Origin of the sequence: Streptomyces sp. NPDC018019, assembly GCF_044327805.1 — a bacterium.
Lineage (GTDB): Bacteria > Actinomycetota > Actinomycetes > Streptomycetales > Streptomycetaceae > Streptomyces.
Window position 1 is genome coordinate 55,856 of the sequence record NZ_JBIRGD010000001.1, and the last position, 226,039, is coordinate 281,894.

The 226,039-nt window shown below is 71.5% G+C and carries 218 protein-coding genes and 4 tRNA genes (2 of these 222 cut by a window edge); 154 read left to right on the forward strand and 68 right to left on the reverse strand.

All coding sequences use genetic code 11. The features are described from left to right. Positions 1–321, forward strand: partial view of a phosphotransferase enzyme family protein gene (locus ACH4FX_RS00275; protein ID WP_398473966.1) — the final stretch only. Its footprint begins 600 nt before the window's first position; the window shows 321 of its 921 coding nt (coding positions 601–921); the start codon falls outside the window, past its left edge; its stop codon occupies positions 319–321. A gap of 6 nt (positions 322–327) precedes the next feature. Here ACH4FX_RS00275 and ACH4FX_RS00280 read toward each other — a convergent pair whose 3' ends face one another. Then, positions 328–1,713, reverse strand: a complete 1,386-nt coding sequence (locus ACH4FX_RS00280; RefSeq protein WP_398473967.1) for a sporulation protein — start codon at positions 1,711–1,713, stop codon at positions 328–330. Positions 1,714–2,016: 303 nt separating this feature from the next. Here ACH4FX_RS00280 and ACH4FX_RS00285 point away from each other — a divergent pair, with 303 nt between their 5' ends. Then, entirely contained in the window at positions 2,017–2,355 is a 339-nt protein-coding gene (locus ACH4FX_RS00285; RefSeq protein ID WP_398473968.1) for a hypothetical protein, read from the forward strand. A gap of 335 nt (positions 2,356–2,690) precedes the next feature. On the opposite strand, the gene ACH4FX_RS00290 is transcribed toward ACH4FX_RS00285, so the two are convergent. The 5 genes from ACH4FX_RS00290 to ACH4FX_RS00310 form a co-directional block, all read right to left on the reverse strand. Further along, on the reverse strand, positions 2,691–2,903 hold the full coding sequence (locus ACH4FX_RS00290) for a hypothetical protein (protein WP_398473969.1): 213 nt from the start codon (positions 2,901–2,903) through the stop codon (positions 2,691–2,693). A 470-nt stretch (positions 2,904–3,373) separates the two neighbouring features. Then, the gene (locus ACH4FX_RS00295) at positions 3,374–4,000 is read right to left on the reverse strand and encodes a DUF4291 domain-containing protein (protein ID WP_398473970.1); all 627 of its coding nucleotides are present in this window, start codon (positions 3,998–4,000) and stop codon (positions 3,374–3,376) included. A gap of 52 nt (positions 4,001–4,052) precedes the next feature. Next, positions 4,053–5,027, reverse strand: coding sequence for an isopenicillin N synthase family dioxygenase (locus tag ACH4FX_RS00300; protein ID WP_398473971.1), 975 nt, complete (start codon positions 5,025–5,027; stop codon positions 4,053–4,055). Next, positions 5,020–5,448 (reverse strand): nucleoside deaminase, encoded by a 429-nt coding sequence (locus ACH4FX_RS00305; protein WP_398474561.1) that lies wholly within the window; start codon positions 5,446–5,448, stop codon positions 5,020–5,022. The genes ACH4FX_RS00300 and ACH4FX_RS00305 overlap by 8 nt, the downstream gene beginning before the upstream one ends. 125 nt (positions 5,449–5,573) lie before the next feature. Next, positions 5,574–5,999: a PLD nuclease N-terminal domain-containing protein gene (locus tag ACH4FX_RS00310; RefSeq protein ID WP_398473972.1), complete on the reverse strand. Its 426-nt coding sequence runs from the start codon at positions 5,997–5,999 to the stop codon at positions 5,574–5,576. Between the two features lie 87 nt (positions 6,000–6,086). Between ACH4FX_RS00310 and ACH4FX_RS00315 the strand changes: the two genes are divergently transcribed. Together ACH4FX_RS00315 and mqnP are read left to right on the forward strand one after the other, a co-directional pair. After that, positions 6,087–7,544 (forward strand): menaquinone biosynthesis decarboxylase, encoded by a 1,458-nt coding sequence (locus ACH4FX_RS00315; RefSeq protein WP_398473973.1) that lies wholly within the window; start codon positions 6,087–6,089, stop codon positions 7,542–7,544. Positions 7,545–7,546: 2 nt separating this feature from the next. Further along, complete coding sequence (gene mqnP, locus ACH4FX_RS00320; protein ID WP_398473974.1) at positions 7,547–8,470, forward strand: menaquinone biosynthesis prenyltransferase MqnP; 924 nt, start codon at positions 7,547–7,549, stop codon at positions 8,468–8,470. A gap of 61 nt (positions 8,471–8,531) precedes the next feature. On the opposite strand, the gene ACH4FX_RS00325 is transcribed toward mqnP, so the two are convergent. Then, positions 8,532–9,137, reverse strand: coding sequence for a rhomboid family intramembrane serine protease (locus tag ACH4FX_RS00325; protein ID WP_398473975.1), 606 nt, complete (start codon positions 9,135–9,137; stop codon positions 8,532–8,534). 167 nt (positions 9,138–9,304) lie between these two features. On the opposite strand from ACH4FX_RS00325, the gene ACH4FX_RS00330 reads away from it, so the two are divergent. After that, complete coding sequence (locus ACH4FX_RS00330; protein ID WP_398474563.1) at positions 9,305–9,976, forward strand: UbiX family flavin prenyltransferase; 672 nt, start codon at positions 9,305–9,307, stop codon at positions 9,974–9,976. Here ACH4FX_RS00330 and ACH4FX_RS00335 read toward each other — a convergent pair. After that, positions 9,973–10,110 carry a hypothetical protein gene (locus tag ACH4FX_RS00335; RefSeq protein WP_398474636.1) on the reverse strand — a complete coding sequence of 46 codons (138 nt, stop codon included), beginning with the start codon at positions 10,108–10,110 and terminating at the stop codon, positions 9,973–9,975. The genes ACH4FX_RS00330 and ACH4FX_RS00335 overlap by 4 nt on opposite strands. Positions 10,111–10,240: 130 nt before the next feature. On the opposite strand from ACH4FX_RS00335, the gene ACH4FX_RS00340 reads away from it, so the two are divergent. The 5 genes from ACH4FX_RS00340 (at position 10,241) to ACH4FX_RS00360 (ending at position 14,823) form a co-directional block, all read left to right on the forward strand. Continuing rightward, positions 10,241–10,696: an Lrp/AsnC family transcriptional regulator gene (locus ACH4FX_RS00340; RefSeq protein WP_003986103.1), complete on the forward strand. Its 456-nt coding sequence runs from the start codon at positions 10,241–10,243 to the stop codon at positions 10,694–10,696. 183 nt (positions 10,697–10,879) lie between these two features. Next, positions 10,880–12,046 carry an aminofutalosine synthase MqnE gene (gene mqnE / locus ACH4FX_RS00345; RefSeq protein ID WP_398474565.1) on the forward strand — a complete coding sequence of 389 codons (1,167 nt, stop codon included), beginning with the start codon at positions 10,880–10,882 and terminating at the stop codon, positions 12,044–12,046. 74 nt (positions 12,047–12,120) lie between these two features. Then, a complete protein-coding gene (locus ACH4FX_RS00350; RefSeq protein ID WP_398473976.1) occupies positions 12,121–12,645 on the forward strand; it encodes a GNAT family N-acetyltransferase in 525 nt (174 codons plus the stop codon). A 125-nt stretch (positions 12,646–12,770) separates the two neighbouring features. Next, positions 12,771–13,061, forward strand: a complete 291-nt coding sequence (locus tag ACH4FX_RS00355) for a DUF4229 domain-containing protein (RefSeq protein ID WP_398473977.1) — start codon at positions 12,771–12,773, stop codon at positions 13,059–13,061. A gap of 400 nt (positions 13,062–13,461) precedes the next feature. Then, entirely contained in the window at positions 13,462–14,823 is a 1,362-nt protein-coding gene (locus ACH4FX_RS00360) for a dicarboxylate/amino acid:cation symporter (RefSeq protein WP_398473978.1), read from the forward strand. Between the two features lie 141 nt (positions 14,824–14,964). Here the strand turns inward: ACH4FX_RS00360 and ACH4FX_RS00365 are convergent, their stop codons facing one another. After that, positions 14,965–15,852: an alpha/beta fold hydrolase gene (locus tag ACH4FX_RS00365; RefSeq protein WP_398473979.1), complete on the reverse strand. Its 888-nt coding sequence runs from the start codon at positions 15,850–15,852 to the stop codon at positions 14,965–14,967. Between the two features lie 138 nt (positions 15,853–15,990). Here ACH4FX_RS00365 and ACH4FX_RS00370 point away from each other — a divergent pair, with 138 nt between their 5' ends. Then, a complete protein-coding gene (locus tag ACH4FX_RS00370) occupies positions 15,991–16,647 on the forward strand; it encodes a TetR/AcrR family transcriptional regulator (protein ID WP_398473980.1) in 657 nt (218 codons plus the stop codon). A gap of 48 nt (positions 16,648–16,695) precedes the next feature. Here ACH4FX_RS00370 and ACH4FX_RS00375 read toward each other — a convergent pair whose 3' ends face one another. Beyond that, a complete protein-coding gene (locus ACH4FX_RS00375) occupies positions 16,696–17,604 on the reverse strand; it encodes a MaoC family dehydratase (RefSeq protein WP_398473981.1) in 909 nt (302 codons plus the stop codon). Positions 17,605–17,890: 286 nt separating this feature from the next. Here ACH4FX_RS00375 and ACH4FX_RS00380 point away from each other — a divergent pair, with 286 nt between their 5' ends. Continuing rightward, complete coding sequence (locus ACH4FX_RS00380) at positions 17,891–19,843, forward strand: AMP-dependent synthetase/ligase (protein ID WP_398473982.1); 1,953 nt, start codon at positions 17,891–17,893, stop codon at positions 19,841–19,843. Positions 19,844–20,035: 192 nt separating this feature from the next. On the opposite strand, the gene ACH4FX_RS00385 is transcribed toward ACH4FX_RS00380, so the two are convergent. From ACH4FX_RS00385 to ACH4FX_RS00395, 3 genes are all read right to left on the reverse strand, one after another. Then, entirely contained in the window at positions 20,036–21,265 is a 1,230-nt protein-coding gene (locus tag ACH4FX_RS00385) for a lipase family protein (RefSeq protein WP_398473983.1), read from the reverse strand. Between the two features lie 83 nt (positions 21,266–21,348). Continuing rightward, positions 21,349–22,449 (reverse strand): AraC family transcriptional regulator, encoded by a 1,101-nt coding sequence (locus ACH4FX_RS00390; protein WP_398473984.1) that lies wholly within the window; start codon positions 22,447–22,449, stop codon positions 21,349–21,351. A 211-nt stretch (positions 22,450–22,660) separates the two neighbouring features. Next, positions 22,661–22,864 carry a cold-shock protein gene (locus ACH4FX_RS00395; RefSeq protein ID WP_003984261.1) on the reverse strand — a complete coding sequence of 68 codons (204 nt, stop codon included), beginning with the start codon at positions 22,862–22,864 and terminating at the stop codon, positions 22,661–22,663. Positions 22,865–23,124: 260 nt separating this feature from the next. Between ACH4FX_RS00395 and ACH4FX_RS00400 the strand changes: the two genes are divergently transcribed. Further along, positions 23,125–24,024, forward strand: a complete 900-nt coding sequence (locus ACH4FX_RS00400) for a menaquinone biosynthetic enzyme MqnA/MqnD family protein (protein WP_398473985.1) — start codon at positions 23,125–23,127, stop codon at positions 24,022–24,024. Positions 24,025–24,347: 323 nt separating this feature from the next. Here ACH4FX_RS00400 and ACH4FX_RS00405 read toward each other — a convergent pair whose 3' ends face one another. Further along, a complete protein-coding gene (locus tag ACH4FX_RS00405) occupies positions 24,348–25,550 on the reverse strand; it encodes an alpha/beta hydrolase (RefSeq protein WP_398473986.1) in 1,203 nt (400 codons plus the stop codon). Positions 25,551–25,709: 159 nt separating this feature from the next. Between ACH4FX_RS00405 and ACH4FX_RS00410 the strand changes: the two genes are divergently transcribed. The 5 genes from ACH4FX_RS00410 to ACH4FX_RS00430 all read left to right on the forward strand — a co-directional run bounded on the left by ACH4FX_RS00410 (position 25,710) and on the right by ACH4FX_RS00430 (position 31,099). Continuing rightward, positions 25,710–27,527, forward strand: a complete 1,818-nt coding sequence (locus ACH4FX_RS00410; protein WP_398473987.1) for a serine/threonine-protein kinase — start codon at positions 25,710–25,712, stop codon at positions 27,525–27,527. 143 nt (positions 27,528–27,670) lie between these two features. Beyond that, positions 27,671–28,870, forward strand: a complete 1,200-nt coding sequence (gene mqnC, locus ACH4FX_RS00415; RefSeq protein WP_398473988.1) for a cyclic dehypoxanthinyl futalosine synthase — start codon at positions 27,671–27,673, stop codon at positions 28,868–28,870. 34 nt (positions 28,871–28,904) lie between these two features. Then, complete coding sequence (locus ACH4FX_RS00420; RefSeq protein ID WP_398473989.1) at positions 28,905–29,450, forward strand: hypothetical protein; 546 nt, start codon at positions 28,905–28,907, stop codon at positions 29,448–29,450. Positions 29,451–29,548: 98 nt separating this feature from the next. Continuing rightward, positions 29,549–30,169: a Uma2 family endonuclease gene (locus ACH4FX_RS00425; protein ID WP_398473990.1), complete on the forward strand. Its 621-nt coding sequence runs from the start codon at positions 29,549–29,551 to the stop codon at positions 30,167–30,169. 231 nt (positions 30,170–30,400) lie between these two features. Beyond that, on the forward strand, positions 30,401–31,099 hold the full coding sequence (locus ACH4FX_RS00430) for a demethylmenaquinone methyltransferase (protein ID WP_398473991.1): 699 nt from the start codon (positions 30,401–30,403) through the stop codon (positions 31,097–31,099). 33 nt (positions 31,100–31,132) lie between these two features. On the opposite strand, the gene ACH4FX_RS00435 is transcribed toward ACH4FX_RS00430, so the two are convergent. After that, entirely contained in the window at positions 31,133–31,684 is a 552-nt protein-coding gene (locus tag ACH4FX_RS00435) for a GNAT family N-acetyltransferase (RefSeq protein ID WP_398473992.1), read from the reverse strand. Positions 31,685–31,785: 101 nt separating this feature from the next. On the opposite strand from ACH4FX_RS00435, the gene ACH4FX_RS00440 reads away from it, so the two are divergent. Then, positions 31,786–33,105 carry a geranylgeranyl reductase family protein gene (locus ACH4FX_RS00440; RefSeq protein ID WP_398473993.1) on the forward strand — a complete coding sequence of 440 codons (1,320 nt, stop codon included), beginning with the start codon at positions 31,786–31,788 and terminating at the stop codon, positions 33,103–33,105. 248 nt (positions 33,106–33,353) lie between these two features. Next, positions 33,354–34,484: a DUF418 domain-containing protein gene (locus ACH4FX_RS00445; RefSeq protein ID WP_398474566.1), complete on the forward strand. Its 1,131-nt coding sequence runs from the start codon at positions 33,354–33,356 to the stop codon at positions 34,482–34,484. Positions 34,485–35,385: 901 nt separating this feature from the next. On the opposite strand, the gene ACH4FX_RS00450 is transcribed toward ACH4FX_RS00445, so the two are convergent. Further along, positions 35,386–36,102, reverse strand: a complete 717-nt coding sequence (locus ACH4FX_RS00450) for an ATP nucleotide 3'-pyrophosphokinase (RefSeq protein ID WP_398473994.1) — start codon at positions 36,100–36,102, stop codon at positions 35,386–35,388. 106 nt (positions 36,103–36,208) lie between these two features. Here ACH4FX_RS00450 and ACH4FX_RS00455 point away from each other — a divergent pair, with 106 nt between their 5' ends. Then, positions 36,209–36,589: a hypothetical protein gene (locus tag ACH4FX_RS00455; protein WP_398473995.1), complete on the forward strand. Its 381-nt coding sequence runs from the start codon at positions 36,209–36,211 to the stop codon at positions 36,587–36,589. A gap of 274 nt (positions 36,590–36,863) precedes the next feature. On the opposite strand, the gene ACH4FX_RS00460 is transcribed toward ACH4FX_RS00455, so the two are convergent. Continuing rightward, positions 36,864–37,682, reverse strand: a complete 819-nt coding sequence (locus ACH4FX_RS00460; RefSeq protein WP_398473996.1) for a C40 family peptidase — start codon at positions 37,680–37,682, stop codon at positions 36,864–36,866. Positions 37,683–38,440: 758 nt separating this feature from the next. Here ACH4FX_RS00460 and ACH4FX_RS00465 point away from each other — a divergent pair. From ACH4FX_RS00465 to nuoN, 14 genes are all read left to right on the forward strand, one after another. Next, positions 38,441–38,800 carry an NADH-quinone oxidoreductase subunit A gene (locus ACH4FX_RS00465; RefSeq protein ID WP_030022241.1) on the forward strand — a complete coding sequence of 120 codons (360 nt, stop codon included), beginning with the start codon at positions 38,441–38,443 and terminating at the stop codon, positions 38,798–38,800. A gap of 9 nt (positions 38,801–38,809) precedes the next feature. Beyond that, entirely contained in the window at positions 38,810–39,364 is a 555-nt protein-coding gene (locus ACH4FX_RS00470) for a NuoB/complex I 20 kDa subunit family protein (protein ID WP_398473997.1), read from the forward strand. A gap of 107 nt (positions 39,365–39,471) precedes the next feature. Then, a complete protein-coding gene (locus ACH4FX_RS00475) occupies positions 39,472–40,170 on the forward strand; it encodes an NADH-quinone oxidoreductase subunit C (protein WP_398474568.1) in 699 nt (232 codons plus the stop codon). Beyond that, positions 40,170–41,492 carry an NADH-quinone oxidoreductase subunit D gene (locus tag ACH4FX_RS00480; RefSeq protein ID WP_398473998.1) on the forward strand — a complete coding sequence of 441 codons (1,323 nt, stop codon included), beginning with the start codon at positions 40,170–40,172 and terminating at the stop codon, positions 41,490–41,492. The genes ACH4FX_RS00475 and ACH4FX_RS00480 overlap by 1 nt, the downstream gene beginning before the upstream one ends. Beyond that, positions 41,489–42,364 carry an NADH-quinone oxidoreductase subunit NuoE gene (gene nuoE / locus ACH4FX_RS00485; RefSeq protein WP_398473999.1) on the forward strand — a complete coding sequence of 292 codons (876 nt, stop codon included), beginning with the start codon at positions 41,489–41,491 and terminating at the stop codon, positions 42,362–42,364. Before ACH4FX_RS00480 ends, nuoE begins: the two co-directional genes overlap by 4 nt. Continuing rightward, entirely contained in the window at positions 42,364–43,719 is a 1,356-nt protein-coding gene (gene nuoF, locus ACH4FX_RS00490) for an NADH-quinone oxidoreductase subunit NuoF (RefSeq protein WP_398474000.1), read from the forward strand. Before nuoE ends, nuoF begins: the two co-directional genes overlap by 1 nt. Next, the gene (locus ACH4FX_RS00495; RefSeq protein ID WP_398474001.1) at positions 43,716–46,310 is read left to right on the forward strand and encodes an NADH-quinone oxidoreductase subunit G; all 2,595 of its coding nucleotides are present in this window, start codon (positions 43,716–43,718) and stop codon (positions 46,308–46,310) included. Before nuoF ends, ACH4FX_RS00495 begins: the two co-directional genes overlap by 4 nt. Next, positions 46,310–47,686 carry an NADH-quinone oxidoreductase subunit NuoH gene (nuoH, locus tag ACH4FX_RS00500; protein WP_398474570.1) on the forward strand — a complete coding sequence of 459 codons (1,377 nt, stop codon included), beginning with the start codon at positions 46,310–46,312 and terminating at the stop codon, positions 47,684–47,686. The genes ACH4FX_RS00495 and nuoH overlap by 1 nt, the downstream gene beginning before the upstream one ends. Beyond that, entirely contained in the window at positions 47,679–48,326 is a 648-nt protein-coding gene (gene nuoI / locus ACH4FX_RS00505; protein ID WP_398474002.1) for an NADH-quinone oxidoreductase subunit NuoI, read from the forward strand. The genes nuoH and nuoI overlap by 8 nt, the downstream gene beginning before the upstream one ends. Beyond that, positions 48,323–49,135: an NADH-quinone oxidoreductase subunit J gene (locus tag ACH4FX_RS00510; protein WP_398474003.1), complete on the forward strand. Its 813-nt coding sequence runs from the start codon at positions 48,323–48,325 to the stop codon at positions 49,133–49,135. Before nuoI ends, ACH4FX_RS00510 begins: the two co-directional genes overlap by 4 nt. Beyond that, entirely contained in the window at positions 49,132–49,431 is a 300-nt protein-coding gene (nuoK, locus tag ACH4FX_RS00515; RefSeq protein ID WP_006604821.1) for an NADH-quinone oxidoreductase subunit NuoK, read from the forward strand. Before ACH4FX_RS00510 ends, nuoK (ACH4FX_RS00515) begins: the two co-directional genes overlap by 4 nt. Before the next feature lie 12 nt (positions 49,432–49,443). After that, entirely contained in the window at positions 49,444–51,390 is a 1,947-nt protein-coding gene (gene nuoL / locus ACH4FX_RS00520) for an NADH-quinone oxidoreductase subunit L (protein ID WP_398474004.1), read from the forward strand. Positions 51,391–51,393: 3 nt separating this feature from the next. After that, a complete protein-coding gene (locus ACH4FX_RS00525; RefSeq protein WP_398474005.1) occupies positions 51,394–53,034 on the forward strand; it encodes an NADH-quinone oxidoreductase subunit M in 1,641 nt (546 codons plus the stop codon). Positions 53,035–53,066: 32 nt separating this feature from the next. Further along, positions 53,067–54,683 (forward strand): NADH-quinone oxidoreductase subunit NuoN, encoded by a 1,617-nt coding sequence (gene nuoN, locus ACH4FX_RS00530; RefSeq protein ID WP_398474572.1) that lies wholly within the window; start codon positions 53,067–53,069, stop codon positions 54,681–54,683. 168 nt (positions 54,684–54,851) lie between these two features. Here the strand turns inward: nuoN and ACH4FX_RS00535 are convergent, their stop codons facing one another. From ACH4FX_RS00535 to fahA, 4 genes are all read right to left on the reverse strand, one after another. After that, a complete protein-coding gene (locus ACH4FX_RS00535; protein ID WP_398474006.1) occupies positions 54,852–55,193 on the reverse strand; it encodes a hypothetical protein in 342 nt (113 codons plus the stop codon). A 170-nt stretch (positions 55,194–55,363) separates the two neighbouring features. Next, positions 55,364–55,861: a hypothetical protein gene (locus ACH4FX_RS00540; protein WP_398474007.1), complete on the reverse strand. Its 498-nt coding sequence runs from the start codon at positions 55,859–55,861 to the stop codon at positions 55,364–55,366. Between the two features lie 245 nt (positions 55,862–56,106). Then, positions 56,107–56,778, reverse strand: coding sequence for a GPP34 family phosphoprotein (locus tag ACH4FX_RS00545; protein ID WP_398474008.1), 672 nt, complete (start codon positions 56,776–56,778; stop codon positions 56,107–56,109). Further along, complete coding sequence (gene fahA / locus ACH4FX_RS00550) at positions 56,775–57,974, reverse strand: fumarylacetoacetase (RefSeq protein WP_398474009.1); 1,200 nt, start codon at positions 57,972–57,974, stop codon at positions 56,775–56,777. Before fahA ends, ACH4FX_RS00545 begins: the two co-directional genes overlap by 4 nt. A 339-nt stretch (positions 57,975–58,313) precedes the next feature. Between fahA and ACH4FX_RS00555 the strand changes: the two genes are divergently transcribed. The 6 genes from ACH4FX_RS00555 (at position 58,314) to ACH4FX_RS00580 (ending at position 65,884) form a co-directional block, all read left to right on the forward strand. Beyond that, complete coding sequence (locus tag ACH4FX_RS00555) at positions 58,314–59,609, forward strand: ATP-grasp domain-containing protein (protein WP_398474010.1); 1,296 nt, start codon at positions 58,314–58,316, stop codon at positions 59,607–59,609. Then, entirely contained in the window at positions 59,606–60,805 is a 1,200-nt protein-coding gene (locus ACH4FX_RS00560) for an FAD-dependent oxidoreductase (protein ID WP_398474011.1), read from the forward strand. Before ACH4FX_RS00555 ends, ACH4FX_RS00560 begins: the two co-directional genes overlap by 4 nt. 364 nt (positions 60,806–61,169) lie before the next feature. Continuing rightward, a complete protein-coding gene (locus tag ACH4FX_RS00565) occupies positions 61,170–62,183 on the forward strand; it encodes a polyprenyl synthetase family protein (RefSeq protein ID WP_398474012.1) in 1,014 nt (337 codons plus the stop codon). Positions 62,184–62,516: 333 nt separating this feature from the next. Continuing rightward, on the forward strand, positions 62,517–63,851 hold the full coding sequence (locus ACH4FX_RS00570; protein ID WP_398474013.1) for an outer membrane lipoprotein carrier protein LolA: 1,335 nt from the start codon (positions 62,517–62,519) through the stop codon (positions 63,849–63,851). A gap of 100 nt (positions 63,852–63,951) precedes the next feature. After that, the gene (locus ACH4FX_RS00575; RefSeq protein ID WP_398474014.1) at positions 63,952–64,917 is read left to right on the forward strand and encodes an ABC transporter ATP-binding protein; all 966 of its coding nucleotides are present in this window, start codon (positions 63,952–63,954) and stop codon (positions 64,915–64,917) included. Continuing rightward, positions 64,904–65,884, forward strand: coding sequence for an ABC transporter permease (locus ACH4FX_RS00580; protein WP_398474015.1), 981 nt, complete (start codon positions 64,904–64,906; stop codon positions 65,882–65,884). The genes ACH4FX_RS00575 and ACH4FX_RS00580 overlap by 14 nt, the downstream gene beginning before the upstream one ends. Before the next feature lie 55 nt (positions 65,885–65,939). On the opposite strand, the gene ACH4FX_RS00585 is transcribed toward ACH4FX_RS00580, so the two are convergent. From ACH4FX_RS00585 to ACH4FX_RS00615, 7 genes are all read right to left on the reverse strand, one after another. Further along, positions 65,940–67,340, reverse strand: coding sequence for a M28 family metallopeptidase (locus ACH4FX_RS00585; protein WP_398474016.1), 1,401 nt, complete (start codon positions 67,338–67,340; stop codon positions 65,940–65,942). 171 nt (positions 67,341–67,511) lie between these two features. Next, positions 67,512–68,558 carry an EamA family transporter RarD gene (rarD, locus tag ACH4FX_RS00590; RefSeq protein ID WP_398474017.1) on the reverse strand — a complete coding sequence of 349 codons (1,047 nt, stop codon included), beginning with the start codon at positions 68,556–68,558 and terminating at the stop codon, positions 67,512–67,514. 243 nt (positions 68,559–68,801) lie between these two features. Continuing rightward, positions 68,802–69,896, reverse strand: coding sequence for a 2-oxoacid:ferredoxin oxidoreductase subunit beta (locus tag ACH4FX_RS00595; protein WP_398474018.1), 1,095 nt, complete (start codon positions 69,894–69,896; stop codon positions 68,802–68,804). Then, complete coding sequence (locus ACH4FX_RS00600; RefSeq protein ID WP_398474019.1) at positions 69,889–71,892, reverse strand: 2-oxoacid:acceptor oxidoreductase subunit alpha; 2,004 nt, start codon at positions 71,890–71,892, stop codon at positions 69,889–69,891. The genes ACH4FX_RS00595 and ACH4FX_RS00600 overlap by 8 nt, the downstream gene beginning before the upstream one ends. A 275-nt stretch (positions 71,893–72,167) precedes the next feature. Further along, on the reverse strand, positions 72,168–72,827 hold the full coding sequence (locus ACH4FX_RS00605) for a LuxR C-terminal-related transcriptional regulator (RefSeq protein WP_398474574.1): 660 nt from the start codon (positions 72,825–72,827) through the stop codon (positions 72,168–72,170). Positions 72,828–73,163: 336 nt separating this feature from the next. Beyond that, a complete protein-coding gene (locus ACH4FX_RS00610) occupies positions 73,164–74,477 on the reverse strand; it encodes a sensor histidine kinase (protein ID WP_398474020.1) in 1,314 nt (437 codons plus the stop codon). Between the two features lie 348 nt (positions 74,478–74,825). Next, positions 74,826–76,148 (reverse strand): sensor histidine kinase, encoded by a 1,323-nt coding sequence (locus ACH4FX_RS00615; protein ID WP_398474021.1) that lies wholly within the window; start codon positions 76,146–76,148, stop codon positions 74,826–74,828. Positions 76,149–76,290: 142 nt separating this feature from the next. On the opposite strand from ACH4FX_RS00615, the gene ACH4FX_RS00620 reads away from it, so the two are divergent. The 15 genes from ACH4FX_RS00620 (at position 76,291) to ACH4FX_RS00690 (ending at position 92,335) form a co-directional block, all read left to right on the forward strand. Further along, entirely contained in the window at positions 76,291–76,947 is a 657-nt protein-coding gene (locus ACH4FX_RS00620; RefSeq protein WP_398474022.1) for an RDD family protein, read from the forward strand. Between the two features lie 90 nt (positions 76,948–77,037). Continuing rightward, positions 77,038–78,441: an EsaB/YukD family protein gene (locus ACH4FX_RS00625; protein WP_398474023.1), complete on the forward strand. Its 1,404-nt coding sequence runs from the start codon at positions 77,038–77,040 to the stop codon at positions 78,439–78,441. Positions 78,442–79,197: 756 nt separating this feature from the next. Then, positions 79,198–80,097 carry a hypothetical protein gene (locus ACH4FX_RS00630; protein ID WP_398474024.1) on the forward strand — a complete coding sequence of 300 codons (900 nt, stop codon included), beginning with the start codon at positions 79,198–79,200 and terminating at the stop codon, positions 80,095–80,097. A 170-nt stretch (positions 80,098–80,267) separates the two neighbouring features. Beyond that, positions 80,268–80,669: an NADH-quinone oxidoreductase subunit A gene (locus ACH4FX_RS00635; RefSeq protein WP_003983386.1), complete on the forward strand. Its 402-nt coding sequence runs from the start codon at positions 80,268–80,270 to the stop codon at positions 80,667–80,669. Next, positions 80,660–81,370, forward strand: a complete 711-nt coding sequence (locus ACH4FX_RS00640) for an NADH-quinone oxidoreductase subunit B (protein WP_398474025.1) — start codon at positions 80,660–80,662, stop codon at positions 81,368–81,370. The genes ACH4FX_RS00635 and ACH4FX_RS00640 overlap by 10 nt, the downstream gene beginning before the upstream one ends. Beyond that, complete coding sequence (locus tag ACH4FX_RS00645; protein ID WP_398474026.1) at positions 81,367–82,764, forward strand: NADH-quinone oxidoreductase subunit C; 1,398 nt, start codon at positions 81,367–81,369, stop codon at positions 82,762–82,764. The genes ACH4FX_RS00640 and ACH4FX_RS00645 overlap by 4 nt, the downstream gene beginning before the upstream one ends. Continuing rightward, entirely contained in the window at positions 82,761–83,726 is a 966-nt protein-coding gene (locus tag ACH4FX_RS00650; protein ID WP_398474027.1) for an NADH-quinone oxidoreductase subunit H, read from the forward strand. The genes ACH4FX_RS00645 and ACH4FX_RS00650 overlap by 4 nt, the downstream gene beginning before the upstream one ends. Continuing rightward, on the forward strand, positions 83,726–84,331 hold the full coding sequence (locus tag ACH4FX_RS00655) for a NuoI/complex I 23 kDa subunit family protein (protein WP_398474028.1): 606 nt from the start codon (positions 83,726–83,728) through the stop codon (positions 84,329–84,331). The genes ACH4FX_RS00650 and ACH4FX_RS00655 overlap by 1 nt, the downstream gene beginning before the upstream one ends. Continuing rightward, positions 84,328–85,038 (forward strand): NADH-quinone oxidoreductase subunit J, encoded by a 711-nt coding sequence (locus ACH4FX_RS00660; protein WP_398474029.1) that lies wholly within the window; start codon positions 84,328–84,330, stop codon positions 85,036–85,038. Before ACH4FX_RS00655 ends, ACH4FX_RS00660 begins: the two co-directional genes overlap by 4 nt. Beyond that, positions 85,038–85,439 (forward strand): NADH-quinone oxidoreductase subunit NuoK, encoded by a 402-nt coding sequence (gene nuoK, locus ACH4FX_RS00665; protein WP_398474030.1) that lies wholly within the window; start codon positions 85,038–85,040, stop codon positions 85,437–85,439. Before ACH4FX_RS00660 ends, nuoK (ACH4FX_RS00665) begins: the two co-directional genes overlap by 1 nt. Beyond that, positions 85,436–87,469 (forward strand): NADH-quinone oxidoreductase subunit L, encoded by a 2,034-nt coding sequence (locus ACH4FX_RS00670; RefSeq protein WP_398474031.1) that lies wholly within the window; start codon positions 85,436–85,438, stop codon positions 87,467–87,469. The genes nuoK (ACH4FX_RS00665) and ACH4FX_RS00670 overlap by 4 nt, the downstream gene beginning before the upstream one ends. Before the next feature lie 23 nt (positions 87,470–87,492). Next, positions 87,493–89,067 (forward strand): NuoM family protein, encoded by a 1,575-nt coding sequence (locus ACH4FX_RS00675; protein ID WP_398474576.1) that lies wholly within the window; start codon positions 87,493–87,495, stop codon positions 89,065–89,067. Continuing rightward, positions 89,067–90,614 (forward strand): NADH-quinone oxidoreductase subunit N, encoded by a 1,548-nt coding sequence (locus tag ACH4FX_RS00680; protein ID WP_398474032.1) that lies wholly within the window; start codon positions 89,067–89,069, stop codon positions 90,612–90,614. The genes ACH4FX_RS00675 and ACH4FX_RS00680 overlap by 1 nt, the downstream gene beginning before the upstream one ends. A 331-nt stretch (positions 90,615–90,945) precedes the next feature. Further along, positions 90,946–91,809, forward strand: a complete 864-nt coding sequence (htpX, locus tag ACH4FX_RS00685) for a zinc metalloprotease HtpX (protein WP_398474033.1) — start codon at positions 90,946–90,948, stop codon at positions 91,807–91,809. A 130-nt stretch (positions 91,810–91,939) separates the two neighbouring features. Continuing rightward, positions 91,940–92,335 carry a YccF domain-containing protein gene (locus tag ACH4FX_RS00690; protein WP_398474034.1) on the forward strand — a complete coding sequence of 132 codons (396 nt, stop codon included), beginning with the start codon at positions 91,940–91,942 and terminating at the stop codon, positions 92,333–92,335. A 35-nt stretch (positions 92,336–92,370) separates the two neighbouring features. Here ACH4FX_RS00690 and ACH4FX_RS00695 read toward each other — a convergent pair whose 3' ends face one another. Both ACH4FX_RS00695 and ACH4FX_RS00700 read right to left on the reverse strand, forming a co-directional pair. Next, on the reverse strand, positions 92,371–93,099 hold the full coding sequence (locus tag ACH4FX_RS00695; RefSeq protein ID WP_398474035.1) for a hypothetical protein: 729 nt from the start codon (positions 93,097–93,099) through the stop codon (positions 92,371–92,373). Positions 93,100–93,267: 168 nt separating this feature from the next. Next, a complete protein-coding gene (locus ACH4FX_RS00700; protein WP_398474036.1) occupies positions 93,268–93,756 on the reverse strand; it encodes a YajQ family cyclic di-GMP-binding protein in 489 nt (162 codons plus the stop codon). Between the two features lie 194 nt (positions 93,757–93,950). On the opposite strand from ACH4FX_RS00700, the gene ACH4FX_RS00705 reads away from it, so the two are divergent. After that, positions 93,951–94,032 (forward strand) — tRNA-Tyr (locus ACH4FX_RS00705). Positions 94,033–94,231: 199 nt separating this feature from the next. Here ACH4FX_RS00705 and ACH4FX_RS00710 read toward each other — a convergent pair. Further along, positions 94,232–94,891 carry an NAD(P)H-binding protein gene (locus ACH4FX_RS00710; RefSeq protein ID WP_398474037.1) on the reverse strand — a complete coding sequence of 220 codons (660 nt, stop codon included), beginning with the start codon at positions 94,889–94,891 and terminating at the stop codon, positions 94,232–94,234. A gap of 87 nt (positions 94,892–94,978) precedes the next feature. Further along, positions 94,979–96,265 carry an amidohydrolase family protein gene (locus ACH4FX_RS00715; protein WP_398474038.1) on the reverse strand — a complete coding sequence of 429 codons (1,287 nt, stop codon included), beginning with the start codon at positions 96,263–96,265 and terminating at the stop codon, positions 94,979–94,981. Between the two features lie 181 nt (positions 96,266–96,446). Here ACH4FX_RS00715 and ACH4FX_RS00720 point away from each other — a divergent pair. The 6 genes from ACH4FX_RS00720 to ACH4FX_RS00745 all read left to right on the forward strand — a co-directional run bounded on the left by ACH4FX_RS00720 (position 96,447) and on the right by ACH4FX_RS00745 (position 99,067). Continuing rightward, a tRNA-Thr gene (locus tag ACH4FX_RS00720) sits at positions 96,447–96,519 on the forward strand. A gap of 47 nt (positions 96,520–96,566) precedes the next feature. Then, positions 96,567–96,639 (forward strand) — tRNA-Met (locus ACH4FX_RS00725). An 88-nt stretch (positions 96,640–96,727) separates the two neighbouring features. Continuing rightward, the gene (gene rpmG, locus ACH4FX_RS00730; RefSeq protein ID WP_004571794.1) at positions 96,728–96,892 is read left to right on the forward strand and encodes a 50S ribosomal protein L33; all 165 of its coding nucleotides are present in this window, start codon (positions 96,728–96,730) and stop codon (positions 96,890–96,892) included. A gap of 154 nt (positions 96,893–97,046) precedes the next feature. Then, entirely contained in the window at positions 97,047–97,502 is a 456-nt protein-coding gene (locus tag ACH4FX_RS00735) for a MaoC family dehydratase N-terminal domain-containing protein (RefSeq protein WP_398474039.1), read from the forward strand. 4 nt (positions 97,503–97,506) lie between these two features. After that, positions 97,507–97,941 carry a MaoC family dehydratase gene (locus ACH4FX_RS00740; RefSeq protein ID WP_398474040.1) on the forward strand — a complete coding sequence of 145 codons (435 nt, stop codon included), beginning with the start codon at positions 97,507–97,509 and terminating at the stop codon, positions 97,939–97,941. A gap of 70 nt (positions 97,942–98,011) precedes the next feature. Then, the gene (locus tag ACH4FX_RS00745) at positions 98,012–99,067 is read left to right on the forward strand and encodes a UDP-N-acetylmuramate dehydrogenase (protein ID WP_398474041.1); all 1,056 of its coding nucleotides are present in this window, start codon (positions 98,012–98,014) and stop codon (positions 99,065–99,067) included. A gap of 48 nt (positions 99,068–99,115) precedes the next feature. Here ACH4FX_RS00745 and ACH4FX_RS00750 read toward each other — a convergent pair whose 3' ends face one another. Further along, entirely contained in the window at positions 99,116–100,138 is a 1,023-nt protein-coding gene (locus tag ACH4FX_RS00750) for an adenosine deaminase (RefSeq protein ID WP_398474042.1), read from the reverse strand. Positions 100,139–100,257: 119 nt separating this feature from the next. After that, on the reverse strand, positions 100,258–101,490 hold the full coding sequence (locus ACH4FX_RS00755; protein ID WP_398474043.1) for a pyridoxal phosphate-dependent aminotransferase: 1,233 nt from the start codon (positions 101,488–101,490) through the stop codon (positions 100,258–100,260). 184 nt (positions 101,491–101,674) lie between these two features. Here ACH4FX_RS00755 and ACH4FX_RS00760 point away from each other — a divergent pair. The 16 genes from ACH4FX_RS00760 (at position 101,675) to panD (ending at position 121,311) form a co-directional block, all read left to right on the forward strand. After that, a tRNA-Trp gene (locus ACH4FX_RS00760) sits at positions 101,675–101,747 on the forward strand. 109 nt (positions 101,748–101,856) lie between these two features. Further along, positions 101,857–102,147, forward strand: coding sequence for a preprotein translocase subunit SecE (secE, locus tag ACH4FX_RS00765; RefSeq protein WP_398474044.1), 291 nt, complete (start codon positions 101,857–101,859; stop codon positions 102,145–102,147). 71 nt (positions 102,148–102,218) lie between these two features. After that, positions 102,219–103,124: a transcription termination/antitermination protein NusG gene (gene nusG / locus ACH4FX_RS00770; RefSeq protein WP_398474045.1), complete on the forward strand. Its 906-nt coding sequence runs from the start codon at positions 102,219–102,221 to the stop codon at positions 103,122–103,124. 169 nt (positions 103,125–103,293) lie between these two features. Then, positions 103,294–103,728 (forward strand): 50S ribosomal protein L11, encoded by a 435-nt coding sequence (gene rplK / locus ACH4FX_RS00775; protein WP_004571802.1) that lies wholly within the window; start codon positions 103,294–103,296, stop codon positions 103,726–103,728. Between the two features lie 109 nt (positions 103,729–103,837). After that, on the forward strand, positions 103,838–104,560 hold the full coding sequence (gene rplA, locus ACH4FX_RS00780) for a 50S ribosomal protein L1 (RefSeq protein WP_398474046.1): 723 nt from the start codon (positions 103,838–103,840) through the stop codon (positions 104,558–104,560). A gap of 238 nt (positions 104,561–104,798) precedes the next feature. Next, positions 104,799–105,656, forward strand: coding sequence for a hypothetical protein (locus tag ACH4FX_RS00785; RefSeq protein ID WP_398474047.1), 858 nt, complete (start codon positions 104,799–104,801; stop codon positions 105,654–105,656). A 317-nt stretch (positions 105,657–105,973) separates the two neighbouring features. Continuing rightward, positions 105,974–106,525, forward strand: a complete 552-nt coding sequence (gene rplJ / locus ACH4FX_RS00790; RefSeq protein WP_398474048.1) for a 50S ribosomal protein L10 — start codon at positions 105,974–105,976, stop codon at positions 106,523–106,525. Positions 106,526–106,614: 89 nt separating this feature from the next. Continuing rightward, on the forward strand, positions 106,615–107,004 hold the full coding sequence (gene rplL, locus ACH4FX_RS00795; protein ID WP_398474049.1) for a 50S ribosomal protein L7/L12: 390 nt from the start codon (positions 106,615–106,617) through the stop codon (positions 107,002–107,004). 607 nt (positions 107,005–107,611) lie between these two features. Beyond that, a complete protein-coding gene (gene rpoB, locus ACH4FX_RS00800) occupies positions 107,612–111,094 on the forward strand; it encodes a DNA-directed RNA polymerase subunit beta (RefSeq protein ID WP_398474050.1) in 3,483 nt (1,160 codons plus the stop codon). A 124-nt stretch (positions 111,095–111,218) separates the two neighbouring features. Beyond that, positions 111,219–115,118 carry a DNA-directed RNA polymerase subunit beta' gene (locus ACH4FX_RS00805; protein ID WP_398474578.1) on the forward strand — a complete coding sequence of 1,300 codons (3,900 nt, stop codon included), beginning with the start codon at positions 111,219–111,221 and terminating at the stop codon, positions 115,116–115,118. A 314-nt stretch (positions 115,119–115,432) separates the two neighbouring features. Continuing rightward, entirely contained in the window at positions 115,433–115,912 is a 480-nt protein-coding gene (locus ACH4FX_RS00810; RefSeq protein WP_398474580.1) for a DUF1707 and DUF4190 domain-containing protein, read from the forward strand. Positions 115,913–116,329: 417 nt separating this feature from the next. Next, positions 116,330–116,701, forward strand: coding sequence for a 30S ribosomal protein S12 (gene rpsL, locus ACH4FX_RS00815; RefSeq protein WP_003948652.1), 372 nt, complete (start codon positions 116,330–116,332; stop codon positions 116,699–116,701). Positions 116,702–116,703: 2 nt separating this feature from the next. Beyond that, complete coding sequence (rpsG, locus tag ACH4FX_RS00820) at positions 116,704–117,174, forward strand: 30S ribosomal protein S7 (protein ID WP_004571813.1); 471 nt, start codon at positions 116,704–116,706, stop codon at positions 117,172–117,174. Between the two features lie 39 nt (positions 117,175–117,213). Further along, positions 117,214–119,334 (forward strand): elongation factor G, encoded by a 2,121-nt coding sequence (gene fusA / locus ACH4FX_RS00825; protein WP_398474051.1) that lies wholly within the window; start codon positions 117,214–117,216, stop codon positions 119,332–119,334. 160 nt (positions 119,335–119,494) lie between these two features. After that, entirely contained in the window at positions 119,495–120,688 is a 1,194-nt protein-coding gene (gene tuf / locus ACH4FX_RS00830) for an elongation factor Tu (protein WP_030589621.1), read from the forward strand. A 191-nt stretch (positions 120,689–120,879) separates the two neighbouring features. Beyond that, on the forward strand, positions 120,880–121,311 hold the full coding sequence (gene panD / locus ACH4FX_RS00835; RefSeq protein WP_398474052.1) for an aspartate 1-decarboxylase: 432 nt from the start codon (positions 120,880–120,882) through the stop codon (positions 121,309–121,311). A gap of 13 nt (positions 121,312–121,324) precedes the next feature. Here panD and ACH4FX_RS00840 read toward each other — a convergent pair whose 3' ends face one another. Continuing rightward, positions 121,325–123,175 carry a nucleotidyltransferase domain-containing protein gene (locus tag ACH4FX_RS00840; RefSeq protein WP_398474053.1) on the reverse strand — a complete coding sequence of 617 codons (1,851 nt, stop codon included), beginning with the start codon at positions 123,173–123,175 and terminating at the stop codon, positions 121,325–121,327. A gap of 795 nt (positions 123,176–123,970) precedes the next feature. Between ACH4FX_RS00840 and ACH4FX_RS00845 the strand changes: the two genes are divergently transcribed. The 33 genes from ACH4FX_RS00845 (at position 123,971) to truA (ending at position 143,176) form a co-directional block, all read left to right on the forward strand. After that, positions 123,971–124,249, forward strand: coding sequence for a hypothetical protein (locus ACH4FX_RS00845; protein ID WP_398474054.1), 279 nt, complete (start codon positions 123,971–123,973; stop codon positions 124,247–124,249). A gap of 147 nt (positions 124,250–124,396) precedes the next feature. Next, positions 124,397–125,308, forward strand: a complete 912-nt coding sequence (locus tag ACH4FX_RS00850; protein ID WP_398474055.1) for a helix-turn-helix transcriptional regulator — start codon at positions 124,397–124,399, stop codon at positions 125,306–125,308. A 453-nt stretch (positions 125,309–125,761) separates the two neighbouring features. Next, positions 125,762–126,070 (forward strand): 30S ribosomal protein S10, encoded by a 309-nt coding sequence (rpsJ, locus tag ACH4FX_RS00855; protein WP_004571821.1) that lies wholly within the window; start codon positions 125,762–125,764, stop codon positions 126,068–126,070. A gap of 17 nt (positions 126,071–126,087) precedes the next feature. After that, positions 126,088–126,732 (forward strand): 50S ribosomal protein L3, encoded by a 645-nt coding sequence (gene rplC, locus ACH4FX_RS00860; RefSeq protein ID WP_398474056.1) that lies wholly within the window; start codon positions 126,088–126,090, stop codon positions 126,730–126,732. An 8-nt stretch (positions 126,733–126,740) separates the two neighbouring features. Then, a complete protein-coding gene (gene rplD, locus ACH4FX_RS00865) occupies positions 126,741–127,391 on the forward strand; it encodes a 50S ribosomal protein L4 (RefSeq protein ID WP_398474057.1) in 651 nt (216 codons plus the stop codon). Then, complete coding sequence (rplW, locus tag ACH4FX_RS00870; RefSeq protein WP_398474058.1) at positions 127,391–127,714, forward strand: 50S ribosomal protein L23; 324 nt, start codon at positions 127,391–127,393, stop codon at positions 127,712–127,714. The genes rplD and rplW overlap by 1 nt, the downstream gene beginning before the upstream one ends. A 39-nt stretch (positions 127,715–127,753) precedes the next feature. Further along, positions 127,754–128,590: a 50S ribosomal protein L2 gene (rplB, locus tag ACH4FX_RS00875; protein ID WP_030677025.1), complete on the forward strand. Its 837-nt coding sequence runs from the start codon at positions 127,754–127,756 to the stop codon at positions 128,588–128,590. 12 nt (positions 128,591–128,602) lie between these two features. Continuing rightward, positions 128,603–128,884, forward strand: coding sequence for a 30S ribosomal protein S19 (rpsS, locus tag ACH4FX_RS00880; RefSeq protein ID WP_020869258.1), 282 nt, complete (start codon positions 128,603–128,605; stop codon positions 128,882–128,884). Positions 128,885–128,927: 43 nt separating this feature from the next. Continuing rightward, a complete protein-coding gene (gene rplV, locus ACH4FX_RS00885) occupies positions 128,928–129,275 on the forward strand; it encodes a 50S ribosomal protein L22 (protein WP_398474582.1) in 348 nt (115 codons plus the stop codon). Then, positions 129,275–130,099: a 30S ribosomal protein S3 gene (rpsC, locus tag ACH4FX_RS00890; RefSeq protein WP_030589649.1), complete on the forward strand. Its 825-nt coding sequence runs from the start codon at positions 129,275–129,277 to the stop codon at positions 130,097–130,099. The genes rplV and rpsC overlap by 1 nt, the downstream gene beginning before the upstream one ends. Before the next feature lie 5 nt (positions 130,100–130,104). After that, positions 130,105–130,524 (forward strand): 50S ribosomal protein L16, encoded by a 420-nt coding sequence (gene rplP, locus ACH4FX_RS00895; protein ID WP_004571829.1) that lies wholly within the window; start codon positions 130,105–130,107, stop codon positions 130,522–130,524. Next, a complete protein-coding gene (gene rpmC / locus ACH4FX_RS00900; RefSeq protein WP_004571830.1) occupies positions 130,524–130,748 on the forward strand; it encodes a 50S ribosomal protein L29 in 225 nt (74 codons plus the stop codon). The genes rplP and rpmC overlap by 1 nt, the downstream gene beginning before the upstream one ends. Further along, positions 130,748–131,029, forward strand: a complete 282-nt coding sequence (gene rpsQ / locus ACH4FX_RS00905) for a 30S ribosomal protein S17 (protein WP_030589651.1) — start codon at positions 130,748–130,750, stop codon at positions 131,027–131,029. The genes rpmC and rpsQ overlap by 1 nt, the downstream gene beginning before the upstream one ends. Positions 131,030–131,160: 131 nt before the next feature. Beyond that, positions 131,161–131,529, forward strand: a complete 369-nt coding sequence (rplN, locus tag ACH4FX_RS00910) for a 50S ribosomal protein L14 (protein ID WP_003974257.1) — start codon at positions 131,161–131,163, stop codon at positions 131,527–131,529. Between the two features lie 3 nt (positions 131,530–131,532). Then, the gene (gene rplX, locus ACH4FX_RS00915; protein WP_004571832.1) at positions 131,533–131,856 is read left to right on the forward strand and encodes a 50S ribosomal protein L24; all 324 of its coding nucleotides are present in this window, start codon (positions 131,533–131,535) and stop codon (positions 131,854–131,856) included. Then, positions 131,856–132,416, forward strand: coding sequence for a 50S ribosomal protein L5 (gene rplE / locus ACH4FX_RS00920; protein ID WP_030016984.1), 561 nt, complete (start codon positions 131,856–131,858; stop codon positions 132,414–132,416). The genes rplX and rplE overlap by 1 nt, the downstream gene beginning before the upstream one ends. 2 nt (positions 132,417–132,418) lie before the next feature. Next, positions 132,419–132,604 (forward strand): type Z 30S ribosomal protein S14, encoded by a 186-nt coding sequence (locus tag ACH4FX_RS00925; protein ID WP_004571834.1) that lies wholly within the window; start codon positions 132,419–132,421, stop codon positions 132,602–132,604. A 265-nt stretch (positions 132,605–132,869) separates the two neighbouring features. After that, a complete protein-coding gene (gene rpsH, locus ACH4FX_RS00930; protein WP_304463373.1) occupies positions 132,870–133,268 on the forward strand; it encodes a 30S ribosomal protein S8 in 399 nt (132 codons plus the stop codon). Between the two features lie 22 nt (positions 133,269–133,290). Next, on the forward strand, positions 133,291–133,830 hold the full coding sequence (gene rplF / locus ACH4FX_RS00935; protein WP_398347791.1) for a 50S ribosomal protein L6: 540 nt from the start codon (positions 133,291–133,293) through the stop codon (positions 133,828–133,830). 3 nt (positions 133,831–133,833) lie between these two features. Next, positions 133,834–134,217: a 50S ribosomal protein L18 gene (gene rplR / locus ACH4FX_RS00940; protein ID WP_030375637.1), complete on the forward strand. Its 384-nt coding sequence runs from the start codon at positions 133,834–133,836 to the stop codon at positions 134,215–134,217. Between the two features lie 77 nt (positions 134,218–134,294). Beyond that, the gene (gene rpsE / locus ACH4FX_RS00945) at positions 134,295–134,900 is read left to right on the forward strand and encodes a 30S ribosomal protein S5 (protein WP_004571838.1); all 606 of its coding nucleotides are present in this window, start codon (positions 134,295–134,297) and stop codon (positions 134,898–134,900) included. Further along, positions 134,900–135,082 carry a 50S ribosomal protein L30 gene (gene rpmD / locus ACH4FX_RS00950; RefSeq protein ID WP_004571839.1) on the forward strand — a complete coding sequence of 61 codons (183 nt, stop codon included), beginning with the start codon at positions 134,900–134,902 and terminating at the stop codon, positions 135,080–135,082. Before rpsE ends, rpmD begins: the two co-directional genes overlap by 1 nt. Position 135,083: 1 nt before the next feature. Then, positions 135,084–135,539, forward strand: coding sequence for a 50S ribosomal protein L15 (gene rplO / locus ACH4FX_RS00955; RefSeq protein ID WP_004571840.1), 456 nt, complete (start codon positions 135,084–135,086; stop codon positions 135,537–135,539). Between the two features lie 235 nt (positions 135,540–135,774). Continuing rightward, a complete protein-coding gene (secY, locus tag ACH4FX_RS00960; protein ID WP_398474059.1) occupies positions 135,775–137,088 on the forward strand; it encodes a preprotein translocase subunit SecY in 1,314 nt (437 codons plus the stop codon). Further along, complete coding sequence (locus ACH4FX_RS00965; RefSeq protein WP_398474060.1) at positions 137,088–137,741, forward strand: adenylate kinase; 654 nt, start codon at positions 137,088–137,090, stop codon at positions 137,739–137,741. The genes secY and ACH4FX_RS00965 overlap by 1 nt, the downstream gene beginning before the upstream one ends. Positions 137,742–137,867: 126 nt before the next feature. Next, on the forward strand, positions 137,868–138,704 hold the full coding sequence (gene map, locus ACH4FX_RS00970) for a type I methionyl aminopeptidase (RefSeq protein WP_398474061.1): 837 nt from the start codon (positions 137,868–137,870) through the stop codon (positions 138,702–138,704). A 196-nt stretch (positions 138,705–138,900) separates the two neighbouring features. After that, entirely contained in the window at positions 138,901–139,122 is a 222-nt protein-coding gene (gene infA, locus ACH4FX_RS00975; protein WP_003956442.1) for a translation initiation factor IF-1, read from the forward strand. Positions 139,123–139,181: 59 nt separating this feature from the next. Further along, positions 139,182–139,295: a 50S ribosomal protein L36 gene (gene rpmJ, locus ACH4FX_RS00980; RefSeq protein ID WP_003956441.1), complete on the forward strand. Its 114-nt coding sequence runs from the start codon at positions 139,182–139,184 to the stop codon at positions 139,293–139,295. Positions 139,296–139,502: 207 nt separating this feature from the next. Further along, a complete protein-coding gene (gene rpsM, locus ACH4FX_RS00985; protein ID WP_004571844.1) occupies positions 139,503–139,883 on the forward strand; it encodes a 30S ribosomal protein S13 in 381 nt (126 codons plus the stop codon). Positions 139,884–139,943: 60 nt separating this feature from the next. Beyond that, positions 139,944–140,348 carry a 30S ribosomal protein S11 gene (gene rpsK / locus ACH4FX_RS00990; RefSeq protein WP_004571845.1) on the forward strand — a complete coding sequence of 135 codons (405 nt, stop codon included), beginning with the start codon at positions 139,944–139,946 and terminating at the stop codon, positions 140,346–140,348. Positions 140,349–140,545: 197 nt separating this feature from the next. Continuing rightward, on the forward strand, positions 140,546–141,568 hold the full coding sequence (locus tag ACH4FX_RS00995) for a DNA-directed RNA polymerase subunit alpha (protein ID WP_003956430.1): 1,023 nt from the start codon (positions 140,546–140,548) through the stop codon (positions 141,566–141,568). Between the two features lie 188 nt (positions 141,569–141,756). Continuing rightward, positions 141,757–142,251 (forward strand): 50S ribosomal protein L17, encoded by a 495-nt coding sequence (gene rplQ / locus ACH4FX_RS01000; RefSeq protein ID WP_398474062.1) that lies wholly within the window; start codon positions 141,757–141,759, stop codon positions 142,249–142,251. A gap of 73 nt (positions 142,252–142,324) precedes the next feature. Then, positions 142,325–143,176 (forward strand): tRNA pseudouridine(38-40) synthase TruA, encoded by an 852-nt coding sequence (gene truA, locus ACH4FX_RS01005; RefSeq protein ID WP_398474063.1) that lies wholly within the window; start codon positions 142,325–142,327, stop codon positions 143,174–143,176. A 19-nt stretch (positions 143,177–143,195) separates the two neighbouring features. Here the strand turns inward: truA and ACH4FX_RS01010 are convergent, their stop codons facing one another. Continuing rightward, a complete protein-coding gene (locus ACH4FX_RS01010; RefSeq protein WP_398474064.1) occupies positions 143,196–144,023 on the reverse strand; it encodes a hypothetical protein in 828 nt (275 codons plus the stop codon). Between the two features lie 56 nt (positions 144,024–144,079). On the opposite strand from ACH4FX_RS01010, the gene ACH4FX_RS01015 reads away from it, so the two are divergent. From ACH4FX_RS01015 to glmM, 5 genes are all read left to right on the forward strand, one after another. Beyond that, complete coding sequence (locus ACH4FX_RS01015) at positions 144,080–145,708, forward strand: ABC-F family ATP-binding cassette domain-containing protein (protein WP_398474065.1); 1,629 nt, start codon at positions 144,080–144,082, stop codon at positions 145,706–145,708. Between the two features lie 95 nt (positions 145,709–145,803). Beyond that, positions 145,804–147,048: a glycosyltransferase 87 family protein gene (locus ACH4FX_RS01020; protein ID WP_398474066.1), complete on the forward strand. Its 1,245-nt coding sequence runs from the start codon at positions 145,804–145,806 to the stop codon at positions 147,046–147,048. Between the two features lie 204 nt (positions 147,049–147,252). Beyond that, on the forward strand, positions 147,253–147,696 hold the full coding sequence (gene rplM / locus ACH4FX_RS01025; protein ID WP_398474067.1) for a 50S ribosomal protein L13: 444 nt from the start codon (positions 147,253–147,255) through the stop codon (positions 147,694–147,696). 41 nt (positions 147,697–147,737) lie between these two features. Beyond that, on the forward strand, positions 147,738–148,244 hold the full coding sequence (gene rpsI / locus ACH4FX_RS01030) for a 30S ribosomal protein S9 (RefSeq protein WP_030589680.1): 507 nt from the start codon (positions 147,738–147,740) through the stop codon (positions 148,242–148,244). Positions 148,245–148,386: 142 nt separating this feature from the next. Continuing rightward, entirely contained in the window at positions 148,387–149,745 is a 1,359-nt protein-coding gene (glmM, locus tag ACH4FX_RS01035) for a phosphoglucosamine mutase (protein WP_398474068.1), read from the forward strand. 3 nt (positions 149,746–149,748) lie between these two features. Here glmM and ACH4FX_RS01040 read toward each other — a convergent pair whose 3' ends face one another. Further along, positions 149,749–150,684, reverse strand: coding sequence for a DUF389 domain-containing protein (locus tag ACH4FX_RS01040; RefSeq protein ID WP_398474069.1), 936 nt, complete (start codon positions 150,682–150,684; stop codon positions 149,749–149,751). 40 nt (positions 150,685–150,724) lie between these two features. Continuing rightward, positions 150,725–151,723, reverse strand: coding sequence for a type I pantothenate kinase (gene coaA / locus ACH4FX_RS01045; RefSeq protein WP_398474070.1), 999 nt, complete (start codon positions 151,721–151,723; stop codon positions 150,725–150,727). Positions 151,724–151,928: 205 nt separating this feature from the next. On the opposite strand from coaA, the gene glmS reads away from it, so the two are divergent. From glmS to ACH4FX_RS01080, 7 genes are all read left to right on the forward strand, one after another. After that, positions 151,929–153,776, forward strand: a complete 1,848-nt coding sequence (glmS, locus tag ACH4FX_RS01050) for a glutamine--fructose-6-phosphate transaminase (isomerizing) (protein ID WP_398474071.1) — start codon at positions 151,929–151,931, stop codon at positions 153,774–153,776. Next, entirely contained in the window at positions 153,773–154,141 is a 369-nt protein-coding gene (locus tag ACH4FX_RS01055) for a holo-ACP synthase (protein ID WP_398474072.1), read from the forward strand. The genes glmS and ACH4FX_RS01055 overlap by 4 nt, the downstream gene beginning before the upstream one ends. Before the next feature lie 112 nt (positions 154,142–154,253). Next, positions 154,254–155,681, forward strand: a complete 1,428-nt coding sequence (locus ACH4FX_RS01060; RefSeq protein ID WP_398474073.1) for an NAD(P)H-hydrate dehydratase — start codon at positions 154,254–154,256, stop codon at positions 155,679–155,681. Positions 155,682–155,767: 86 nt separating this feature from the next. Then, positions 155,768–156,928 carry an alanine racemase gene (gene alr / locus ACH4FX_RS01065; protein WP_398474074.1) on the forward strand — a complete coding sequence of 387 codons (1,161 nt, stop codon included), beginning with the start codon at positions 155,768–155,770 and terminating at the stop codon, positions 156,926–156,928. Beyond that, positions 156,925–158,205: an alpha/beta fold hydrolase gene (locus ACH4FX_RS01070; protein ID WP_398474075.1), complete on the forward strand. Its 1,281-nt coding sequence runs from the start codon at positions 156,925–156,927 to the stop codon at positions 158,203–158,205. The genes alr and ACH4FX_RS01070 overlap by 4 nt, the downstream gene beginning before the upstream one ends. A gap of 107 nt (positions 158,206–158,312) precedes the next feature. Next, positions 158,313–158,858, forward strand: a complete 546-nt coding sequence (gene tsaE, locus ACH4FX_RS01075; protein WP_398474076.1) for a tRNA (adenosine(37)-N6)-threonylcarbamoyltransferase complex ATPase subunit type 1 TsaE — start codon at positions 158,313–158,315, stop codon at positions 158,856–158,858. 145 nt (positions 158,859–159,003) lie between these two features. Then, positions 159,004–159,216: a hypothetical protein gene (locus ACH4FX_RS01080; RefSeq protein WP_398474077.1), complete on the forward strand. Its 213-nt coding sequence runs from the start codon at positions 159,004–159,006 to the stop codon at positions 159,214–159,216. Between the two features lie 205 nt (positions 159,217–159,421). Here ACH4FX_RS01080 and ACH4FX_RS01085 read toward each other — a convergent pair whose 3' ends face one another. Continuing rightward, a complete protein-coding gene (locus ACH4FX_RS01085; protein ID WP_398474078.1) occupies positions 159,422–159,988 on the reverse strand; it encodes a hypothetical protein in 567 nt (188 codons plus the stop codon). An 86-nt stretch (positions 159,989–160,074) separates the two neighbouring features. On the opposite strand from ACH4FX_RS01085, the gene tsaB reads away from it, so the two are divergent. The 5 genes from tsaB (at position 160,075) to ACH4FX_RS01110 (ending at position 163,246) form a co-directional block, all read left to right on the forward strand. Then, on the forward strand, positions 160,075–160,734 hold the full coding sequence (tsaB, locus tag ACH4FX_RS01090) for a tRNA (adenosine(37)-N6)-threonylcarbamoyltransferase complex dimerization subunit type 1 TsaB (RefSeq protein ID WP_398474079.1): 660 nt from the start codon (positions 160,075–160,077) through the stop codon (positions 160,732–160,734). Positions 160,735–160,787: 53 nt separating this feature from the next. Continuing rightward, entirely contained in the window at positions 160,788–161,321 is a 534-nt protein-coding gene (gene rimI / locus ACH4FX_RS01095; protein ID WP_398474584.1) for a ribosomal protein S18-alanine N-acetyltransferase, read from the forward strand. Next, positions 161,314–162,435, forward strand: a complete 1,122-nt coding sequence (gene tsaD / locus ACH4FX_RS01100; RefSeq protein ID WP_398474080.1) for a tRNA (adenosine(37)-N6)-threonylcarbamoyltransferase complex transferase subunit TsaD — start codon at positions 161,314–161,316, stop codon at positions 162,433–162,435. The genes rimI and tsaD overlap by 8 nt, the downstream gene beginning before the upstream one ends. Before the next feature lie 12 nt (positions 162,436–162,447). Continuing rightward, the gene (locus ACH4FX_RS01105) at positions 162,448–162,765 is read left to right on the forward strand and encodes a hypothetical protein (RefSeq protein WP_398474081.1); all 318 of its coding nucleotides are present in this window, start codon (positions 162,448–162,450) and stop codon (positions 162,763–162,765) included. Positions 162,766–162,880: 115 nt separating this feature from the next. Then, the gene (locus ACH4FX_RS01110; protein WP_398474082.1) at positions 162,881–163,246 is read left to right on the forward strand and encodes a hypothetical protein; all 366 of its coding nucleotides are present in this window, start codon (positions 162,881–162,883) and stop codon (positions 163,244–163,246) included. A 7-nt stretch (positions 163,247–163,253) separates the two neighbouring features. Here the strand turns inward: ACH4FX_RS01110 and ACH4FX_RS01115 are convergent, their stop codons facing one another. From ACH4FX_RS01115 to ACH4FX_RS01135, 5 genes are all read right to left on the reverse strand, one after another. Then, on the reverse strand, positions 163,254–164,459 hold the full coding sequence (locus tag ACH4FX_RS01115) for a methyltransferase domain-containing protein (protein WP_398474083.1): 1,206 nt from the start codon (positions 164,457–164,459) through the stop codon (positions 163,254–163,256). Between the two features lie 125 nt (positions 164,460–164,584). Then, positions 164,585–166,114 carry an FtsW/RodA/SpoVE family cell cycle protein gene (locus ACH4FX_RS01120; RefSeq protein WP_398474586.1) on the reverse strand — a complete coding sequence of 510 codons (1,530 nt, stop codon included), beginning with the start codon at positions 166,112–166,114 and terminating at the stop codon, positions 164,585–164,587. A 50-nt stretch (positions 166,115–166,164) separates the two neighbouring features. Continuing rightward, positions 166,165–167,481 (reverse strand): LCP family protein, encoded by a 1,317-nt coding sequence (locus ACH4FX_RS01125; RefSeq protein ID WP_398474084.1) that lies wholly within the window; start codon positions 167,479–167,481, stop codon positions 166,165–166,167. 55 nt (positions 167,482–167,536) lie between these two features. Beyond that, positions 167,537–168,958: a sensor histidine kinase gene (locus tag ACH4FX_RS01130; RefSeq protein ID WP_398474085.1), complete on the reverse strand. Its 1,422-nt coding sequence runs from the start codon at positions 168,956–168,958 to the stop codon at positions 167,537–167,539. Between the two features lie 55 nt (positions 168,959–169,013). After that, positions 169,014–169,694: a response regulator transcription factor gene (locus ACH4FX_RS01135; protein ID WP_398474086.1), complete on the reverse strand. Its 681-nt coding sequence runs from the start codon at positions 169,692–169,694 to the stop codon at positions 169,014–169,016. Between the two features lie 474 nt (positions 169,695–170,168). On the opposite strand from ACH4FX_RS01135, the gene groES reads away from it, so the two are divergent. After that, on the forward strand, positions 170,169–170,477 hold the full coding sequence (gene groES / locus ACH4FX_RS01140; protein WP_010986397.1) for a co-chaperone GroES: 309 nt from the start codon (positions 170,169–170,171) through the stop codon (positions 170,475–170,477). A 103-nt stretch (positions 170,478–170,580) separates the two neighbouring features. Then, complete coding sequence (groL, locus tag ACH4FX_RS01145; protein WP_398474087.1) at positions 170,581–172,203, forward strand: chaperonin GroEL; 1,623 nt, start codon at positions 170,581–170,583, stop codon at positions 172,201–172,203. Positions 172,204–172,353: 150 nt separating this feature from the next. Here groL and ACH4FX_RS01150 read toward each other — a convergent pair whose 3' ends face one another. From ACH4FX_RS01150 to ACH4FX_RS01170, 5 genes are all read right to left on the reverse strand, one after another. Further along, positions 172,354–173,403, reverse strand: a complete 1,050-nt coding sequence (locus tag ACH4FX_RS01150) for a hydroxyacid dehydrogenase (RefSeq protein ID WP_398474088.1) — start codon at positions 173,401–173,403, stop codon at positions 172,354–172,356. A 29-nt stretch (positions 173,404–173,432) separates the two neighbouring features. Continuing rightward, the gene (locus ACH4FX_RS01155) at positions 173,433–174,383 is read right to left on the reverse strand and encodes a carbohydrate ABC transporter permease (RefSeq protein ID WP_398474089.1); all 951 of its coding nucleotides are present in this window, start codon (positions 174,381–174,383) and stop codon (positions 173,433–173,435) included. Continuing rightward, on the reverse strand, positions 174,383–175,363 hold the full coding sequence (locus ACH4FX_RS01160) for a carbohydrate ABC transporter permease (protein ID WP_398474090.1): 981 nt from the start codon (positions 175,361–175,363) through the stop codon (positions 174,383–174,385). Before ACH4FX_RS01160 ends, ACH4FX_RS01155 begins: the two co-directional genes overlap by 1 nt. Continuing rightward, positions 175,360–176,676, reverse strand: coding sequence for an ABC transporter substrate-binding protein (locus tag ACH4FX_RS01165; RefSeq protein ID WP_398474091.1), 1,317 nt, complete (start codon positions 176,674–176,676; stop codon positions 175,360–175,362). Before ACH4FX_RS01165 ends, ACH4FX_RS01160 begins: the two co-directional genes overlap by 4 nt. Before the next feature lie 159 nt (positions 176,677–176,835). Then, positions 176,836–178,077, reverse strand: coding sequence for a LacI family DNA-binding transcriptional regulator (locus ACH4FX_RS01170; RefSeq protein WP_398474092.1), 1,242 nt, complete (start codon positions 178,075–178,077; stop codon positions 176,836–176,838). A gap of 423 nt (positions 178,078–178,500) precedes the next feature. Between ACH4FX_RS01170 and ACH4FX_RS01175 the strand changes: the two genes are divergently transcribed. Both ACH4FX_RS01175 and ACH4FX_RS01180 read left to right on the forward strand, forming a co-directional pair. Beyond that, a complete protein-coding gene (locus tag ACH4FX_RS01175; RefSeq protein ID WP_398474093.1) occupies positions 178,501–180,513 on the forward strand; it encodes a DUF2264 domain-containing protein in 2,013 nt (670 codons plus the stop codon). A 15-nt stretch (positions 180,514–180,528) separates the two neighbouring features. Next, positions 180,529–182,130, forward strand: coding sequence for a right-handed parallel beta-helix repeat-containing protein (locus ACH4FX_RS01180; RefSeq protein ID WP_398474094.1), 1,602 nt, complete (start codon positions 180,529–180,531; stop codon positions 182,128–182,130). A 59-nt stretch (positions 182,131–182,189) separates the two neighbouring features. Here ACH4FX_RS01180 and ACH4FX_RS01185 read toward each other — a convergent pair whose 3' ends face one another. Further along, positions 182,190–182,963: an SDR family NAD(P)-dependent oxidoreductase gene (locus tag ACH4FX_RS01185; protein WP_398474095.1), complete on the reverse strand. Its 774-nt coding sequence runs from the start codon at positions 182,961–182,963 to the stop codon at positions 182,190–182,192. Between the two features lie 85 nt (positions 182,964–183,048). Beyond that, a complete protein-coding gene (locus ACH4FX_RS01190) occupies positions 183,049–183,714 on the reverse strand; it encodes an MOSC domain-containing protein (RefSeq protein ID WP_398474096.1) in 666 nt (221 codons plus the stop codon). Between the two features lie 79 nt (positions 183,715–183,793). Here ACH4FX_RS01190 and ACH4FX_RS01195 point away from each other — a divergent pair, with 79 nt between their 5' ends. Continuing rightward, on the forward strand, positions 183,794–184,705 hold the full coding sequence (locus ACH4FX_RS01195; protein WP_398474097.1) for a LysR family transcriptional regulator: 912 nt from the start codon (positions 183,794–183,796) through the stop codon (positions 184,703–184,705). A 64-nt stretch (positions 184,706–184,769) separates the two neighbouring features. Here ACH4FX_RS01195 and ACH4FX_RS01200 read toward each other — a convergent pair whose 3' ends face one another. Next, positions 184,770–185,096, reverse strand: coding sequence for a WhiB family transcriptional regulator (locus tag ACH4FX_RS01200; RefSeq protein ID WP_398474098.1), 327 nt, complete (start codon positions 185,094–185,096; stop codon positions 184,770–184,772). 379 nt (positions 185,097–185,475) lie between these two features. Here ACH4FX_RS01200 and ACH4FX_RS01205 point away from each other — a divergent pair, with 379 nt between their 5' ends. From ACH4FX_RS01205 to ACH4FX_RS01220, 4 genes are all read left to right on the forward strand, one after another. Further along, on the forward strand, positions 185,476–186,087 hold the full coding sequence (locus tag ACH4FX_RS01205; RefSeq protein WP_003948568.1) for a response regulator transcription factor: 612 nt from the start codon (positions 185,476–185,478) through the stop codon (positions 186,085–186,087). Positions 186,088–186,368: 281 nt separating this feature from the next. Next, on the forward strand, positions 186,369–186,944 hold the full coding sequence (locus ACH4FX_RS01210) for a sigma-70 family RNA polymerase sigma factor (RefSeq protein ID WP_003984493.1): 576 nt from the start codon (positions 186,369–186,371) through the stop codon (positions 186,942–186,944). Between the two features lie 243 nt (positions 186,945–187,187). Beyond that, positions 187,188–188,690: an IMP dehydrogenase gene (gene guaB / locus ACH4FX_RS01215; RefSeq protein WP_398474099.1), complete on the forward strand. Its 1,503-nt coding sequence runs from the start codon at positions 187,188–187,190 to the stop codon at positions 188,688–188,690. Between the two features lie 105 nt (positions 188,691–188,795). Beyond that, on the forward strand, positions 188,796–189,923 hold the full coding sequence (locus tag ACH4FX_RS01220; RefSeq protein ID WP_398474100.1) for a GuaB3 family IMP dehydrogenase-related protein: 1,128 nt from the start codon (positions 188,796–188,798) through the stop codon (positions 189,921–189,923). Between the two features lie 82 nt (positions 189,924–190,005). Here the strand turns inward: ACH4FX_RS01220 and ACH4FX_RS01225 are convergent, their stop codons facing one another. Both ACH4FX_RS01225 and ACH4FX_RS01230 read right to left on the reverse strand, forming a co-directional pair. Continuing rightward, a complete protein-coding gene (locus ACH4FX_RS01225) occupies positions 190,006–190,533 on the reverse strand; it encodes a hypothetical protein (RefSeq protein WP_398474101.1) in 528 nt (175 codons plus the stop codon). A gap of 168 nt (positions 190,534–190,701) precedes the next feature. Then, complete coding sequence (locus ACH4FX_RS01230) at positions 190,702–191,994, reverse strand: nucleotide sugar dehydrogenase (RefSeq protein ID WP_398474102.1); 1,293 nt, start codon at positions 191,992–191,994, stop codon at positions 190,702–190,704. Between the two features lie 200 nt (positions 191,995–192,194). On the opposite strand from ACH4FX_RS01230, the gene ACH4FX_RS01235 reads away from it, so the two are divergent. Next, positions 192,195–193,901 (forward strand): glycerol-3-phosphate dehydrogenase/oxidase, encoded by a 1,707-nt coding sequence (locus ACH4FX_RS01235; protein ID WP_398474103.1) that lies wholly within the window; start codon positions 192,195–192,197, stop codon positions 193,899–193,901. Between the two features lie 4 nt (positions 193,902–193,905). Here ACH4FX_RS01235 and ACH4FX_RS01240 read toward each other — a convergent pair whose 3' ends face one another. Beyond that, complete coding sequence (locus tag ACH4FX_RS01240; RefSeq protein ID WP_398474104.1) at positions 193,906–195,210, reverse strand: serine hydrolase domain-containing protein; 1,305 nt, start codon at positions 195,208–195,210, stop codon at positions 193,906–193,908. A 269-nt stretch (positions 195,211–195,479) separates the two neighbouring features. On the opposite strand from ACH4FX_RS01240, the gene ACH4FX_RS01245 reads away from it, so the two are divergent. From ACH4FX_RS01245 to ACH4FX_RS01270, 6 genes are all read left to right on the forward strand, one after another. Next, entirely contained in the window at positions 195,480–197,588 is a 2,109-nt protein-coding gene (locus tag ACH4FX_RS01245; RefSeq protein ID WP_398474105.1) for a serine/threonine-protein kinase, read from the forward strand. 244 nt (positions 197,589–197,832) lie between these two features. After that, positions 197,833–200,748 (forward strand): serine/threonine protein kinase, encoded by a 2,916-nt coding sequence (locus ACH4FX_RS01250; protein WP_398474106.1) that lies wholly within the window; start codon positions 197,833–197,835, stop codon positions 200,746–200,748. 152 nt (positions 200,749–200,900) lie between these two features. Continuing rightward, positions 200,901–202,088 carry an amidohydrolase family protein gene (locus ACH4FX_RS01255; protein ID WP_398474107.1) on the forward strand — a complete coding sequence of 396 codons (1,188 nt, stop codon included), beginning with the start codon at positions 200,901–200,903 and terminating at the stop codon, positions 202,086–202,088. A gap of 22 nt (positions 202,089–202,110) precedes the next feature. Continuing rightward, positions 202,111–203,247 (forward strand): acyl-CoA dehydrogenase family protein, encoded by a 1,137-nt coding sequence (locus tag ACH4FX_RS01260; RefSeq protein WP_398474108.1) that lies wholly within the window; start codon positions 202,111–202,113, stop codon positions 203,245–203,247. 8 nt (positions 203,248–203,255) lie between these two features. Then, entirely contained in the window at positions 203,256–204,290 is a 1,035-nt protein-coding gene (locus tag ACH4FX_RS01265) for an acyl-CoA dehydrogenase family protein (RefSeq protein ID WP_398474109.1), read from the forward strand. Positions 204,291–204,704: 414 nt separating this feature from the next. Then, entirely contained in the window at positions 204,705–205,175 is a 471-nt protein-coding gene (locus ACH4FX_RS01270) for an ATP-binding protein (protein ID WP_398474110.1), read from the forward strand. Positions 205,176–205,412: 237 nt separating this feature from the next. Here the strand turns inward: ACH4FX_RS01270 and ACH4FX_RS01275 are convergent, their stop codons facing one another. Beyond that, a complete protein-coding gene (locus ACH4FX_RS01275; protein ID WP_398474111.1) occupies positions 205,413–206,354 on the reverse strand; it encodes a cyclase family protein in 942 nt (313 codons plus the stop codon). A 172-nt stretch (positions 206,355–206,526) separates the two neighbouring features. On the opposite strand from ACH4FX_RS01275, the gene ACH4FX_RS01280 reads away from it, so the two are divergent. The 3 genes from ACH4FX_RS01280 to ACH4FX_RS01290 all read left to right on the forward strand — a co-directional run bounded on the left by ACH4FX_RS01280 (position 206,527) and on the right by ACH4FX_RS01290 (position 209,900). Further along, the gene (locus tag ACH4FX_RS01280) at positions 206,527–207,438 is read left to right on the forward strand and encodes an SDR family oxidoreductase (protein WP_398474112.1); all 912 of its coding nucleotides are present in this window, start codon (positions 206,527–206,529) and stop codon (positions 207,436–207,438) included. A 219-nt stretch (positions 207,439–207,657) separates the two neighbouring features. Continuing rightward, the gene (locus ACH4FX_RS01285) at positions 207,658–208,833 is read left to right on the forward strand and encodes an acyl-CoA dehydrogenase family protein (RefSeq protein ID WP_398474588.1); all 1,176 of its coding nucleotides are present in this window, start codon (positions 207,658–207,660) and stop codon (positions 208,831–208,833) included. Further along, positions 208,833–209,900 carry an alcohol dehydrogenase catalytic domain-containing protein gene (locus ACH4FX_RS01290; protein WP_398474113.1) on the forward strand — a complete coding sequence of 356 codons (1,068 nt, stop codon included), beginning with the start codon at positions 208,833–208,835 and terminating at the stop codon, positions 209,898–209,900. The genes ACH4FX_RS01285 and ACH4FX_RS01290 overlap by 1 nt, the downstream gene beginning before the upstream one ends. Positions 209,901–209,948: 48 nt before the next feature. Here ACH4FX_RS01290 and ACH4FX_RS01295 read toward each other — a convergent pair whose 3' ends face one another. From ACH4FX_RS01295 to ACH4FX_RS01310, 4 genes are all read right to left on the reverse strand, one after another. Next, complete coding sequence (locus ACH4FX_RS01295; RefSeq protein WP_398474589.1) at positions 209,949–210,635, reverse strand: flavin reductase family protein; 687 nt, start codon at positions 210,633–210,635, stop codon at positions 209,949–209,951. A gap of 78 nt (positions 210,636–210,713) precedes the next feature. Next, complete coding sequence (locus ACH4FX_RS01300; RefSeq protein ID WP_398474591.1) at positions 210,714–211,523, reverse strand: enoyl-CoA hydratase/isomerase family protein; 810 nt, start codon at positions 211,521–211,523, stop codon at positions 210,714–210,716. Positions 211,524–211,824: 301 nt separating this feature from the next. Continuing rightward, the gene (locus tag ACH4FX_RS01305) at positions 211,825–214,095 is read right to left on the reverse strand and encodes an acetate--CoA ligase family protein (RefSeq protein WP_398474114.1); all 2,271 of its coding nucleotides are present in this window, start codon (positions 214,093–214,095) and stop codon (positions 211,825–211,827) included. Between the two features lie 210 nt (positions 214,096–214,305). Next, positions 214,306–215,583 (reverse strand): flavin-containing monooxygenase, encoded by a 1,278-nt coding sequence (locus tag ACH4FX_RS01310; RefSeq protein ID WP_398474115.1) that lies wholly within the window; start codon positions 215,581–215,583, stop codon positions 214,306–214,308. Between the two features lie 223 nt (positions 215,584–215,806). Between ACH4FX_RS01310 and ACH4FX_RS01315 the strand changes: the two genes are divergently transcribed. Continuing rightward, positions 215,807–216,184: a Zn-ribbon domain-containing OB-fold protein gene (locus ACH4FX_RS01315; protein ID WP_398474593.1), complete on the forward strand. Its 378-nt coding sequence runs from the start codon at positions 215,807–215,809 to the stop codon at positions 216,182–216,184. Between the two features lie 66 nt (positions 216,185–216,250). Here the strand turns inward: ACH4FX_RS01315 and ACH4FX_RS01320 are convergent, their stop codons facing one another. After that, complete coding sequence (locus ACH4FX_RS01320) at positions 216,251–217,222, reverse strand: alpha/beta hydrolase family protein (RefSeq protein WP_398474116.1); 972 nt, start codon at positions 217,220–217,222, stop codon at positions 216,251–216,253. 231 nt (positions 217,223–217,453) lie between these two features. On the opposite strand from ACH4FX_RS01320, the gene ACH4FX_RS01325 reads away from it, so the two are divergent. After that, positions 217,454–217,954 (forward strand): GNAT family N-acetyltransferase, encoded by a 501-nt coding sequence (locus ACH4FX_RS01325; protein ID WP_398474117.1) that lies wholly within the window; start codon positions 217,454–217,456, stop codon positions 217,952–217,954. 53 nt (positions 217,955–218,007) lie between these two features. Here the strand turns inward: ACH4FX_RS01325 and ACH4FX_RS01330 are convergent, their stop codons facing one another. The 4 genes from ACH4FX_RS01330 to ACH4FX_RS01345 form a co-directional block, all read right to left on the reverse strand. Further along, positions 218,008–218,760 carry a pyridoxal 5'-phosphate synthase gene (locus tag ACH4FX_RS01330; protein WP_398474118.1) on the reverse strand — a complete coding sequence of 251 codons (753 nt, stop codon included), beginning with the start codon at positions 218,758–218,760 and terminating at the stop codon, positions 218,008–218,010. Between the two features lie 36 nt (positions 218,761–218,796). Continuing rightward, complete coding sequence (locus tag ACH4FX_RS01335) at positions 218,797–219,168, reverse strand: VOC family protein (RefSeq protein WP_398474119.1); 372 nt, start codon at positions 219,166–219,168, stop codon at positions 218,797–218,799. A gap of 100 nt (positions 219,169–219,268) precedes the next feature. After that, positions 219,269–220,516: an FAD-dependent monooxygenase gene (locus ACH4FX_RS01340; protein ID WP_398474120.1), complete on the reverse strand. Its 1,248-nt coding sequence runs from the start codon at positions 220,514–220,516 to the stop codon at positions 219,269–219,271. A gap of 60 nt (positions 220,517–220,576) precedes the next feature. Continuing rightward, complete coding sequence (locus tag ACH4FX_RS01345) at positions 220,577–220,885, reverse strand: hypothetical protein (protein ID WP_398474121.1); 309 nt, start codon at positions 220,883–220,885, stop codon at positions 220,577–220,579. Between the two features lie 84 nt (positions 220,886–220,969). Here ACH4FX_RS01345 and ACH4FX_RS01350 point away from each other — a divergent pair, with 84 nt between their 5' ends. Both ACH4FX_RS01350 and ACH4FX_RS01355 read left to right on the forward strand, forming a co-directional pair. Then, a complete protein-coding gene (locus ACH4FX_RS01350) occupies positions 220,970–221,779 on the forward strand; it encodes a Scr1 family TA system antitoxin-like transcriptional regulator (RefSeq protein WP_398474122.1) in 810 nt (269 codons plus the stop codon). Next, a complete protein-coding gene (locus tag ACH4FX_RS01355; protein ID WP_398474123.1) occupies positions 221,776–221,961 on the forward strand; it encodes a DUF397 domain-containing protein in 186 nt (61 codons plus the stop codon). The genes ACH4FX_RS01350 and ACH4FX_RS01355 overlap by 4 nt, the downstream gene beginning before the upstream one ends. Here the strand turns inward: ACH4FX_RS01355 and ACH4FX_RS01360 are convergent. Then, a complete protein-coding gene (locus tag ACH4FX_RS01360; RefSeq protein ID WP_398474124.1) occupies positions 221,951–222,625 on the reverse strand; it encodes a hypothetical protein in 675 nt (224 codons plus the stop codon). The two genes, ACH4FX_RS01355 and ACH4FX_RS01360, sit on opposite strands and share 11 nt — an antisense overlap. 250 nt (positions 222,626–222,875) lie before the next feature. On the opposite strand from ACH4FX_RS01360, the gene ACH4FX_RS01365 reads away from it, so the two are divergent. Then, complete coding sequence (locus tag ACH4FX_RS01365) at positions 222,876–223,664, forward strand: VOC family protein (RefSeq protein ID WP_398474125.1); 789 nt, start codon at positions 222,876–222,878, stop codon at positions 223,662–223,664. Positions 223,665–223,763: 99 nt separating this feature from the next. Here ACH4FX_RS01365 and ACH4FX_RS01370 read toward each other — a convergent pair whose 3' ends face one another. Next, positions 223,764–224,285, reverse strand: a complete 522-nt coding sequence (locus ACH4FX_RS01370) for a MarR family winged helix-turn-helix transcriptional regulator (protein ID WP_398474126.1) — start codon at positions 224,283–224,285, stop codon at positions 223,764–223,766. Between the two features lie 128 nt (positions 224,286–224,413). Here ACH4FX_RS01370 and ACH4FX_RS01375 point away from each other — a divergent pair, with 128 nt between their 5' ends. Continuing rightward, positions 224,414–225,520: a hypothetical protein gene (locus ACH4FX_RS01375; RefSeq protein ID WP_398474127.1), complete on the forward strand. Its 1,107-nt coding sequence runs from the start codon at positions 224,414–224,416 to the stop codon at positions 225,518–225,520. 74 nt (positions 225,521–225,594) lie between these two features. Here the strand turns inward: ACH4FX_RS01375 and ACH4FX_RS01380 are convergent, their stop codons facing one another. Continuing rightward, positions 225,595–226,039, reverse strand: partial view of an ALF repeat-containing protein gene (locus tag ACH4FX_RS01380; protein WP_398474128.1) — the 3' end only. Its footprint extends 545 nt past the window's final position; only the last 445 of its 990 coding nucleotides appear in the window; its start codon lies beyond the right edge, outside the window; its stop codon occupies positions 225,595–225,597.

Below are 226,039 nucleotides of genomic sequence, written 5' to 3' on the forward strand. Positions count from 1 at the left end.
GATCGCGGTGGCCGGGTCATCCTGATCGATCTCGAACGATTCAGCTTCGACCACCCCGAATGGGATCTGATGGTCACCGCCACCGAGCATCACAGCCTGGGGTGGCAGACGAAGGAACAGTACGGTGCCTTCGTCGGAGCCTATGGCCGGGACCTGCGCGGCTGGCCGGGTTTCCCCACCCTGCGGGCCTTGCAGGAATTCAAGATGACGACATGGCTCATGCAGAACGTCGCCGAGAGCGCCGAAACGGCGGCGGAGTATGCCCGGCGTATCTCTTCGCTGCGGAACGAGAACGAGCCACGCAACTGGAATCCGGGATGACCCGCGTCACTCGTCGTCCATCCCGCCCACCCCGTCCTTTTTCGCCTTCCGTACCCGTTCATCGAACCGCTGGATGACGGGATGCGCCGCGCGGGCGGACACCTCGCGTCGGAAGTCGCTCACGTAACGCTGGAAGCGGGCTGACTGGAGGGCGTCCCCCGCTTCGATCGCGAGTCCGGCGGTGGTCAGAGCGGCTTCGAGCTCTCCGTCGAGCAGCTGGCTCTGGGCGAGCACCATGCGGCAGAACCCGAGCGAGCGGGCGTACTTGGGGTCGGTGAGCTCGACGGCGCGTGCGGCGAACCGGACCGCCTCCGTCCCCTGCCCGAGGTCTCGGAAGCAATGGCAGAACTCGCCGTTCAGCTCGGCTTCATCCATGTAGGCGAGCCATTCCGGGTCAGTGGCATTTCCGGCCCGCTCGAAAAACCTCTCCGCCTCATTCATCGCGCGAACGGCTCCCTTATGGTCCCGGGCCGTGGACAGGGCGCGGGCCTCATGAGCGGAGAACAACGCCATCGCGCGGGGCGTGGAACCGGCCTTGCCGCCCTCCACCGACGCACGGGCCAACGTCAGGGCCCGGGGCGCCATGCCCAGGTAGTTGGCCTGATGGCTCAAGTTGGTCAGAATTCGCGCGCCCATCATGCGGTCTCCCGCCACCTGGGCAAGCCGCAGAGTCGACAGCAGGTAACGCTCGGCGAGAGCGTGATTCCCGATGTCGTACGCGCTCCAGGCCAACAACTGCGTCATCTCCGAGGCGGCTTTGAACAATGCCTCTCCCACCTTGGCGCTGTAGCAGGCCCCCAGGAGAGGAAGCACGTCTTCTCGAAAGTAGTGCCGGAAGGCTTTGTGCGCATGCCCGCCACCGAAGCGGAAGTCCAGCTGCATGAAGAACCCGGCGGCAGTACGGATGGCAGCGACGTCCCGCATGCCGACTCGGCGTGTGGCAGGAGTGCCACTGGGCATGCCCTCCGGCCGGGAGACCAGCCACGTAAGGACAGCGGAATGCACATCGGCGTCCGGGAGCTGAGTTTCGTCCGACCGGCCGCCATCGGCGCACTGGTGCGTGAGGCCGCCAAGTGCGTCGAGTACCTCGGGGAGCGAGCGGGCGTAGTCCATACCGACTGAGCTGTCGAGGGCCTGTGGGACACCGGAAAACCCCAGCTCTTGGGGCGTAACCCTCCGCCGTAACTTGTTGCTCAATGCCTCGGCGACGTACATCGCCGTCTGCCGCTGGATGCCCTTCCCGTTCAACCACCGCTGGACGGCAACATGCGTGGTGCCGAGGTGATCACCATGCCGTTGCGCGACCTCACGAACGCGTTTGGCCAGCCCTTTGTTCGAGGCTCCGGCTTCCGCCATGATGGCGGCCAAGCGGTGGTTCGGCTCCTTGCTCACGTCCCTGCCGCCCCTCCCGGTGGTCACAGTGAGCCCCCATGGTGTCACGGTGGGCTCGTGCCGGTAAGGGTTCACCGTTAACCCCCTTGAGTCATATGTCGGGCCCCTGTGTGTACGTGAACTCCGTTATGAGCGCTGCCTACTGGCCGAAGACGGTCGTTGACTGTCGAGACAAGACGCCCGGCGATGCGTGACGGCACCCCAGGGCATGGCCTACTGAAGAAGGCAGGTCCACATGCGGAACCGAATGAGCATGACTCTCGGCCCGCTACCGAGCGCTTCGTCCCGCGCGGCGGTGGCACGATGAGCATTCACCCACGGCTGCTTCCCTGGACGGGTTCAGCCGGCCAGCGCTCGTATCTCGTGACCGACGACAACGGCGGCGTTCTGTCCCGGCTCGCCGACGAGATGGAGGAAGTGCAGCTCTCTATGGGGGCCGAACTGCTCGCCCACGCGACCGAAATACTCAAAGACCGGAAGGCCGGGGCTCTCGAATTCCGCTTCTTGAGCACCCGACTGTGTGAAGCGCTGCGGGACGCACTCAGGGTGGCTGAAAGCAGGGGCGGGCTGCTGGCCGAACTCGACGACGCCGCCGCCGAGTCGGAAGAGCCGCAGTCCCCCGACGACGAGGTGACCGAATGAGCCGGACAGGACAGGAGTTGTACGAGTGTGAGCTCGCTCCGATGGCGAGCAGCACTGTAAGCCGTGAATCGGACGGGCGACTGGCTGTGCTGCTCCGGATCACCCTCTGTGGGTCCCCGATCGCCGCCGCCCAGTTGAGGCTGACCGTAACCGAGGCAGAACAACTCCACGCCGCACTGTGCCACGCCCTCGACCAGGAGCCCGCGCCCCGTGATGCTCCGGAGTGCCGTAAGCCGATTCAGTATTCCGGTGGTCGCCAACGCTTCTGATCAGTTGGCCGGCGGTCGTGGGAACGTGACGACACGGGGGCGGCCCGCTTGGCCGCCCCTGCAGCGTCAGTCGCTCTGCTTCTTGATGTAGGTGACTGCCGTCATGCTCAGCCCGAAGGTCCCTACGAAAACCGCTGCCCCGGTGCCGACCGCAGACACCGGCGACATGCCCAGGGCGGACCAGAGAAGGCCGCCCACCAAGCCTGCGACCACGGACAGCAAAAAGACGATCACGACTTCGTAGACGCGGTGATTACACACCGGTGCCTGAGTGGACAAGGACGATCCTTCCGAGTTCGGTTAGAACATCGGCGTCCGGATCTTGCAGGAGTCGGTACACATGCCAGCCGGACGACCAATGCCTAGACGCTGAGGTCGTAGCCGAAGCGCATCGCTGGCGAAGCGAACGCCTGACAGCCACGGGGCTAAACCCACGTGGCCTAAGCGCTGCATGTGCAACCCCCTGATCTTGTCCTTCACTGACGACAGGCTTGAGCAGGTCGAAAAGCTTACCGGTAGGAGTGCCCAACCCGGCTGACCAGCATCGGAGTTGGTGTCTCAAATGCGCTCACGGGGTTGATTGATCGCCCTGCATCTGCCCTCCCGGCGATCGGGAAACGCATGGAGGCGCGACAGTTGACCGGCTGATGCTCTCGGAAGGTCGTGGAGTAAGCACTTCGGGTAGCCGACTCGTTCGTCGGATATGGCTGAAACTCGTGTCGGACCCGGCAGCGGAGGCGGGGCCTGAGTTAACAGACCGGCACGCCCGACAGCCCCGGCGTCTCCGCCGGCGCCGGATAAGGCCGTTCCTCGGGGAGGAGAGCCGTCGCGGCCGCTGTGTCCCCCGCGCGCACCAAGGCGTGTATCTCATGGGCCAGCGGTGTGACGTCCCGGATGGCGACCGTCCACTCGTCGGCGTAGCGGCGGGACGCCTCGCCGGACAGGCCCAGTTGGAGGGAGCGGTGCGGGAGCGGGGCCAGGTGCAGGTCGCGTTCGGGGTCCCATTGGATGCGGGTGGGGGAGGCGCGCAGTTGTTGTTTCCAGGCGTCCCGGTCGGGGTGGATGGCGGGGTCGTAGTGGGACAGGCAGGCGTGGCGCAGGGCCCGGTCGAAGCCGGTGCGGTCGATCTCGATGGCGAGGACGCGTTCCTGGCCGGGCTTGGTGGCCCAGCCGCAGCGGTACATCATCCACAGGAACGACGGCTTGATCCATGTCATCCGGTCCCGCTTCCAGGCGGGCGGGAAGCGGCCGTCGCGGGCGGCGGGGAGGCCGAGGGCCGGGGCGTACGCCTGGTAGACGGTGACCGTGGTGGCGGTGTGGGCGGCGCGGACGCGGCGCGGGGGTTCGGGATGCCGAGAGTTTCGGTGGTGACTCATGAGCCGTCAGTGTGTGGCGGCCGGAGGCCGAAGGGCCATCGAATTTCCCGGCTCAGCTGCCGCCCGCGGTGATGGCGTCGAGCTGGGCGCGCAGGTACGTGTGGGAGTCGGCCAGGGTGCCGATGCGGGTGCCGGGGTCGCACTCGTAGAAGTAGACGAGGGACATCAGCTCTTCGGTGGGGGCGTCGGGCGGGGGCGGCAGCACGCGGTGGCGGCCGGCGCGCCAGCGGCCGTCGGTCCAGCGGGCCATCAGGTCGCCGATGTTGACGGTCAGGGAGCCGGGGACGTACGGGGCGCCCTGCCAGCCGGTGCCGCCGTGCGCGGGGTCGGTCCAGACCTGGAGGCCGCCCTTGCCGTGCTGCCGGTCCAGGACCGTGACCGTGCCGAAGTCGGTGTGCGGGCCGATGCGGTACTGGCCGGGCAGCGCCTCGCCCACCGTCTCCGTACCCGGATACCAGTTGATGTTGAAGCCCCAGGTGGGGTGGGTGGTGTGGCGGGTGAAGCGGTCCGGGGCGGAGCCGAGGACGTCGGCGAGGAGTTCGAGGAGCTGGTCGGACAGGGTGCGCAGGGCGGACAGGAGGTCTTGGACGTCGAGGCGGAGCGCCGGGACCTGGTGGGGCCAGATGTTGGGCAGGAACCACTCGGCGTCGACGGCGGGGTCGCCGGTCGGCTCCTCGGAGGCGAAGGACAGCGACTCCTTCAGGTCCGGCGGGGTGGCGGTGCCTTCGGCGGCGCCGTTGGCCTCGGCGCCGGGGGCCAGCCAGCCGCGTCCGCCGACCTCGGTGGCGTACGGCCGCTTCTCCGCGGCGGGCAGGGCGAAGAACGTACGGGCGGTGCGGCGGACGCGCTCGCGCAGGTCCGGGTCGATGCCGTGGCCGGTGATGAGGAGGAAGCCGGTGGTACGGAGGGCCGCGTCGACGGCCGCTGCGGTCGCGCGGCGCGCTTCCGGGCCGTCCGACTGCCGGCGGGCGAGGTCGATGGTGGGGATGGGGCCGTCGTCGGGCGCGGGGGCGGGGGGCTCACTCATCGCCGATGTCCTCGTGCCACAGCTCGGGGCGGGCCGCGATGAACTCGCGCATCATGGCCGCGCACTCCGCGTCGTCCAGGAGCACGACCCGTACGCCGCCCTGTGCCAGCCAGTCGTGTCCGCCGTGGAAGGTGCGGGACTCGCCGATCAGTACGCGTGAGATGCCGAACTGGCGGATCAGGCCGCTGCAGAACCAGCACGGGGCGAGGGTGGTGACCATCGTGGTGCCGCGGTAGCCGCGCCGGCGGCCGGCGGCGCGGAAGGCGGTGGTCTCCGCGTGCGCGGTGGGGTCGCCGTCCTGGACGCGCCGGTTGCGGCCGCGCCCCAGGAGGGCGCCGTCCGGCCCGTACAGCGCGGCGCCGATGGGGATGCCGCCCTCGGCCAGCCCGGCCCGTGCCTCGGCGACCGCGGTCGCCAGCATCTCGCGCTCCAGGTCCTTCACGACGGCCACTCTCCTCGCTCCGGAGCGGTCCGGCAACGCGCGTGCCGTGATCCGGTCAGCGTGTCCGTGGCGCGGGGGAGCGCGGGGCGCTGCCCGGCGGCCCGTCAGCCCTTCGGCGGCGGGTTGTTCCCCTCGCCGTCCGACGAACCGTTTTCCTTGCGCCGCAGCTCCTCCTCGCGGCGCCGCAGGTCGGCCTCCCAGTCCTTCAGGAGCGCCTCGTCCTTCTTGTTCTCGTCCTTGAGGGAGCGCAGGAATTCCGGGTTGTCGTCCGGCGCGACCCACTTTTGGCCCGGGCCGCGGCCCCCGCGCTGCCACGGGGACGGGGCGCCGCCGGCGGCGTGCTCGCGCCGTGGCCGGCCGGCCACCAGCCAGGCGACCGGGCCGATCAGCACCTCGCCGAAGAGCAGGATGATGAAGACCCAGGCGATCTTCGGCAGGCCGCGGACCTGGTTCTCCGGCGTGTTCAGGCAGTCGATGAACGCGTAGATCCACAGCGCCAGGATCAGAAGGAACGGCAGATACCTGAGCATTGCGGAAGCAGCCCCCCTGTGCTGACGGGCGGGCCTCACGGGGCCCGGTGACCCGTCCAGGGTAGTGCGTACCGGATACTGGAAAGCATGGCTTATGACGATCTTCGCTCGTTCCTGCGCGCGCTCGACCGGGAGGGCGACCTCAAGCGCATCAAGGCCGAGGTCGACCCGTACCTGGAAGTCGGCGAGATCGTCGACCGGGTGCAGAAGGCCGGCGGCCCCGCGCTGCTCTTCGAGAACGTCAAGGGCTCGTCGATGCCGCTGGCCATGAACGTGTACGGCACCGACCGGCGGCTGCTCAAGGCGCTCGGCCTGACGTCGTACGAGGAGATCAGCGACAAGATCGGCGGGCTGCTCAAGCCGGAGCTGCCGCACGGCTTCGTCGGGGTGCGCGAGGCGTTCGGCAAGCTCGCGAACATGGCGCACGTGCCACCGAAGAAGGTCAAGGGCGACAGCGCCCAGGTCCAGGAGGTGGTGCTCCGGGGCGACGAGGTGGACCTGGAGAAGCTGCCCGCGCTGTTCACCTGGCCGCAGGACGGCGGATCGTTCTTCAACCTGGGCCTGACCCACACCAAGCACCCGGAGACCGGCGTGCGGAACCTGGGCCTGTACCGCCTCCAGCGGCACGACAAGCGCACCATCGGCATGCACTGGCAGATCCACAAGGACAGCCGCAACCACTACCAGGTGGCCGCCAAGCGCGGCGAGAAGCTGCCGGTCGCCATCGCCTTCGGCTGCCCGCCGGCCGTCACCTACGCCTCCACCGCGCCGCTGCCCGGCGACATGGACGAATACATGTTCGCCGGTTTCATCCAGGGCAAGCGGATCGAGATGGTGGACTGCAAGACCGTCCCGCTCCAGGTCCCGGCCAACGCCGAGGTCGTCCTGGAGGGCTGGCTGGAGCCGGGCGAGATGCTGCCGGAGGGCCCCTTCGGCGACCACACCGGCTTCTACACGCCGCAGGAGCCGTTCCCGGCGCTCACCATCGACTGTGTGACGATGCGCCGTCGCCCGTTGCTCCAGTCGATCGTGGTGGGCCGGCCGCCGACCGAGGACGGGCCGCTGGGCCGCGCCACCGAACGGTTCTTCCTGCCGCTGCTCAAGATCATCGTGCCGGACATCGTGGACTACCACCTGCCCGAGTCGGGCGGTTTCCACAACTGCGCGATCATCTCGATCGACAAGAAGTACCCCAAGCACGCCCAGAAGGTGATGCATGCCATCTGGGGCGCGCACATGATGTCGCTGACCAAGCTGATCGTCGTGGTGGACGCCGACTGCGACGTGCACAACCTGCACGAGGTCTCCTGGCGGGCCCTCGGCAACACGGACTACGCGCGCGACCTGACCGTCGTCGAGGGGCCGGTCGATCACCTCGACCACGCCTCCTACCAGCAGTTCTGGGGCGGCAAGGCGGGCATCGACGCGACGCGCAAGCTGCCCGAGGAGGGGTACACCAGGGACGGCGGCTGGCCGGAGATGGTCGAGTCGGACACCGAGACGGCGGCGAAGGTCGACCGCCGCTGGAAGGAGTACGGGTTCTAGACATGAGCGCCGATTCAGCGACACCGGAACTCTTCGGTCCCGAACCCGCACGGCCCGGCAGGATCAAAGCCTTCCTGCGGCTCGTGATGATCGAGCACTCGGTCTTCGCGCTGCCCTTCGCCTACATCGCCTCGCTGACCGCGATGCACGGTTCGGACCGCAGCATCCACTGGGTCGAGCTGCTGCTGGTCACGGTCGCGATGGTGGGCCTGCGGACGTTCGCGATGGCCGCCAACCGCATCATCGACCGGGAGATCGACGCCCGTAACCCGCGCACCGCCGGCCGCGAGCTGGTCACCGGCGCGGTGTCGGTGCGCTCCGCCTGGACCGGCGCGCTGGTCGCGGTGGTGTTCTTCCTGGGCGCCGCGGCGCTGCTCAACCCGCTGTGCCTGGCGCTGGCGCCGATCGCCGTCATCCCGATGGTGGTCTACCCGTACGGCAAGCGCTTCACGGACTTCCCGCACGCGATCCTGGGCCTCGCCCAGGCGATGGGCCCGGTCGGCGCGTGGATAGCCGTCACGGGGTCCTGGTCCTGGGACGCGGTGATCCTCGGATTCGCCGTGGGCGTCTGGATCGGCGGCTTCGACCTGATCTTCGCCTGCCAGGACGTGCAGGCGGACCGGGCGCACGGCGTGAAGTCCGTACCGGCCCGCTTCGGCATCCCGGCGGCCCTGCACGGCGCCCGCGCCTGCCACGTCGTCACCACGGCACTGCTGGTCTGGTACGCGCTCGCCATCCACGCCGGAGCGTTCTTCTGGCTCGGTCTCGTGATCGTCGTCGGGGCGTTCCTCTACGAGCACACCATTGTGCGACCGCACGACCTGTCCCGGCTGAACCGGGCGTTCTTCCAGGTCAACGGCTTCATCGGGATAGCGCTGTTCGTCTGTGCGCTGCTGGACCTGTTCGTCCGCGGCCTGACGCTCTGAGCCCCGGGACGCTCCGGGACGCTCCGACGCGGCTGCTTCCCGGAGCGGACCGACCCGCGGATCACGGGATCAGGCGGGCCTCTCCCTGCGGCAGCGGCGCGGTCGGGCGCTGCCGGAAGACGAACGCCGCCAGCACACCGCCCACCAGCCCGAACAGATGGGCCTGCCAGCTGATGCCGCTGTTCGTCGGCAGCGCGCCCCACAGGAGCGAGCCGTACACCACGGCGACGAGCACGCCGAGGGCGATGTCCAGCGGCTTGCGGTCGATGAAGCCGCGTATCAGGAGATAGCCGAAGAGGCCGAAGACGACGCCCGAGGCGCCGGCCGTGTTGCTGCCGGCGGGGGCGGTCAGCCAGACGCCCAGGCCGCTGGTCAGCGCGATGAGCAGGACCACGCCGGCGAACCGGCCCAGCCCGCTGCGCAGCGCGGCGAGGAAGCCCAGGAGCAGCAGCGGCAGCGTGTTGGCGGCCAGGTGGTCGAAGCCGAAGTGGACGAAGGCGGCGGGCAGCACATCGGCCAGCTCGCCCGGCTCCCGCGGCTGTATGCCGAAGGTGTCCAGCGCGTTCCCGGAAGCGGCGTCGGCGATCTCCAGGCCCCACAGCAGCGCGACCCAGCCCAGCATCAGCGCGGCGGCGGGCTTCGCGCGCTCCAGCGCTCGCGTCATCATCGGCGGCACCTTCCTTTCCCCGTTCACTCCGACCAACGGTCGTGACGGGTCCGGTGGTTCCGCCGGATAGGCTCGATGCCGTGGAACCGCAGGACAACAACCCCAGTCAGCCCGGTGTCACAAGGCCCGGCGGGCACTCCGCCCGGCCGGCCGCCGGGTCCGCCGACGTGCCCCGCCGCCCTTGGGTGGTGGGGGTCTCGGGCGCGTCCGGCACGCCGTACGCGGCGTCCGTGGTGCGTGGCCTGCTCGCGGCCGGGGAGGCGGTGGACCTGGTCGTCAGCCGGGCCTCGCGGCTGACGCTGCTGGACGAGACGGGCATCTCCTTCCGGGACGCGCACTGGCGCGCGGACCTGCGGGAGTGGCTGGCGCGCGGGGCGGACGGCAAGCCGGGGACGTTCGCCGTCACGGACGCGGACCTGGATCTCGTGCGCCACTGGCCGGCCGGCGACCTGGCCGCGGGACCGTCGTCGGGTTCGTACCCCGTCAAGGGAATGCTGATCGTGCCGGCGAGCACGGCGTGTGTGGCCGGGGTGGCGCTGGGGCTGTCGAAGGACCTGCTCCAGCGGGTGGCGAGCGTGACGCTCAAGGAGCGCAGGAGGCTGGTGGTCGCGGTGCGGGAGACTCCGTTGAACGGGCAGACCCTCAGGCATCTGGTGACGCTGGACGAGGCGGGCGCGGTCGTGCTGCCCGCCTCGCCGGCGTTCTACGCGGGGGCGACGCACATCCAGGATCTGGTGGATTTCGTCGCGGGCCGGGTGCTGGACGCGGCTCAGGTGCCGCACCGGCTCTACCGGCGGTGGGTGGGGGAGCTGGGCTCGGGCTCCAAGGAGGCGGACTAGCGCTTCTTGGCGGAGCCGGTACGGCCGAAGCGGCGCTTGCCTTCAGCGGCGGCGGCAGGACGGTGGGCACGAGAACGATTGGCCAGGTCCTGCAGCTCACGCATGCGGGCGTAGGCCATCTCGATCGAGTACACGGTGACTTCTCCTGTGAAAGATCGTCTTTGATCAACTGAGATTGACGGTTTACAGGGTCGCAGCCCCTGTATGCCTTAGATTCTACATGTAAAAGCCGGGATTGCAGAGCGAATGGAAGGTCAGGGGCGTATGGATGCCGTAGATAGGCAGCTCATCCAGGCACTGCGGGAGAACGGCAGGGCCTCGTACGCGGAGCTCGGCCGGCTCGTGGGCCTGTCCGGGCCCAGCGTCACCGACCGGATCAACCGCCTGGAGGCGGCCGGCGTGATCACCGGTTACCGCGCGACCGTCGACGCGGCCTCGCTGGGTCTGGGCGTCACGGCCCTGGTCGGCATCTCCCTCTCGGACGCCGCCGACCACGAGGACGTGGCGATGCGGCTGCGCGACCTCGCGGAGATCGAGGACGCCTGGTTCATCGCGGGCGACGACTCGTACATGCTCAAGGTGCGGGTCAGCGACGTGGACGGGCTGGAGCGCACCATCCGCAGGCTGTCCGGCACCAAGGGCGTCTCCCGTACGCGCACCACCATCGTGCTCTCCACCAAGTGGGAGAACCGCGTCGGCGAGCTGCCCGAGGACGCGTAGCGCGGCCCGCGGGCCCGCCCTTCCGCGCCGGTGGGGCGACACGCCGGACACCCCTTCCGCGCCTGTACGGCGGGCTCCCGGCCGTACAGGCACGGGGGCCCGGCGGGGCCGGAAAACGGGGGAGTAGGCTCGGTGACGCCCGATTTTGGCAGAGATATGGGAGGCGGCCGGATGACTGCATCCATGGATGTGGGTCTCAAGCGCGAGCTGGAGGACAAGGTCCGGTCCGGGGAGCGGCTGACCCGTGAGGACGGGATCGCCCTCTACGAGTGCGACGACCTGGCGTGGCTGGGCGGGCTCGCCCACGAGGTGCGCACGCGCAAGAACGGCGACGTGGTGCACTTCAACGTCAACCGCCACCTGAACATGACCAACGTGTGCACCGCCTCGTGCGCGTACTGCTCCTTCCAGCGCAAGCCCGGCGAGAAGGACGCGTACACGATGCGCATCGAGGAGGCCGTCCGCCTCGCCAAGGCGATGGAGGGCGAGAACCTCACCGAGCTGCACATCGTCAACGGCCTGCACCCGACCCTGCCGTGGCGCTACTACCCGCGCTCGCTCAGCGCCCTCAAGGAGGCGCTGCCCGACACGGTCTCCCTCAAGGCGTTCACCGCCACCGAGATCCACCACTTCGAGAAGATCTCCGGGCTGCCCGCCTCGGAGATCCTCGACGAGCTGATCGACGCCGGTCTGGAGTCGCTGACCGGCGGCGGCGCCGAGATCTTCGACTGGGAGGTGCGCCAGCACATCGTCGACCACGACACCCACTGGGAGGACTGGTCGCGCATCCACCGCCTGGCGCACGAGAAGGGCCTCAAGACGCCGGCGACGATGCTGTACGGGCACATCGAAGAGCCCCGGCACCGCGTCGACCACGTCCTGCGCCTGCGCGAGCTCCAGGACGAGACGGGCGGCTTCCAGGTCTTCATCCCGCTGCGCTACCAGCACGACTTCGTGGACATGAAGGACGGCAAGGTCCGCAACCGGCTCCAGGCGCGCACCACGATGGCGACCGGCGCCGAGGCGCTGAAGACCTTCGCCGTCTCCCGGCTGCTGTTCGACAACGTCCCGCACGTCAAGGTCTTCTGGGTCATGCACGGCGTGCAGACCGCGCAGCTCGCACTCCAGCACGGTGCCGACGACATGGACGGCTCGGTGGTCGAGTACAAGATCACCCACGACGCGGACAACTACGGCACGCCGAACAAGCTCACCCGCGACGACCTGCTGGAACTGATCCGCGACGCGGGCTTCCGGCCGGTCGAGCGCAACACCCGCTACGAGATCATCCGGGAGTACCCGGGCCCGGACGCGCAGCGCCGCGAGGCCCCGCAGCCGATGCGGGTGTGAGGCCCGGGACGGGGCTGCCCTCCGGGGCGGCCGGGGGCGGCGGGATGCCGTCCGGGGCGGTTAGGGTCCGCGGCATGGACCTCCGCTTCGACCTGGACCCCGCCGTCACCCCCGGACTGGCCGACGGCATCCGCACGCTGTGGGCCGAGGTGTCCAACGCGGGCGGCGCCGTCGGTTACGTACCGCCGGTGACGCCCGAGGACGTACGCGGCGACCTGCTCGCCCACCTGGCGGCGATGTCCGAGGGGCGCGCCCGGCTGATCGTGGGCCGCGACGGGCGGGACCGGGTCCTGGCGACCGCGTTCCTCCACCTCAACCACCACCGCATCCACCGGCACTGGCTGTGGGTCTCGACGGTGATGGTGCACCCCGGCCTCCAGGGGCGGGGCGCGGGCCGCGGCCTGCTGGCGGCCGTCGAGCGGACCGCCCGGGCGATCGACGGTGTCGAGGGCATCCGGCTCACCTGCCGGGGCGGCAACGGCCTGGAGGCGTTCTACGGTGCCTGCGGCTACCAGGAGGTCGGCCGGGTGCCGTCGGCGATCAAGCTGGCCGACGACGACTACCGGGACGACATCACGATGTGGCGGGAGCTGACGTAGCCGGGGCGGGCCGGGGCCGGTGCGGCACGTTCCGCTTCCGGGGCAGGGGCCCGGAAGATCACGAATCGGGCTGTGCTTGACTGGTTGCAGACCCTTTCGGTTGTCGTCGTGAAGAAGGTCCGCCCGTGAGTAGCCAGAAGTTCGCCACGCTCCGCTACACCGCCCTGCGCCTGGGGATCTTCGTCGTGTGTTTCGCGCTGGTCTGGGCACTGGCGTACTTCCGCGTCATCCCGCTCGGCGTGGGCAGCTCCAACGCCGTGTGGCTGCTGCTGCTCGCGGTGGTGATCTCCGCGCCGCTGAGCTTCGTGCTGCTGCGCAAGCAGCGGGACGCGATGTCCGAGCAGATCGTGGCCAAGGTGGACCGGCAGAAGGCCCGTATCGCGGCCAACGCCCGCCAGGAGGACGGCCTTCTGTAGCCGGTTGCAGGACCCCGCAGGCGCGTGAGGCGCCGCACCATCGACGGATGCCCCGCCGTGGAGGAAACCCCTCCATGGCGGGGCATCACGTGTTCCACCGGACGGACCGGGCACCGCCCGTCTCCCCCACCCAAAGAATTTCTTTGGGTTCCCCAAAGTTCAAGTGTTAACGTGTTCGACATGAAGACAGCAGCAGCGCACCACCTCCCCACGGGCGTCCCGCTCGTGGCGCGCCTGCACGTCGATCTTTGCCGCTGCATGTCCGCGGCCTGTTGCCGCCGCTGACCTCGTTCCGCAGCGGCCGGAGATCCCGTACGGATCGATACGGACCTCCTGTCTCCTGGCGCTGTCCGCCGTTTCCTCACCTTTTCGACGCCTGTCTGTCCCCGGAGTGTGTCCGTTGTCCACCACGTCTTCCGAGACCCAGCGGTCGCCCGAGACCGCCGGAACCGCCCGCCGCATACCCAAGGTCCCGTTCTGGGCCCAGATCCTGCTCGGCCTCGTCCTCGGCGTCCTGCTCGGCTGGATCGCCAAGAGCGGTGACGTCTCCTGGCTGAAGACCACCCTCGACACCATCGGCCACCTCTTCGTCCAGCTGCTCAAGCTGGCCGTGGCGCCGCTGGTCTTCTTCGCCATCCTGGTCTCGATCACCAACCTGCGGCAGGTCAACAACGCCGCCCGGCTGGCCACCCGCACCCTGCTGTGGTTCATGGTCACCTCGCTGATCGCGGTCGCCATCGGCATGGCGATCGGCCTGATCAGCAACCCCGGCGCGGGCACCGGCCTGACCCCCAAGGACGGCAAGCTCCCCGAGCACGCCGGTTCCTGGATCGACTTCCTGACCGGCATCGTCCCCAAGGACGTCATCACGCCGTTCACCGAGCTGAAGGTCATGCAGATCGTCTTCATGGCGACGGTGGCCGGCATCGCGGCCCTGAAGCTGGGCGACCGTGCCGAGCCGGTGCTGCGGCTGAGCCGCTCCGCGCTGGAGCTGCTCCAGAAGGCCCTGTGGTGGGTCATCCGGCTGGCCCCGATCGGCTCCCTGGGACTGATCGGCTACGCCATCGCGGACTACGGCTGGGACCTGATCAGCAAGTACGCGACCTTCACCGTCGACATCTACGTCGGCTGCGCGATCGTGCTGTTCGGTGTCTACCCGCTGCTGCTGTCGGTCTTCGCCAAGGCCAACCCGCTGCACTTCTTCAAGGGCGCCTGGCCCGCCATCCAGCTGGCCTTCGTCTCCCGCTCCTCGGTCGGCACCATGCCGCTGACCCAGAAGGTCACCGAGCGCCTGGGCGTGCCCAAGGAGTACGCGTCCTTCGCGGTGCCGTTCGGCTCCACCACCAAGATGGACGGCTGCGCCTCGATCTACCCGGCGCTCGCCGCGATCTTCATCGCGCAGATCTTCGACGTGCACCTCGGTATCGGTGACTACGTCCTGATCGCCTTCGTCTCGGTCATCGGCTCGGCGGCCACCGCCGGTCTGACGGGCGCCACCGTCATGCTGACCCTGACCCTGTCCACGCTCGGCCTCCCCCTGGAGGGCGTCGGCCTGCTGATGGCCATCGACCCGATCCTGGACATGATGCGGACCGCGACGAACGTGGCGGGCCAGGTCGTGGTGCCGATCCTGGTCGCGGCCAAGGAGAAGATCCTGGACCGCGACGCGTACGACCGTGCCGCCGGTGTGGACCTGGAGGACGGCGTGGTGAGCGAGGCCGAGCAGAAGGTGGCGGTCCCGGCGCCGGCCGGGGTCGGCTGAGCCGGACACCGGCCGCGCGTTCCGCGGTGACCTGAACGCCGGACGGACCGGGGTCTCCCCGGTCCGTCCGGCGTTTCGCGTACGAGTACGGGTGGCAGCCCATCCCCGTACGGTCGTCAGCCCGGCTTCCCCGTAGGCGCGTCAGGCCACCTTCCCCGTATGCGCCAGAATCGCCTCCGCCAGCGGCCCTTGCACCTCCGGCGGCAGCGCATGACCCATGCCCGGTATCTCTACCAGGTCCGCGCCGCGGATGACCTGGGCGAGATGGTGCGGGTGCGGCGGCGGGAAGACCGGTTCGGCCGGGGCGCTGATGACGAGGGCGGGCACCTGGTTGGCGGCCAGGGCCTCGGTGCGCAGCATGCCGGAGTGGTCGGCGCGGGCGGGCGCGGAGGAGACGTCGTAACGGCCGGTGTGCTCGATGATCCGCCGCTCCAGCGCGCGGAAGTACCCGGCCTCGAACGGCAGCTGCCCGCCGCTCAGCACCCGCCAGTGCTCCACGCGCCGGTCCAGCTCGGCCTCCAGGCCGTGGTCCTCGACGGGGCGGGCCCACATCTCCAGCACTTCCGGGGCGATGCCGGGCAGTTCCGCGACGGGGACCCGGGTGCCGTCCGGGCGGGTGTACGGGGTGGTGCTCATCGCCGAGGTGCCCATCAGGGTGGCGCTCAGCACCCGGCCGGGGTGGTCGGCGAGGACGAGCTGCGTCAGCATCCCGCCGAGCGACAGCCCCACCAGGTGCGCCCGCTCGACGCCGAGGCCGTCGAGGACGCGGACGATGTCGTGCGCCAGGTCCGTGATGCGGTACGGCCGCTCGTCGAAGGACCAGGTGGAGCGGCCCGTGTCGCGGTGGTCGTAACGGATGACCCGGTGGTGGACGGCGAGCGCGTCCACGAACGGCTCCGGCCAGCCCAGCCCGGACGCCTGCGCACCCATGACGAGCAGCAGCGGAGGCGCGTCGGCCGGGCCGCGCTGCTCGGTCCACAGGCGCACGCCGGGGGCCGCGTCCACGAACTGCTGGTGCGCCTGCTGCATGCGAGGTCCTTCCGTCGAGTAAAACGAGACGAGTCGTATCGTCTCGTAAGCGAAGCGATCACGTCAAGAGGCGTGGGACAAGGCGGGAAAACGTAAACTTACTTGGCGGTAAAGGGGCGGGACGGAAGGGCAATTGGCGTGGGAGCTGTGAAGAGCAAGCGGATGCCGCGGGCCGTGCGGGAGCAGCAGATGCTCGACGCGGCCGTGCTGACCTTCGCGCGGTGCGGTTACCGGGCGGCCTCGATGGATGAGATCGCCGAGGTGGCGGGGGTGTCGAAGCCGCTGGTCTATCTGTATCTGAACTCCAAGGAGGAGCTGTTCAGCGCCGTCATCCGGCGGGAGGCGGCGGCGCTCGCGGAGGCCGTGCGGGCGGCGGTGGAGCCGGGGGCGTCCGCCGACCGGCAGCTGTGGAGCGGACTGAAAGGATTCTTCGCACATACGGCCGAGCATCCGGACGGCTGGACGGTGCTGCACCAGCAGGCCCGTACGCAGGGCGAGCCGTTCGCGGTCGAAGTCGCCGCGCTGCGGGCCGAGATCATCGAATTCGTCACCGCGATGATCGGCGCGGCGGCCCAGGAGGCGGGCTGCGACCGGGAACCGGCCGCCCGCGAGGTGTCCGGCCTGGCGCACGCCCTGGTGGGCGCCGCCGAATCGCTCGCCGACTGGGCCAACGCCGGCGGCCCGGGCGCGGGGGAGCGCCCGTCGGCCAAGGACACCGCGGCGACGCTGATGAACTTCGCGTGGGCGGGCCTGGGCCGGCTGATGGCCGGGGAACGGTGGTCGCCGGGGAGCTGAGGCGCACGGCCCGGCGCCGGGGCGCCCCCGGGGCCGGGCCGCCGCGCGTCACACGTCCGTCTCCACCCTCCCCTCCAGGTGGACGCGGGCCCGGCCGTCCGGGCCGCCGCGCAGTTGGAACGTGCCGCCCGTGCGCGTGGTTTCGTACGCGTACGAGACGGTCGCGGGCAGCAGTACCGGAGCGCGGAACTCCGCCGAGATGCGCAGGGTCGCCGTACCCGGCAGCACCGCCTCGGCGGCGCAGCGCGCGAAGGTCCACATGCCGTGCGCGATGGCGCGTGGGAAGCCGAGCGGGCGGGCCGTGAGGGCGTGCAGGTGGATCGGGTTGTAGTCACCGGACACGGCGGCGTGGCGGCGGCCGAGGTCCGCGGGCAGCCGCCATTGGGCCCGTACGGGCAGTTCGCGCGGGCCGGGGGAGGGAGTGCCCGAGAGCCGTGGACGCTCCTTGCCCGGCGTCCGGGTCTCGCTCCCCGGCGTCCGGTGCCGCGCCAGATAGGTGCTGCGGTCGTGCCACACCAGAGCGCCCCCGCGGCGCGCCTCGGTGGTCATGACGACCTCGGTGCCGCGCCGGTGCGCCCGCAACGCGCCCGCGAACACGGTCAGTTCGAGCGTGTCGGTCGGGTGCAGCGGCACGTACTGGGTGATCTCGATGCCGGTGTGCACCAGCCCGAGCATCGGCAGCGGGAAGTCCCGTGCGCTCATCAGCCGCGCGGCCAGCGGGAATCCGAGGATGTGCGGATAGGTGACGGGCAGCGGTTCGGCGGCCTCGTACCCGCAGACCCGCGCGTACGAGGCGGCGCGGCCCAGTCCGATCCGCACGGCGGGCAGCACGAGGCGGGTGCGCGGCAGGGCGGCGTCCGGCCGCGGGTGCTTGCCGATCCCGGTCAGAACGCCCTTGGCCAGCGCGGGCAGCAGCCGCGGCGGGCGGGACCGGCCGGGCGCCGCGTCGCCCGGCATCAGGCACCCGGCCGGTGCGGTGTGCGGTGCGGGGCGAGGAAGGTCCGCGGGGCCGGATCGAACGGAGGAAGACGGTGTCCGGGCATTGGCCAACTCCTGGTCCTCGCGTAAATTTACTTCGAAGTAAGGTTACTGTCGGGTCAGGTGATGGTCGAGAGTGCGGCCGCAGGGTGCCGCGCTGTCCACGGCCCTGGACGGGCCTGCTCCTGTGGTCCGCCGGGGTCCGCCGCCGCCGGCCGCCTCCGTGCGCCGGCCGCCGCGCTCACCGCGGGACGAGGAGCCGCTCGTGTCCAGTCGGGAACTGCAAGGCGGGCCCTCGGCGCCCGCTCCGGTCGAGCCGCGTATACAGGTGCGGGACGGGGTCGTACGGGAGGTGTCCGTACCGCCGTTGGTGCCGCCGGTGCGGACCGGTTCACTGGGAGACATCCCCTTCGGCAACGCCGCGCAAGCGCCGGACGACGTGGTACTGGCGCGCAAGAAGGCGGGGCAGGGGGCCGGGGGCGCGTGGCGGGACGTGAGCGCCGCCGAGTTCGCGGCCGAGGTGCTGGCCGTGGCCAAGGGCCTGATCGCGCACGGGCTGCGGCCCGGCGACCGGCTGGCCATCATGGCCCGGACGACCTACGAGTGGACGCTCGTGGACTTCGCCGCCTGGGCGGCCGGACTGGTGACCGTGCCGGTCTACCCGACCTCCTCCGCACACCAGGCGCACTGGATCCTGCGGGACTCGGGCGCGGCGGCCTGTGTCGTGGAGAGCGTCGAGCAGGCCCGGCTGGTCAGCGGCGTCCGCTCCGGGCTGCCCGCCCTGGACCACCTGTGGCAGCTCGACACCGGCGCCGTCGGGCAGATCGTCGCGGCGGGCCGGCGGCTGCCGGACGTGCTGGTGACCGAGCGGCGGGCGGCCACCGGCCCCGGCAGCACCGCCACCCTCGTCTACACCTCCGGCACCACCGGCCCGCCCAAGGGCTGTGTGCTCACCCACGGCAACTTCTTCGCCGAGGTGGACAACGCGGTCGAACTGCTGCACCCGGTCTTCACGTCGGTCAGCCGCGAGCCCGCCTCGACCCTGCTCTTCCTGCCCCTGTCGCACGTCTTCGGGCGGATGGTCGCGGTCGGCTGCCTGCGCGCCCGGGTACGGCTCGGCCACGCGCCCAGCATCCGCACCGAGGACCTCCTCGCCGACCTGGCCACCTTCCGGCCGACGTTCCTGCTCACCATCCCCTACGTCCTGGAGAAGGTCTACAACACCGGCCGCGCCACCGCCGAGAAGATGGGCCGGGCCGCCTCCTTCGACCGTGCGGCCCGCATCGCCCGGCGTTACGGGGAAGCCGTAGAGGCCGAGGAGCACGGCACCGGCAGCGGTCCCGGCGCGGCGCTGAAGGCCGCCCGCCGGCTGTACGACCCGCTGGTCTACCGCCGCATCCGCGCCGCGCTCGGCGGCAAGGTCCGCTACGCGATCTGCGGCGGTTCCCCGCTCGGGCACCGGCTCGCGGCCTTCTACGCCGGCGCGGGCATCGAGGTCTTCGAGGGGTACGGGCTGACCGAGACCACCGCGGCGGCCACCCTCACCCCGCCGCTCCGGCCCCGTATCGGCACGGTGGGCCGGCCGCTTCCCGGCACCGCCGTACGCATAGCGGAGGACGGCGAGGTGCTGCTGCGCGGCGGCCAGGTCTTCACCGGCTACTGGGACGCCGCGGCCGGCGGCCCGCTGCCGGCGGGGCACGGGACCGGGCACGGCTACGGGGAGCGCGACGGCGACTGGCTGGCGACCGGGGACATCGGGGCCCTCGACGCGGACGGCTATCTGACCATCACCGGCCGCAAGAAGGAGCTGATCGTCACCTCCGGCGGCAAGAACGTCGCCCCGGCCCCGCTGGAGGACCGGCTGCGGGCGCACCCGCTCGTCGGCCAGTGCATGGTGGTCGGCGACGACCGCCCGTACATCGCCGCACTGATCACGCTGGAGCCGGACGGGCTGGCGCACTGGCGGCAGATGAAGAAGAAGCAGCAGGTGCCGATGGCGGAACTGGTCAGGGACGAGGTGCTGCTGGCCGACATCCAGGACGCCGTGGACGACGCCAACAAGCTGGTCTCCCGCGCCGAATCGATACGCCGCTTCACCGTGCTGCCGGTGGACTTCACGGAGGAGGGCGGCCACCTCACGCCGTCCATGAAGCTGAAGCGGTCCGCCGTCGCCCGCGACTTCGCCAAGGAGATCGAGGAGTTGTACGAGCGGAACTGAGGCGGGCCCCCGTCCGTCAGTACTGATGCCGCGTTAACTGACCTCCGGGTAACGTGGTGGCTGCCGGGCCCGGCAGACTGGAACCCCGTGTCACCTCTGTGGGGGAAGTGGCACGGGGTTCCTCGGTGTGTGCGTCCGACGGCCGGGCGGGGGCGCGCAGTTGCCGCCCCGCGCGGCGCTACCGGGCCTGGCTCAGCCGCAGTTGCCGCTCGCCGGCTTCCCGGCGAAGCGGTCCGCGAGCCAGTTGGCGGCCGGTACGGCGCCCGCAATCGCGCCGATGACGTGTTCCCCCAGCGGAATCGTGGCCCACCGCACGTCGGCGCCCCTGGCGCACCAGTCCGCGCGCAGCTGCTTGCCGACGCCGTACGGGATCAGCTCGTCGAGCGTGCCGTGGTAGAGGAAGACCGGCGCGTCCGGCCTGCGGGTGCCGAGGTCCGACTCGCGCAGCCGCTGCTGCCAGTCGGCCTCGTACAGCGGGTTCCTGACCGTCACGTCGGAGATCTTCTTGAAGGCGCCCGCGATGCCGTCGATCGCCACGCAGTTCTTCTTCATGAAGTCCACGTAGTGGCGCCCCTTGGCGTTCAGGTACTTCGCCAGGTCCAGCTCGGGGAAGGCGGCGTCCTGGCCGACGGCGGCCATCAGGATCAGGCCCGCTCCCACGTTGCCGTTGTTGAAGTCGGCGACCTTGAGCAGGTCCGCCGGGACCCCGCCGGTCGCGGTGCCCCTGACCTTCAGCTCGGGCGCGTACGTACCGTGCAGCTCGGCCGCCCAGCTCGACGCCTGGCCGCCCTGCGAATAGCCCATGATCCCGACCGGGGAGTCCGGGGTGACGCCCGCCTGCACGGCGCCGGGCAGCCGCTGGGCGGCGCGGGCCGCGTCCAGCACGGCCTGTCCCTCGGCGCGGCCGACGGTGTACGTGTGGTCGCCCGGCGTGCCCAGGCCCTCGTAGTCGGTGACGGCCACCGCCCAGCCGCGGGCCGTGAGCTGCTGGATGAGGTTGGCCTCGACGGTCGTGCCGGTGGGGAATCCGGCGGACGGCGCGCACTTGTCGGCGATGCCGACCGTGCCGACGGCGTACGTGACCAGCGGGCGCGGGCCGGTGCGGCCGTCGTCCGGGACGATGACCGTGCCGGAGACGACGTTCGGGGCGCCCTTGGCGGTCGTCGACCGGTATTCCATGTGCCAGGCGCGGGTACGGGTCGGCTGGCCCGGCAGCGGGTGGAAGGAAGTGGGGGAGGACGTCACGATGTCGCCCGGCCGGGCGTCGGCCGCCGGGGCGGACGCCGCCCGCGGGGCCGGGGCGGGCTGCGCGGTGGCGGCGTGCGTGAGTCCGAGCGAGAGGGCGAGCGCCGTGGTGGCGGCGACGGCGGTGGTGCGCAGCGCGCGGGAAACGCGCCGGTCATGGGGGGCGAGTGGCACCATACGGCTCTCCCAACGGTCCGGAGGACGGGTCAGTTGGGGTGACCGTAGTGACTCACCGGTAAGTACGGCGCTGACCGGGACGCTCAGCTTTGCTGACCCGAGGGAGCGCCCAGCAGCGCGTCAGGGGAGTGCGGACGCAGCCGGTACGCGCCCGGCGTGGTCCCCGTCCACCGCCGGAATGCCCGGTGGAACGCGGTGTCCTCGGAGAAGCCGAGCCGGGCCGCGAGCGCGGCGATCGGCTCCCGGCCCGCCGCCAGCGAGCTGATCGCCGCGTCCCGGCGCACCGCGTCCTTCAGGCGCTGGAACGAGGTCCCCTCCGCCTGGAGCCGGCGGCGCAGCGTCGCCGGGCTCACCGCCAGCCGCGCCGCGACCTCGGCCACCTCCGGCAGCCGTGCCGGGCCGGTGCTGCGCAGGGCCAGGACGAGCGTGCGGCGCACCCGCTCGGTGACGGTCGTGCCGTACTCCCGCCGGCTCAGCAGGTCGGCGGGCGCCCGCCGCAGCAGCGCCGTCAGCGCGGCCTCGTCCTGGACGACCGGGGCCGCCAGCCAGCGTGCGTCGAAGACCGCCGCGGTGTACGGAGCATCGAAGCGCACCGCGCAGCCGAACAGCAGCTCGTACTCGCGCGCGTGCGCGGGGGCGGGGTGGGCGAAGCGCGCGGCGCGCAGCGGGATACGGCGGCCGATGAGCCAGCCGGAGAGCCGGTGCCAGATGATCATCACGGCCTCGGCGAGGAAGGTGGCCTCGGCGTACGGGCGCAGATCGCTGCGCAGGCAGAACTCGGCGGCGCGGGGGGTGCGCGGGGCGCCGTCCGGACTCCCGCCGGGCTCCGCGCCCGCGGCCGTCACCGCCATCTCGGGCCCGCCCGGGAAGAGCGCGTAGAACCGTACGGCCCGTTCCAGCGCCGTACCGAGGTCGGGACAGCCCAGGCAGGCGAGGCACATCATCGCGAAGGTCCCGCGGCGGCTGGGCAGCGGCCCGAGCCCCAGGAACTCGTCGTCCGTGGCCCGCTGCACCTCCGTGACCAGCCGGGCGAAGCCGCCCGCCGCCACCCGCGCCCGGTCGTCCCCGAGCAGCAGCGGCGAAATCCGCGCGGCCTGCAACAACGGCACGGTGTCCAGCCCCATCCGCCGCGCACCACTGAGCACGGCCCGCACATGGTGCACCGCGATGGTCAGCCCGGTCATGACCCTGCACGGTAGCCGCCGCGAGCGCGAAGGTCAGGGCCTCGGCAGGGCACAAAAAACGGCTTGCCGGCCACTTCGCACGGGCGCGCGCATTTCTTCGGCCAAGACAGGCGGTGGCGAAAAGGCAGGGGCCCCGTCCCCTTCCCGGAAAGGAAGGAGCGGGACCCCTTGGGTACTGCTAAGTCGACCGCGATCGGTCGGACCGGGCAACTCAGACCGGCGTGACGTTCTCCGCCTGCGGACCCTTCGGGCCCTGCGTGACGTCGAAGTTCACCTGCTGGTTCTCCTCAAGGGAGCGGAAGCCAGAGGCGTTGATCGCAGAGTAGTGAACGAAGACATCCGGGCCGCCGCCGTCCTGGGCGATGAAGCCGAAGCCCTTTTCAGCGTTGAACCACTTCACGGTTCCGGTAGCCATAAGCCCTCCTTGGGCCAAAGGGTTGCCCTGCTCCAGAACCTGCAAGAAGTCTGAAAACTACAAAAGCCTGCGGCGTCACATGCTCCGCAGGCTCTGTACTGCAAGGGAAACCAAACTGCAACTTGCGCTGAGCGTAGCACGGGGCGGTTGGAGGGCGGAAGAGCCAAAGATCACGTTTACCCGAGCGGGGTAGTGGCCACGCGGTGGCCGCGGGAGGCCCCGCCGAGGCGTCCGGTGCCCACCGGGGCTAGCCTCCGCATGTGGACAATTCAACCGTTGGAGACGCATCCGCAGGAGCCGCAGCCGACCACCGTCGCAGCCGGCCGCGGGTGGGCCACATCCAGTTCCTGAACTGCCTGCCCCTCTACTGGGGCCTCGCGCGTACGGGCACGCTGCTCGACCTGGAGCTCACGAAGGACACCCCGGAAAAGCTCAGCGAACAGCTGGTGCGCGGCGAACTCGACATCGCCCCGGTCACCCTCGTGGAGTTCCTGCGGGCCGCCGATGACCTGGTCGCCTTCCCCGACCTGGCGGTCGGCTGCGACGGCCCGGTCATGTCCTGCGTGATCGTGTCGCAGAAGCCCCTGGAGGAGCTGGACGGGGCTCGGGTCGCGCTCGGCTCGACCTCCCGTACGTCCGTACGACTGGCCCAACTGCTGCTGGCCGAGAAGATCGGCGTCACTCCTGACTACTACACCTGCCCGCCCGACCTCGGCCTGATGATGCAGGACGCGGAGGCCGCGGTCCTGATCGGGGACGCGGCGCTGCGCGCGAACCTGCACGACGCGCCCCGGCTCGGCCTCCAGGTGCACGATCTGGGACAGATGTGGAAGGACTGGACGGGCCTGCCGTTCGTCTTCGCCGTCTGGGCGACCCGGCGCGACTACCTGGAGCGCGAGCCGGCGGTCGTCCGCAAGGCGCACGAGGCGTTCCTCGCCTCCCGCGACCTGTCGCTGGAGGAGGTCGGCAAGGTGGCCGAGCAGGCCGCGCGCTGGGAGACCTTCGACGAGAAGGTGCTGGAACGCTACTTCACGACGCTGGACTTCCGTTTCGGCCCGGACCAGCTGCGCGGTGTGGCGGAATTCGCCCGCAGAACGGGAGAGACGACCGGCTATCCCGTGGACGTGCGGGTGGACCTCCTGGAGAACCCGCGGGCCTAGGGTCCGTTTCCGGCGGCGAATTCCGCGCGTACGCCGGGCTCGGGTGTGCGGACGGCATACCGGAGACGTGCGGAAGTCGTACGGGGGGCGTACGGAAGCCGTACGGAAAGAAGTCACCGGGAAGCCACCGGGAAGCCACCGAAAAGTCACGGAGAAGGCGCCGAGAAGGTGCCGAGAAGCATCGGGAATCGGCCGGAAGCCCGGGATTTTCCGGACCACCCCGCCGGAAGATCATCGCAAGGTCGCCCGAGTCCACCGCGAGAACACCGGAACGCCACCGGGAAGAATCGGCAGGGCATGCACACGCGCCCCGGCGGCCCCGATTACGGTGCGGGCGTCGGGCCCGGCATGACCTTGCTGATCCATTCCATGGTCCCGTCATTCATGCCCCGGATGTACCCCTTGGCATTGTGACCGCCGTTTTCGATCACTTGCAGACGGGTCTTGATCGGTCCCTTGCCATATTTCTTCATGAAGGATTCCAGCTTGGCCCGGCCGCCCTCCTTGGTGCCGATCTGGAAGGCGATGTGGACGTCCGGCGCACCGGGCCGGGCGAGCAGGGCCTTGGCCAGCTGCTCCGGGTCGTTGGCCCGCATCTCCTTCGTGTGCCCGCGCCACAGCGGCGAGTCCGGCCGGGTGTCCGGGCCGCTGGCGATCACGGCCTTGAACCGGTCGGGGTGCTGGAGCACCTGCTTGAGCCCCACGAAGGCGCCGGACGACGAGCCCATGAAGGCCCAGCCGTCCCGCGAGGCGAAGGTACGGAAATTGGCCCTGACCAGATCGGGCACGTCGTCGGACATCCAGGTGCCCATCTTCGGCTGTCCCGGTATGTCGCTGCCGTCGTAGTAGTTCTTGTCGTCCGCGTTCAGGACCGGCATGACGACGATGAACGGCTTGCTCTTGCCCGACTTCGACCACTCGCTGATGCTGCTCTGCAGCTTCAGGTCGGTTCCCATCCAGTAGTTGACCGGGTAGCCGGGGCCGCCGGGCAGCGCGATGAGGACCGGGAAGGCGCTCTTGGCGTACTTGTCCTCGTAGTACTCCTTCGGGGCCCAGACCCAGACCCGGCCCGTGAAGCCGGACTTCTTCCCGTGCAGCGTGGTCACGCCGATCCGGGTGCCGTCGTCCAGCGTGTTCGCCGTCGTGAACTCCGCCCGCGGGCCCGTGGGCATCCGCACCCGCGGATCGGCCGTACCGGCGGACCCGCCGGTGCCGCCGGAACCGCCCTGACCGCCGTCCGCCCGGCTCCGGTCGAAGGACATCGGCTCGCCGCTGTCGGAGAAGACGCCGAAGGCGTTCAGCACGGGGACGGCGGCCAGACCGAGGGCGGCGACGGCCGCGCCGAGCAGCAGCAGCCGCTTGCGCCGGCCGGCGCGGGTGCGCCGCGGCCGGTCATCACGCCCGGGGCCGTGCTCCTGGTGGACAGGGTCGAAATCCTGGGGGGCGGGGCCGAACCCCTGCGGGGCCTGGCCGTGCTCCCGCTGGGCGTGGCCGTACGGGGGCTGCTGCCCGGAATGGTGCGGCACGGAGATACTCCGGTCGGTGCGCTGCCCCGCAGGACAAGTCGGACTGTTGCTGGCGTTCTCCTCTTTGGAGGCGAAAGGCGCTGTGCCGGTTCACCGGACCCGGCATGACCTGGGTCATAGGCTGGGGCGTGATCCGGGCCGGCAGGGGGAGGCGATGCCATGGAGCCGCTGGGGGCGGACGATCCGCGGGTCATCGGTACGTACCGGCTGCTGGGCCGGCTCGGCGCGGGCGGCATGGGCCGGGTCTACCTAGGCCGCAGCGCGGGCGGCCGGACCGTCGCGGTGAAGTCCGTACACGCGTGGCTCGCCGCCGACGACCGGTTCCGGGCCCGCTTCCGGCGCGAGGTGGAGTCCGCGCGCCGGGTCGGCGGCGCCTGGACCGCGCCCGTACTGGACGCCGACCCGGACGCCCCCGTCCCCTGGGTGGCCACCGGTTACGTTGCGGGCCCCTCGCTCACCCGCGCCGTCGAGGACTTCGGCCCGCTCGACGGGCCCGCCGTACGGACGCTGGGCGCCGGGCTGGCCGGAGCGCTGGCCGCCGTCCACACCCACGGCCTGGTGCACCGCGACGTCAAACCCTCCAACGTCCTGCTCACCCTGGACGGGCCACTGCTGATCGACTTCGGCATCGCCCGCGCCCTGGACGGCAGCGCCGCCCTCACCGCCACCGGCGTCTCGGTCGGCTCGCCCGGCTACATGGCGCCCGAGCAGATCCTCGGCCAGGACGTCACCGGGGCCTGCGACGTGTTCTCGCTCGGCGCGGTGCTGGCCTTCGCGGCGACCGGCGCCGGACCGTTCACCGGGGACAGCTCGGCGGCCCTGCTCTACAAGGTCGTCCACGAGGAGCCCGACCTCGGCGCCGCCCTCACCGGCGAGCTGCGCGAGGTGACCGCGGCCTGCCTGGCCAAGCGGCCCGGGGACCGGCCCGCCCCGGCGGAGATCGCCCGGCGGCTGGGCCGGACGGCGGAGACCGGCGGCGGCCCGGCCCGCACCGGCTGGCTCCCGGCGCCGCTGGTCGAGCGCGTCAGCCGGCAGGCGGTGGAACTGCTGAACCTGGACGCGCAGGGGAACCCGGACGCACGCGGGACTTCGGACGCAGGTGGGACTTCGGACGCACGCGGGGCGGCCTCGCACGCGCCTGGGTATCCGGACGCGCGTGCCGGGGCCGCGGGGGCGGGCTCCTTCGGGCCGCCGGAAGGCCCGTACGGCGGGGCCACTCCCCCGTACGGCGCCCCCTCCGGCCTCGTCCCCTTCGACGCCCCGGCAGAAGCCCCGGCCACTCCCGCCCCGGCCGGTCCCGCTCCGTCCACCCCGCCTTCCCGCCCTCACCCCTCCTGGCCCACCGCCGACGCCCCCACGCAGTCGCCGCAGGCACCGGTGGGGTCGCCGCCCTCCGGGGAACGCCGTCTCACCCTGAAAGGCGCGCTGGGCAGCGGCGCCGACGGCCGCCGCCGGATGAGCTGCACGCTGGTCCTGTCGGTGGCCGGTGCGCTCGCCGCCGCGACGACCGCCGCCTTCGTCTTCCACCTGCTGCCCGGACAGGGCGGCGACGACCAGGACGCGGCCGCGAAGCCGCCCGGCAGCGGGCAGTCCCCCACGCCCGGCGGCACCCGGCCCGAGGCGTCGGCCGTTCCCCGGGCCTTCCTCGGCACCTGGACCGGCACGGTCATCACCCGTCACAACCTCCCCAACGGCAGCATCACCAGCACCATCACCCCCGGCACCAAGGGCGACTACGTGGTCCACACCACGTACGACTTCCTGATCGCCCGGTGCGCGGCCAAGGCCAAGCTGGTGTCCGCCACCGCCACCACGCTGACCCTCCAGGAGCGCTCGGACGGCAGGCCCGGCCCCGGCTGTACGGGCGCCAAGGCGGCCGTGACGTACACGCTCGGCAAGGACGGCACGCTCTCCTTCGCCTCGGACGACGAGGCGGGCGGCCGGCCGCGGGCCGCCATGAAGAAGGCGGGCGGCTGACCCACCGGGCGGACCCGTGACGGACCGGCCGGGCGGACCTGGCGGGCGACCGGCGGCTGACCCGCCACCGCCCGCCGCCGGTGGTGCCGGACCCCTGGCGTACGCTGGTTCGGTCGTTATGCCCGCCTCCGAAGGGACGCCCGGTGACCGAGAACGCCGACCTTCAGTCCGTACTCGACCGCGCCGCGGAGGGCGGGCGCATCACGCCCGAGGAAGCGCTCGACCTGTACCGTTCCGCGCCGCTGCACGCGCTGGGCGCCGCCGCCGACGCGGTCCGCCGCCGCCGTTACGCGGGCACCGAGCACATCGCGACGTACATCATCGAGCGCAACATCAACTACACCAACGTGTGCGTGACGGCCTGCAAGTTCTGCGCGTTCTACGCCGCGCCCAAGGACACCGCCAAGGGCTGGACCCGCGACCTCGACGACATCCTGCGCCGCTGCGCCGAGACCGTCGAGCTGGGCGGCACCCAGATCATGTTCCAGGGCGGCCACCACCCGGACTACGGCGTCGAGTACTACGAAGAGCACTTCTCCGCCATCAAGAAGGCCTTCCCCCAGCTGGTCATCCACTCCCTCGGCGCCTCCGAGGTCGAGCACATGGCCCGGATCTCCAAGACCACCGTCGAGGACGCCATCCGCCGCATCCACGCCGCGGGGCTGGACTCCTTCGCGGGGGCCGGCGCCGAGCTGCTGCCGGAGCGCCCGCGCAAGGCCATCGCGCCGCTGAAGGAGTCCGGCGAGCGCTGGCTGGAGATCATGGAGACGGCCCACGAGCTGGGCGTGGAGTCCACCTCCACGATGCTCATGGGCACCGGCGAGACCAACGCCGAGCGCATCGAGCACCTCCGCATGATCCGCGACGTGCAGGACCGTACGGGCGGCTTCCGCGCCTTCATCCCGTACACGTACCAGCCCGAGAACAACCACCTCAAGGGCCGCACCCAGGCGACGATCTTCGAGTACCTGCGGATGATCGCGATCGCCCGGATCTTCCTCGACAACGTCGCACACATCCAGGGCTCCTGGCTGACCACCGGCAAGGAGATCGGCCAGCTGTCCCTGCACTACGGCGCGGACGACCTCGGCTCGATCATGCTGGAGGAGAACGTGGTCTCCTCGGCCGGTGCCAGGCACCGCTCCAACCGCCAGGAGATCATCGATCTGATCCGCAAGGCGGGCCGTGTCCCGGCGCAGCGCGCGACCACGTACGAGCACCTGGTCGTGCACGACGACCCGGCCAACGACCCGGTCGACGAGCGGGTGGCCTCGCACATCTCCTCGACGGCCATCGAGGGCGGCACGGCGCACCCCGAACTCAAGCTCGTCGACGCCAACTGAGCCGACGCCGACCGAGCCGCCCTGTGAGCTCCGCGTGCTGACGATCCACCGCGTGCACGGTGTCCGCCGCGCCCCCGACGGCGCCCCGGAACCCGGGCACGCGGTCGTCGTCTCCGGCGACCGCATCGAGGCGACCGGCCCGTACGAGGAGCTGTACGAGCGGTACGGCGAGCGCGCCCGCGTCCGCGACTGGGACGGCACCCTGTCCCCCGGCCGCCACGAACCGGACGGCGCCGCCCTGCTGGAGGCCGCCTACCATCCCGATCCGCGCGAGGCCGACGACCTCGGCACGGCCCCGCTGACGGGTGACGCGCTCACCGCCCTCGGCATGACCGACACCCGCTGGGGCGCGAGCGCCCGCCGCGGCATCCAGCGCCTGCTCGCGACCGGCACCACCTCCCTCACCGGCCCCTTCACCCACCCCGCCGTCCGCACCGCGGTCGCCCGCTCCGGCCTGCGCGACCGCCCCGTCCCGCACCCCCTCACCCCCGGCGCCCCCGCCGACTTCGCGGTCTTCGCGCAGGACGGCCGCTGCCTGGTCACGGTGCTGGGCGGCCGGCTGGTGTACCGGGGACGCTGAGCGCCCGCCGTCAACGCCGAGAAGCCCGCCCGTCACTTCGTGTGACGGTACTGTCGTATTCAGGACCGTGATCCGCACTCGCGTCCACACTCGTGTCCATGGGAGCAGTGATGAGCACTGACCGGCGGCTGGAGAAGGCGACTCCGGAGACCTGGATGAACCCGCCTGGTGGGCGGTGGACGTTCGACCAGGTGAAACATCTGGACCTCCCCTTCGACTGGGAACTTGTGGACGGAGTGATCGTGGTTCGGGGGATGCCCAGCTGGTGGCACGACGAAGTCAGGGACGAGTTGCTCGATCGGTTCAGGTCGGCCGTGCCCGATTCGGACCATGGAATGAACGTCGAGCGCTGCGTCATGCTGGACGACTTCTGCGTGATCAAGCCTGACGTCGTGATCTACGACAAGCGTGGCCTCGACCTCTTCACCATGGAATGCACACCGGCCGCCCACGTGAGGCTCGCGGTGGAAGTGGTGTCGCCCGGTTCGACGGTCGATGACCGGGTCCGCAAACCGGCCCTCTACGCAGCGGCGGGTGCGCCGTACTTCTGGCGCGTGGAGCGAGGGGCCGACAACTGTCCCGAGGTGCACGAATACTGGCTCCACACCGGCACGGGCGAATACGTGTCGGCCCCCGAACACCCATGTCACAAGGGCAAGCTGGAAACCGACCGCCCCTTCCCGATCGGCATCGACCTGATGGGCATGGTCGGTCTCTGACCTGGGCCGTCAGAGTCCCGTCAAGGCCCTTCGCCCCCTCGTCAGGACCCCGTCAACGAAACCGGAGCCGCCCCTTCCGCCCGGCAGGATCTTTCCCGCGGGGACGGCCCATTCGGCCGCTCACGATGCTTCGCACGAGACGCAGCACCGCTGGACCGCCCGGATGTTCTGAGGGGGGCATCGGGCCGTCCCCGTCCAACGCCTTCCGGAGCCGTAGGGAACAATGGCCGGGTGACCCGAGCCTCTCTGGACAAGCAGCCGCGGGACGTCGCCGCGATGTTCGACGACGTGGCGGCGCGCTACGACCTGACCAACGACGTGCTGTCCCTCGGGCAGGCGCGGCTGTGGCGCAAGGAGGTGGAGCGGGCCGTGGCGGCGCGCCCCGCCGAGCGCGTGCTCGACCTCGCCGCCGGTACGGGCACCTCCTCGCTGCCCTTCACCCGCGCCGGCGCGTACGTCGTCCCCTGCGACTTCTCCGTCGGCATGCTCCGCGAAGGCAAGAAGCGCCACGCGTGGCTGCCGTTCGTGGCCGGCGACGGCATGCGGCTCCCCTTCGCGGACGGCGTGTTCGACGCCGTCACGATCTCCTTCGGGCTGCGCAACGTGCAGGACACGGACGCCGCGCTGGCCGAGCTGTACCGGGTCACCAAGCCCGGCGGCCGGGTCGTCATCTGCGAGTTCAGCGAGCCGACGTGGGGCCCGTTCCGTACGGTCTACACGGAGTACCTGATGCGGGCGCTGCCGCCGGTGGCGCGTGCGGTGAGCAGCAACCCGGACGCGTACGTGTACCTCGCCGAATCCATCCGCTCCTGGCCCAACCAGCCCGCGCTGGCGGCACGCCTCCAGCGGGCGGGCTGGTCGAAGGTGGCCTGGCGCAACCTGACGGGCGGCATCGTCGCCCTCCACCGGGGGACGAAACCGGCCGCGTGACAGCGGCGGGGCCCTTCCCGGGCCCCGCCCCGCTCACCACTCCAGCCGGAAGCAGAACCCTTCCTGCCCGCCCGGTGTGCGGAACGTCTCCGCGTGCCGCATGCCGAGCCGCCGCGTCACCGCGATGGACCGCTCGTTGCCGGCCGCCACCATTGCCACCACGCTCCGTACCCCCGCGGCCCGCACCGCCTCCAGCGCGGCCTGCGCCGCCCGGGTCGCGTACCCCTTGCCCCAGTACGCCCGGCCCAGCCGCCAGCCGATCTCGATCTCGCCCACCGGCCCCCAGTCGCGCGGCCAGGGCTGCGCCCCCGTGAAGCCCAGGACGGCCCCGGCCTCCTCCCCTTCCGTACCGACCATCGAGTACAGGCAGAAACCGTGCTCCGCGTGGTGTCTGCGCTGCCGTGCGGTCAGCTCCTGGTAGACGGACAGTTCGGCCGGGGCGCCGCCGTGGAACTCCATCACCTCGGGGTGGTCGAACACCCGGTGCCAGTGCCAGGCGTCCTCCTCGTCCGGCACCCGGAGCGTGAACCCCGGTGCGGACAGCGGCCGGGACGACGGCTGCGGCTGCGGCTGCGGCTCGTGCATGGACCAACCAACCCTTCAGATCCTGATCATCCGTGCCCCCATAGACTGACGGGGCCCAGTGCCGGTCGGCACCCAGATATCGACTTCCGGGAGATCCCGCCGTGACCGAGTCCGCGACTGAGTCCGTGAGCGAGTCCGTGACCACCCCCCGCTCCGAGCACCACGCGGACGTCATCGTCGTCGGGGCCGGTCCGGCCGGCTCGGCGACCGCGTACCACCTCGCCAAGTCGGGCCTGGACGTCCTCCTCCTGGAGAAGACCGCCTTCCCGCGCGAGAAGGTCTGCGGCGACGGTCTCACCCCCCGCGCCACCAAGCAGCTGATCTCCATGGGGATCGACATCTCCGAAGAGGCGGGCTGGCTGCGCAACAAGGGCCTGCGCATCATCGGCGGTGGCAACCGCCTCCAGCTCGACTGGCCGGACCTCGCCTCGTACCCGGACTACGGGCTGGTCCGCAAGCGCGACGACTTCGACGAGCAGCTCGCGCGCCAGGCGCAGAAGGCGGGCGCGCGCCTGTACGAGCGCTGCAACGTCGGCGCGCCGGTCGTCAACGAGCTGACCGGCCGCATCGAGGGCGTCCGGGCGAAGCTGGGCGAGGAGAAGACGCCGGTCACCTTCCACGCCCCGCTCGTGGTCGCCGCGGACGGCAACTCCACCCGCCTCTCGCTGGCGATGGGCCTGCACCGCCGCGAGGACCGCCCGATGGGCGTCGCGGTCCGTACGTACTTCACCTCGCCCCGGCACGACGACGACTACCTGGAATCCTGGCTGGAGCTGTGGGACCGCCGCGGCGCGCAGGACCGGCTGCTGCCGGGCTACGGCTGGATCTTCGGCATGGGCGACGGTACGAGCAACGTCGGCCTCGGCGTCCTGAACACGTCCTCCTCCTTCAAGGAGCTGGACTGGCGCGAGATCCTCAAGGCGTGGTGCGCCTCGATGCCCGCCGACTGGGGCTACACCCCGGAGAACATGACCGGCCCGATCCGCGGCGCGGCCCTCCCCATGGCCTTCAACCGCCAGCCGCACTACACGAAGGGCCTGCTGCTCGTCGGTGACGCGGGCGGCCTGGTCAACCCGTTCAACGGCGAGGGCATCGCGTACGCCATGGAGTCCGGCGCGATCGCCGCCGAGGTCATCGTCCAGGCGCACGCCCGTTCCACGTACGCCCAGCGCGAGCTGGCCCTCCAGCGCTACCCGAAGATCCTCAAGGACACCTACGGCGGCTACTACTCCCTCGGCCGCGCCTTCGTGAAGCTCATCGGCAACCCCAAGGTCATGAAGATCGCCACCCAGCGCGGCCTGACCCACCCCCTGCTGATGCGCTTCACCCTCAAGATGCTCGCCAACCTCACCGACCCCACGGGCGGCGACGCGATGGACCGCATCATCAACGGCCTCAGCAAGGTGGCGCCGAAGGCGTAGGGCTTCGTTCGCCGGACGGCCCCGGCCGGAGTGCCGTCGCTGCATCGAAGGATGTAGTGGCTTTTCGTCGCCGCGGACGAAGAAGCGGGAGCCGTGTGCCCTGACGATGGTGTGGAGGTTTGGCACCGGCGGCGGGAGACGGCGTGACGGAGACGGTCGGGGGTACGGCGGGGGCCCGGGCGCAGCGCGCCACAGGGGTTACGGGAGCCGAGGCGGCTTCCGGAAGCGGTGGTGGCCGGGCGGCGCGGCTGCCGTTGCTGGACGTGCTGCGCGGCGTCGCGATCCTCGGGACGTTGATGACCAACGTCTGGATCTTCGCGGCGCCCGGCGCGGAGGCGGGCGTCCTGAAGGGCAGCGCCGCCGTGCCGTCGTTCGGGACGTCGTGGTCCGGGACCGCGGAGGGGATCTTCCGGTTCCTCGCGGACGGCAAGTTCCTGTCGATGCTGACGATCCTGTTCGGCGTCGGCCTGGCCATCCAGTTCCGGTCCGCCGCGCAGCGCGGCCGGACCTGGCCGGGCCGCTACAAGTGGCGCGCCCTGTTCCTCTTCGCCGAGGGCACCGTCCACTTCGTCCTCGTCTTCGCCTGGGACGTCCTGATGGGCTACGCGGTCGTCGCCCTCCTGGTCGCCTGGCAGCTGACGCGGACCGCGCGTACGCAGCGGGTGCTGATGGCGCTCGCGGCGGCCGTGCACGTGGCGGTGCTGGCGCTGCTGACCGCCGACGCGCTCGGCAGCACCTCCGGGTGGGGTGACGGAGGCGGGGCCGGCGCCGCGACCGTCCGGCTGTACGCCGAGGGCGGCTATCCGGAACAGGTCGCGTTCCGCCTCCAGAACGCGATCGGGCTGCGCATCGAGCCCGTCATCTCGTTCGCCCTGCTGGTCTTCCTCTTCCACCTCGGTGTACGGCTCTTCCGCGCGGGCGCCTTCGCCCCGGACGCGAACGGGCGGCGCGTCCGGCGGCGGATGTGCGCCTGGGGCCTGGGCATCGGCCTGCCGCTCAATGCCCTGACGGCGGCGGCCGGTTCGGACTTCTACCTGCTGGGCCGGTACGGTGCGGCCCCCGTGGTCGCCATCGGGTACCTGGGCCTCATCGGCCTGATCGTCGACCGCGTCCGCCGGCCGGGCCCGCTGACCGCCGGTCTCACCGCGGTCGGCCGTACGGCACTGTCCTGCTATGTCTTCCAGAACGTGCTGTGCATGCTGGCCTGTTACGGCATCGGCCTCGGCCTGGCCGCGCGCTGGGCGGGCCACGGGCCGTGGTGGGTGATGGCCCTGTGGGCGGTGGTGTGCCTGGTGCTGTTCACCGTCTCCCGGCTGTGGCTGCGGTACTTCGAGCACGGCCCGCTGGAGACCGTACAGAAGCGGCTGCTCCGGTCCTGAGGTGGTGCGGCGCCTGGACGTTGCGGAGCGCGGCGGGACGCCCGCCCCCGGGCCACGTCGCGCACGGAGAGCGTCAGCCGCGCGTCGATGATCCGGAGGGAGGAGAGCAGGTCGGTGGCGGGGGAGGGGACGAGGGCGGGGGTGGGGACGGCAGGGGCTGAGGGGACGGCTGGGACTCGGTCTGCTCCGGTTGGGGAGTATCCACAGGCTGTGGGCGCCGTCGGCCAGGGCCTGGATGCGTACGGCGAGGCCGATGGCGACGGCGGAGAGCGTGGGGTGGAGGGCGAGGTGGTTGCCGACGACGGTGAAGTGGGTGGTGTGGCGGTGCCGTACGTGGGTCACTCCGGAGGGCGACACGGCAGCGGTCGGGCAGAGCCGCGCGTTGGACTCGCGTGGAGTCGTGGGGAAGGTCTCTTCTTCCTCTTGATCAGGCCCTCGGCAAGGGGATGGCAGTCCCGTCGCGGGCCGTTCTTTTTTTGGTTGTGGCGCGAACGTGCAGCCTCTCGGCCCCCATAAGCGAGCCCATCACCTGATCAGGTGACAAAGGTGAACCCGGGGGGGAAGAGGGGAAGGTTGGAGAGTTCTCCCCCGGTTCTTTAAGGGGCTCGGGGCGCGCCGGGACGCCGCTCGCCGCGTCGTGGCCCACCGGAACGCGGGAAACCGCGAGCCGGTGAAGTACGCCGGTGAAAGCGGCCGCCCTTCGGAGCCGTACGCACAGCGTCGACTGAATGGCGGAGTGTGCGGAGCGGAGACGGAAAGCAGGGAATTCGGCGGCGGAAACAGCGGGTTACGTGCGCGCCGGACATCGCACCGGCCACCGGCCGTACCCCCTTCCGCACGCGGTCCGGGACGCGGGACGACGCCCGGACCGCACGCGGAGGGGGTGCGGGGCCGGATACGCCTACATCGGGGGACGTTGCACGGCGCGGCGGCGCGGGGCGTTGAGGTACTGGGCGCCCGCCGGGCAGGGGACCGAGGCGTAGATCCGGTTCATCTCGCCCTGGAGCTGCGCCCGGCGCGGGCCGGCCGTCTGCGGGCGGTGCGCCTCCTCGTACAGCTTCCCGCTCCGCTTCTGGGCGGCCCGGCTCTTCGGCGTGTGGAACTGGAGCTCGTACGGGTGCCCCGAATTGTTCGCCCGCCAGGCGGTGTTGATGCCCTTGTAACCACGCGGCCGCGCCCACGTGTTGGACCAGCGGAGGTTGGGGTTCTTCCATTTGGCCAGCAGCTTGGTGGTGTCCTTGACGCCCTTGACGTAGGACGAGTCCGGCCACTGGAGGATGTAGCGGACCGAGTTGTAGACGTTGTCCAGCGCCTCGTCCACCGACTCGGTCGGATTGTGCTGCATCTGGTAGGCCACCGAGCGCTTGACGGATTCCGGGGACCGCAGGCGTTCGTCGAAGCCGACGATGGTGGCGTTGGTGGTGCGGGCGATGCTGAGGACCTGGGGGCTGATGGTCTGTTCGGCCTTCTTGGCACGGGCGAGGAAGACGTTGACCTTACGGAGATCGGCGGCGTCGATGTAGAGCCCCTGCCAGCGCCAGCCGTGGTCCTGCTTGAGCTGCGGCTTCTTGGCGGGCGGGCGCTTGGCCGGGGGCTTCTTGGCGGGCGGGCGCTGCACCGGGGGCCTCGTCGCGGGCGGGCGCTGTGCCACGGGCGGGCGCTGCGCCGGAGGCCGTGTCGCGGGCGGGCGCTGTGCCACGGGCGGGCGCTTCGCCGGGGGCCGCTTGGCCGACGGCTTCTTCGCGGCGGGCTTCCTGGGAGCCGTCTGGCACGGGGGACAGCCCGTCGGCCGCTGGGCGGAAGGCCGCTTCTTGGCGGCCTGCTTCTTGGGCTGCCGCTTTTTCGGGGCCTGCTTGTTCGCGGCGGGCTTCCTGGCAGCAGGCTTCCTCGCGGCGGGCTTCTTCCTGGCGGGCTTTTTCGCGGCGGGCTTGGTGGCAGGCGGCGTGGCACAGGAACTTGAGGCCTGCTGCTCGGCCTTGGGTGGCTGTGGACAGGAAAGCTCGGCGGCGTGTACCGGTCCCAGGCTGAGAGTGGAGGCAAGTGCGGTGGCCGCCGCCGACCAGGTGACGGCCCGAAGAGTATGGACACGGTGGATGCGCATGTAAGAAATAGCTTCCTCTCGTCAGCCGCCGTCCGACGCCACGGAAAAAGGGTGCTGGCATTACGGGCGGAAGGGATAAGTACGGCGAGAGGTACAACTGGTACAGAGCCGTTACGGTAGTTGTGCCGAACGGGCGTTGCTTTATCGAATGGGCTATGCGCGCAGCCCGATGAGCGGTCACAAAATAGAACCAGGCACCCATTTGCTGACGCAATGCACGAGGGCCGCCGTTCCCGAGCGGTGGGAACGGCGGCCCTCGGCCGTGCGTGGGGGGCGTCCTACAGGACGCGGACCGCGCCGGTCGGCTGGCTGTAGCTCAGCGGCTTCTCCACGATGCCGGTGCTGGAGTTCTGGGCACCGATGAAGTTGCCGTTACCGACGTAGACGGCGACGTGGTACGCGCTGCCCGCGCTGCCCCAGTAGAGGATGTCCCCGACCTGGAGGCTGCCCAGACCGACCTGGGGCCCGGCGGTGGACTGCGGCTGCGAGGTGCGCGGCAGGTCGATGCCGATCGTCCGGTACGCGGCCTGGACCAGGCTGGAGCAGTCGTACGCGGACGGGCCGGAGGCGCCGAGCACGTAGGACTTGCCGATCTGCGCGCGCAGGAAGCCGATCAGGGACGCGGTGCTGCCCGTCGAGGCGCCGGAGACGGGGGAGTCGGCGGACGGGGCGGAGAGGCTGCGCAGCGAGGTGCGCTCGGAGGAGCGGGAGGCGCGCTCCTGCTCGGCCTTCTCCTTGGCCTTGCGGGCCTCTTCGGCCTTCTTCTCGGCCTCGGCCTTGCGCTCGGCCTCGGCCTTCGCCTTCGCGGCGGCCTCGGTGGCCTCGGTGATGGCGGTGTCCTGTGCGGCCTGACGCTCGTAGTCGAGCGCCATCTGCTGTGCCGTGTCCGCGCTCTTGGCGAGGCTGGTGGCCAGTGCCGAGGTGATGGTCGGCATTTCCTGGGTTTCGGAGACGGGCTTCTCCGCGGCGCCGGCCGGCATGCTCGCGCCGGTCACCGCCAGGGTGATGATGCCACCGGTGACTCCCGCGCGCAGCGCCCGCGAGGACGCGGAACGGCGGGGCTTCCGGTGGCTGGGTATGGCTGCGTTCGGGGACATGGCACCACGGCTATCAGGAGCCACAGGTTGCTGCCAACAAAGGTGGTGTGCACCACACTTGACGCGTACACGGTGAATAAAAGGGACTAATCGCCGGTCGCGGGCCGGGCGGCGACCTGCCCGGATTTCGTGATCATGTTCCTGCGCATGGCATTTACGGGCCGATGGGCGCCCCAGGGGCGCTTATCACCTACTGATCCGCCACGCCAAGGCTTCCCGAAGGTCAAGCGTTCAAGACGGCAAGCCGCGTGGGATAGGTCACTCGTGAGTGTCCGTTATGCACCCGTGATGTCCCTGGGGCGGGTGTGCTCGTGAACGCGGGCACGTACCGATGATCACGGGATGGTCACGACGGTCTCGGCGTGGTCACGGTGCAACCGGTGCGGCCGCCCGCTCCTGTGGCCCGCGGTGCGCTAGCAGTTGACGGCGCCCAGCGCCAATTTGCTTGCACGCTCTACCTTTTGATAGAGGCACCCCCGCTCTGACCAGGTGTGACGTCGCCGGATGTCACCTCCAGTGATCATCCGCGCGCTTCCCGTACGAAGATCGACGCTGATCCGACAGGATGACCGGCCGTCAGGTGGTGGAGATCACAAAGGCGTTGTCGCACCCCGTGTCGCAGATCACAGACCCGCGGGCATAAGATGCAGGCGGCTCGGGCTTGTGAACTGCCTCACATAGGCGCGATCTTCGTGGGGCGGCGCGCGGGACCGGGCGGACCGCCATCCAGTCATCGTCGACTGAAGGGAGCGAGGACGGTGAACGCTTACGCGCCCATCCTCGTGCTGGGAGCCCTCGGGGCAGGCTTTGCGATCTTCTCTGTCGTGATGGCCACGCTCGTCGGACCCAAGCGCTACAACCGGGCGAAGCTAGAGGCGTACGAATGCGGAATCGAGCCGACGCCGCAGCCGGCCGGCGGCGGTCGATTTCCGATCAAGTACTACCTGACGGCGATGCTCTTCATCATTTTCGACATCGAGATCGTCTTCCTCTACCCCTGGGCCGTCACCTTCGACGCGCTCGGGCTTTTCGGGCTCGTGGAGATGCTCCTCTTCGCGCTCACCGTCTTCGTCGCCTACGCCTACGTATGGCGTCGGGGCGGCCTGGAATGGGACTAGGGGCCATCAATGGGACTTGAAGAAAAGCTGCCGAGCGGCTTTCTGCTTTCCACCGTCGAACAGGCCGCGGGCTGGGTGCGCAAGTCATCGGTCTTCCCCGCCACCTTCGGCCTCGCCTGCTGCGCCATCGAGATGATGACCACCGGCGCCGGCCGCTACGACCTCGCCCGCTTCGGCATGGAGGTCTTCCGCGGCTCGCCGCGCCAGGCGGACCTGATGATCGTGGCCGGCCGGGTGAGCCAGAAGATGGCGCCCGTGCTGCGGCAGGTCTACGACCAGATGCCGAACCCGAAATGGGTCATCTCCATGGGCGTGTGCGCCTCGTCGGGCGGGATGTTCAACAACTACGCGATCGTCCAGGGCGTCGACCACATCGTCCCGGTGGACATCTACCTGCCCGGCTGCCCGCCGCGTCCCGAAATGCTGATGGACGCCATCCTCAAGCTGCACCGGAAGATCCAGGACTCCAAGCTCGGGGTCAACCAGCGGCAGGCGGCCCGCGAGGCGGAGGAAGCGGCGCTCAAGGCGCTCCCGACGATCGAGATGAAGGGGCTGCTGCGGTGAGCGACGGCACCAAGGGGACCAACGGGAACGGTGACGCCAACGGCACTGGCGGTGTCAACGGAACCGGTGGGGCCAAGGGGCCCGACGGGGTCAACCCCGACCAGGACCTGAACGCGCAGAACCTGCCCGGCCAGCGCGGCGACCACGGCGAGGTCATCGACACCCGGCGCGGCATGTTCGGCGCCACCGGCGGCGGCGACACCTCCGGGTACGGCGGGCTCGTACGGTCCGTACGGATGCCGGGCGCCACCCCGCGGCCGTACGGCGGCTGGTTCGACGAGGTCGCGGACGAGCTCGAAGGGGCGCTGGACGAGCAGGGGCTGGTCCCCGGGAACGCCATCGAGAAGACGGTCGTGGACCGCGGCGAGCTGACCTTCCACATCGAGCGCCGGTACCTGCCGACGGTGGCGAAGACCCTCCGCGACGACCCGGCGCTCCGCTTCGAGCTGTGCACCGGCGTCAGCGGGGTGCACTTCCCCGGCGACAAGGGCCGCGAGCTGCACGCCGTCTACCACCTGCGCTCGATCACCCACAACCGGCTGATCCGCCTGGAGGTGACCGCGCCGGACGCCGACCCGCACGTGCCGTCCCTCGTCGGCGTCTACCCGACCAACGACTGGCACGAGCGCGAGACGTACGACTTCTTCGGGCTGGTCTTCGACGGTCACCCGGCGCTCACCCGGATCATGATGCCGGACGACTGGCAGGGCTTCCCGCAGCGCAAGGACTACCCGCTCGGCGGCATCCCCGTCGAGTACAAGGGCGCCCAGATCCCGGCTCCCGACCAGCGGAGGTCGTACACCTGATGTCCACCAGCCATGCGACCCCTCGGGAGACCACCGAGGGCACCGTCTACACGGTCACCGGCGGCGACTGGGACGAGATCGCGGCCGCCGCGGCCCGTACGGACGACGAGCGGATCGTCGTCAACATGGGCCCCCAGCACCCCTCCACCCACGGTGTGCTGCGGCTGATCCTGGAGATCGACGGCGAGACCGTCACCGAGGCCCGCTGCGGCATCGGCTACCTGCACACGGGCATCGAGAAGAACCTCGAATACCGCACCTGGACGCAGGGCACCACGTTCGTCACCCGGATGGACTACCTGACGCCGTTCTTCAACGAGACGGCGTACTGCCTGGCCGTGGAGAAGCTGCTGGGCATCACCGACGACGTGCCGGACCGGGCGAGCGTCATCCGGGTACTGCTCATGGAGCTGAACCGGCTCTCCTCCCACCTGGTGGCCATCGCCACCGGCGGCATGGAGCTGGGCGCCACCACGATCATGATCTACGGGTTCCGGGACCGGGAACTGATCCTGGATATCTACGAGCTGATCACCGGGCTGCGGATGAACCACGCGTACATCCGGCCCGGCGGACTCGCCCAGGACCTGCCGCCGGGCGCGGTCGACCAGGTGCGCGAATTCGTGAAGAAGATGCGCAAGAACCTGGCCGAGTACGACAAGCTCGCCACCGGCAACCCGGTCTTCAAGGGCCGCATGCAGGACATCGGCTACCTGGACCTGGCCGGCTGCCTGGCCACCGGCGCCACCGGCCCGGTGCTGCGCTCCGCCGGGCTCCCGCACGACCTGCGCAAGACCCAGCCGTACTGCGGATACGAGCACTACGACTTCGACGTGCCGACCGCCGACACCTGCGACGCCTACGGACGCTTCCTGATCCGCCTGGAGGAGATGCGCCAGTCGCTGCGCATCGTCGAGCAGTGCCTGGACCGGCTCGCGCCGGGGCCGGTGATGGTCGGCGACAAGAAGATCGCCTGGCCCGCCCAGCTGGCGATGGGCCCGGACGGACTGGGCAACTCCCTCGACCACATCAAGAAGATCATGGGGACCTCGATGGAGGCCCTGATCCACCACTTCAAGCTGGTGACGGAGGGCTTCCGGGTGCCGCCCGGCCAGGCGTACGCGGCCGTGGAGTCCCCCAAGGGCGAGCTGGGCGTGCACGCCGTCAGCGACGGCGGGACCCGCCCCTACCGGGTGCACTTCCGCGACCCGTCCTTCACCAACCTCCAGGCCATGGCGGCGATGTGCGAGGGCGGCCAGGTCGCCGACGTCATCGTCGCCGTCGCGTCCATCGACCCCGTGATGGGAGGCGTCGACCGGTGACAGACGTCAGCTTGGGGATGCCGCAGCTCCCCGCCCCCGACTACCCGGCCGAGGCGAGGGCCCGGCTCGAAGCGGACGCCAAGGAGGTGATCGCCCGCTACCCCGGCCCGCGCTCCGCGCTGCTGCCGCTGCTCCACCTCGTCCAGGCGGAGGAGGGGCACGTCACCCGGACCGGCATCCGCTTCTGCGCCGAGCTGCTGGACCTGACGACGGCGGAGGTCACCGCGGTCGCCACCTTCTACTCCATGTACCGGCGCGGGCCCGGCGGGGACTACCAGGTGGGGGTGTGCACCAACACCCTGTGCGCGGTGATGGGCGGCGACGCGATCTTCGAGACGCTCCAGGAGCACCTGGGCGTCGCCAACGGCGGGACGACCGAGGACGGCAAGGTCACGCTGGAGCACATCGAGTGCAACGCGGCCTGCGACTTCGCGCCGGTCGTGATGGTCAACTGGGAGTTCTTCGACAACCAGACGCCGGAGAGCGCCAAACGGCTGGTGGACGACCTGCGGGCGGGCCGGACCGTCGAGCCGACCCGCGGCGCGCCGCTGTGCACGTACAAGGAGACGGCCCGCATCCTCGCCGGGTTCCCGGACCGGCGGCCGGGCGCGGTGGAGGCCACCGGCGGGGCCGGGCCCGCCTCGCTGGTCGGGCTGCGGCTGGCCAAGGGCGAGGCCGTGCCGGGCGCGGGCTCCGCCGACCATGTCGTACCGCAGCGGGGCGCGGTGCCCGCCGAGGGCGAGGGCGAGTCCGCGGGACGGGCACCGGGCGAGGCACCGGCCACCCATCCCAGCTCGCACGACGCGCCCCGCGAGACCTCGGCCTCCGACCCCCGGCATCCAGCCGGACCGACCGCCGAGGAGGGGGAGTGATGACCGTGGCCGCCGAGGTCAGCAAGGCCAACCCGGAGAAGCTGCTGGCGCCCGTGCTGTCCGCCTTCTGGGACCAGCCCGGGTCCTGGACGCTGGACACCTACCTGCGCCACGAGGGTTACGAGGGCATGCGCAAGGCCCTCGCCATGCCGCCGGACGACGTGATCGCCTACGTCAAGGACGCCGGACTGCGCGGGCGCGGCGGAGCCGGCTTCCCCACCGGGATGAAGTGGCAGTTCATCCCGCAGGGCGACGGCAAGCCGCACTACCTCGTCGTCAACGCCGACGAGTCCGAGCCGGGCACCTGCAAGGACATCCCGCTGCTCTTCGCCAATCCGCACTCCCTGATCGAGGGCATCGTCATCGCGTGTCACGCGATCCGCTCGAACCACGCCTTCATCTACCTGCGCGGTGAAGTCGTGCCCGTGCTGCGGCGGTTGCACGAGGCCGTCCGGGAGGCGTACGACGCGGGCTATCTCGGCCGCGACATCCTCGGCTCGGGCCTGGACCTGGATGTCGTCGTGCACGCGGGCGCGGGCGCGTACATCTGCGGCGAGGAGACCGCGCTGCTGGACTCCCTGGAGGGCCGTCGCGGACAGCCCCGGCTGCGTCCTCCCTTCCCGGCGGTGGCGGGCCTGTACGCCTGCCCCACTGTCGTCAACAACGTCGAGTCCATCGCGTCGGTTCCCGCCATCATGAACAAGGGCAAGGAGTGGTTCCGGTCGATGGGCAGCGAAAAGTCCCCGGGCTTCACGCTGTACTCGCTCAGCGGCCACGTCGCCAACCCCGGCCAGTACGAGGGCCCGCTGGGCATCACGCTGCGCCAGCTGCTCGACATGAGCGGCGGCATGCGGCCCGGCCACCGGCTGAAGTTCTGGACGCCCGGCGGCTCCTCCACGCCGATGTTCACCGAAGAACACCTGGACGTGCCGCTCGACTACGAGAACGTCGGGGCGGCGGGCTCGATGCTCGGCACCAAGGCGCTCCAGTGCTTCGACGAGACCACCTGCGTCGTACGGGCCGTGACCCGGTGGACCGAGTTCTACGCGCACGAGTCCTGCGGCAAGTGCACGCCCTGCCGCGAAGGCACCTACTGGCTCGTCCAGCTGCTGCGCGACATCGAGGCCGGCCGGGGCCGCATGAGCGACCTCGACAAGCTGGGCGACATCGCCGACAACATCAACGGCAAGTCCTTCTGCGCGCTCGGCGACGGCGCCGCGTCCCCGATCTTCTCCTCGCTGAAGTACTTCCGCGCGGAGTACGAGCAGCACGTCACCGGCAAGGGCTGCCCCTTCGACCCCGCCAGGTCGACCGCCTGGGCCGACACCAACGCTCACCTGGGGGTGAACGCATGACCGTCACGACCACGGGGTCCGACAGCGGCTCCGCCGCGGCCTCGGGGGGCGGTGCGGCGGCCGTACCGCCCGAAGACCTCGTCACGCTGACGATCGACGGCATCGAGATCTCCGTCCCCAAGGGGACGCTGGTCATCCGGGCCGCCGAACTCCTCGGCATCGAGATCCCGCGCTTCTGCGACCACCCGCTGCTCGACCCGGCCGGCGCCTGCCGCCAGTGCATCGTGGAGGTGGAGGGGCAGCGCAAGCCGATGGCCTCCTGCACCATCACCTGCACCGACGGCATGGTGGTCAAGTCGCAGCTGACCTCGCCCGTCGCGGAGAAGGCGCAGCGCGGCGTGATGGAACTGCTGCTGATCAACCACCCGCTGGACTGCCCGGTCTGCGACAAGGGCGGCGAGTGCCCGCTGCAGAACCAGGCCATGTCCGCCGGGCAGGCCGACACCCGCTTCGAGGGCAGGAAGCGCACGTTCGCCAAGCCGGTGCCGATCTCGAAGCAGGTGCTGCTGGACCGCGAACGGTGCGTACTGTGCGCGCGCTGCACCCGCTTCTCCAACCAGATCGCGGGCGACCCGATGATCGAGCTGATCGAGCGGGGCGCGCTCCAGCAGGTGGGCACGGGCGAGGGCGACCCGTTCGAGTCGTACTTCTCCGGCAACACCATCCAGATCTGCCCGGTCGGCGCGCTCACCTCGGCCGCGTACCGGTTCCGGTCGCGGCCCTTCGACCTGGTCTCCTCGCCCGGCGTCTGCGAGCACTGCGCGGGCGGCTGCGCGACCCGTACGGACCACCGGCGCGGCAAGGTCATGCGGCGGCTGGCCGCCGAGGACCCCGAGGTCAACGAGGAGTGGATCTGCGACAAGGGGCGCTTCGCGTTCCGGTACGCGCAGCAGCGCGACCGGCTGGTGCACCCGATGGTGCGGGACGCGGAGACCGGCGAACTGGTCACGGCGAGCTGGCCGGAGGCCCTGGAAGCGGCGGCGCGCGGGCTGGGCGCCGCCAAGGGGCGTACCGGCGTGCTGACCGGCGGCCGGCTGACCGTCGAGGACGCGTACGCCTACGCCAAGTTCGCGCGGGTCGCGCTGGACACCAACGACATCGACTTCCGGGCCCGCGCGCACAGCACGGAGGAGGCCGACTTCCTGGCCGCGCGGATCGCCGGGCGGGGGCGCGACCTGGAGGGCGGCCCCTCGGTCACGTACACCGAGCTGGAGAAGGCACCGGCCGTCCTGCTCGCCGGGATCGAGGCGGAGGAGGAGGCGCCCGGCCTCTTCCTGCGGCTGCGCAAGGCGCACCGCAAGCGCGGGCAGCGCACCTTCGGGCTCGCTTCCTACGCCACGCGCGGGCTGATCAAGGCAGGCGGAACGCTGCTGCCCGCCGCGCCCGGCACGGAGACGGAGTGGCTGGACGCGCTGGCGGGCGGGGTCGCCCCGGGCGGAGCCGGGGGGAGCGCCGGCCTGGAGGGCGCGGGCCGGACCGCCGCCGAGGCGCTGCGCGGCGCGGGCTCGGTGATCGTCGTCGGTGAGCGGCTGGCGGCGGTGCCGGGCGCGCTGACGGCGGCGGTCCGGGCCGCCACCGCGACCGGCGCCCGGCTCGTGTGGGTCCCGCGGCGGGCGGGCGAGCGCGGCGCTCTGGAGGCGGGCGCGCTGCCGGGACTGCTGCCGGGCGGGCGCCCGGCGACCGACCCGCGCGCCCGTGAGGAGGTCGCCGCCGCGTGGGGCGTCTCCGACCTGCCGCAGCGCTACGGCCGGGACACCGGCCAGATCGTGGCGGCGGCCGCCGGCGGGGAGCTGAGCGCGCTGCTGGTGGCGGGCGTCGACCCGGCGGACCTGCCGGACCCGGCGCGGGCCCTGGAGGCGCTGGACTCGGTGGGCTTCCTGGTGAGCCTGGAACAGCGGCCGTCGGCCGTCACGGAGCGGGCGGACGTCGTCCTCCCGGTCGCGGCGGTCGCGGAGAAGTCCGGCACCTTCCTCAACTGGGAGGGCCGGGCCCGGCCGTTCGAGGCCGCGCTCAAACCCGACCAGATGACGCGCCGGCACCTGCTGCCGGACGCCCGGGTGCTGCACATGCTCGCCGACGCGATGGACGTCCACCTGGCGCTGCCCGACGTACGGGCCGCGCGCAGGGAGCTGACCGCGCTGGGCCCGTGGAGCGGCCCGTACGCGGCGGACCCGGTGGAGCCGGGGCGCGCGCTGCCCCGGCCGGAGCCCGGCGAGGCCGTGCTGGCGGGCCACAAACTGCTGCTCGACCAGGGGCGGATGCAGGAGGGCGACGAGGCGCTGGCCGGTACGCGGCACGCGGCCGTGGCCCGGATGTCGGCGGCCACCGCCGAGGAGACCGGGGTCGCGGACGGCGGCCTGCTGGCGGTCACCGGACCCCGCGGGACCGTGCGGCTGCCCCTGGAGGTCACACCGATGCCCGACCGGGTGGTGTGGCTGCCGCTGAACTCGGCGGGCGGCGGGGTCACCGCCGACACGGGCGCGCGGCCCGGTGAGCCGGTGAAGATCGCGGCGGTGACCGGGGCCGCCGATCCGGACGTCCCCGGCGCTTCCGGTACGGCGTCCGGCCCGGTCAAGGAGGTGGACGCGTGATGCGGCAGCTGGCCCTGACCGGCAGCACGCTGGCCCAGGAAGACCTGTCGATGTTCGGCCGGGACCCGTGGTGGCTGATCGCGCTCAAGGCGGTCTTCTGCTTCGCGTTCCTCATGCTGACCGTGCTGTTCTCCATCGTCTGGGAACGCAAGGTCGTCGCGTGGATGCAGCTGCGCATCGGCCCGAACCGGCACGGCCCCTGGGGCATGCTCCAGTCCCTCGCGGACGGCATCAAGCTGATGCTCAAGGAGGACCTGGTCGTCAAGCGGGCCGACAAGGCGGTGTACGTGCTCGCGCCGGTCGTGGCGGCCGTACCGGCCTTCATGGCCGTCGCGGTGATTCCGTTCGGCCCGGCCGGCAACGAGATCTCGGTCTTCGGCCACCGTACGACGATGCAGCTGACCGACCTGCCGATCGGCGTGCTGTACATCCTCGCCACCGCCTCCGTCGGCATCTACGGCATCGTGCTGGCGGGCTGGTCCTCCGGCTCGACGTACCCGCTGCTCGGCGGGCTGCGCTCGTGCGCGCAGATGGTGTCCTACGAGATCGCGATGGGCCTGTCCTTCGCGGCGGTCTTCCTCTACTCGGGGTCGATGTCGACCTCGGCGATCGTGGAGTCCCAGCAGGACAAGTGGTACGTCCTGCTGCTGCCGGTCTCCTTCATCATCTACATCGTCGCCATGGTGGGCGAGACCAACCGCGCGCCGTTCGACATGCCGGAGTCCGAGGGCGACCTGGTCGGCGGCTTCAACACCGAGTACTCGTCGATCAAGTTCGCGATGTTCATGCTCGCCGAGTACATCAACATGGTGACCGTCTCGGCGGTCGCGGTGACGCTCTTCCTGGGCGGCTGGCGGGCCCCGTACCCGGTCAGCACCTTCTGGGAAGGCGCCAACCACGGCTGGTGGCCGCTGCTGTGGTTCGTCATCAAGGTGCAGCTGCTGCTGTTCTTCTTCATCTGGCTGCGCGGCACACTGCCGCGCGTGCGCTACGACCAGTTCATGAAGCTGGGCTGGAAGGTCCTCATCCCGGTCTCGATGGTGTGGCTGATGCTGGTCGCGACCGTACGGGCCCTGAAGAACGAGGGCTACGACTTCCAGCGGATCGTGATGTACGTGGGCGGCGCGGCCGTCGCCGTCCTGCTGGTCTCGCTCGTCGCGGACTTCTTCCGGCGGGGCGAGAAGGAGGAACCGGAGCAGGAGCCGGCCTTCGACCCGATGGCGGGCGGCTTCCCCGTGCCGCCGCTGCCCGGACAGACCCTGCCACCCGTGCCACGACGGCGACCGCGTGGGGACCGGGAGCTGATTGTCAGTGGCGGGGTGGACACTGTCAGTGACCGAACCGAGACGGACGGAAAGGGGGGCGACGGTGCCTGACTTCCAGAACCCGGTGGCCGGCTTCGGCGTGACCTTCAAGGCCATGTTCAAGAAGCGGCTGACCGAGCAGTATCCGGAGGAGAAGAAACCGACGGCGCCGCGCTTCCACGGCCGCCACCAGCTCAACCGGCATCCGGACGGGCTGGAGAAGTGCGTCGGCTGCGAGCTGTGCGCCTGGGCCTGCCCGGCCGACGCGATCTACGTCGAGGGCGCCGACAACACCGACGAGGAGCGCTACAGCCCCGGCGAGCGCTACGGCCGCGTCTACCAGATCAACTACCTGCGCTGCATCCTGTGCGGCCTGTGCGTCGAGGCGTGCCCCACCCGCGCGCTGGCCATGACCAACGAGTACGAACTCGCCGACCGGACCCGCGAATCGCTCATCTACACCAAGGAGGAGCTGCTCGCGGGGCTGGAGGACACGATGGTCGACACCCCGCACGCGATCTACCCGGGGATGACCGAGAAGGACTACTACCGGGGCCTGGTGACCGAGGCCGCGCCGGGCACGGTGCGGCAGGTCGCCGTGTCCAAGGGGGAGACGGCCGCGGGCGAAGGCGGCGCGGACACCGCGGCACCCCAGGAGGCCGCGTCCACCTTCGGGCCGGACGAGCCCGCCGCCCGGGAGGTGACGCAGTGACGACGACCTCTCTGGCCGCCGCGGCGTCCACCGGCGAAGCGGTGCAGTTCTGGATCCTCGGCACGGTGGCGGTGCTCGGCGCGCTGAGCACGATCCTGATGAAGCGGGCCGTGCACAGCGCCCTCTCGCTCGCCGGCACCATGATCATCCTGGCCGTGTTCTACCTCGCCAACGGCGCGTACTTCCTGGGCATCGTGCAGATCGTCGTCTACACCGGCGCGATCATGATGCTGTTCCTCTTCGTCGTCATGCTGGTCGGCGTCACCGCGGCCGACTCCCTCAAGGAGACGCTCAAGGGCCAGCGCTGGCTGGCCGCCGCCTGCGGCCTGGGCTTCGGCATCCTGCTCATCGCCGGCATCGGCAACGCGTCGCTGCGGCACTTCAACGGCCTCGGCGAGGCCAACGCCGGTGGCAACGTGCAGGGCCTGGCGGCGCTGATCTTCACCAAGTACGTCTTTGCCTTCGAGGTCACCGGCGCGCTGCTGATCACCGCGGCGGTCGGTGCGATGGTCCTGACGCACCGGGAGCGTACGGAGCGCGCCAGGACCCAGCGCGAGCAGTCCGAGCAGCGCATCAGGGAAGGCAAGCACATCCCGCCGCTCCCCGCGCCGGGTGTCTACGCCCGCCACAACGCGGTGGACATCCCCGGTCTGCTCCCCGACGGCACCCCGTCCGAGCTGACCGTCAACCCGACGCTGCGCGGACGCGGCCAGATCCGGGACGTCTCCGGTGAGTCGCTGGCCGAGCTGAAGGCGCTGGAGCAGCGCTCCGAAGAGTGGCTGGGCCGCAGCGAGGAGGCGAAGCGATGAACCCGGTCAACTACCTCTACCTCGCCGCCCTGTTGTTCACCATCGGCGCGGCCGGGGTGCTGATCAGGCGGAACGCCATCGTGGTGTTCATGTGCATCGAACTGATGCTGAACGCCTGCAACCTCGCCTTCGTGACCTTCTCGCGGATGCACGGAAATCTGGACGGCCAGATCATCGCGTTCTTCACGATGGTCGTCGCCGCGGCCGAGGTCGTGGTGGGTCTGGCGATCATCGTGTCCATCTTCCGCACCCGCCACACGGCCTCGGTCGACGACGCCAGCCTGATGAAGCTGTAAGGGGTCGTAAACGTGGAGAACCTGATCGCCCTGCTCGTCGCGGCCCCCCTGGCCGGCGCGGCCCTGCTGCTGTGCGGCGGCCGGAGACTGGACCGGGCGGGCCACTGGATCGGCACGCTGCTCGCGCTGGCGTCCTTCGCCCTGGCCGTACCGCTGTTCACGGAGCTGCTGGGCCGCGACGCCGAGCACCGCACACTGCACCAGCACCTGTTCAGCTGGATTCCGGTGGGCGGCTTCCGGGCCGACGTGGCCTTCCAGCTGGACCAGCTGTCCATGACGTTCGTCCTGCTGATCACCGGTGTCGGATCGCTGATCCACATCTACTCGATCGGCTACATGGAGCACGACGAGCGGCGCCGCCGCTTCTTCGGCTACCTGAACCTGTTCCTCGCGGCCATGCTGCTGCTCGTCCTCGCCGACAACTACCTGCTGCTGTACGTCGGCTGGGAGGGCGTGGGCCTGGCCTCGTACCTCCTCATCGGCTTCTGGCAGCACAAGCCCAGCGCGGCGACGGCGGCCAAGAAGGCGTTCCTGGTCAACCGCGTCGGTGACATGGGCCTGTCCATCGCGATCATGCTGATGTTCACCACGTTCGGGACGTTCGCGTTCGGGCCGGTGCTGGGCGCGGCGGGCGAGACGTCCGAGGGCAAGCTCACCGCCATCGGGCTGATGCTGCTGCTCGCCGCCTGCGGCAAGTCGGCACAGGTCCCGCTGCAATCGTGGCTCGGCGACGCGATGGAGGGCCCGACGCCGGTCTCGGCCCTGATCCACGCGGCGACGATGGTGACCGCCGGCGTCTACCTGATCACCCGCTCCGGGGCGATCTTCAACGGCGCGCCGGACGCACAGACCGCCGTCGTGGTGGTCGGCGCGGTGACGCTGCTGTTCGGTGCGATCGTCGGTTGCGCGAAGGACGACATCAAGAAGGCCCTTGCGGGCTCCACGATGTCGCAGATCGGCTACATGATCCTGGCCGCCGGTCTGGGCCCGGTCGGCTACGCCTTCGCGATCATGCACCTGGTCACCCACGGCTTCTTCAAGGCCGGCCTCTTCCTCGGCGCCGGTTCGGTGATGCACGGGATGAACGACGAGGTGGACATGCGCCGCTACGGCGGCCTGCGCAGGTACATGCCCGTCACGTTCATCACCTTCGGCCTCGGCTATCTGGCCATCATCGGCTTCCCCGGACTGTCCGGCTTCTTCTCCAAGGACAAGATCATCGAGGCGGCCTTCGCCAAGGGCGGCACCGAGGGCTGGATCCTGGGCGGCGCGGCCCTGCTGGGCGCCGCGATCACCGCGTTCTACATGACGCGGGTGATGCTGATGACGTTCTTCGGCGAGGAGCGCTGGCGCAAGGCACCGACCCCGTCGCCCGCCGAGCCGTCGGTGGAGCCCGCGGCCGAGACCCGGGGCGAGTACACCCCGCCGCACCCGCACGAGTCGCCGAAGTCCATGACGATCCCGATGATCCTGCTGGCCGTCGGATCGGTGTTCGCGGGCGGGCTGTTCAGCGTCAACGAGGCGTTCGTGACCTGGCTGGAGCCGGTCACCTCCTTCGACCACGGGCACCCGCCGATCGGTGCCGGGGCGATCACCGCGGCCACGATCGTGGTGATGCTCCTCGGCGTCGCCCTCGCCTACCTCCAGTACGGCCGCAAGCCGGTGCCGGCCGTCGCGCCGCGCGGTTCGCTGCTGACCCGGGCGGCCCGCCGCGACCTGCTCCAGGACGACTTCAACCACGCTGTCCTGGTGCGCGGCGGTGGCGAGCTGACCCGCGCCCTGGTGCAGCTGGACCACTCCGTCGTGGACGGCGCGGTCCGGGGCACGGCCGCCTCGATGGGCGGCCTCTCCGGCCGGCTGCGCCAGGCGCAGAACGGCTTCGCCCGCTCGTACGCGGTACAGATGTTGGGCGGTGCGGCCGTGCTGATCGCCGCGACCCTGCTGATGAGGGGTGTCTGAGCCATGTCCTTTCCCCTTCTGACGGCCACCGCGGCGGTCCCCGCGCTCGGCGCGATCGCCACCGCCGCGGTGCCCGCCGCCCGGCGCACCGTCGCCAAGTGGCTGGCGCTGCTGTTCTCGCTGGCCACCCTGGTGCTCGCCGCGGTGGTCGCGGTCCGCTTCGCCCCGGGCGCCGAGGGCCCGTTCCAGCTCACCGAGTCACACGCCTGGATCAAGGACTTCGGTGTCCGCTACGAGCTGGGCGTGGACGGCATCGCGGTGGCGCTGATCGCGCTGACCGCGCTGCTGGTCCCGTTCGTGATCCTGGCGGGCTGGCACGACGCGGATGCCCTGGAGACGGTGTCCGACAGCGGCTCCGCCGCGGGCACCTCCCACCAGCGCTGGCGCCCCACCCAGGGCTTCTTCGCGCTGGTGCTCGCCGTCGAGGCGATGGTGGTCATCTCGTTCGAGGCCACCGACGTGTTCCTCTTCTACATCTTCTTCGAAGCCATGCTCATCCCGATGTACTTCCTCATCGGCGGCTTCGGGGACCGTGCGGGGACCGGCGGTGAGGAGCACAGCGCGACGCTGCGCTCGCAGGCCGCCGTGAAGTTCCTGCTCTACAACCTCGCCGGCGGCCTGATCATGCTCGCCGCGGTGATCGGGCTGTACGCGGCCACCGCCGACCAGCTCGGCAGCGGCACGTTCTCCCTCACCGAGATCGTCCAGGCGCGCGCGGACGGCAAGCTGGCCCTGGGCACCGGCACCGAACGGCTGCTGTTCCTCGGCTTCTTCTTCGCCTTCGCGGTGAAGGCGCCGCTGTGGCCGCTGCACACCTGGCTGCCGGGCGCGATGGGCGAGTCCACCGCGCCGGTCGCCGTACTGATCACAGCGGTGGTCGACAAGGTCGGCACCTTCGCGATGCTCCGCTTCTGCCTCCAGCTCTTCCCGGAGGCCAGCAGCTGGGCCACCCCGGTCGTCCTCGTCCTCGCGCTGATCAGCATCCTGTACGGGGCGCTGGTCGCGGTCGGCCAGCGCGACATCAAGCGCCTGATCGCGTACGCCTCCATCTCGCACTTCGGCTTCATCATCATGGGCATCTTCGCGATGACGAGCCAGGGCCAGGGCGGCGCGACGCTGTACATGGTCAACCACGGCATCTCGACGGCGGCGCTGATGCTGGTCGCCGGGTTCCTGATCTCGCGGCGCGGCTCCCGGCTGATCTCCGACTACGGCGGGGTGCAGAAGGTCGCGCCGGTGCTGGCCGGGACGTTCCTGGTCGGCGGCCTGGCGACGCTGTCGCTGCCGGGCCTGGCCCCCTTCGTCAGCGAATTCCTCGTCCTGGTCGGCACGTTCAGCCGCTACCCGGTCGTGGGCATCGTGGCCACCGTCGGCATCGTGCTCGCCGCGCTGTACGTCCTGGTCCTCTACCAGCGGACGATGACCGGCCCGGTGAAGGCCGAGGTGCGGACGATGCCCGACCTCAAGGCGCGGGAGCTGGCCGTGGTCGCCCCGCTGATCGCGCTGCTGCTGTTCCTCGGCGTCTACCCGAAGCCGCTGACGGACCTCGTCAACCCGGCGGTGGACCACACCCTGTCCGTCGTCGACCAGCACGATCCCCGCCCCGACGTACCCGTGACGGCAGATGCGGAGGCCGCGAAGTGAGTTCCGTGGCGAGCGTCCACAGCCTGTGGACCATGGCGGCCGAGGCACCGGCCAGGATTCCGGCGCCGAAGATCGAGTACGCCCAGCTGGCACCGGCCCTGATCGTGCTGGGCGCCGCGGTCGTCGGTGTCGTACTGGAAGCGTTTTTGCCGCGGCGCAGCCGCTACCACGCCCAGCTGCTGCTGTCCGTGCTCGCGCTGGCCGCCGGGTTCGCGGCCGTCGTGGGGCTGGCGGCGGGCGGCTTCGGCAGCACCAAGGCGAAGATCGCGGCGATGGGCGCCATCGCCGTGGACGGCCCGGCGCTCTTCCTCCAGGGCACGATCCTGCTGGTCGCGCTGGTCGCCACGTTCACCTTCGCCGAGCGCCGGCTCGACCCGGCCGCGCACGGCCGGAAGGTGGACTCCTTCGCGGCGCAGGCCGCCGCGGTGCCCGGCGGCGACGCCGAACAGGCCGCGGTCAAGGCCGGGTTCACCACGACCGAGGTGTTCCCGCTGGCGCTGTTCGCGGTCGGCGGGATGCTGGTCTTCCCCGCCGCCAACGACCTGCTGACCCTCTTCGTCGCGCTGGAGGTCTTCTCCCTCCCGCTGTACATCCTGTGCGCGCTGGCCCGCCGCCAGCGGCTGCTCTCCCAGGAATCCGCGGTGAAGTACTTCCTGCTCGGCGCGTTCTCCTCGGCGTTCCTGCTGTTCGGCATCGCGCTGCTGTACGGGTACGCCGGCACGGTCACGTACGCCGGTATCGCCGAGGTCGTCAGCGACGGCGCCAAGCAGATCACCCCGGCGCTGGCCGACACGATGGGCAACGACGCCCTGCTGCTGATCGGCGCGGCGCTGGTGCTGATGGGGCTGCTCTTCAAGGTCGGCGCGGTGCCGTTCCACATGTGGACGCCCGACGTCTACCAGGGCGCGCCGACGCCGGTGACCGGGTTCATGGCGGCGGCCACCAAGGTCGCCGCGTTCGGCGCGCTGCTGCGGCTGCTGTACGTGGTCCTGCCGGGGCTGCGCTGGGACTGGCGGCCGGTCATGTGGGGCGTCGCGATCGTCACGATGCTGGGCGGCGCGATCGTCGCGATCACCCAGACCGACATCAAGCGCCTGCTGGCGTACAGCTCCATCGCGCACGCCGGGTTCATCCTCGCCGGTGTGATCGCCACCAGCAAGGACGGCATCTCCTCCGTCCTGTTCTACCTGGCGGCGTACTCCTTCGTGACGCTCGGCGCGTTCGCGGTGGTCACCCTGGTCCGGGACGCGGGCGGCGAGGCCACGCACCTGTCGAAGTGGGCCGGGCTCGGCCGGCGCTCGCCGCTGACCGCGGCGGTCTTCGCGGTCTTCCTCCTCGCCTTCGCGGGCATCCCGCTGACCTCGGGCTTCGCCGGGAAGTTCGCGGTGTTCAAGGCGGCGGCGGAGAGCGGCGCGGGCTGGCTGGTGGTGGTCGGTGTCCTCTCGTCCGCGATCGCCGCGTTCTTCTACATCCGCGTCATCGTGCTGATGTTCTTCAACGAGCCGAAGCCGGACGGCCCGACGGTGGCGGTGCCCAGCCCGCTGACGATGACGGCGATCGGCGTCGGCGTCGCCGTCACCCTGGTGCTGGGGCTGGCGCCGCAGTACTTCCTCGACCTGGCGGGTCAGGCGGGGGTGTTCGTGCGCTGAGCGGGCGGCCGTCCGCGGACGGCCCACGGCCGCTGCCCGGTGCCCTTGCGGGTGCCGGGCAGCGGCCGTGGTGCCGCTCAGCGAAGGAGACCCGGCGCGGCCGAAAGCGACGTGCGAGGAGGGCCGGCCGGAGTACGAAAGGCGCGGATCGGCGCGGGGCGGTCCGGCTCAGCGGGAGAACATCACCGAGCGGACCAGGACTCTCTTCGGAGCGGCCTTGCCGGGCGGTACGACGAAGTACACGTCGCTGCTGCAGTCGTCGTCGGCGAAGAGGGTCACGGTGGCGTTCGTCAGGTTGCGCGCCGCGTAGGCGAAGTCGGCACCGTCCGGCAGCTTGAGCGTGATGCACTCCTTGCCCGGCGGGTCGAGCAGGGCCGCGCGCTGGTCGAGCTTGTCGCCGGTGTTGAAGCCGTAGGAGAAGACCCCGTCGGCGGCGTAGGCGGAGGTGGGGGTGGTCAGGGCGAGTACGGCCGCTCCGAAGGCGGCGGCGACGGAGGTGCGCAGGCGCATCTCGTGACTCCTCGTGGTCGTCGGTGTCGAGCAACTACTCGGAGTGAATATGGCTCAGCGTATGACGTCTTTATCCGACGCCGCTCCGGAAACACCCCTGGTGGCGTAGCGGCCCTCGGCCGTTCGCGCCGGTCCCGGCCCTCGGTACGGCCGACCGGGCTGACCCGCCGTCAGGAACCCGGCGGGCCGGCGGGCAGACTGGGTGTGCCGGGCAGCTTCAGCTTGCCCTCGGCCTTGGTGAACCGGTCGGCCGGCCCGCCCTTCCAGCGCACCGTCAGCGTCCTGCCGTCGGCGCCCGGCTCGACGGTGCCCAGGGTGCGGGTGGTGTGGCCGCCCATGCACTTCAGGGCGATGACCGTGCTGCCCAGCCGCTCGATCTTGCCCTGGCAGACCGCCCCGGTGTCCGCGCCGAGGCCCATGGAGGCGGTGCCCCGGTAGATCACCAGGGTGAGGTGCGAGTCGCCGGTCCTGGCCGTCCAGGCGCCGTCGAGGCTGCCGGTGCCGTCCGTGGGCCCGCCGTCGGCGGTCTGCGACGGGGTGGCGGCCGGTGTCCTGCCCGGCCGGTCCGCCGCGTCGCCCTTGCCGCTGCCGCCACTGCTGCCGCCGCAGCCGCTGAGCAGCAGTGCGGCTATGACGGCCGTCCCGGTGATCCGCGCTGCCTTGCGCACGTACGACTCCTCCGTTGGGGGACAGGGAGACGCGAGGCTAGCAACGCGGCACACGGCCCGGATCTGTGACGGGCGGGACGGAAGGGATTGCGGCAACGTCGCTACGAAGTTGCCGCGGGGCCGTGACCTTCGGGGCGCCGAACGGGGAGTCGCGGGGCGCGCGGTCCACAGCCACGGGGCTCTTCGGGCGCGCACGGTCGGCCGCACGCCGGCCCGGACGATTCACCCACCGCCCGCACCGGACCTCACCCGCCTCCGGCGCTCGCCGCCTCGTCCTGGAAGACGGCGGAGGCCACCGCGCGGGCGATCCAGTGCTCGCGGGCCAGCAGCTTCAGATCGCGGCGTACGGAGCGGCGGTCGCGCCCCAGCTCCAGTTTCCGGTCCAGGCGGACGGCCGAGACCAGGGCGCCCAGCATCCGGTCCTCGGGGTCCCCGAAGCCGGTGGCCAGCGCGCCCTTGAAATGTGCGCGGGCCGGCCCGGCGAGATCCACCGGGCCGGCCGCCAGCCGCTCGTAACGGAACAGGCCGAGCGCGCGCCGGGTTTCCCGGCGGATCGCACCACGCTGCTCCAGCCGCTGCCGGCACGCCTCGTCGATGCCGCGCGCCGCGCTCTGCAGCCAGCGCCGGGCCTTGATGTCACGGCCCTTCCCGGGGGCGGGCAGCGCGGCCAGCGCGCTGTCCAGCACCGGATCACCGAGTGGCAGCGGGCTGCACAGGGTGATCCGGCCGCCGTGCGCCTCCGCCACCCGCCCGGCCCGCTCCAGTTCGGCGAGGGCCCCGCCGGCCAGGCCGTACCGCAGGTGGGAAGGGACGTTCAGCGGCTTGCCGTGCTCCGGGTCCAGGGCGAGGAGCAGTAACCGCTCGGGCAGCGTGGGACCCCGGTCCGCGGACGAGTGCTCCCCCGTGCCAGCGGTCATGAGGTCCGTGCGGGCTGGACACGTCCGGTGACTTCGCCCAGGCCGATGCGGGAGCCGTCGGGGCCGGGCGCCCAGGCGGTCAGGGTGACCTCGTCGCCGTCCTCCAGGAACGGGCCCTTGCCCTGGGTGAGTTCGAGGAGGCAGCCGAGCTGGTCCGGCTCCGGGCCGGAGACCGTGCCGGAGGCGTAGAGGTCGCCGGTGCGCAGCGAGGCGCCGTTGACCGTCATGTGGGTGAGCTGCTGGGCGGCCGTCCAGTACATGGCGGAGAACGGCGGGCGGGCGACCGTCTCGCCGTTGATGTCCACCTGGATGCGCAGGTCGATGCCGCCCGGCTCGGCGGCGGAATCGTCCAAGTAGGGGAGGAGGGGCAGGTCCCGGGCGGGCGGCGCCGTACGGGCGTGGTCCAGCGCGTCCAGCGGGGTGATCCAGGCGGACACCGAGGTCGCGAAGGACTTGCCGAGGAAGGGGCCGAGCGGCACGTACTCCCACGCCTGGATGTCGCGCGCCGACCAGTCGTTGACCAGGCAGACACCGAAGACGTGGTCGCGGAAGCCGTCCAGGCCGACCGGCTCGCCGAGCGCGGACGGGGTGCCGACGACGAAGCCGACCTCCGCTTCGATGTCCAGCCGCCGGGACGGGCCGAAGACGGGCGCCGCGTCGGCCGGCGCCTTGCGCTGGCCGCTGGGCCGGACCACCGGGGTGCCGGAGACGACGACCGTGCCGGACCGTCCGTGGTAACCGATCGGCAGATGCTTCCAGTTGGGGGTGAGCGCGTCGGCGTTCGGGCGGAAGATCCGGCCGACGTTGGTGGCGTGGTGCTCGCTCGCGTAGAAGTCGACGTAGTCGGCGACCTCGAACGGCAGATGCAGCGTCACCGCGGACAGCGGGAGCAGCAGCGACTCGGTGGCGCTGCGGTGCGCGGGGTCGGTGACCGCCGTGCGCACGGCGGCCCGCACGGCCTGCCAGATCTCACGGCCGGCGGCGAGCAGCGGGTTCAGGGTCGGTGCGGCGAGCAGGTCGGCGTGCGGCGACCCGGAGGTGGCGGCGAGCGCGTTCAGGTCCAGTACGTGGTCGCCGTGGCGCACGCCGATGCGGCGCCGCTCCGGCTCGTCCGCCGTGCTGAAGACGCCGTAGGGGAGGGTGTGCGGCCCGAAGGGGTGGTCCTCGGGCAGGTCGAGCGGGTGCTGCTCGGGCATGTACGGCTCCTCGCGTGGTCGTCTCGCGTGTCGTCACCTGTGGCCGCGGGCCGGCGGGCCCGTCGATCAGATTACGGCCCGACGGCCCGCAACGGGATGGCCGGCCGGACAACGGGGGCCGCGACGGCGCCGCCGCACATGAGGGGCGCCGGGGCCGGCGGAAGGAAAGCGAAACGGAACGGTACGGAGGGTGACGGCGAAGGCGGCTAAAGAGTTCGCAATGTCCTGAAAATCGGTGCCGGAATGGTCAGTTCGGGCCCTAGTTTCTTTGCGGGGCGCGGCCGGGGCGGGGCGCGTGCGTTGGGGGGTCAGGTGGCTCGTACCAGCACATCCCCGGCGGTGGACCGCACCGTTCCGGGGCTCATCGTGAAGATCGGCAATTACCCGCTGCACCATGGCGGGGTGGGGGCGATCCGCAGTCTGGGGCGCCTCGGCGTGCCCATGTACGCGATCACCGAGGACCGGTTCACGCCCGCCGCCGCCTCCCGCTACCTGCACGGACGCTGCGTCTGGCCGACCACCGGGCGGGAGGACCCGCAGCGGCTCGCCGAGGTGCTGCTGAGGATCGGCAAGCGCATCGGCCGGCCCGCGGTCCTGATACCGACCGACGAAGAGGCCGCCGTCCTGATAGGGGAATTCGCGGACGTCCTCGGCGACCGGTTCCTGTTCCCCCGCCCGGCGGCGGGCCTGCCGCGCCGCCTGGCCAGCAAACAGGGGCTGCACGAACTCTGCGTCGAGCACGGGGTGCCGTCCCCGGCGGCCGTCTTCCCGGAATCGCCGGCGGACATCGAGCGCTTCGCCGCGCAGGCGCGCTTCCCGGTCGTCGCGAAGAACCGCGAGGCGTTCCAGCGGCGCCGGCACCCCGCGGTGTCCGGTACGACCCGGATCCCGGGCCCGGACCAGCTGCTGGGCCTGGCCCGCGACTGGGGGCCGCGGCCGGGGGTGATCCTCCAGGAGTACCTGCCGCGGGAGGAGGCCGAGGACTGGATCGTGCACGCGTACTTCGACGCGGAGAGCACCGCGCTGTCCCTGTTCACCGGCGTCAAGGTGCGCTCCTGGCCGCCGCACGCGGGCATGACGGCCTGCGCCTACGTCGTCGACAACCCTGAACTGGCCGAGATGACGGCCCAGTTCATCAAGCGGATCGGTTTCAGCGGCATCGCCGACCTGGACTGGCGTTACGACCGCCGGGACGGCGCCTACAAGCTGCTGGACTTCAACCCGCGGATGGGCGCCCAGTTCCGCCTCTTCGAGAACGAGGCGGGCATCGACGTCGTACGGGCGCAGCACCTGGACCTGACCGGCCGGAAGGTGCCGGAGGCGGAGCAGCGCGCGGGGCAGCGGTTCATCGTGGAGAACATCGACCTGCCGGCGATGCTCGCGTACCGCCGCAGCGGCTACTCGACGCCGCACGCGCCGGACCGCGCCACCGGTACCGAGCTGGCGTGGCTGGCCGCCGACGACCTCGCACCGTTCTTCACGATGCTGGCCCGGTTCGTGGGGCCGGGGGCCCGGCACCTGCTGGAGCTGCGGCGGGCGAGCAGACGCGCGCGGGCGGCGGCGGGGAGCGGCGCGTACCGGGGCGGCAACAGCGCCACCGGACCAGCAACACCCTGGGGAGGGGAAAGCACGTGAACACTCCGGTAGCAGTCATCGGAGCCGGTCCGTACGGCTTGTCGACGGCGGCGCACCTGCGCGCGCGGGGGGTGCCCGTACGGGTCTTCGGCCGCCCGATGGTGAGCTGGCGGGAGCACATGCCCGCCGGGATGCTGCTCAAGTCGACGCCGGTGGCGTCCAGCATCGACACCCCGCAGGCCGGGCACACGCTGCGGGACTTCTGCGACGCGGTCGGCGAGCGGCGTTACGAGTCCGACTGGGACATCATCCCCGTCGAGACCTTCGTGCGGTACGGCGACTGGTTCCAGGAGCGGCTGGTGCCCGACCTGGAGCAGGTACGGGTCGTCTCGGTCGACCGGCGGGCCGGCGGATTCGAGCTGAAACTGGACAGCGGCGAACAGTTCCGCGCGCGGGCGGTCGTCGTGGCCACCGGATTGACCGGTTTCGCCCGGCTGCCGCGTGAGCTGGCCGCCGCGGTGCCGGACGGGCCGTCCGCCACCGGGCCCGTCTCGCACAGCTCCCAGCACCGCGACCTGTCGGTCTTCGCGGGCCGGGACGTGGCCGTGATCGGCGCCGGGCAGTCGGCGCTGGAGAGTGCGGTGCTGCTCGCCGAGTCCGGTGCCCGGTCCGTCCGGGTCGTGGCCCGGGGGCGGACCGCGGTGGGCTTCGGCGCGCCACCGGACCGGCAGCCGCGGCTGCGCCCCGAAACACCCTTCGGCAACGCCTGGTCACTGTATGCGTTCACGTACTACGCGGGCGGTTTCCGCCATCTGCCCGCGCCCGCCCGCCGGTACCTGGTGCGCCGGGTGCTCGGACCGCTGGGCGCCTGGTGGCTGCGGGAGCGTTTCGTGGGGCGCGTCCAGGTGACGGCCGGGCGGCAGGTCGTACGGGCGCGCGTCGAGGACGGCCGCCCGGTGCTGACCCTGCGCGGCCCCGACGGGCGGACCGGCGAACTGGCCGCCGACCACGTGCTGGCCGCCACCGGCTACCGGGTGGACCTGGCGGCCATGGGCTTCCTCGGCCAGGGCCTGCGCACCGGCATCGCCGTGAGCGGTGGCGGCCCCCGCCTGGACGCGGGCTTCGGCTCGTCGGTCCCGGGCCTGTACTTCACCGGGCTTCCGGCGGCGGCGTCCTTCGGGCCCGTGATGCGCTTCGTGTGCGGCACGGAGTTCGCGTCCCGGCGGCTGGCGGGGGCGGTGGCCGGAACGCGCTGACCCGGGTGCCGGGGCCGGAGACACGGCCGGTGCAGCCCAAGGACCGGCCGGTGCGGCCCAGGGTCCGGCCGGTACGGCGCGAGGTCGGGCCGTTACGCACCGAGGGGGAGCACCCCGCCGCCGGGCGGCCGGGTGTTCCGGCTCCCTTTCTGCTGCGACAAATCCCCATCATCGGTGGATCACGGGCATACCGGACGGCTGCCTGCTGCGTCCGTACGGGGCCCGAAGGGCCCGCACACCGTTCGAGCGCTTCGGAGGGGCGGGCGCTCACGGTGATCCAACGGCGACCGGATACGCTGGCCAATGGTGGAGACAGCGACAGATCGACATTCCGTTTGATCGTCAGCAGACAGGAGTACCCCTCGTGACCGTCGTCGGGCCCTTTGGGCTGAGCGTGCGGGACCAGGCTCTTGAGGCCGATGTCCAGGCCGGGTTGGCGGCTGTCGAGGAAGGCCTGCTGGAGGCCACCAAATCCGACGTGCCGTTCATCACCGAAGCCGCCCAGCATCTCGTCCGCGCAGGTGGCAAGCGGTTCCGGCCGCTGCTGGCGATGCTGGCCGCGCAGTTCGGCGACCCGCACACGCCGGGCGTCGTCCCGTCCGCCGTCGTCGTCGAGCTGACGCACCTGGCGACGCTCTACCACGACGACGTGATGGACGAGGCGGACGTACGCCGCGGGGTGGCCAGCGCCAACGCCCGCTGGGGCAACTCCGTGGCCGTACTGACCGGCGACTTCCTCTTCGCGCGCGCCTCGCACATACTGGCCGACCTCGGCCCGGAGGCCGTACGCATTCAGGCCGAGGCGTTCGAACGCCTGGTGACCGGCCAGATCCTGGAGACGGCCGGACCGCGCGACGGCCGGGACCCGATCGACCACTACCTGGACGTCATCGCGGGCAAGACCGGCTCGCTGATCGCCGTCGCGGGCCGCTTCGGGGCGATGATGTCCGGCGCCGACGAGACCACGGTCAACATCCTGACCCAGTACGGCGAACGGCTCGGCACCGCCTTCCAGCTCGCCGACGACGTCCTGGACATCGCCAGCGACTCCCACGAGTCCGGCAAGACCCCCGGCACGGACCTGCGCGAGGGCATCCCGACGCTGCCGGTCCTGCACCTGCGGGCGCTGGCCGACGGCGAGCACGGCACCGACAAGGACCGCGAGCTGCGCGACCTGCTGGCCGGGGACCTGACCGACGACGCCCGGCACGCCGAGGCGCTGGCCGGGCTGCGCGCCCACCCGGCGCTGGAGCAGGCCCGCCGCGACACCGTGCGCTACGCGGAGGAGGCGCGGACCACGCTGGCGCCGCTGCCGGAGTGCATGGCGAAGACGGCCCTGGAGGGGCTGTGCGACTCGGTGGTGCACCGGGCGGGGTGAACGTGTGCTCTACGGGGCGCCGTGACACCCGCGAAACCCCGGGCACGCGTGCGGTCATGGGTGCCCGTGGCACCTCTGGGGCCCCGGCGCCCCTCAGGGTCCGCTCCGCCTTCAGCCGTACCGGCTCCGCCCTGTGGCCATGTGAGGTCATCCCACGGGAGTACGAGGAGTTGGACCCGGGGGCTGACGCCGACGTCTGGCCGATTTGGTGGGATGAACAGCACCACGCCACGGCGGTACGGGTCACAATGAGCCCGGGAGTGGGACGAGTGCGTACACATGCGTGCGAGTGCGTCGCGCAGCAAGCCGCCGCTTACGACGGAGGTAGGGCACATGCCACGGAACCAACCGACACAGGTCACCGACGAGTGGGACGGGGACGGGGGGCGCTCCGCGAAGCGCCGCAGGACGATGCGGTACGCGATCCCGGTCGCGGTCGTGGGCGTCGCGGCGGCCTCGATCGGACTGGTCCCGGCCTTCGCCGGCTCCGGCTCTCCGGACCTGCCCGAGATCTCGGCGCAGGACCTCATGGCGAAGGTCGCGAAGTCCGACGTGCAGCAGCTGTCCGGCACGGTGCGCACGAGCACCGACCTGGGCCTGCCCGCCGCCCTGTCCGGCAGCGGCGCCGGTGCCTTCGGCGGCGGGTCCGCAGGCAAGGGCGGCGGTGACGAGGGCGGCGGCAACGGCTCCTCCGCGAGCCCGCAGAGCCGGCTGCTGGACCTCGCGTCCGGGTCGCACACCCTGCGCGTCGCCGCCGACGGGCCGGACCGGCAGCGGGTCTCGGTCGTCGGCAGGACCGCCGAGTACAGCCTCGTCCACAACGGCAGCGACCTGTGGGGTTATGACAGCAGCAGCAACACCGCGTACCACAGCACGGTGCCGGCCGACGCGGGGAAGGGGCGGCACGGTTCGGACAAGTCCGGCAAGTCCGGTGAGTCCGCGGACCTGAAGAACGCCACCCCGCAGGAGCTGGCCAAGAAGGCGCTGGACGCGGTCGGCGACACCACCTCGGTCTCGGTCGACGGCACGGCCAAGGTGGCCGGGCGGGACGCCTACCAGCTCTCGGTCAAGCCCAAGCAGGCCGGCTCCACGGTCGACTCGATACGGATCTCGGTGGACGCCGAGACCGGCGTGCCGCTGAAGTTCACGCTCACGCCCAAGGGCGGCGGCGCCGCGGCGGTCGACGTGGGCTTCACCTCCGTCGACTTCGCCAAGCCCGCGGCCGGCACCTTCGACTTCAAGCCGCCGAAGGGCGCCAAGGTCGTGGACGGCGACAAGGCCGAGGGCCGGCACCGCGCCGACCAGCGGCGGACCGCCGAGGACCTCAAGGGCATCCTGGGGCGGTACGGCCTGACCGGTCAGGACGGCAAGGGCGGCAAGGACGGCGCCGGCCGGGCGAAGGGCGGCTTCGAGGTCATAGGCCACGGCTGGACCTCCATAGCCCATGTGAAGGGCACCGGCTCCGGACTGTCCTCGGCAGGCAAGAACGCCTCCGGTGACGCGGCCAAGCTGCTGGACAGCCTGGGCGAGAAGGTGAACGGGAAGTTCGGCTCCGGCCGTCTGTTCAGCACCCGCCTGGTCAACGCACTGGTGACGGACGACGGCTCGGTCTACGCCGGTGCCGTGGACAAGGAGTCCCTGATCAAGGCGGCCGAGGCCGCCAAGTAGCTCTGAGCACGCGGCGGGGCGGGCCGTCCGGTCCCGCCCCGCCCTCCGGGCCCCGGGCGCGACCGGCCCGCGGTCACAGGTCCGACCAGTTGGGGAGCCGATGACGCAGCCGTCCGCCGGGGACCGGGTGATCGAGACCCGGGGTCTGACCAAGACGTACCGCGGCGGGCAGCTCGCCGTCGACCGGCTCGACCTCGCCGTACCGCGCGGCAGCGTCTTCGGCTTCCTCGGCCCCAACGGCTCGGGCAAGACCACCACCATCCGGATGCTGCTCGGCCTGATCGAGCCGTCCGCCGGCGGGGCGCGGCTGCTCGGCGAGCCGATGCCGCGGGCGGCCCGCCGGGTGCTCCCCAGGGTCGGCGCCCTCATCGAGGGACCGGCCCTGTACGGGTTCCTCAGCGGACGCGACAACCTCGTCCGGTTCGACGCCGCCGACCCGGCCGCCGATCCGCGGACGCGGGCACGGCGGGTGGACCGGGCCCTGGACCGGGTCGGGCTGGCCGCCGCCGCCCGCAAGAAGGCCCGCGCGTACTCGCTGGGCATGAAGCAGCGGCTGGGGCTGGCCGCGGCGCTCCTGCAACCCCGGGAGCTGCTCGTGCTGGACGAGCCGACCAACGGCCTGGACCCGCAGGGCATGCGCGAGATCCGTACGCTCGTCAGGGAGCTGGCGGGCGACGGCACCACCGTCTTCCTCTCCTCCCACCTCCTGGACGAGATCGAGCAGGTCTGCACGCACGCCGCGGTGATGGCGCGCGGGCGGCTGGTCACCCAGGGCACGGTCGCCGCGCTGGCCGCGGGCGCCCGCGGCCGGCTGGTGGTGGGCACGCCCGACCCCGCCGAAGCGGCGCGGGTGCTCAAGGAGTACGGGATCACCGACCTCGTGGTCACGGACGAGCGGGTGACCGGGGAACTGCCGGCACCGGCCGGCGGGCCGCCCGACCCCGCGGAGATCAACGCCGCGCTGGTGCGGTCCGGCGTGCGGGTACGGGCCTTCGGCACGCAACGGGCGTCCCTGGAGGACGTCTTCGTACAGCTCACGGGGGAGGGCTTCGATGTCGCGGGCTGAGCCGGCGGAGAACGTGCAGGGCACCGGGGAGGCCGGGGCCGGGGGAGCGCGCGGTGGGACTGTGACGGGCGGGGGAGCGGGCGTTCGGGCCGAGGGCACCGCCGGGGGCGCTGCCGTCCGTCGTGCGCCGCGTACCCTGCTGTCGCTCGGCCTGCTGCGGAACGAGATCGGGACGACCTTCCGGCGCTGGCGCACCCTCGTGCTGCTCGCCGTCCTGGCCGCCGTACCGGTCCTGATCGGCGTCGCCGTGAAGATCGAGACGAGTGGCGACGAGGGCGGAACGGGCGGTTCGGGCGGCGCCGCGTTCGTCTCCCAGATCACCAACAACGGTCTCTTCCTGGTCTTCACCTCGCTCGCCGTCACCCTGCCGGTCTTCCTGCCGCTGGCGGTCGGCGTGATCGCCGGGGACGCCGTCGCCGGCGAGGCGCACACCGGTACGCTGCGCTACCTGCTCGTCGCACCGGCCGGGCGGACCAGGCTGCTGCTGGTCAAGTACGCGACGACGCTGACGTTCTGCCTGGTGGCGACGTTGGTCGTGGCGGTGTCGGCGCTGGTGACCGGCGCGCTGCTGTTCCCCGTCGGCGAGGTGACGCTGCTGTCCGGGACGACCGTGCCGTTCGGCGAGGGACTGCTGCGCGCGCTGGCGGTGGCGGCGGTGGTGGCCCTGTCCCTGGTCGGGGTCGCGGCGATCGGCCTGTTCGTCTCCACGCTCACCAACAGCGGTATCGCCGCGATGGCCACCACGGTCGGCCTGTTGATCATGGTGCAGATCCTGGACACCATCCCGCAGCTGCACGCGATACAGCCGTACCTCTTCCCGCACCACTGGCTGTCCTTCGCCGACGTGCTGCGCGACCCCGTCTACTGGGACCGGCTCCAGCAGAACCTCGGCCTCCAGGCGCTGTACGCGGCGGTCTTCGGCTCCGCCGCCTGGGCGCGTTTCACGACGCGGGACGTCACGGTCTGATGGATGCCGCAACGCCCCGCGCCGGGTGTTCACGGTCCGCCGCTGCCGACGGCCGTCAGAAGGTCAGCTTCCAGCTGTCGATGTAGCCGGTGTCCTGCGGCCCGAGGTCCTGCACCCGCAGCTGCCAGGTGCCGTTGGCCGGCTCCGCGGACGCGTCCACGGTGTACGTGGTGATCACGTTTGCCGCCGAGTCCGAGCCGCTGGAGTTCTTCAGCCGGTACGTCCGCCCGCTCGGTCCGACGAGGTCGATGGCCAGGTCGCCGCGGTAGCTGTGCTTGATGTCCACACCGGTCTTCAGGGCGGCCGGCGCGTTGCCCGTACGCCCGGAGACCGTCACCGACGAGGTGACCGCGGCACCCGCGTCCGGGATCCGGACGTCGTCGGTGTTCTCGAAGACGGCGCCGTCCGGCGGGGTGGTCGAGCCGACGCCCAGGGTCCACACCGCGTGGGCGACGGCGTCGCTGTTGCGGTCCAGCGCGGTGTCGTTGATGTTCGACGAGGTGTCGCAGGAGCGGTGGTAGCAGCGGTCGAAGGGCTGGCCCGCCGTACCGCCCCACTTCTGCGCCTGGGCGGCCGTCTTGGTGTAGTCGGCGCCGGAGAACAGGCCGCCGACGGCGATGCCGACGTTCTTGAAGGGCGCGTGGTCGCTGCGGCCGTCGCCCTCGGTCTCGATCTCCGTGGGGACGTTCAGCGAGGCGAAGTAGGACTTGAAGACGCCCTCGATGGTGCGGTCGTCGTCGTAGACGAAATAGCCGGGGTTGGGGGAGCCCACCATGTCGAAGTTCAGGTAGCCGGTGAACTTCGCCCGCTCCGCCGCGGCCAGTCGGCCGACGTAGTACTGGGAGCCGCGCATGCCCAGCTCCTCGGCGCCCCACCAGCCGAACCGCAGGTGCTTGGCGGGTGTGGCGCCGGTGCGGGCGACGGCCAGCGCTGTTTCGAGGACCGCGGCCGAGCCGGAGCCGTTGTCGTTGATGCCGGGGCCCGCGCTGACGGAGTCCAGGTGCGCGCCGGCCATCAGGATCTGGTCCGGGTCGCCACCGGGCCAGTCGGCGATGAGGTTGTAGCCGGTGGTGCCGCCGGTGGTGAACTGCTGCACGGTGGTGGTGAAGCCGGCGGCGTCCAGCTTGCCCTTGATGTAGTCGATCGAGGCCTTGTAGCCGGGCCGGCCGTGGGCCCGGTTGCCGCCGTTCGCGGTGGCTATCGACTGGAGCTGGCTCAGATGGGCTTTGACGTTGGCCACCGGTATGTCGGGGGCGGCGGCGGTTGTGGTGGGGGCGGTGGAGCGGGCGGCGGCGGGCGCGGCGGTGGCCGCGCCGGCCGCCCCGGGTATCGCAACGATCAGGCCGAGTACGGCACCGGCGGCAGCGAGCCCGAGGCCGCCGGGACCGCTGCCCCGGCCGCTGTCAGATCTTCGAAAACGCCTGGTCGAGATGGGTCTTTCGGCAGTCCATGGCATGAGGGGTCTCCGGATTCCGAACGTGAGGTGAACGGACCGTGCATGGCGCGAAGCTGATGCTGGGCGCGCCGTGGCCCGCTGACAAGACGGAATCCGGACACCCCGGCCCGTATATCGCTCGCGGGGGCCGGGGCCCGGCGGCGCCGGGGTCAGGCCCCGGCGGCCACCGGATCAGCGCCGGCCGGCGCCCAGTTCCGGGGTGGTTTCCGGAGCGGCTTCCGGGACTTCCGCGGTGGCCTCCGACCCGGGCTGCGAGGTCTCCGGGTCCAGCGCCGCGGTCGCCTCCTGGGCCGCTTCCTGCGCCGCCTCCCGGGCCGTGGCCAACGCCGTACGGGCGGAGCGGGCGGTACGGACCGCGTCGTACGTCAGCACCACCAGCGCCAGCCACACGAGCCCGAAGCCCGCCCAGCGCTCCGGCGGCATCTCCTCGTGGAAGACCAGCAGGCCGAGGACGAACTGGAAGGTCGGCGCCAGGTACTGGAGCATGCCGAGCACGGACAGCGGCAGGCGCATCGCCGAGGCGCCGAAGGCGATCAGCGGCAGCGCGGTGGCCACACCGCAGCCCATCAGCAGCAGCATCTGCCCCACCCCGCCGGTGAGGAACCCGGCCTCGCCGCGCGCGCCGAGGTAGCCCAGGATGCCGAGCGCGGGCAGGAACTGGATCGCCGTCTCGGCACTGAAGCCCTCGATGCCGTCCAGCTTCACGCCCTTCTTGACCAGGCCGTACGTGGCGAAGGTGAGCGCCAGGCCGAGCGAGATCCAGGGCACCTTGCCGTACGCCACGGCCATCACGACCACTGCCGCGGTGCCCACGCCGACCGCGGTCCACTGCAACGGCCGCAGCCGCTCGCGCAGCACCAGGACGCCGAAGGCGATGCTGACCAGCGGGTTGATGAAGTACCCGAGGCTCGCTTCGAGGACGTGGCCGCTGTTGACGGCCCAGATGTACAGGAACCAGTTGACGGAGATGACCGCGGCGCAGACCAGCACCAGACCGAGCCGCTTGGGCTGCCGCAGCAGCCGGGGCACCCACGACCAGCGGCGCATCAGGGCCAGGATCACGACGGCCACCGGCAGCGACCACACCATGCGGTGGGCCAGGATCTCGGCGGGGGCCAGGTCGCCCAGCAGGTGCCAGTACAGCGGGAGCAGGCCCCACATCACGTACGCGGCGGTGCCGTAGACGAGTCCTGTGCGCTGGTCGGACTGGGGTGGCAAGGGGTCCTCCGGGTGAATGCTGCTCCATCTGCGCCGGCGGGGGTGCGGGTCGCGCTCCGAAGGTAACGCCCGCCGGGCCTACTGTCATGCCCGTATCGGGATACGGTCATGACAGTCCGTGGCGGCGCTGCTTTCCGGGCGCAGCGAGGGGGCGGGACAGGACGGCGCCTGGAAAAACGACGGTGCCCGTACGCGACGTCCGAAGACGTCCCGTACGGGCACCGGAAGCCCGTGGCCGACTGCTCAGCCGACCACCGTCCAGGTGTCGTTGCCGGCGAGCAGGGAGGCCAGGTCGCCCTTGCCCTTCTGCTCGATGGCGGTGTCCAGCTGGTCGCTCATGAGCGTGTCGTAGACCGGGCGGTCCACGTTGCGCAGCACGCCGATGGGAGTGTGGTGCAGGGTGTCCGGGTCGGCGAGGCGGGACAGGGCGAAGGCGGTGGTCGGGGAGGGGCTGTGCGCGTCGTGGACGAGCACCGCGTCCGCGCCCTCCGCCGTCACGTCGATGATCTTGAGGTCGCCGGTGGCCGGATCCCGTACCACGCCCTTGGAGCCGAGACCGTCCTCGGCGGGCGCGCCGAAGCGGATGGGCTGCCCGTGTTCCAGGCGGATGACGGCTTCCTCGGCCTGCTGCTTGTCCTTGAGGACCTCGAAGGCGCCGTCGTTGAAGATGTTGCAGTTCTGGTAGATCTCCACCAGCGCGGTGCCCGGGTGGGCGGCCGCCGCCCGCAGCACGCCGGTCAGGTGCTTGCGGTCGGAGTCGACGGTGCGGGCCACGAAGGACGCCTCGGCGCCCAGGGCCAGCGAGACCGGGTTGAAGGGCGCGTCGAGGGAGCCCATCGGCGTCGACTTCGTGATCTTGCCGACCTCGGAGGTGGGGCTGTACTGGCCCTTGGTCAGACCGTAGATCCGGTTGTTGAACAGCAGGATCTTGAGGTTGACGTTGCGGCGCAGGGCGTGGATGAGGTGGTTGCCGCCGATGGACAGCGCGTCGCCGTCGCCGGTGACCACCCAGACGGACAGATCGCGGCGGGAGGAGGCCAGGCCGGTGGCGATGGCCGGGGCGCGGCCGTGGATGGAGTGCATCCCGTAGGTGTTCATGTAGTACGGGAAGCGGGACGAGCAGCCGATGCCCGAGACGAAGACGATGTTCTCCTTCGCCAGGCCGAGTTCGGGCATGAAGCCCTGGACGGCGGCGAGCACCGCGTAATCACCGCAGCCGGGACACCAGCGCACTTCCTGATCGGACTTGAAGTCCTTCATCGACTGCTTGCCCTCGGCCTTGGGCACCAGGGAAAGCGCCTCGATCGTCGAGGTCCCCTCCGCGATCGTCTCAGTCATTGATGGCCTCCTTAAAGACCTCCGCAAGCTGCTCGGCCTTGAACGGCATCCCGCTGACCTGGGTGTGCGAGCGGGCGTCGACGAGGTACTTGGCCCGCAGCAGGGTGGCGAGCTGGCCGAGGTTCATCTCCGGTACGACCACCTTGTCGTAACGCGCCAGCACCGCGCCGAGATTCCGCGGGAAGGGGTTGAGGTGGCGCAGATGGGCCTGGGCGATGCGCCCGCCGTCCCGCCGTACGCGCCGCACCGCCGCGGTGATCGGCCCGTACGTCGAACCCCAGCCCAGCACCAGGGTGTCGGCACCCTGCGCGGCGGCCGCGCCCTGGCCGTCGCGGACGGCCGCGTCCACCGTCGGGTCGTCGACCTCCAGGTCCGGGACCTCGATGCCGTCGACCTTCGCCTGGCGGGTGCGCACCATGAAGTCGTGGTTGGCCGGGTCGTAGGAGATGTTGCCCGTGCCGTCCTGCTTCTCGATGCCGCCGATGCGGTGCTCCAGACCGGGCGTGCCGGGCACCGCCCACGGGCGGGCCAGCGTCTGCTCGTCGCGCTTGTACGGCCAGAACACCTCGGTGCCGTCCGCCAGCGTGTGGTTGGGCCCGGAGGCGAACTGCACGCGCAGGTCAGGCAGTTCATCGACCTCCGGGATGCGCCACGGCTCGGAGCCGTTGGCCAGGTAGCCGTCGGACAGCAGGAAGACCGGGGTGCGGTAGGTCAGCGCGATACGCGCCGCGTCCAGGGCCGCGTCGAAGCAGTCGGCGGGGGTGCGCGGCGCCACGATCGGCACCGGCGCCTCGCCGTTGCGCCCGTACATCGCCTGGAGCAGGTCGGCCTGCTCGGTCTTGGTGGGCAGGCCGGTGGACGGGCCACCGCGCTGGATGTCCACGATCAGCAGCGGCAGTTCCAGGGAGACCGCGAGCCCGATGGTCTCCGACTTCAGCGCCACACCCGGGCCGGAGGTGGTGGTCACCGCGAGCGCACCGCCGAAAGCGGCGCCCAGTGCCGCGCCGATGCCGGCGATCTCGTCCTCGGCCTGGAAGGTGCGCACACCGAAGTTCTTGTGCTTGGACAGCTCGTGCAGGATGTCCGAGGCCGGGGTGATCGGGTACGAGCCCAGGTACAGCGGCAGGTCGGCCTGCTGCCCGGCGGCGATCAGGCCGTAGGACAGGGCCAGGTTGCCGGAGATGTTGCGGTACGTGCCGGTCGGGAAGGCCTGGGTGGCCGGCGCGACCTCGTAGGAGACCGCGAAGTCCTCGGTGGTCTCACCGAAGTTCCAGCCCGCGCGGAACGCGGCGACATTCGCCTCGGCGATGTCCGGCTTCTTGGCGAACTTCTGCCGCAGGAACGCTTCGGTGCCCTCGGTCGGCCGGTGGTACATCCACGACAGCAGGCCCAGCGCGAACATGTTCTTGGAGCGCTCGGCCTCCTTGCGGGAGAGCCCGAAGTCCTTGAGCGCCTCGATCGTCAGCGTCGTCAGCGGCACCGGATGGACGTTGTAGGCCTGAAGCGACCCGTCCTCCAGCGGACTGACCTCATAGCCCACCTTCGCCATCGGGCGCTTGGTGAACTCGTCCGTGTTGACGATGATCTCCGCGCCGCGCGGCACGTCCCCCAGATTCGCCTTCAGCGCGGCGGGGTTCATCGCCACCAGCACGTTGGGCGCGTCACCGGGGGTGAGGATGTCATGGTCCGCGAAGTGCAGCTGGAAGCTGGAGACGCCGGGCAGGGTGCCGGCGGGGGCCCGGATCTCGGCGGGGAAGTTCGGCAGCGTCGACAGGTCGTTGCCGAAGGTCGCCGTCTCGGACGTGAACCGGTCACCGGTGAGCTGCATACCGTCGCCGGAGTCGCCCGCGAACCGGATGATCACCCGGTCCAGGCGACGTACCTCTTTACCGCCGTTCTTCCCGCCGTTGCCGTCGGCGCCGGTCCCGGGAGCCTGCGGCTCCCCGGTGAGCGCTCCGTCGGCCTGCTCGGCTTGGCTGCTGACCTGGCTGGTCACTGCTTCGGACCTCCCTCGGGGCGGTGGCTCGGGACTCGTCGTGCCGACCGGTCGTCCCACGACCATCGTACGTGGGTAAGGGTCGCCTTCCCTGGGCCGATCACATGATGGACGCCGGCGCGAGACGCCGTTCTGTCAGGTTTTGTCATGGAACAACCGCCCCCCGGCCCCCTTCTCCAAGACGCTCGCGCCTCGGCCATTGGTTCTACTCCTTAGGTCCCGGTCCGTCCTGCGGACGGCCCGCAACCTGCGCAACTGACGGCGTGTCGGATTTCTCAGGAGTTGAGATAGGTGAGGACGGCCAGCACCCGGCGGTGATCCCCGTCACTCTGGGACAGGCCCAGCTTGAGGAAGATGTTGCTGACGTGCTTCTCCACCGCACCGTCGCTCACCACCAGCTGCCGTGCGATCGCGGAGTTCGTCCGCCCCTCGGCCATCAGCCCCAGGACCTCCCGTTCCCGTGGCGTGAGGTTCGCCAGCACGTCCTGCTTACGGCTGCGGCCCAGGAGCTGCGCGACCACTTCGGGGTCGAGCGCGGTTCCCCCCTCGGCGACCCGGACCACCGCGTCGACGAACTCCCGCACTTCAGCTACCCGGTCCTTGAGGAGATAGCCGACGCCGTGACTGGATCCCGCCAGCAATTCCGTCGCGTACTGCTCTTCCACGTACTGCGACAGCACCAGCACCCCCAGCCCCGGGTGGTCGCGCCGCAGCCGGACCGCGGCCCGCACCCCTTCGTCCGTGTGCGTCGGCGGCATCCGGACGTCCGCCACGACCACGTCCGGCAGCTCTTCCTCGGCGGCCAGCTCACCGATGACCTTGATCAACGCCTCGGCGTCGCCCACCCCCGCCACGACCTCGTGTCCACGGTCGGTCAGCAACCGGGTCAGCCCCTCCCGAAGCAGCACCGAATCCTCGGCGATGACCACCCGCACCCTGTCCTCCACGACTCTGCAAGCCCCCACATTCCGTTTCTTCCCACCCTGCGCCCCCCAGCATCCCAGCATCCGGACCCACCCGCCCCCAACCGCCGGGATTGGCGGGGACCGGTCCGGAAGGAGCGGGGGCGGAGTCCGGGGCGGGGCGGTGGCGGGCGGGCCCGGCTCGGGCGCCGGGCCGGTTGCCCTGGCGGTTGCCGGGCCTGCTGTCGGGCCGGACGTCGGGCTGGCTACCGGGCCGGCTGTCGGGCCGGGGTGGTTGTGTGGTGGGGCTGGGGTGATGGTGCGGTGGGGTGGTGGGGGCTCGGTGGGGTGTGGGTGGGGTGGGGCGGGTCAGCCGCGCCAGGGGAGTTCGGCGGTGATGGCTGTCGGGCCGCCCACGGGGGAGTCGACGACGAGGAGGCCGTCGACCGAGTCGAGGCGTTCCGCCAGGCCCGCCAGCCCGCTGCCGGCCTCCGTGGTCGCGCCGCCCTGGCCGTTGTCCGTCACGAGGACCATGACCCGGTCGCCCGCATGCCACACGTCCACGGTGGCGCCGGTCGCCCGCGCATGCTTGGAGACGTTCTGCAGCAGCTCGGAGACGGTGAAGTAGGCGATGCCCTCGATCGCCGCGGCCGGACGGTGGTCCAGGTCCACGGAGACCTTGACCGGCACGGTGCAGCGGGCGGCGAGGGCCGACAGGGCCGGGCCCAGGCCGCGGTCGGTGAGGATCGCCGGGTGGATGCCGCGCGCGAGATCCCGCAGCTCCTGGAGGGCTGTCTTCACCTCGCCGTGCGCCTCGTCCACCATCTTGGCCGCGGCCTGCGGGTCCTCGGCGAGCTTCTCCTTGGCCAGGCCCAGGTCCATGGCCAGCGCGACGAGCCGGGCCTGCGCGCCGTCGTGCAGGTCGCGCTCGATGCGGCGCAGGTCGTCGGCGGCGGTGTCCACGACCACGCCGCGGTCCGTCTCCAGCTCGGTGACGCGGGTGGCGAGCGGGGAGGGGCCGAGCAGCCCGTGGACCAGAACGCGGTCCACGTGGGCCAGCCCGCGTATCACCCACGGCCCGGCCAGGACGAGTATCAGCCCGAGCCCACTGGCCACCGCCATTCCGGCGGGGGTGTCCAGGTAGATGCCGTCGCCGTACCCGTTGCCCCACAGCTGGATGCCGGGCTGGTCGAGGTAGGAGGGGAACGTCCACTGCCACGCCGGGTAGAGCAGCAGCGACCAGCCCATCGCCCAGAACGTCACCGAGAAGCAGAAGGCGAAGAGCGCCCAGGGGAAGTGCAGGACCGAGTACAGGAGGTGGCGCCAGGAGGCACCGCTCTTGAGGACCGCGCCGACCCAGCTCATGAAGCCCGGCTTGGCGGGGCGTATCGGCTCGGGGTGGTCCACGTCCAGCCCCAGCAGGGCACGGGCCCGGACCCGCTCCAGGGTGCCCATGCCGCGGCACCCGATCAGCGCACCCGCGAGGAGCGGTATGCCCAGGAAGGTGACCAGCAGACCGGCGCTGACCGAGGTCATCGTGATGGCGTAGCCGAACATCAGGATCGAGACGGGGAGGCTGAGGAGGAGGTAGAGGAACTCCCGCCAGGTACGCCCCGAGAACGGGGCGCGCAGCGCGGTGGGTACGCGTGAGGCCGAGGGGTGGGGTCCGTACGCGGTGTCCATCGTCTCGTCGTCCGTTCTGCCAGGTCCGGGTCGGCTTGCCGGCGGGGCTCTGCCGCGCCCGCGGTCACGTTCAACTGCTGTCGCCGCCGGCGCCGCTGGTCCCAGCTCTGCCGGCTACCTCCAGCGTCCGCGCTCGGCGCCGTCAGCACCATGAGGCAAAGCGCAGTCTTCAACCTGGGGTTTTCCCCACCCCCACCCCCCGCCCCGCCGAGAGCGGGGGCGTCCGGTGCCTGGGCGTGGTGCGCGGGTGTGGGGCGTGAGGTTGGTGCGCGGCCCGGCGCTCGGCCCTCGCGCCCGGCCGGTCCCCGCGTCCGTCGGCTGCGGACGTCTCTCAGCTGCGGACGTCCCTCAGCGGCTCGCGTCCGTCCGCCGGCGTTCCCGCCTCCGGCCTTCGGACCGCTCCTTGGCCCCGCCCTTCCCCGTGGCCCGGCTCCGGTCCTGTCCGCGGTCGCGCCACGGCAGTTCGGCCGTCACCCGCGTCGGTCCGCCGACCGGGGAGTCGAGGACGAACAGTCCGTCCACCGAGCCCAGCCGTTCCGCCAGCCCGGCCATCCCGCTGCCGCCGTCCAACCGGGCACCGCCGCGCCCGTCGTCCTGGACCTGGATCAGCAGCCGGTCCTGCGCACGCCAGATCTCGACCCGCGCCGACCGCGCGCCACTGTGCTTGGAGACGTTCTGCAGCAGCTCGGAGACGGTGAAGTAGGCGATGCCCTCGATCGCCGGCGCGGGCCGGTCCGGTACGTCCACCTCCACCTCGACCGGCACGGTGCAGCGTCCGGCGAGGGCCGACAGGGCCGGGCCCAGGCCGCGGTCGGTGAGGATCGCCGGATGGATGCCGCGCGCGAGATCCCGCAGCTCCTGGAGGGCGAGCTTCACCTCGCCGTGCGCCTCGTCGACCATCTGCGCCGCCGCGTCCGGGTCCTCCAGCAGCTTCTCCTTCGCCAGCCCGAGCCCCATCGCCAGCGCGACGAGCCGGGCCTGCGCGCCGTCGTGCAGGTCCCGTTCGATGCGGCGCAGGTCGGCGGTGGCCGTGTCGGAGACCGTTGCACGGTCCAGTTTCAGCTCGGCGATCCGCCGTTCCAGCTCGTCGGAGGGCGACAGCAGACCGCGCACCATCATCCGGTCGGCGTTCGCCAGCCCGCGCGCGATCCAGGGCAGGGCCGGCCAGGCGACGAAGAGCGAGACGAGCACGACCGGGAAGGTCAGGACCGCCCACGGCAGCCGGATGAACGCGTACAGCGCGTGCCGCCACCCCACCGGGTCCTTCAGCCGTACCCAGAGCCAGGAGAAGAAACCGTTCCCCGCCGCCCGCAGCGGACTCGGCTCGTCCACCCGCACGCCCAGCAGGCGCCGTGCGCGGGCACGCTCCAGCTTCCCGTACTGCCGGCACACCAGGAGCCCCGCCGCGAGCAGCGGCAGCCCGACGACGGTGACGGACAGCCCGATCCCCGTCACCAGCCACACCGTCACCACGACGAAGGCGGGCACGCCCAGCGGGAAGTCGGTCAGGAGGTGGAGGATCTCCCGCCAGGTCGCGGGGGCGAGCGCGGCCCGCGGCGGCGGCAGCGGGTCGTCGGCGCCGTGGCCACCGCCGTGACCGGCGGCGGGCGACGGCGCGGCCCGGCCCGGGGAACGATCGCGGTGTCGATCATGAGCGGAGCGTGCGGTCATACGTCCTAGCTTGCCGGGTGCCCCCCGCGGTGACCATGGGGAACGTCGGTGACCCGGGGTGGGGTTTTCCTCACCCCCACCGCCGTGGCCAGGGCAGGGCGCGGCTTGTGCGGAGGCGGTACGGGCAGCTTGGATCTGCGGCATGAGTGAGTACCAGCAGGGCCCGTACGGACAGCAGGGTCCGTACGGACAACAGGGGACATACGGGCAGCAGAATCCGTACGGCCGGCAGGCGCCGTACGGTCAGCAGGGCCCGTATGGGCAGCAAGGGGCGTACGGGGAGCAGGGGGCCTACGGGTACGGACAGGTGCCGGGGGCGCAGGGCTACTCCTATGGAGCGCAGCTGGGCGGGCCGCCGCCGGCCATGTTGGCCAATCAGGGCGCGCGGCTCGGCGCGCGGTTGCTGGACGTGGTCTTCCAGTTCGCCGCGGTATTCGGGGTGATGGCGCTGGTGGCCCTCATCCAGGCCGTGCTGCCGCGCGGTGCCGCGGTCGGCGTTCCGTCGGCGCTGATCGGTATCGCCGCCGTCCTCGCGGTGTTTCTGTACGAGCCGTTCATGAACTGGAAGTTCGGCGGCACCTTCGGCAAGCGGATCTGTGGGCTGCGCGTCGCCCGGCTGGACAACGGGGCGCCGCTGTCGTTCGGGCGGGCGCTCGGCCGCTGGGCCGTCGTCATCCCGATGGGCGTCGTCCCGTTCCTGGGACTGCTCAACGTGCTGTGGTGCTGCTGGGACGAACCGTTTCGGCAGTGCCTGCACGACAAGGTGGCCGGCACCGTGGTGGTCAGGCGCGGTGCGTAGGACACGGACCGGCCCTCGACGACCGGCCCTGCGCCTGTCCGTCGACATCATGGGGCCTTTCACGGGGGCTGATACGGGGGCGGCGCCGGCATGGTGAGTGCTGAGACCGGGATGCGCGGGGCGTTGCGACGGGTGGTGCTGGCGGGCGAACGGCGACGGGTGGATCTGGTGGTGCCCGCGCACGAGCCGGTGGGCACGCTGCTGCCCGAGATGCTGCGGGCGATCGGTGATCCGATGGCGCACGAGCCGTCGCGGTGCCGCCTGGTGACGGCCGGCGGAGCGGTCCTCGCGCAGGGCGAGACGCTCGCTTCCGCGCACGTGACCGACGGAGCCGTACTGAGGCTGCTCCGGGAACGGGAGACGCCGGGGACACCCGCAGCACCCAGCGGCGCGGGCGAGGTGGCGGACGGCCTCGACGTGTCGGCCCGGCGGTGGGACGAGAGGTCCGCCTGGCGATGGGGCGAGCGCAGCCGGACGTGGACGGCGGTCGCGGCCGGGACGCTGTCGGCTGCCGTGGCCGGGGTGCTCGCCGGACACACGTACGGGCCGGAGCAGGCCGGGCCGTGGCTCGGCGTGGCCGCGGTGATCGCGGCCGGTGCCGGTGCGGCGGCCGGCGCCCTGCTCGGCAAGCGGGCGCTGGGTACGGCGCTGCTCCTGGTGGGCGGCGTGCTCGGGGTGCTCGCCTCCTGGGACGTGACATCGGACGGCGCGGCGCGCCTGGCCGCCGTCGGGCTGACGGTGGCGGCGCTGCTCGCCCTCCTCGGGCTCTGTGCGGGCCTGGGGCGGGGCGGCGTCCTCGGGGCGGCGACGGCCGCGGCCACGGTGGGCGTGTGGGAAGCGGGGCTGGCGGTCGCCGGCCCGGCGCGGGCAGGCGTCCTGCTGGGCCTGGTGTCCGTACTGGCGCTGGGATACCTGCCGCGGCTCGCCCTCATGGTGGCCGGACTGACGCGCCTGGACGACCGGCACTCCGGTGGTGCGCCGGTGCGCAGCCACCGGGTCGCGGCGGCGCTGGGTGCCACGCACCGGTGGCTCCTGCCGGCCGCTGTCACGCTGGCCGGGTCGGCGGGGGCGGCCGGATTGCTGACCGTGGGGGCCGCCGGGGCCGCCGGGGCCGCCGGAGCGGTCGGGGATGGCGCGGGCGCGTCCGGGCCGGCCGACGGCTGGGCGGTCGCGGGCGCGGTGCTGCTGTGTGTCGTGCTGTTCTCGCGGGCGCGCGCCTACCCGTTGGCCCTGGAGGTCGTGGCGCTGCTGACGGCCGGGGCGGCGGTCTGCGTACGGCTCGTCCTGCTGTGGGCGGACGCCGGCAGCCCGGCGGGCGCGCTGGTCGTGCTGGGCCTGCTGGCGGCGCTGCCGGTCGCGGCACTCGCCGTACGGCTGCCGGAACACGTACGGGTGCTGCTGCGCCGCCTGACCGATGTGGTCGAGGCGGTGAGTGTGGTGGCGCTGATTCCGGTCGGGCTCGGGGCGTTCGGGGTTTTTGACCGTTTGCTGTAGCTGTGGGTGCTTGTGGCGTGCGGCTGGCCGTAGCCATGGGTGCGTGCAGTGGCCGCCTGTTGTACGGGGATGGGCGTTGTACGGGTTATGGGCGCGCGGTCGATCGAAAGGCCGATCGAAATGGTCGGCCGGGTCGGCCAAAATGATCGGCCGCGACGGTCGAGTACATCGATCAGTCTGATCAGAAGGGGCGGCGGAGGGGTCATGACGGGACAGCCGGGGCAGCCGGGAGAGCTGGGGCGATCGGTGGAGCTGGGGCGGGCAGGAGTGCCAGGGCCGACGGAGCCCGCAGGGGCAGCGGGGGCGCAAGGGCCGCCCGGGGGTGCGCGGATGGTGCCGCCGATGCCCGGGTACGCGCCGGGCGGTGCGAGCGGTGGCGGGGCGCCTGTAGTGCCCGGACCGCCACCCGGGGCGCCGCCCGGGACGCCCGGTGTCATGCCCACGGCAGGCGCCATGCCGCTGCCGGGGGGCGCGCCTGTGTCCGTACCTGCGCCTGCGCCCGTACCTCCGCCCGTACCTGCGCCTGCGCCCGTACCTCCGCCCGTACCTGCGCCTGCGCCCGTACCGACGGTCCAGGCGCCGGTCGCTCCTGCCGGCCCGACCAGCCCCACCGGTCCTACTGATCCCACCGGCCCCACCGCCCCCGTATCCCTGGCAAAACAGGCACCCGACCCGGGCGGCACTCCCGCCCACCCCCGCAGCCCCCTCGCACCCACCCCCGTCTCCGTCCCCCTCCTCCCGCCCGAGCTGGACGGTGTGCAGGCCAAGCCCCGGCACGGGGAATCCGTCGCGCGGCGGGCGGGCCGGGCGCTGCGGCGCGTGTTCGCGTCGTCCGCCGCGGCCGAGACCGAAGCCCTGACCCGGGCCGCGCACGCCATCCAGCAGCCCGTGTCCACCGGGCGGCAGCTCGCCGTCTCCAGCATTCGCGGCGGTGCGGGCAAGTCCACCGTCGCCGCCCTGCTCGCCCTCACCTACGCGCACTACCGTTCCGACCCGGTGCTGGCGGTGGAGGCCGATCCGGCGCTGGGCACGCTGCCGCACCGGCTGGGCGCGCGGGAGGTGCGCTGGTCGGGCACCGACCTGGCGCAGATCGTCGACCCGGCGATGCTGATCACCGACCTGACCGGTTATCTCCTGCCGTTCACGGGCGGCGGCTGGCTGCTGCCGGGCAGCCAGGGCGCGATCGGCACGCGGCTGGATCTCGACACGTACCGCACCGTCATGACCTCCCTGCGCCGCCACTTCGCCACCACGGTGGTGGACTGCGAGACGCTGCCCGCCGAGGTGGCGCGGACCGCGCTGGTCACCACGCAGGCGCGGGTCCTGGTGACCCCGGCGACCGTGGAAGGCGTGCTGGCGACCGCATCCGTACTGGAGTGGATGGGCGGCGTGCACCCCGGGCTGCTGCCGACGTGCGTCGTCGTGCTCAACCACACGTCACCCGACGGGGGCATTGACGTACGCAAAGCTGTCGAGCATCTGGGGGCGGGCGGCGCGGCGGTCCTGCCACTGCCGTACGACCGGCATCTGGCCGGCGGCGGTGCCGTACGGACCGAACTGCTGGGCGAGCGGACGCGCGAGGCGGCGGCGCGGCTCGCCGCCGAGGTGATGGAACGCGCGGTGTCGCGCGGCCCGGGGAAGCAGCGCCGAACCTGACGGCGGCGCCTCGGTGGCGCCTCGGTGACGGGGCCAGGTGGGGCGAAGTCGGGCCATAGCCGTCCGTCCTGTGACGCGACTGCTCACCTGGGGCGGGGCAGGGCCTAGACTCCCGTGCGTACAGATCGTCGAAGTCGTTGAACAAGAGCAGTCAGGGAGCGAGGGCGGACGTGCCGGACGCGACCGTACGCACCAGCATTGCCGCGGACTATTTCCAGGGCTATTCGGTCGTCGGGCTCATCGCCGTGATCGGCGTGCTCTTCGTGGCCGTGGCCTTCGGTGCCGGGCGGCTGCTGCGGCCCGTGGTGCCCACCCCGGAGAAACTGCTCACCTACGAATGCGGCGTGGACCCGGTGGGTGAGGGCTGGGCGCACACCCAGGTCCGCTACTACGTCTACGCCTTCCTGTACGTGATCTTCGCCGTCGACTCGATCTTCCTGTTCCCCTGGGCGACGGTCTTCGCCGCCCCCGGGTTCGGCGGCGTCACGCTGGTGGAGATGTTCATCTTCCTCGGCTTCCTCGCCGTCGGCCTGCTCTACGCATGGAAGAAGGGCGTCCTGGAATGGACGTGACGAACGCCAAGCCGACCGCTGCCCCGGGTGCCCAGCTGCCCGTCGTGTCCGCCGGCGGTGCCGTCGAACGGCGCCGGCTGGGCCCGCTCGCCCGGCTCGCCCCCGAACCCATGAAGGTGGTCCTCAACTGGGGCCGCCGTTACAGCCTGTGGGTCTTCAACTTCGGGCTCGCCTGCTGCGCGATCGAGTTCATCGCCGCGTCGATGGCCCGGCACGACTTCATCCGGCTCGGCGTGATCCCGTTCGCGCCGGGGCCGCGGCAGGCCGACCTCATGATCGTCTCCGGCACGGTGACGGACAAGATGGCGCCCGCGGTCAAGCGGCTGTACGAGCAGATGCCGGAACCGAAGTACGTCATCTCCTTCGGCGCGTGCTCGAACTGCGGAGGCCCTTACTGGGACTCGTACGCGGTCACCAAGGGGGTCGACCAGATCATCCCCGTGGACGTGTACGTACCGGGCTGCCCGCCCCGGCCCGAGGCGCTGTTGCAGGGCATCCTCAAGCTCCAGGAGAAGATCGCCCGCGAGTCGCTGGGGGAGCGGTACGGCAACGGGGGCGACGGCGACGCGCCGGCCGGCCCGTCGCCCGCCGCGCTGCGCAGCGGGCTGGTCGCGCCGCCGGAGCCCGCTGGGCCGGGAGCGACGCCCGGGACCGGCGCGGATGCCGGTGACGGGAAGCCGAAGGGAGCGGGCGACCAGTGAACGACGAACAGGTCCCGGGCCCGGAGGCCGGAACGGAACCGTCCGCCGCGGAGCCTTCCGCAGCTGAGCCGTCCGCCGCGGAACCGGCCGTCGGCTGGCTGCCGGGACCGGCCGCCGAGGTCTTCGGCCCGGGCGCGACCGCCGAAGAGGCGTACGAGCTGCTCACCGTGGACGTGCCCGCCGACGCCTGGATCCCGGCGCTGACCGCCGCCCGCGACGTCCTCGGGTGCAGCTACTTCGACTGGCTGAGCGCGGTCGACGAGCCCGGTACGGGCTTCCGCGTCTGCGCGCACCTCGCCGACATCGCCCGGCCCGGAACCGTACGGCGTCTGGTGCTGCGCACCACCGTCCCGCACGACGCCGCCGTACTGCCCACCGCCACCGGCGTGTACGCGGGCGCGGGCTGGCACGAGCGCGAGACGCACGAGATGTTCGGCGTGGACTTCACCGGCCACCCGTACCTGGAGCCGCTGCTGCTCCCGGAGAACTTCGAGGGCCACCCGCTGCGCAAGGACTTCGTGCTCGCGGCGCGGGTCGCCAAGGCGTGGCCGGGCGCGAAGGAGCCGGGCGAGTCGGAGCACGGCGGGCCCAAGCGCCGCCAGATGCTGCCGCCCGGTGTGCCCGATCCGAATGAGTGGGGCCCGCTGAAGGGCCAGCTGCCGCCTGCCCCGGCCCGGCCGGCCCGCGGAGCCCGCGCGGCCGGTGGTGCCCGTGCGGCCGGTGGGGCGGCGGGGGAGCGGCCGGCCCGTCGTACGCGTACGGCGAGCGCGGGCTCGGCGAGCCAGCAGGGCGTCGCGAGTGGCGCGAGCGCCGCGAGTGGCACGGGGACACCGGCTACGGAGGCGACGGCCGCCGCCGAGGCGGCGGCCCCGGCCGCCCGGCCGGAGCGCCCCGCCCGCCGGATGCGCAGCGCGAGCCAGGGGTCGGCCAGCCAGGGGCCGACCAGCCAGGGAGCGGCCGGTCAGGAAGCGACCGGTCAGGGAACGGCCGGTCAGGAAGCGGCTGCCCAGGAACCGGCCACCCGGGAACCCGCAGGCAAGGAGTCGGCGGGCACGGAAACGGGCAGTCGGCCGACCGCTGCCGGCCCGGCCGCCGGTCCGCGCGCCACCGGTTCCCCGGACGCGCCGTGGCACCACGCCCGCCCCGCCTTCGAGGACGCGCCGAAGCCTGAGGACGCACCGAAACCGGAGGACGCACCGAAGCCGGCGGACGAGGGCGACACCACGAAGGCGTCCGAGGCCCCCGAGGCCGCAGCGGCCCCCAAGGCTCCCGAAACTCCGGAGCGCCCCAAGGCCACGGAGCCCCCCGCCCCCGCCGAAGCGCCCGCGCCCACCCCCGCCCCCACCGAGAACACCGACCCCGACGCAGAGGAAGAAGGCGGGACCAGACCATGAGCGACGCCCTCGACATCGCCCTGCGCCTGATCGCCGTCTTCGTCGCCTTCCTGGTCTTCCCGCTGGTCATCGGCCAGACCGAGCACAAGGTCATGGCCCATATGCAGGGCCGTCTCGGCCCCATGTACGCGGGCGGTTTCCACGGCTGGGCGCAGCTCGTCGCCGACGGCGTGAAGTTCGCGCAGAAGGAGGACGTCGTACCGGCCGGTGCCGACCGGCGCATCTTCCAGCTCGCGCCCGCCGTCGCCCTGCTGCCGTACCTGCTCGTCCTGATCGCCATCCCGATCGGCCCGCACAACGCGGTCGGGCAGGCGCTGGACGCGGGCATCTTCTTCGTCCTCGCCGTCATGGGCGTCGGTGTGCTGGGTTCGCTCATGGCGGGCTGGGCCTCGGCCAACAAGTTCTCGCTGCTCGGCGGGTTGCGTACCGCCGCGCAGCTTCTGGCGTACGAGCTGCCGATGCTGCTCGCCGCCGCCTCCGTCGCGATGGCCGCCGGCACGCTCTCGCTGCCCGGCATCCTGGACGCCTTCCACTGGTGGTGGGTGCCGTGGCAGATCGTCGGCGGGCTGGTCTTCTTCACGGCGGGCCTGGCCGAGCTGCAACGGCCGCCGTTCGACATGCCGGTCGCCGACTCCGAGATCATCTTCGGCGCGTACACCGAGTACACCGGGCTGCGCTTCGCGCTGTTCCTGCTCGCCGAGTACGCCGGGATCGTCGTGCTGTGCGCCCTGACCTCCGTGCTGTTCCTCGGCGGCTGGCACGGGCCGTTCGGCGCCGACGGCCTCGGCTGGCTGTGGACGCTCCTGAAGACCGCGATCCTCGCCTTCGGCGTGATCTGGCTGCGCGTCAGCTACCCGCGGCTGCGTGAGGACCAGCTGCAGAAGCTGGCCTGGACAGTGCTGATCCCGCTGGCCCTCGCCCAGATCGCCCTCACCGGCGTCGTCAAGGTGGTGATCTCGTAATGGCCCCGGAGAAGAAGTCCGGCTGGCCCGGCAGCGGCCTCGCCAAGGGCCTGGCCGTGACCCTTCGTACGATGACGAAGCGTTCGGTCACCGAGCAGTACCCGGATGTCCAGCCCGAGCTGGCGCCGCGCACCCGCGGCGTGATCGGGCTGTTCGAGGAGAACTGCACGGTCTGCATGCTGTGCGCGCGTGAGTGCCCGGACTGGTGCATCTACATCGACTCCCACAAGGAGACGGTGCCGCCCGCCGCCCCCGGCGGCCGGGAGCGCAGCCGCAACGTCCTGGACCGCTTCGCCATCGACTTCTCGCTGTGCATGTACTGCGGTATCTGCATCGAGGTGTGTCCGTTCGACGCGCTGTTCTGGTCGCCGGAGTTCGAGTACGCCGAGACCGACATCCACAACCTGACCCACGAGCGGGACAAACTCCGTGAATGGATGTGGACGGTGCCGGAGCCGCCCGCCCTCGACCCCGCGGCCGAGGAGCCCAAGGAGATCGCCGCCGCCCGCAAGGCCGCCGACAAACTCGCCGCGCAGGAAGCGGCCGAGCGGCAGGCCCGTGAGCAAGCCGCCCGAGAAAGCCAGGACCAGGAGGGGGAAGCGTGACGCTCGCCGCCGCAAGCCACGGCTTCCTCTCCCCGACCGGGGTCGAGATCGCCTTCCTCCTCGTCGGCCTCGTCACCCTCGGCGCGGCCGTGGTCACCGTCACCACCAGGCAGCTGGTGCACGCCGCCCTGTGGCTGGTGGTCGCCCTCGGCGGCATCGCCGTCGAGTACCTCCTGCTGACCGCCGAGTTCATCGCCTGGGTGCAGGTCCTGATCTACGTCGGGTCCGTCGTCGTCCTCCTCCTCTTCGGGCTGATGCTCACCAAGGCGCCCATCGGCCGCTCCCCGGACGCCGACTCCGGCAACCGCTGGGCCGCGCTCACCGTGGCCGTCGCGTCCGCCGCCGCCCTCGTCTGGGTCGTCACGGACGCGTTCCGTACGACCTGGATCGACCTGGACGGCGCCGTCCAGGGCTCCACCGAAGCCTCCGGGCGCAGCCTGTTCCAGTACTGGGTGCTGCCCTTCGAAGCGCTCTCCGTCCTCCTCCTCGCCGCCCTCGTCGGCGCCATCGTGCTCTCCCGCAGGAACACCGACCGGGCGCGGGCCGATGGCCACAAGCGGGCCGGTGGCCCCAAGCAGGCCGGTGGCAGTGGGCAGGCCGGTGGCCGCGGCCGGGCCGATGACCGCGACGGAGCCGCCGGCCGTGGCCGGACCGCCGGCCGCGCGCGCCCCGGTGACCCCGCACGCACCAGAGAGGACCAAGGCTGATGCACCTCGCCTATCCCGCCGTCCTCGCCGTCCTCCTGTTCTGCGTCGGCCTGTACGGCGTGCTCGCCCGCCGCAACGCGATCCTGGTCCTGATGTCCGTCGAGCTGATGCTCAACGCCGTCAACCTCAACCTCGTGGCGTTCGACGTCTGGCTGCGCGACAAGCTGCACGCCGGCCAGGCGCTCACCCTCTTCACCATCGCCGTGGCCGCCGCCGAGATCGGCATCGGCCTGGCGATCGTCCTGCTCGTCTACCGCAACCGCGGCAGCTCGGACGTCGACCGGCTCCGCGACCTCGCCGAACGCCCGGACGGCAGCGACCCGAACGATGACCTCACCGGCGGTGCGGACGGTGCCGCCGGCCGGCCGAAGCCGGACCAGCGGGCGGAGGCCGCCGCGTGACGACCACGACCACCGCCGTACTCGTACCCCTCCTCCCCTTCCTCGGCGCCCTCGCGGGCCTCTTCGCCGGCCGCCGGGCGCCCGGGTTCGTGCGCCCGCTGGCCATCCTGCCGACCGTCGCCGCGGCCGTACTGGCCGTCGTCGTGGCCGTCGGCCAGGGCGGTGGCGCCGGCGCGGAGAAGGCCCCGCTGGACGCCGCCACCCGGCTCACCCCGACCGGCTCCGTCCCCGTCGACCTCGCCCTGCACATCGACGGCTTCGCCGCCCTCGTCGCCGTACTCGTGGCGGTCGTCGCCTGCTGCGTGCAGCTCTACTCGACCGGCTACCTGCGCGACGACCCGCGCTACTCCTCCTACGCCGCCCTGGTCTCCCTCTTCACCGCCGCGATGCTGCTGGTCGTCTACTCCGGCGACCTGATGGTGCTGCTGGTGGGCTGGGAGATCATGGGCATCTGCTCGTACTTCCTGGTCGGCCACTACTGGGAGACCGAAGCCGCCCGCTCCGCGTCCCTCAAGGCGTTCCTCGTCACCAAGCTGGGCGACGTCCCCTTCCTCTTCGGCATCTTCGCGCTCGCCGCGGACGCCGGTACGTTCCGCATCACCGGCATCCTCAAGACCGTGGCCGTCGGCGGACTGGACCACCCGACCCTGATCGCCCTGCTGCTCCTGGCCGGCGTCGCGGGCAAGTCGGCCCAGTTCCCGCTGCACACCTGGCTGCCCGACGCGATGGCCGGCCCGACCCCGGTCTCGGCCCTCATCCACGCGGCCACCATGGTCGCCGCCGGCGTCTACTTCGTCGCCCGTCTCCTCCCCGTCTTCGCGGCCTCCGCCACCGCGATGGTCGTCCTTGCCGTCATGGCCGCGGCCACGATGGTCGGCTCCGGACTCGCCGCCCTGGCGCAGGACGACATCAAACGCGTCCTCGCCTATTCGACGGTCGGCCAGCTCGGCTACATGACCGGCGCGCTGGCCGTCGGCGACCGCGGCGCCGCCGTCTTCCACCTCCTGTCGCACGGTGCGTTCAAGGCCCTCCTCTTCCTCGCCGCCGGAGTGGTCATCCACGCCGCCGGCACCAACTCGCTCGCCGCCATGTCGCGGATGCGCGGCCTGGCCCGGCGCATCCCCGACGCCTACTGGACGATGACGGTCGCGCTGCTCGCCCTCGCCGCCATCCCCCCGTTCGCCGGCTTCTTCTCCAAGGAAGCCGTCCTGGGCGCCGCCGAACACGCCGCCACCGGCCACGCGACGGCCGCCGGCACGCTCGCCGCCGTCCCCACGGCGGCCGGCTGGACCGTCCTGCTCGCCGGACTGCTCACCGCCCTCCTCACCGCCGGGTACGCGACCCGCCTGTGGCTGCTGGCCTTCCACGGCAACGGCCCGGACACCGCCCCCGACCACGGCAAGCAGCCGCTCGTGATGAACACCGTGCTGTGGGTGCTGTTCGTCCCCACCCTCGCGCTGGGCCTGGCCACCCCCGCCCTGCCCGACTGGTTCGACGGCCGCTCGCTGACCCCGACCCTGACCACCTCCGTTCTGGGCACCGGCGTCGCCCTCGTCGGCGCCCTGATCACGTACGGAGCCTGGCGGCACACCACCGCCCTCGCCGCCCGCGTCCCGCTCGGCGCGGTCGCCGTGGCCCCGGACGCCGCCCCCGCGGACTCCGAGGAGAGCGCCATCGCCACCCACGCCGCCGCCTACGGCGACAACGCCGGCGCCCCGGACCCCGCCGACCCCGGTCGGCTCCTCCTGGGCCCGCTGCACCGCCACGCCGCCGTCGGCTTCCACCTCGACGCCGTCTACACCGCCCTGTTCGTACGGCCGGTACGGGCCGGCGCCCGGCTCGTCCGCTTCCTCGACCGCGAGGTCGTCGACACGTATGTGCACGGCGCGGGCACCGCCTCCCGCTGGCTGGGCGCCGCCGTCCGCCGGGCCCAGACCGGCAATGTGCAGACCTACCTGGGCGCGCTGCTCGCGGGCTCGCTCGTCCTGGCCGTCGCCGTCGTCCTCGTCGCTACGGGCACGGGAGCCTGACCGTGAACCTCCATCAGACCGCTATGCAGCTTCTCCTCGCGGCCGTCGTCGTCCTCCCCCTGCTGGGCGCGGTCGCCGCGCTGCTCCCGGCCCCGCCCGGGCTCAAGGGCCGCAACCCCGACCAGGCCGTACTGCGCCACGGCGTGACCGTCACCGGTGCGGTACTGGCCGCGGCCGTCGCCCTGGCCGTCGGCTTCGACCACGACCACCCGGCCCGGATGCAGGCCACCACCGACATCAGCTGGATCCAGGCCCTCGGCATCCGGATCCACCTCGGCATCGACGGCATCTCGCTCCCCCTTCTCGTGATGACCGCGCTGCTGACCTTCCTCTGCGCGCTGTACAGCTACTTCCACATGCCCGCGGGCCCGTCCCCCAAGGCGTTCGTGGCCCTGCTCCTGGTCCTGGAGGCCGGCACCCTCGCCACCTTCGCCGTCCTGGACCTCGTGCTGTTCTTCCTCGCCTTCGAGATGGTCCTCATCCCGATGTACTTCCTCATCGCCCGGTGGGGCGGTGCGCAACGGCAGTACGCGGCGTGGAAGTTCATCCTCTACACCCTCCTCGGCTCGGTCGTGATGCTGCTGGGCCTCCTCCTCATCGGCCTGAAGTCCGGCACGTTCGACATGGTGGCACTCGCCACTGACAACGGCCCGAAAGCCCAGCTCAGCCACACCGTCCAGCTGCTCGCGGTGCTCGCGATCGGCATCGGACTGGCCGTCAAGGCGCCGATGTGGCCGCTGCACAGCTGGCTGCCGGACGCCCACACCGCCGCCCCCACCGTCGGCTCGGTGCTGCTCGCGGGCGTGCTGCTGAAGATGGGCACGTACGGCTTCGTGCGCATCGCGCTGCCCATCGCGCCCGACGGCATGCACACCTTCGCCCCGTACCTCGCCGCCTTCGCCGCCGTCGGCATCGTCTACGGCTCGCTCGCCTGCCTGGCGCTCGCCCGGCGCGGCGCCAAGGGCGACCTCAAACGCCTGATCGCCTACAGCTCGGTCGGCCACATGGGGTTCGTCCTGCTCGGCATCGCGACCATGACACCGACCGGCCTGAACGGCGCGCTGTTCGCCAACATCGCGCACGGCCTGATCACCGGCCTGCTGTTCTTCCTGGTCGGCGCCCTCAAGGACCGGTACGGCACCAGCGACCTGGACCGGCTCGCGGGCCGCACCGGCGCCGCCCTGTACGGGCGCGCCCCGCGCTTCGGCGGCCTGCTGGCCTTCGGCGCCATCGCCTCCCTCGGCCTGCCCGGACTCGCCGGATTCTGGGGCGAGATGCTCGCCATGTTCGGCGCCTTCGAGCCCGCGGCGGGGCTGAGCCGTCCCGCGTTCCTGACGTTCATGGCGCTGGCCGGCCTCGGCACCCTGCTCACCGCCGCGTACCTGCTGATCGTCGTACGGCGGGTGTGCATGGGGAGCAAGGAGACGGCCGAGGGCGGCGCCACCCGTACCGCCCCCGTCATCCCCGACCTGGCTCGTTACGAATACGCGGCCTGGTCCCCCCTCGCCGCCCTCACCGTCCTCGCCGGCCTGTGGCCCGCGGCCCTCCTCGGCCTCACCGACCCGGTCGTCCAGCAGCTCCTCGGAGGCGGTAAGTGATGAGTTCCGTGACCTCCCTGGTCCAGTCCGTCGACTGGCTCGCCGTCGCCCCGCCCACCATCACCGCCGTCGTCGCCCTGGCCGTCCTGGTCGCCGACCTCTTCGTACCCGAGAACCGCAAGCCGCTCCTGGGCTGGTGCGCGATCGGCGGCCTCGCCCTGGCCGCGCTCTCCCTCGTCCCCCTGGTGGCGGGGGACCGCCGCACCTTCTGCCTGACCACGGACCCCGGCGTCTGCAGCTACGCGGCCGACCACTTCGCCGTCGTCATCCAGTTCCTGGTGCTGGCGGGCGCGCTGCTCACCGCCCTGCTGTCGGTCACCGCCATCGAGGACCACCGGCTGCCCGCGGGCGAGTTCTGGTTCCTGCTGCTGTCCTCGGCGGCGGGCGCGGCCCTGCTGCCCGCCTCCCGGGACCTGGCGACCCTCGTCATCGCCCTGGAGGTGGCCTCGCTGCCGGCCTTCGCCCTCGTGGGGCTCAAGCGCGCGAACCGCCTCTCCTCGGAGGCGGCCCTCAAATTCTTCCTGTCCTCGGTGACGGCCACCGCCGTCATGCTCCTGGGCGTCAGCTTCGTCTACGCGGCGACCGGCAGCCTGCACCTGAGCCGCGTCGCCGACGCCCTCACGCACCTGCCCGATCCCCAGCTCGCCACCCTGGCCACCGCGGGCGTCGCCCTCACCCTCGTCGGCTTCGCCTTCAAGACTGCCGCCGTGCCGTTCCACTTCTGGGTGCCCGACACCTACGTGGGCGCGCCGCTGCCGGTCGCCGCGTACCTCTCGGTGATCGGCAAGGCCGTCGGCTTCTCCGGCCTCATCCTGGTCGCGGTCCAGGGCTTCCCCTCGTACGCGAACGTCTGGGGCCCGGCCATCGCCGTCCTGGCCGCCCTGACCATGACCGTCGGCAACGTCGCCGCGCTGCGCCAGGCCCCGGACCGCGCGCACAGCGCCGTGCGCCTGCTCGCCTGGTCCTCGGTGGGCCAGGCCGGCTACCTCCTGGTGCCGATCGCCGCCGCCGGGTACGCCGACGACGCGGCGCACGCCATCGGGTCCACCGTCGCGTACGCCCTGATGTACGCGGCCGTGAACCTCGGCGCCTTCGGAGTCGCCGCCCTCGTGGCCCGTACGAGCCCCGCCAACCGCATCAGCGACTACCGCGGCCTCTACGCGCGCCGTCCGCTGGCCGCGCTGGCCCTCGGGTTCTTCCTGCTCTGCCTGGCGGGCCTGCCGCCCGGCATCATCGGCCTGTTCGCCAAGGTGACGGTCTTCTCGGCGGCGGTGGACGCGGGCCTGGCCTGGCTCGCCGTGGTCATGGCCGTCAATGTGGTGATCGCGCTCTACTACTACCTCCAGTGGACGGCAGTGCTCTTCCGTACGGCGGAGGAGCCGGCCGAGGCCGGGACCGGTGTCGGGGCCGGAGCCGAGGCCGGAGTGACGGCCGGGACACGGGCCGTCCCGCTCGCCGCCGCCATCGCCCTGGCCGCCGTCCTCGGCATCGTCCTGTCCGGGGCGCCGCAGCTGGTCCTCCGCTTCGCCTCCGGCGCGCTCCTCTGAGCGCGTCGCGGCAGCCTGCCTCCTGACGGTCGCCCGACCACAGCCACTCGCCTTCTCCAGCGCCCGGGCCGCCTTCCGGGCCGTGCCCGCTGGCCGGAAACAGACGGCTCCACACCGCCCGACGGCCGGAAATCACCCGGCCGCCGCCCGGGCCGGGGGCGCGCACGCGGAGCATCCGCGCGGGGCTCACTCGTACGGCTGTACGCCGCCATCACGTGCACAAGGGAACCAGCACCCTTCATCTGGCGTTGACCAGACAGAAAGGGTCCACTGAAAAGTGGAGGAATCGTCAGCAAAGGGTTCCCCTGCCGCACCACCTGGAGGGCGTACCGTGCACCGCAGGCACAACGGGCTCAGGACCGCCGTACTCCTCGGGGGACTGTCCGCGCTCATCATCGTCATCGGCGGCTTTTTCGGCCGTACCGGCCTGATCGTCGCGGTCCTGGTGGCCCTCGGAACCAACGCCTACGCGTACTGGAACAGCGACAAGCTCGCCCTGCGGGCCATGCGCGCCCGCCCGGTGAGCGAGTTCGAGGCCCCGCAGCTCTACCGGATGGTCCGTGAACTGTCCACGGCGGCGCGCCAGCCCATGCCCCGCCTGTACATCTCCCCGACCCAGGCCCCCAACGCCTTCGCCACCGGCCGCAATCCGCGCAACGCCGCCGTCTGCTGCACGGAAGGCATCCTGCACCTCCTGGACGAGCGCGAACTGCGCGGCGTCATCGGCCACGAGCTGAGCCACGTCTACAACCGCGACATCCTCATCTCCTCCGTGGCCGGAGCGCTGGCCTCGGTCGTGATGTTCCTGGTCAACTTCGCCTGGCTGATCCCCATAGGCCGCTCCGACGACGACGAGGGGCCCGGCATCCTGGGCATGCTGCTGATCATGATCCTCGGCCCGGTGGCGGCCTCCCTCATCCAACTGGCCGTCAGCCGCTCCCGCGAGTACCAGGCCGACGCCTCCGGCGCCCAGCTCACCGGCGACCCGCTCGCCCTCGCCTCCGCGCTGCGCAAGCTGGAGGCGGGCACCCGGCAGCTCCCGCTGCCGGCCGAGCCCCGGCTGGAGACGGCGAGCCACATGATGATCGCCAACCCGTTCCGGCCCGGCGACGGAATGACCAAGCTGTTCTCGACCCACCCGCCGATGCGCGAGCGCATCACCCGCCTCGAACAGATGGCGGGCCGCCGCTCCTGAGGGTCCGGCCCGCGTCCGGCCCCGCGGCGCCCGGGGCCGCGGCGTCTGCAACGATTCGGCCCGCCACTGCGTCTACCTGGGGGTAAGACTCGACCACCGCACGATTCCGGTGCATGGAAGGCTGCCGCGCATGAAGCTCATCCTCAACGTCATCTGGCTGATCCTCAGCGGCCTGTGGATGGCCATCGGCTACGTGTTCGCGGGCATCATCTGCTGTGTGCTGATCATCACCATCCCGTTCGGCATCGCCTCGTTCCGGATAGCGGGGTACGCGCTGTGGCCCTTCGGCCGGACGACGGTGGAGCGCCGGGACGCGGGCGCCGGATCGGTCATCGGCAACGTCATCTGGGTCGTCTTCGCGGGCTGGTGGCTGGCGCTCGGCCACATCGTCACCGGCCTCCTGCTGTGCGTGACGATCATCGGCATCCCGTTCGGCATCGCGAACTTCAAGATGGTGCCGATCTCGCTGCTCCCGCTCGGCCGCGAGATCGTGCCGACGGACCAGCCCTTCGCCGCGCGCTACTGAGGGCGCCCGCCCCGCCCCCTCCAGGTCCTGCCCGTTCAGCGCCGTACGAGCCCACGGGGCGCCACGTACCGCTTGAAGCCGAGCGGCGTGACGCCCGGGACGCTCTCGATGAGCCGCATCACCGCACCGTCCTTCCGCAGGGACGTCTCGACCATGCGCTGGTGCGCGGCCTCGTCCGTCCACTCGCTGTAGTTGAAGACCCGGGTGCCGTCCTCGCTGATGTGGAAGTTCGAGGAGATCCCGCCGGATGTGGTCCGGGAGCCGTCGGCGGCGCCCGGCTGCCGGCCGTTCATCATGTCCACCAGGCCGTCGACCAGCTGCCGGGCGGCCTGGTGCCCGGTCGTTCCGAAGGAGACGGTCACGATGCAGCCGGGCTCCGGCGGCTCGCCCTGCGGCAGCAGGCTGCGGTAGTACCGGTAGCGCCGCGCCCCGCCCTCCTCGACGGCCCGCCGGGGCGCTCCGGCGGCCCCCTCCTCCCACTGCCCGAAGCCGAGTACGGAGCGGCCGTCCGTACCGGCGAGGAAGACCTGCGACACCAGCCCGGCCGGCAGCGGCGCGGCCTCCCACGCCCGCGCGGCGCCCTCGATCATGGCCTGCTGCCGCTCGGGACCGCCCGCGTCCCACTCACTGATCAGTACGGGGCCGACACCGGCCCGCCGGACGTCGGGCAGCGCGTCCACCAGGAAGCCCGCCGGGTTCTGGAAGCCGCCCGGGGAAGTGGCCGGGGCATGCGTGAGCTGCTGGTTTTCCGTTTCCGAAGTCATACGGACACTCTTCGACCTCAATCAAACTTGAGGTCAAGCCCGCGCTTCACACGGCTTCCCGGCCCCTGTGCCGCCCGGCGGAAAGCCGCCCGGACATACCGGTGGGGCGGCACGCACCTGCGTACCGCCCCACCGGACAGCCCCGGGCCGCGGCCCTGCGCACCGCGCCTACCGGTAGTTCACGAACTGCAGCGCGAAGTCCAGGTCCTTGCCCTTCAGCAGCTGCTGCACCGCCTGGAGGTCGTCCCGGCTCTTCGAGCTGACCCGCAGCTCGTCGCCCTGCACCTGCGCCTTGACGCCCTTCGGGCCCTCATCGCGGATGATCTTGGCGACCTTCTTCGCGTTCTCCTGCGAGATGCCCTCCTGGAGGGAGGCGAAGATCTTGTACTCCTTGCCGGAGGCCTGCGGCTCGCCCGCGTCCAGCGCCTTCAGCGAGATCCCGCGCTTGACCAGCTTGGACTGGAAGATGTCGAGGACAGCCTTCACCCGCTCCTCGGCGTTGGCGCGCATCTCGATCTTCTCGCCCGACCACTCGATCGACGCGCCCACGCCCTTGAAGTCGTAGCGCTGCGAGATCTCCTTGGCGGCCTGGTTGAGGGCGTTGTCGACCTCCTGCCGCTCGACCTTCGAGACGATGTCGAAACTGGAGTCGGCCATCTTGAGTTGGCTCCTCGTACGTAGATCCGTCAGGGGGTGCGGCCCACTCGGGACCGCTCCGCAAGCCTAGTCACCTCCCGCATGATCGATCCGGGAAGAACCGGGTGGCGAACCACCCCCGGCCATCGGGTATGGTTTACGTCGTTGCCACCGAGCGCCGCCGCAAAAGGCGGATCTCCCGGCAGCGAACCCCTGGCGGTGTGCCCGAGCGGCCAAAGGGAGCAGACTGTAAATCTGCCGGCTCAGCCTTCCCAGGTTCGAATCCTGGCGCCGCCACAGGTCCGAAGAGGCCCCGATCCGTGAAAGCGGATCGGGGCCTCTTCGCTGTGCCCTCCGCCGGTGTCGCGGAGTTCACCCGCACCCGGTCGGCCGTCCGCCGTACGCGCGGGCGTGACGACCCGGTGGTGACGGCGCAGGCGCGGCGCGGGCCCCCTTTCCGAGGGAGCGGGGCCCGCGCCGTTCGGTGACGGCCGGATCAGCCGGCCACCGCGCGGACCGCTTCCGCGACCGGGGTGTCGCCGCCGATCAGTTCCAGCGTGCGGCCGGCGGTGCCCGGCTCGTCCAGGAGGGCGGCGAGTACGGCCGCCACGTCGTCCCGGGGAACGTCGCCGCGGCCGGTCGACTCGGCGAGGCGGACCAGGCCGGTGCCCGGTTCGTCCGTCAGGCGGCCGGGGCGCAGGATCGTCCAGTCGAGGCCCGCCCGGGAGCGTACGTCGGCGTCCGCGGCGCCCTTGGCGCGCAGATACGCGGCGAACACCGGGTCGGTGCCCTCGGGCGGCTCCGTGTCGGCGCCCATCGACGAGACGACGACGAAGCGCCGTACGCCGGCCGCCTCCGCCGCGTCCGCGAACAGGGTGGCGGCGGCGCGGTCCACCGTCTCCTTGCGCGCGATTCCGCTGCCCGGCCCGGCGCCCGCCGCGAAGACCGCCGCGTCCGCCCCTTCGAGATGCCGGGTGACGTCGCCGATCAGCGCCGTCTCCAGGTCGCAGACGACCGGTTCGGCCCCGGCGGCCAGCAAGTCGCCGGCCTGTTCGGGCCGGCGGATGATGCCCGCGACCTCGTCCCCGCGCCCGTGCAGCAGCCGCTCCAGCCGCAGCGCGATCTGACCATGTCCACCTGCGATGACAATGCGCATGATCCCGACCGTACGCCTGTCACGCCGCGCGGCGCGGCACCCCGGGCGGCGGAGGCGGCGGAGGCGGCGCCGGGCGGCGCGGCGCGCTCAGCGCTGCGACTGCCGCGGCAGCTCCAGCGCCACCACCGCGGCCGAGTCGCAGTACTCGCGCACCGCGCTCGTCCGGGCCACCACCCGCCCCCGGTGCACCACGATCCGGCTGTACGCGAGCGACAGGACCCCGGCGAGGCTGTCGCCGCGTACGGCCAGCAGCTCGGCGGGGAAGCCCGCTTCGACGCGGACCTCCGGGAGGCCCAGCGTCGCGCGGGCGGCCGCGCTGACCGTCCCGTAGGCGGCGTCGGGGCCCGCCTCGCCCAGGGAGGCCAGCAGGTACGCGGCCTCCAGAGGGTCGCCGCGGCCCACCGGGTTCGCCGCGTCGCGCAGGGCGCCGCTGCCGGCCGCCACGCGCACCCCGGCCGCGCGCAGCAGCCGTACGGGCGCCTGACGGCCCGCCGGGCCGGCCGGCCTCCCGGAGCCCGCCAGAGCCCCGCTGCGCCGCTCCAGGGCCGCACAGCCGCCCTGCGGCAGGCACACGACCGTCACGCCGCCCGCCGCGAGCTGCTCGGCGGTGCGTGCCGCCACCTCCGGCGGCAGCGCCGACAGGCCCGCGCACGGCCCGATCGCCACACCGGGCCGCAGCCCGCCCGCCATCGCCGCGAACCGGGCCAGCCGCGCGGGGTCGTCGCCGTCCGTGTGGAGGTCCACCGCGCAGCCGTGCTCGGCGGCGAGTTCCAGGACGGCTTCGACGTACCCGGCCGGATCGGGGTCGAGGTCGGGGCAGCCGCCGACCACCGTGGCGCCCATCTTGACGGCGTCCCGCAGCATCGCCAGTCCGTCCGCGCCCGCCGCCCCGGTGAGCATCCGCGGCACCGCGACCGCCGCCATCTCGGCCAGCCCGCGCAGCGACCGGCTCGCCTGGAGGACGGCCTCCAGCGACCGCAGTCCCTGGACGTCCCCGACGCGTACGTGGGTGCGCAGGGCCGTCGCGCCGTGGCCCAGTTGCAGGAGAGCCGCTTCCGTGGTGCGGCGCTGGACGTCTTCGAGGGTGTCCGTGGCGGGCCCGATGGCGTCCGCGGTCAGCGCGGTGTCGCAGTGCGCGTGCGGCTCGGCGGGGGCCGGGAGCAGCAGATAGCCGCCGAGGTCGACGCGGGTGCCCTGCGGGGCGAGGCTGCCCGCCGTACCGACCGCCTCGATGCGCCCGCCGCTGAGCCGTACGTCCACCACGCGGCCGTCGGCCAGCCGGGCGTCGCAGAGCACCAGGGTGCCCGCCGCGCCGGTGCCGTCGCTGCCCGTGGCCTTCTCGGGGCCCGGCTGCGGCTGACTGCTCTCGGACATCGCGCTCCTCGAAGGACCGGGCGTGCAAGATCACGCAGCGTGGTCCGAGCCTAGGGGGCGGTCCGGGGAGCTTCACGGAGGCGCGAAATAGTCGTACCGGTGTGGTGCGAGGGGCCGCGGGGGCGGTCGCCGGATACGGATTTCACCTTTGGCGGCAGGCCGTGTAATGTCTTCATCGCTCGCCCCAATAGCTCAGTCGGCAGAGCGTCTCCATGGTAAGGAGAAGGTCTACGGTTCGATTCCGTATTGGGGCTCTGATGTGTGAGGTATCCCGCCTTCGGGCGGGGTCCGCTCACATCGCAGCGGTGTAGCTCAGTCGGTAGAGCAAGCGGCTCATAATCGCTGTGTCACCGGTTCAAGTCCGGTCACCGCTACATACAGTAGCCGATTGTGGGGTCGGTCTCCCGATCGGCTACTCTTCTATGCGTTCACCCGTCCATCCGTCCGTCAAGGAGCACTCACGTGGCTGCCACCGACGTCCGCCCGAAGATCACGCTGGCCTGCGTGGAGTGCAAGGAGCGGAACTACATCACCAAGAAGAACCGGCGTAACGACCCGGACCGTCTTGAGATGAAGAAGCACTGCCCGCGTTGCAACGCGCACACCGCGCACCGCGAGACGCGATAACACCAGGCTCGTCCGCGAGGCCGTCCCCAGTCCCTGGGGGCGGCCTCGCGGCGTTGTGGTGCGAGCTGCGGGCGCGCGGCGCGGCGCCCGGCCACGCACCGGTATGACAAGGTCAGGACCGTTGCAGGGACCAGTTCAGGGAGGTTACGAGCCCATGGCGCTCGACCAGTCCTTCGTCGGGCGGAGCTACCCGGCCACCGCTCCTTATGAGGTCGGCCGGGAGAAGATCCGCGAATTCGCCGAGGCGATCGGGGACGCCGCCCCGGCGTACACCGACGCCGAGGCCGCCAGGGCGCTCGGGCACCCCGATGTGATCGCCCCGCCGACCTTTGTGTTCTCCATCACCTTCCGCGCCGCCGGTCAGGTCGTCGAGGACCCGCAGCTGGGTCTCGATTACAGCCGGGTGGTGCACGGTGACCAGAAATTCGTCTACACCAGGCCGGTGCGCGCCGGTGACCGGCTGACGGTCACCTCGACCATCGAGGCGATCAAATCCATGGCGGGAAACGACATTCTCGATATCCGTGGTGAGGTGCACGACGCGGCGGGCGAACACGTGGTGACCGCTTTCACGAAGCTGGTGGCGCGCGCCGCCGGACAGGAGGGCTGACGCGATGACCGCGAAGATCTCTTACGCCGACGTCGAGGCCGGCACCGAACTCCCGGCGCAGACCTTTCCGGTGACCCGTGCCACGCTCGTGCGGTACGCGGGCGCCTCCGGTGACTTCAACCCGATCCACTGGAACGAGAAGTTCGCCAAGGAGGTCGGCCTCCCCGACGTCATCGCGCACGGCATGTTCACCATGGCCGAGGCGGTCCGGGTGGTCACCGACTGGACCGGCGACCCGGGCGCGGTCGTCGAGTACGGCGTGCGCTTCACCAAGCCCGTAGTGGTCCCGAACGACGACGAGGGCGCGGTCATCGAGGTCACCGGCAAGGTCGCGGCCAAGCTGGACGACCAGGCCCGTACCGTCCGCGTCGACCTGACCGCGACCAGCGCCGGGCAGAAGGTGCTGGGGATGTCGCGCGCGGTGGTGCGGCTCGCCTGAGCAGAGTGATCGTTACCTCACGGGGGCGGCCCGGCCGGAGCGGCGGGGCCGCCCCCGTACTCTTGAGCCCGTGCAGGAACTCCACGACGCCCCCCTCGCCCCGCTGACCACCTTCCGGCTCGGCGGACCGGCCACCCGGCTGCTCACCGCCACCACGGACGACGAAGTGATCGCGGCCGTCCGCGAGGCCGACGCCTCCGGTACGCCGCTGCTGGTGATCGGCGGCGGCAGCAACCTGGTCATCGGCGACAAGGGCTTCGAGGGCACCGCGCTGCGCATCGCCACCCGTGGCTTCGCGCTCGACGGCACCGACCTGACGCTGGCCGCGGGCGAGAACTGGTCCGACGCGGTGGCCCGTACGGTCGCGGCGGGGCTCGCGGGCATCGAGTGCCTGGCGGGCATCCCCGGATCGGCGGGTGCCACGCCCATCCAGAACGTGGGCGCGTACGGGCAGGAAGTGTCCTCCACCATCACCGAAGTGGTCGCGTACGACCGCATAGCGGGCGAAACCGTGACCCTTTCGAACGCCGAGTGCGCGTTCTCGTACCGCCACAGCCGCTTCAAGGAGCATCCCGACCGGTTCGTCGTGCTGCGCGTGCGCTTCGCCCTGGAGGACGCGGGCGGGCTGTCCGCGCCGGTCAAGTACGCGGAGACCGCGCGCACCCTCGGCGTGCGGGCGGGCGACCGGGTGCCGGCCGCCACCGCCCGCGAGACCGTGCTCAAGCTGCGGGCCGGCAAGGGCATGGTGCTGGACCCGGAGGACCACGACACCTGGTCAGCGGGGTCCTTCTTCACCAACCCGGTCCTCACCGAGGCGGCGTACGCCGACTTCCTCGCGCGCGTCCACGAGCGCCTGGGCGCGGACGTCACCCCGCCCGCCTTCCCGGCGGGGGACGGGTACGTGAAGACCTCGGCCGCCTGGCTCATCGACCGGGCCGGCTTCACCAAGGGCTACGGCGACGGACCCGCCTGCATCTCCACCAAGCACACCCTCGCCCTCACCAACCGCGGCCGGGCCACCACCGAGGACCTGCTGACGCTGGCCCGCGAGGTCCGCGACGGTGTCCACGCGGCCTTCGGCATCACCTTGGTCAACGAACCGGTGACGGTCGGCGTCACCCTTTAGGGACGGGGGCGGGCCGCAGCGGGCCCGCCCAGGCGCGGAAACCGCCCGTCACTCCCCGTCCAGCCACGCGTCCACGCCCGCCAGCAGCTTCCGCCGCACGTCCTCCGGCGCCCGGGAGCCCCGTACCGACTGGCGGGCCAGCTCGGCCAGTTCGGCGTCCGAGAAGCCGTGCGCGGTGCGGGCGATCTCGTACTGGGCCGCCAGCCGGGAGCCGAACAGCAGCGGGTCGTCGGCGCCCAGCGCCATCGGGACGCCGGCGTCGTAGATGGTCCGCAGCGGCACGTCCTCCGGCTTGTCGTAGACGCCCAGGGCCACGTTCGACGCCGGGCAGACCTCACAGGTCACCCCCCGCTCGGCGAGCCGCCGCAGCAGCGCCGGGTCCTCCGCCGCCCGCACGCCGTGGCCGACCCGCGCCGCGTGCAGGTCGTCCAGGCAGTCCCGCACGCTCGCCGGTCCGGACAGCTCGCCGCCGTGCGGGGCCGCCAGCAGCCCGCCGTCGCGCGCGATGGCGAAGGCCCGGTCGAAGTCGCGCGCGAAGCCCCGCCGCTCGTCGTTGGAGAGCCCGAAACCGACCACGCCGCGGTCGGCGTAGCGGACCGCCAGACGGGCGAGCGTACGGGCGTCCAGGGGGTGCTTCATGCGGTTCGCGGCCACCAGGACGCGTATCCCGAGGCCGGTCTCCCCGGACGCCGTGTGCACCGCGTCCAGGATGATCTCCAGCGCGGGGATCAGCCCGCCCAGCCGCGGCGCGTACGAGGTCGGGTCCACCTGGATCTCCAGCCACCCGGAGCCGTCCCGCACGTCCTCCTCGGCGGCCTCGCGGACCAGCCGCTGGATGTCCTCGGGGGAGCGCAGGCAGGAACGGGCGATGTCGTACAGCCGCTGGAAGCGGAACCAGCCGCGCTCGTCCGTGGCCCGCAGCTTCGGGGGCTCGCCGCCCTGCAGGGCCTCCGGCAGGTGCACGCCGTACTTGTCGGCGAGGTCCAGCAGGGTCGCGGGCCGCATCGACCCGGTGAAGTGCAGGTGCAGATGGGCCTTCGGCAGCGCCCGGACATCGCGTACACGTTCCATCCCAGGATCTTGCCGTACGCGGCCGACGCGCCGGTAGGCCCTTTCCCGAACGAGCGCCCGCCCGAAAGCAGATGCGGGCCCCGGGGAAGCCCCGGGGCCCGCGTGCGTACCGCTGCGCGCTACTTCGCCTCGGCCAGCAGCTTCTGGACGCGGGAGATGCCCTCGACCAGGTCCTCGTCGCCGAGCGCGTACGACAGGCGCAGGTAGCCCGGCGTGCCGAACGCCTCACCCGGGACGACCGCCACCTCGGCCTCCTCCAGGATCAGCTCGGCCAGCTCCACGCTGGTCCGCGGGCGCTTGCCGCGGATCTCCTTGCCGAGCAGGCCCTTGACCGACGGGTACGCGTAGAACGCGCCCTCCGGCTCCGGGCACAGCACGCCGTCGATCTCGTTGAGCATCCGCACCATCGTCTTGCGGCGCCGGTCGAAGGCGGTCTTCATCTCCTCGACGGCCGTCAGGTCGCCGGAGACCGCCGCGATGGCCGCGGCCTGCGCCACGTTGGAGACGTTGGAGGTGGCGTGCGACTGGAGGTTCGCCGCGGCCTTGATCACGTCCTTCGGGCCGATGGCCCAGCCCACCCGCCAGCCGGTCATCGCGTACGTCTTGGCCACACCGTTGACGACGATGCACTTCTCGCGCAGCTCCGGCACGACCACGGGCAGCGAGCAGAACGTCGCGTCGCCGTAGACCAGGTGCTCGTAGATCTCGTCCGTCAGGACCCACAGGCCGTGCTCGGCGGCCCAGCGGCCCACCGCCTCGACCTGCTCGCGGGTGTAGACCGCGCCGGTCGGGTTGGACGGCGAGACGAACAGCAGCACCTTCGTACGGTCCGTACGGGCCGCCTCCAGCTGCTCCACCGAGACCCGGTAACCGGTGGTCTCGTCGGCCACCACCTCCACCGGCACACCGCCCGCCAGCCGGATCGACTCCGGGTAGGTGGTCCAGTACGGGGCCGGCACGATGACCTCGTCGCCCGGGTCCAGGATGGCCGCGAACGCCTCGTAGATCGCCTGCTTGCCACCGTTGGTGACCAGCACGTTCGCCGCCTCGACCTGGTAACCGGAGTCGCGCAGCGTCTTCGCGGCGATCGCGGCCTTCAGCTCGGGCAGGCCGCCGGCCGGGGTGTAGCGGTGGAACTTCGGGTCGCGGCAGGCCTCGACGGCCGCCTCGACGATGTAGCCGGGCGTGGGGAAGTCGGGCTCGCCGGCGCCGAAGCCGATCACCGGGCGCCCGGCGGCCTTGAGGGCCTTGGCCTTGGCGTCCACGGCGAGGGTCGCGGACTCGGAGATCGCCCCGACGCGGGCCGACACCCGACGGTCGGTGGGGGACTGTGCGGGAGGAGTAGCGCTCATGTACTGCATGGTCCCAGACCGCGCAGGGGGCGGGCACACGGGTTTGACGGCACCACCTCGGGGCTTTCTGTTCGACGCCCGGCCGCGAAGCACGTACACTCGCTGACCGTTGGCTCCCAACAGGCCGCCGGCGACCGTGCACCTGGTGCAGTGGTCGGGATGCGGTAGGTTGGGGGAACCACAAAGGGTCGTAGCTCAATTGGTAGAGCACTGGTCTCCAAAACCAGCGGTTGGGGGTTCAAGTCCCTCCGGCCCTGCTACACGCACTCTTCACCGAGTCGCGTGCACGCGTACGTACTGAAATGCACCGCCGTGCGGCTCTACCGGGCGCGGCACGGCCAACGACCCGGATTCAGGTGAGGACGAGTGACGGACGCCCTGGGCTCCATCGACATGCCTGAGCGCGGTCGTTCCGAAGGCGATGCCGAGTCGAAGAAGCCCCGCCGCGGCGGCAAGCGCGGCAAGAAGGGCCCGTTCGCCCGGCTGGCGCTCTTCTACCGGCAGATCATCGCCGAACTCCGCAAGGTCGTCTGGCCCACGCGGGGCCAGCTTTCGACGTACACCACTGTGGTGATCGTCTTCGTCGTCATCGTCATCGGTCTCGTAACCGTGATTGACTTGGGATTCAACCAGGCCGTCAAGTACGTCTTCGGCTGATCCCGCGAAGGGCGCCTTTGCGGGCGCCCCTTTGCATGTTCAACCCCTTGTAGCCAGGAAGAAGCAGCCAAGTGTCTGACCCGAACCTGAACGACGCCGCCGAGCCCGTCGCGGCCGCAGAGGCCGACGTGGACGCGGCTGTCTCGGCCGAGGTCGAGGGCGACGCTGCGGCGGTTGCCGACGAAGAGGCCGCTCGCGAGATCGTCGAGGGCGCCGACGCGGCCGACGAGCTCGACACCGAGGACGCCGAGGCGGGCGAGCTCGCCGAGGAGGCCGCGGTCACCGTCGAGGACGAGGACGAGGCCGCTGGTGCGGCGGAGACCGCCGAGGACGCGGCGGCGCAGGACGAGGACGAGCCGGCCGACCCGATCGCCGCGCTCCGCGAGGAGCTGCGCACCCTGCCGGGCGAGTGGTACGTGATCCACACCTACGCGGGCTACGAGAAGCGCGTGAAGGCCAACCTGGAGCAGCGCGCCGTCTCGCTCAACGTCGAGGACTTCATCTACCAGGCCGAGGTCCCCGAGGAAGAGATCGTCCAGATCAAGAACGGCGAGCGCAAGAACGTCCGCCAGAACAAGCTCCCGGGCTACGTGCTCGTGCGCATGGACCTGACGAACGAGTCCTGGGGCGTCGTGCGCAACACGCCCGGCGTCACCGGCTTCGTGGGCAACGCCTACGACCCGTACCCGCTGACCCTGGACGAGATCGTCAAGATGCTCGCCCCGGAGGCCGAGGCGAAGGCCGCCAAGGAGGCCGCCGAGGCCGAGGGCAAGCCGGCGCCGTCCCGCAAGGTCGAGGTCCAGGTGCTGGACTTCGAGGTGGGCGACTCGGTCACCGTCACCGACGGTCCGTTCGCCACGCTGCAGGCCACGATCAACGAGATCAACGCCGACTCGAAGAAGGTCAAGGGCCTCGTCGAGATCTTCGGCCGCGAGACCCCGGTCGAGCTGAGCTTCGACCAGATCCAGAAGAACTGACGCTCTTCAGGACACCAGCTTCCGAACAGGTCGGACGGACCCTCTGGGGACCGTCTGACCTGCTCGGTTTTTGGCCGTACTGCTATACCCGTTATCGTGGTGCGGTATGCCTCCATCCGGATGACCGGATGGATCGGCGAAAAACCTCTCACTAGGACCCGGAGAGAGCATGCCTCCCAAGAAGAAGAAGGTCACGGGGCTCATCAAGCTCCAGATCCAGGCCGGTGCCGCGAACCCGGCTCCGCCGGTCGGCCCCGCGCTGGGTCAGCACGGCGTGAACATCATGGAGTTCTGCAAGGCCTACAACGCCGCGACCGAGTCGCAGCGCGGCTGGGTCATCCCGGTGGAGATCACGGTCTACGAGGACCGTTCCTTCACCTTCATCACCAAGACCCCGCCGGCCTCCAAGATGATCCTGAAGGCCGCGGGCGTGGAGAAGGGCTCCGGCGAGCCGCACAAGAACAAGGTCGCCAAGATCACGGCCGACCAGGTTCGCGAGATCGCCACCACCAAGATGCCCGACCTGAACGCCAACGACCTGGACGCCGCGTCGAAGATCATCGCCGGCACCGCCCGTTCCATGGGCATCACGGTCGAGGGCTGACAGCCACCCCGCATCCGCCCCGCGGCACCCGCCGCATCTCATCGGGGCACGTGGCAGGGCCAGGCGCTGGCCCGTACCACGACTCCATCGCCATCATTCAGGAGCAGCAGTGAAGCGCAGCAAGAATCTTCGCAACGCGGACGCGAAGGTCGACCGGGAGCGTCTGTACGCCCCGCTGGAGGCCGTCCGTCTGGCCAAGGAGACCTCCTCGGCCAAGTTCGACGCGACCGTCGAGGTCGCCATGCGTCTGGGTGTCGACCCGCGCAAGGCCGACCAGATGGTCCGTGGCACCGTGAACCTTCCGCACGGCACCGGTAAGACCGCCCGGGTCCTGGTCTTCGCGACCGGCGACCGTGCTGCGGCCGCGGAAGCCGCGGGCGCCGACATCGTCGGCTCCGACGAACTGATCGACGAGGTCTCCAAGGGTCGGCTGGACTTCGACGCCGTCGTCGCCACGCCGGACCTCATGGGCAAGGTCGGCCGCCTCGGCCGCGTGCTCGGTCCCCGTGGTCTGATGCCGAACCCGAAGACCGGCACCGTCACCCCGGACGTCGCCAAGGCCGTCACCGACATCAAGGGCGGCAAGATCGAGTTCCGCGTGGACAAGCACGCGAACCTCCACTTCATCATCGGCAAGGTGTCCTTCGACGACGCCAAGCTGGTGGAGAACTACGCCGCGGCGCTGGAGGAGATCAACCGTCTCAAGCCGTCCGCCGCCAAGGGCCGCTACATCAAGAAGGCCACCATCACCACCACGATGGGCCCCGGCGTCCCGGTCGACTCCAACCGCACCCGCAACCTCCTCGTCGAGGAGGACCCGGCCGCCGTCTGAAACTGACGACGCCGCGCGTACGCGTACGTCGGGCCCCGCACCTCACCGAGGTGCGGGGCCCGACGCATGTGCGGGCACCTCGGCCGTACGGGGGGCCACAGGGCGTACGGGGCGACGCGGGCCATACGCGGCGACGCCGGGCGTACGGGACGCCCTCCGGCCCGGCAGCGGGCGCTGTCACCCCGTTGCACTACGCTCACCCCCAGTCGTAAAGCTGATCTACAACGGGGAGAAAAACGTGCGTACTGCGCGGATCACCGCGGTCGCGGCCGGCGTCGTCATGCTGGCCGGCCTGACCGCCTGCGGCGGCAAGGACGGCGGCACCAAGGCGGGCGGCGACGCGGCCGGCGGCGGCTCGCCGGTCCAGGCCGCCGTGGCGGCGCTGCGGACGGCGTCCGAGAAGACCGGCGCGGAGAAGTCGGCCAAGGTCGAGACCACGGCCCGGACGGGCAAGATGACGCAGTCCATGAAGGGCGAGATGGACTGGTCCCAGGGCATGCGGATGAAGGTCGAGACGACCGGGCAGGGCGGCCTGGGCGGCGGCAAGCCGATGAAGAGCATCTACACGCCGGAGGCGGCGTACCTCCAGCTCGGCATCGGCGGCAAGCCCTGGATGAAGTACGACTACAACGCGATGGCCAAGCAGAACCCGACCTTCGCGCTGCTCAAGGACCAGATGCAGAACAACAACCCGTCGCGGGCCGTGGGCCTGGTCATGGCGACGGGCAAGGCCAAGAAGGTCGGCACGGAGGACGTGCGCGGCGTCAAGGCGACCCACTACAGCGCCACCTTCGACGTGGCCGAGCTGACCCGTATGCAGGCCTCCAAGGACTTCAGCGAGAAGGACATGAAGGCGCTGGAGGAGGCGCTCAAGAAGAGCGGTACGAAGAACGAGACCATCGACCTGTGGATCGGCCCCGACGACCTGATCGTCAAGAAGGTCGAGAAGGCCGAGAACACCATGGGCGGCACGGAGAACACGGTCTACTACTCCGACTACGGCGCCAAGGTGGACGTCCAGGAGCCGCCGGCCTCGCAGGTCACCGACGCCTCCAAGCCCGGCGCCGGTGCCTCGGGCGGCGGCCTGGCGGGCTGACGCCGCCGATCACCGTCCGCCCCGGGCCCGGCGCGCCGTGCGCCGCCGGGCCCGGGGCCGGATTTGCCTGTGCCCGGGCCGTTCGCGTACCGTAGCCGGGAAGCCAAAGACCGCTGGTTGTCTCTGTGCGCCTTCCTGGGCGTACGGAACCGAAGGATCCGCTAGCTGCGGACGGCCTGCGCAGGTGGACGAGGAAGAACTCCCGGAAGAACTCTGTTTCGCCCGGTTGAGCCATGCCCCGTGCGCTTGCGCCGGGGCGTTTGTTTTGCCCAGCCCCTTCTGCGCGGTCCTCATCACCCGGAAGGAGGCCGAGGCTCATGGCGAGGCCCGACAAGGTCGCAGCCGTCGAGGAGATCACGGAGAAGCTCCGTAACTCCAACGCCGCTGTTGTGACCGCGTACACCGGACTGTCCGTCGCTCAGCTCAAGCAGCTGCGCCGTTCGCTCGGTGACAACGCTCAGTACCGTGTGGTGAAGAACACGCTGACCAAGATTGCGGCCAATGAGGCCGGGATCACGCTGGACGAGCACCTCAAGGGCTCGACGGCCGTCGCCTTCGTGACCGGTGACCCGGTCGAGGCGGCGAAGGGTCTTCGTGACTTCGCCAAGGAGAACCCCTCTCTCGTCATCAAGGGCGGTGTCCTCGAAGGCAGGGCGCTGTCCGCCGACGAGATCAAGAAGCTTGCGGACCTCGAGTCCCGCGAGGTTCTGCTCGCCAAGCTGGCGGGTGGCATGAAGGCGTCCATGGCCAAGGCCGCGGCGACCTTCCAGGCCCCGCTCACGAAGATGGTCCGCACCGCGGAAGCTCTTCGCAGCAAGGTCGAGCAGGGCGGTGCCGGTGAGCCGGCTCCCGCCGCGGCTGCGGAGTAACCACTCCCCAGTCCAGCGGGCACGTCTGCTCAGCACGCCCGCCGCAATGTACATCCGGCACCAGCCGATTTAGTGGAAGGACCGCCACCATGGCGAAGCTCACCCAGGACGAACTGCTCGCCCAGTTCGAGGAGATGACCCTCATCGAGCTCTCCGACTTCGTGAAGAAGTTCGAGGAGAAGTTCGACGTCGAGGCTGCCGCCCCGGCCGCCGTCGTCGCCGCCGGCCCGGCCCAGGGTGGTGGCGACGCCGCCGCCGCCGAGGAGCAGGACGAGTTCGACGTCATCCTCACCGGTGCGGGCGACAAGAAGATCCAGGTCATCAAGGTCGTGCGTGAGCTGACCTCGCTGGGTCTGAAGGAGGCCAAGGACCTCGTCGACGGCACCCCGAAGCCGGTCCTCGAGAAGGTCGCCAAGGACGCTGCCGACAAGGCCAAGGAGGCCCTGGAGGGCGCCGGCGCCTCGGTCGAGGTCAAGTGACCTCGCGAGTCTGCTGACTCTTCACAAACCTGAAGGCGATCACCCATGCGGGTGGTCGCCTTCGGGCGTTCGGGCCGCGGCTGCATCACCCCGCCCTTCCGTGCGAGTATGGTGATCTTCGTTGCCCGCGGCCCTGCGTCCCGTGACGATCTTCGAGTGGGTGGGGGGCCTTGACGAACCGCACGCAGCGCGCAATTCTCAGGACGCGACGTCAGAAGCGATCCGGGTTCGAGGCATGGATCGCCGACGAAGAGGGAAGCATCGGAGTGCGCCTCTCGGCGCACGGCTTGCGGCAGGCATGAGGCGTTGGGCGTTGAGAAGAACAAAGAGGGGCACCGCCGTCGTGGCGGGTGCCGCCTCCCGGAGGGAGAAGATCGGTATCACGGTGCTGGACCGGTCTCCGGAAACTCGCTCTGGACATCAGTGTGCCGAGTGGCTACACTGACCCTTTGCGCTGCCTGTTAGCTGCTCCCTGCCCGTCACCAGGGGCATACCCGAGCCCGAGCAATGCCGACCGAACCGCCCTGACCTGGGCCTTTCCTCCGGCTGTGTTCGGTCCGGGACCGGTACGCGCGTAGTGAGTCCGAGCCCTCGGAAGGACCCCCTCTTGGCCGCCTCGCGCAACGCCTCGACTGCCAATACGAACAACGGCGACAGCACCGCCCCGCTGCGCATCTCTTTTGCGAAGATCAAGGAGCCCCTCGGGGTTCCGAACCTCCTTGCGCTGCAGACCGAAAGCTTCGACTGGCTGCTCGGCAATGCCGCATGGAAGGGTCGCGTCGAGGCTGCGCTGGAAAGTGGTCAGGACGTCCCCACCAAGTCCGGTCTGGAGGAGATCTTCGAAGAGATCTCCCCGATCGAGGACTTCTCCGGGTCGATGTCGCTGACGTTCCGCGACCACCGATTCGAGCCCCCGAAGAACTCCATCGACGAGTGCAAGGAGCGCGACTTCACGTACGCGGCCCCGCTCTTCGTCACGGCTGAGTTCACCAACAACGAGACCGGCGAGATCAAGTCCCAGACGGTCTTCATGGGCGACTTCCCGCTCATGACCAACAAGGGCACCTTCTGCATCAACGGCACCGAGCGTGTCGTCGTCTCGCAGCTGGTCCGCTCGCCGGGCGTCTACTTCGACAGCCAGATCGACAAGACGTCCGACAAGGACATCTTCACGGCCAAGATCATCCCGTCCCGGGGTGCCTGGCTGGAGATGGAGATCGACAAGCGCGACATGGTCGGCGTGCGCATCGACCGCAAGCGCAAGCAGTCCGTGACCGTCCTCCTCAAGGCCCTCGGCTGGACGACCGAGCAGATCCTGGAGGAGTTCGGCGAGTACGAGTCCATGCGCGCCACCCTGGAGAAGGACCACACCCAGGGTCAGGACGACGCGCTGCTCGACATCTACCGCAAGCTGCGCCCGGGCGAGCCGCCGACGCGCGAGGCCGCGCAGACGCTGCTGGAGAACCTCTACTTCAACCCGAAGCGCTACGACCTGGCGAAGGTCGGCCGCTACAAGGTCAACAAGAAGCTCGGCGGGGACGAGCCGCTCGACGCGGGCGTGCTGACCACCGACGACATCATCGCCACGATCAAGTACCTGGTGAAGCTCCACGCGGGCGAGACCGAGACGATCGGCGAGAACGGCACGGAGATCGTCGTCGAGACCGACGACATCGACCACTTCGGCAACCGCCGCCTGCGCAACGTCGGCGAGCTGATCCAGAACCAGGTCCGTACGGGTCTCGCCCGTATGGAGCGCGTCGTGCGCGAGCGCATGACCACCCAGGACGTCGAGGCGATCACGCCGCAGACCCTGATCAACATCCGGCCGGTCGTCGCCTCCATCAAGGAGTTCTTCGGCACCAGCCAGCTGTCCCAGTTCATGGACCAGACCAACCCGCTGTCGGGCCTGACCCACAAGCGCCGGCTGTCGGCGCTGGGCCCCGGTGGTCTCTCCCGTGAGCGGGCCGGCCTGGACGTCCGTGACGTGCACCCCTCGCACTACGGCCGCATGTGCCCGATCGAGACGCCCGAAGGCCCGAACATCGGTCTGATCGGTTCGCTCGCCTCGTACGGCCGGGTCAACGTCTTCGGCTTCATCGAGACGCCGTACCGCAAGGTCGTCGACGGCCGGGTCACCGAGCAGGTCGACTACCTGACCGCCGACGAGGAGGACCGCTTCCTCATCGCGCAGGCGAACGCGCCGCTCACCGAGGACATGCAGTTCGCCGAGGGCCGCGTGATGTGCCGCCGCCGCGGTGGTGAGGTCGACCTCGCCGCCCGCGAGGACGTGGACTACATGGACGTCTCGCCGCGCCAGATGGTGTCGGCCGCGACCGCCATGATCCCCTTCCTGGAGCACGACGACGCCAACCGCGCGCTCATGGGATCGAACATGATGCGCCAGGCCGTGCCGCTGATCAAGGCGGAGGCCCCGCTGGTCGGCACCGGCATGGAGTACCGCTGCGCGGTCGACGCCGGCGACGTCATCAAGGCGGAGAAGGACGGTGTGGTCCAGGAGGTCTCCGCGGACTACATCACCGTCGCCAACGACGACGGCACGTACACCACGTACCGCGTCGCCAAGTTCACCCGCTCCAACCAGGGCACCTCCTTCAACCAGAAGGTCGTCGTGGACGAGGGCGCCCGCGTGGTCGTGGGCCAGGTGCTCGCCGACGGTCCCTCCACGGACCAGGGCGAGATGGCGCTCGGCAAGAACCTGCTCGTGGCGTTCATGCCGTGGGAGGGCCACAACTACGAGGACGCGATCATCCTGTCGCAGCGCCTCGTGCAGGACGACGTCCTGTCCTCGATCCACATCGAGGAGCACGAGGTCGACGCCCGGGACACCAAGCTCGGCCCCGAGGAGATCACCCGGGACATCCCGAACGTCTCCGAGGAGGTCCTCTCGGACCTCGACGAGCGCGGCATCATCCGGATCGGTGCCGAGGTCGTCGCCGGCGACATCCTGGTCGGCAAGGTCACGCCCAAGGGTGAGACCGAGCTGACCCCCGAGGAGCGCCTGCTGCGCGCGATCTTCGGTGAGAAGGCCCGTGAGGTCCGTGACACCTCGCTGAAGGTCCCGCACGGCGAGATCGGCAAGGTCATCGGCGTCCGCGTCTTCGACCGCGAGGAGGGCGACGAGCTGCCCCCGGGCGTGAACCAGCTGGTCCGCGTCTACGTGGCGCAGAAGCGCAAGATCACCGATGGTGACAAGCTCGCCGGCCGGCACGGCAACAAGGGCGTCATCTCGAAGATCCTGCCGGTCGAGGACATGCCGTTCCTGGAGGACGGCACCCCGGTCGACATCATCCTCAACCCGCTGGGTGTCCCGTCCCGAATGAACCCGGGACAGGTCCTGGAGATCCACCTCGGCTGGCTCGCCAGCCAGGGCTGGAAGGTCGAGGGCGACGCCGACTGGCAGAAGCGTCTCCAGGCGATCGGCGCCGACGACGTCGCGCCCCGCACCAACGTCGCGACCCCGGTCTTCGACGGTGCGCGCGAGGACGAGCTCGCCGGTCTGTTCGACGCGACGATCCCGAACCGGGACGGCGAGCGGATGGTCAAGGACTCCGGGAAGGCCCGGATGTTCGACGGCCGTTCCGGTGAGCCGTTCCCGGACCCGATCTCGGTCGGGTACATGTACATCCTGAAGCTCCACCACCTGGTCGACGACAAGCTGCACGCGCGTTCGACCGGTCCGTACTCGATGATCACCCAGCAGCCGCTGGGTGGTAAGGCCCAGTTCGGTGGCCAGCGCTTCGGTGAGATGGAGGTGTGGGCGCTGGAGGCTTACGGCGCCGCGTACGCCCTCCAGGAACTGCTGACCATCAAGTCCGACGACGTGACCGGCCGCGTGAAGGTCTACGAGGCCATCGTCAAGGGCGAGAACATCCCCGAGCCCGGCATTCCCGAGTCCTTCAAGGTGCTCATCAAGGAAATGCAGTCGCTCTGCCTGAACGTGGAGGTGCTGTCCTCGGACGGCATGTCCATCGAGATGCGCGACACGGACGAGGATGTCTTCCGCGCCGCGGAGGAGCTCGGTATCGACCTGTCCCGGCGCGAGCCGAGCAGCGTCGAAGAGGTCTGACGGGCCTGGCCGGGGCTCCTTCCCCCCAGGAGCCCCGGTCGCCCCGGACCCGTACAGACCATGATGTAGAGCCCATTTTTTCGCTTACGCGAAGGGCACGACCCTGAAAGAGGGATTGACGACAGTGCTCGACGTCAACTTCTTCGACGAGCTGCGGATCGGCCTGGCGACCGCGGACGACATCCGACAGTGGTCTCACGGTGAGGTCAAGAAGCCGGAGACCATCAACTACCGCACCCTCAAGCCCGAGAAGGACGGCCTCTTCTGCGAGAAGATCTTCGGCCCCACCCGGGACTGGGAGTGCTACTGCGGCAAGTACAAGCGTGTCCGGTTCAAGGGCATCATCTGTGAGCGCTGTGGCGTCGAGGTCACTCGCGCCAAGGTGCGCCGTGAGCGGATGGGCCACATCGAGCTGGCCGCTCCCGTCACGCACATCTGGTACTTCAAGGGCGTTCCGTCGCGGCTGGGCTACCTGCTCGACCTCGCCCCGAAGGACCTGGAGAAGGTCATCTACTTCGCCGCCTACATGATCACGTGGGTGGACGAGGAGCGCCGTACGCGCGACCTGCCCTCGCTGGAGGCGCACGTCTCCGTCGAGCGCCAGCAGATCGAGCAGCGCCGCGACGCCGACCTGGAGGCCCGCGCCAAGAAGCTCGAGACCGACCTGGCCGAGCTGGAGGCCGAGGGCGCCAAGGCGGACGTGCGCCGCAAGGTGCGCGAGGGCGCCGAGCGTGAGATGAAGCAGCTGCGCGACCGCGCGCAGCGCGAGATCGACCGCCTCGACGAGGTGTGGAACCGCTTCAAGAACCTCAAGGTCCAGGACCTGGAGGGCGACGAGCTGCTCTACCGCGAGCTGCGCGACCGCTTCGGCACGTACTTCATGGGCGGCATGGGCGCCGCGGCGCTGCAGAAGCGCCTGGAGTCCTTCGACCTGGACGAAGAGGCCGAGAAGCTCCGCGAGATCATCCGTACCGGCAAGGGCCAGAAGAAGACCCGTGCGCTCAAGCGCCTGAAGGTCGTCTCCGCGTTCCTGCAGACCCGCAACAGCCCCAACGGCATGGTGCTGGACTGCATCCCGGTCATCCCGCCGGACCTGCGTCCGATGGTGCAGCTGGACGGTGGCCGCTTCGCGACCTCCGACCTGAACGACCTGTACCGCCGTGTGATCAACCGCAACAACCGCCTGAAGCGGCTTCTCGACCTCGGCGCGCCCGAGATCATCGTGAACAACGAGAAGCGCATGCTCCAGGAGGCCGTGGACGCGCTGTTCGACAACGGCCGCCGCGGCCGGCCGGTCACCGGCCCGGGCAACCGTCCGCTGAAGTCCCTCAGCGACATGCTGAAGGGCAAGCAGGGCCGGTTCCGCCAGAACCTGCTCGGCAAGCGTGTGGACTACTCCGCGCGTTCCGTGATCGTCGTCGGTCCGCAGCTGAAGCTGCACCAGTGCGGTCTGCCGAAGGCGATGGCGCTGGAGCTCTTCAAGCCGTTCGTGATGAAGCGCCTGGTCGACCTGAACCACGCGCAGAACATCAAGAGCGCCAAGCGGATGGTCGAGCGCGGCCGCACGGTCGTGTACGACGTCCTCGAAGAGGTCATCGCCGAGCACCCGGTTCTGCTGAACCGTGCGCCCACGCTGCACCGCCTCGGCATCCAGGCGTTCGAGCCGCAGCTGGTCGAGGGCAAGGCCATTCAGATTCACCCGCTCGTGTGCACCGCGTTCAACGCGGACTTCGACGGTGACCAGATGGCCGTGCACCTGCCGCTGTCCGCGGAGGCGCAGGCCGAGGCCCGCATCCTGATGCTGTCCTCGAACAACATCCTCAAGCCGGCCGACGGCCGTCCGGTCACCATGCCGACCCAGGACATGGTGCTGGGCCTGTTCTTCCTCACCACCGACGAGGCGGAGCGCGAGGTCATCGGTGAGGGCCGGTCCTTCGGCTCGGTCGCCGAGGCGATCATGGCCTTCGACAACCGGGAGCTGTCGCTCCAGGCGAAGGTCGACATCCGCTTCCCGATCGGCACCGTCCCGCCGCGCGGCTGGACCCCGCCGGTGCAGGAGGAGGGCGAGCCGGAGTGGCAGCAGGGTGACAGCTTCCGGCTGCGGACGACCCTGGGCCGCGCGCTCTTCAACGAGCTGCTGCCCGAGGACTACCCGTTCGTCGACTACTCGGTGGGCAAGAAGCAGCTCTCCGCGATCGTCAACGACCTGGCCGAGCGGTACCCGAAGGTCATCGTGGCGGCGACGCTCGACAACCTGAAGGCGGCCGGTTTCCACTGGGCCACCCGCTCCGGTGTCACCGTCGCGGTCTCCGACATCGTCGTGCCGGAGGCCAAGAAGGAGATCGTCGCGAGCTACGAGGCTCAGGACGAGAAGGTCCAGAAGCAGTACGAGCGCGGTCTGATCACCAAGGACGAGCGCACTCAGGAACTGATCAACATCTGGACCAAGGCGACCAACGAGGTCGCCGAGGCGATGAACGACAACTTCCCCAAGACGAACCCCATCTTCATGATGGTTGACTCGGGTGCCCGAGGAAACATGATGCAGATGCGGCAGATCGCCGGTATGCGTGGTCTGGTGTCGAACGCGAAGAACGAGACCATCCCGCGGCCCATCAAGGCGTCGTTCCGCGAGGGTCTGTCCGTGCTGGAGTACTTCATCTCCACCCACGGTGCCCGTAAGGGTCTCGCCGACACCGCCCTGCGTACCGCCGACTCGGGTTACCTCACCCGTCGTCTCGTGGACGTCTCCCAGGACGTCATCATCCGCGAGGAGGACTGCGGCACCGAGCGCGGCCTCAAGCTGCGGATCGCGAGCAAGGGCGCGGACGGTGTGCTGCGCAAGGCGGACGACGTCGAGTCCTCCGTGTACGCGCGGATGCTGGCCGAGGACGTCGTGGTGGACGGCAAGGTCATCGCGTCGGCCAACGTGGACCTCGGTGACGTGCTCATCGACCAGCTGGTCGCGCACGGCGTCGAGGAGGTCAAGACCCGCTCGGTCCTGACCTGTGAGTCCGCGGTCGGCACCTGCGCCTACTGCTACGGCCGCTCGCTGGCCACCGGCAAGCTGGTCGACATCGGTGAGGCGGTCGGCATCATCGCCGCCCAGTCCATCGGTGAGCCCGGCACCCAGCTGACGATGCGTACCTTCCACACCGGTGGTGTGGCCGGTGACGACATCACCCTGGGTCTGCCGCGTGTCGTCGAGCTCTTCGAGGCCCGTACGCCCAAGGGTGTCGCCCCGATCTCCGAGGCCGCCGGCCGCGTGCGGATCGAGGAGACCGAGAAGACCAAGAAGGTCATCGTCACGCCGGACGACGGCAGCGACGAGACGGCTTACGGCGTCTCCAAGCGTGCCCGTCTGCTGGTGGGCGAGGGCGACCACGTCGAGGTCGGCCAGCCGCTGACCGTGGGTGCCGTCAACCCGCACGACGTGCTGCGCATCCTGGGCCAGCGGGCCGTCCAGGTCCACCTGGTCGGCGAGGTCCAGAAGGTCTACAACAACCAGGGCGTGGCGATCCACGACAAGCACATCGAGATCATCATCCGGCAGATGCTGCGCCGTGTGACGATCATCGAGTCCGGCGACGCGGAGCTGCTGCCGGGCGAGCTGGTGGAGCGTACGAAGTTCGAGAGCGAGAACCGTCGTGTGGTCCAGGAAGGCGGTCACCCCGCCTCCGGCCGTCCGCAGCTGATGGGTATCACCAAGGCTTCGCTGGCCACCGAGTCCTGGCTGTCGGCGGCGTCCTTCCAGGAGACGACCCGGGTCCTGACCGACGCGGCGATCAACGCCAAGTCGGACTCCCTGATCGGCCTCAAGGAGAACGTCATCATCGGTAAGCTCATCCCGGCCGGTACGGGCCTGTCCCGCTACCGCAACATCCGGGTGGAGCCCACCGAGGAGGCCAAGGCCGCGATGTACTCGGCCGTCGGTTACGACGACATCGACTACTCGCCCTTCGGCACCGGCTCCGGCCAGGCGGTCCCGCTGGAGGACTACGACTACGGTCCGTACAACCAGTAAGGTCCCGCACGGCCGTGCCCGGACCTCCGGACACGCGCTGTGGCGACAGGGCGGCCATCCCCTCGGGGGTGGCCGCCCTGCGGCGTTCCGGGGCCCGGTGGGCGGGCCGTCCGGGGCAGGCTGAATGATGGAAGTGGACGCGCCGGGGATTCACCGGGGGGAACCGTGCGATCTCCTGGCGCGTACTGAATGATGGGTGTACTGCCTACAGTGGGGGAGGTGCTCCAGTGGCGTTCGAGCCATGGCAGGGCGGGCAGCCGGTGCAGTGGCAGGGCGGGCAGCCGCCGGCCCAGGCACCGGGCCAGGCGCCGGTGATGCGTGCCTCGCACGCCGACCGTGAGCGTGCGGTCGACGTGCTGAAGGCCGGGTTCGCCGAGGGCCGGCTTCCGCAGCAGGAGTACGAGCAGCGGATCGGCCGTGCGTACCAGGCGCAGACCCATGCCGAGCTGCAGATGCTGGTCGCGGACCTGCCGCAGGGGCCGGTGCCGCAGGCCCAGTTCGCGGCCCGTCCCGCGGTGCCCCAGACGTTCATGCCGGCGCCGATGCCGCCCCTCGCGCCCACCAACGGCACCGCGACCGGCGCGCTGATCTGCGGCATCCTCACCATGGCGACGGGCGGCCTGACCGGCATACCCGCGGTGATCCTGGGCCACAAGGCGCGCGCCGAGATCCGCCGCACCGGGGAGCGCGGGGACGGGCAGGCGCTCGCCGGGCTGGTGCTGGGCTGGCTGAGCATCGGCGGCTGGGCGCTGTTCATCCTGCTGATGATGCTGGTGGCCATAGCGCACACCTAGGAAGACCGCACGCGCGCGGAAGGGGCGGCGTACGAGTGCCGCGCGACGGCTTCCGGCCGGCCCGTACGGCGTACACGGCGGCCCGGAGCGCGTCCGGAGCGGTGGTGGAGCCTTCTTCCGTACGGCCCCTGATCGCACTACGGTGGCCGCAGCGCCGGAGGAGTCCGGCGTGTCCTTCGCGTGTGCATTTGTTTTGACCGCAGCCCATGCGGTAGGTACGCTCTGACCTTGTGCCTGGGGTGTCCTCGGCCTGCCGTGCGTGCAACGGTCCGCACGGAAGCCGGGTCTCGACACCGCAATCTGCCGCCGTCCTCGTCCCAGCGAGGGGTCTGCAGTATTCGACACACCCGACCGCGTGGGTCGGGGATTGTTCCAGGTTAGCTTTACCGAGACTGGCACACAGAAACCGGAGAAACGGTGCCTACGATCCAGCAGCTGGTCCGCAAGGGCCGGCAGGACAAGGTCGAGAAGAACAAGACGCCCGCACTGGAGGGTTCGCCCCAGCGCCGTGGCGTCTGCACGCGTGTGTTCACGACCACCCCGAAGAAGCCGAACTCGGCCCTGCGTAAGGTCGCGCGTGTGCGTCTGACCAGCGGCATCGAGGTCACCGCTTACATTCCGGGTGAGGGCCACAACCTGCAGGAGCACTCGATCGTGCTCGTGCGCGGTGGCCGTGTGAAGGACCTGCCGGGTGTTCGGTACAAGATCATCCGCGGCTCCCTCGACACGCAGGGCGTCAAGAACCGCAAGCAGGCTCGCAGCCGCTACGGCGCCAAGAAGGAGAAGTAAGAATGCCTCGTAAGGGCCCCGCCCCGAAGCGCCCGGTCATCATCGACCCGGTCTACGGCTCTCCTCTGGTGACCTCCCTCATCAACAAGGTCCTGCTGAACGGTAAGCGCTCCACCGCCGAGCGCATCGTTTACGGCGCCATGGAGGGTCTGCGTGAGAAGACCGGCAACGACCCGGTCATCACGCTGAAGCGCGCGCTGGAGAACATCAAGCCGACCCTTGAGGTCAAGTCCCGCCGTGTCGGTGGCGCGACCTACCAGGTCCCGGTCGAGGTCAAGCCCGGCCGCGCCGCCACCCTCTCGCTGCGCTGGCTCGTGGGCTACTCCCGCGCCCGCCGTGAGAAGACCATGACCGAGCGCCTCATGAACGAGCTGCTGGACGCCTCGAACGGCCTCGGCGCTTCGGTCAAGAAGCGCGAGGACACGCACAAGATGGCCGAGTCCAACAAGGCCTTCGCGCACTACCGCTGGTAGTCGCTACCCACATCGAGACCGAGAGAAGATTGAGCCACTATGGCTACCACTTCGCTTGACCTGGCCAAGGTCCGCAATATTGGGATCATGGCCCACATCGACGCGGGCAAGACGACCACCACCGAGCGGATCCTGTTCTACACCGGTGTCTCCTACAAGATCGGTGAAGTCCACGACGGCGCTGCCACGATGGACTGGATGGAGCAGGAGCAGGAGCGCGGCATCACGATCACGTCTGCCGCGACGACCTGCCACTGGCCGCTGAACAACGTCGACCACACCATCAACATCATCGACACCCCGGGTCACGTCGACTTCACCGTCGAGGTGGAGCGCTCGCTGCGCGTGCTCGACGGTGCCGTGACGGTGTTCGACGGCGTTGCCGGTGTTGAGCCGCAGTCCGAGACCGTTTGGCGCCAGGCGGACCGCTACGGCGTGCCGCGTATCTGCTTCGTCAACAAGCTCGACCGCACCGGTGCCGAGTTCCACCGCTGCGTCGACATGATCGTGGACCGCCTGGGCGCGACCCCGATCGTGATGCAGCTGCCGATCGGCACCGAGGCGGACTTCAAGGGCGTCATCGACCTCGTCTCCATGAAGGCGCTGGTCTGGTCCGCCGAGGCCGCCAAGGGCGAGATGTACGACACCGTCGACATCCCGGCCACGCACGCCGAGGCCGCCGACGAGTGGCGCGGCAAGCTCCTCGAGGCCGTCGCCGAGAACGACGAAGAGATGATGGAGCTGTACCTGGAGGGCCAGGAGCCCACCGAGGACCAGCTGCACGAGGCGATCCGTCGCATCACCATCAACTCCGGCAAGGGCGGCGACACCACCGTCACCCCGGTCTTCTGCGGCACCGCGTTCAAGAACAAGGGTGTGCAGCCGCTGCTCGACGCGGTCGTGCGCTACCTCCCGTCGCCGCTGGACGTCGAGGCCATCGAGGGCCACGCCGTCAACGACCCGGACGAGGTCATCAAGCGCCGTCCGTCCGAGGACGAGCCGCTGGCCGCCCTTGCGTTCAAGATTGCGAGCGACCCCCACCTGGGCAAGCTCACCTTCATCCGGGTGTACTCGGGCCGCCTTGAGGCCGGCGCGCAGGTGCAGAACTCGGTGAAGGGCAAGAAGGAGCGCATCGGCAAGATCTACCGGATGCACGCGAACAAGCGTGAGGAGATCGACTCGGTGGGTGCCGGCGACATCGTCGCCGTCATGGGTCTGAAGCAGACCACCACCGGCGAGACCCTCAGCGACTCCGCCAAGCCGGTGATCCTCGAGTCCATGGACTTCCCGGCCCCGGTGATCGAGGTCGCCATCGAGCCGAAGTCCAAGGGCGACCAGGAGAAGCTGGGTGTCGCCATCCAGCGCCTGGCCGAGGAGGACCCGTCCTTCCGCGTCAAGACCGACGAGGAGACCGGCCAGACCATCATCGCTGGTATGGGCGAACTGCACCTGGACGTGCTGGTCGACCGTATGAAGCGTGAGTTCAAGGTCGAGGCCAACGTCGGCAAGCCGCAGGTCGCCTACCGTGAGACCCTGCGCAAGCCGGTCGAGCGGCTGGACTACACGCACAAGAAGCAGACTGGTGGTTCCGGCCAGTTCGCGAAGGTGCAGATCGCCATCGAGCCCCTCGAAGGCGACGGGTACGAGTTCGAGAACAAGGTCACCGGTGGCCGTATCCCGCGGGAGTACATCCCGTCCGTGGACGCGGGCTGCCAGGAGGCCATGGAGTTCGGTGTTCTCGCCGGCTACCCGCTGACCGGCGTCAAGGTGACGCTGCTGGACGGCGCGTACCACGAGGTCGACTCGTCCGAGATGGCCTTCAAGATCGCCGGTTCGATGGCCTTCAAGGAGGCCGCCCGCAAGGCCAGCCCGGCCCTGCTGGAGCCGATGATGAAGGTCGAGGTCACCACGCCCGAGGACTACATGGGCGATGTGATCGGCGACATCAACTCGCGCCGCGGTCAGATCCAGTCCATGGAGGACCGCAGCGGCGCCAAGCTCGTCACGGGCCTGGTTCCGCTCTCGGAGATGTTCGGCTACGTCGGAGACCTCCGCAGCAAGACCTCGGGTCGCGCAAGCTACTCGATGCAGTTCGACTCCTACGCCGAGGTTCCGCGGAACGTCGCCGAGGAGATCATCGCGAAGGCCAAGGGCGAGTAGTCCCGGCTCCCCCGAGTCGGAACACGCTTTAGGCTTGACACCGTCTGCCGGGGCCCGACCCCGCCACCCGCGAGGCGGGCCCCCGGCAGCCGGCACCCCAGCAAAGATCACCTGGCGCCGATGAGTAAGGCGTACAGAACCACTCCACAGGAGGACCCCAGTGGCGAAGGCGAAGTTCGAGCGGACTAAGCCGCACGTCAACATCGGCACCATCGGTCACATCGACCACGGTAAGACGACCCTCACGGCCGCCATTACCAAGGTGCTGCATGACGCGTACCCGGACCTGAACGAGGCCTCGGCCTTCGACCAGATCGACAAGGCTCCCGAGGAGCGCCAGCGCGGTATCACCATCTCGATCGCGCACGTCGAGTACCAGACGGAGAACCGTCACTACGCCCACGTCGACTGCCCGGGTCACGCGGACTACATCAAGAACATGATCACCGGTGCCGCCCAGATGGACGGCGCGATCCTCGTGGTCGCCGCGACCGACGGTCCGATGCCGCAGACCAAGGAGCACGTGCTCCTGGCCCGCCAGGTCGGCGTTCCGTACATCGTCGTCGCCCTGAACAAGGCCGACATGGTGGACGACGAGGAGATCCTGGAGCTCGTCGAGCTCGAGGTCCGTGAGCTCCTCTCGGAGTACGAGTTCCCGGGCGACGACGTTCCGGTCGTCAAGGTCTCGGCGCTCAAGGCGCTGGAGGGCGACAAGGAGTGGGGCCAGTCGGTCCTGAACCTGATGAACGCCGTCGACGAGGCCATCCCCTCGCCGGAGCGCGACACCGACAAGCCGTTCCTGATGCCGATCGAGGACGTCTTCACGATCACCGGCCGTGGCACCGTCGTCACCGGTCGTATCGAGCGTGGTGTCCTCAAGGTCAACGAGACCGTCGACATCATCGGCATCAAGACCGAGAAGACCACCACCACGGTCACCGGCATCGAGATGTTCCGCAAGCTGCTCGACGAGGGCCAGGCCGGTGAGAACGTCGGTCTGCTGCTCCGTGGCATCAAGCGCGAGGACGTCGAGCGCGGCCAGGTCATCATCAAGCCGGGCTCGGTCACCCCGCACACGGAGTTCGAGGCGCAGGCGTACATCCTGTCGAAGGACGAGGGTGGCCGTCACACCCCGTTCTTCAACAACTACCGCCCGCAGTTCTACTTCCGTACCACGGACGTGACCGGCGTCGTGACCCTCCCCGAGGGCACCGAGATGGTCATGCCGGGCGACAACACCTCCATGTCCGTCCAGCTGATCCAGCCGGTCGCCATGGAGGAGGGCCTGAAGTTCGCCATCCGCGAGGGTGGCCGGACCGTCGGCGCCGGCCAGGTCACCAAGATCGTCAAGTAAGTCCTTGACGGTCGGGGAGACCCGGCAGCTCTTCTGAGCGCTCAGAGAAGCCCCGCTCACCTTCGGGTGAGCGGGGCTTCTCGCTGTCATGGGGGCCTGCGGCTCTTCTGCTTCCGCCCCGGGCTGCCTAGCATGTGCGGGTCGGCGCGTACCCCCGTCCGGGGACGCGACCCTGCTGCCAGGAGTGACGCATGCTGCGCACCATGTTCAAGTCCAAGATCCACCGGGCCACCGTGACCCAGGCGGACCTGCACTACGTCGGCTCGGTGACGGTCGACGCCGACCTGCTGGACGCCGCCGACCTGCTCCCCGGCGAGCTGGTCCACATCGTCGACATCACCAACGGCGCCCGGCTGGAGACGTACATCATCGAGGGCGAGCGCGGCTCCGGCGTGCTGGGCATCAACGGCGCCGCCGCGCACCTCGTGCACCCCGGCGACCTGGTGATCCTCATCAGCTACGCGCAGGCGGACGACGCCGAGGCCCGTACGCTGCGGCCGCGCGTGGTGCACGTGGACGCGGCGAACCGGATCGTCGGCGTGGGGGCGGACGCGTCGGAGCCGGTGCCGGGCGGGGACATGGAACGGGGCCCGGGGGCGGTGGCGGCGCGGCCGGTGGGCTGACGGGCGGCGGGGGTCAGGCGCCGCCGCTCTGGGCGCCCTCGACGCGTGGGCCGGTCTCCGGTACGGGAGTCTTCGGCGCGGCGGCGTGGGTCGCCAGCCAGCCGTGCAGGACGGCATGGGCCATCCGCTCGGTGCCGGCCCGGTCGTCCGGCAGGTCACCGGGCGCGTTCCCGTGGCCGTCCGGTTGCCGTCGGAGGAAGGCCGCGAGGGCCTTGCCGTCGTCCGGGCGCTCGGCCCCGCACTCCACGCGGAGCATGATCTTCGCGAGCAGGGCGGTGGCCTTGTAGAGGGCCCGCAGGTCCGGCTCGTCCCGCAGGAGCTGCTCGCGGATGGTGAGGGCGGCCTGCACGCCGTCCCGCAGGCTGGCGTCCGCGTACGTCACGGCGTCCGGTACGGGCAGGGTGAGGCCGCGGGCGCACCACAGCGGCGCGATGGCTCCCGCCCCGCTCAGGGTGAGGTCGTGCAGCAGCCGCGGCGGCAGGGCGCCCGCGCGGACCTCGTCCTCGGTGAGGACCGTCATCGTCAGCCGGACCCCGGCCAGCTCCGGCGCCAGCTCGGCGCGTACCTGCCGCAGCCGGGGGAGCCGGTCCTGGGGCGCCAGGACGAGGACGTCCAGGTCGCTCCGCCCGTGCTGGTACGTCCCCCGGGCCGCGCTGCCGGTGACGGCGATCAGGTCCACGGCCGGGTGCGGCCGGGTGAGCCGCTCGCGCAGGGCGCGCAGATAGGTGCCGAGGCACGGCGGCAGCCCCAGACTGTGGACGGAGACGGGCTTCGGCGGCCGGAACGTCCAGGCCGCCTCGAAGGCCAGGCGGTCCAGGCCCCGCTGGAGGCTCAGCTGTGCCCACGGGGCGGCGGCGTCCGGCGCGACCGGCCCGTTCCGGACGCGCAGCCGGTCGCCGAAGAGCTTGCGCAGCTCCGCGAGGGTGCGGGGATCGCGTACGGGCTCGATGCTCACCCGGTCGAGGAAGGGGTGTGCGGCGCAGTACCGGTCGAGGCCGTCGGTGAGCCGCTCGGCCCAGGACCGGGGGTCGCCGGTCCCTCCGTCGCCGTCGGGCCCGCCGGCGAGGTGCCCGGCGGTCAGGCGGGCGTAGCCGCGCCGGGTGCGCAGGTACTCGCCCACCGCTTCGCGCGTCTGATCGCAGTCGCCGCCCAGCGCCACCACCCGTACACGGGAGAGCGCGCATTCCGGTACTGCGGGGTAGAGCCGGTGGAGGCACTGGCGCAGCTCGTGCTGGACGTCGATGACCGGCCGGTCGCCGACGACGACGGCCGTGTGGAACCGCCCTTCGTCGACGAGACGGTGGATCTGCTCATGGAGCCGCCGCTGGTAGTTCTCCAGTTCCCGGTCCGGGGCCGGGGACCGGGCAAGGCTGCGTGCGACGCCCTGCACGGGGTCCTGATCGTGCAGCAGGACGATGCCGTACTCGCTCTCCTCGGCGGCGCACAGCGTGCTGCTGTACGGGGCGAGCGCGCTACGGGCGGCCTCGGCCGCGAATGCCGTCGTGCACGTCTCGCGTACCGCGATGACCGCGGCCAGCGTCGCTTCCAGCATGGGCAGTCCCTGCGGTACGCAACGCAGGCGACGGGCCCGGGGACGTCGCGCGCGGGCGAGGAAGGAGGCCGCGAGCACGTCCGCCAGCTCCTGGTAGGAGGCCCCTCGCAACCACCAGCCGGTCCGGTCCGTACCGATGAGGGCCGGCCACTGCGGGGCGTGCTCCTCCGCGGGGCCGGAGACGTCGAGCTGCGGGGTACGACGGGCCAGCAGGCGCAGCTGCGTGTCCTTCCCCACGTGTGCCGGGCCGCTCACGGCGATGACGCGGGGCGGCGCCGACGGGCTGTTTTCGGTCGGTGGGTTCAGGAGCATGGTGCTTCCTCCGGTGGTGGAAAGTCCTGGTGGGGGATTTCGGCATGGTGGTGTGCATAGGTGTGGTGAGGTGGTGTGGTTTCTCGTCGGTGGTCGGTTTGTTCGTACGGTGTTCGCCGGTGATTCGGTGGCCGGTCGGAATGGCCCGGAAAATCGTGGGTGCGGGGCGATCGATTACATCGGTGCGTGTACCGATAATCAGCACGGGGAATTCCGCCGGTGACGGCGGATTCAGATTTCCGGGGTCGTGTGCGCGGAGCGGGCCCAGCGTGCACGCCGACGGGTGGGCATGCGGGGTGGGGCGGCACGGCCGGGCGGACGGGGCCTCGTTCACGGCCGCCGTTCCCGTGCGGTGTCGGTGAACGCTCTCGGCCCGTACCCGAAAGGGGGGTTCTGCTGCCCGTGCCGGAAACCGATCATGCGGGTTCCCTCCCGTTCCGCCGCTCGGCATGAGAAACAGGATTCCCGTGGCGGTGTCCTTCAGTCGCCCGTCCCCGAGCTTCCTCCGTACGGCTTCCATTTCTTGTGAGCTGTAGGATTTTGGGAAAGTCCTGTGCGGCGGGACTTCTCCCGCATTGGCGGTACTTTTACGGTCGGCGGTTGCCGGTCCCGCGCCGTGGGGGAACAGGCGTCGTCATTCGAAGTCCCGTCGGCACCAGAGGAGTCAGCCTCTCGTGGTACTTGCCCACCCCGTCGCCCGCGCCGTGCGGAGCGCCGGCTCCGCCGCCGTCCCGAAGCCGCCCGTGCGCCGCGGGCCCCGGGGGTCGTCCGCGCGCACCGACGGGCGGTGAGCGGGTGGTCGGCAGCGAGATCAGGCCCTGCGATCACCCCAAGAAGGACGTACGGCGCGTCCTGGAGAAGTGGGCGGCCCGGGGGTGGGTGCTGCGCAAGGACGGGCACTGGGGGCGGCTCTACTGCCCCTGTGAGGCGCGCTGCACGGTCATCCCGGTGGCGGGCACGCCGCGGAACCCGAGTGCGCACGCACGGGTGATCGACCGGATGGCGGCCCGGTGCCCGCTGCCCGGCGAGGCGCCGAACCGCAGTCTCACGGGGATGCCGCGCGGCGAAGCGTGACCACCGCGTCAACTGAGGTGGGCTGTCGGAGTGGGTACGTTTTGCGCCAGTTGCCCGAGCGGGGGCCGACGGGATTTGTCATGCTTTGTGTGTTGACGAACGACAACAGACTCTGCGACCCTGCGGAAGGACTAGGGGGACGCCGCCATGGACTACGACTTCACCTTCGTCGTCACGGGTGCGACCGTCGACGACCAGGAGGCCGTCGATGCGCTGCGCGAGACCTGCGACGCCCTGCTGGCGCGGGCCGGCGGCGTCGACCTGCTCACCCTCAGCTGGCCCGGCGACTGCGCGGTGCAGGCCGCCCTCGAAGCGGCGTCGGCGGTCCGGGCCGCGGTGCCGCGCCTGCGGGTGTGCCGGCTCGACCGCGACCTGGTCGGCATACACGAGATCGCCGAGCGTACGGGGCGCTCGCGGCAGAACGTCGCCCAGTGGGCCGCCGGGGCGCGCAAGGCCCGGGGCGCGCCCTTCCCGGCCCCGGAGGGGGCCGTCGGCCGCTCGCAGGCGTGGCTGTGGAGCGAGGTCAACCGCTGGCTCGCCGCGCACGGACTCGGCGACGGCGCCGCGTACCCCACACGCGAGGAGATGGCGCAGATCGACGTGGCGCTGGCCGGCCGGATCTCGCTGACCTTCCGGTTCGCCGTGACCCCGGGCTTCAAGGACGGGCGCCAGCGCGTCATCGACGAGCTGCGCAGCCGCCACATAAGCCGCTTCCTGACGCTGCTGGCGGGGTTCGACGGGACCACGGACGAGCACGGCAACCACGTCCTGGTCGTGGCCGACGGGCGGGAGCCGGCGCGCGGTGTGATGGAATGCGTGGCGCGTTTCCCGCACGACGTGGTGCTGGTGACCGAGACCGACCGCTTCACGGTCACCGTGCTGTCCAGCCGCGGCCCGGCCCGCTCCGGCCGCGTCGTGCCCGTGCCGGCGGCGGCCACGGTCGGCGAGTGGCTGCGCCTGGTCCGCGACCATCCCGACGCCTCCTTCGCCATGGAGAGCGACGACCGCCTCGCGGAGGAGCCCGCGCGCATTCAGTGGCAGATGGCCATCGCGGCGTAGCGGCGGGCCGCGGACCCGTCCGCGGCCCGCGGGCCCGTGACATGCGTCACCTGCCGCGGCGTGGTACTGGCGGGTCCGTGTACCCACCCGCTCCGCGGCGGTGTACGATCTCCGGCTTGATTGGCGGCGTTCGCCGCTCGTGTGGCACACTGTCCAGGTTGCTCGGTTGAGTGCCGATGCTGCGCGCCTCCCGCCGGGAGGACTGGAAGCGAGTCCCAGGTATTCGTCATCCCTTGTCAGGGGTGGAAGTACGGGAATCTTCCGGGAAGTGTCAGCGGGGTGCCTCAGCCAGGCGCCCGGTGGGTGTTCATCCCCCACGTTCTCCTTCTCGAAGGATCACCCTTGCGGAGATCTGCGGGAAGGGGCGCGACACGCCCGACCGCGTGGGTCGGTGGATGAACGGCAACGTACCGGGTCCCAGAGCGTTACGAGAGACAGGACTACGAAGTAGCCATGGCGGGACAGAAGATCCGCATCCGGCTCAAGGCCTACGACCACGAGGTCATCGACACGTCGGCGAAGAAGATCGTCGAGACGGTGACCCGTACTGGTGCGTCGGTCGCGGGCCCGGTGCCGCTCCCCACCGAAAAGAACGTGTACTGCGTCATCAAGTCGCCGCACAAGTACAAGGACTCGCGCGAGCACTTCGAGATGCGCACGCACAAGCGCCTGATCGACATCCTCGACCCGACGCCGAAGACCGTTGACTCCCTGATGCGACTCGACCTTCCGGCCGGTGTCGACATCGAGATCAAGCTCTGAGGGTCGGTGATCTGAGAATGGCTAAGCAGATCAAGGGCATCCTGGGCGAGAAGCTCGGCATGACCCAGGTCTGGGACGAGAACAACCGTGTCGTCCCGGTGACCGTGGTGAAGGCCGGCCCCTGTGTCGTGACCCAGGTGCGCACCAATGACAAGGACGGCTACGACTCCGTCCAGATCGCCTTCGGCGAGATCGACCCGCGCAAGGTGAACAAGCCCCTCAAGGGCCACTTCGCGAAGGCCGACGTCACCCCCCGCCGTCACCTCGTCGAGGTCCGTACCGCCGACGCGAGCGAGTACACCCTCGGCCAGGAGCTGACCGCCGAGACCTTCGAGTCCGGCGTCAAGGTGGACGTGACCGGCAAGAGCAAGGGCAAGGGCTTCGCCGGTGTCATGAAGCGTCACGGCTTCCACGGCGGCAAGGCTTCGCACGGTGCCCACCGCGTGCACCGCAAGCCGGGCTCCATCGGTGGCTGTGCCACCCCGGGCCGCGTGTTCAAGGGCATGCGGATGGCCGGCCGTATGGGCAACGAGCGGGTCACCACCCAGAACCTGACCGTCCATGCCGTTGACGCGGAGAAGGGTCTGCTGCTCATCAAGGGCGCAGTTCCTGGTCCGAACGGCGGCCTCGTCCTGGTCCGTACCGCGGCCAAGGGGGCCTGAGGTAACCGATGAGCACCATTGACATCCTTTCGCCGGCAGGCGACAAGGCCGGGACCGTCGAGCTCCCCGCGGAGATCTTCGACGCGAAGGTCAGCATCCCGCTGATCCACCAGGTCGTCGTCGCCCAGCTGGCCGCGGCCCGTCAGGGCACGCACAAGACCAAGACTCGCGGCGAGGTCCGCGGCGGTGGCAAGAAGCCGTACCGCCAGAAGGGCACCGGCCGCGCCCGTCAGGGTTCGACCCGTGCGCCGCAGTTCGCCGGTGGTGGCGTCGTCCACGGCCCCGTGCCGCGTGACTACAGCCAGCGGACCCCGAAGAAGATGAAGGCCGCCGCGCTGCGCGGTGCCCTCACCGACCGGGCCCGCAACAGCCGCATCCACGTCGTCTCCGGCGTGGTCGAGGGCGAGATCTCCACCAAGGCCGCCAAGGCTCTCCTCGGCAAGGTCAGCGAGCGCAAGCACGTGCTGCTGGTCGCCGAGCGCGCCGACGAGGCCGCGTGGCTGTCCGCCCGCAACCTGCCCCAGGTCCACATCCTGGAGCCGGGCCAGCTGAACACGTACGACGTGCTCGTCTCCGACGACGTGGTCTTCACCAAGGCCGCCTTCGAGTCCTTCGTGTCTGGCCCCAAGGCCGTTGAGACCGAAGGGAGCGCCGCCTGATGGCTGAGGCGACCGTCACCAGCAAGTCCTTCACGGACCCGCGCGACATTCTCGTCAAGCCGGTCGTGTCCGAGAAGAGCTACGCGCTGCTGGACGAGAACAAGTACACGTTCATCGTCGACCCGCGTGCGAACAAGACCCAGATCAAGCAGGCCGTCGAGGCGGTCTTCTCGGTCAAGGTCACCGGGGTCAACACGATCAACCGCCAGGGCAAGCGCAAGCGCACCCGCAGCGGTTTCGGCAAGCGCGCCAACACCAAGCGCGCCATCGTGACCCTCGCCGAGGGCGACCGTATCGACATCTTCGGCGGCCCGGTCTCCTAACGGAGTCCGAGTCGTCCGGAATCGGACGAGGACTGAGAAATGGGTATCCGCAAGTACAAGCCGACGACCCCGGGCCGTCGTGGCTCCAGCGTCGCCGACTTTGTCGAGATCACGCGGTCCACGCCGGAGAAGTCGCTGGTCCGCCCGCTGCACAGCAAGGGCGGCCGTAACAACGCCGGTCGTGTGACCGTTCGCCACCAGGGCGGTGGCCACAAGCGCGCCTACCGCGTGATCGACTTCCGTCGTCACGACAAGGACGGCGTGCCGGCCAAGGTCGCGCACATCGAGTACGACCCGAACCGCACCGCGCGCATCGCGCTGCTGCACTACGCAGACGGCGAGAAGCGCTACATCATCGCCCCCCGTGGCCTGGTGCAGGGCGCTCGGATCGAGAACGGCCCCGGTGCCGACATCAAGCCGGGCAACAACCTGCCGCTGCGCCACATCCCGGTCGGTACGACGATCCACGCCATCGAGCTGCGGCCCGGCGGCGGCGCGAAGTTCGCCCGTTCCGCGGGTGCCTCCGTGCAGCTGCTGGCGAAGGAGGGCTCCATGGCCCACCTTCGTATGCCGTCCGGTGAGATCCGCCTGGTCGACGTGCGCTGCCGCGCCACCGTCGGCGAGGTCGGCAACGCCGAGCAGTCGAACATCAACTGGGGCAAGGCCGGCCGTATGCGCTGGAAGGGCGTCCGCCCGACCGTGCGTGGTGTCGTGATGAACCCGGTCGACCACCCGCACGGTGGTGGTGAGGGCAAGACTTCCGGTGGTCGCCACCCGGTCTCGCCCTGGGGCCAGAAGGAGGGTCGTACGCGTTCGCCGAAGAAGGCTTCGAACAAGTACATCGTCCGCCGCCGCAAGACGAACAAGAAGCGCTAGGAGCGGGTTTAGATGCCGCGTAGTCTCAAGAAGGGGCCCTTCGTCGACGACCACCTGATCAAGAAGGTGGACACGCAGAACGAAGCCGGCACCAAGAACGTCATCAAGACCTGGTCCCGCCGCTCGATGATCGTCCCGGCCATGCTCGGCCACACGATCGCGGTGCACGACGGCCGCAAGCACGTCCCGGTGTTCGTCACCGAGTCGATGGTCGGCCACAAGCTCGGCGAGTTTGCGCCGACCCGCACCTTCCGCGGGCACGAGAAGGACGACCGCAAGTCGCGTCGTCGTTGATCGGCGGAGTGCGAAGACTATGACTGACACCGAAGGGACAACCATGGAAGCCAGGGCCCAGGCGCGGTACATCCGCGTCACGCCCATGAAGGCCCGCCGCGTGGTGGACCTTATCCGTGGCATGGATGCCACGGAGGCTCAGGCGGTCCTGCGTTTCGCCCCGCAGGCCGCCAGTGTGCCCGTGGGCAAGGTGCTGGACAGCGCCATTGCCAATGCCGCGCACAACTACGACCACACGGACGCCTCCCAGCTGTTCATCAGCGAGGCGTACGTCGACGAGGGCCCGACCCTGAAGCGGTTCCGGCCGCGCGCCCAGGGCCGTGCCTACCGGATCCGCAAGCGGACCAGCCACATCACCGTGGTCGTCAGCAGCAAGGAAGGAACCCGGTAATGGGCCAGAAGGTAAACCCGCACGGGTTCCGGCTCGGCATCACCACCGACTTCAAGTCGCGCTGGTACGCCGACAAGCTGTACAAGGACTACGTCAAGGAAGACGTCGCCATTCGTCGCATGATGACGAAGGGCATGGAGCGCGCCGGTATCTCCAAGGTGGAGATCGAGCGCACCCGTGAGCGCGTCCGCGTCGACATCCACACCGCTCGTCCGGGCATCGTCATCGGCCGCCGCGGCGCCGAGGCCGACCGCATCCGCGGCGAACTGGAGAAGCTGACCGGCAAGCAGGTCCAGCTGAACATCCTCGAGGTCAAGAACCCCGAGACCGATGCTCAGCTCGTGGCCCAGGCCGTCGCCGAGCAGCTGTCCTCCCGCGTCTCCTTCCGTCGCGCCATGCGCAAGAGCATGCAGTCGACGATGAAGGCCGGCGCCAAGGGCATCAAGATCCAGTGTGGTGGCCGTCTCGGCGGCGCCGAGATGTCGCGCTCGGAGTTCTACCGCGAGGGCCGCGTGCCCCTGCACACGCTCCGCGCCAACGTCGACTACGGCTTCTTCGAGGCCAAGACCACCTTCGGCCGTATCGGTGTGAAGGTCTGGATCTACAAGGGCGACGTCAAGAACATCGCCGAGGTCCGCGCCGAGAACGCCGCGGCCCGTGCGGGCAACCGCCCGGCCCGTGGTGGCAACGACCGTCCGCGCCGCGGTGGCGAGCGCGGCGGCCGTGGCGGCCGCAAGCCGCAGCAGAACGCCGCTGCCGAGGCCCCCAAGGCCGAGGCCGCTGCCGCTGCTCCGGCTGCTGAGAGCACCGGAACGGAGGGCTGACCGACATGCTGATCCCTCGCAGGGTCAAGCACCGCAAGCAGCACCACCCGAAGCGCAACGGTATGGCCAAGGGTGGCACCGAGCTTGCCTTCGGTGAGTACGGCATTCAGGCCGTGACCCCCGCCTACGTGACGAACCGGCAGATCGAGTCCGCTCGTATCGCCATGACCCGTCACATCAAGCGTGGCGGCAAGGTCTGGATCAACATTTACCCGGACCGCCCGCTGACGAAGAAGCCGGCCGAGACCCGCATGGGTTCCGGTAAGGGTTCTCCGGAGTGGTGGGTCGCGAACGTCAAGCCCGGTCGGGTGATGTTCGAGCTGTCCTTCCCGAACGAAAAGGTTGCGAAGGAGGCGCTGACCCGCGCCGCCCACAAGCTTCCGATGAAGTGCCGCATCGTGCGGCGCGAGGCAGGTGAGTCGTGATGGCGGCCGGTACCAAGGCGACCGAGCTGCGCGAGCTGAACAACGAGGACCTCGTTGGGAAGCTCCGCGAGGCCAAGGAGGAGCTGTTCAACCTCCGCTTCCAGGCGGCGACCGGACAGCTTGAGAACCACGGCCGGCTGAAGGCCGTCCGCAAGGACATCGCCCGGATCTACACCCTGATGCGGGAGCGCGAGCTCGGCATCGAGACGGTGGAGAGCGCCTGATGAGCGAGAAGAATGTGACTGAGACGAACGAGCGCGGTTTCCGCAAGACCCGCGAGGGTCTGGTCGTCAGCGACAAGATGGACAAGACCGTCGTCGTCGCCGTCGAGGACCGTGTCAAGCACGCGCTGTACGGCAAGGTCATCCGCCGTACGAACAAGCTCAAGGCGCACGACGAGCAGAACGCTGCCGGTGTCGGCGACCGCGTCCTCCTGATGGAGACGCGTCCGCTTTCGGCGAGCAAGCGCTGGCGCATCGTCGAGATCCTCGAGAAGGCCAAGTAAGGAATTTCCCGTTCGGGAATTCCGCTAGATACCGCCTGGGGGGTTTCCCCCAGGTCAGTTCCGCCAGGCTCGGCGGTGGGCCTCAGCAATGAGGCCCCCGCCGGGAACCGGCAGACGATCAGGAGATAGACGTGATCCAGCAGGAGTCGCGGCTTCGGGTCGCCGACAACACGGGTGCGAAGGAAATTCTCACCATCCGTGTTCTCGGTGGTTCGGGCCGCCGCTACGCGGGCATCGGTGACGTCATCGTCGCCACCGTCAAGGATGCGATCCCCGGTGGCAACGTGAAGAAGGGTGACGTCGTCAAGGCGGTCATCGTTCGCACCGTCAAGGAGCGCCGCCGTCCGGACGGCTCGTACATCCGCTTCGACGAGAACGCGGCCGTCATCCTCAAGAACGATGGCGACCCCCGCGGCACCCGCATCTTCGGCCCCGTGGGCCGGGAGCTGCGCGAGAAGAAGTTCATGAAGATCATCTCGCTCGCGCCGGAGGTGCTGTAACCGATGAAGATCAAGAAGGGCGACCTGGTCCAGATCATCACCGGCAAGGACAAGGGCAAGCAGGGCAAGGTCATCGCGGCCTTCCCCCGCGAGGACCGTGTCCTGGTCGAGGGTGTCAACCGGGTCAAGAAGCACACCAAGGCCGGTCAGACCGCTCGCGGCTCGAAGACCGGCGGCATCGTGACGACCGAGGCCCCGATCCACGTGAGCAACGTGCAGCTCGTCGTGGAGAAGGACGGCAAGAAGGTCGTCACCCGCGTCGGGTACCGCTTCGACGACGAAGGCAACAAGATCCGCGTTGCCAAGCGGACCGGTGAGGACATCTGATGACTGCCACCACCAACGCGCCGCGCCTCAAGCAGCGCTACCGCGAAGAGATCGCCGGGAAGCTGAAGGACGAGTTCTCCTACGAGAACGTCATGCAGATCCCCGGTCTGACCAAGATCGTGGTCAACATGGGTGTGGGCGACGCCGCCCGCGACTCCAAGCTGATCGAGGGTGCCATCAAGGACCTCACCACGATCACCGGCCAGAAGCCGGCCGTCACCAAGGCCCGTAAGTCCATCGCGCAGTTCAAGCTGCGCGAGGGCCAGCCGATCGGTGCCCACGTCACCCTCCGCGGTGACCGCATGTGGGAGTTCCTGGACCGCCTGCTGTCGCTCGCGCTCCCGCGCATCCGCGACTTCCGTGGTCTGTCCCCGAAGCAGTTCGACGGTCGGGGCAACTACACCTTCGGTCTCACGGAGCAGGTCATGTTCCACGAGATCGACCAGGACAAGATCGACCGGCAGCGGGGCATGGACATCACCGTGGTCACCACGGCGTCCAACGACGATGAGGGCCGCGCCCTGCTTCGTCACCTCGGCTTCCCGTTCAAGGAGAACTGACCGTGGCGAAGAAGGCTCTGATCGCTAAGGCGGCCCGCAAGCCGAAGTTCGCTGTGCGCGCGTACACGCGTTGCCAGCGCTGCGGCCGGCCGCACTCCGTGTACCGCAAGTTCGGCCTGTGCCGCGTGTGCCTCCGTGAGATGGCTCACCGTGGCGAGCTGCCGGGCGTGACCAAGAGCTCCTGGTAACACCCCCTCCCGCACGTCCGACCAGCGCCCCCTTGGGCGCCTGGCGGGCGGCAGGAATCACGTGGGTGGTTCCGGAGTCTCTCGGTAAGCATCTGTTCGGCGGGGCCCCGCCCTCTGATCCCGTAGGGTAGAAGGGTTGGGCGCCCCGCCGCCCAGGAACGACTTACTACGCCGAAGGTCCCCGCGCCGCACCCGTCCCGACCCTGCTCGGGGAGAGGGATGGCGCATACAGGAAACCCCGGCGAGAGAGGCCGAAGGCCAATTCATGACCATGACTGACCCCATCGCAGACATGCTCACGCGTCTGCGGAACGCGAACTCGGCGTACCACGACACCGTCGTGATGCCGCACAGCAAGATCAAGTCGCACATCGCGGAGATCCTCCAGCAGGAGGGTTACATCACCGGCTGGAAGGTCGAGGACGCCGAGGTCGGCAAGAACCTCGTCCTGGAGCTGAAGTTCGGCCCCAACCGCGAGCGCTCGATCGCCGGCATCAAGCGCATCTCGAAGCCGGGCCTGCGGGTCTACGCAAAGTCCACCAACCTGCCGAAGGTGCTCGGCGGCCTGGGCGTGGCGATCATCTCCACGTCGCACGGTCTCCTCACCGGCCAGCAGGCGCAGAAGAAGGGCGTGGGTGGGGAAGTCCTCGCCTACGTCTGGTAACCCGGGAACGGAGGAATAGCCAATGTCGCGTATTGGCAAGCTGCCCATCCAGGTTCCCGCTGGTGTGGACGTCACCATCGACGGCCGCACGGTTTCGGTGAAGGGTCCCAAGGGCTCCCTGCAGCACACCGTCGCCGCGCCCATCGAGGTCGCCAAGGGTGAGGACGGCGTCATCAGCGTCACCCGCCCGAACGACGAGCGTCAGAACAAGGCCCTGCACGGCCTGTCCCGCACGCTGGTGGCGAACATGATCACCGGCGTGACCCAGGGATTCACGAAGGCGCTCGAAATCAGCGGTGTCGGTTACCGCGTCCAGGCGAAGGGCTCCAACCTGGAGTTCTCGCTCGGTTACAGCCACCCGATCCTGGTCGAGGCGCCCGAGGGCATCTCGTTCAAGGTCGAGTCCCCGACCAAGCTGAGCGTCGAGGGCATCGACAAGCAGAAGGTCGGCGAGGTCGCCGCGAACATCCGCAAGCTGCGCAAGCCCGACCCGTACAAGGCCAAGGGCGTCAAGTACGCCGGCGAGGTCATCCGCCGCAAGGTCGGAAAGGCTGGTAAGTAAGCCATGGCATACGGTGTGAAGGTCGCGAAGGGCGACGCCTACAAGCGCGCCGCCGCCAAGCGTCGCCACATCCGCATCCGCAAGCGGATTTCGGGTACGCCGGAGCGTCCGCGTCTGGTCGTGACGCGGTCCAACCGCGGTATCACCGCCCAGGTCATCGACGACATCAAGGGTCACACCCTGGCGTCGGCGTCGACCCTGGACGCGTCGATCCGCGGCGGCGAGGGCAACAAGACGGATCTGGCCAAGCAGGTCGGTTCCCTGGTCGCCGAGCGCGCCAAGGCCGCCGGCGTCGAGGCCGTCGTGTTCGACCGTGGTGGTAAGCAGTACGCCGGGCGGATTGCCGCTCTGGCCGATGCAGCCCGCGAAGCCGGACTGAAGTTCTAAGTCCCGGTTCCGTAGCTACTGGGCCCCTCCTGCGCCGGTGACGGTTCGGGAGGGAGTAACAGAGAGAGGTAATTCCAATGGCTGGACCCCAGCGCCGCGGAAGCGGTGCCGGTGGCGGCGAGCGGCGGGACCGTAAGGACCGGCGGGACGGCGGCGCAGCTGCCGAGAAGACCGCTTACGTCGAGCGTGTTGTCGCAATCAACCGCGTCGCCAAGGTTGTGAAGGGTGGTCGTCGCTTCAGCTTCACCGCGCTGGTCGTGGTGGGCGACGGTGACGGCACCGTGGGTGTCGGTTACGGCAAGGCCAAGGAGGTGCCGGCCGCCATCGCCAAGGGTGTTGAGGAGGCCAAGAAGCACTTCTTCAAGGTCCCCCGTATCGCCGGCACCATCCCGCACCCGATCCAGGGCGAAGAGGCTGCGGGCGTCGTCCTGCTCAAGCCGGCTTCCCCCGGTACCGGTGTGATCGCCGGTGGCCCGGTGCGCGCCGTCCTGGAGTGCGCGGGCATCCACGACGTGCTGAGCAAGTCGCTCGGCTCGTCGAACCCGATCAACATCGTGCACGCCACGGTGGCCGCTCTGCGGGGCCTGCAGCGCCCCGAGGAGATCGCGGCCCGTCGTGGTCTGCCGCTGGAGGACGTTGCTCCCGCCGCTCTGCTGCGGGCGCGTGCCGGGGTGAACGCGTAATGGCTTCGCTCAAGATCACGCAGACCAAGTCCATCATCGGCAGCAAGCAGAACCACCGCGACACCCTGCGTTCGCTCGGCCTCAAGCGGGTCAACGACGTGGTTGTCAAGGAGGACCGCCCCGAGTACCGCGGCATGGTGCACACCGTCCGCCACCTCGTGACGGTCGAGGAGGTCGACTGACATGGCGGAGAACAACCCGCTGAAGGTCCACAACCTCCGTCCTGCCCCGGGCGCCAAGACCGCCAAGACCCGTGTGGGTCGTGGTGAGGCGTCCAAGGGTAAGACCGCTGGTCGTGGTACCAAGGGCACCAAGGCCCGTTACCAGGTTCCGGAGCGCTTCGAGGGCGGCCAGATGCCGCTGCACATGCGCCTCCCGAAGCTGAAGGGCTTCAAGAACCCCGCCCACAAGCAGTTCCAGGTCGTGAACCTGGACAAGCTGGCCGCGCTCTACCCGCAGGGTGGCGAGGTCACGGTGGCCGACCTGGTCGCCAAGGGCGCGGTGCGCAAGAACGAGCTCGTCAAGGTCCTGGGCCAGGGCGAGATCTCCGTGGCGCTGACGGTGACGGTGGACTCCGTCTCCGGCTCCGCCAAGGAGAAGATCACCGCTGCCGGTGGCAGCGTCACCGAGCTCATCTGAGCTCAGTGAATCAACCGACCGGGGATGCCCACGTATTGGGGCATCCCCGGTTGGTCGTTCCAAGGGGGGCATGGTCGCCGGTAAGGTGGCGTGCACTGTTGCTGTATTTTCCGGGGGTTCTTCCCCCGGACCCCCACCGCGTGGGCTAATGTCTGCGCGGTTTTGGCCGCTTTGTATTCGTTGATCCTCAAGACCGTCACCTCTCGCTCCAGAGGCGGGAGGCGCAGGAGGCACCGTGCTCACCGCGTTCGCCCGAGCGTTCAAGACGCCCGACCTGCGCAAGAAGCTGCTGTTCACATTGGGCATCGTGCTCGTCTACCGGCTCGGAGCGCACGTTCCGGTGCCCGGGGTGAACTACTCCAATGTCGACACCTGCATGAAGCAGGCCGGTGCCAATGGCGGTCTCTTCGGCCTGGTGAACATGTTCAGCGGTGGTGCGCTGCTCCAGATCACGATCTTCGCGCTGGGGATCATGCCGTACATCACGGCGAGCATCATCCTCCAGCTGCTGACCGTGGTCATCCCCCGTCTGGAGGCCCTCAAGAAAGAGGGTCAGACCGGACAGGCGAAGATCACTCAGTACACCCGGTACCTGACCGTCGCGCTGGCAGTCCTGCAGGGCACCGGCCTGGTCGCCACCGCCAAGAGCGGCGCGCTGTTCCAGGGCTGCCCGGTCGCCAGCGAGATCGTGCCGAGCGACTCGATCTTCACGACGATCACGATGGTCATCACGATGACCGCCGGTACGGCCATGGTCATGTGGCTCGGTGAGCTGGTCACCGACCGCGGCATCGGCAACGGCATGTCGATCCTGATGTTCGTCGGCATCGCGGCCGGCTTCCCCGGCTCGCTGTGGCAGATCAAGATGTCCGGCAAGCTGGCCGACGGCTGGATCGAGTTCTTCGCCGTCATCGTGGTGGGTCTGGCGATGGTCGCCCTGGTGGTCTTCGTCGAGCAGGCCCAGCGGCGGATCCCCGTCCAGTACGCCAAGCGGATGATCGGCCGCCGCTCGTACGGCGGTACGTCCACCTACATCCCGCTCAAGGTGAACCAGGCGGGCGTGATCCCCGTCATCTTCGCCTCCTCGCTGCTCTACATCCCGGCACTGGTGGCCCAGTTCAGCGGGTCGAAGGCGGGCTGGGCGGTCTGGATCGAAACCAACTTCACCAAGGGCAACCACCCGGTCTACATCGTCACGTACTTCCTGCTGATCGTCTTCTTCGCGTTCTTCTACGTCGCCATCTCCTTCAACCCCGAGGAAGTTGCCGACAACATGAAGAAGTATGGTGGCTTCATCCCGGGCATCCGGGCCGGTCGCCCCACGGCCGAGTACCTCAGCTACGTGCTCAACCGGATCACGTGGCCGGGCTCGCTGTACCTGGGTCTGATCGCGCTGGTGCCAACAGTGGCGTTGGTGCTGTTCAAGGCCAACCAGAACTTCCCGTTCGGCGGGACGAGCATCCTGATCATCGTGGGTGTGGGTCTGGAGACCGTGAAGCAGATCGAGAGCCAGCTCCAGCAGCGCAACTACGAAGGGTTCCTCCGCTGATGCGAATCGTCCTCGTCGGGCCTCCTGGGGCAGGTAAGGGTACGCAGGCCGCGTACCTGGCCAAGAACCTCTCGATCCCGCACATCTCCACGGGCGACCTGTTCCGCGCCAACATCAGCCAGGGCACGGACCTGGGCAAAGAGGCGAAGTCCTACATGGACGCGGGCAACCTGGTGCCCGACTCGGTGACGATCGCGATGGCCGAGGACCGGCTGAACCAGGACGACGGCCGGCAGGGCTTCCTGCTGGACGGCTTCCCGCGCAACCTGGGCCAGGCCGAGGCGCTGGACGCCTACCTCAAGGACAAGGGCGTGCAACTGGACGCCGTCCTGGACCTGGAGGTCCCCGAGGACGAGGTGGTCAAGCGGATCGCCGGCCGCCGGATCTGCCGCAACGACAGCAGCCATGTCTTCCATGTGGACTACCACAAGCCGAAGACCGAGGGTGTCTGCGACATCTGCGGCGGTGACCTCTACCAGCGCGAGGACGACCGCGAGCAGACCGTGCGCAAGCGGCTGGAGGTCTACCACACGGAGACCGAGCCGATCATCGACCACTACAAGGCGCAGGACCTGGTCGTCACGATCCCGGCCCTCGGCAAGGTCGACGAGGTCACCCAGCGCGCGATGGCCGCGCTGGGACAGGGCCAGTAGACAGCGGCAAGACCCACGCGTACGGCCGCGGTGCCCGGGGACGGGCCCGCGGCCGTATCGTGTATGGGGCGGCCCGTGCCGCCGCAGCAGCGTCGTAGTAGTCGGTTCAGGAAGGCGTAAGCCCCCATGGTGGAGATCAAGACCCCCGAGCAGATCGCGAAGATGCGCGAAGCGGGGCTGGTGGTCGCCGCCATCCACGCGGCCACCCGTGAGGTGGCGGTGCCCGGCGCCACCACCAAGGACCTGGACGACGCCGCCCGCAAGGTGCTGGCCGAGCACGGCGCCACGTCGAACTTCCTCGGGTACGGCGGCTTCCCCGCGACGATCTGCACGTCGGTCAACGACGTCGTCGTGCACGGCATCCCCGACACCGAGACCGTCCTGAAGGACGGCGACATCATCTCCATCGACTGCGGCGCGATCATCGACGGCTGGCACGGCGACGCGGCCTACACCGCCTTCGTGGGCTCCGGTCACGCTCCGGAGCTGGTCGAGCTGAGCCGGGTGACCGAGGAATCCATGTGGGCCGGCATCGCGGCCGTCCGCAAGGGCAACCGCCTGGTCGACATCTCCAAGGCCATCGAGGGCTACATCCGGCGGCAGCCGCGCCCGGCGAACGGCAAGTACGGCATCGTCGAGGACTACGGCGGCCACGGCATCGGCTCGCAGATGCACATGGACCCGCACCTGCTGAACTACGTCGACCGCAAGCGCGGCCGCGGCCCGAAGCTGGTGCCGGGCTTCTGCATCGCCATCGAGCCCATGGTCAACCTGGGGACGGCCAAGACCCACGTCCTCGAAGACGACTGGACGGTCAAGTCGAACGACGGCAGCTGGTCCTCGCACTGGGAGCACTCGGTCGCGCTGACCGAGCAGGGCCCGCTGGTGCTGACCGCCCCGGACGGCGGCAAGGCGAAGCTGGCCGAGCTGGGCATCGAGGCCGCGCCCGATCCGCTGGCCTGACGCCCGTGTACGGCGCGTGTGCATGGACCCGGCCCCCGAGGCGTAACGATCACTGTGCGTGGGCAATAATCGTGGATTCGTCTTTTCGGGAACGCTGACGTAGACTGACGCGTCGGCTGTCGTGCATCCGTGTGCCTGTTTGTCGGGTATGCATCCGTACGAAGTCGATCAAGGTAGCCGATTCGAAGGGCGAAGCGTGGCCAAGAAGCAAGGTGCCATCGAAATCGAGGGCACCGTGATCGAGTCCCTCCCGAACGCGATGTTCAAGGTGGAGCTTCAGAACGGTCACAAGGTCCTCGCGCACATCAGCGGCAAGATGCGGATGCACTACATCCGCATCCTCCCGGATGACCGGGTCGTCGTGGAGCTGTCTCCGTACGACCTGACGCGTGGCCGGATCGTCTACCGCTACAAGTAGATCTTGTCGGCGCCCCCTCCCGTGGGGTGACGGCACTGACCCGGAGAACCTCACATCCCATGAAGGTCAAGCCGAGCGTCAAGAAGATCTGCGACAAGTGCAAGGTGATCCGCCGCCACGGCCGGGTCATGGTGATCTGCGACAACCTGCGCCACAAGCAGCGCCAGGGCTGACGCACGCCGACCTCTCTGCATTTCGCAGTTTCTTCGCGCGACGCAAACGCACAGCAATACGTACATACGCAGTCACCCGACCCCTCGCGTTCCATCGCGCGGGGACGACACCCCCGGCTCGGAGGCCGGGGACCCGGCTCGTAATGCTCAAGAGTCTTACGGGAACGGTGCTGCGGAAGACCTCCGAATACCCCAGGAGCCACATCCATGGCACGCCTCGCAGGCGTTGATCTCCCGCGCGACAAGCGCGTCGAGGTCGCCCTCACCTACGTCTTCGGCATCGGGCGCACCCTGTCGCAGCAGACCCTCGCCGCCACCGGCGTGAACCCGGACACCCGCGTTCGCGACCTGGCCGAGGAAGACCTGGTCAAGATCCGCGAGTACGTGGACAACAACCTCAAGACCGAGGGTGACCTCCGTCGCGAGATCCAGGCCGACATCCGCCGCAAGGTCGAGATCGGCTGCTACCAGGGTCTGCGTCACCGCCGCGGCCTGCCGGTGCACGGTCAGCGCACCAGCACGAACGCCCGTACCCGCAAGGGCCCGCGTCGCGCGATCGCCGGCAAGAAGAAGCCGGGCAAGAAGTAGTCCTCAGCGGACGCTGTTCAGCGGTCCCTGCAGGACCGACCACCTCCACGGGAGTAATACATGCCTCCGAAGGGCCGTACGGCCGGCGCCAAGAAGGTGCGCCGCAAGGAGAAGAAGAACGTTGCCCACGGGCACGCTCACATCAAGAGCACGTTCAACAACACCATCGTTTCGATCACCGACCCCACGGGCAACGTGATCTCCTGGGCCTCGGCGGGCCACGTGGGCTTCAAGGGCTCGCGCAAGTCCACGCCGTTCGCCGCGCAGATGGCGGCCGAGTCGGCCGCCCGCCGCGCGCAGGAGCACGGCATGCGCAAGGTCGACGTCTTCGTCAAGGGTCCCGGCTCCGGCCGTGAGACCGCGATCCGCTCGCTCCAGGCCACCGGCCTGGAGGTCGGCTCGATCCAGGACGTCACCCCGACGCCGCACAACGGCTGCCGTCCCCCCAAGCGTCGTCGCGTCTGACGACGCGCGGTCTCGACAGGCCGCAGCCGGTCGGTCCGCGCTCCGGCGCGGCCCGGCACCGGGCACTTTTCGGGCGGTACGCCGCGACTCCTGGGAGCCGCGCCGTGCCGCCCGTACCCTTGTAGAAACCGCCGGGCCACCGTCCGGCGCAGCTGGCATCAAATAGCGGGTGCCAAGACTGGAAGGCGAAAAACCTCATGCTGATCGCTCAGCGTCCCTCGCTGACCGAAGAGGTCGTCGACGAATACCGCTCCCGGTTCGTGATCGAGCCGCTGGAGCCGGGCTTCGGCTACACCCTCGGCAACTCCCTGCGTCGTACGCTCCTCTCCTCGATCCCGGGTGCGGCGGTCACGTCCATCCGCATCGACGGTGTCCTGCACGAGTTCACCACCGTGCCGGGCGTCAAGGAGGACGTCACCGACCTCATCCTCAACATCAAGCAGCTGGTCGTCTCCTCGGAGCACGACGAGCCGGTCGTGATGTACCTGCGCAAGCAGGGCCCCGGCCTGGTCACCGCCGCGGACATCGCCCCGCCGGCCGGTGTCGAGGTGCACAACCCCGACCTGGTCCTCGCCACCCTCAACGGCAAGGGCAAGCTGGAGATGGAGCTGACCGTCGAGCGCGGTCGCGGCTACGTCTCCGCCGTGCAGAACAAGCAGGTCGGCCAGGAGATCGGCCGCATCCCGGTCGACTCCATCTACTCGCCGGTCCTCAAGGTCACCTACAAGGTCGAGGCGACCCGTGTCGAGCAGCGCACCGACTTCGACAAGCTGATCGTCGACGTCGAGACCAAGCAGGCCATGCGTCCCCGTGACGCCATGGCGTCGGCCGGCAAGACCCTGGTCGAGCTGTTCGGCCTGGCGCGCGAGCTCAACATCGACGCCGAGGGCATCGACATGGGCCCGTCCCCGACGGACGCCGCCCTGGCCGCCGACCTGGCGCTGCCGATCGAGGAGCTGGAGCTCACCGTTCGGTCGTACAACTGCCTCAAGCGCGAGGGCATCCACTCGGTGGGCGAGCTGGTGGCCCGCTCCGAGGCGGACCTGCTCGACATCCGCAACTTCGGTGCGAAGTCGATCGACGAGGTCAAGGCGAAGCTGGCCGGCATGGGCCTGGCCCTGAAGGACTCGCCTCCCGGGTTCGACCCGACCGCCGCCGCCGACGCCTTTGGCGCCGACGACGACGCGGATGCGGGTTTCGTGGAGACCGAGCAGTACTGAGCCCGCCTGCGGCGGGTCGGCCGGGAACGACGGCCCGCCGTACTTCGGGTGCAGGCTTGATCGGCCCTGAGGCCTCGTCCTCAATCGCCGGACGGGCTTGAAACGCACGAACTTCCGCGGGGCACCCGCCCCGCGGGAACTGACACCGGTACCTGATACGGCCGGTGCAGCAATGAAGGAGAAATACCATGCCGAAGCCCGCCAAGGGTGCCCGTCTGGGCGGCAGCGCCGCGCACGAGCGTCTGATGCTGCGCAACCTGGCCACCGCTCTCTTCGAGCACGGTCGCATCACCACGACCGAGGCCAAGGCCCGTCGTCTGCGTCCGTACGCCGAGCGTCTGGTGACCAAGGCGAAGAAGGGCGACCTGCACAACCGCCGTCAGGTCATGCAGCTGATCTCGGACAAGAGCGTCGTGCACACGCTCTTCACGGAGATCGCGCCGCGCTTCGCGGAGCGTCCGGGTGGTTACACCCGTATCACCAAGATCGGCAACCGTCGTGGCGACAACGCCGCGATGGCGGTCATCGAGCTGGTCGAGGGCGAGATCGCCAAGAAGGCCACCGTTGCCGAGGCCGAGGCCGCGACCAAGCGCGCGGTGAAGGAGTCCGACGAGGCCGCCAAGGCCGAGGACACCAAGGGCGAGGCCGCCGAGGCCCCGGCCGAGGAGTCGAAGGACGCCTGAGCCTGACACAGGCCACCGGACGGGCCCGCTCCCCTCAGGGGGGCGGGCCCGTTCCGCTTGAGAGGATGCACGCGTGAGCGATGAAGTGGAGCCCGGGTTCGTCCGGGTGCGGCTGGACCTTTCGTACGACGGCAAGGACTTCTCCGGCTGGGCGAAGCAGCGGGCGCGGCGCACGGTCCAGGAGGAGCTGGAGACCGCGCTGCGGACGGTGACGCGCTCGGCCGAGACGTACGAGCTGACGGTGGCCGGCCGGACGGACGCCGGGGTGCACGCGCGCGGCCAGGTGGCGCACGTGGACCTGCCCGCGGAGCTGTGGGCCGAGCACGCGGACAAGCTGCTGCGGCGGCTGGCCGGGCGGCTGCCGAAGGACGTACGGGTGTGGCGGGTTGCGGAGGCGCCGTACGGTTTCAACGCGCGGTTCTCGGCGATCTGGCGGCGGTACGCCTACCGGGTGACGGATCACCCGGGCGGGGTGGACCCGCTGCTGCGCGGTCACGTGTTGTGGCACGACTGGGCTCTGGACGTGGACGCGATGAACGCGGCGTCGCAGGCGCTGCTGGGGGAGCACGACTTCGCGGCGTACTGCAAGCGGCGGGAGGGTGCCACGACGATCCGCACGTTGCAGCAGCTGAGCTGGGTGCGGGACGCCGACGGGATCATCACGGCGACCGTGCAGGCGGACGCCTTCTGCCACAACATGGTGCGCTCGCTGGTGGGCGCGCTGCTGTTCGTGGGGGACGGGCACCGGCCGGTGGAGTGGCCGGGGAAGGTGCTGGCGGCCGGGGTGCGGGACTCGGCGGTGCACGTCGTACGGCCGCATGGGCTGACCCTGGAGGAGGTCGGCTATCCGGCGGACGACCTGCTCATGGCGCGCAACAAGGAGGCGCGCAACAAGCGGAGCCTGCCCGGGGGCGGCTGCTGCTGAGCCGCCCCCGGCGCGGGCGTCAGGACTGGGCGCGGGCGGCCTTGGCCGCCTGGTCCGTGCCACGCTGCCAGATGCGGTTGTACGCGTACTGGCCGCCGTCCCGGGCGATCTGGAGGGCCTTGGCGGATGCCTTGGTGACGGGCGAGCCGTCGAGGTTGCCGGCGATGGTGAAGTACGCGTAGCGGCCGGTGGCGTTGGTGTACATCGTGCAGGCCGTGCCCTGGCAGAAGGAGCCGACGCCGCCGCCGGCCAGCGGGGCGAGGCTGGGCTTGTTGGCGTCCTTGACCTTGAAGGCGGCGGCCTTGGAGTCGAAGACGGCGACGCCGACGGTGACCGCGACGCCGTCCTTCGCGTACGTGGCGCGCAGCAGCTTCTTGCAGCCGTTGCCGTTGAGCACCGAGCCGAGCGCGCCGTGGGTGCCGGCCGTGCAGTCGTCGGTGGCGGCGGTGGTCACCTGGGGGTAGGAGCGCTTCCCGATGACCATGGTCTTGTCGGGGAAGAGGCCGGCGGGGGTGAGCGCCGCGGTGTCCTTCTTGGGGTCGGTGATGTAGTCCCGCGGGTTCGGCGGCGGCGGGACGGAGACCTCGGAGAAGGACGGTTTGGGGGCGTCGGGCTCGTCCGGCAGTTTCTGGGCGTGCGGCAGGTCGTTGCCGTTGCCCTTGTTGCTGGTGATGACGGCGGTGGCGACGATGCCCGCCACGGCGACGGTCGCGAGGGCGCCGCCGCCGATGTACAGCCAGCGCCGGCGCCTGCTGCGCGCTTCGCTCTCCTCGGCGAGCGCCTCCCAGTCGGGAGTCGAGGAGTCCGGTCCCCCGGGGCCGAACGGCCCACCATGCCCAAAGCTCATGCCGCGCATCCTAAACCGGTTGGTGGAACGGGGGGCGGGGGGCGACAATCCGGCCCATGGGACACGTGGAGGCCGGGCATCTGGAGTACTACCTGCCGGATGGGCGGGTGCTGTTGGGCGACGTGTCCTTCCGGGTCGGTGAGGGGGCCTCGGTGGCCCTGGTCGGCGCCAACGGGGCGGGCAAGACGACGCTGCTGCGGCTGATCGCGGGGGAGCTCCAGCCGCACGGCGGCACGGTGACCGTCAGCGGCGGGCTGGGTGTGATGCCGCAGTTCGTGGGGTCGGTGAGGGACGAGCGGACCGTCCGGGACCTGCTGGTGTCGGTGGCGCAGCCGCGGATCAGGGAAGCGGCTGCGGCCGTGGACGCGGCCGAGCACGCCGTCATGACGGTGGACGACGAGGCCGCGCAGATGCGGTACGCGCAGGCGCTCAGCGACTGGGCCGAGGCGCGCGGGTACGAGGCCGAGACGCTCTGGGACATGTGCACCATGGCCGCGCTGGGCCTCCCGTACGAGAAGGCCCAGTGGCGGCAGGTGCGCACGCTCAGCGGCGGCGAGCAGAAGCGGCTGGTGCTGGAGTCGCTGCTGCGCGGCACCGACGAGGTGCTGCTCTTGGACGAACCGGACAACTATCTGGACGTTCCGGCCAAGCGCTGGCTGGAGGAGCGGCTGCGCGAGACGAAGAAGACGGTGCTCTTCGTCAGCCACGACCGGGAGCTGCTGGCGCGCGCCGCCGACAAGATCGTCAGCGTCGAGCCGGGGCCCGCCGGGTCGGACGTGTGGGTGCACGGCGGCGGCTTCGCCACCTACCACGAGGCGCGCAAGGAGCGCTTCGCGCGCTTCGAGGAGCTGCGGCGGCGCTGGGACGAGAAGCACGAGCAGCTGAAGAAGCTGGTGCGCAGCCTGCGGCAGGCGGCGGAGAACAGCCATGAGCTGGCCTCCCGGTACCACGCGGCGCAGACCCGGCTGCGCAAGTTCGAGGAGGCCGGCCCGCCGCCGGAGCCGCCGCGCGAGCAGGAGATCACCATGCGGCTGCGCGGTGGCCGTACCGGCGTACGGGCCGTGACCTGCGAGAACCTTGAGCTGACCGGGCTGATGAAGCCGTTCGACCTGGAGGTCTTCTACGGGGAGCGGGTCGCGGTGCTGGGGTCGAACGGCTCCGGGAAGTCGCACTTCCTGCGGCTGCTGGCGGGGGACTCCGAGAACCCCGTCGCGCATACGGGGAAGTGGAAGCTGGGCGCCCGCGTCGTCCCCGGGCACTTCGCGCAGACCCACGCGCATCCGGAGCTGGAGGGCCGCACGCTTCTGGACATCCTGTGGACGGAACACGCCAAGGACCGCGGCAAGGCGATGAGCGCGCTGCGCCGGTACGAGCTGGAGCGCCAGGCCGAGCAGCGCTTCGACCGGCTGTCGGGCGGCCAGCAGGCGCGTTTCCAGATCCTGCTGCTGGAGCTGGCGGGGACGACCGCCCTGCTGCTGGACGAGCCGACCGACAACCTCGACCTGGAGAGCGCCGAGGCCCTTCAGGAAGGGCTGGAGGCGTACGAGGGCACGGTGCTGGCGGTGACGCACGACCGCTGGTTCGCGCGGTCCTTCGACCGGTACCTGGTCTTCGGGGCCGATGGGCGGGTGCGGGAGACGGCGGAGCCGGTGTGGGACGAGGCGGGGGTCCCCCCTGCTCGTTAAGAGCTTGGGGAGGGCGGAACGCAACCGGTAGCCGTGTGTCACCGCTTGGGCTCCGCCCGGTGGTGGGGCCGTGGGGGCGGCCCTTAGATGGACGCATGAGCACGGAGAAAACGGGCATAGCGGGCGCCGGAAGGGTGGAGGGCGCGGGCTCCCCGGTCGTCGGGTGGCTGCTCAGGCGGGCTCCCTGGCCCCTGTGGGCGGTGGCCGCCGCGCTGATGACGGCGGTGATCTTCCACGTCCACCGGCACAGCCCCACCGTCGGCATGGACAACGACTTCGTGGTCAAGGCGGCGCGGGCGCTGCTGGACGGCGACGCCCCGTACGCCGACAAGCGGTTCCTCTACCTGCCCAGCGCGGTGCTGGCCGCGGTGCCCGAAGCGCTGCTGTCCGCCGGGAAGCTGCGGCTGCTGGTGCCGGTGGCGGGCGTAGGCATGGTGGTGCTGGGCTGGTGCGTCTCGCTGCGGATCTTCCGGATCTCCGTACGGAGCCGGCTGGCGGCGCTCGGGGTGGCGGCCCTGGCGTTCTTCGAGCCGTTCCGCAACGTGGTCAACATCGGGAACTGGACGCTGGCCTCCGTGGTGGCGCTGCCGCTGGTGCTGCTGCTGGCGCTGCGCTCCCGGTGGGTGGCGGCGGGCGCCGTCCTCGGGCTCGCGCTGGCCCTCAAGCCGCTGCTCGCGCCGCTGCTCCTGCTGCTGGTGCTGGCGCGGCGGTGGCGGGCCCTCGCGGTGGCGGCGGCGGTGCCGGCCGCGGCGTCCGTGCTGGCGGCCCTGGTCATGCCGCGGCCGGGCATGTTCTTCACCCGTACGCTGCCGTTTCTGCTGCACGGGCAGGACAGCTTCGCGCGGCCCTTCGACGCCTCCCTCGGGATGATCCTGACCCGGCTCGGCGTGCCGGAGACCGCGGCGTACGGGGTCGCCGCGGTGGCCGCGGGGGCCGGTGTCGGGTGCGCCTGGGTGCGCTGGCGGCGCGGTGGCGAGGGCGCGCTGCGGCTCGTCGAGACCGCCGCGATGCTGCTGCTCGCGGCGTTCCTGGTGTCCCGGCCGTCCTTCGACCACTATCTGCTGGTGGTGCTGCCGCCGCTGGTGGCCTCCGTGGCCCTGCCGGGCTCGGTGTCCCGTACGGTCTGGTTCTGGATCGCCCTGGTCCCGCAGGTCTCCGGCCTGGCGTGGCCGCATCTGGAGGCACTGCACCGGCGGGCCTTCAAGGACGCGGTGATGCTGTGGACCGTGGCGGCCGTCATGGCGTGGACCTGCGTCCGGCCGCGGGTGCTGCGGGCGGTGGCTATCATGCCGGTGGGGCCCGAGAGCGCGGATCGTACGCCGGTTCGGGACGTGTTTTGACCCGGCTGGGGGCGGCCCGGTATTCTGCCAGTTCGTTATGCGTATTGGCTTGCTCTATCTCACGTGAGGGGCCCTTACGCCGGTTCACCGGGCCGATGGGCAGCGGCAGGAACCCGGGTTGCGTCACCCGAGGGCCGCCAGTGCTGGCGATCGGCCGTAGTGACCAGTACAGGACCCTATTCACTGAAGAAGCGAAGGCTAACCGTGCGTACGTTCAGCCCCAAGCCCGGCGATGTCCAGCGCCAGTGGCACATCATCGACGCCCAGGACGTCGTCCTCGGCCGTCTGGCCTCTCAGGCCGCTTCCCTCCTGCGGGGTAAGCACAAGCCGGTGTACGCGCCGCACGTCGACACCGGCGACTTCGTCGTCATCATCAATGCCGACAAGGTGCACCTGTCCGGCAACAAGCGCATCCAGAAGATGGCCTACCGCCACTCCGGTTTCCCGGGCGGTCTGCGTGCGGTCCGTTACGAGGACCTGCTCACCAAGAACCCGGAGAAGGCCGTCGAGAAGGCCATCAAGGGCATGCTCCCCAAGAACACCCTGGGCCGTCAGATGCTCTCGAAGCTGAAGGTCTACGCGGGCGCCGAGCACCCGCACGCTGCCCAGCAGCCGGTCCCGTTCGAGATCACCCAGGTCGCGCAGTAAGTCCGGCCACCCCCTAAGACGAAGAGAATCTGAGGAGAATCGTGGCTGAGACCACCCCCGAGACCCCGCTGGACGAGGTCGAGGAGTACACCACCGAGACCGAGGTCCCGCTGGAGGGCGAGTACACCTCCGAGTCGCTCGCCTCGCGCTTCGGCGACCCGCAGCCGGCCGCCGGCCTCGGCCGTCGCAAGAACGCCATCGCCCGCGTGCGGATCATCCCGGGCACCGGCCAGTGGAAGATCAACGGTCGCACCCTTGAGGGTTACTTCCCGAACAAGGTGCACCAGCAGGAAGTCAACGAGCCCTTCAAGGTGCTCGAGCTGGACAACCGCTACGACGTCGTGGCCCGCATCTCCGGCGGCGGCATCTCCGGCCAGGCCGGCGCGCTGCGCCTGGGTGTGGCCCGTGCGCTGAACGAGGCGGACGAGGACAACAACCGCGGCCCGCTGAAGAAGGCCGGCTTCCTCAAGCGCGACGACCGTGCGGTCGAGCGCAAGAAGGCCGGTCTGAAGAAGGCCCGCAAGGCGCCGCAGTACAGCAAGCGCTAATTGCCGCTTGGCTGCTCGCGCAGCTCTTGGCGAACGCCCCGGTGGCACCATCCGTGCTGCCGGGGCGTTCGGCTATCCGGGACCAGCGGCGTATACCTGGACGCAATGCTCTGGTCCACGTACATCAACTCGGAGGACACCAGTGGGACGACTCTTCGGCACGGACGGTGTGCGCGGTGTCGCCAACGCCGATCTGACGGCCGAGCTGGCGCTCGGTCTCTCGGTCGCGGCGGCGCACGTGCTCGCGGAAGCCGGCACGTTTGAGGGGCATCGGCCGGTGGCCGTGGTCGGCCGCGATCCGCGGGCGTCGGGGGAGTTCCTGGAGGCCGCCGTGGTCGCGGGCCTGGCCAGCGCGGGCGTGGACGTCCTGCGGGTGGGTGTGCTGCCGACCCCGGCCGTGGCGTACCTGACCGGGTCGCTCGGCGCGGACCTGGGCGTGATGCTCTCCGCCAGCCACAACCCGATGCCCGACAACGGCATCAAGTTCTTCGCCCGCGGCGGCCACAAGCTCGCCGACGAGCTGGAGGACCGTATCGAGCGGACGTACCGGGCGCACAGCTCGGGTGAGCCGTGGGACCGGCCCACCGGCGCCGGTGTCGGCCGGGTCAGGGACTACGACCAGGGCTTCGACAACTACGTCGCCCATCTGATCGGCGTGCTGCCCAACCGCCTGGACGGCCTGAAGATCGTCATCGACGGTGCGCACGGCGCGGCCTCCCGGGTCTCCCCGGAGGCGTTCGCCCGGGCCGGCGCCGAGGTCGTCACCATCGGCACCGACCCCGACGGCCTGAACATCAACGACGACTGCGGCTCCACGCACATCGCCAAGCTGCGCGCCGCCGTCGTCGAGCACGGCGCGGACCTCGGTGTGGCGCACGACGGCGACGCGGACCGCTGCCTTGCGGTGGACCACAAAGGCAACGAGATCGACGGCGACCAGATCCTGGCCGTCCTGGCGCTCGGCATGCGCGAGGCCGGCACGCTGCGCAGGAACACCGTCGTGGCGACCGTCATGTCCAACCTGGGCTTCAAGCTCGCCATGGAGCGCGAGGGCCTGACCTTCGTCCAGACGGCGGTCGGCGACCGGTACGTCCTGGAGGAGATGAAGTCCGGCGGGTACGCGCTCGGCGGCGAGCAGTCCGGCCACGTCATCGCGCTGGACCACGCCACGACCGGCGACGGCACCCTCACCGGCCTGATGCTGGCCGCCCGCGTCGCGGCGACCGGCCGCCCGCTGGCCGAGCTGGTCCGCGTCATGGAGCGGCTGCCGCAGGTGCTGGTGAACGTGCCGGACGTGGACAAGACGCGGGTGAGCACGTCGCCGGAGCTGAGCTCCGCGGTCGCGGAGGCGGAGAAGGAGCTGGGGGCCACCGGCCGGGTGCTGCTGCGTCCCTCCGGGACCGAGCCGCTGGTCCGGGTCATGGTCGAGGCCGCCGACATCGAGCAGGCGGGGGCCGTGGCCGGCCGCCTGGCCGACGTGGTGAAGTCGGCGCTCGGCTAGCTTTCAGGCACGTACACGCTGCTTGCTGCCGGTCCAGAAGAGCTTCTGGGCCAGCAGCGTCAGCGTGCCCGCGACGACGATCCCGGCCAGGTTCAGCAGCAGCTGCTCCGTGGAGCCCCACGCCTGCTTGTACGAGCTGTAGCCGAAGGCGACGGCGGCGTTCGCGGCGGCCGGGACGGTGGTGACCGAGATCGCCACGCCGACCAGCGCGCCGGACTTCGCCGAGGTCAGCGAGAGGACACCGGCGATCCCGGCGAGCACGGCGACCACGAACGAGAACCAGTCCGGCCGGTAGATGAAGTTCGTGTTCGGGCGCTCGGCCGTCAGCGCCCCGGCGTGGAAGAGCCCCACCGCGTCCATGAACAGACTGAACCCCACCGTCACCGCCATCGCCACCGCGAAGCCGACGACCAGCGCCAGCAGGGAGCGCCAGGCCAGCCGGGGCGCGCGGCGCACCAGGGCCGTACAGATGCCGGCCAGCGGGCCGAACTCCGGGCCGACGGCCATCGCGCCGACGATCAGGATCGCGTTGTCCAGCACCACGCCGCAGGCCGCGATCATCGTGGCGAGCGTCAGGAACGCCAGATAGGTGACGGAGAGCGTGGACTCCTCGTGGGTGGCGTCGGTCAGCGACTCCCACAGCACGGCGTCCGCGCCCTCGCCGGGCGCGTCCTTCTCCGCCCGGTCCGCGCGGGCGGACAAGGAGAGGTCGATGTGCTCGACGGCGATGGCGCCGTCCCGGTCGATGCCGAGTGCCCGCAGCTCGCGCAGCAGGCCGTCACCGGCCTCCCGGGCCACGTCGCACAGGACCACGTCGCCCCGCGGGTCGCGCGCGGCGCCGGCCAGGACGGCGAGGTGGGTGGTGCCGACGGTCCCTTCCACGAGGCGTACGACGTCGTCCGTACGGTCGGCGGGGACGATCAGGCGCAGGTGCAGCACGGGCGTACTCCTCGGGGTGGCGCGACGGCGGCGGGCCGCGTCAGAGCTTGCGCAGCGAGAGCCGCTGCACCTTGTGGTCGGGCCCCTTGCGCAGCACGAGGTTGGCGCGGCCACGGGTCGGTGCGACGTTCTGTTCCAGGTTGGGCTTGTTGACGGTGCGCCAGATCATCCGAGCGTAGTCGAGGGCTTCTTCCTCGGAAACCTGGGTGTACTTGCGGAAGTACGAGAACGGGTTCTGGAAGGCGGTGTCGCGCAGCTTGCGGAAGCGGCCCAGGTACCACTGCTCGATGTCCTCGGTACGGGCGTCCACGTACACCGAGAAGTCGAAGAAGTCGGCGAGGCCGAGCCGGGTGCGGCCGTCCTTGCCGGGCAGCGCGGGCTGCAGGACGTTCAGGCCCTCGACGATCAGGACGTCGGGGCGGTGCACGGTCAGCCGTTCGCCCGGCACGATGTCGTAGATCAGGTGGGAGTAGACCGGCGCGCTGACCTCGGCCTTGCCGGACTTCACATCGGCCACGAAGCGGGTCAGCGCCCGGCGGTCGTACGATTCGGGGAAGCCCTTGCGCGACATCAGGCCGCGGCGGTGCAGCTCGGCGTTGGGGAACAGGAAGCCGTCGGTGGTGACCAGTTCGACGCGCGGGTGCTCCGGCCAGCGGGCCAGCAGCGCCTGGAGGAGCCGGGCGGTGGTGGACTTGCCGACCGCCACGCTGCCCGCGACCCCTATGACGAAGGGCGTGCCGGGCTGCGCCCCGTGGCCGCCGCCCGCGTCGCCGAGGAAGGTGTTCAGCGCGCCGCGCAGGTTGCTGGTGGCGCCCACGTACAGGTTGAGCAGCCGGGACAGCGGGAGGTAGACGTCGCGCACCTCGTCCAGGTCGATCACGTCGCCCAGACCGCGCAGCCGCTCGACCTCCTCCGCGGTCAGCGGCAGCGGTGTCTTCTCCCGCAGGGCGCTCCACTCGGCGCGCGTCAGGTCCACGTACGGCGTGCGCTCGGCGCGGCGGCGGTGCTGCGACTCGGTCGGCTCTGTGGTGAGGGGCACGCGCCCATTGTCCGCAGGCGCGGGGGCCGGTTCACCCCGGGGTGGGGTTGTGGCCGCCCGTTCAGCGTGTCGCGGGCGGGCGGGACGTGCGGGGGAGCGCGGGGGACGGGGCCGGCCGGTACCGGTGCCGCGGGCCGGCCGGGCGGCCCGCGGGTTGGCCGTATGGCGCGGGGGCATTGATCGGGCCGCCCCGTAGGCTGCCCCCATGTGCGGAATCGTGGGGTATGCGGGCGGCCGGTCCGCCCTGGACGTCGTGCTCGCCGGGCTGAAGCGGCTGGAGTACCGCGGCTACGACTCGGCCGGGGTGGCCGTACTGGCCGACGGGGGCCTGGCCGCGGCCAAGAAGGCGGGCAAACTCGCCAACCTGGACAAGGAGCTGGCCGAGCGTCCGCTGCCGACCGGCTCGACCGGGATCGGGCACACCCGGTGGGCCACGCACGGCGCGCCCACCGACGCCAACGCCCACCCACACCTGGACAACGCCGGGCGGGTCGCGGTCGTCCACAACGGCATCATCGAGAACTTCGCCGCGCTGCGGGCCGAACTGTCCGGGCGCGGTCACGCCTTGGCGTCCGAGACGGACACCGAGGTGGTCGGGCACCTCCTGGCGGAGAACTTCTCCTCCTGCGGGGACCTGGCCGAGGCGATGCGCCAGGTGTGCCGCCGGCTGGAGGGCGCGTTCACGCTGGTCGCGGTGCACGCGGACGCGCCGGACGTGGTGGTGGGCGCGCGCCGCAACTCGCCGCTGGTGGTGGGCCTCGGCGAGGACGAGGCGTTCCTCGCGTCGGACGTGGCGGCGTTCATCGCGTACACCCGCGAGGCCGTCGAGCTGGGCCAGGACCAGGTCGTGGAGCTGCGCCGGGACGGGCTGACGGTCACCGACTTCGACGGCGCGCCGGGCGAGGTGCGCCACTACCACGTGGACTGGGACGCGTCGGCCGCCGAGAAGGGCGGCTACGACTACTTCATGCTCAAGGAGATCGCCGAGCAGCCGAAGGCGGTCGCCGACACGCTGCTGGGCCGGGTGGACGCGTCCGGGGTGCTCTCGCTGGACGAGGTGCGCATCGACGACGCGGTGCTGCGCGAGGCCACCAAGGTGGTGATAGTGGCCTGCGGCACGGCCTTCCACGCCGGGATGATCGCCAAGTACGCGATCGAGCACTGGACCCGCATCCCCTGCGAGGTGGAGCTGGCCAGCGAGTTCCGCTACCGGGACCCGATCCTGGACCCGCGCACGCTGGTCGTCGCCATCTCGCAGTCCGGCGAGACGATGGACACCCTGATGGCGGTGCGGCACGCCCGCGAGCAGGGCGCGAAGGTGCTCGCGGTCTGCAACACCAACGGCTCGACGATCCCGCGCGAGTCGGACGCGGTGCTCTACACCCACGCCGGGCCCGAGGTCGCGGTCGCCTCGACGAAGGCGTTCCTGACCCAGCTGGTGGCCTGCTACCTGCTCGCGCTGTACCTGGGCCAGGTGCGGGGCACGCAGTGGGGCGACGAGATCCGGGCCGTGGTGCGCGAGCTGGCCGCGATCGGCACGCAGGTCGAGCAGGTGCTCGGGACGATGGAGCCGGTACGGGAGCTGGCGCGCAGTCTCGCGGACCGGAACACGGTGCTGTTCCTGGGACGGCACGTGGGCTACCCCGTCGCCCTGGAGGGGGCGCTGAAGCTGAAGGAACTCGCGTACATGCACGCGGAGGGCTTCGCGGCGGGCGAGCTGAAGCACGGGCCGATCGCCCTGATCGAGGAAGGCGTGCCGGTGGTGGTGGTCGTGCCGTCGCCGCGCGGCCGCTCCGTCCTGCACGACAAGATCGTCTCCAACATCCAGGAGATCCGGGCCCGGGGCGCGCGCACCATCGTGATCGCGGAGGAGGGCGACGAGGCGGTCGTCCCGTACGCGGACCACATCGTGCGCATCCCGCGCACGCCCACCCTGCTCCAGCCGCTGGTCTCCTCGGTGCCGCTCCAGGTCTTCGCCTGCGAACTGGCCACGGCGCGCGGCAACGAGGTGGACCAGCCGCGCAACCTCGCCAAGTCGGTGACCGTCGAATGATCATCGGGGTCGGTATCGACGTCGCCGAGATCGACCGCTTCGCGGCGGCCCTGGAGCGCACCCCGGAGATGGCCCACCGGCTCTTCGTCGAGCGGGAGCTGACGCTGCCCGGCGGGGAGCGCCGGGGCATCGCCTCGCTCGCCGCGCGGTTCGCCGCCAAGGAGGCGGTGGCCAAGGCGCTGGGGGCGCCCGCCGGGCTGCGGTGGACGGACGCCGAGGTGGCGGTGCTGGAGTCCGGGCAGCCGATACTCCAGATCCGGGGGACGGTGGCCGCGCGGGCGGCGGAACTCGGCGTGCGCTCCTGGCACGTGTCGCTCAGTCACGACGCGGGCGTGGCCTCGGCGGTGGTGATCGCGGAGGGGTGAGCGGCGCCCCGGAGCCGATCCGTACGCGATCCGGCCGCCGGGCCGTACCGCTGCCCGGTGCGCCGGGCGAGCCGGGAGGAATGCCGGCGCCGCCCGGGGTGAGACTGGGGGCATGAGGATTGCGTTCAGCGTGGATGTCGTACGGGCGGCCGAGCGGGACCTGATGGCGCGGCTGCCCGAAGGGGCCCTGATGCAACGGGCCGCCGCCGGACTGGCGGTGGCCTGCGCGGAGTTGCTGGGGCGGGTGTACGGGTCGCGGGTCGTGCTGCTCGTGGGCAGCGGCGACAACGGCGGTGACGCGCTGTACGCGGGCGCCCGGCTGGCCCGGCGCGGCGCGGGCGTGCGCGCCGTCCTGCTGTCCCCGGAACGGGCCCACGCGGGCGGCCTGGCGGCCCTGCGGGCGGCGGGCGGCCGGGTGTCCGCCGACGCCCCGGCCGACATCGCGCGCGCCGACCTCGTCGTGGACGGCATCGTCGGCATCGGCGGCAAGGGCGGGCTGCGGCCGGAGGCGGCCCGGCTGGCCGAGGCCGCCCGGCGGACCACGATCGTCTCCGTCGACCTGCCGAGCGGTGTGGAGGCGGACAGCGGCGAGGTGCCGGGGGAGGCCGTACGGGCCGATGTGACGGTGACCTTCGGCGCGTACAAGCCGGGGCTGCTGATCGACCCGGCGCGCGAGTACGCGGGCGCGCTGCGCCTGGTGGACATCGGCCTCGGCCTGCCCGCGGACGCCACGGCGGAAGCGCTCCAGTACGCGGACGTGGCGGAGCAGCTGCCCCGCCCCTCGGCGGAGAGCGACAAGTACCGGCGCGGTGTGGTGGGCGTCGTCGCGGGGTCGGCGCGCTACCCGGGCGCCGCGGTGCTGGCCGTGTCCGGGGCGCTGCGGGGCGGCGCCGGGGCCGTGCGGTACGTCGGTCCGGCGGCCGACGAGGTCCTCGCGCACTTCCCGGAGACGCTGGTGCACGCCGGGCCGCCGTCGAAGGCGGGCCGGGTCCAGGCGTGGGTGATCGGCCCCGGCATCGGGGACGACGGCGACGCGGTGGCGGACGTGCTGGACTCCGACGTGCCCGTGCTGGTCGACGCCGACGGGCTGCGCTTCCTGGACGCCGCGCGGGTACGGGGCCGCGGCGCGCCGACCCTCCTGACGCCGCACGCCGGGGAGGCCGCCGCGCTGCTCGGCGCCGACCGGGCGGACGTGGAGGCGGCCCGCCTGCGCTCCGTACGGGAACTGGCCGAGCGGTACGGGGCCACGGCCCTCCTGAAGGGCTCCACGACCCTCGTCGCCGACCCGGCGGGCGGCCCGGTACGCGTCAACCCCACCGGCACCGGCTGGCTGGCCACCGCCGGCAGCGGCGACGTGCTGTCCGGCCTGACCGGCTCGCTGCTGGCCACCGGCCTGGCCGCGCGCGACGCCGCGTCCGCGGGCGCGTACCTGCACGGTCTGGCCGCCCGGCTGGCCGCCACCCCGGACGGCGCGCCGATCCTGGCGACGGACGTCGCGGGGGCGCTGGGCGAGGCGTGGCGGGACGTCAGCCGCCCCTGAGCACGCCCGGCCCCGCCCGCCGCCCGGGCCGGACCCGGCCCACCTGCCTCGCCGGGCCCCGACTCCCGTCCTGAGACACTGGTGGGATGAACCACACAGCCATGCGCGCCCGTGCGGCCATCGATCTCGCCGCGGTGCGTTCCAATGTGCGGGCGCTGCGGGCCCGCGCGCCACGGGCCGAGCTGATGGCCGTGGTGAAGTCGGACGGGTACGGGCACGGCGCGGTGCAGTGCGGCCGTGCGGCGCGTGCGGCCGGGGCGACATGGCTGGGCACGGCCCTGCCGGAGGAGGCGTTCGCGCTGCGGGCCGCGGGCGACACCGGCCGTCTGCTGTGCTGGCTGTGGACGCCCGGCGGGCCCTGGCGGCAGGCGGTCGAGCAGGACATCGACGTGTCGGTCAGCGGGCTGTGGGCGCTGCGCGAGGTCGTGGCGGCGGCGCGGGCGTGCGGCCGTACCGCCCGGGTCCAGCTGAAGGTCGACACCGGGCTGGGGCGCAACGGCTGCCAGCCCGCCGACTGGTCCGAGCTGGTCACCGCCGCGCGCGCCGCCGAGGCCGAGGGCGCGGTCCGGGTCACCGGCGTCTGGTCGCACTTCGCCTGCGCCGACGAGCCCGGCCACCCGTCCATCGACGCCCAGCTCGCGGCCTTCGCCGAGGCCGACGCGGTGGTCTGCAGGGCCGGTCTCGACCCCGAGGTGCGCCACCACGCCAACACCCCGGCGCTGCTGAGCCTCCCGCACGCGCACTTCGACCTGGTCCGGTCCGGGATCGGTGTCTACGGCATCTCGCCCAGCCCGGAGATGGGCGCGCCGGAGGACTTCGGGCTGCGTCCGGCGATGACGCTGGAGGCGTCCCTGGCGTCGGTCAAACGGGTGCCCGCCGGCCACGGCGTCTCGTACGGGCACCAGTACACGACGTCCGGTGAGACCACGCTCGCGCTCGTCCCGCTCGGCTACGCCGACGGCATTCCCCGGCATGCGTCGGGCAGCGGACCGGTTCTGGTCGCGGGCAAATGGCGGACGGTGGCCGGGCGGATCGCCATGGACCAGTTTGTGGTCGATCTTGGCGGGGACCCGGCCCAGGTGGGAGACGTGGCTGTGCTGTTCGGCCCGGGGGACCGGGGCGAGCCGACCGCCGAGGACTGGGCGCGTGCGACGGGCACCATCGGGTACGAAATCGTCACGCGGATCGGTACCCGGGTGCCACGCGTCTATGTTGATGAGCGCGCGGACACGGGGAGCGGGACATGAGCGACAGGACGGGGGCGGCCGCCGACACCGCGATCGACGCGGCGGAAGCGGCGGCCGGGGCGGCCACGGCGGTCGGCAGCTGGACGCGGGCCGGACGCCACGCGGGCATCGCCGGAGCCGCGATCGGCGTGGTGGCGGCGGGGGCCGCCGCGGGCGTGGCCATCGAGCGGCTGACGGTCGGCCGGGGCATGCGGCGCAAGGCGCGGCTCGCGCTGGACGCGGCGGGCCCGTACGGGACGCTGCGCGGCGAGCCGGGCACCGCGGTGGCCGAGGACGGCACGGAGCTGTACTACGAGATCGACGAGCCGGGCGACGCCCGCGCGGGCCGTGCCGGGCGCGGCGACGACAAGGGCGGCAAGGGCGGCGCGCGCCGCAAGCGGCTGCTGGGGCTGCTGGGGCGCCGCGCCGAGGCGCCCACGGTCGTCTTCAGCCACGGCTACTGCCTGAACCAGGACTCCTGGCACTTCCAGCGCGCGGCCCTGCGCGGCGCGGTGCGCAGCGTCCACTGGGACCAGCGCAGCCACGGCCGCTCGGAGCGCGGCAGGGCCCAGCACGAGGGCACCGAGCGGGTCACCATCGACCTGCTCGGCCGGGACCTGAAAGCGGTGCTGGACGCCGCCGTGCCGGAGGGGCCGATCGTGCTGGTCGGGCACTCCATGGGCGGCATGACGGTGATGGCGCTGGCCGACCAGTATCCGGAGTATGTCGCGGAGCGGGTCGTCGGCGTCGCGCTGATCGGCACCTCCGCCGGCCGGCTCAGCGAGGTCGCCTTCGGGCTGCCGTCGCTGGGCGTCAAGGCGTTCCACCGGCTGGCGCCGGGCGTGCTCAAGGCGCTGGGCGCGCAGAGCGAGCTGGTCGAGAAGGGGCGGCGGGCCACCGCCGACCTCTTCGCGGGGCTGGTCAAGCGCTATTCGTTCGGTACGCCGAAAGAGGTGGACCCGGGGGTGGCGCGGTTCGCCGAGCGGATGATCGAGGCGACGCCGATCGACGTCGTCGCCGAATTCTTCCCGGCCTTCGCGGTGCACGACAAGACCGAGGCGCTGGCCGCGTTCGACCCCGTACCGGCACTGGTGCTGGCCGGGGACCGGGACCTGATCACCCCGTCCGACCACAGCGACGCCATCGCCGAGCTGCTGCCGGGCGCCGAGTCGGTGTGCGAGGCGGGCGCGGGCCACCTGGTGATGCTGGAGCGCCCGGAGGTGGTCACCGGCCATCTGGAGACGCTGATCGAACGGGCCGCGGCGACGGCCGCGGCGGCGCGGTCGGCACGGGCGTAGACGCGCTCCCGGAGGCCCGGTCGGTACGGGCCCGGGCGGGCCTTCCCGGGGCCCGCGGGCCGCGAGCGGGTTCGGAATGCCGGTGGTGCTCGCCGTACCATCGGCGCATGAGCACCACCGAGACGACCGTGCACGTAACCGTCAAGTCGCCCAGCCGGATGCAGGAGTTGGGCCGCCGGCTGGCCGGGCTGCTGCGGCCGGGCGACCTGGTCCTGCTGACCGGGGAGCTGGGCGCGGGCAAGACGACGCTGACCCGCGGCCTGGGCGAGGGCCTGGGCGTGCGCGGCGCGGTCACCTCGCCGACGTTCGTGATCGCCCGGGTGCACCCGCCGCTGGCCGAGGGACCGGCCCTGGTGCACGTGGACGCGTACCGGCTCGGCGGCGGGCTGGACGAGATGGAGGACCTGGACCTCGACGTGTCGCTGCCGGAGTCGGTGGTGGTCGTGGAGTGGGGCGACGGCAAGGTCGAGGAGCTGTCCGAGGACCGGCTGCACGTGGTCATCGAGCGTGCCGTGGGCGCGGACGCGCCCGGCCTGCCCGGCGCCGGGGAGCCCGCCGTGGTGACGGACGAGGACGATGTGCGCGAGATCGTCGTCCGCGGGGTCGGCGCGCGCTGGGCGGATACGGACCTGACGGTGCTGGTCGGGGAGTAGCCGGCGGCCGTACCCGGTAGTTTCCGACAAGCCGTCGGGAAGATGTTGCGCGCGCGGCGCCGAACGTGGTCACATGGGTGAAGGGAGAGCCGGTTAGGTCTGCCTAACTATGCCCTTGCCCGCCCAGGAGCCACGGGAGGCATCCATGTCGGCCCACCAGCCCGTCACCGCAGGGGTCCGCAGCGGCGCGACCGAACCGTCGCCGACCATGAACGAGCTGCTGGCGGCGTGCGCCGCGGCCAGCGCGGTGTCCACGCCCCCGGAGCCGCCGTCCCGCGCCGAGGAGGCCGCGGAGGACGAGACGCGCGTCATCGCACCGCAAGAGGGCGGTCAGCGGGGGGCGCGCGACGCGGCGTAGGACAGCGGCGGGCGCTCGCGTACGCGCGGGCGTACGTGGCAGGCCCGTACGCGCCGGGAGCCCGCCGACGCACCCATGCGCCTCTCGGCGCCTCCGGAAGCTGCATCTCCGGGAACGGTGTTCAGCCAACGCCGCTCAGCCAACGCCGCTCAGCCAACGGCGCCCAGGCAGCGACGCTCAGGGAACGAAGCTCAGGGAACGAAGCTCAGGGAACGACGACGACCTTCGTCCCGCCCAGCGCGAAGTCCCACATCGCCGTGCCGTCCGCGCGCGTCTCCCGGATGCCGCCGGTCTTCTTCGTCGCGTTCGGGTCCGGCATCGAGCCGTCGACCGCCGCGCTGAAGCCGATCACCACACCCTCGGCGACCGTGAAGCGCACCACGTGCTCGATCGGCACCCCGTCCGAGCCGGGGATCTTCAGGGACCGCCCGTTGACCTTGTACGTCCCCGGCGCCGGGGACACGCTGCTCGGGGTGACCTGGTACGTCCGCTTCACCTTGCCGTCGGCCGTGACCAGCCACACCCGCTTCGCGCCCAGCGCGTAGACGACCCGCTCGCCCTCGCCCGAACCGGGCGGGACCGGGACCTCGGTCTGCTGCCGGTCCGCGCCGTCCTTGCCCTTGCCGGGGGCCGGGCTCGCGGAGGCCGACGGGTGCTTGCCCGCGGTGGTGTGGTCGGGGGCCGAGGCGGAGGCCTGGTAGGCCAGGAAACCGACGGCGGCCAGCGCGGCCGCGGTCAGGGCGGTGACGATCGAACTGCTCTTTGCGGACACCGCCGTGCCACCTTTCGTACGCGCGTGACTACGGCTGACGGTAGCACCCGGCAGGGCACCCGCGGCCGAGCCGTAGTCTTGAAGGCGTGCTGCTGCTTGCTCTGGACACCGCAACCCCTGCCGTCACCGTCGCCCTCCACGACGGCTCCCGCGTACTCGCCGAGGAGCGTCAGGTGGACGCGCGCCGGCACGGCGAACTGCTGCTGCCCGCCGTCGACCGGGTACTCGCCGAGGCCGGCGTGAAACTCGGCGCGGTCAGCGACATCGTGGTCGGGGTCGGCCCCGGCCCGTACACGGGGCTGCGGGTCGGGCTCGTCACGGCGGCGACGTTCGCCGCCGCCCTCGACGTGCCGGTGCACGGCCTGTGCACGCTGGACGGCATCGCGTACGCCGCCGGGCTCGACGAGCCGTTCGTGGTGGCGACCGACGCGCGCCGCAAGGAGGTCTACTGGGCGCGCTACGCCGACGCCCGCACACGGCTCACCGAGCCCGCCGTGGACCGCCCCGCGGACCTCGCGGACCAGGTCGGCGGGGTGCCGGCGGTGGGCGCGGGCGCGGTGCTGTACGCGGACACCTTCACCGGCGTACGGGCGGACGGCCCCGAGCACCAGTCCGCGGGCGCGCTCGCCGCGCTGGCCGCCGAGAAGCTCGCGAGCGGCGCGGAACTGCTGCCGCCGCAGCCGCTGTACCTGCGGCGGCCGGACGCGCAGGTGCCCGCCAACTACAAGGTGGTCACGCCGAAGTGACCGCGCGGGTGGCTGCCGGGGCGGGCGCGCGGGACGGTGCCGTGCTCCGTGAGATGCGCTGGTGGGACATCGCGCCCGTACTGGACCTGGAGCGCGAACTGTTCCCGGAGGACGCCTGGTCGGCGGGGATGTTCTGGTCCGAGCTGGCGCACGCGCGCGGGCCGGCCGCCAACCGCCGCTACGTCGTCGCCGAACTCGACGGCCGCCTGGTCGGCTACGGCGGCCTGGCCGCCGTGGACGGCACCGGCGACATCCAGACCATCGCCACCGCCCGCGACCAGTGGGGGACCGGCCTGGGCTCCCGGCTGCTGACCGAGCTGCTGACCGCCGCCACCGCCTTCGAGTGCGCCGAGGTGCTGCTCGAAGTACGCGTCGACAACACCCGGGCCCAGCGCCTGTACGAGCGGTTCGGCTTCGAGCCGATCGGCTTCCGGCGCGGCTACTACCAGCCGGGCAACGTGGACGCCCTCGTCATGCGCCGTACCACCGTCTCCCCCTCCGAATCCCCGGCCGATTCCGCCCCCGGACCGGCCGACGACGCCCCCTCCGCCCCGTCCCCCGCACAAGGAACCCAGACCCATGGCTGACGAACCGCTCGTCCTCGGCATCGAGACCTCCTGCGACGAAACCGGCGTCGGCATCGTGCGCGGGCACACGCTGCTCGCGGACGCCGTCGCCTCCAGCGTCGACGAGCACGCGCGCTTCGGCGGCGTCGTACCGGAGGTGGCCTCGCGCGCGCACCTGGAAGCGATGGTCCCCACCATCCAGCGCGCCCTGAAGGAGGCCGGGGTCGCGGCGTCCGACCTGGACGGCATCGCGGTCACCGCCGGGCCGGGGCTGGCGGGCGCGCTGCTGGTCGGCGTCTCGGCGGCCAAGGCGTACGCCTACGCCCTCGGCAAGCCGCTGTACGGCGTCAACCACCTCGCCTCGCACATCTGCGTCGACCAGCTCGAACACGGTGCCCTGCCCGAGCCGACGATGGCCCTGCTGGTCTCCGGCGGCCACTCCTCCCTGCTGCTCGCGCCCGACATCACCTCGGACGTGCGGCCCCTCGGCTCGACCATCGACGACGCGGCGGGAGAGGCCTTCGACAAGGTCGCGCGCGTACTGAACCTGGGCTTCCCGGGCGGCCCGGTGATCGACCGCTACGCCCGGGAGGGCGACCCGGACGCGATCAAGTTCCCGCGCGGTCTGACCGGCTCCCGCGACCCGATCTACGACTTCTCCTTCTCCGGCCTCAAGACGGCCGTCGCCCGCTGGATCGAGGCCAAGCGCGCGGCGGGCGAGGAGGTCCCGGTCGCGGACGTCGCGGCGTCCTTCCAGGAGGCGGTCGTCGACGTCCTGACCCGCAAGGCGGTGCGCGCCTGCAAGGACAACGGCGTGGACCACCTGATGATCGGCGGCGGCGTCGCGGCCAACTCCCGGCTCCGCGCCATGGCGGAACGCCGCTGCGCCGACGCGGGCATCACGCTGCGCGTCCCCCGCCCCAAGCTGTGCACCGACAACGGCGCCATGGTCGCCGCCCTCGGCGCCGAAATGGTCGCCCGCAACCGCCCGTCCTCCTCCTGGGACCTCCCGGCCGACTCCTCCCTCCCGGTGACGGAGCCACACGTACCGGGCACCCACCACGAGGACGCCCACGGCCACGCACACGATCACGATCACTTCCACGAGCTGAGCAAGGACAACTTGTACTCGTAGGGGAGAGGGCGAGTGACCTCGATCACGCGGTTGCACGACGCCGTGGCCCAGGCCGCGCCCGCCGCCCTGCCCGCCTTCACCCATGAGCTGTGCCAGGCCGCCGACCAGGCCCTTCACAGTGCGGACTTGCTGCCATTGCGCCGTCTCGCGGCGCAGTGGGCCGTCCACGTGCACATCCAGCGTGATCCCGGAACCGCCGCCGGGTACCGGGAACTGGAGGACCTGGCCGTGGCGTCCGACGACCCCGACGAGGCCCGTGGCGCGGTGGCCGAACTCGGTCGCATCCTGGATGCCGCGCATGCTGCCGTGGCGCACGACGAAGTGACGTGAACGGGGAGCCCCGGCCTCAGGAGATCGCTGACGCGCAAGCCTGCCCGACTCCTTCGTGACACCACGTCATACCCTGACCAAGCCGAAATGCAGATATACGGGGAGGCGGCAGGACATGCCTTGGTTCTGGTGGGTGTTCGCGTTCTTCATGGCGGGGGGTTTCGCCAAGGTGGTGGACGTCGGACGGAAGGCGATGAGCGCGCGGCACGCGCGGAAGATGGAGCGGCTGGAGGCCACGCGGCGCGACCGGCTGGAGCTGGAGGCGGCGCAGCGGCCGCCGGAGCCGGTGTGCGGGTGTGCGCACCATCTCGCGAAGCACGACAAGCAGGGCCGGTGCCATGAGGTGACGCAGGTGCCGACGGCGTGGGACGCGGAGCGGAAGCCGGTCGCCTACGAGCGGGGGCAGTGCACCTGCCAGCAGTATGTCGGTCCGCAGCCCCTGTCGCAGGTGTACGCGGAGGAGCTGACGGACCGGTTGTAGGCGGGGCTCAGGCGGTGGGCGCCGCGCGGCCCAGCAGCATCGTAGGCGCGCCGGCCACCCGCGTCAGGAACACCACGCAGGATTCCGGCCCCGAGAGCTTGAGCTTCTTGCGCAGGTCGTCGGGCTCGACGGCCGAGCCGCGCTTCTTGATCACGGCGACCCCGACGCCGCGCTCGCGCAGCAGCGCCTTGAGCTTCTTGACGTTGAACGGCAGCGTGTCGGTGATCTCGTACGCGGTGGCGTACGGGGTCGGCCGGTGCTCGTCCGCCGTGACGTAGGCGATGGTCGGGTCGATCAGCCGGCCGTCCACCCGCTGGGCGACCTCGGCCACCAGGTGGGCGCGGATCACGGCGCCGTCCGGCTCGTACAGCCAGCGCCCGACCGGGCCCGGCTCCGGGTCGGGCAGACCGGTGCCGAGCAGGAAGTCGCCGCCCGGGAGCAGGGTGGCGCGGCGGGCGCCCGGCGCGGTGCCGAACCACAGGACGGCCTCCTTCACGTCCCCGCCGTCGGAGATCCACTCCGCTTCCGCCTCGTCCGGGACGACCTCGTGCGGAATCCCCGGCGCGATCTTCAGGGCGGCGTGCGGTGCCGTACGGGCCGCCGCGACGGCCCAGGACAGCGGCGGCGAGTACGCCTCGGGGTCGAAGATCCGGCCGCCGCGCCCGCCCCGGCCGCCCCGCCGCGCCGGGTCGACGAAGACCGCGTCGTACGCCGAGGTGTCCACCTCGGTGACGTCGGCGCAGCGCACCTCGATCCGGTCGGCCAGCCCCAGCGCCTCGGCGTTGGCGCGGGCCGCCGCGCAGGCCAGCGGGTCGCGGTCGACGGCGAGGACGTGGATGCCGGCGCGCGCCAGGGCGATGGCGTCGCCCCCGATGCCGGAGCACAGGTCGGCGAGCGAGCGGACGCCGAGGGCGGCGAGGCGGGTGGCCCGGTGGGCGGCGACCGTACTGCGGGTGGACTGCTCGACGCCGTTGGGCGTGAAGTACATGCGCGTGGCGTCCGCCCCGAACTTGGCCGCCGCGCGCTGGCGCAGCCGCGCCTGGCCCAGCGCGGCGGAGACCAGCGGCGCCGGATGATCGCGCCGCAACCGGGTCGCGGTCGCCAGCTCGTCCGCCGGGTCGTGGTCGCGCAGCTCGGCCAGCAGCGCCTGCCCTTCGGGCGTGTGCAGCGCGGAGAAGGAGTCGAGGTCGTTCGCCTGGTTCACCTGGCCCATTGTGGGCCAGCGCGCGGGCAGGGGAGCGGTGGGGCCGGTCCGGGGCCCCGGGGCGGACCGCAGTTCCTGGGACGGGCCGCAGTTCCCGGGGCGGGTGGGGCGGAGGCCGGTCCGGGGCCGGTTCGCTACCCGCGCGCGCGGCGGGCCCGGCGCCCGTGGCCGGTGGCGCGGCTGCCGCCTGCCGGGGACACCGGTGCCGGCAGCGCCGCCCCCACGCGCGGCGTGGCCTGCGTCGCGTCCGGGTCGGCCGCCCGCGCGCGCCGCCCGCGCCGCGCGCCGCCCCGCCCGTCCGGCGGCCCCACCGGCTCGCGGCGGCGCTGCGCGCTGTCGCTGATCCGGATGAGCAGCGCCACCATCACCCAGTTCGCGACCAGCGACGACCCGCCCTTGGCCAGGAACGGCAGCGCCTTGCCGGTGAGGGGTATCAGCCCGGTGACGCCGCCGGACACGACGAAGACCTGGAGCAGCAGCGCGCTGGCCAGGCCCACCGCCAGCAGCTTGCCGAAGGGGTCGCGGGCGGTGAGCCCCACCCGCAGGCCGCGCTGCGCGAGCAGCACGTACAGCAGCAGGACGACCATCACCCCGGCCAGGCCCAGCTCCTCGCCGACGGTGGTGAGGATGAAGTCGCTGTTGCCCGCGAAGCCGATCAGTTCGGGGTGGCCCTGGCCCAGGCCCGTACCGCTGATGCCGCCGCTGCCGAAGCTGAACAGCGCCTGCGCGGCCTGTTCGGAGACCAGGCCCGGGGGCCGTTCCTGCTGGGGCAGGAAGATGTCCATGGGGTGCAGCCAGGCCATCACCCGGCCCTTGACGTGCGGCTCGGTCGAGCCGACGACGGCGGCGCCGGCCACGGCCATGGCCAGGCCGCACAGCACCCAGCTGGTGCGTTCGGTGGCCATGTAGAGGGTGATCACGAAGAGGCCGAAGAAGATCAGCGACGTACCGAGGTCGCGTTCGAAGACCAGCACCAGCAGGCTGATGATCCAGATGGTGAAGATCGGGCCGAGCTGGCGGCCGGGCGGCAGCTGGACGCCCATGACGCGGCGCCCGGTGAGCGCCAGCGCGTCGCGGTTCAGCGTCAGGTAGCCCGCGAAGAACACCGCGATCATTATTTTCACGAACTCGCCGGGCTGGAGCGACAGCGGTCCGATGAATATCCAGCGCTTGGCGCCGTACGTGTCGCCGGGGAAGAACGCGGGGGCCATCAGCAGCACCAGCGCGACGGCCATCGTCAGGTAGATGTAGCGCTGGAGGAAGCGGTGGTCGCGCAGCAGCATCAGCGTGGCCGTGCAGACCGCCACCCCGATCACCGTCCACACCAGCTGCCCGCCCGCCGCCGGGGTCATGTGCAGGCTGGGCTTGGCCGCGTACGTGATGTCGAGGCGGTTCAGGAGCACCAGGCCGAAGCCGGACAGCAGTGTGGCGAGCGGCAGGATCAGCGGGTCGGCGCGCTGCGCGAAGCGGCGTACGACCAGGTGCGGGACGAGCGCCATGAAGAACATGGCGGCGGCGAAGCCGGGCAGCCCGGACGGCAGCCGGCCGTTCATCGACAAGTCGGTGTAGGTGTAGCCGAAGACCGTGATCAGTACGGCGAAGGCCAGCAGCCACATCTCCGTGCGCCGCCGGTCGGGGGCCTGGGCCAGGGCGGCGAACGTCATCGTGCGCTCGGCGTCGCTCTCCGGGCCCCCGGGGGGCCGGAGCGAGCTCGTCAGTCCACGCACGGGATGCCTCCGCCATCGATCATGGGAGCCGTCTGCCCGGAACCTTCCGTCCCCGAACCGGACTCCCCCGCCGATGAGGAAGACGAGGGCGACGGTTGCAGGGTTCCCGCAGGTGAGAGAGGTGTGACGGGTGTGGCGCCGGGTCCGGCACCGGGGGCGGCCGGGGTGCCGGGTGCGGGGGAGCGGCCGTCCGCGGCCCCGGTCTCCCGGGCGACCAGCCGGCGGATCTTGTCGGGATCGACCAGGTTCACGTCCTCGCCGCGGTGCTTGGCGAACCCCTCGACGGGCAGCGTGGTGAACCGTACGTTCCCGCCCGAGAGGTTCTTCGCCTGTTCGACGAACGACAGCAGGTCCCAGCCCTCGTCGATCACCAGGTCGCGTTTGGCGACGTCCAGCAGCCGCAGCAGGCGCAGCGGGTCGGTGAAGGTGCCCGCCGAGTTCAGCTTGTGCGTGGCGGAGGCGAGGAACGCCTGCTGGCGGCGTGTCCGGTCCAGGTCGCCCGCGGGCAGCCCGTGCCGCTGCCGGACGAACGCCAGCGACTGCGGCCCGTCGAGGGTCTGCCGCCCGGCCGGGAAGTCGGCGCCCGAGTACCGGTCCTTGACCGCGTGCTTCAGACACACCGGTACGCCGCCGAGCGCGTCCGCGATGTGCAGGAAGCCCACCAGGTTCACCTCGGCGAAGTGGTCGATCGGCACGCCGAGGAAGGCGCGCACCGTCTCGATCTCGGCGCGGCGGCCCGCCTCCCGCCCCGCGTGCTCCAGCCGGTCGTGGTCGGTGACGCCCTGGCGCGCCAGCCGGTCCTCCGCGGCGGCCTTGGCCAGCCCGTACGCCTTCTTGATCTTGTCCTTGCCGTGGCCTGGTACGTCCACCAGGTCGTCGCGCGGGATGGAGAAGGCGGTGGCCCGGCCGCCGTCGGCGGGCACGTGCAGCAGGATCAGGGTGTTGGTGTTGTAACCGCCGATGTCGGACGAGGCGCCCGCGTGCAGCTTCTCCAGGACGTCCTTCGGCAGGTCGTTGCCGTCCTGGTCCTTACGGCTGTCCAGCCCCATCAGCAGGATGTTGGTCGCCCCGCCGGACGACTTCGGCGCGCCGTCGCCGAGCGCCCGCGACGAGCCGATCTGCCCGGTCAGGTCCCGGTAGAAGTACCAGCCCGCGCCGGCGGTGCACAGCAGCAGCACGGCGGCGCACAGCGCCAGCCTGCGCAGCACGCGGCGCCGGGTCCGGCGGCCGTGCCGGGCTCCGCGCCGCCGCCCCTGCGGGCGGGCTGCGTCGTCCGGGGTGGTGAGCCTGCGACGGTGCTTCATCCGGACAGGCTCGCCGGGCGGGGCTGAAGAAAGCCTGAAGGTTCTGAAGAGGGGTTCAGGGGCGGGCGGGCGCCGGGGCGGGCAGGGTGGCCACGAAACGGGCGCCGGGCTGCCCGTCCGCGCGGTCCCGTACGGTCAGGTCGCCGCCGTGCGCACGGGCGATGCCGCGGGCGATGGACAGGCCCAGCCCCGTACCGCCGGTCTCCCGGTCGCGTGCGGCGTCCAGGCGGGCGAAGCGTTCGAAGACCCGCTCGCGGGCGGTGGGCGGGATGCCGGGGCCGTCGTCCACCACCTCCAGTACGGTCTGCCGACCGTCGTCCTCCTGGGGCCGCGCGAGAACGCGGACCTCGGAACGCGCGTGGCGCAGGGCGTTGTCGACCAGATTGGTCAGCAGGCGTTCCAGCTGCGCCGGATCGCCCCGCACGGGGACCGGCTCGTCGGCCACCACCACCAGCCGGGGCCCGCCGCCCGCCGGCCGGCGCGCGGCCTCCTCGGCCGCCAGCAGGGCCAGGTCGACCGGCTCGGCGGCCCGCGGGGCGTGCGCGTCGAGCCGCGCGAGGAGGAGCAGGTCGGCGGCGATCCGCTGGAGGCGCTCGGTGTCGCGGAGGGCCGCGCGCACGGATCGTTCGAGGTCGGCGGTCGGAACCGGACGAGCAGCGGGTTCTCCGGATGGGGCGGGCCCGGCCGCGAGCGCGACCTCCAGCCGGGACCGTACGGCCGCGATCGGGTTGCGCAGCTCGTGCGACGCGTCGGCGACGAACTGGCGCTGCCGGGTGACGGCCTGCTCCAGCCGGTCCAGCGTGGCGTTGACCGTACGGGCCATCAGCGCGATCTCGTCACCGCCCGCCGGGTCCGGCACCCGCCGGTCCAGCTCGCTCTCGCTGACCGCGGCCAGCTCCCGCCGGATCGCGGTGACCGGGCGCAGCGCCAGCCCGGTCACCGCCCAGGCGATGGCGGCGGCCAGCGCGATCAGCGGCGGGGCGCTGGCGAGCAGGGCGACGCCGATGGCGTGGGTGGCGTCGTCCACGTCCGAGAGCACGGTCACGGCGTACACGTACCGCGCCTGCCCGTCCCCGCCGGGCGGCGTGGCGCGGACCACGACCACGTCCGCCCGCGAGCCGCCCGCCGCCGCGGCCGGGGCGCCGCTGAGGACGCGGTCGGCGGAGTCCTGGCCCGGGGGCGGGCGCAGGTCCCGCAGCTCGGTGGCGAGCGGGTCGGCGGAGCGGAGGCTGGTCGCGACGACCCGGCCCGCCGGGTCCAGGACCAGCACCAGGTCGACGCCGTCGGCGGGCGAGGACAGGACGTCGGGAAGGGCGCCGGTGTCGGCCTGCGCGGCGACCTTGCGGGCGGCGACTTCGGTGCGGCTGGTGGTGTTGTCCAGGAGGTTGGCGCGCAGCAGCGCGTAGAGCCAGCCGCCGCCCACCGCCAGGACGAGGGCCATGGCCAGGGCGGCGGCCGCGGCGGAACGGCCGCGCATGGAGGCGGGGCCGCGCCGGAATCGGGTGGTCCGGTTCCGGCCCTGCGGGCGGGGCTCAGTCCTCACCGGGCGCCATCCGGTAGCCCGTGCCGTGCACGGTACGGATCGAATGGCGGCCGAACGGGGTGTCGACCTTCTTGCGCAGCGACGAGACGTACACCTCGACGATGTTGGGGTCCACGTCGGCCGGCGAGTCCCAGACCTCGTCGAGGATGTCCCGCTTGGCGACCGCCTGGCCGTCACCGGCCATGAGGCAGCGCAGCACGGCCAGTTCGCGGGCGGTCAGCTCGATGTCGGTCTCGCCGCGGCGGCAGCGGCGCGCGTCGGCGTCCAGGGTGAGGTCGCCGCACTGGAGCGTACGGGGGCGCTCGGCGGCCCGGCCGCGCCGGGTGAGGGCGCGCAGGCGGGCGAGCAGCACGACGAAGGAGAACGGTTTCGTGAGGTAGTCGTCGGCGCCCGAGTCCAGGCCCTCGGCCTCGTCGTACTCGCCGTCCTTGGCGGTCAGCATCAGCACGGGCGTCCAGTCGTCGCGGCGGCGCAGCCGCCCGCAGATCTCGTAACCGCTGGGCCCCGGCAGCATCACGTCCAGCACGATGGCGTCGTAGTCCCCGGTCAACGCAAGCTCAAGACCGCGGTGGCCGTCCCGGGCCAGATCGACCCAGTGCCCCTCGGCGGCCAGCCCCCGCCGCAAGGAGTCGGCCAGACCCTCTTCGTCCTCCACGACCAGTATGTGCATGGGGCCATTGTGGCGGCTACACATGCCGCTGACGCGGCGGGTGAGGGGGTGGGGTGCGCGGCTTCCGCCTTACGCCTGGTGGGGGTGCGCGCCGTGCGCGAGGGGTCCGGTGGGTGGGGGCCCCGAGCCCCACAACGCAACCAAATGCGATCAGCGCGCAGCGCGAAGGCCCACACCCCCACCCGCCGCGACAGCGGCATGCGGCGTGCGGCATGCACCCCCGGGCCAAGGATTCCCCGGCCCCCCACCTGGGCAAGGTGGCCACGACCCCCGTAACCGGAAAGACGCGCCGCAAGGCGCATTGGCACTCCGCTTGACCGAGTGCTAACCGCGTCATAGTCTCGGCTCTGGCACTCTCCACCGGGGAGTGCCAAACACAGCGACGGGCAGGTCCGGCACCCGCGACGACGGATCCACCTGGTCGCCACCTCAGACAGTTAACCCCGTGAGATCTCCGAAGGGGGAGGTCGGATCGTGACGACCGCCAGCTCCAAGGTTGCCATCAAGCCGCTTGAGGACCGCATCGTGGTCCAGCCGCTCGACGCCGAGCAGACCACGGCTTCGGGCCTGGTCATTCCGGACACTGCCAAGGAGAAGCCCCAGGAGGGCGTCGTCCTGGCCGTGGGCCCGGGCCGCTTCGAGGACGGCAACCGTCTTCCGCTCGACGTGACCGTCGGCGACGTCGTGCTCTACAGCAAGTACGGCGGCACCGAGGTGAAGTACAACGGCGAGGAGTACCTCGTCCTCTCGGCGCGCGACGTGCTCGCGATCGTCGAGAAGTAATTCACCGAAGATTGCCTTGATCTGCGCCCCTGGTTCCCGCGTCTAAACAACCGGTCACCCGGGGCGCAGTTCGTTGGAGAGAACGACTAAGGACACGTAACTCATGGCGAAGATCCTGAAGTTCGACGAGGACGCCCGTCGCGCCCTTGAGCGCGGCGTCAACAAGCTTGCCGACACCGTGAAGGTGACGATCGGCCCCAAGGGCCGCAACGTCGTCATCGACAAGAAGTTCGGCGCCCCCACCATCACCAACGACGGTGTCACCATCGCCCGTGAGGTCGAGGTCGACGACCCGTACGAGAACCTCGGCGCGCAGCTGGTGAAGGAGGTGGCGACCAAGACCAACGACATCGCCGGTGACGGCACCACCACCGCCACCGTGCTGGCGCAGGCGCTGGTCCGCGAGGGCCTGCGCAACGTCGCCGCCGGTGCCTCCCCGGCCGCCCTGAAGAAGGGCATCGACGCCGCGGTCAAGGCCGTGTCCGAGGACCTCCTCGCGACCGCCCGCCCGATCGACGAGAAGTCCGACATCGCCGCCGTGGCCGGTCTGTCCGCCCAGGACAAGCAGGTCGGCGAGCTGATCGCCGAGGCGATGGACAAGGTCGGCAAGGACGGTGTCATCACCGTCGAGGAGTCCAACACCTTCGGTCTGGAGCTGGACTTCACCGAGGGCATGGCCTTCGACAAGGGCTACCTGTCGCCGTACATGGTCACCGACCAGGAGCGCATGGAAGCCGTCCTGGAGGACCCGTACATCCTCATCCACCAGGGCAAGATCTCCTCGATCCAGGACCTGCTGCCGCTGCTGGAGAAGGTCATCCAGGCCGGCTCCTCGAAGCCGCTGCTGATCATCGCCGAGGACGTCGAGGGCGAGGCCCTGTCGACCCTGGTCGTCAACAAGATCCGCGGCACCTTCAACGCCGTCGCGGTGAAGGCCCCCGGCTTCGGCGACCGCCGCAAGGCGATGCTCGGCGACATGGCCGCCCTGACCGGCGCCACCGTCATCGCCGAGGAGGTCGGCCTCAAGCTCGACCAGGCCGGTCTGGACGTGCTGGGCACCGCCCGCCGCGTGACCGTCACCAAGGACGACACCACCATCGTGGACGGTGGCGGCAAGTCCGAGGACGTCGAGGGCCGCGTCAACCAGATCAAGGCCGAGATCGAGACCACCGACTCGGACTGGGACCGCGAGAAGCTCCAGGAGCGTCTGGCGAAGCTGGCCGGCGGCGTCTGCGTGATCCGCGTGGGTGCGGCCACCGAGGTCGAGCTCAAGGAGAAGAAGCACCGTCTGGAGGACGCCATCTCCGCGACCCGCGCCGCGGTCGAGGAGGGCATCGTCTCCGGTGGCGGCTCCGCCCTGGTGCACGCCGTCAAGGTGCTGGAGGGCAACCTCGGCAAGGAGGGCGACGAGGCCACCGGTGTCGCCGTGGTCCGCCGCGCCGCCGTCGAGCCGCTGCGCTGGATCGCCGAGAACGCGGGCCTGGAGGGCTACGTCATCACCTCGAAGGTGGCGGAGCTGGAGAAGAACCAGGGCTTCAACGCCGCGACCGGCGAGTACGGCGACCTGGTGAAGGCCGGCGTCATCGACCCGGTCAAGGTCACCCGCTCGGCGCTGGAGAACGCCGCGTCGATCGCCTCCCTGCTGCTCACGACCGAGACCCTGGTCGTCGAGAAGAAGGAAGAGGAGGAGGCCGAGGCCGGTCACGGTCACGGCCACGCCCACTGAGGCACCTCAGCCGTACGAGGCCCGGTCCCCTTTCGAGGGGGCCGGGCCTCGTCCCGTTCACGGGGGCACGGTGAACACGGGGCGGGGGAGCACGGGGTTCGGGAGCGCGGAATTCGGGAGCGCGGGGAAGGGCTCGGAGGAGTCGCCGTGTCAGGCCGAGCGGTCGAGCTCCCCCGGACGTACGGGCGCGGCGAACGGCTGCCCCTTCGTGTAGCGCTCCACCTCGTCCAGCGCCTGGTCGGCCATGCGGTGGAGTTCGCCGCCCAGGGAACCGGCGATGTGCGGCGTGAGCAGGACGTTGGGCAGGTCGTACAGGGGCGAGCCGGGGGGCGGTAGCGGTGGGTCGGTCACGTCCAGGACGGCGTTGAGGCGGCCGGACACGAGTTCGGGGAGCAGGGCCGCCTCGTCGACGAGCGTGCCGCGGGCGGTGTTGATCAGGGTGGCCCCGTCGCGCATGCGGGCCAGCCGGCGGGCGTCGAGCAGGTGGCGGGTGGCGGGCAGTGCGGGGGCGTGGACGGTGACCACGTCGGAGGCGGCGCAGAGGTCGTCGAGGGAGGCGAGGGTGACGCCGAGGCGGGTGGCCTCGGACTCGTCCACGTACGGGTCGTGGAGGAGGACCGTCAGGTCGAAGGGGCGCAGGAGGGCGATGACGCGGCGGCCGATGTGGGAGGCGCCGATCACGCCCACCGTACGGCGGTGGTTCCCGGCGCCTTCCAGTTCCTCGTACCAGTTGTGGGGGGCGCGCAGCGCGCGGTAGCGGTGCGCGGTGTGCAGGACGCGCTTGTTGGCGAAGAGGATCGCGGCGAGCGTGTATTCGGCGACGGGCTGCGCGTTGGCCGCGGCGGCCGAGGTGACGGCGATGCCGCGGTCCCAACAGGCGCTGCTGACATGGTGTTTGACCGAACCGCCGGCGTGGATGACGGCCCGCAGGCACGGGGCCCGGTCGAGGACGGCCGAGGTCAGCGGGGGCGCGCCCCACGAGGTCAGGAGGATCTCGGCGTGGGTCAGCGCGGTGGCCACGGCCGGGGGCGGGTCGGCCAAGTCGTGGGCGACCAGGCCGGGATCGGTGCGGGTGAGTGCCGTCAGGCGGCTGCGGTGGCGGTCGGCGAGCAGGCGTTCCGCGAGGCCCGGTTGCATGGCGAGGAGCAGCGCGGGGTGGAGTCGTGCCTGGTCGGAGCGATTGTCAGTGGTGTGGTGCATGGTGGAAGCGTGCTCCTGGTCCGGGGGCGTCATTGGACGCTTCCGGCGGTGAGTCCGGCCTTCCAGTGCCGCTGGAGGGACACGAAGGCGATGATCAGGGGGAGGACGGCGAGGAGGGAGCCGGTGACGACGAGGGGGTAGAAGGACGGCTCGCCGTGGGCGTTGCCGTTCCAGGCGTACAGGCCGAGGCTCACGGGGAAGAGCCGCTGGTCGGAGAGCATCACCAGGGGGAGGAAGAAGTTGTTCCAGATCGCGGTGAACTGGAAGAGGAAGACGGTCACCAGGCCCGGTGCGACCATCCGCAGGCCGATGGACCAGAAGACGCGCAGCTCGCCCGCGCCGTCGATACGGGCGGCTTCGAGCGCCTCGTCGGGGATGTAGCCGGCGCTGAAGACCCGGGCCAGATAGACGCCGAACGGGTTGACGAGCACCGGCACCAGCACCGACCAGTAGGTGTTGACCACGCCGGTCCTGCTGGCCAGCAGGTAGAGCGGGAGGGCCAGCGCGGTGGTGGGGACCAGGACGCCGAGCAGGACGACGCCGAAGAGGTGTTCCTTGCCGGGGAACGTGTACTTGTCGAAGGCGTAGCCGGCGGCCACGGAGATCAGGGCGCACAGCGCGGCACCGGCGCCCGCGTAGAGCAGGCTGTTGGCGTACCACCGGAAGTAGATGCCGTCGCCCTCCGCGGCGAGGCGGGAGAGGTTGCCGGCCAGGTCGAAGCCCTCGAAGGACAGGGCGTCACCGGCCAGCAGGCCGCCCGCGTCCTTGGTGGCGGCGGTGACCAGCCAGACGAGGGGGAAGAGCGTGTAGAGGACGGCGAGGACGAGCGCCGCGTTGACGGCCGCGGGGGAGAGCCAGCGGCTGCGGGAGCGGCGGGCGGCGGTGCGTACGGCCGGGACGCGTGCGGCCGGGGCGCGGGACGGGCGTACGGGCGCGGGGGACGCCGGGCCGGAGTCGGCGGTGCGGGGCGGTGGCGCCATCAGGGCCTGCCCTTCGGGTGGGCGAGCGGGGGACGGTGCGGGGGACGGGCGGTGCCGGGGGCGCCGGCCGTGCGGGACGGGCGACGTCCGGGCCGGGCGGACCGGGCGGAGCGGCCGGAGAGGCGGGTGACGGCGAAGGACAGCAGCGCGGCGGTGAGGGCGAGCAGGACGGAGGCGGCGGCGGCCAGGCCGTAGTCGTTGCGGGCGAAGGCGGCGGTGTAGGCGTACAGGTTCGGCGTCCAGGAGGAGGTGACGGCGGAGCCGGAGCCCTGGTTGAGGATCAGTGGCTCGGTGAAGAGCTGGAGCGAGCCGATGACGGTGAAGAGGGCCACCATGACGAGGGAGGAGCGGATCAGGGGGAGCTTGACACCGGTCGCGATGCGCCAGGCGCCCGCGCCGTCCACGGTGGCCGCCTCGATCACCGAGCGGTCGATGGCCTGGAGGGCGGCGTAGAAGATGACCATGTTGTAGCCGAGCCACTCCCACAGCGCGATGTTGACGACGGAGGGCAGCGCCCCGGCGGGGGAGAGGAAGTCGAGGCCGAGGCCGCCGGACTCCATCGCGGCCACGACCGGGCTGAGCTTGGGCGTGTAGAGGTAGACCCAGATCAGGGCGGCGATGACGCCCGGCACGGCGTGCGGCAGGAACAGGGCGAGCTGGAAGAAGCGGCGGGCGCGGGCGAGCGCGGAGTCCAGCAGCAGGGCCAGCGCGAGCGCGCCCGCGAGCAGGAGGGGGATGTAGAGGGCGCAGTAACCGAGGAGGACGAGGAAGCCGTCGCGGAAGGCGTGGTCGCCGAGCGCCGCCGCGTAGTTGCCGAGTCCGCTGAAGACCGTGTGCGTGCCGCCGAAACCGAGGCCGGACTGCTGTTCGGTGAAGAGGCTGAGCCAGACCGCGTAGCCGATCGGGACGACCATGACCACGCCGAACAGGGCGAAGAAGGGGGTGAGCAGTACGGCCGCGGCGCGTGTCCTGGCGTTCACCGGCCCATGACCTTCAGGCCGCGCTTGCGCAGTTCGCGCACCGTCGCGTCGCTGCCGGCGCGTACGGCGGCGGCCAGCGAACCCGTACCGCCCGCCACCTTGCCGAACTCGTCCTTGAGCGTGGTGTTGGTGGTGCTGGTGGCCGGGCCCCAGCCCCAGTTCGCGTTGACCGAGGCGGCGGCCGCGTCGAAGAGGGCGTAGACGTCCTGGCCGCCGTAGTAGCGGGTGTCGAAGGCCCGGCGGGCGACCGGGCGCAGGGCGGTGGCGGCCGGGTAGGCGCTGGACTCGCCGGAGGCGACCCGGGCCCGGACCGCTTCGGGCGCGGTGGACATCCAGGCCGCGAACCGCACGGCGGCCCCGGCGTGCCGGCTGCTCTTGGTCACGGCCGTCGTCGAGCCGCCGAGCATGCCGCTGGCGGGCCTGCCGTCCCAGGTCGGCACGGGTGCCGCCGCCCACTTGCCGCTCTGGTCCGGCAGCGTGCCCTTCAGTACGCCCGCGCCCCAGGAGGCGCCGAGGTAGCCGACGGTGCCGCCGCTCCGGAGCGAGTTGGTCCAGCCGGGGCTGAAGGAGACGTGGGTGTGGACGAGGTCGTCCTTGAGGAGGCCCTGCCAGTAGTCGGTGACCTTCCGGGTCGCCGGGTCGGTGGTGGTGAGCTTCCAGGAGTCGCCCTCGGTGGCGAACCACCGGGCGCCCGCCTGCCAGACCATCGCCTCGAAGGTGGTCGGGTCGTCGGGGAAGAACGTGCCGATGCGGGCCTTCGGGTCGGCCTTCCTGACCGCGGCGGCGGCGGTGCGGAAGTCGTCCCAGGTGTGCGGCACTTCGATGCGGTGCCGGGTGAAGAAGTCCTTGCGGTAGTAGAAGACCTGCGGCGCGGCGTCGAAGGGGACGGCCCAGTTCCGGCCGCCGAGGGTGGTCAGCTGGACGGCCTGCGGCAGCAGCTGTTTCTTCAGCCCGGACGTCATGTACGGGGTGATGTCCTTGATCGCGCCCTGGCTGACGAACTCCGGGAGCGTCGGGTATTCCACGCTGACCAGGTCGGGCGCGTTGCCCGCCGTGACCGCGTTCGAGATCTTGGCGTAGCCGCCCGCGGTCCCCGAGGGGATCTCCTCGAACCGCACCTTCGTGTCGCGGTGCGTGGCGTTGAACGCGTCCACGGCCTGCCGGGTGCCCTTGGTCCAGCCCCAGTACGTGAGGGTCACGGTGCCTTCGCTCCCGGCGGCGCCACTGCCGCCGCAGGCCGTCAGCAGCGTCAGGGCGGTGAGGCCGCCGGCCAGTGCGAGGGCGTTTCGTCTGCTGCTCCAACTGGTGCTCATGGCGCGGCTCCTGAGCGGGTGAAGGGGCGCGGCGCGAAGGGGGTGGCCGCGATCCGCGATCCTTGGGCCGGTCCTGAGCGAAGTCAAGAGCGAAAGATTGATTGATCGAAAAAAGAACAGGATGGGGGAGGCCAGGGGGGGCGAGGGGGCGTACGGGGATCAGACGGAGCCGCCTCCGGCCGCCGGGCCGCCTCCGGCCGCCGGGCCGACTTCGGCGGCGGAGCTGCCTCCGGCCACCGGGCTGCCTTCGGTGCCGGAGCTTCCTTCGACCGCCGGGCGGTCTTCGGTGGTGGAGTCACCGGGTCCCGCACCCCTCCCCGCGCCGCACGAGGCCCGTACCCGCAGGGCGGGGAGCAGGGCGAGGTGACGCCGCGGGGCGGGATCGTCGGCGGCTTCCCGCAGCCGCTCCAGCAGCAGCCGGGCCGCCTGCCGGCCCACCTCGCGCTTCGGCGGGGCCACTGCCGTCAGCGGCGTGTCCGCCAGGGCCGCCACCTCGTCGTCGTACGCGACCAGCGCCAGCTCGTCCGGCACCCGTACGCCCAGCTCCGCCAGCCGCTGCACCACCTGGATCGCGTCCACGTCGTTGTGCACCAGCGCCGCCGTCGCCCCGCCCGAGGCCACCGCCGCCCGCAGTTCCCGTACGGCCCGCTCGAAGCCCTCCGGATCGCGTTCCGCCGGTACGGAATCGATCACCGGCCGCGGCCCCGGCGCCCCGAGGGCGCGCAGCGCCGCCGCGTACCCCTCGCGCACCGCGAGCGCCGTCGGGCTGTCGGCGCGCGCCACCAGCAGCGGCGTCCCGTGCCCCTGCCCCATCAGGTGACGCAGCGCCAGCAGCACGCCGTGGCCGTGGTCCGAGCACACCCGGTCCAGCCCCGCCAGCGGGCTCCCCGGCGGCACGCTCCGCTCCAACAGCACGACGGGTACCGGTAGTTCGGCGACCCAGCCGCCGTACTCGGCCGGGTCGCCGGGCCCCCGCCAGCCCGGCGCGACGAGCAGTCCCTCGGCACCGGCCGACAGCAGCCCCGCGGCACGTGCCGGGTCGCCCTCGGGGCGGTAGTCCGAGATCCGCAGCACGAGCCGGGCCCCGGCGCGCGCCGCTGCCTCATGGGCGCCGCGGATCACGTCGGCGAAGTAGTACGTGGCCGAGGGCGCCAGCAGGCCCAGTACGCGCCCCTCGGCGGCGGGCGCCCGGCCGTCGGCGCCCCGGTCGCGCTGCCGGGGCCAGGCCACCGCGCCGTGCACCCGGTCGAGCAGCCCCTTCCCGGCCAGCGCCTCGACGTCGCGCCGTACGGTGACGGGCGAGACGCCGAGCTGGTCGGCCAGTTCGGTGACGCGGGCCGAGCCGCGTCGCCGTACCAGGGCCAGCAGACGGTCATGACGTTGCACAGCACGCTCGCGCACGGCGGCAGCCCCCTCGCGGTGTGGTGGCCCGGGCCGGCCGGCACCGGACCTGTCCTCTACCGGCCCACGGCCCCGAACGGAACCAGGCCGCGGCCCCGGAGCGGACCGGAGCCCCGGCACGGACCGGAGCCCCGGCGCGGACCGGGCCGCAGCTCCGGACGAGCCCAGACCACAGCCCCGGACGCACCGGCACGCAGCCCCGGACGCACCAGACCGCAGTCCCCGCACGGACCAGACCGCAGTCCCCGCACGGACCGGCACGCAGCTTCTCCCGCACAGCCCGGGACACGTATCCAAGATGAAGACGCACCCTAGTCCAGCGCGATCGAACGGCGCAGGAATCGGTCATTCGATCAGGAACCCTTGACCTTCGATCGCGACGAGCCGAGGATTTCCAGGTCGTCGACCGCGAGGAAAGCGCCCATGACCGTGTCGCCCTTACCGCACCCCGCCGACCGGAAGGCCGGTTCCCCGCCCCCCGAGGACCGCGAGCGCAGTCCGTACACCGGATGGACCCGCGCGCACTGGGAAGCCACGGCCGACAGCCTCCTCCAGGCGGTCGCGCCGTACGCCTCGCCCCGCAACGGGCTCGTCAACCTCCCGGGCATCCGCCCGAGTTGGTCCGGCCCGCGCTCCGACGGCCTCGAAGGCTACGCCCGGACCTTCCTGGCGGCCGCCTTCCGGGTGGCCGGCAGCCGCGGCGAGGACCCGCACGGTCTGCTGGCCCGGTACGCGGAAGGGCTCGCCGCGGGCACCGAGCACCCGGTCGACGACCCGGACATCGGTGCCGGGCACCCCGACGCCTGGCCGCTGATCCCCGGCACCCGGCAGGCCATCGTCGAATCCGCCTCCATCGCCCTGAGCCTGCGGCTGACCCGCCCCTGGCTGTGGGACACGCTGGACGACGACGTGCGCACCCGCACCGTCGAGTGGCTGCTGCCCGCCCTCGACCCGCCGCCCATCGACAACAACTGGTGGCTCTTCGGCCTGACCGTCGGCGGCTTCCTCCTGGACGCGGGCATCGAGACGGACTGCGCGCAGGCGTCCGTCGACCGCGCGCTGGAGCGCATCGACGGCTGGTACCGGGGCGAAGGGTGGTACAGCGACGGTCCCAACCAGTCGTTCGACCACTACAACGGCTGGGCGCTGCACTTCTATCCCGTTCTGCACGCCCATCTCTCCGACGACCGCGCCCTGCTCGACACCTACGGCGAGCGACTGCGCGCGCACCTCGACGGCTACCGCCGGATGTTCGACGCCAACGGCGCGCCGATGCCGTTCGGCCGCTCGCTCACCTACCGCTTCGCCACCCTCGCCGCCCCCTGGCTCGGCGCGCTCACCGGCCACACCCCGCTCAGCCCCGGCGCCACCCGCCGCCTGACCTCCGGCACCCTGCGGCACTTCCTCGACCGGGGCGCCGTGACGGCCGACGGGCTGCTGCCGCTCGGCTGGTACGGCCCGTACGCGCCGATGCTCCAGGGCTATTCGGGCCCGGCCTCCCCGTACTGGGCGTCCAAGGGCCTGCTCGGCCTGCTGCTGCCGGCCGGCCACCCGGTCTGGACGGAGACCGAGGAACTGCTGCCCGCCGAGACCGCGGACGCCGTCACCACGCTGCGCGCGCCGGGCCTGCTCGTCCAGTCCACCGCGGCGGACGGGCTGGTCAGGCTGCACAACCACGGCAGCGCCTCGGTCTTCGGTCCGGCCGATCCGAACTACGCGCGGTTCGCCTACTCGACGCGTACGGGGCCGTCGGCCGCGGAGGAGGCGCCGGCCGTCATGGACACCTCCGCCAACCCCGGCTCGGACACCACCCTCAACACCACCCCGGACAACCACTTCGCCCTCCTCGTGGACGGCGTACCCACCGGCCGCGGCGACGTCCGCGCCCTCGGCGGCGGTCCCGGCTGGGCCGCCTCCGCGCACACCCCGTGCCGCCCGGACGGCACCGGCCTCAGCGGCGTACGGGTGCTGTCCGCGACCCTGGCGCACGGCCGCGCCGAGGTCCGCGCCCATCTGGTCACCGGGGCCGCGCCCGGCACGCCCGTCCGCCAGACCGGCTGGGCCGTCACGGAGGACGGCCCGACCGCCCAGCTCCACCCCGTCCACGGCTTCACCACGGACGACGGCGGACAGGCCGGGACCGTACGGACGGGCAGTACGCCCTTCGGGGAGCACACCCGCACCGCCTTCCTCGACGGCACGGTGCCCGACGCCCCCGGCGGCGCCCTCTTCGTCTCGCTCGCCTCGCTCACCGCCGAGCCCGCCCCGGCGCCCGTCCACAAACTGGCCGAGGTGCGGGTCACCGACCGCCACACCCTCCAGGTGACCTGGGAGGACGGCACCACCAGCACCCTGTCGACCGATGCGCTCAACGCGCTCGACGTCTTCGATACGCGCGACGACACGACGAACGGTACGGACGCCACCACCCCCTAAAGGGAGGCACCGGCCATGAAACCCGAGGTGAGGCGGGGAGCACGCGCCACCGCACGCGCGCTCCTCTCCACCCGCGCGCTCCCCACCACCCGCGCGCTCCCCGCCGCCCTCGCACTGACCGCCGCGCTCACGCTCGGCACGGCCCCGGCGCGCGCCACCGGCCACCCCGCCGCTCACACCTTCCACGTCGACTGCGCCGCGCCCGCCGGCGGCGACGGCACGCGCGCCCGCCCCTGGTCCACCCGCGACCAGGCCAACGCCCACCGCTACGGCCCCGGCGACCGCCTGCTGTTCCGCCGCGGCAGCACCTGCACCGGCACCCTGGCCCCCCGTGGAGCGGGCTCCGCCACCGCGCCCTTCACCATCGCCGACTACGGGACCGCCACCGCCCGCGCCCGCCTGGACGGCGCCGGTGCCCACGACACCGTGCTGCTCGCCGACACGCAGTACGTCCGGCTCAGCGCCCTGGAGATCGTCAACGCGGCGCGCCCCGGCAGCGAACGCAACGGCGTACGGCTGCGCCTGACCGACTCCGGCACCGCCCGCGGCATCGCGGTCACCGGGCTGTACGTGCACGACGTACGGGGCGGCGACGCCATGACCCTGACCGGGTCCAGCGGCATCCATGTGGCGGTCGAGGCACGGCGCGGCCCAGCCGCTACGCCGGGCGGGCCGGAGATCGCCCGCAACCGGATCGAGGACGTCGACCGGGAAGGCGTGTGCTTCAAGTCGACCTGGTCCAAGCGCGACCTGGTCGGCAACCAGCAGGACCCGCACACCTACCCGGGCGCCTGGACCCCCAGCACCGGGGTGCGCGTCCACCACAACACCCTGAGATCACCGGCGGGCGACGGCATCAAGCTCGACACCACCGCAGGGGCCGTCGTCGAACACAACCGGGTGGACGGCTTCCAGCTCCGCTCGCCCTCGGCCAACGCCGGTGTCCGGACGTTCAACACCGACGACACCGTCATCCGGCACAACGAGGTCTCCGGCGGCGGCAACACGCACGACGGCATGTCCTTCGACGCGGACGGCGCGTCACGGAACACGGTGTTCCAGTACAACCACAGCCACCACAACCACAACAAGGGCGGCTTGCTGCTGCTGTGCCCGTACAGCGGCGCGAAGACCGTGGGCACCACCGCGCGCTACAACACCAGCCGTGACGACGGCGCCCGGCTGATCCAGAACTGCGCGGGCCCCATCCTCAACACCCGTATCTACAACAACAGCTTTCTCAACACGGCACAGATCCCCGGCTACCTCGTCCAGGACGACACGGTGGCGCCCGCCACCACCGACCACCGGCTGACCGTCCGCAACAACATCTTCGTCAGCCGCGGCACGGGCGGCTACGCGCTCAAGAACCCCACGCCGGGCCTGCGCTTCGACCACAACGTCTGCCACGGGCCGCCGCCGGCGCACCTGTCCGCCAACCTGGGCGGCAGCACGGCGGACCCCGGACTGCGCGACGACTTCCGCCTCACCCCGGGATCACCGGCCCGCGCCGCCGGGCGGTACGTGGCGGACAACGGCGGCCGCGACTACTTCGGCGATCCGCTGCCCGCCGGAGCCCCCACCATCGGTGCGTACGAGGGCCCCGGCGTCCCCTGACGACTCCGGCGACGCCGCACGGGCCGCGGGCACCTCACCCGCGGCCCCGCCGCACCGCCTCACTGCGGCCCGTACTTGCGCCCCGTCTTCGACGTGATCCCGCCGAGGAGGTTGCGGGGCGCCAGCTTCGCCACGCCCATCAGCGCCTTGTAGCGCGGGTCCGGTACGGACAGTGACTTGCCGCGCGCCAGGTCCTTCATCGCCGCGTCCACCAGCTTGTCCGCGTCCAGCCACATCCAGTCGGGGATGCTGTCCGTGCCCATCCCGGCCCGCTCGTGGAACTCGGTCCGCACGAAGCCGGGGCACAGCGCCATCAGCCGGACGTTGCTGCCCGCCAGGTCGCGCGCCGCGCCCTGGGTGAACTGCACGACCCACGCCTTGCTCGCCCCGTACGTGCCGCGCGGCACGAACGCGGCCACCGAGGCGACGTTGACGACCCCGCCGCGGCGCCGCTCGCGCATCCCCTTGACCGCCGCCGACGTCAGCCGCAGCACCGCTTCGCAGTGCACCTTGAGCATCTTCAGCTCGTCGGCCATCGGCACGTCCAGGAATTCACCCTTGTTGCCGAAGCCCGCGTTGTTGACCAGCAGGTCCACCGGGTGGGTACGGTCGGCCAGCCGCTCCTCGACCGCGGCGATGCCCTCCTCCGTCGCCAGGTCGGCGACCAGGACGGACGCCTCGACGCCGTGCCGGTCGTGGAGTTCGGTGGCCTGCTCGCGCAGGCGCTTCTCGTTGCGCGCCACCAGCACCAGGTCGTGGCCGTCGCCCGCCAGCCGGCGGGCGAACGCGGCACCGATGCCCGCCGTCGCTCCCGTAATCAATGCAGTCGTCATACGGGCACGCTATCCGCATACGGGCACGCCACTCGCCCCGGCCGGTACGCACCGGACGGGCCCGCCGCGCCCCGTTCCTCCGGGTTCAAGCCTCTTGCGTACGGATGTACTTGAGCGCCCCCTCGCGCAGTTCGGGGTGGAGCGCCTCGCCCGCCTCCAGGAGGCGCGGCAGCAGCTCGCGCTCGGTGGTCATGGCGCGGAAGGTGAGCGCGATCGTCACGTCGTGGCCGGGGCGGTGCTCGACGGTGATCGGGTCGCCGCGGCGTATCTCGCCCGGCTCGACGACCCGCAGGTACGCGCCGGGCACGCCGGCCTGTGTGAAGCGCTTGATCCAGCCCGGCTCGCCCATCCGTCCCTGGAAGGTCATGCAGGGGATGCGCGCGCTGGTCACCTCCAGCAGCAGCCGCGGCCCGACGCGCCAGCGTTCGCCGATCCGGGCGTGGGTGACGTCCAGGCCGCGGGTGGTGAGGTTCTCCCCGAACAGCCCGGCGGGCAGTTCGCGGCCCAGCTCGCGCTCCCAGACGTCCAGATCCTCGCGGGCGTAGGCGTACACCGCCTGGTCGTCGCCGCCGTGGTGCTTGCGGTTGACCACCGCGTCACCGGCGAGACCGCTGCCGGCGACGCCCTTGGGGCCGGGCGCGGAGACCGCGACCGGGCCCTCCACGGGCTGCTTGGCGATGCCCGTGCTGCCCGTGGCGCCGCGGTACTCCATGGGCCGCGGCCGTCCCGTGTTCACAGACAGAAGCTCCATGGCGACACGCTAGGGGACCCTGGCCAAAGGTGCGACAGATTATTTCTCGTTCGCTCCAAGGCCCGCTTATGCTCGGAACATGATCGAGGCCCGTCATCTGCGCGTGCTGCGCGCCGTCGCCCGGACCGGCTCCTTCTCCGCCGCGGCCCGGGAGCTGGGCTGCACCCAGCCCGCCGTCAGCCAGCAGATGAAGGCGCTGGAGCAGTCCGCGGGCACCCCGCTGCTGATCCGTACCGGCCGCGAGATGCGGCTGACGCAGGCGGGCGAGGCGCTGGTACGGCACGCCACCGGCATCCTGGCCGGGCTGACCGCCGCCGAGGAGGAGGTCGCCGCCATCGCGGGCCTGCGGGCCGGGCGGGTGCGGCTGGTCTCCTTCCCCTCCGGCAGTTCGACGCTGGTGCCCACCGCGCTGGCCGCGATGCGCGCCGCCCACCCCGGTACCCGCGTCTCGCTGGTCGAGGCCGAGCCGCCGCGGTCGATCGAGATGCTGCGCAACGGCGACTGCGAGATCACGCTGGCCTTCCGGTACCCGGAGGTGCGCGGCGCGGACCCCGCCGCCGAGGCGGAGTGGGACGACCTGGTCGTCCGGCCGCTCCTGGTCGACCGGCTGGTGGGCCTGGTCCCGGAGTCCCACCGGCTGGCCGGGGCCGGTACCGCGCGCTTCGCCGACCTGGCCGGCGATCCGTGGATCGCGGGCTGCCCGCGCTGCCGGCGGCACCTGGTCGAGGTCTGCGAGGGCGCCGGCTTCACACCGCGCATCGACTTCGCGACGGACGACTACCCGGCGGTGATCGGCCTGGTGGGCGCGGGTCTGGGCGTCGCGGTGCTGCCGGAGCTGGCGCTGGAGTCGGTACGGCCCAAGGGGGCGCGTACGGTCACGATGGAGCCGTGCGTGCAGCGCGAGGTCGTGGCGCTCACCCTGCCGGACCTGGCCCGGGTCCCGGCGGTCGAGGCGATGCTCGGCCGGCTCGCGGGAGCCGTCCGCCGCTGAGGCGCGGCCGGAAGCCGGCACCCGGATTGCGCCGTCCGGGGGAATTCTCCGAGGAAACGTTTCTTCAGGCGCTGTCGACGCGGCGGTGCCCGACCGCGGCCGGTACCAGCCGGTGCCGCGCCCGGCCCATCAGCTCCTCGCGCTCGTCCTCGGTCAGCCCGCCCCAGACCCCGTAGGGCTCACGGACCGCGAGGGCGTGCGCCGCGCACTGCGCGCGCACCGGACAGCGCATGCACACCTCTTTCGCAGAGGTCTCTCGCGCGCTGCGGGCGGCCCCGCGTTCGCCCTCGGGATGGAAGAAGAGCGAACTGTCCACGCCACGGCAGGCGGCCAGCAGCTGCCAGTCCCAGAGGTCTGCGTTCGGGCCCGGAAGGCGGGAGAAATCTGCCATTGCTAGTCCCCTCGAAGCGGTACCGGTTCGGGCTCGGTGCTCACGACCGTACATCTACTGTCTAAGTAGATGTAAATATGACTCATTGCGAATCTAGCCCCAGACACCTTAAAAATGGAAGAAAAGCCACCGAATAGGGCATAGCGGTTCAAAGTGGTGCGCGGAGCGGCCTTCCATCTTCTGCGTGTCCGGGCCCTCACGTAGAGTGTCGAAGGCGGCTGCCCAACCCGTAACTCTTTCGAGTGACCGTCGTTGAGAGGGCGGAAGCGGTTGATGGAGGTAGTCCTCGGGCAGTTGTCCGAGACCGTCGATCGCTGAGGTGACGATACGTACCAGCCTGGAGGCTCAAGGTGACGCGCATCAGCTGCGGAGGGCGGTCATGACATCCGTCCTCGTCTGTGACGACTCCCCGCTTGCCCGAGAGGCGCTCCGCCGCGCGGTCGCGACCGTGCCCGGTGTAGAGCGTGTGACGACGGCGGCCAACGGCGAGGAAGTCCTCCGCCGCTGGGGCGCCGATCGCTCCGACCTGATCTTGATGGATGTGCGGATGCCCGGACTGGGCGGCGTCGAGACGGTGCGCCGTCTGCTCTCCGCCGATCCCGGCGCCCGCATCATCATGCTCACGGTCGCCGAGGATCTGGACGGGGTCGCGCTGGCGGTCGCCGCCGGCGCCCGCGGCTATCTGCACAAGGACGCCTCGCGCGCCGAGCTGCGCGCGACGGTCACGCAGGCCCTGGCCGACCCCACCTGGCGGCTCGCGCCGCGCCGGCTGCGGTCCGCCGAGATGGGGGCCGCGCCGACCCTGACCGCGCGCGAGATCCAGGTGCTGGAGGGCATGAGCCACGGCCGCTCCAACGCGGAGATCGGACGTGAGCTGTTCCTCTCCGAGGACACGGTCAAGACGCACGCCCGGCGGCTGTTCAAGAAGCTCGGCGCCTCCGACCGGGCCCACGCGGTCGCGCTCGGATTCCGCTGGGGTCTGGTCCGCTAGGACGGCCGTGACGTGCAGCGATGCGGGGGAATGAAGGTCCCCGCCCGCCATGTGGCGGGCGGGGCGGCAGGCGGCCTCGCGGGCGCCGGCCACCGCGCGGCACCTCGGTTCCGCGCGCGGTGCCGCATCCTTGAGGTATGGAGTTCCTCGGGGACGGGCCGATCCGGTGCGAGGGGAGGGCGCGGGAGATGACAGCCGGCGCACCTGCCGCGCATAACGCTTCGATGCACAAGTACGGACCTGATGCCGCGGATCGCGCCGCGCCAAGGCACCATGGACCGATGCGCGATGACGGGATTCAGGAGATCGGCGATCTCGTCGCACGCGCCGTGGAAGGGGATCGCCGGGCCACCCACGACCTGCTGGCCCACGTGCATCCGCTCGCCCTGCGCTACTGCCGCACCCGGCTGTCCCGGCTGCCGGGTGACGCGCGCCACTTCGTCGAGGACCTGGCGCAGGAGGTGTGCGTCGCGGTGCTCTGCGCGCTGCCCCGCTACCGGGACACCGGCAAGCCCTTCGAGGCGTTCGTCTTCGCCATCGCCGCCCACAAGGTCGCCGACCTCCAGCGGGCCGCGATGCGCGGCCCCGGCAGCACGGCCGTGCCGTCCAACGAGATGCCCGAGCAGCCGGACGACTCGCTGGGCCCCGAGGAGCGGGCGCTGCTCAGCAGCGACGCCGAGTGGGCCAAGAAGCTGCTGGCCAACCTGCCGGAGAACCAGCGCGAGCTGGTCCTGCTGCGGGTCGCGGTCGGGCTGACGGCCGAGGAGACCGGGCAGATGCTGGGGATGTCGCCGGGCGCGGTGCGGGTGGCGCAGCACCGGGCGCTCAGCCGGCTGCGGGCGCTGGCCGAGCAGTAGGCGTACGGGCCGCGGGTCGGCGTCGGCCGCCGTCGGGCGGCGGGTGCCGGAGCCGGGGCGAGCGGGCGGCCCGGGGGAACGTACAGTCGAGGAAACGTGCGGCCGTAGGAACGTACGTCCGTGCCGGCACGGCTTCGTGGGAACGTACGAGTGACGCGCTCCTCACCGGTGGTGGAATGGGACGCCTGTGGTGGCCGTTAGCATGGGTGTCCGCGCTGAGGCAAGACCATTTGGGAAGGTGTCATGACTGACAACGTCGACGGAATGCCCGCCAAATTCGCGATGCTCGGTCTGACATATGACGACGTGCTGCTGCTGCCCGGCGCCTCCGAGGTGCTGCCGAACGCGGTCGACACGGCGTCCCGGGTCTCGCGCAACGTGACGGTCAACATTCCGCTGCTCTCCGCCGCGATGGACAAGGTCACCGAGGCGCGGATGGCGATCGCCATGGCGCGGCAGGGCGGCGCGGGCGTGCTGCACCGCAACCTGTCCATCGAGGACCAGGCCAACCAGGTCGACCTGGTCAAGCGCTCCGAGTCCGGCATGGTCACCGACCCGATCACGGTCCGCCCGGACGCCACCCTCGCCGAGGCGGACGCGCTGTGCGCGAAGTTCCGCATCAGCGGTGTGCCGGTGACGGACCCGGCGGGCAAGCTGCTGGGCATCGTCACCAACCGCGACATGGCCTTCGAGCTGGACCGCAGCCGTCAGGTGCGCGAGGTCATGACCCCGATGCCGCTGGTCACCGGCAAGGTGGGCATCTCCGGTGACGACGCGATCGAGCTGCTGCGCCGCCACAAGATCGAGAAGCTGCCGCTGGTCGACGACGCTGGCGTGCTCAAGGGCCTGATCACGGTCAAGGACTTCGTGAAGGCCGAGAAGTACCCGAACGCCGCCAAGGACGCCGAGGGCCGGCTGGTCGTCGGTGCCGCCGTGGGCGTCGGCGACGAGGCGTACGACCGGGCCCAGGCGCTCGTCGAGGCCGGCGCGGACTTCCTGGTCGTGGACAGCGCGCACGGCCACAGCCGCGGCATCCTCGACATGATCGCCAAGGTGAAGTCCAACATCCCGGTCGACGTGGTCGGCGGCAACGTCGCCACCCGCGACGGCGCCCAGGCGCTGATCGACGCGGGCGCCGACGGCATCAAGGTCGGCGTCGGCCCGGGCTCCATCTGCACCACCCGCGTCGTCGCCGGTGTCGGCGTACCGCAGGTGACGGCCATCTACGAGGCCGCGCAGGCCGCGAACGCGGCGGGCGTGCCGCTGATCGGCGACGGCGGTCTGCAGTTCTCCGGCGACATCGCCAAGGCCATCGCGGCGGGCGCCGACACGGTCATGCTGGGCTCGCTGCTGGCCGGCTGCGAGGAGTCGCCGGGCGAGATGGTCTTCATCAACGGAAAGCAGTTCAAGTCGTACCGCGGCATGGGCTCGCTGGGCGCGATGCAGTCCCGCGGCCAGGCGCGCTCCTTCTCCAAGGACCGCTACTTCCAGGACAACGTGCTGTCCGAGGACAAGCTGGTGCCCGAGGGCATCGAGGGCCAGGTCCCCTACCGCGGCCCGCTCGGCTCGGTGGCCCACCAGCTCGTCGGCGGCCTGCGCGCCTCCATGGGCTACGTCGGCTCCGCGAGCATCGAGGAGCTGAAGGAGAAGGGCCGCTTCGTCCGCATCACGGCGGCGGGCCTGAAGGAGAGCCACCCGCACGACGTGCAGATGGTGACCGAGGCGCCGAACTACGCGCGGCGCTGAGCCGTACCCGCAGCGCGCACACCCGGAAGCCCGCGACCGTCAGGCCGCGGGCTTCCCCGTGTCGGGGATACTGGAACGGCATACGTAGAGGGAAAGGCCACACACGTGACTGAGATCGAGATCGGGCGCGGCAAGCGCGGCCGCCGGGCATACGCCTTCGACGACATCGCCGTCGTACCGAGTCGGCGCACCCGGGACCCGAAGGAGGTCTCGATCGCCTGGCAGATCGACGCCTACCGCTTCGAGCTGCCGTTCCTGGCGGCCCCGATGGACTCGGTCGTCTCGCCGCAGACCGCGATCCGCATCGGTGAGCTGGGCGGCCTGGGCGTGCTGAACCTGGAAGGGCTCTGGACGCGCTACGAGGACCCGGAGCCGCTGCTCGCGGAGATCGCGGAGCTGGACGGCGACGCCGCCACCAAGCGCCTCCAGGAGATCTACGCGGCGCCGATCAAGGAAGAGCTGATCGGGCAGCGCATCAAGGAGGTGCGCGACTCCGGCGTGGTGACCGCCGCCGCGCTCTCGCCGCAGCGCACCGCCCAGTTCTCCAAGGCCGTCGTGGACGCGGGCGTGGACATCTTCGTGATCCGCGGCACCACCGTCTCCGCCGAGCACGTCTCCTCGGCCGCCGAGCCGCTGAACCTGAAGCAGTTCATCTACGAGCTGGACGTCCCGGTGATCGTCGGCGGCTGCGCCACGTACACCGCGGCCCTGCACCTGATGCGCACCGGCGCGGCGGGCGTGCTGGTCGGCTTCGGCGGCGGCGCCGCGCACACCACCCGCAACGTGCTCGGCATCCAGGTGCCGATGGCGACCGCGGTGGCCGACGTGGCCGCCGCCCGCCGGGACTACATGGACGAGTCCGGCGGCCGGTACGTGCACGTGATCGCGGACGGCGGTGTGGGCTGGTCCGGCGACCTGCCCAAGGCCATCGCCTGCGGCGCGGACGCGGTCATGATGGGCTCGCCGCTGGCGCGCGCCACCGACGCGCCGGGCCGCGGCCACCACTGGGGCATGGAGGCCGTCCACGAGGACGTGCCGCGCGGCAAGCGCATGGACCTGGGCGCGGTCGGCACCACCGAGGAGATCCTGTGCGGTCCCTCGACGCGCCCCGACGGGTCGATGAACTTCTTCGGCGCGCTGCGCCGGGCGATGGCGACCACCGGTTACTCGGAGCTGAAGGAGTTCCAGCGGGTCGAGGTGACGGTCGCGCCGTCGCAGCACGACAAGCGCTGAGGCTCCCGCGGACGCCGAGAGGGCCCGGACCGCACTCCCCGTGCGGTCCGGGCCCTCTCGTATGGCGTGCCCAGCCGGTGCGTCAGCCGCCCAGCTTCTTGGTGACCTGGAAGCCGCCGGCCCCGGCCAGCAGGTAGAAGACCACGTCGATCGCGCCGAGGTACTCCTGCCACGCCGCGTTGACCAGGTCGAAGTGGCCGAGGACGGTCTCGGACAGCGGCATGCCGGTGATATCGGAGGTGATCAGGGCGATGCCGAAGACCTGGCCGAGGTAGAGGCCGAGCAGGCCGAGCACCGCGCCGATCACCGGCAGCGCCGCGCCGCGGCCGCCCACCTTGCCCAGGACGGCGCCGATCAGGGCGCCGACGGCGAGTGCCGCGTACCCGATCGAGGCGCCGTCCACGGCCTTGAGCACCGCGCCGTACACACCGGCCGCGACCAGCGTGGTGACGATGCCGAGCGCGACGGCCAGGCCGGGGTTGCCCCGGCGGGCGGGCGGCGGGGCCATCGGAGCCGGGAAGCCGCCCGGTGCGGGCGCGCCGTACGGGGCCTGCGGCGGCTGGTGGGGCTGCTGCGGCTGCTGAGGCGCGGACGGCCAGGGCTGGCTCATGTTCTTCCCCCGGGAGTGACCGTCGCGGTGCCCGTGCGGCACCGGGGACCGGTCGGTGTGATGGACGCGCATACGGTCGATGCGCGGTCACAAATTAACAGACGCGTCTGACATGTCCACTATGGAATTATCCGGACAGCGACCGTGACATCGCCCCGGAGCCGCAGTTCAGAGCCGGTGCGCCGCGCCGGTGGGGGTCGCCCCCCGGGTGTCCAGCAGCAGTTGGGCCTTCACCGACAGGCCCTGGAGGTCGTACGTGCGGTGGTGCTGGAGGAGCAGCGTGAGGTCCGCCCCGGCGGCGGCCTCGTAGAGCGCGTCGGCGCGCGGGACCGGCCGGCCGAGGACCTGCCACTGGTGGACGTACGGGTCGTGGTACGTGATGTGCGCGCCCAACTCCATGAGCCGGGAGGCGATTTCGCGGGCGGGGGAGCCTTCCTCGTCGGCGATGTCCGGCTTGTACGTGACGCCGAGCAGCAGCACGCGGGCGCCGCGCGCCGACTTGCCGTGCTCGTTGAGCAGGGTGGCGCAGCGCTGTACGACGTAGCGCGGCATCCGGGTGTTGACCTCCTGCGCCAGCTCGACCAGCCGCAGCGGATATCCCAGTGAACGCCCTTTGTACGAGTAGTAGTTGGGGTCGATCGGGGCGGAGTGGCCGCCGACGCCGGGGCCGGGGCGGAACGCCTGGAACCCGAACGGCTTGGTCTCGGCGCAGCGGATGACGTCCCACAGGTCCACGCCGATGTCGTGGCAGAGCACCGCCATCTCGTTCATGAGCGCGATGTTCAGATGCCGGTAGTTGGTCTCCAGCAGCTTGGCCGTCTCCGCCTCGCGCGGCCCGCGGGCCCGTACGACCCGGTCGGTGAGCCGTCCGTAGAACGCCGCCGCGGCCTCCGTGCAGGCGGGGGTCAGTCCGCCGATGACCTTCGGGGTGTTGCTGTGGCGGTGGGCGCGGTTGCCGGGGTCGTGGCGCGCGGGGGAGTGGGCGAGGTGGAAGTCGCGTCCCGCGGTCAGGCCGGAGCCCTCTTCCAGGAGGGGGCGCAGGAATTCCTCGGTGGTGCCCGGGTACACGGTGGATTCGAGGATCACTGTGGTGTGCGGGCGCAGGTGCGCCGCCAGTACGCGGGCGGCGTCGGCGACCGCGGCCAGGTCGAGGGCGCCGTCCTCGCCGAGCGGGGTGGGGGCGCAGATGACGGCCGTACGGACCCGGCCGAGCACGGTGGGGTCGTCGGTGGTGCGGAAGCCGGCCGCGAGCAGCCGGCGGATCTCGGGCGCGGTGAGGGTGCCGTGCGTACCGTGCGCGGCGGCCGGGCGTCCTTCCGCGGGTGCGGGGGCGCAGGGCGTGGCCGCCGTGTCCGGCGGCCGGGGGTCGTAGCCGATGGTGCGGACGCCGGCGGCGGTGGCCGCCTGGGCGAGGGGGAGACCGATATGGCCTAGTCCGACGACGGCGAGGTCTGCGGGCATGGCTGGCTGCCGTCCTTCCCGAGCGGTTCCGGATGGGGCGGTGAAGCATAAGAGCATAAGTAGACTAAGCGGACATTTGGCCCAGAATGGGGATTGCGGCGGCCGGGTGTTGCCCGGCCGCCGCAGGGTGGATACGGGCCGGTGGCGCGGCCAGAATCGACGGACGGGGAGTGTGACCCCGACCACAGCGGGAGGCAGCGGTGAGGACAGCGACACTCGGACCGGCCCAGCGCGCGGAAGCGCTCGCACGGATGGCGGAACGGGAGCTGGATGTTTTGGTCGTCGGCGGCGGGGTGGTCGGCGCCGGTACGGCGCTGGACGCGGCGACCCGCGGGCTGGCCACCGGGCTGGTCGAGGCCCGCGACTGGTCGTCGGGCACGTCGAGCCGGTCGAGCAAGCTCATCCACGGCGGGCTGCGCTACCTGGAGATGCTGGACTTCGCGCTCGTACGGGAAGCGCTGAAGGAGCGCGGGCTGCTGCTGGAACGGCTCGCGCCGCACCTGGTCAAGCCGGTGCCGTTCCTCTACCCGCTCACCCACAAGGGCTGGGAGCGCTGGTACGCGGGCTCCGGCGTCGCGCTCTACGACGGCATGTCGGTCTCCTCCGGGCACGGCCGCGGACTGCCCGTGCACCGGCACCTCTCGCACAAGCGCGCCCTCCGGGTGGCGCCCTGCCTGAAGAAGGACGCCCTGGTCGGCGCGTTGCAGTACTACGACGCCCAGGTGGACGACGCCCGCTTCGTGATGAACCTGGTGCGGACCGCCGCCCTGTACGGCGCGGAGGCCGCCAACCGGGCCCGGGTGGTCGGCTTCCTGCGCGAGGGCGAGCGCGTGGTCGGCGCCCGGGTGCAGGACGTCGAGGGGGGCGGCGAGTACGAGGTGCGGGCGCGCCAGGTGGTCAACGCGACCGGTGTGTGGACCGACGACACCCAGGCCCTGATCGGGGAACGCGGGCAGTTCCACGTACGGGCGTCGAAGGGCATCCACCTGGTCGTGCCCAAGGACCGGATCCACTCGACGACCGGGCTGATCCTGCGCACGGAGAAGAGCGTGCTGTTCGTGATCCCGTGGGGCCGGCACTGGATCGTCGGCACCACCGACACGGACTGGGACCTGGACAAGGCGCACCCGGCCGCGTCCAGCGCCGACATCGACTACCTGCTGGAGCATGTGAACTCGGTGCTCGCGGTGCCCCTGACGCGCGACGACGTGGAGGGCGTGTACGCGGGCCTGCGCCCCCTGCTGGCCGGTGAGTCGGACGCGACCAGCAAGCTGTCGCGCGAGCACACGGTCGCGCACCCGGTGCCGGGCGTCGTCGTGGTCGCGGGCGGCAAGTACACGACGTACCGGGTCATGGCCAAGGACGCGGTGGACGAGGCGGTGCACGGGCTCGACCAGAGGGTCGCCGAGTGCGTCACGGAGGACACGCCGCTCGTCGGCGCCGAGGGCTACAAGGCGATGTGGAACGCGCGCGCCCAGACGGCCGCGCGCACCGGGCTGCACGTGGTGCGCGTCGAGCACCTGCTGAATCGATACGGCGCGCTGGCCGACGAAGTCCTCGAACTCGTCGTGGCCGACCCGGCGCTCGGCGAACCGCTCGCCGCCGCCGACGACTACCTGCGCGCCGAGGTGGTCTACGCCTGCACCCACGAAGGGGCGCGGCACCTCGACGACGTCCTCACCCGCCGCACCCGCATCTCCATCGAGACCTTCGACCGGGGCACCCGCAGCGCGCGGGAGTGCGCCGAGCTGATGGCGCCGGTGCTGGGCTGGGACGCGGACCAGGTCGACCGCGAGGTGCAGCACTACGAGAAGCGGGTCGAGGCGGAGCGGGAGTCGCAGCGGCAGCCGGACGACCTGACGGCCGACGCGGCGCGGCTGGGGGCGCCGGACATCGTTCCGCTGTAGCCCCTCAGCCGGTTCTGCCGGGCGGACCCGCCCGGCAGAACTCCGCCGCCAGGACGGACACGGCGTGGTCCGCCGCGGCCCGGGTGTCCGTGTTGACGTGCAGGCTCAGCACGTGGCGGCCGTCCGCCGTGGTGGCGGTCTGGGCGTACGAGCCGTTGATGTCGCCGTTGTGCCCCCACACGGTGGTGCCGCAGGGCAGCTCGACGGCGTACAGGCCCAGGCCGTACGCGCCGCCCGTCCGCGACGCGTTCCGCAGCTGCGCCGTCTCGCGCGGCGGCAGCAGCTCGCCGCCGAGGAGGGCGGCGAAGAACCGGTTGAGGTCGCCGAGCGTGGTCACCATCTCGCCCGCGGACCCGGCCCGGCTCGGGTCGAGGGCGGTGGCGTCCACCCGGCGCGCGCCGACCAGGGAGTAGCCGCGCCCGTACGGTTCGGGCAGGGCCGGGTCGGTGCCGGGGAAGGACGTACCGGAAAGCCGTACCGGCCGGACGATGCGCCGGGTCACCTCTTCGGCGTACGGATGCCCGGTGACGTGTTCGATGACCAGGCCCAGAAGCAGGTAATTGGTGTTGGAGTACGCGTACCGGGCGCCCGGGGGCGCGGTCGGCGGATGGCTCAGGGCGGTGCGCAGCAGCTCGGCGGGGGTGTGCGAGTCGTAGCGGTGGGCGCGGAAGCCGCTGCCGTACAGCTGCCGGGCCAGCCGCCGGTCCCGGGTGTAGTTGAACAAGCCGCTCGTGTGGTCCAGCAACTGGCGGATCGTTACGCGGGACAGCTCGCCGGCGGCGCCCCCGGCCGCGTCCCGGAGGCTGCGGGGCAGCCGGCGCAGGACCGGGTCCTGGAGGCCGAGCCGGTGCTCGGCGGCGAGCTGGAGGACCACGGCCGCCACGAAGGGCTTGGTCAGGCTGCCCGCGCGGAAGTGGTCGGCGCGCCGTATGGTCCGGCCGCTGCGCAGGTCGGCGACGCCCGCGGTGGCGAAGCGGGACGCCTGGCCGCGGGCGCCGACGGTGCTCAGGGCGGCGGCGCCGGGCGCCCCGTCGTGCACCAGCCGGCGCAGCGCGGGCGTGGTCCGGTCCGGCGGGAGCGTGAGCGGCGCCGGGAGGGGGGCCGTGCGCTGCGGGGCCCGTACGCCGGTACAGGAGGTGAGGGTGGCCAGGGCGGCGAGGACGGCCAGGACGACGGTGAGGACGGGCAGGCGGCCGGGGGCGCGGGACGGGCGCGGGGCTCCGGTGTACGAGCTCCGGTCGGCGGTGGCGGCCCGGAAGGCGGCGGTCCGCTCGGCGGCGGTCCGGGTGGCGGCGGGGAGGTGCCACATCGTCGTTTCCGGCCTCGTTCCTGTCGTGGTTCCCGCGTCCCGGCGCCCGTCCGCACCGCGCCGACGATGCCCTCGTCAGCGGCCGTGCCGCCCGTACAGGCCATCATGGCGGGTGCACAACAGGCGCCGAGTCGTGGACCCTGGCCTTCCCCACAGGCGCGGATGAGAGAGAATGAGGGCTCCGCCAGGGTGGGTTGTCCGAGTTGGGCCAGTTTGGTGATCGACGCGTGTTCGAGATGCCAACTCGGCTGGATTGCAGAGGGGATTCAGTGGGCGACGAGGTCGAGATGGACGGCAAGGAGGGCAGGCTGCTCGCCGGCCGGTACCGGCTCGCCGAAGTCCTCGGCCGGGGCGGAATGGGTACGGTCTGGCGCGCACGGGACGAAGTGCTCGGCCGTATCGTCGCGGTCAAGGAACTGCGCTTCCCTGGCGGGGTCGAGGAGGACGAGAAGCGCCGGCTGATCACCCGTACGCTGCGGGAGGCCAAGGCGATCGCCCGCATCCGCAACAACGGCGCGGTGACGGTCTACGACGTGGTCGACGAGGACGACCGCCCGTGGATCGTGATGGAACTGGTCGAGGGCCGTTCGCTGGCCGAGGTGGTGCGCGACGACGGCCCGCTGACGCCGCGCCGGGCGGCGGAGGTCGGCCTGGCCGTCCTCGACGTGCTGCGCGCCGCGCACCGCGAGGGCATCCTGCACCGCGACGTGAAGCCGTCCAACGTCCTGATGTCCGACGACGGCCGGGTCGTGCTCACCGACTTCGGCATCGCCCAGGTGGAGGGGGACCCCTCGCTGACCTCCACCGGCATGCTGGTCGGCGCGCCGTCCTACATATCTCCCGAGCGGGCCCGCGGCCAGAAGCCGGGACCCCCGGCCGACCTGTGGTCGCTGGGCGGCCTGCTGTACGCCTGCGTCGAGGGCGTGCCCCCGTACGACAAGGGCTCGGCGATCGCCACGCTGACCGCGGTGATGACCGAGCCGCTGGAGCCGCCGAAGAGCGCCGGCATGCTGGAAGAGGTCATCTACGGGCTGCTGGTGAAGGACCCGGCGGCCCGGCTCGACGACCGGGGCGCGCGGGCGCTGCTCCTGGACGCGGCCAACGCGCCGGAGGACACCGGCCCGGAACCGCCCGACGCGACGCGCGCGATGGCGCTGCCGGTCGTCCCGGAGGAGCCCCCGGTCAAGGCCAAGGACCGGGACCGGGAGCAGGCGCGTTCCAAGCCGTCGGCGCCGCGCCCGCAGTGGAAGCCGAAGCCGCGCCCGAAGGAAGACGAGAGACGCGCGCCGGAGGCGGGCCGCGGCGGCGCGTCCGCGGCGTCCGGCGCGCGCGCGGCATCGGCGGCCGGTCCGCTCACGGAGACCTCGCGCACGGGCACGGGCTCCGGCGCCAAGGCGGCCACCACGTCCTCCACGACGCGTGGCCAGTCGGCGCAGACCGGCTCGACGAACGGGCCGAAGAACTGGCCGACGGCGGTCGGCTCCGCCGGGCGTACGGGCTTCGAGTCGGAGGGCGCCAAGGAGAAGGTCCGCAGCGCGCTCCAGACGGTGCGCAAGGCGGCCGCCGCCGCGGTCGCCGCGGCCCGGCCGGAAGCGAAGCCGGACGACGGTGCGCGCCGGTCCGGCCCGCCGAAGGCGTCCGTCACCGACGTCGTACCGCGCCGGACGCTCGTCATCGCCGCGGTGGTCGTGGTGCTCGCCGTCCTGGGCACGGTGCTGGCCTTCGCGCTGAGCGGCGAGGACGAGAAGGGCGGCGGCCGGGCGGCGGGCCCGGCCGCGACCGGCCAGGCCGCTTCCTCCGAGGGCACCGGTTCCGGGAAGGGCGCCGACGGCAACGCGTCGCAGCCGGCGGACGGCAGGCCGGGCGGCCAGAACGGCGGGAACGGCACGCCGGGCGGCGCGGGCAAGGACGGAGCGGCACTGCCGCAGGGGTACGGGACGGTGGCGAACGCCGGGTTCCACTTCGCCGTCGCGCTGCCGTCCGGGTGGAAGCAGACGGACACGGCCGGCCAGAACTCCGGCGCCGTCTACAGCGCCGGGGGCGGCTTCCCGCGCGTCCAGATCGACTACAACGCCAAGCCCGGCAGCGACGCGGCGGCCGCCTGGCGCAGCCTGGAGCCCGCGGTCGGCCGCAGCAGCGAGAACTACCACCGCATCGACATCAAGACGGTTCAGTGGCGGGGGTACCCGACGGTCGCCGACTGGTCGTTCACGCGCAAGCAGGGCGGCCAGGACGTCCGCGTGCTCAACCGCGGCTTCCGCGCCGACGACCGGCACGGCTACGCGATCATGATCACCTGCAAGGCGGACGCCTGGGACGCGGCGGAGTGCCGCCGGCTGCGGGACACCGCCTTCGCGACGTTCCAGGTGAAGGACTGACCTTCCGCGGCGTGCGTACCGCAGAGGTGCGCAGGCCGGCGAGGTGGGCGCGGTGACGGCCGCAGGGCGGCGGCGAAGTCCTGGGGGAACTGTTGGCCGGAGCGCTCCTCAACCCGCGCCTCCGGCACGTATCGTGAGACCCCGTAGACCGTACGCAGCCGCAATCGGAAGGAAAGCGACCGGTTTTGACCACCGCGGGTGACCGGTGGGGCCGGACGCTCCCGGACAAAGACGGGCAGGCGGCGTGAAACGCGCGCTGGGAGGCGTCGTGGACGAGTACGCGGGAAGAGTGCTCGCCGAGCGCTACCGCCTGCCGGTGCCGCCGTCGGACGTGTACGAGTTCGCCGAGACCCGGGCCTTCGACACCTACAGCGGCCAGGAGGTCCTGGTGCGCCAGGTGCCGCTGCCCGAGGTGGTGGACGCGGAACTGCTCGACGCCGGGGGCCCGGCCGGGCGGCCCGCGCCCGGCGCCCGCGGTCCCTGGACGGCCGGCGCCGACCGGACACCGCACGACCCCGCCGTACGCCGGGCCCTGGAGGCCGCCACCGCCGCGGCCCGGCTGCCCGACCACCCGCAACTCGACCAGGTCTTCGACGTCTTCGCGCAGGACGGCAGTCTGTGGATCGTCAGTGAGCGCGTCGCGGCCCGGCCGCTCGCCGCGCTGCTCGCCGAACGCACCCTGACCCCGCACCGCGCCGCCGAGGTCGCCGCCGACCTCCTCACCGCCCTGCGCGCCCTGCACGCGCACGGCTGGACGCACCGCAACATCACCGTCCGCACGGTCCTGATCTGCGACGACGGCCGGGCGATCCTGACCGGCCTGGCGGCGGGCGCGGCGGAGGAGGCGCTGTGCGGGTACGACCCGGTGCCGCGGGAGGAGGGCGCGGCGGGGCAGACCGAGGCGCGGGGGGCGGCGTCCGTACCGGAGCGGATGTCCGCACCGGAGCAGGCGTCCGTACCGGAGCAGGCGTCCGCGCCGGCGGGGGCGTCCGGACGGGATGAAGCGGAGCCTGGTGCTCCGGGAGCGGGCGATGCCGGAGAGCGGGATGCCGCGCCCGGGACGGACGCGCGCCGGGCCCGCGCGGGGGCCATCGCCGCCTACCAGGCGGGTACCCGGGCGGCAGCCGCCCGAACGTCCGTCGGCGACGGCGCGCCCGCCGACCCGGCGCATCCGGCCGACCCGCACTTCAGCCCGTACCGGGACCACATCACCGCTCCGGCACCTCCGGCTGATGCGGCTGACGCGGCCCACCAGGCGCATCAGGCGCATCAGGCCCACCCCTCCTCTCCGATCCTGCCGGGCAGCGCCGCGTACGGCGGCAGCCTGCCGGGGCCGGGGCCGCGCACCGGCGTCCAGGTGCCGCACCCGCTGCCGATACAGCGGCCGGCGCCGGAAGCCGGCCCCTCCTTGTCCAAGGAACCGGGCCCGCGGACACCGAGCGAGCCGCAACAGCCGCAACAGGCAGAACAGCCGCAACAGACGGACCGGCCGCAACAGACGGACCGGCCGGAGCAGCCGGGGCGGCCGGACCGGCCGGAGGCGCAGTATTCGGCGGAAGAATGTCCGACGGAAAGGCATCCGGCGGATCGTTCCGGTGCCTACGGCCGACCGAGCGCGGCCCTGGCCGCCGAGCGGGCCCGGCAGGTACGCATCAACGTCGTTGGACCGGTCACCGAGCGCTGGGCGCCGGAGCAGGCCGGTCCGGTCCACGCGAACTGGCAGCTCGCGCCCCCGGTCGGCCCGGCCACCGATCTGTGGGCGGTCGGCGCGCTGCTGTTCCGCATCGTGCAGGGGCACTCCGCGTACCCGGAGGACAGCGCCGCCGAACTGGTGCAGCTGGTGTGCTCGGAGCCGCCCTCGTACGCGGAGGAGTGCGGCGCGCTGCGGCCGGTCGTCGAGTCGCTGATGCGGCAGGACCCGGCCGACCGCCCGGACTTCGAGGAACTGCGCGGCTGGCTGCGGTCGCTGATCCGTACCGCGCCGGAGCCGGAGGTGGGCAGCCGGGTCGTGACCGTGCCGTCGCTGGAAGGGCCCGTCGATTCCCGGCGGCTGCCGATCCTGCGGCGCCGGGGCGAACTCGTCCGCAAGGGGCGGCACAAGAAGGCGCGCCAGTCCCGGCCGCCGCGCCCCGCCAGGCTCCCGCGGCAGCCGAAGGGCAAGCGCCGGGCCGTGGCGTACCGGGAGACCGCCCAGCACGCTCAGCCGGGTCTCACCGAGGCCCGTGCCGAGCACCCGGGTACGCCCGCGGCCCCGCAGGCATCCCCGCCCGTCCCGCCGCCGTCGGCCGACCACGCCCCTCCCCACTCCCGCCCCGGAGAAGGCCGGCACCCCTACCCGGCCCCCGACCAGCCGCTCGGGTCCTCCGCCCGGCCTCCGCGCCGCCCCAAACCGGCGCGTGCGGCCCGGCAGCCGCGCCCCGCCAAGCAGATCCGGCGCATCGAGGGCGCCACACCACCGGGCGGACGCGGCCCGCGCCACCTGGGGCGGCTGCTGGTGGGACTGGTGTTCCTGCTGTTGGCCGGGGCGGTGCTGTACGCGTTCCTGTTCATGCCGGAGGCCGGCTCGGGGGAGCGCGGTGCGGACAGCGTCCGGGAACGCAAGGGAGCGGTGGGCAACCAGAGCTCCACCCCGGACGGCGGCACCGGCAGCCGCTCCGGCGACCAGGGCGCCCGCGCGCGGCAGCCGCAGACCACCGAACCGGCCGGCCTCGCCGAGGGCTTCGAGGTGCGCAAGGACCCGGAGGGCTTCCAGGTCGCCGTCCACAAGGGCTGGCAGCGCCGCGGGGAGAACGAGCGCGGCCAGGTCCGCTACCTGGGCAACGGCTTCGAGCTGCTGATCGTGCCCGGCCGCGACACCACGTCCCGCTACGGCACCGACCCGATGGCCTACCAGCAGGACAAGGAGGCCGAACTGGCCCCGTACCGGGAGTCCAGCTGGTCCGGCTCCTCCGGCCTGCGCCGCATCGACGTCGGCCGGGCCGCCATGGCCGAGGGCACCTTCACCTGGCAGGACAGCAGTGGCCGCCAGGTCTACGTCCGCAACCTCGCCATGATCCACAACGGCCGCTACCACATCGTCCAGGTCCTCGGCCCGGACAACGACCGCCGCGAGGTCGACCGCCTGTACGACCAGGCGACGGGGTCCTACCGGCCCAACTGAGTCCCGGGCCCGCCCGTGGCGCGCCGCGAGAGGGCCGTACAGCGCCTTGTCGGTCTTCCGGCGCGCGGCTAGCCTCCTAACTGACGGGTCGTCAGGTTCGGTCGTGGCGGCCCGCCGGCCACCGGCCGAGGGCACCGCGGGAGGGGAACCAGATGGAGCTGCCGCGCATCGTCAGCGTCGACGACCACGTCATCGAGCCCGCGCACCTCTTCGAGACCTGGCTGCCGGCGAGGTACCGGGAGCGGGGGCCGCGGCCGCTGACCGCCGGGATCGGCGAGCTGGCGTACACCGGCGGCAAGTACGTGATCACGATGGACCCGGAAGGGCCGCCCACCGACTGGTGGATCTACGAGGACCTGAAGTTCCCGTACAAGCGCAACATCGCCGCCGTCGGCTTCGACCGGGACGAGATGACGCTGGAAGGCATCACCCGCGCCGAGATGCGCCCCGGCTGCTGGGACCCGGCCGAACGGCTCAAGGACATGGACCTCAACCACGTCGAGGCGTCGCTGTGCTTCCCCACGTTCCCCCGCTTCTGCGGCCAGACCTTCGCTGAGGCGCGCGACAAGGAGGTCGCCCTGGCGTGCGTGCGCGCGTACAACGACTGGATGGTGGAGGAGTGGTGCGGGGACAGCGGCGGGCGGCTGATCCCGCTGTGCATCGTGCCGCTGTGGGACATCGGCCTGGCCGTCGCCGAGGTGCGGCGGAACGCGGAGCGCGGCGTGCGGGCCGTGACGTTCAGCGAGATCCCGACCCACCTGGGGCTGCCGTCGATCCACTCGGGCTACTGGGACCCGTTCTTCGCGGCCTGCGAGGAGACCGGGACGGTGGTCAACATGCACATCGGGTCCAGCTCGCAGATGCCGGCCGCCTCCCCCGACGCGCCGCCCGCCGTGCAGGCGTCGCTGAGCTTCAACAACGCCATGGCGTCGATGATGGACTTCCTCTTCAGCGGCGTCCTGGTGAAGTTCCCGCTCCTGAAACTCGCCTACAGCGAGGGCCAGATGGGCTGGATCCCGTACGCGCTGGAGCGTGCCGACGACGTGTGGGAGGAGCACCGGGCCTGGGGCGGCGTACGCGACCTGATTCCCGAGCCGCCCTCTTCGTACTACTACCGGCAGATCTTCTGCTGTTTCTTCCGCGACAAGCACGGCGTCGCCTCGCTCGACGTGGTCGGCCGGGACAACGCGACCTTCGAGACCGACTACCCGCACGTGGACTCGACGTTCCCGCACACCAGGGAAGTCGCCCTGGACCATGTGCGGGGGCTGGACGAGGAGACCGTGTACAAGCTGATGCGCGGCAACGCGATCCGCATGCTCGGTCTGGACCTGGACTGATGGGGCGGACGGGGCCCGGCCGATGGACCTGACGTACCCGCCCGAGGAGGAGGAGTTCCGGGCCCGGCTGCGGGAATGGCTCGCCAAGGCGCTCCCGGAGCTGCCGCCGCGCCCCGACCCGCTGGACTGGCCCGGCCGGCGCGCGTACGACCTCGGCTGGCAGCGGCGGCTGTACGACGCCGGATACGGCAGCCTGCACTGGGACGCCTCGCCCACCCGGCGGCTGATCTTCCTGGAGGAGACGGAGCGGGCCGGGGCGCCCTACGTCGGCGCCAACTTCGTCGGCCTGCTGCACGCCGGGCCGACCATCGCCGCCGAGGGCACGGACGAGCAGCGCGCCCGCTGGCTGCCGCCGATCCTGCGCGGTGAGGCGGTCTGGTGCCAGGGCTTCAGCGAACCGGACGCGGGCTCCGACCTCGCCGCGCTGCGCACCCGTGCCGTACGGGACGGTGCCGACTATGTGATCACCGGGCAGAAGATCTGGACCTCGCACGCGGAGATCGCCGACTGGTGCGAGCTGCTGGTGCGCACGGACCCTGAGGCGCCCCGGCACCGGGGCATCTCCTGGCTGGCGATGCCGATGGACGCGCCCGGCATCACCGTACGGCCGCTGCGTACGCTCGTCGGCCCGGCCGAGTTCGCCGAGGTCTTCCTCGACGCGGTGCGGGTGCCGGTGGCGAACCGGGTCGGCGCCGAACACGACGGCTGGCGCGTCACCATGGTCACGCTGTCCTTCGAGCGGGGCACCGCCTTCGTCGGCGAGGTCGTCGCCTGCCGCCGCACCCTCGGCGAGCTGGCCCGTACGGCACGGGCGAACGGGCGCTGGGACGACCCGGTGCTGCGCCGTCGGCTGGGCCGGCTGAACGCCGAGTTCGCGGGGCTGTGGCGGCTCATCCAGTGGAACGTCGGCGCGGCCCGGGAGGCGGGCGGCGTGCCGGACGCGGGCGGCTCGGTGTTCAAGCTGCGCTATTCGCAGGCCCGCCAGGAGCTGTACGACGCCGCCGCCGAGGTGCTGGGGGCGGCCGGCGCGCTGGACGCGGACCAGGAGTGGACGGCGGCCCGGCTGTCGTCCCTCTCGTACACGATCGCCGCCGGCACCTCCCAGATCCAGCGCGACATCATCGCCGAGCGCATCCTCGGCCTGCCGAAGGGACGGTGAGCGGGCCCGTGGACCTGCGACCCACCGCTGACCAACGGGCCTTGCGGGCTTCGGCGCGCGACCTGCTGGCGCGCCGCTTCGGGCGGGACCGGCTGCGGGAAGCGGTGGAGAGCCCGGCCCTGGACCGTGCGCTCTGGCGCGAGCTGGGCGCCGCCGGGTTCTTCGCGCTGCGGCTGCCGGAAACGGATGGAGGGGTGGGGCTCGGGCTGCCGGACGCGGTGCTGGTCTTCGAGGAGGCGGGGCGGGCCCTGCTGCCGGGGCCGCTGGTGGCGGGGCACCTCCTCGCGGGGGTGGTGCCGGGCGCGGCCACCGGGGAGCGGGTGGTGGGGCTGTGCGATGTGGGGGCGGACGGGGCCGGGATGTGGGAACACCCCGGGGACTGCGATGAGTTGATCTTGGTTGAGGGGGAGGGGGGCGGTCTGGGGGCGGACGCGTCCGGGTGTGCGTCCGGGGCCGCGTACGGGAACGCGTCCGGGGCCGCGTACGGGAATGCGTATTGGAGCGCTTCCGACTGGCCCGTTCTGGAGCACCTCCGTTCCATTGATCCGCTCACCCCGCTAGCGCGCGTGGTGTCCTACCCGCGCCGCGCCCCGCGCGCTCTCGACGTGCCGCGCCTGCGCCGCGAGGCCGCCCTGCTGACCGCCGCGCTCCAGCTGGGCAGCGCTGCCCGTACGGTCGAGATGGCCGTGGAACACGCCGGACGGCGGGAGCAGTTCGGGGTACGGATCGGATCGTTCCAGGCAGTGAAACATCTGTGCGCCGAGATGCTGATACGCGTGGAAATAGCCCGAAGTGCTGTGTATGCGGCTTCGCTCACCGGACAGTCACTCCCAGTAATCGGTGCGAAGCTGCTCGCGGACGAGGCGGCGGTGCGCAACGCCCGGGACTGCCTTCAGGTGCACGGCGGTATGGGCTTCACCTGGGAGGCGGATGTGCACCTGCATCTCAAGCGGGCGTGGCTGCGGATCGAACAGTGGCAGAGCGGGGCAAAGGCGGAAGAAGCCCTCGCCGAGGCCCTCCTGGGTGACGATATCGGTGTGTAGCGCGTCTTGTGCGGAATGTCGGATTCCGTACATGCAAGCGGTCACGGAGGGTCGATATCGGGTTGTGTCCCGGGCGTCACTCGTCACAGGGGGGAGTCGGCGCCGTGCTCGGGTACGCTCCCTTGGGTGCGAGTGGTTCTGAGGCGCAACTGTTCCCGTGGGGTCGTGGTGACCGACCCGGGATCCCGAATGCGCTCCGCTCGCCCTCGAAGGAGGGGCGCGGGGCCCTCTTGTTCGACTCCCGGCAAAGCGCGTCGCACAGTATGCAGCACGCATACTCCCTTGCGCTGGAATATGCCCGAAGCGCTTGTTGGGGTGACTGAACGTCAACCATGCTGTGCATCACCGGGGTCACGGAGTGTGACCTCGATGAGGCGCGAGGCGATGTGTCCGCCGGTTCGGATGGTGTGAGCGGTGCAGGTGCTTCAGGTGCAGTTGGAAGTCCGGCCCGACCCCGCGGAGGTGGGGCGGGCCCGGAGGTGGGCCAGGTCGCGACTGGCCGGCTCGGGTATAGGGGCCGACGAGCCGTTGGCGGAGACGCTGATCCTGCTGATCTCCGAGCTGGTCACCAACGCCGTCGTGCACACCGGGAACCCCGCCGAACTGCGGATGTGCTTCTCGGGTTCGGGTGCCGTGGTGGGCACCGTACGGGTCGAGGTCGCGGATCGCAGCGCCCGCGCGCCACGCCCCCGGCGCGCGGACGGTGACGACACGAACGGCCGCGGCCTGGAGCTGGTCGACGGGCTGGCGGACCGCTGGGGCTGGCGGCCCGAGGGGGCCGGCAAGAGCATCTGGTGCGAGGTGGACCGCGGTCAGTCGATGCTGATGGCGGGGTCGGACCTCGGCGCGTACGAGTCGCACTGCGCCATCCCGCACCGCGCGTGACCGGAGGAAAGTCCAGACCAGGTGTTGACGTGGCGTGTCCGCGTGATCACGCTTGGGTGGAGCGATTCGCCGCGAGGGGACGTCGAGGCTACGGGGGCGGGTGCCTCGGCGAGTGCGGGTCGTGTCCCGTAGCCGGGTGGTGGTCCGCGGTGCCGCGCTCGGGGTGCGCACGGGCGTACCGCCATCCGGCTGGGACGGACGGGGCCGGCGGGCGGCCGGTCCGCCGGGCCCGCCGCCTCAGAGCACCGCGACCGGTGCCACCGGCGTCCCGCTGCCGCCGACGAACGGCTCGGCCATCGCCGTGAGGAAGAAGGCGTAGCGGTTCTCCTCCGCGCAGGCCGCGGCCAGCTCCTCCAGGTTCCAGTTCTGGCCCTGGAGCATGCCCATCTCCACCAGGTGCAGCGCGTGCACCGGCATCCACAGGCCGTCGGTCTCCGGTGGGAAGATCTCGAAGGTGAGCGTGTCGTTGGCGACGGCCGCGACATCGCGCGCGTGGAACCACTCGGGCGTCCGGATGGACAGCCCCGGGGACGGGAAGGCGTACGCGTCCCGGTCGCCCGCCAGATAGTGCCGCAGCTGCCCGGTGCGGACGAGGGCGATGTCACCGGACCGTACCCGCGTCCCGGCCAACTCCTCCGCCGCGTCCAGGTCTTCCGGGGTGACGGCGTGTCCGCCGGGCAGCCGCCCGGGCGGCCCGGCGGGGCCGGCGTGCACCCGGGCGACGTCGAGCAGCACCCCGCGCGAGACGATCGGGGGCGCCTTCTCGATGCCCAGGACGGTGGCGCCGCCGTGCGCGGTGACGGAGTCGGCGGGGCGGCCGTTGTAGAGCCGCCCGGAGTGTGAGACGTGGGTGAGGCCGTCCCAGTGGGTGGCCGCCTGGAGGCCCATGGTGACGGCGTCGTCCGAGGTGGCGACCGTACCGGGGCCGAACAGTTCCTGGTTGATCGCGGTCATGGTGTGCAGCGGGTTGATCCGGCCGGGGATCAGACCGGTCTGCACGCCGTCCTGCCGCAGGGGCAGCGCGAGCGGGACGCGGCGGCCGGTGCGGACGGTTGCGGCGGCGGCCCGTACGACCTCGGGGGTCAGCAGGTTGAGGGTGCCGATCTCGTCGTCCGCGCCCCACCGCCCCCAGTTGTTCACGCGCTTGGCGAGGTCGTGGTACTCGGCGGGCAGTGGCATGGGCCCTCCTCGGGGGAGCGGGCGGGGGCCCGGGGCGCCCCCGGGATGCCGGGGTCGCATCCGGGCCGCATCGGGGCTGTTCCGGACGCCCGGGCTGCGCCGGGTCTTGTGCTCGGTGCGGGTCTGCCCAAAAATCTAACGGGCCGTCAGAAACTCCGGGAAGGGGCGCGGCATGGGGAACTTCTTGGCGGGCAAGGTGGTCGCCGTCACCGGCGCGGGCCGCGGCATCGGCCGCGCGGTGGCCCTCGCCTGCGCCGCACAGGGCGCCCGGGTGGTCGTCAACGACCACGGGGTGTCGGTCGCGGGCGCCGATCCGAGCAGCGAGGTCGCCGAGGCGGTGGCGAAGGAGATCGAGCAGGCCGGCGGCGAGGCGGTCGCCGTGGCGGACGACGTGTCCACGATGGCCGGCGGCCGGCGCATCGTGGACACGGCGCTCGCCCGGTACGGGCGCATCGACGGCGCGGTCTGCGTGGCCGGCATCCTGCGCGAGCGGATGCTGTTCAACATGACCGAGGAGGAGTGGGACCCGGTCGTCGCCACGCACCTGAAGGGCACGTTCACCGTCTTCCGCGCGGCCTCGGCCGTCATGCGCCGGCAGCGGACCGGCACCCTCATCGGCTTCACCAGCGGCAACCACCAGGGCAGCGTCTCGCAGGCCAACTACGCGGCGGCCAAGGGCGGCGTCATCTCCCTGGTGCGCAGCGCCGCACTGGGTCTGAGCCGGTACGGCGTGACCGCCAACGCGGTGGCGCCGGTCGCCCGTACGCGGATGTCGGCCGGTGTACCGACGGAGCTGACCGAGATCGGCGAGCCCGAGGACGTCGCGGCCCTCGTCGTGTACCTGCTCAGCGACCGCGCCGCGGCGGAACGGATCACCGGGCAGGTCTACACGGTGGCCGGACCCAAGATCGCCGTATGGGCCCAGCCGAGGGAACTGCGCGCCGCGTACGCGGACGGCGGGTGGACGCCGGAGAAGATCGCGGAGTTCCTGCCGGGGTCGGTGGGGGCGGACCCGATGCCGCTGCTGGCACGGGTGGAGGCGATGGCCGCCGCGGCGGCCGAGGGCCGCCGTCCCAACGAGTAGCCGCCGCTGCGGAGCGCCCTTCGGGCGCGGTGATTCGAGGCGTCGGTGCCGGTTCGTGTTCGGGTGCCGCGCTCTTCGCGCCTGCGGCGGGCGGGGGCCGCTGCGCGGGGCGGTCAGATTCGGGGGCGGGCCTGCGCGGCAGGCCGCTCGGACCCGTTCCCTTCCGTGGGTGGGAGGGAGGAGAGGTGGGTGGGGGCCGAGGTGAAGGGGTGGCATTCGGTGGACTTCTCGTTCGGTGCGGACGATGCGGCTTTCCGGGAGGAGGCCCGTTGCTGGCTTGCGGAGCATCTGGGTGAGGGCTTGGCTGCCGGTTCTGGGGACTGGTCTGTCCGACGGGCCTGGGAGCGGGAGTTGGGGCGGGCCGGGTGGATCGGGATCGGGTGGGACCGTGCGCACGGCTCGTACGGGAACCGGGGGGCCACGCTCACCCAGCAGGTGGTGTGGGCGGAGGAGTACGCGGCGGCGCGTGCGCCGGGGCGGGTGGGGCACATCGGCGAGAACCTGCTCGCACCGACCGTGATCGCTTACGGGGACGCCGCCCAGCGGGATCGTTTCCTCGCGCCGGTCGCACGGGGCGAAGAACTGTGGTGCCAGGGCTACAGCGAGCCCGGCGCGGGCTCGGACCTGGCGGCGGTCCGTACGGCGGCGGTCCGGGACGGGGCCACGTACCGGATCAGCGGGCAGAAGATCTGGACCTCGCTGGCGCGGGAGGCCGACTGGATCTTCGTGCTCGCCCGGACCGACCCGGCCGAGCGGGGGCACCGCGGACTGTCCTTCCTGCTGGTGCCGATGGACCAGCCGGGACGGATCGAGGTGCGGCCGATCCGGCAGATGACGGGCACGGCCGAGTTCAACGAGGTGTTCTTCGACGGGGCGGTGGCGCGGGCCGAGCACGTGGTCGGGGGCCCCGGGGCCGGCTGGCGGGTGGCGACGGGCCTGCTGGCGCTGGAGCGCGGTGTCTCCACGCTCGCCCAGCAGGTCGCCTTCGGGCGCGAGTTGAGCGACGTGGTCGCCGAGGCCGTACGCACCGGCGCGGCGGACGACCCCGTACTGCGGGACCGGCTCGTACGGCAGTGGGCCGAGCTGCGGGTGATGCGGTGGAACGCGCTGCGCACACTCGGGCCCGCCGCCGGCGACGCGGGCGCGCCCAGTGTGGCGAAGCTGCTGTGGGCCGGCTGGCACCAGCGGATGGGCGAGCTGGCGATGCACGTACGGGGAGCGGGCGCGGCGGCCGGGCCGGGGGCCTGGTCGGCGGACGCGCCGTACGAACTGGACGCGGCGCAGCGACGGTTCCTGTTCAGCCGGGCCGACACCGTCTACGGCGGTTCGGACGAGATCCAGCGCAGCATCATCGCCGGGCGGGTGCTCGGCCTCGACGGAGGGCGGAAGCGCTGATGAGGGGCGTCATCTTCGAGGGCGGGCCGCCGCGGGTCGTGGACGACCTGGCGGTCCGGGGTCCGGGGCCCGGCGAGGTGCTGGTCGGTATCCGGGCGGCGGGGCTGTGCCACAGCGATCTGTCAGTGGTCGATGGGACGATTCCTTATCCGAGGCCCGTGGTGCTGGGGCACGAGGGTGCGGGCGTGGTCGAGGAGGTGGGGGAGGGGGTCACCCATGTAGCGGCAGGAGATCATGTCGCGCTGTCCACGCTGGCCAACTGCGGGACGTGCGCGGAGTGCGACCGCGGCCGGCCGACCATGTGCCGCGCCTCGATCGGCATGCCCGGGAAGCCGTTCCGGTGCGGTGACCGGGCGCTGTACGGCTTCGCGTCCAACTCGGCCTTCGCGGAGCGCACGGTCGTCAAGGCCGTGCAGGCGGTGCGGATTCCCACGGGCATTCCGCTGACGTCGGCGGCGCTGATCGGGTGCGGGGTGCTGACCGGGGTCGGCGCCGTCCTGAACCGGGCGCGGGTGGGGCTCGGGGACACGGTGGTGGTGCTCGGCACGGGCGGCATCGGGCTGAACGTGCTCCAGGGCGCCCGGCTGGCCGGTGCTTCGGTGCGCGTCGCCGTGGACGTCAACCCGGCGAAGGAGGCGGTGGCGCGGCAGTTCGGGGCGACGCACTTCGTCGACGCGTCGGCGGTGCCGGACACCGTGGCGGCCGTCCGCGCCGTCCTGCCCACCGGCGCCGACCACACCTTCGAGTGCGTGGGCAGCACCGAGCTGATCCGGCAGGCCGTGGACCTGCTCGACCGGCACGGCCAGGCGGTGCTGCTCGGCGTGCCGCCGGCCACCGCCGAGGCGTCGTTCCTGGTCGCGTCGGTGTATCTGGACAAGTCCATCCTGGGCTGCCGCTACGGCTCCTCCCGCCCGCAACGCGACATCGCGCGGTACGCCCGCCTCTACACCGAAGGCCGCCTCCTCCTGGACGAGCTGGTGACCAGGACGTACCCGATCGAGGACTTCGCCAAGGCGGTGGAGGACATGCGGCGCGGGCGGGTGGCGCGCGGGGTGCTGACCTTCTGAGCCGTTCCGGGGGCCTGCTGACCCGTTCCGGGGGCCTGGGCGCCGCCCTTACGCGCTGAAGCGGCCGAAGGACCCCCGGTGGAACAGCAGCGGCCCGGCCTGCGCGGCGTCCGGGTCCGTACCGAGTGCGGTCACCCGGCCGACGACGATCAGGTGGTCGCCGCCGGTGTGCACGGCCTGGATCGTGCAGTCGATCCAGGCGGGCACGTCCGCCAGGCGCGGCGAGCCGGTGACCGGTGCGGGCGCGTACGTGACCCCCGCGAACTTGTCCGCGCCGCTGACCGCGAAGGCCCGGCACAGCGCTTCCTGGTGCGCGCCCAGGATGTTGACGCAGAAGACACCGGCGCGGGCGATCCGCGGCCAGGTGGTGGACGTACGGGCGACCATGAAGGTGACCAGCGGCGGGTCGAGGGACAACGACGCGAACGACTGACAGGCGAAGCCGGCCGGGGCGCCCGCGCCCATGGACGCGGGGGCGGGTGCGGACGCGGGCGCGGGCGCGGGCGCGGTGACGATCGTGACGCCGCTGGCGAAGTGGCCGAGTACGGCGCGGAAGGCGGCCGGGTCCAGCGGCGCGCGCTCGTCCTCCCGTACGGCTCTGAGGGCGGGGCGCGGCGGTGCGGCGGCGCGGGCGGGGCCCGGTGCCGTGGAGGCCGTCGTGGTGGCCGTGGCGGCGGCCGTGGTGGAGGTCGGCGCGCCGACCGAACGCAGATAGCGCACCGCGGTGGCCGCCATACCGGCGTGTCCCATCATGCGTCCATTGAACCTGATGGGCCGTCAGATTTGAAGGGCGGGCGGCGTGCGGCCCGGGGCTCACCGGCCCCGGTACGTGGGCCGTCGGCGCTCCACGAAGGACGCCACCCCCTCCCGCGCGTCCGCCGTCGTCATATTGATCTCCTGAGCCGCCGCCTCGGCCGCGAACGCCGTCCCGCGGTCGGCGTCCAGAGAGGCGTTGACCAGCTGTTTCGTGAGGGCGAGGGCCCGGGTCGGGCCGTCGGCGAGCCGTTCCGCCCAGTCCCGCGCCGCCTTCTCCAGGCCGGCGTCCGGCACGACCCGGTTGACCAGTCCCATCCGTTCGGCGTCGGCCGCCGTGACGGCGTCACCGAAGAACAGCAGCTCCTTCGCGCGCTGCGGGCCGACGAGCCGGGTCAGCAGGTACGCGCCGCCGCCGTCCGGTACGAGGCCGCGGCGCGCGAACACCTCGATGAATGTCGCGGACTCGGCCGCCACGACCAGGTCGCAGGCGAAGGCGAGGTGCGCGCCGAGTCCGGCGGCGGTGCCGTTGACGGCGGCGAGGACCGGTTTCTCGCAGTCCAGGACGGCCGTGATCAGGCGCTGGGCACCGCGCCGGATCAGGCGGGCCACGTCGCCCGCGACGCGCTCGGGCTGCTGCGGCGCGGTGGGCCCGGCGCCCCCGGCCCCCTGCCCGCCGCGCAGGTCGGCCCCGGCGCAGAAGCCCTTGCCGGTGGCGGTGATGACGACGGCCCGTACGTCCGGGTCGGTGGAGGCGTCACAGAGCCGCGCGATGATGCGTTCGCGCTGGTCGGCGGTGAGGGCGTTGAGGGCGGCGGGGCGGTTGAGGGTGATCCACAGCACGGCGTTGTCAGTGGTGTGGAGTATCAAGGAATCAGCGGTCCCGGGCCGGGGGGAACCGGGCTGGGGCCGGGCCGGATCGGCCTGCGGCCGGCCGGCGTCGGGTCCGGGGCGGCCGGGTTCGGGGGAAACGGGGGTGGACGGCATGACGAAGCGGCTCCAGACGGTGGTGGGGGCGTTGGCGCGGACGGTGCGGACGGTGGTGCGGACGGCGGGATGGGCGCGGCCGGGGCCGATCGTGCGGTGGGTGCGACCGGTGCAGCTGGTGAGGGTCGTGTGGCCGGTGCGGCTGGTGCCGCCCGTGCTGCGGCACATGCGGCCGGTCGTACGGTCAATGGCAGACGGCGAGCGCGTCGAGGGCGACGGCGCCCTGCCCGCGCGGCAGCACCATCAGCGGGTTGATGTCCAACTCGGCCAGCTCACCGCTCAGTTCCAGCGCCATCCGCTGTACCCGCAGCACGACCTCCACCAGCGCGTCCACATCCGCCGGCGGCGCGCCGCGTACGCCGTCCAGCAGCGCGCGGCCCCGCAGCTCGCCGAGCATCGCGCGGGCCCGGTCCTCGCCGAAGGGCGGCACGCCGACGGCGGTGTCCCGCAGCACCTCCACGAGCACCCCGCCCAGCCCGACGGTCACGGTCGGCCCGAAGAGGTCGTCCGGCGTGACGCCCACGACCATCTCCACCCCCCGCTCGACCATCTGGCAGACGAGCACCCCGTCCAGCTCGATGTCCTCGTAGCGGGCGATGTCGGCCAGCTCCCGATAGGTGTCCCGGACCTGACTCGCGGAGGTCAGTCCGGTGCGTACGAGCCCGAGTTCCGTCTTGTGCGCGAGCCGCGGCGCGGACGCCTTCAGGACGACGGGGTAGCCGACCAGGCCCGCGGCGCGCACGGCCGCCGCCGCGCTGGTCACCAGCTGCTCGCGCGGCACCCTTATCCCGTACGCGCGCAGCAGCTGCTTCGCCGCGTGCTCGCTGAGCTGCTGTCCCGGGCGCATCAGGTCCTGCGCCTTGCGCGCGGAGGGGGACGGGGTGCGCGGGGCGTCGTCGAAGGGGGAGCGGTAGGCGGCGGCGAAGCGATGGTGTTCGAGGTGCGCGCGGACGGCCGTCACACAGTTGGCGAACGTGCGGAACGTCGCCACCCGCCGCGACCCCAGCAGGATGCGCCGGTACGCGTCCTCGGTGCCGACCGGCGAGCCCCACACGACGCACACCAGCTTGTCCGTCCGTTCCGCCGCGTCCACGAGGTCCTGCGCCAGCTTGTCGCTCATCGGCGGGAACGGGCCGGTGATGGGGCAGACCAGTACGCCGACCGAGGGATCGGCCAGGATCGCGTCGATGATCTTCCGGCCGCGCCAGTCGCCCACCGGGTGCCCGCCGCTGTCCACCGGGTTGGCGACGCTGAGCTGGTCCGGGATCCACTGGTGCAGCTCGTCCTGCTTGGCGCGGCCGAGCGTGGGCAGCCGCAGCCCGGCGGCCGTCGCCAGGTCCGCGAAGTGGGCGCCGGTGCCCCCGGATATCGAATAGACGGCGACACCGTCGGCGGTGGGGGTGCGGGCGCGGGCGAGCAGGGCCGCGGTGTCCTGCAACTCGTCCAGCCCGGCCACCCGGATCACACCGAACTGCCGCATGGCCGCGTCCACCACCGCGTCGGCACCGGTCAGCTTGCCGGTGTGCGAGGCGGCGGTACGGGCCCCGGCGGCGGTGCGGCCGACCTTGACGGCGACGACCGGGACCTTGTTGCGGGCCGCGTGGTCGGCGGCGAGCAGGAAGCTGCGGCCGTCTTTGAAGCCCTCGATGTACGCGGCGATGGCCCCGACCTCGGGACGGGAGGCGAAATAGGAGAGGAAGTCGGCGGCCTCCAGGTCGGCCTCGTTGCCGGTCGGGGCCCAGTGGGAAAGCCGGATGCCCAGCTCCTGGAGGGAGAAGACCGGGCGGCCCTGGTGGCCTGACTGGGTGATCAGGGCGATGGCGGGACCGTCCAGGTCCGTGCGGAACGACTCGAAGGCGTTGAGGTTGGTGTTCGGGCCGAGCAGCCGGATGCCGGTGCGGGCGACGGCCTCGGCGAGCCGCTCCTGGGCGGCCGCGCCGGCCGCCCCGGTCTCGGCGAATCCGGCGGCGAAGGCCACCGCGAACCTGACCTTGGCGTCGGCCAGTTCCTCGATGAGCGGTGCCGGGTCCGCTACCAGCAGTACGGCGAGATCGACCTGCTCGGGCAGGTCGGAGACGGAGGTGTGACAGGGCAGGCCGAACACGCGGTCCCGGCCCGGGTTGACCGGGTGGAGGCGGGCGCCGACCCGCTCGGCCCACGCCAGCAGCTGCCGGGTGATTCCGGCGTTGGGACGTCCCTCGCTGTCGGAGGCGCCGACGACCGCCACCGACTCCGGCCGGAAGAACCGGTCCAGGTCGGGGACGGGGGCGTACAGCGGGCGCCCGCTGACGTCCAGGTCGGGCCCCGTACGGCCGGCGTGCGTGTCGCCGGGGTGCGGACCGCCGGCGTACGGTACGGCCGTGCCGTGCACGGCGTGCGGCGGTGTCGCCCCGCACGCCACCACGCGGGCCGGGCTGGAGTGAGTGGTGAGGGTGCCGTGAGTCGATCCAAGCATCGCTGACGCCCGCTCCCGTATGACGGCTGCCGATTCAACTGACGCTTCGTCAGATTAGGGCACCTGACCGTAAGTCAGGAATGGGTAGGCCCGCTAAACCCTGCGGCCGTGCGCGTCCGCATGTCCGCATGCCCGCATGCGCGCCGACTCGTCTGCCCGTCCGCCTGCCTGCCCGCCCGCACCGGGCCGCGAGCTGCGGGCCGCAACCCGTCACTGCCGCGCCCCCGCGGGTGCCGTTCCGCTCCTCCTCCGCGCTGCGGCGATGGTGCGGGCGATGCGGCGGGCGTCGATGCCCAGTTCGCGGAACATGCCGCTGATCGGGTTCGTGTAGCCCGTGAAGTGCAGGCCGGGGGCGGACGGCAGGGTGCGGGCACCGTGGACGCGCGGGCGCCCGCGGGCGTCGAGGAGGCCGAGGTGGCCGACGAGGGTGTCCAGGCCGCGCCGGTAGCCCGTGGCGGCGATGACGACGTCCGGTTCGATCACGTCGCCGTTCGCAAGCCGTACGGTGCTGCCGTCGAAGGACGCCACGGCCGCCACCGGCCGTACCGCTCCGCGCCGTACGGCGTCGATCAGCCCGACGTCCTGTACGGGGATCGCCCCCTCCAGCACCCGGCTGTACAGCCCGGTCTCCGGCATCGGCAGGCCGTGTGCCGACAGGTCCGGTACGGACAGCCGGCGCATCACACGGGCCGCCCGGTCCACCGCGCGCGGCGGCAGGTGGCGTACGAGGATGCCCGTCGCCTGGGCGGGCCACCCCGCCGTCGACCGGCGCACGATGTGCGGCGCGGTACGGATCGCCAGCCGCACCCGTGCCGCGCCGCCCTCCGCCAGGTCGACCGCGATCTCGGCACCGGTGTTGCCGGTTCCGACGACCAGGACGTCCTTGCCCGCGTACGGGCGCGCGTTGCGGTAGTCGGCGGCGTGCAGCAGTTCACCCGGGTAGCCGTCGCGGCCCGGCCAGTCGGGGAGGTGCGGGGTGTGGTTGTAGCCGGTCGCGATCACGACCGTACGGGCGGCCAGTACGCGCCCGCCGCTCGCGTGCAGGGCCCAACCGCCGCCCACCGAGCCATCAACCGCGCAATCCGCCGCGCAATCCGCCGCGCGGTCCACGCGCCGCACCTCGACGCCCGTGGCGACTTCCAGGCCGTGATGTTCGGCGTACCGCTCCAGGTAGCGCACCACGTCGTCCCGAGCGACCCACCGCCCGTACGCGCGCGGGATCGGCAGGCCCGGCAGGCCGGAGAGACGGCGCGTGGTGTGCAGTCGCAGACGGTCGTAATGGCCGCGCCAGGAAGCGCCCACCGCGTCGGCCTTTTCGAGGACGACGGCGCGGACGCCGTGTGCGCCCAGTGCGGCGGCGGTGGCCAGCCCGCCCGGTCCGCCACCGACGACGTACACGGGCGGGACGGCGACCGGCGGCGTACTGGAGGCAGAGGCGAATGCGGGGGCGGATGCGGAGGAGCTGGCGTGCGCTGCGGCGTCCGGCATGCCGGTGAGGGTAGCCGCGGACGGCCCGTGTGTCGCGATACGCGGCCCGGTCCGGGCCCGCCCTCTTGCGCCGCCCGGCCCGTCTCGGCTGGACTGACACTACGTCAGTTCGCGCGCAGTAGCGTCGAAGAGGTGATCCGGAGTGCAGCCCAAGTCCGTAGCCGGGGGCAGGCCACCGTCGCCGCCTCCCGCACCCCCCGCACCCGCCGCGCCACGGTTCGACCTGCCCGAGACCGACGCGTTCAGCCGCGTCTACTGGGAGGCGGCGGCCCAGGGGCGTCTGCTGTTGCGCCGCTGCCGTGCGGACGGCTGCGGCGCGGCGCATCACTACCCGCGCGAGTTCTGCCCGCATTGCTGGAGCGAAGACGTGGTGTGGGAGGAGGCGAGCGGCCGGGCCACGCTCTACACGTGGTCGGTGGTGCACCGGAACGACCTGCCGCCGTTCGATGAGCGCGTGCCGTACGTGGCCGCGGTCGTGGACCTGGCCGAAGGCCCGCGGATGATGACGGAGATCGTCGACTGCCCGGAGCCCGACCTGCGTATCGGGATGCCCCTACGGGTGCGGTTCCGGGACGCCGTCCCCGTCTTCCGCCCCGCCTGAGCGGGTCCCGACCGCCTGAGCCGGTTCCGCCCGATGCGCAAGGCCTCTCCGGCCTGCTTGTCCGGCCTACTTGGATTCGACCCGGCCGAGCGGTTCGGCATCGGCCGAAAGTGCAGCACACGCCGTCTGCCAGGCGGAGTCCCCGGGGTAGAGCCGGGTACGGAGGTAGGCCCAGGTGAGCCGCTGGACCGCGGCCACCCGCGCGGGGTCCTCGTCCGTGGTCTCGGCGACGTCGTAGCCGGAGACCCCGCCGAGTCCGTGCTCCGCGCCGAAGAGGGTGAGCAGCGACTTGGGGCCGGGGGAGAGGTGGTACGGATCGGCGTGCCAGTCCGGGCCGTTGACCGTCAGGTGGGTGGATTCGTCCTGGTCACCGGTGACCACGAGGGCGGGAGTGGTCATCTTCGAGAAGTCGGTGCTCAGGAGGAAGGGGAAGCTCTCGGCTGCGGTGGCGGTGAGTGCGTCCCCGCCCCGGCCGGTCGCGGCCAGCAGGACGCCCGCCGTGATCCGCGGCTCGGCCAGGTCCGCTTCCGTACCGTCGTCCGGGTCGGTGAGCCGGGCGCCCAGCAGCAGGCCGGCGGTGTGCCCGCCCATCGAGTGCCCGGCCACGGCGATCCTGTTCCGGTCCAGGCGTGCGGGGAGTTGCGGTACGGCGGCCTCGATCGCGTCGAGCTGGTCCAGGATGCACTGCATGTCCTCGGCGCGTGACCGCCAGAACAGCGGTGCCCCGGGAGTGTCGGGGGCCAGGTTCAGCGTCCTGGAGCTGAGGTGGGTCGGCTGGAGTACGACGAAGCCGTGTGCGGCCCAGTAGTTGGCGAGCGGGGCGTAGCCGTTCAGCGAGGAGAGGTGGTTCGAGTAGCCCTGACCGTGCGAGAGGAGGATGACCGGCAGGCCGTCGCCAGGCGCGTCCACGGTCGCGGGCGCCGAGACCCGTATCTGAAGGCCGACGGCCCGGCCGGGAGCGGGCAGCACCACGGGGCTGACCGAGAGGACGGGGGCGGGCGAGCCGAATTCGGCGGCTGGGGTGGTCGATTCGCTCATGGTGCGCGTGTCCCTTCATCGGCCTCGGACCCGCGGGGCCCGTTCGGGCGGGCGGTGGCGGGTGAGGCGGGCAGGCAGAAGTGTCCGGCGACGCCGAACACAAAGCGGAACGCTGTTCCGATTACGATACGGAACAGCGTTCCGCTTCGTCAACGACTCGCAGTGCCCCGGCGTCCTGCCCGCAGGCCGCCATCGCGGATATTCGCTGGCCCGCCCTCCCCGCGGCCCGTCATGCTGGCCCGCGTGCTGATCCGAGAAGCGACCGCCGCCGACTGGCCCGCCATCTGGCCGTTCTTCCGCGCCATCGTCGAGGCCGGCGAAACGTACAGCTATCCCCGTGACATGGACGAGCCGACGAGCCGGGCGATGTGGATGCTCGCCCCTCCGGCCCGCACGGTCGTCGCCGTGGACGACGCCGGTACGGTCCTGGGATCGGCGAAGATGAACGCCAACCACATGGGCGGCGCCGCGCACATCGCCAGTGCCTCCTTCATGGTCGACCCGGCCCACAGCGGCCGTGGCGTCGGCCGCACGCTCGGTGAGTACGCCGTGGACTGGGCCCGTACGACCGGCTTCCGCGCCATGCAGTTCAACGCGGTCGTCGAGACCAACACGCGCGCCGTCGCCCTCTGGAAGTCCCTCGGCTTCGAGGTCATGACGACGCTCCCCGAAGGCTTCCTGCACCCCGCCAAGGGCTACGTCGGCCTGCACATCATGTACCGGCAGCTCTGAGCGGCCCCGGCCCGGCCCCGCTGCGTCGGTACGCACGGCCGCGCCACCCCGGTCTACGGCCAGAGAAGCCCCCGCGTCCAGCCGTCGTCTTCCCGGCGGTACTGGAGCCGTACGTGCCGCCGCCGGGCGTCGCCCTGGAAGAACTCGACCTCGTCGGGGGCCAGGACGTACAGCGTCCAGCTGGGGACCGGCGCGTCCGGTTCGCGCCGGGCGTGTTCCCAGGCGGCTTCCGAGGCGCGTTCCAGTTCCGCGTACGAAGCGAGCTCGTCGCTCTGGCGGCCCACGAGGGCGGCGGCCAGGGCGCCCGTCGAGCGGCGGTGGAGGTCGGCCGCGCTCTCTTCGGGCCCCGCCTCGGTGACCGCTCCCCGGACGCGGACCTGGCGGCCGAGCGCCGGCCAGTAGAAGCCGAGGGCGGCACGCGGGCGGGCGGCGAGTTCGCGGCCCTTGCGGCTGCCGCGGTGGGTGGCGAAGTGCCAGCCGCGTGCGTCGGCGTCGTGGAGCATCACGGTGCGGACGTCGGGGTCACCGGACGCGCCGGCCGTCGCGAGCGTCATGGTGTGCGGCTCGGGCACGCCCGCCTCCGCGGCCTCCCGCAGCCACTGCCGGAAGAGCGGCAGCGGGTGGGCCGGGGCGTGCGCGGGATCGGGGTCGATGGCGGGCAGCTCGCAGTCCCAGACGCGCAGGGAGCGGAGGAGCGCGTGGAAGCGGGCGTCGGCGGCCGCGTCGGAGGCCGCGTCCGGGACCGCACCCGCGGCCGCGTTCGGGGCTGCTTCCGTGGGCCGGTTGTCTGCCGGTTGATCGACCATGCCCGGCAGCCTACTGAGCCCCGTCGGCCGTCGCGGTCAGCCCCCGTGCGCGGTGAGCGTGTAACCCTCGGGCCCCTCGAAGGAGAACTTCGGCCCGAAGGGGCTGTCCTCGATCGGGGAAAGGATCTTGACTCCGGCGGCGGTGAGCTGGTCGTGGAGCTGCTGCGCGTCCGAGGTCGGGAACCACAACACCACCCCCAGGCCGGGCCGGGTGGTCTCGGCGAGGTCCACGCCGGGGAGCGGCTCGCGTACGGCGAACGGCACCGGCCTGGTGTCGAACACGACCGCGTGCGGCGGCGATACGGCGGCCCGGCGCAGCCCCAGGTGCCGCTCGCAGAAAGCCGCCGCCGCTTCCAGGTCACGGACTTGCAGGGCGATGAAGCTGGGGCCGGCGAGGGTGGCGGACATGGGTGGCCTCAATCCTTCGGTCGTTTCACGGGAAACCAGGAATTCTCGCCAGGGCCCGTGTCAGGACCTTGACATCAAGGAGGCTAGGCCCGCCCTGCCTCTATGTCAATGTGCTGACATGGCGGTCCAGGTGGGCGGCGTACGGCTTGAGGGTGATGGCGTTGGCGCCGCGCTGCACGTCCTCGGCGAGCTTCCTGGCGACCAGGTTCTTCCACGGCATGTGCGGCAGCGCCCGCAGTATCAGATGCCGGAAGCGGATCGCCCGTAAGGTGCCGGGCAGCATCTGCGCCACGAAGCCCCCGGCCATCCGCTGGTTCTCCGTGACGTACGGGCGCATCTCGCCCTCGTAGCGCGCGAAGGCGGTGCGCGGGTCGCCGCCCGCCGTCGCGAGCTCCCCGGCGAGTACGTACGCGCCCACCAGTGCCATCCCCGTGCCCTGCCCCGACGCGGGGGACGCGCAGTGCGCGGCGTCGCCCAGCAGCACCACGCGCCCCCGTGACCAGCGGTCCATCTCGATCAGGTGCAGCCCGTCGAAGTAGAAGTCGTCGGCCGTACGGGAGGCTTCGAGCAGCCGCGGCACCTGCCAGCCGACGCCCTCGAACGCGTCCGCCAGCAGCTGCCGCTGCGCGTCCGCGTCGCGGTGGTCGTAGTCCAGCCGGGGCGAACGGAAGGTGAGCCACGCCTTGGTGCCGGTGTCACCGGCCGCGCTGTAGGCGCACACGAGCCGTCCGGGTGCCAGGTGGTACAACTCCTCGCGCGCTGCCACTAGTTCGCCGGGCACGCTGAAAGAGGATATGTACGCGCCGATGTGGCGCACATAGCGGGACTCGTCGCCGAAGGCGAGGCGGCGGACGGCCGAGTGCAGGCCGTCCGCGCCGACGACGAGGTCGAAACGGCGCGGCGCCCCGCGTTCGAAGGTGACGTCCACCCCCGCGCCGTCGTCCGCGAGCGAGGCTATGGAGTCGCCGAAGACGTACTCCACGTCGTGCCGCGTGCGCGCGCACAGGATGCGGACCAGTTCGCCGCGCATGATCTCGTCGTCGCCGTCCACCCGGGCGCCGAAGATGTCGGCGGGCAGCGTGGCGACACGCCGCCCGTCGTCGTTCACGTATGCGCCGGTCCGCATGTCCGTACTCGCGCGCCGGATTTCCGGCAGTACGCCCATCCGCTCCGCGGCCTCGATCGCGACGCCGCGGAGGTCCACCTTGTAGCCGCCGCTACGGAGGGCGGGGGCGCGCTCCACGACGGTTACGGCGTAGCCGTGGCGGTTGAGCCAGTAGGCGAGTGCGGGGCCGGCGATGCCGGCGCCGGAGATGAGGGCCTGGGGGCGGTGGGTCCTGGAGATCATGCCGCGACTATACGGGTGTATTATACGCCCGTCTATGACAGGTGTATGGATTCCCGCTGCTCACGGTGCGTGAAGGGCTTGGTCGAGCCTGCGGCCCCGGCTGTCGGCCACGCGTACGGCGTCGCTCAGCGACTCGGTGAGCCGGTTGGTGATGAACAGCAGCTCGTTGGGGGCGGGTGGTTCGGGCCGGTTCAGCAGCTCGCGCGAGTGGTCCAACACCTCGGTGGCGGTGCACAGTTGCAACTCCTCCAGCCCGTCGGCGAGGTCGGACACGAAGCCCCGGCCTTCCCCGATGACGTAACAGGGCTTGCCGTCCGGGCTGGCCCAGGGGAGGAGGCGGGGTTCTTGGGGGTGGTCTTTCGGGTTCATGGCATCAATGGTCGGCTCGTGTGCGTAGCGTCACCAGGAGAAAGAGGCTCACAGGAGGGTTGTGGGGAGGAGTTGGTCGCCGTGATGGGGCGTATTCAGCCATCGGCCGCGCGGTTGCACGTCGGTGGGCTCATCAAGGATTGCCGTCAGCGCGCCTGCATGACGCAGAGGGAGTTGGCCAAGGAGACGCACGTATCGGAGTCACTGGAAGGTGCGTACGAGCGGGGAGAGCGCATTCCGAGCGCAGGGTTCCTGATCGATGCGGATCGTCACACCGGTGCCGGTGGGGTCCTGACGACGTGCGTGGATCTGATGGAGCAGGAGCCCAGCCGGGATCAGTACCTGGAGTGGCGATTGCTGGAGGCGGAGGCGCTGAGCATCGGGGGTTACCCTGGCCCGGTGTTGCCCGGATTGCTGCAATCCCCGGACTACGTGCGTGCCCTGTACCGGTGTCGGGTCCCGGCTTTCACCGAAGAAGAGGTCGACCACCTGGTGAGCAAGCGGCTGGAGAGGCAGCCTCTGCTCTTTCGGAAGCCGGCCCCGACGATGAGCTTTGTGGTTGAGCAGGTGGCGCTTGAGCGGCCGGTGGGCGGGAAGGCTGTGCTCAAGCAGGCGCTTCGGCATGTCCTGGAGACGGTGAGCAGCTTGGTCCACGTCTCAGTGCAAGTGATGCCGACCTGCGTGGAATGGCACGCTGGCCTTGGGGGATCGCTGAATTTGCTCTCCTCGCCAGATGGGCGCTGGAGCGTCTACCTCGATAGCGAGGTGAGGAGTAGGTTGCTCACCAAGCCGGTCGAAGTCACACGGTACGCAGAGCACTACGGCGCCATCCGGGCCCAAGCCCTTTCCCCCCAGAAGTCCCTGGACCTGATCGAAAGGCTGGCAGGTGAATGACATACGTCGAACTGGCCTGGAGCAAGAGCAGCTACAGCAGCGAACAGTCCGCTGACAATAATTGCGTCGAGGTTGCCGCAACCCCTACCACCGTCCACATACGCGACTCCAAGAACAAAACCGGCCCGGCGCTCGCCGTACCCCCCACCGCCTGGGCGGAGTTCCTCCGCCTCATCGCGTAGGGCTGGAACTGACGTACTCGGTGACGCGTTCGTTCATGGCCTTCAGGTGCTCGTCCCACGAGTAGATGCGCCGCATGTCGTAGCCGCCCGTGTCCACCGGCTCCCAGACGATCACGTCGCGGCCCGACAGTTCGACCGAGCGGGCGCGGTTCGAGACGGCGAGGATCTGGGTGACCACGCCGTCCTTGACGGTGAAGGCCCACAGGGACACCCAGCTGCCGCCCGTCTCGGTGGCCAGCAGCATGTCGTCCTTGCCGTCACCGTTCAGGTCCCGGTAGCGGGGGGCCTGTACGGCGCACGGCCGCTGCCCGACGGACCGGCACTCCTTGATCTTCTTCACCGTGTCGTCCGAGGCGTCCAGGGGACCGGCCGCGGCACGCGCGATGGTGAGCGGCGCGACCGCGTGGATGTCGCCGGACGGGACGCGCGGCAACGCCCGCAGCGGAGTCGGCTTGCCGGCCGAGTTGGGCGGCCCCAAGGGTTCCGGGGGCTTGCTGCCGGCCCACAACCGTTCGGGAGCGCTGGCGGGCCGCGTGTGCCCGGCGCTCTCCGGTTCGCCCGTACCGGCGCACCCGCCCAGCAGGCAGGTGGCTGCCAGCCAGGCCGCGAGGGCCGACGTCAGCACCCGGACGCGCCTCATGTCGAGCGGCGGCGAGCAGGGCATCGGCACGTCATTTCCGGTCGGGCCTGGCGGTAGGTGGCGGATGACCACACCGCACATGATGTTGTCCGCCCTCTATTGCGGCAATTCGGCAGCGGCGTAACGGGATGCCGTAGACGAAGGCGCGGTGTTGTTACGGAGGCCGAGCAGAAGCAGGCCCATGTAGGACGCGACCTGTCCTCGATGGCGCCTAGCGTCGTACGTACCGGGTCAGCGCGGCCGGCCGGCCGCCCCGTAGCGCGAGGAGCACGTCATGAGTCGTGTCACCGGCAATCAGCCCGAGGGAACGCCCACCTGGATCGAGCTGGCCGTTCCGGACCTGGACCGCGCCATGGACTTCTACGGGGCGTTGTTCGGCTGGACGTACGAGACGGGGACGACGGGGGCGGCCGACGCGGCGCAGCCCGCGGCGCAGCGGCGGTACGCCGTCGGACTGGTGGACGGGCGGCGCGCCGCGGGGCTCATGGAGTGGCCGGACGCGGCGGGCGGCGCGTGGACGATGTACCTGGCGACCGACGACTGCGACGGCACGGCCAAGCGGGTCGCCGACGCGGGCGGCCGGGTGCTGTGGGGGCCCACGGACCTCCGTGACCTCGGGCGGGCCGCGATCGCCGAGGACACCGTGGGCGCCCGGTTCGGGCTCTGGCAGGGCCGCGCCCGCCTCGGCTGCGAGGTCGTCAACGAGCCCAACTCCCTCGTACGCAACGACCTGATCGCGCCGGACGCCGCCCCGGCCCGCGCCTTCTACGCGGCGGTCTTCGGCTACACGCTGGACACCAACCCGGACATGCCGGACGCCGACTTCACGTTCCTGCGCCGCCCGGACGGGCACGAGATCGGCGGGATCGTGGGCGATCCGGCCGCGGGGGCGGCGGGCTGGGGGACGCTGTTCGAGGTCGCGGACACGGACGCGGCGGTGGCGCGGGCGGTCGCGGCGGGCGGTACGGCGTCCGAGCCGGAGGACAACAAGTACGCGCGCCAGGCGCGGATCACCGACCCGTTCGGCACCGAGTTCGAGATCGGGGCGCGGCCGACGGCGTGAGCCCGTAACGGGACAGGCGATACGGGACGCGCGGCGCAGGCTTACGCGGCGCAGGCTCACGCAGCACCGCACCGCACCCCACCGCATGCCCGCCGCGCGCTACGTCAGCGCCTCGCGCGTCCACGCCGTCAGGCCCGCCACGAAGCCCGCCCGCTCGGTGGGCGAGAGCGTGTCGAGGGCGCGGAGCAGCGGCTCCGAGCGGGTCGCGATGAAGCGTTCTACCGCGGGGCGGTGGTGCGCCGAGAGGGAGACGAGGATCCGGCGGCGGTTGGCCGGGTCCTCGTTGCGTTCCACGATCCCGGCCCGGTTCAGGGCGCCGACCAGTTCGGACGCGGTCGGCAGGGAGACCCGCAGCCGCCGGGCCAGTTCGCCGACGGTCAGCGCGCTCGCGAGGAGCTGCGGCAGCACGGCGCCGTGCCGCGGGGTGAGGTTGTGCGCCGTCATCGCGCCGAGGAGGGGTTCCGGCATGGCGCCCTGGACGAGGCCCTTGCGGAAGTACGGGGCGAGCAGCGGGAGCAGCCCGATGACCTCGACTTCTTCGGGGGTCGGTACCCGTACGGATTCGGGGGTCGGTACCCGTACGGAGGGCCCGGCGGTTCCGTCCTGGGGAGCGTGCGGCATACTGCGAGTCTAGATGGTTCGGATTTCCAAACTGTTTGTACCGGACGGCTGTGGGGCCCGAACCGTTGCTGTGCCGAACTGCCGGATTACCGGCTGTTCGGATCGCGACCTCCGGAAGGAGCCGACGCATGCCGGCGATCAGCTATCACGACGCGGTCAACGAAGCCCTGGAGCGCATGGACGACCTGGGGTACGAGCGAGGCGCCGGGGTGGACCTGGCCAACCACGGGCCGATGGGCGCCGAGGCCCTGGCGGTGCTCGGGCACGAGGGGGAGGTGGCCGGCTGGGTGGAGCGCTACCGGGTCGCGATGCCCCACCACGAGCCGCCGGCCGCCCGGTTCGCCCTCGACCCCGAGGACGAGAGTTCCTGGCGGGCGGCGCTCGGCGCGTTCGACCGGGCCGGGGACTGGGAGGCGCTGTTCGTACGGGAACTGGCCGAAGCGCCCTGGCGCGAGGTGCTCGCCCGCTGGTGGCCGCGCCTGCTGCCGGGGCTCTTCGCCGGGCTGACGCACGGGCTGATCCGTACGGCCCACGCGGTACGCGCCCTGTACGGCGCGGCCGACGGCGAGCCCACGCGGCTCCAACTCACCGAACTGGCGCGAGGACTGGCGTACTGGGCGGCCCGCTACACCGCCCTCCCGGGGCAGGCGCGGCTGCGCGGCTCGTACGACCTGGCGGGGGCGATCGCGGCGCTGCCGCGCGTACCGGGCGACGATGGGCCGATGAACCCGGGCGTCGCCCGTGACCGGCTCGCGCGCCTCGCCGAACTCCCCGGGTACGGCGAAGCGCTGGACGCGCTGGCCGTCGAGCACGCGCCGTACCTGCTGAGCGAGATGACGGCCCAGTTCTCCGACGTGTACCTGAGCCACGACGAGGTCTTCCCGGTGCCGCTGATCCACGGCGTCACCGCGCCCGCCGCCGCCCGGCTCGTACTGCCGCACCTGCCCGCCGACCAGTACGAACCGACGCTGGCCGCGCTCTGGCAGGTGCACACCGCGCTGCTCCTCGCCTTCACGACGAGCCGGCGCGGGGAGGGCACGGGGGCCTGGCGCGGCGAACTGCCCGACGACCTGCCGTCGTTGGACGAACTGGGCGCGCGGGCCGTCGAGCACGGCGACGAACACGTGCTGAAGTTCACCGAGGCGTGCCGCCGGGAGTACGCGCTGCGGCCCGACCCGCGGTTCCGGGCGGCGGTGCTGGCGGCGCAGCGGCGGATCGTGCCGCTGGGAGGCTGATAGGGAAGGGGGCGGGGAGCCCGGCCGTCCGGGCGCCCCGCCACCGGTTACTCGGCTCCGTCTACTCGTCGGATTCAGCCGCGCTCGGCGGTGGTGCGGCGGCGGCCGGCGATCACCAGGCCCGCACCGGCGGTGACCGCTACGGCGGCGCCGCCCACGGCCCACGGGGTGACGGGGCTGACACCGGTGGCCGCCAGGGCGGTGCCGTGCCCGGCGGACGCCACGGTGTTGCCGGACTCAGCGCCGGTACGGGCGTCGGCGGCGGGCGTCACGCTCGTGCCGCCGTTCTTGTCGCCGCCGGTGGCGGACTCGCCCTTGCCCGCTTCCTTCGAGACCTCGTCCTCAGCCGCCTTGTCCTTGGCGGCCTTGTCATTAGCAGCCTTCTCCCGGGCCTCCTTGGCGGCCTTCTCCCTTTCGGCCTTCCCCTCTTCGGCCTTCTTCTTGTCGGCGTCGTCCTTGGCACGGGCCTCGAACTGGCCGACTTCGAGGAAGTGCTGGATGACGGCGGCGTCATGGCTG

Coding starts and splice junctions, on each gene's coding strand:
- ACH4FX_RS01355 (WP_398474123.1), top strand. CDS start 221,776: ATGACATACGTCGAACTGGCCTGGAGCAAGAGCAGCTACAGCAGCGAA.
- ACH4FX_RS01210 (WP_003984493.1), top strand. CDS start 186,369: ATGCGCGATGACGGGATTCAGGAGATCGGCGATCTCGTCGCACGCGCC.
- nuoK (WP_398474030.1), top strand. CDS start 85,038: ATGCACCTCGCCTATCCCGCCGTCCTCGCCGTCCTCCTGTTCTGCGTC.
- map (WP_398474061.1), top strand. CDS start 137,868: ATGGTGGAGATCAAGACCCCCGAGCAGATCGCGAAGATGCGCGAAGCG.
- ACH4FX_RS00295 (WP_398473970.1), bottom strand. CDS start 4,000: ATGAGTCACCACCGAAACTCTCGGCATCCCGAACCCCCGCGCCGCGTC.
- ACH4FX_RS00375 (WP_398473981.1), bottom strand. CDS start 17,604: ATGCCGGGCGACGCGGCGCCCGGCCGGTCCCGCCCGCCGCGGCTGCTG.
- rpsK (WP_004571845.1), top strand. CDS start 139,944: ATGCCTCCGAAGGGCCGTACGGCCGGCGCCAAGAAGGTGCGCCGCAAG.
- ACH4FX_RS01370 (WP_398474126.1), bottom strand. CDS start 224,285: ATGCCGCACGCTCCCCAGGACGGAACCGCCGGGCCCTCCGTACGGGTA.
- ACH4FX_RS00385 (WP_398473983.1), bottom strand. CDS start 21,265: ATGGTGCCACTCGCCCCCCATGACCGGCGCGTTTCCCGCGCGCTGCGC.
- ACH4FX_RS01055 (WP_398474072.1), top strand. CDS start 153,773: ATGATCATCGGGGTCGGTATCGACGTCGCCGAGATCGACCGCTTCGCG.
- rimI (WP_398474584.1), top strand. CDS start 160,788: ATGCGCTGGTGGGACATCGCGCCCGTACTGGACCTGGAGCGCGAACTG.
- ACH4FX_RS01155 (WP_398474089.1), bottom strand. CDS start 174,383: ATGGCGCCACCGCCCCGCACCGCCGACTCCGGCCCGGCGTCCCCCGCG.
- ACH4FX_RS00965 (WP_398474060.1), top strand. CDS start 137,088: ATGCGAATCGTCCTCGTCGGGCCTCCTGGGGCAGGTAAGGGTACGCAG.
- rplF (WP_398347791.1), top strand. CDS start 133,291: ATGTCGCGTATTGGCAAGCTGCCCATCCAGGTTCCCGCTGGTGTGGAC.
- nuoK (WP_006604821.1), top strand. CDS start 49,132: ATGAACCCGGTCAACTACCTCTACCTCGCCGCCCTGTTGTTCACCATC.
- ACH4FX_RS00655 (WP_398474028.1), top strand. CDS start 83,726: ATGGCCCCGGAGAAGAAGTCCGGCTGGCCCGGCAGCGGCCTCGCCAAG.
- rplE (WP_030016984.1), top strand. CDS start 131,856: ATGACTGCCACCACCAACGCGCCGCGCCTCAAGCAGCGCTACCGCGAA.
- rplJ (WP_398474048.1), top strand. CDS start 105,974: ATGGCGAGGCCCGACAAGGTCGCAGCCGTCGAGGAGATCACGGAGAAG.
- rplX (WP_004571832.1), top strand. CDS start 131,533: ATGAAGATCAAGAAGGGCGACCTGGTCCAGATCATCACCGGCAAGGAC.
- ACH4FX_RS01200 (WP_398474098.1), bottom strand. CDS start 185,096: ATGGCAGATTTCTCCCGCCTTCCGGGCCCGAACGCAGACCTCTGGGAC.
- fusA (WP_398474051.1), top strand. CDS start 117,214: ATGGCTACCACTTCGCTTGACCTGGCCAAGGTCCGCAATATTGGGATC.
- rplB (WP_030677025.1), top strand. CDS start 127,754: ATGGGTATCCGCAAGTACAAGCCGACGACCCCGGGCCGTCGTGGCTCC.
- ACH4FX_RS01360 (WP_398474124.1), bottom strand. CDS start 222,625: ATGCCCTGCTCGCCGCCGCTCGACATGAGGCGCGTCCGGGTGCTGACG.
- ACH4FX_RS00650 (WP_398474027.1), top strand. CDS start 82,761: ATGAGCGACGCCCTCGACATCGCCCTGCGCCTGATCGCCGTCTTCGTC.
- ACH4FX_RS01365 (WP_398474125.1), top strand. CDS start 222,876: ATGAGTCGTGTCACCGGCAATCAGCCCGAGGGAACGCCCACCTGGATC.
- ACH4FX_RS00340 (WP_003986103.1), top strand. CDS start 10,241: ATGGATGCCGTAGATAGGCAGCTCATCCAGGCACTGCGGGAGAACGGC.
- rplD (WP_398474057.1), top strand. CDS start 126,741: ATGAGCACCATTGACATCCTTTCGCCGGCAGGCGACAAGGCCGGGACC.
- rplQ (WP_398474062.1), top strand. CDS start 141,757: ATGCCGAAGCCCGCCAAGGGTGCCCGTCTGGGCGGCAGCGCCGCGCAC.
- rpsS (WP_020869258.1), top strand. CDS start 128,603: ATGCCGCGTAGTCTCAAGAAGGGGCCCTTCGTCGACGACCACCTGATC.
- fahA (WP_398474009.1), bottom strand. CDS start 57,974: ATGCCCGAGCAGCACCCGCTCGACCTGCCCGAGGACCACCCCTTCGGG.
- ACH4FX_RS01310 (WP_398474115.1), bottom strand. CDS start 215,583: ATGCCGGACGCCGCAGCGCACGCCAGCTCCTCCGCATCCGCCCCCGCA.
- ACH4FX_RS00740 (WP_398474040.1), top strand. CDS start 97,507: ATGACCGCGAAGATCTCTTACGCCGACGTCGAGGCCGGCACCGAACTC.
- nuoN (WP_398474572.1), top strand. CDS start 53,067: ATGGCGGCCGAGGCACCGGCCAGGATTCCGGCGCCGAAGATCGAGTAC.
- ACH4FX_RS00610 (WP_398474020.1), bottom strand. CDS start 74,477: ATGGACACCGCGTACGGACCCCACCCCTCGGCCTCACGCGTACCCACC.
- ACH4FX_RS00365 (WP_398473979.1), bottom strand. CDS start 15,852: ATGCAGCAGGCGCACCAGCAGTTCGTGGACGCGGCCCCCGGCGTGCGC.
- ACH4FX_RS00410 (WP_398473987.1), top strand. CDS start 25,710: ATGGAGCCGCTGGGGGCGGACGATCCGCGGGTCATCGGTACGTACCGG.
- ACH4FX_RS00315 (WP_398473973.1), top strand. CDS start 6,087: ATGGCTTATGACGATCTTCGCTCGTTCCTGCGCGCGCTCGACCGGGAG.
- ACH4FX_RS00625 (WP_398474023.1), top strand. CDS start 77,038: ATGGTGAGTGCTGAGACCGGGATGCGCGGGGCGTTGCGACGGGTGGTG.
- rpmJ (WP_003956441.1), top strand. CDS start 139,182: ATGAAGGTCAAGCCGAGCGTCAAGAAGATCTGCGACAAGTGCAAGGTG.
- ACH4FX_RS00690 (WP_398474034.1), top strand. CDS start 91,940: ATGAAGCTCATCCTCAACGTCATCTGGCTGATCCTCAGCGGCCTGTGG.
- rplC (WP_398474056.1), top strand. CDS start 126,088: ATGGCTAAGCAGATCAAGGGCATCCTGGGCGAGAAGCTCGGCATGACC.
- ACH4FX_RS01345 (WP_398474121.1), bottom strand. CDS start 220,885: ATGAACCCGAAAGACCACCCCCAAGAACCCCGCCTCCTCCCCTGGGCC.
- ACH4FX_RS01185 (WP_398474095.1), bottom strand. CDS start 182,963: ATGACGACTGCATTGATTACGGGAGCGACGGCGGGCATCGGTGCCGCG.
- ACH4FX_RS01340 (WP_398474120.1), bottom strand. CDS start 220,516: ATGATCTCCAGGACCCACCGCCCCCAGGCCCTCATCTCCGGCGCCGGC.
- rpsC (WP_030589649.1), top strand. CDS start 129,275: ATGGGCCAGAAGGTAAACCCGCACGGGTTCCGGCTCGGCATCACCACC.
- ACH4FX_RS01255 (WP_398474107.1), top strand. CDS start 200,901: ATGGAGCTGCCGCGCATCGTCAGCGTCGACGACCACGTCATCGAGCCC.
- ACH4FX_RS00460 (WP_398473996.1), bottom strand. CDS start 37,682: ATGTCCCCGAACGCAGCCATACCCAGCCACCGGAAGCCCCGCCGTTCC.
- ACH4FX_RS00435 (WP_398473992.1), bottom strand. CDS start 31,684: ATGCACGAGCCGCAGCCGCAGCCGCAGCCGTCGTCCCGGCCGCTGTCC.
- ACH4FX_RS00750 (WP_398474042.1), bottom strand. CDS start 100,138: ATGGAACGTGTACGCGATGTCCGGGCGCTGCCGAAGGCCCATCTGCAC.
- nuoF (WP_398474000.1), top strand. CDS start 42,364: ATGACCGTGGCCGCCGAGGTCAGCAAGGCCAACCCGGAGAAGCTGCTG.
- rplP (WP_004571829.1), top strand. CDS start 130,105: ATGCTGATCCCTCGCAGGGTCAAGCACCGCAAGCAGCACCACCCGAAG.
- rpsG (WP_004571813.1), top strand. CDS start 116,704: ATGCCTCGTAAGGGCCCCGCCCCGAAGCGCCCGGTCATCATCGACCCG.
- ACH4FX_RS00700 (WP_398474036.1), bottom strand. CDS start 93,756: ATGGCCGACTCCAGTTTCGACATCGTCTCGAAGGTCGAGCGGCAGGAG.
- ACH4FX_RS00300 (WP_398473971.1), bottom strand. CDS start 5,027: ATGAGTGAGCCCCCCGCCCCCGCGCCCGACGACGGCCCCATCCCCACC.
- ACH4FX_RS01180 (WP_398474094.1), top strand. CDS start 180,529: ATGAAACCCGAGGTGAGGCGGGGAGCACGCGCCACCGCACGCGCGCTC.
- ACH4FX_RS00710 (WP_398474037.1), bottom strand. CDS start 94,891: ATGCGCATTGTCATCGCAGGTGGACATGGTCAGATCGCGCTGCGGCTG.
- ACH4FX_RS00350 (WP_398473976.1), top strand. CDS start 12,121: ATGGACCTCCGCTTCGACCTGGACCCCGCCGTCACCCCCGGACTGGCC.
- ACH4FX_RS01020 (WP_398474066.1), top strand. CDS start 145,804: ATGAGCACGGAGAAAACGGGCATAGCGGGCGCCGGAAGGGTGGAGGGC.
- ACH4FX_RS00425 (WP_398473990.1), top strand. CDS start 29,549: ATGGGAGCAGTGATGAGCACTGACCGGCGGCTGGAGAAGGCGACTCCG.
- ACH4FX_RS00995 (WP_003956430.1), top strand. CDS start 140,546: ATGCTGATCGCTCAGCGTCCCTCGCTGACCGAAGAGGTCGTCGACGAA.
- nuoH (WP_398474570.1), top strand. CDS start 46,310: ATGCGGCAGCTGGCCCTGACCGGCAGCACGCTGGCCCAGGAAGACCTG.
- ACH4FX_RS00755 (WP_398474043.1), bottom strand. CDS start 101,490: ATGAGCGCTACTCCTCCCGCACAGTCCCCCACCGACCGTCGGGTGTCG.
- ACH4FX_RS00325 (WP_398473975.1), bottom strand. CDS start 9,137: ATGATGACGCGAGCGCTGGAGCGCGCGAAGCCCGCCGCCGCGCTGATG.
- rpsQ (WP_030589651.1), top strand. CDS start 130,748: ATGAGCGAGAAGAATGTGACTGAGACGAACGAGCGCGGTTTCCGCAAG.
- ACH4FX_RS01350 (WP_398474122.1), top strand. CDS start 220,970: ATGGGGCGTATTCAGCCATCGGCCGCGCGGTTGCACGTCGGTGGGCTC.
- ACH4FX_RS01120 (WP_398474586.1), bottom strand. CDS start 166,114: ATGACGTTCGCCGCCCTGGCCCAGGCCCCCGACCGGCGGCGCACGGAG.
- rplL (WP_398474049.1), top strand. CDS start 106,615: ATGGCGAAGCTCACCCAGGACGAACTGCTCGCCCAGTTCGAGGAGATG.
- groL (WP_398474087.1), top strand. CDS start 170,581: ATGGCGAAGATCCTGAAGTTCGACGAGGACGCCCGTCGCGCCCTTGAG.
- ACH4FX_RS00735 (WP_398474039.1), top strand. CDS start 97,047: ATGGCGCTCGACCAGTCCTTCGTCGGGCGGAGCTACCCGGCCACCGCT.
- ACH4FX_RS00305 (WP_398474561.1), bottom strand. CDS start 5,448: ATGCTGGCGACCGCGGTCGCCGAGGCACGGGCCGGGCTGGCCGAGGGC.
- ACH4FX_RS00495 (WP_398474001.1), top strand. CDS start 43,716: ATGACCGTCACGACCACGGGGTCCGACAGCGGCTCCGCCGCGGCCTCG.
- ACH4FX_RS01130 (WP_398474085.1), bottom strand. CDS start 168,958: ATGCGCGGCCGTTCCGCCGCGGCCGCCGCCCTGGCCATGGCCCTCGTC.
- ACH4FX_RS00480 (WP_398473998.1), top strand. CDS start 40,170: ATGTCCACCAGCCATGCGACCCCTCGGGAGACCACCGAGGGCACCGTC.
- ACH4FX_RS01290 (WP_398474113.1), top strand. CDS start 208,833: ATGAGGGGCGTCATCTTCGAGGGCGGGCCGCCGCGGGTCGTGGACGAC.
- ACH4FX_RS01240 (WP_398474104.1), bottom strand. CDS start 195,210: ATGTGGCACCTCCCCGCCGCCACCCGGACCGCCGCCGAGCGGACCGCC.
- ACH4FX_RS01325 (WP_398474117.1), top strand. CDS start 217,454: ATGCTGGCCCGCGTGCTGATCCGAGAAGCGACCGCCGCCGACTGGCCC.
- ACH4FX_RS01080 (WP_398474077.1), top strand. CDS start 159,004: ATGTCGGCCCACCAGCCCGTCACCGCAGGGGTCCGCAGCGGCGCGACC.
- rplK (WP_004571802.1), top strand. CDS start 103,294: ATGCCTCCCAAGAAGAAGAAGGTCACGGGGCTCATCAAGCTCCAGATC.
- ACH4FX_RS01110 (WP_398474082.1), top strand. CDS start 162,881: ATGCCTTGGTTCTGGTGGGTGTTCGCGTTCTTCATGGCGGGGGGTTTC.
- ACH4FX_RS00395 (WP_003984261.1), bottom strand. CDS start 22,864: ATGGCTACCGGAACCGTGAAGTGGTTCAACGCTGAAAAGGGCTTCGGC.
- ACH4FX_RS01060 (WP_398474073.1), top strand. CDS start 154,254: ATGAGGATTGCGTTCAGCGTGGATGTCGTACGGGCGGCCGAGCGGGAC.
- rpmD (WP_004571839.1), top strand. CDS start 134,900: ATGGCTTCGCTCAAGATCACGCAGACCAAGTCCATCATCGGCAGCAAG.
- alr (WP_398474074.1), top strand. CDS start 155,768: ATGAACCACACAGCCATGCGCGCCCGTGCGGCCATCGATCTCGCCGCG.
- ACH4FX_RS01070 (WP_398474075.1), top strand. CDS start 156,925: ATGAGCGACAGGACGGGGGCGGCCGCCGACACCGCGATCGACGCGGCG.
- ACH4FX_RS00310 (WP_398473972.1), bottom strand. CDS start 5,999: ATGCTCAGGTATCTGCCGTTCCTTCTGATCCTGGCGCTGTGGATCTAC.
- ACH4FX_RS00675 (WP_398474576.1), top strand. CDS start 87,493: ATGCAGCTTCTCCTCGCGGCCGTCGTCGTCCTCCCCCTGCTGGGCGCG.
- ACH4FX_RS01135 (WP_398474086.1), bottom strand. CDS start 169,694: ATGCACATACTGGTCGTGGAGGACGAAGAGGGTCTGGCCGACTCCTTG.
- ACH4FX_RS00580 (WP_398474015.1), top strand. CDS start 64,904: ATGTCGCGGGCTGAGCCGGCGGAGAACGTGCAGGGCACCGGGGAGGCC.
- ACH4FX_RS01150 (WP_398474088.1), bottom strand. CDS start 173,403: ATGCACCACACCACTGACAATCGCTCCGACCAGGCACGACTCCACCCC.
- ACH4FX_RS00285 (WP_398473968.1), top strand. CDS start 2,017: ATGAGCATTCACCCACGGCTGCTTCCCTGGACGGGTTCAGCCGGCCAG.
- ACH4FX_RS00390 (WP_398473984.1), bottom strand. CDS start 22,449: ATGACCGGGCTGACCATCGCGGTGCACCATGTGCGGGCCGTGCTCAGT.
- rplW (WP_398474058.1), top strand. CDS start 127,391: ATGGCTGAGGCGACCGTCACCAGCAAGTCCTTCACGGACCCGCGCGAC.
- ACH4FX_RS01320 (WP_398474116.1), bottom strand. CDS start 217,222: ATGAGCGAATCGACCACCCCAGCCGCCGAATTCGGCTCGCCCGCCCCC.
- tsaE (WP_398474076.1), top strand. CDS start 158,313: ATGAGCACCACCGAGACGACCGTGCACGTAACCGTCAAGTCGCCCAGC.
- ACH4FX_RS01375 (WP_398474127.1), top strand. CDS start 224,414: ATGCCGGCGATCAGCTATCACGACGCGGTCAACGAAGCCCTGGAGCGC.
- ACH4FX_RS00640 (WP_398474025.1), top strand. CDS start 80,660: ATGGACGTGACGAACGCCAAGCCGACCGCTGCCCCGGGTGCCCAGCTG.
- ACH4FX_RS01260 (WP_398474108.1), top strand. CDS start 202,111: ATGGACCTGACGTACCCGCCCGAGGAGGAGGAGTTCCGGGCCCGGCTG.
- ACH4FX_RS01165 (WP_398474091.1), bottom strand. CDS start 176,676: ATGAGCACCAGTTGGAGCAGCAGACGAAACGCCCTCGCACTGGCCGGC.
- ACH4FX_RS00595 (WP_398474018.1), bottom strand. CDS start 69,896: ATGACTGAGACGATCGCGGAGGGGACCTCGACGATCGAGGCGCTTTCC.
- ACH4FX_RS01195 (WP_398474097.1), top strand. CDS start 183,794: ATGATCGAGGCCCGTCATCTGCGCGTGCTGCGCGCCGTCGCCCGGACC.
- ACH4FX_RS00715 (WP_398474038.1), bottom strand. CDS start 96,265: ATGTCCGAGAGCAGTCAGCCGCAGCCGGGCCCCGAGAAGGCCACGGGC.
- ACH4FX_RS01225 (WP_398474101.1), bottom strand. CDS start 190,533: ATGAGCCAGCCCTGGCCGTCCGCGCCTCAGCAGCCGCAGCAGCCCCAC.
- ACH4FX_RS01305 (WP_398474114.1), bottom strand. CDS start 214,095: ATGCTTGGATCGACTCACGGCACCCTCACCACTCACTCCAGCCCGGCC.
- ACH4FX_RS01115 (WP_398474083.1), bottom strand. CDS start 164,459: ATGGGCCAGGTGAACCAGGCGAACGACCTCGACTCCTTCTCCGCGCTG.
- panD (WP_398474052.1), top strand. CDS start 120,880: ATGCTGCGCACCATGTTCAAGTCCAAGATCCACCGGGCCACCGTGACC.
- ACH4FX_RS01175 (WP_398474093.1), top strand. CDS start 178,501: ATGACCGTGTCGCCCTTACCGCACCCCGCCGACCGGAAGGCCGGTTCC.
- ACH4FX_RS00470 (WP_398473997.1), top strand. CDS start 38,810: ATGGGACTTGAAGAAAAGCTGCCGAGCGGCTTTCTGCTTTCCACCGTC.
- ACH4FX_RS00535 (WP_398474006.1), bottom strand. CDS start 55,193: ATGCGCCTGCGCACCTCCGTCGCCGCCGCCTTCGGAGCGGCCGTACTC.
- rpsH (WP_304463373.1), top strand. CDS start 132,870: ATGACCATGACTGACCCCATCGCAGACATGCTCACGCGTCTGCGGAAC.
- tsaD (WP_398474080.1), top strand. CDS start 161,314: ATGGCTGACGAACCGCTCGTCCTCGGCATCGAGACCTCCTGCGACGAA.
- rpsE (WP_004571838.1), top strand. CDS start 134,295: ATGGCTGGACCCCAGCGCCGCGGAAGCGGTGCCGGTGGCGGCGAGCGG.
- ACH4FX_RS01010 (WP_398474064.1), bottom strand. CDS start 144,023: ATGAGCTTTGGGCATGGTGGGCCGTTCGGCCCCGGGGGACCGGACTCC.
- ACH4FX_RS01125 (WP_398474084.1), bottom strand. CDS start 167,481: ATGAAGCACCGTCGCAGGCTCACCACCCCGGACGACGCAGCCCGCCCG.
- ACH4FX_RS01205 (WP_003948568.1), top strand. CDS start 185,476: ATGACATCCGTCCTCGTCTGTGACGACTCCCCGCTTGCCCGAGAGGCG.
- ACH4FX_RS00695 (WP_398474035.1), bottom strand. CDS start 93,099: ATGACTTCGGAAACGGAAAACCAGCAGCTCACGCATGCCCCGGCCACT.
- rplO (WP_004571840.1), top strand. CDS start 135,084: ATGGCGGAGAACAACCCGCTGAAGGTCCACAACCTCCGTCCTGCCCCG.
- ACH4FX_RS01015 (WP_398474065.1), top strand. CDS start 144,080: ATGGGACACGTGGAGGCCGGGCATCTGGAGTACTACCTGCCGGATGGG.
- rplR (WP_030375637.1), top strand. CDS start 133,834: ATGGCATACGGTGTGAAGGTCGCGAAGGGCGACGCCTACAAGCGCGCC.
- ACH4FX_RS00575 (WP_398474014.1), top strand. CDS start 63,952: ATGACGCAGCCGTCCGCCGGGGACCGGGTGATCGAGACCCGGGGTCTG.
- ACH4FX_RS00810 (WP_398474580.1), top strand. CDS start 115,433: ATGCGTGCCTCGCACGCCGACCGTGAGCGTGCGGTCGACGTGCTGAAG.
- ACH4FX_RS00620 (WP_398474022.1), top strand. CDS start 76,291: ATGAGTGAGTACCAGCAGGGCCCGTACGGACAGCAGGGTCCGTACGGA.
- ACH4FX_RS01280 (WP_398474112.1), top strand. CDS start 206,527: ATGGGGAACTTCTTGGCGGGCAAGGTGGTCGCCGTCACCGGCGCGGGC.
- ACH4FX_RS00570 (WP_398474013.1), top strand. CDS start 62,517: ATGCCACGGAACCAACCGACACAGGTCACCGACGAGTGGGACGGGGAC.
- rpsJ (WP_004571821.1), top strand. CDS start 125,762: ATGGCGGGACAGAAGATCCGCATCCGGCTCAAGGCCTACGACCACGAG.
- ACH4FX_RS00545 (WP_398474008.1), bottom strand. CDS start 56,778: ATGACCGCTGGCACGGGGGAGCACTCGTCCGCGGACCGGGGTCCCACG.
- ACH4FX_RS00615 (WP_398474021.1), bottom strand. CDS start 76,148: ATGACCGCACGCTCCGCTCATGATCGACACCGCGATCGTTCCCCGGGC.
- ACH4FX_RS01295 (WP_398474589.1), bottom strand. CDS start 210,635: ATGGCGGCCACCGCGGTGCGCTATCTGCGTTCGGTCGGCGCGCCGACC.
- mqnP (WP_398473974.1), top strand. CDS start 7,547: ATGAGCGCCGATTCAGCGACACCGGAACTCTTCGGTCCCGAACCCGCA.
- ACH4FX_RS00850 (WP_398474055.1), top strand. CDS start 124,397: ATGGACTACGACTTCACCTTCGTCGTCACGGGTGCGACCGTCGACGAC.
- ACH4FX_RS01190 (WP_398474096.1), bottom strand. CDS start 183,714: ATGGAGCTTCTGTCTGTGAACACGGGACGGCCGCGGCCCATGGAGTAC.
- ACH4FX_RS01230 (WP_398474102.1), bottom strand. CDS start 191,994: ATGCCCGCAGACCTCGCCGTCGTCGGACTAGGCCATATCGGTCTCCCC.
- rpmC (WP_004571830.1), top strand. CDS start 130,524: ATGGCGGCCGGTACCAAGGCGACCGAGCTGCGCGAGCTGAACAACGAG.
- ACH4FX_RS00680 (WP_398474032.1), top strand. CDS start 89,067: ATGAGTTCCGTGACCTCCCTGGTCCAGTCCGTCGACTGGCTCGCCGTC.
- ACH4FX_RS00525 (WP_398474005.1), top strand. CDS start 51,394: ATGTCCTTTCCCCTTCTGACGGCCACCGCGGCGGTCCCCGCGCTCGGC.
- glmS (WP_398474071.1), top strand. CDS start 151,929: ATGTGCGGAATCGTGGGGTATGCGGGCGGCCGGTCCGCCCTGGACGTC.
- rpsM (WP_004571844.1), top strand. CDS start 139,503: ATGGCACGCCTCGCAGGCGTTGATCTCCCGCGCGACAAGCGCGTCGAG.
- mqnE (WP_398474565.1), top strand. CDS start 10,880: ATGGATGTGGGTCTCAAGCGCGAGCTGGAGGACAAGGTCCGGTCCGGG.
- rplV (WP_398474582.1), top strand. CDS start 128,928: ATGGAAGCCAGGGCCCAGGCGCGGTACATCCGCGTCACGCCCATGAAG.
- ACH4FX_RS01275 (WP_398474111.1), bottom strand. CDS start 206,354: ATGCCACTGCCCGCCGAGTACCACGACCTCGCCAAGCGCGTGAACAAC.
- ACH4FX_RS00585 (WP_398474016.1), bottom strand. CDS start 67,340: ATGCCATGGACTGCCGAAAGACCCATCTCGACCAGGCGTTTTCGAAGA.
- guaB (WP_398474099.1), top strand. CDS start 187,188: ATGACTGACAACGTCGACGGAATGCCCGCCAAATTCGCGATGCTCGGT.
- ACH4FX_RS00840 (WP_398474053.1), bottom strand. CDS start 123,175: ATGCTCCTGAACCCACCGACCGAAAACAGCCCGTCGGCGCCGCCCCGC.
- ACH4FX_RS01335 (WP_398474119.1), bottom strand. CDS start 219,168: ATGTCCGCCACCCTCGCCGGCCCCAGCTTCATCGCCCTGCAAGTCCGT.
- ACH4FX_RS01330 (WP_398474118.1), bottom strand. CDS start 218,760: ATGGTCGATCAACCGGCAGACAACCGGCCCACGGAAGCAGCCCCGAAC.